This is a genomic window from Priestia sp. ST2 (assembly GCF_055810735.1).
In genome coordinates this window covers 633,016-863,701 of record NZ_JBVVNT010000002.1, presented here as the reverse complement: position 1 = coordinate 863,701, position 230,686 = coordinate 633,016, and the positions used below count along the sequence as shown (strand labels likewise).

Annotated in this window: 235 protein-coding genes and 2 riboswitches (2 of these 237 running past the window's edge); of the genes, 174 read left to right on the top strand and 61 right to left on the bottom strand. The window is 37.8% G+C overall.

What is annotated here, in order from left to right; genetic code table 11:
• Both AC0KUU_RS10835 and AC0KUU_RS10830 read left to right on the top strand, forming a co-directional pair.
• A protein-coding gene (locus AC0KUU_RS10835) for a Ger(x)C family spore germination protein (protein WP_230184721.1) crosses the window boundary here: on the top strand, positions 1–665 show its 3' portion. Its footprint begins 496 nt before the window's first position; 665 of the gene's 1,161 nt are visible here — the last part of the coding sequence; its start codon lies beyond the left edge, outside the window; its stop codon occupies positions 663–665.
• 121 nt (positions 666–786) lie between these two features.
• On the top strand, positions 787–1,821 hold the full coding sequence (locus AC0KUU_RS10830; protein ID WP_322551964.1) for a DUF3231 family protein: 1,035 nt from the start codon (positions 787–789) through the stop codon (positions 1,819–1,821).
• 607 nt (positions 1,822–2,428) lie between these two features.
• On the opposite strand, the gene AC0KUU_RS10825 is transcribed toward AC0KUU_RS10830, so the two are convergent.
• Both AC0KUU_RS10825 and AC0KUU_RS10820 read right to left on the bottom strand, forming a co-directional pair.
• The gene (locus AC0KUU_RS10825; RefSeq protein WP_322551965.1) at positions 2,429–3,568 is read right to left on the bottom strand and encodes a hypothetical protein; all 1,140 of its coding nucleotides are present in this window, start codon (positions 3,566–3,568) and stop codon (positions 2,429–2,431) included.
• An 899-nt stretch (positions 3,569–4,467) separates the two neighbouring features.
• Positions 4,468–5,898: a hypothetical protein gene (locus AC0KUU_RS10820; RefSeq protein ID WP_013082784.1), complete on the bottom strand. Its 1,431-nt coding sequence runs from the start codon at positions 5,896–5,898 to the stop codon at positions 4,468–4,470.
• 376 nt (positions 5,899–6,274) lie between these two features.
• Between AC0KUU_RS10820 and AC0KUU_RS10815 the strand changes: the two genes are divergently transcribed.
• Positions 6,275–6,625 carry a VOC family protein gene (locus AC0KUU_RS10815; RefSeq protein WP_047931929.1) on the top strand — a complete coding sequence of 117 codons (351 nt, stop codon included), beginning with the start codon at positions 6,275–6,277 and terminating at the stop codon, positions 6,623–6,625.
• Positions 6,626–6,920: 295 nt separating this feature from the next.
• Here the strand turns inward: AC0KUU_RS10815 and AC0KUU_RS10810 are convergent, their stop codons facing one another.
• Both AC0KUU_RS10810 and AC0KUU_RS10805 read right to left on the bottom strand, forming a co-directional pair.
• Positions 6,921–8,012 (bottom strand): AI-2E family transporter, encoded by a 1,092-nt coding sequence (locus AC0KUU_RS10810; RefSeq protein WP_016763781.1) that lies wholly within the window; start codon positions 8,010–8,012, stop codon positions 6,921–6,923.
• A gap of 109 nt (positions 8,013–8,121) precedes the next feature.
• Positions 8,122–8,316 carry a twin-arginine translocase TatA/TatE family subunit gene (locus AC0KUU_RS10805; RefSeq protein WP_043981948.1) on the bottom strand — a complete coding sequence of 65 codons (195 nt, stop codon included), beginning with the start codon at positions 8,314–8,316 and terminating at the stop codon, positions 8,122–8,124.
• Positions 8,317–8,451: 135 nt separating this feature from the next.
• Between AC0KUU_RS10805 and AC0KUU_RS10800 the strand changes: the two genes are divergently transcribed.
• The 19 genes from AC0KUU_RS10800 to AC0KUU_RS10710 all read left to right on the top strand — a co-directional run bounded on the left by AC0KUU_RS10800 (position 8,452) and on the right by AC0KUU_RS10710 (position 34,114).
• Entirely contained in the window at positions 8,452–8,676 is a 225-nt protein-coding gene (locus AC0KUU_RS10800) for a hypothetical protein (RefSeq protein ID WP_322551966.1), read from the top strand.
• 149 nt (positions 8,677–8,825) lie between these two features.
• Positions 8,826–10,247: a glucuronate isomerase gene (gene uxaC, locus AC0KUU_RS10795; protein ID WP_322551967.1), complete on the top strand. Its 1,422-nt coding sequence runs from the start codon at positions 8,826–8,828 to the stop codon at positions 10,245–10,247.
• 47 nt (positions 10,248–10,294) lie between these two features.
• Positions 10,295–11,677 carry a glycoside-pentoside-hexuronide (GPH):cation symporter gene (locus AC0KUU_RS10790; RefSeq protein ID WP_043981954.1) on the top strand — a complete coding sequence of 461 codons (1,383 nt, stop codon included), beginning with the start codon at positions 10,295–10,297 and terminating at the stop codon, positions 11,675–11,677.
• A gap of 102 nt (positions 11,678–11,779) precedes the next feature.
• Entirely contained in the window at positions 11,780–12,793 is a 1,014-nt protein-coding gene (locus AC0KUU_RS10785; protein ID WP_043981955.1) for a LacI family DNA-binding transcriptional regulator, read from the top strand.
• Between the two features lie 116 nt (positions 12,794–12,909).
• On the top strand, positions 12,910–14,373 hold the full coding sequence (locus tag AC0KUU_RS10780) for a tagaturonate reductase (protein WP_237074816.1): 1,464 nt from the start codon (positions 12,910–12,912) through the stop codon (positions 14,371–14,373).
• A gap of 12 nt (positions 14,374–14,385) precedes the next feature.
• Entirely contained in the window at positions 14,386–15,876 is a 1,491-nt protein-coding gene (locus AC0KUU_RS10775) for a UxaA family hydrolase (protein ID WP_043981957.1), read from the top strand.
• A gap of 42 nt (positions 15,877–15,918) precedes the next feature.
• Complete coding sequence (locus AC0KUU_RS10770; RefSeq protein WP_322551968.1) at positions 15,919–17,316, top strand: glycoside hydrolase family 28 protein; 1,398 nt, start codon at positions 15,919–15,921, stop codon at positions 17,314–17,316.
• A gap of 609 nt (positions 17,317–17,925) precedes the next feature.
• Entirely contained in the window at positions 17,926–19,875 is a 1,950-nt protein-coding gene (locus tag AC0KUU_RS10765; RefSeq protein WP_043981958.1) for a beta-galactosidase, read from the top strand.
• Positions 19,876–19,970: 95 nt separating this feature from the next.
• Positions 19,971–21,335, top strand: a complete 1,365-nt coding sequence (locus AC0KUU_RS10760) for a glycoside-pentoside-hexuronide (GPH):cation symporter (RefSeq protein WP_043981959.1) — start codon at positions 19,971–19,973, stop codon at positions 21,333–21,335.
• A 117-nt stretch (positions 21,336–21,452) separates the two neighbouring features.
• Positions 21,453–21,698: a DUF2164 domain-containing protein gene (locus AC0KUU_RS10755; protein ID WP_322551969.1), complete on the top strand. Its 246-nt coding sequence runs from the start codon at positions 21,453–21,455 to the stop codon at positions 21,696–21,698.
• Positions 21,699–21,941: 243 nt separating this feature from the next.
• Positions 21,942–23,438, top strand: a complete 1,497-nt coding sequence (locus AC0KUU_RS10750; RefSeq protein ID WP_322551970.1) for a CoA transferase — start codon at positions 21,942–21,944, stop codon at positions 23,436–23,438.
• A 350-nt stretch (positions 23,439–23,788) separates the two neighbouring features.
• The gene (locus tag AC0KUU_RS10745; protein WP_013056608.1) at positions 23,789–23,986 is read left to right on the top strand and encodes an IDEAL domain-containing protein; all 198 of its coding nucleotides are present in this window, start codon (positions 23,789–23,791) and stop codon (positions 23,984–23,986) included.
• Positions 23,987–24,214: 228 nt separating this feature from the next.
• Complete coding sequence (locus AC0KUU_RS10740) at positions 24,215–24,634, top strand: universal stress protein (protein ID WP_251443141.1); 420 nt, start codon at positions 24,215–24,217, stop codon at positions 24,632–24,634.
• A 526-nt stretch (positions 24,635–25,160) separates the two neighbouring features.
• A complete protein-coding gene (locus AC0KUU_RS10735; protein WP_322551971.1) occupies positions 25,161–28,514 on the top strand; it encodes a trifunctional glycoside hydrolase family 18/polysaccharide deacetylase/glycosyltransferase family 2 protein in 3,354 nt (1,117 codons plus the stop codon).
• 371 nt (positions 28,515–28,885) lie between these two features.
• Positions 28,886–30,262 carry a sensor histidine kinase gene (locus AC0KUU_RS10730; RefSeq protein ID WP_043981961.1) on the top strand — a complete coding sequence of 459 codons (1,377 nt, stop codon included), beginning with the start codon at positions 28,886–28,888 and terminating at the stop codon, positions 30,260–30,262.
• Position 30,263: 1 nt separating this feature from the next.
• Positions 30,264–30,944: a response regulator transcription factor gene (locus AC0KUU_RS10725; RefSeq protein ID WP_043981962.1), complete on the top strand. Its 681-nt coding sequence runs from the start codon at positions 30,264–30,266 to the stop codon at positions 30,942–30,944.
• A gap of 113 nt (positions 30,945–31,057) precedes the next feature.
• Positions 31,058–31,390, top strand: a complete 333-nt coding sequence (locus AC0KUU_RS10720) for a metal-sensitive transcriptional regulator (protein ID WP_013056612.1) — start codon at positions 31,058–31,060, stop codon at positions 31,388–31,390.
• Positions 31,391–31,404: 14 nt separating this feature from the next.
• Positions 31,405–31,611, top strand: coding sequence for a copper chaperone CopZ (gene copZ, locus AC0KUU_RS10715; protein ID WP_013082796.1), 207 nt, complete (start codon positions 31,405–31,407; stop codon positions 31,609–31,611).
• Between the two features lie 85 nt (positions 31,612–31,696).
• A complete protein-coding gene (locus tag AC0KUU_RS10710; protein WP_322551972.1) occupies positions 31,697–34,114 on the top strand; it encodes a heavy metal translocating P-type ATPase in 2,418 nt (805 codons plus the stop codon).
• A 138-nt stretch (positions 34,115–34,252) separates the two neighbouring features.
• On the opposite strand, the gene AC0KUU_RS10705 is transcribed toward AC0KUU_RS10710, so the two are convergent.
• Complete coding sequence (locus AC0KUU_RS10705; protein ID WP_097823663.1) at positions 34,253–34,681, bottom strand: hypothetical protein; 429 nt, start codon at positions 34,679–34,681, stop codon at positions 34,253–34,255.
• A gap of 228 nt (positions 34,682–34,909) precedes the next feature.
• Here AC0KUU_RS10705 and AC0KUU_RS10700 point away from each other — a divergent pair, with 228 nt between their 5' ends.
• The 4 genes from AC0KUU_RS10700 (at position 34,910) to AC0KUU_RS10685 (ending at position 37,971) form a co-directional block, all read left to right on the top strand.
• Positions 34,910–35,467 (top strand): YdhK family protein, encoded by a 558-nt coding sequence (locus tag AC0KUU_RS10700; RefSeq protein ID WP_016763789.1) that lies wholly within the window; start codon positions 34,910–34,912, stop codon positions 35,465–35,467.
• Between the two features lie 329 nt (positions 35,468–35,796).
• Positions 35,797–37,104, top strand: coding sequence for an MFS transporter (locus tag AC0KUU_RS10695; protein WP_162214078.1), 1,308 nt, complete (start codon positions 35,797–35,799; stop codon positions 37,102–37,104).
• A 292-nt stretch (positions 37,105–37,396) separates the two neighbouring features.
• The gene (locus AC0KUU_RS10690; protein WP_013082801.1) at positions 37,397–37,576 is read left to right on the top strand and encodes a hypothetical protein; all 180 of its coding nucleotides are present in this window, start codon (positions 37,397–37,399) and stop codon (positions 37,574–37,576) included.
• Positions 37,577–37,650: 74 nt separating this feature from the next.
• On the top strand, positions 37,651–37,971 hold the full coding sequence (locus tag AC0KUU_RS10685; RefSeq protein ID WP_013082802.1) for a 2Fe-2S iron-sulfur cluster-binding protein: 321 nt from the start codon (positions 37,651–37,653) through the stop codon (positions 37,969–37,971).
• Between the two features lie 223 nt (positions 37,972–38,194).
• Here the strand turns inward: AC0KUU_RS10685 and AC0KUU_RS10680 are convergent, their stop codons facing one another.
• Positions 38,195–38,761 carry a peptidoglycan-binding domain-containing protein gene (locus tag AC0KUU_RS10680; RefSeq protein ID WP_043981970.1) on the bottom strand — a complete coding sequence of 189 codons (567 nt, stop codon included), beginning with the start codon at positions 38,759–38,761 and terminating at the stop codon, positions 38,195–38,197.
• Between the two features lie 551 nt (positions 38,762–39,312).
• Here AC0KUU_RS10680 and AC0KUU_RS10675 point away from each other — a divergent pair.
• A complete protein-coding gene (locus tag AC0KUU_RS10675) occupies positions 39,313–40,305 on the top strand; it encodes a YibE/F family protein (RefSeq protein WP_322551973.1) in 993 nt (330 codons plus the stop codon).
• A complete protein-coding gene (locus AC0KUU_RS10670) occupies positions 40,302–41,078 on the top strand; it encodes a YibE/F family protein (protein ID WP_043981974.1) in 777 nt (258 codons plus the stop codon). The genes AC0KUU_RS10675 and AC0KUU_RS10670 overlap by 4 nt, the downstream gene beginning before the upstream one ends.
• A 144-nt stretch (positions 41,079–41,222) precedes the next feature.
• On the opposite strand, the gene AC0KUU_RS10665 is transcribed toward AC0KUU_RS10670, so the two are convergent.
• Positions 41,223–41,924, bottom strand: a complete 702-nt coding sequence (locus AC0KUU_RS10665) for a hypothetical protein (RefSeq protein WP_322551974.1) — start codon at positions 41,922–41,924, stop codon at positions 41,223–41,225.
• Positions 41,925–42,134: 210 nt separating this feature from the next.
• Positions 42,135–42,677, bottom strand: coding sequence for a hypothetical protein (locus AC0KUU_RS10660; protein ID WP_322551975.1), 543 nt, complete (start codon positions 42,675–42,677; stop codon positions 42,135–42,137).
• A gap of 295 nt (positions 42,678–42,972) precedes the next feature.
• Between AC0KUU_RS10660 and AC0KUU_RS10655 the strand changes: the two genes are divergently transcribed.
• The 4 genes from AC0KUU_RS10655 to AC0KUU_RS10640 all read left to right on the top strand — a co-directional run bounded on the left by AC0KUU_RS10655 (position 42,973) and on the right by AC0KUU_RS10640 (position 47,562).
• On the top strand, positions 42,973–43,323 hold the full coding sequence (locus tag AC0KUU_RS10655) for an ArsR/SmtB family transcription factor (protein WP_473452191.1): 351 nt from the start codon (positions 42,973–42,975) through the stop codon (positions 43,321–43,323).
• Positions 43,324–43,338: 15 nt separating this feature from the next.
• Positions 43,339–44,637: an arsenical efflux pump membrane protein ArsB gene (locus AC0KUU_RS10650; protein ID WP_043981978.1), complete on the top strand. Its 1,299-nt coding sequence runs from the start codon at positions 43,339–43,341 to the stop codon at positions 44,635–44,637.
• Between the two features lie 259 nt (positions 44,638–44,896).
• The gene (locus tag AC0KUU_RS10645) at positions 44,897–47,050 is read left to right on the top strand and encodes a DNA topoisomerase III (RefSeq protein ID WP_043981980.1); all 2,154 of its coding nucleotides are present in this window, start codon (positions 44,897–44,899) and stop codon (positions 47,048–47,050) included.
• A gap of 113 nt (positions 47,051–47,163) precedes the next feature.
• Entirely contained in the window at positions 47,164–47,562 is a 399-nt protein-coding gene (locus AC0KUU_RS10640) for a PaaI family thioesterase (protein WP_043981982.1), read from the top strand.
• A gap of 4 nt (positions 47,563–47,566) precedes the next feature.
• On the opposite strand, the gene AC0KUU_RS10635 is transcribed toward AC0KUU_RS10640, so the two are convergent.
• Positions 47,567–48,196 carry an NUDIX hydrolase gene (locus tag AC0KUU_RS10635; RefSeq protein WP_043981984.1) on the bottom strand — a complete coding sequence of 210 codons (630 nt, stop codon included), beginning with the start codon at positions 48,194–48,196 and terminating at the stop codon, positions 47,567–47,569.
• Between the two features lie 135 nt (positions 48,197–48,331).
• Between AC0KUU_RS10635 and AC0KUU_RS10630 the strand changes: the two genes are divergently transcribed.
• Positions 48,332–49,021 carry a DUF421 domain-containing protein gene (locus AC0KUU_RS10630; protein ID WP_230184772.1) on the top strand — a complete coding sequence of 230 codons (690 nt, stop codon included), beginning with the start codon at positions 48,332–48,334 and terminating at the stop codon, positions 49,019–49,021.
• A 257-nt stretch (positions 49,022–49,278) separates the two neighbouring features.
• Here AC0KUU_RS10630 and AC0KUU_RS10625 read toward each other — a convergent pair whose 3' ends face one another.
• Positions 49,279–50,796: a tannase/feruloyl esterase family alpha/beta hydrolase gene (locus AC0KUU_RS10625; protein ID WP_043981986.1), complete on the bottom strand. Its 1,518-nt coding sequence runs from the start codon at positions 50,794–50,796 to the stop codon at positions 49,279–49,281.
• 256 nt (positions 50,797–51,052) lie between these two features.
• Here AC0KUU_RS10625 and AC0KUU_RS10620 point away from each other — a divergent pair, with 256 nt between their 5' ends.
• Together AC0KUU_RS10620 and zwf are read left to right on the top strand one after the other, a co-directional pair.
• Positions 51,053–51,964 (top strand): AEC family transporter, encoded by a 912-nt coding sequence (locus AC0KUU_RS10620; RefSeq protein WP_043981988.1) that lies wholly within the window; start codon positions 51,053–51,055, stop codon positions 51,962–51,964.
• 125 nt (positions 51,965–52,089) lie between these two features.
• Complete coding sequence (gene zwf / locus AC0KUU_RS10615; protein WP_043982626.1) at positions 52,090–53,589, top strand: glucose-6-phosphate dehydrogenase; 1,500 nt, start codon at positions 52,090–52,092, stop codon at positions 53,587–53,589.
• A 150-nt stretch (positions 53,590–53,739) separates the two neighbouring features.
• On the opposite strand, the gene AC0KUU_RS10610 is transcribed toward zwf, so the two are convergent.
• Positions 53,740–54,408 carry a GntR family transcriptional regulator gene (locus AC0KUU_RS10610; protein WP_043981990.1) on the bottom strand — a complete coding sequence of 223 codons (669 nt, stop codon included), beginning with the start codon at positions 54,406–54,408 and terminating at the stop codon, positions 53,740–53,742.
• Positions 54,409–54,616: 208 nt separating this feature from the next.
• Between AC0KUU_RS10610 and AC0KUU_RS10605 the strand changes: the two genes are divergently transcribed.
• Both AC0KUU_RS10605 and AC0KUU_RS10600 read left to right on the top strand, forming a co-directional pair.
• Entirely contained in the window at positions 54,617–55,672 is a 1,056-nt protein-coding gene (locus AC0KUU_RS10605; RefSeq protein WP_043981992.1) for a tartrate dehydrogenase, read from the top strand.
• Between the two features lie 334 nt (positions 55,673–56,006).
• Entirely contained in the window at positions 56,007–57,215 is a 1,209-nt protein-coding gene (locus tag AC0KUU_RS10600; RefSeq protein ID WP_043981993.1) for an MFS transporter, read from the top strand.
• Positions 57,216–57,338: 123 nt separating this feature from the next.
• Here AC0KUU_RS10600 and AC0KUU_RS10595 read toward each other — a convergent pair whose 3' ends face one another.
• Entirely contained in the window at positions 57,339–57,662 is a 324-nt protein-coding gene (locus tag AC0KUU_RS10595) for a winged helix-turn-helix transcriptional regulator (protein WP_014460492.1), read from the bottom strand.
• A gap of 362 nt (positions 57,663–58,024) precedes the next feature.
• Here AC0KUU_RS10595 and AC0KUU_RS10590 point away from each other — a divergent pair, with 362 nt between their 5' ends.
• The 3 genes from AC0KUU_RS10590 to AC0KUU_RS10580 all read left to right on the top strand — a co-directional run bounded on the left by AC0KUU_RS10590 (position 58,025) and on the right by AC0KUU_RS10580 (position 61,126).
• Positions 58,025–58,768 (top strand): GTP cyclohydrolase II, encoded by a 744-nt coding sequence (locus AC0KUU_RS10590; protein WP_043981994.1) that lies wholly within the window; start codon positions 58,025–58,027, stop codon positions 58,766–58,768.
• Entirely contained in the window at positions 58,765–59,856 is a 1,092-nt protein-coding gene (gene ribD, locus AC0KUU_RS10585) for a bifunctional diaminohydroxyphosphoribosylaminopyrimidine deaminase/5-amino-6-(5-phosphoribosylamino)uracil reductase RibD (RefSeq protein ID WP_043981996.1), read from the top strand. The genes AC0KUU_RS10590 and ribD overlap by 4 nt, the downstream gene beginning before the upstream one ends.
• A gap of 394 nt (positions 59,857–60,250) precedes the next feature.
• A complete protein-coding gene (locus tag AC0KUU_RS10580; RefSeq protein ID WP_014460489.1) occupies positions 60,251–61,126 on the top strand; it encodes a helix-turn-helix domain-containing protein in 876 nt (291 codons plus the stop codon).
• A 303-nt stretch (positions 61,127–61,429) separates the two neighbouring features.
• Here the strand turns inward: AC0KUU_RS10580 and AC0KUU_RS10575 are convergent, their stop codons facing one another.
• Both AC0KUU_RS10575 and AC0KUU_RS10570 read right to left on the bottom strand, forming a co-directional pair.
• A complete protein-coding gene (locus AC0KUU_RS10575) occupies positions 61,430–61,576 on the bottom strand; it encodes a hypothetical protein (RefSeq protein WP_013056671.1) in 147 nt (48 codons plus the stop codon).
• Positions 61,577–61,588: 12 nt separating this feature from the next.
• The gene (locus tag AC0KUU_RS10570) at positions 61,589–61,813 is read right to left on the bottom strand and encodes a DUF3892 domain-containing protein (RefSeq protein ID WP_043981998.1); all 225 of its coding nucleotides are present in this window, start codon (positions 61,811–61,813) and stop codon (positions 61,589–61,591) included.
• A 104-nt stretch (positions 61,814–61,917) separates the two neighbouring features.
• Between AC0KUU_RS10570 and AC0KUU_RS10565 the strand changes: the two genes are divergently transcribed.
• The 4 genes from AC0KUU_RS10565 to AC0KUU_RS10550 all read left to right on the top strand — a co-directional run bounded on the left by AC0KUU_RS10565 (position 61,918) and on the right by AC0KUU_RS10550 (position 64,217).
• The gene (locus AC0KUU_RS10565; RefSeq protein ID WP_162214087.1) at positions 61,918–62,598 is read left to right on the top strand and encodes a class I SAM-dependent methyltransferase; all 681 of its coding nucleotides are present in this window, start codon (positions 61,918–61,920) and stop codon (positions 62,596–62,598) included.
• Positions 62,599–62,663: 65 nt separating this feature from the next.
• Complete coding sequence (locus AC0KUU_RS10560; protein ID WP_013056674.1) at positions 62,664–62,792, top strand: YuzL family protein; 129 nt, start codon at positions 62,664–62,666, stop codon at positions 62,790–62,792.
• 375 nt (positions 62,793–63,167) lie between these two features.
• Positions 63,168–63,437 (top strand): CD3324 family protein, encoded by a 270-nt coding sequence (locus AC0KUU_RS10555; RefSeq protein WP_043982002.1) that lies wholly within the window; start codon positions 63,168–63,170, stop codon positions 63,435–63,437.
• Between the two features lie 135 nt (positions 63,438–63,572).
• Entirely contained in the window at positions 63,573–64,217 is a 645-nt protein-coding gene (locus tag AC0KUU_RS10550; protein ID WP_043982004.1) for a FusB/FusC family EF-G-binding protein, read from the top strand.
• A 75-nt stretch (positions 64,218–64,292) separates the two neighbouring features.
• Here the strand turns inward: AC0KUU_RS10550 and AC0KUU_RS10545 are convergent, their stop codons facing one another.
• Positions 64,293–65,135, bottom strand: a complete 843-nt coding sequence (locus AC0KUU_RS10545) for a sulfurtransferase (protein WP_043982006.1) — start codon at positions 65,133–65,135, stop codon at positions 64,293–64,295.
• A 245-nt stretch (positions 65,136–65,380) separates the two neighbouring features.
• On the opposite strand from AC0KUU_RS10545, the gene AC0KUU_RS10540 reads away from it, so the two are divergent.
• Positions 65,381–66,130 (top strand): Cof-type HAD-IIB family hydrolase, encoded by a 750-nt coding sequence (locus tag AC0KUU_RS10540; protein WP_043982008.1) that lies wholly within the window; start codon positions 65,381–65,383, stop codon positions 66,128–66,130.
• A gap of 122 nt (positions 66,131–66,252) precedes the next feature.
• Positions 66,253–66,948 (top strand): peptidoglycan-binding protein, encoded by a 696-nt coding sequence (locus AC0KUU_RS10535; RefSeq protein WP_043982010.1) that lies wholly within the window; start codon positions 66,253–66,255, stop codon positions 66,946–66,948.
• 122 nt (positions 66,949–67,070) lie between these two features.
• On the opposite strand, the gene AC0KUU_RS10530 is transcribed toward AC0KUU_RS10535, so the two are convergent.
• Both AC0KUU_RS10530 and AC0KUU_RS10525 read right to left on the bottom strand, forming a co-directional pair.
• Complete coding sequence (locus tag AC0KUU_RS10530) at positions 67,071–67,235, bottom strand: hypothetical protein (protein ID WP_013056680.1); 165 nt, start codon at positions 67,233–67,235, stop codon at positions 67,071–67,073.
• A 464-nt stretch (positions 67,236–67,699) separates the two neighbouring features.
• On the bottom strand, positions 67,700–68,431 hold the full coding sequence (locus tag AC0KUU_RS10525) for a polysaccharide deacetylase family protein (protein ID WP_043982012.1): 732 nt from the start codon (positions 68,429–68,431) through the stop codon (positions 67,700–67,702).
• A gap of 163 nt (positions 68,432–68,594) precedes the next feature.
• On the opposite strand from AC0KUU_RS10525, the gene AC0KUU_RS10520 reads away from it, so the two are divergent.
• The 5 genes from AC0KUU_RS10520 (at position 68,595) to AC0KUU_RS10500 (ending at position 70,917) form a co-directional block, all read left to right on the top strand.
• Positions 68,595–69,005 carry a hypothetical protein gene (locus tag AC0KUU_RS10520; protein ID WP_028408813.1) on the top strand — a complete coding sequence of 137 codons (411 nt, stop codon included), beginning with the start codon at positions 68,595–68,597 and terminating at the stop codon, positions 69,003–69,005.
• Between the two features lie 84 nt (positions 69,006–69,089).
• Entirely contained in the window at positions 69,090–69,278 is a 189-nt protein-coding gene (locus tag AC0KUU_RS10515) for a hypothetical protein (protein ID WP_014460480.1), read from the top strand.
• A gap of 625 nt (positions 69,279–69,903) precedes the next feature.
• Entirely contained in the window at positions 69,904–70,104 is a 201-nt protein-coding gene (locus AC0KUU_RS10510) for a hypothetical protein (RefSeq protein WP_225049698.1), read from the top strand.
• A gap of 21 nt (positions 70,105–70,125) precedes the next feature.
• Positions 70,126–70,377: a hypothetical protein gene (locus tag AC0KUU_RS10505; RefSeq protein WP_034275938.1), complete on the top strand. Its 252-nt coding sequence runs from the start codon at positions 70,126–70,128 to the stop codon at positions 70,375–70,377.
• Positions 70,378–70,722: 345 nt separating this feature from the next.
• Positions 70,723–70,917, top strand: a complete 195-nt coding sequence (locus tag AC0KUU_RS10500; protein ID WP_043982014.1) for a hypothetical protein — start codon at positions 70,723–70,725, stop codon at positions 70,915–70,917.
• 13 nt (positions 70,918–70,930) lie between these two features.
• Here AC0KUU_RS10500 and AC0KUU_RS10495 read toward each other — a convergent pair whose 3' ends face one another.
• A complete protein-coding gene (locus AC0KUU_RS10495) occupies positions 70,931–71,176 on the bottom strand; it encodes a hypothetical protein (RefSeq protein WP_043982015.1) in 246 nt (81 codons plus the stop codon).
• 103 nt (positions 71,177–71,279) lie between these two features.
• On the opposite strand from AC0KUU_RS10495, the gene AC0KUU_RS10490 reads away from it, so the two are divergent.
• Positions 71,280–71,996 carry a hypothetical protein gene (locus tag AC0KUU_RS10490; protein ID WP_043982017.1) on the top strand — a complete coding sequence of 239 codons (717 nt, stop codon included), beginning with the start codon at positions 71,280–71,282 and terminating at the stop codon, positions 71,994–71,996.
• A gap of 214 nt (positions 71,997–72,210) precedes the next feature.
• Here the strand turns inward: AC0KUU_RS10490 and metA are convergent, their stop codons facing one another.
• Positions 72,211–73,122 carry a homoserine O-acetyltransferase MetA gene (gene metA / locus AC0KUU_RS10485; RefSeq protein ID WP_043982019.1) on the bottom strand — a complete coding sequence of 304 codons (912 nt, stop codon included), beginning with the start codon at positions 73,120–73,122 and terminating at the stop codon, positions 72,211–72,213.
• A 351-nt stretch (positions 73,123–73,473) separates the two neighbouring features.
• Here metA and AC0KUU_RS10480 point away from each other — a divergent pair, with 351 nt between their 5' ends.
• The 6 genes from AC0KUU_RS10480 to AC0KUU_RS10455 all read left to right on the top strand — a co-directional run bounded on the left by AC0KUU_RS10480 (position 73,474) and on the right by AC0KUU_RS10455 (position 80,342).
• Complete coding sequence (locus AC0KUU_RS10480; protein WP_043982021.1) at positions 73,474–75,162, top strand: formate--tetrahydrofolate ligase; 1,689 nt, start codon at positions 73,474–73,476, stop codon at positions 75,160–75,162.
• A gap of 278 nt (positions 75,163–75,440) precedes the next feature.
• A complete protein-coding gene (locus AC0KUU_RS10475) occupies positions 75,441–75,959 on the top strand; it encodes a hypothetical protein (RefSeq protein ID WP_043982023.1) in 519 nt (172 codons plus the stop codon).
• A 61-nt stretch (positions 75,960–76,020) separates the two neighbouring features.
• Positions 76,021–76,497: a glutathione peroxidase gene (locus AC0KUU_RS10470; protein WP_025752029.1), complete on the top strand. Its 477-nt coding sequence runs from the start codon at positions 76,021–76,023 to the stop codon at positions 76,495–76,497.
• A 124-nt stretch (positions 76,498–76,621) separates the two neighbouring features.
• Positions 76,622–77,275, top strand: a complete 654-nt coding sequence (locus AC0KUU_RS10465; protein WP_043982025.1) for an HD domain-containing protein — start codon at positions 76,622–76,624, stop codon at positions 77,273–77,275.
• Positions 77,256–79,154, top strand: a complete 1,899-nt coding sequence (locus AC0KUU_RS10460) for an ABC-F family ATP-binding cassette domain-containing protein (RefSeq protein ID WP_043982027.1) — start codon at positions 77,256–77,258, stop codon at positions 79,152–79,154. The genes AC0KUU_RS10465 and AC0KUU_RS10460 overlap by 20 nt, the downstream gene beginning before the upstream one ends.
• Before the next feature lie 63 nt (positions 79,155–79,217).
• Positions 79,218–80,342: a conserved virulence factor C family protein gene (locus AC0KUU_RS10455; RefSeq protein ID WP_097823632.1), complete on the top strand. Its 1,125-nt coding sequence runs from the start codon at positions 79,218–79,220 to the stop codon at positions 80,340–80,342.
• Positions 80,343–80,373: 31 nt separating this feature from the next.
• On the opposite strand, the gene AC0KUU_RS10450 is transcribed toward AC0KUU_RS10455, so the two are convergent.
• Entirely contained in the window at positions 80,374–81,258 is an 885-nt protein-coding gene (locus tag AC0KUU_RS10450; RefSeq protein ID WP_043982030.1) for a polysaccharide deacetylase family protein, read from the bottom strand.
• Between the two features lie 241 nt (positions 81,259–81,499).
• On the opposite strand from AC0KUU_RS10450, the gene AC0KUU_RS10445 reads away from it, so the two are divergent.
• The 14 genes from AC0KUU_RS10445 (at position 81,500) to rarD (ending at position 92,425) form a co-directional block, all read left to right on the top strand.
• Positions 81,500–81,937: a BrxA/BrxB family bacilliredoxin gene (locus AC0KUU_RS10445; RefSeq protein WP_013056693.1), complete on the top strand. Its 438-nt coding sequence runs from the start codon at positions 81,500–81,502 to the stop codon at positions 81,935–81,937.
• Between the two features lie 134 nt (positions 81,938–82,071).
• Positions 82,072–82,848 carry a class I SAM-dependent methyltransferase gene (locus AC0KUU_RS10440; protein WP_043982628.1) on the top strand — a complete coding sequence of 259 codons (777 nt, stop codon included), beginning with the start codon at positions 82,072–82,074 and terminating at the stop codon, positions 82,846–82,848.
• A 383-nt stretch (positions 82,849–83,231) separates the two neighbouring features.
• On the top strand, positions 83,232–83,834 hold the full coding sequence (locus tag AC0KUU_RS10435; protein ID WP_025752035.1) for a YpjP family protein: 603 nt from the start codon (positions 83,232–83,234) through the stop codon (positions 83,832–83,834).
• 188 nt (positions 83,835–84,022) lie between these two features.
• A complete protein-coding gene (locus tag AC0KUU_RS10430) occupies positions 84,023–84,337 on the top strand; it encodes a thioredoxin family protein (RefSeq protein WP_013056696.1) in 315 nt (104 codons plus the stop codon).
• A 91-nt stretch (positions 84,338–84,428) separates the two neighbouring features.
• A riboswitch (cobalamin riboswitch) is annotated at positions 84,429–84,561 on the top strand.
• A 258-nt stretch (positions 84,562–84,819) separates the two neighbouring features.
• Positions 84,820–85,779 carry an ABC transporter substrate-binding protein gene (locus tag AC0KUU_RS10425; RefSeq protein WP_014460464.1) on the top strand — a complete coding sequence of 320 codons (960 nt, stop codon included), beginning with the start codon at positions 84,820–84,822 and terminating at the stop codon, positions 85,777–85,779.
• An 88-nt stretch (positions 85,780–85,867) separates the two neighbouring features.
• The gene (locus AC0KUU_RS10420) at positions 85,868–86,476 is read left to right on the top strand and encodes an adenosylcobinamide amidohydrolase (protein WP_043982032.1); all 609 of its coding nucleotides are present in this window, start codon (positions 85,868–85,870) and stop codon (positions 86,474–86,476) included.
• Positions 86,477–86,480: 4 nt separating this feature from the next.
• Positions 86,481–87,467 (top strand): adenosylcobinamide-phosphate synthase CbiB, encoded by a 987-nt coding sequence (cbiB, locus tag AC0KUU_RS10415; RefSeq protein ID WP_043982034.1) that lies wholly within the window; start codon positions 86,481–86,483, stop codon positions 87,465–87,467.
• Positions 87,442–88,521, top strand: a complete 1,080-nt coding sequence (cobD, locus tag AC0KUU_RS10410) for a threonine-phosphate decarboxylase CobD (protein WP_043982036.1) — start codon at positions 87,442–87,444, stop codon at positions 88,519–88,521. The genes cbiB and cobD overlap by 26 nt, the downstream gene beginning before the upstream one ends.
• Positions 88,518–89,078 (top strand): bifunctional adenosylcobinamide kinase/adenosylcobinamide-phosphate guanylyltransferase, encoded by a 561-nt coding sequence (locus tag AC0KUU_RS10405; RefSeq protein ID WP_043982037.1) that lies wholly within the window; start codon positions 88,518–88,520, stop codon positions 89,076–89,078. The genes cobD and AC0KUU_RS10405 overlap by 4 nt, the downstream gene beginning before the upstream one ends.
• A complete protein-coding gene (gene cobS, locus AC0KUU_RS10400; protein WP_043982038.1) occupies positions 89,075–89,848 on the top strand; it encodes an adenosylcobinamide-GDP ribazoletransferase in 774 nt (257 codons plus the stop codon). The genes AC0KUU_RS10405 and cobS overlap by 4 nt, the downstream gene beginning before the upstream one ends.
• Positions 89,806–90,420 carry a histidine phosphatase family protein gene (locus tag AC0KUU_RS10395; RefSeq protein ID WP_013082848.1) on the top strand — a complete coding sequence of 205 codons (615 nt, stop codon included), beginning with the start codon at positions 89,806–89,808 and terminating at the stop codon, positions 90,418–90,420. Before cobS ends, AC0KUU_RS10395 begins: the two co-directional genes overlap by 43 nt.
• Positions 90,372–90,797, top strand: coding sequence for a bifunctional adenosylcobinamide kinase/adenosylcobinamide-phosphate guanylyltransferase (locus AC0KUU_RS10390; protein ID WP_043982040.1), 426 nt, complete (start codon positions 90,372–90,374; stop codon positions 90,795–90,797). The genes AC0KUU_RS10395 and AC0KUU_RS10390 overlap by 49 nt, the downstream gene beginning before the upstream one ends.
• The gene (locus AC0KUU_RS10385) at positions 90,794–91,363 is read left to right on the top strand and encodes a cob(I)yrinic acid a,c-diamide adenosyltransferase (protein ID WP_013056705.1); all 570 of its coding nucleotides are present in this window, start codon (positions 90,794–90,796) and stop codon (positions 91,361–91,363) included. Before AC0KUU_RS10390 ends, AC0KUU_RS10385 begins: the two co-directional genes overlap by 4 nt.
• A 135-nt stretch (positions 91,364–91,498) precedes the next feature.
• Positions 91,499–92,425 (top strand): EamA family transporter RarD, encoded by a 927-nt coding sequence (rarD, locus tag AC0KUU_RS10380; RefSeq protein ID WP_043982042.1) that lies wholly within the window; start codon positions 91,499–91,501, stop codon positions 92,423–92,425.
• A gap of 91 nt (positions 92,426–92,516) precedes the next feature.
• Here the strand turns inward: rarD and AC0KUU_RS10375 are convergent, their stop codons facing one another.
• The gene (locus tag AC0KUU_RS10375; protein ID WP_013082852.1) at positions 92,517–92,843 is read right to left on the bottom strand and encodes a MerR family transcriptional regulator; all 327 of its coding nucleotides are present in this window, start codon (positions 92,841–92,843) and stop codon (positions 92,517–92,519) included.
• A gap of 297 nt (positions 92,844–93,140) precedes the next feature.
• On the opposite strand from AC0KUU_RS10375, the gene AC0KUU_RS10370 reads away from it, so the two are divergent.
• Positions 93,141–93,299, top strand: a complete 159-nt coding sequence (locus AC0KUU_RS10370; RefSeq protein WP_013056708.1) for a hypothetical protein — start codon at positions 93,141–93,143, stop codon at positions 93,297–93,299.
• Positions 93,300–93,331: 32 nt separating this feature from the next.
• Here the strand turns inward: AC0KUU_RS10370 and AC0KUU_RS10365 are convergent, their stop codons facing one another.
• A complete protein-coding gene (locus AC0KUU_RS10365) occupies positions 93,332–94,252 on the bottom strand; it encodes a CobW family GTP-binding protein (protein WP_043982043.1) in 921 nt (306 codons plus the stop codon).
• 253 nt (positions 94,253–94,505) lie between these two features.
• On the opposite strand from AC0KUU_RS10365, the gene panE reads away from it, so the two are divergent.
• Both panE and AC0KUU_RS10355 read left to right on the top strand, forming a co-directional pair.
• Entirely contained in the window at positions 94,506–95,435 is a 930-nt protein-coding gene (gene panE / locus AC0KUU_RS10360) for a 2-dehydropantoate 2-reductase (RefSeq protein WP_025752046.1), read from the top strand.
• On the top strand, positions 95,435–96,235 hold the full coding sequence (locus AC0KUU_RS10355) for a GIY-YIG nuclease family protein (protein ID WP_043982045.1): 801 nt from the start codon (positions 95,435–95,437) through the stop codon (positions 96,233–96,235). The genes panE and AC0KUU_RS10355 overlap by 1 nt, the downstream gene beginning before the upstream one ends.
• 50 nt (positions 96,236–96,285) lie before the next feature.
• Here the strand turns inward: AC0KUU_RS10355 and AC0KUU_RS10350 are convergent, their stop codons facing one another.
• Positions 96,286–96,597 (bottom strand): hypothetical protein, encoded by a 312-nt coding sequence (locus AC0KUU_RS10350; RefSeq protein WP_016763842.1) that lies wholly within the window; start codon positions 96,595–96,597, stop codon positions 96,286–96,288.
• 243 nt (positions 96,598–96,840) lie between these two features.
• On the opposite strand from AC0KUU_RS10350, the gene AC0KUU_RS10345 reads away from it, so the two are divergent.
• Genes AC0KUU_RS10345 through proC form a run of 4 tightly spaced genes read left to right on the top strand, consistent with a single transcriptional unit; the run spans position 96,841 to position 99,615 of the window.
• Positions 96,841–97,728 carry a 5'-3' exonuclease gene (locus AC0KUU_RS10345; protein ID WP_322551976.1) on the top strand — a complete coding sequence of 296 codons (888 nt, stop codon included), beginning with the start codon at positions 96,841–96,843 and terminating at the stop codon, positions 97,726–97,728.
• A 46-nt stretch (positions 97,729–97,774) separates the two neighbouring features.
• Positions 97,775–98,122 (top strand): YojF family protein, encoded by a 348-nt coding sequence (locus tag AC0KUU_RS10340; RefSeq protein ID WP_013056714.1) that lies wholly within the window; start codon positions 97,775–97,777, stop codon positions 98,120–98,122.
• Positions 98,123–98,145: 23 nt separating this feature from the next.
• Positions 98,146–98,808, top strand: coding sequence for a bacillithiol biosynthesis deacetylase BshB2 (gene bshB2 / locus AC0KUU_RS10335; RefSeq protein WP_013056715.1), 663 nt, complete (start codon positions 98,146–98,148; stop codon positions 98,806–98,808).
• 3 nt (positions 98,809–98,811) lie between these two features.
• Entirely contained in the window at positions 98,812–99,615 is an 804-nt protein-coding gene (gene proC, locus AC0KUU_RS10330; protein ID WP_043982049.1) for a pyrroline-5-carboxylate reductase, read from the top strand.
• A gap of 159 nt (positions 99,616–99,774) precedes the next feature.
• Here proC and AC0KUU_RS10325 read toward each other — a convergent pair whose 3' ends face one another.
• Positions 99,775–100,173 carry a thiol-disulfide oxidoreductase DCC family protein gene (locus AC0KUU_RS10325; RefSeq protein WP_013082859.1) on the bottom strand — a complete coding sequence of 133 codons (399 nt, stop codon included), beginning with the start codon at positions 100,171–100,173 and terminating at the stop codon, positions 99,775–99,777.
• Between the two features lie 149 nt (positions 100,174–100,322).
• Here AC0KUU_RS10325 and AC0KUU_RS10320 point away from each other — a divergent pair, with 149 nt between their 5' ends.
• Both AC0KUU_RS10320 and AC0KUU_RS10315 read left to right on the top strand, forming a co-directional pair.
• Positions 100,323–100,889, top strand: coding sequence for an RNA polymerase sigma factor (locus AC0KUU_RS10320; protein ID WP_025752052.1), 567 nt, complete (start codon positions 100,323–100,325; stop codon positions 100,887–100,889).
• On the top strand, positions 100,886–101,647 hold the full coding sequence (locus tag AC0KUU_RS10315; RefSeq protein ID WP_043982051.1) for an anti-sigma factor: 762 nt from the start codon (positions 100,886–100,888) through the stop codon (positions 101,645–101,647). The genes AC0KUU_RS10320 and AC0KUU_RS10315 overlap by 4 nt, the downstream gene beginning before the upstream one ends.
• Positions 101,648–101,689: 42 nt before the next feature.
• On the opposite strand, the gene AC0KUU_RS10310 is transcribed toward AC0KUU_RS10315, so the two are convergent.
• Positions 101,690–102,124, bottom strand: a complete 435-nt coding sequence (locus AC0KUU_RS10310) for an Hsp20/alpha crystallin family protein (RefSeq protein ID WP_013082862.1) — start codon at positions 102,122–102,124, stop codon at positions 101,690–101,692.
• A 229-nt stretch (positions 102,125–102,353) separates the two neighbouring features.
• On the opposite strand from AC0KUU_RS10310, the gene AC0KUU_RS10305 reads away from it, so the two are divergent.
• Both AC0KUU_RS10305 and AC0KUU_RS10300 read left to right on the top strand, forming a co-directional pair.
• Entirely contained in the window at positions 102,354–102,734 is a 381-nt protein-coding gene (locus tag AC0KUU_RS10305; protein ID WP_013056721.1) for a replication termination protein, read from the top strand.
• A gap of 374 nt (positions 102,735–103,108) precedes the next feature.
• Complete coding sequence (locus tag AC0KUU_RS10300) at positions 103,109–103,387, top strand: AbrB/MazE/SpoVT family DNA-binding domain-containing protein (protein WP_025752053.1); 279 nt, start codon at positions 103,109–103,111, stop codon at positions 103,385–103,387.
• Positions 103,388–103,473: 86 nt separating this feature from the next.
• Here the strand turns inward: AC0KUU_RS10300 and AC0KUU_RS10295 are convergent, their stop codons facing one another.
• The gene (locus AC0KUU_RS10295) at positions 103,474–104,847 is read right to left on the bottom strand and encodes an MATE family efflux transporter (protein ID WP_016763847.1); all 1,374 of its coding nucleotides are present in this window, start codon (positions 104,845–104,847) and stop codon (positions 103,474–103,476) included.
• Between the two features lie 220 nt (positions 104,848–105,067).
• Here AC0KUU_RS10295 and AC0KUU_RS10290 point away from each other — a divergent pair, with 220 nt between their 5' ends.
• Positions 105,068–105,820, top strand: coding sequence for an SDR family NAD(P)-dependent oxidoreductase (locus AC0KUU_RS10290; RefSeq protein WP_013082864.1), 753 nt, complete (start codon positions 105,068–105,070; stop codon positions 105,818–105,820).
• A gap of 31 nt (positions 105,821–105,851) precedes the next feature.
• On the opposite strand, the gene AC0KUU_RS10285 is transcribed toward AC0KUU_RS10290, so the two are convergent.
• Positions 105,852–107,363, bottom strand: coding sequence for a phytoene desaturase family protein (locus AC0KUU_RS10285; RefSeq protein WP_043982055.1), 1,512 nt, complete (start codon positions 107,361–107,363; stop codon positions 105,852–105,854).
• Between the two features lie 136 nt (positions 107,364–107,499).
• Here AC0KUU_RS10285 and AC0KUU_RS10280 point away from each other — a divergent pair, with 136 nt between their 5' ends.
• Entirely contained in the window at positions 107,500–108,603 is a 1,104-nt protein-coding gene (locus AC0KUU_RS10280) for a glycosyltransferase family 2 protein (RefSeq protein WP_322551977.1), read from the top strand.
• A complete protein-coding gene (locus AC0KUU_RS10275) occupies positions 108,546–109,058 on the top strand; it encodes a glycosyl-4,4'-diaponeurosporenoate acyltransferase CrtO family protein (protein ID WP_322551978.1) in 513 nt (170 codons plus the stop codon). The genes AC0KUU_RS10280 and AC0KUU_RS10275 overlap by 58 nt, the downstream gene beginning before the upstream one ends.
• Positions 109,059–109,060: 2 nt before the next feature.
• On the opposite strand, the gene AC0KUU_RS10270 is transcribed toward AC0KUU_RS10275, so the two are convergent.
• Positions 109,061–109,513, bottom strand: coding sequence for a hypothetical protein (locus AC0KUU_RS10270; protein ID WP_013082868.1), 453 nt, complete (start codon positions 109,511–109,513; stop codon positions 109,061–109,063).
• A 670-nt stretch (positions 109,514–110,183) separates the two neighbouring features.
• Here AC0KUU_RS10270 and ltaS point away from each other — a divergent pair.
• The 3 genes from ltaS (at position 110,184) to AC0KUU_RS10255 (ending at position 114,102) form a co-directional block, all read left to right on the top strand.
• Complete coding sequence (gene ltaS / locus AC0KUU_RS10265) at positions 110,184–112,121, top strand: lipoteichoic acid synthase (RefSeq protein WP_013056729.1); 1,938 nt, start codon at positions 110,184–110,186, stop codon at positions 112,119–112,121.
• Between the two features lie 166 nt (positions 112,122–112,287).
• Positions 112,288–112,932, top strand: coding sequence for a 5-bromo-4-chloroindolyl phosphate hydrolysis family protein (locus AC0KUU_RS10260; RefSeq protein WP_043982059.1), 645 nt, complete (start codon positions 112,288–112,290; stop codon positions 112,930–112,932).
• Positions 112,933–112,956: 24 nt separating this feature from the next.
• The gene (locus tag AC0KUU_RS10255; protein WP_013056731.1) at positions 112,957–114,102 is read left to right on the top strand and encodes a toxic anion resistance protein; all 1,146 of its coding nucleotides are present in this window, start codon (positions 112,957–112,959) and stop codon (positions 114,100–114,102) included.
• 45 nt (positions 114,103–114,147) lie between these two features.
• Here AC0KUU_RS10255 and AC0KUU_RS10250 read toward each other — a convergent pair whose 3' ends face one another.
• Positions 114,148–114,723 carry a hypothetical protein gene (locus AC0KUU_RS10250; RefSeq protein WP_043982060.1) on the bottom strand — a complete coding sequence of 192 codons (576 nt, stop codon included), beginning with the start codon at positions 114,721–114,723 and terminating at the stop codon, positions 114,148–114,150.
• A gap of 21 nt (positions 114,724–114,744) precedes the next feature.
• Positions 114,745–115,254, bottom strand: a complete 510-nt coding sequence (locus AC0KUU_RS10245) for a hypothetical protein (RefSeq protein WP_043982061.1) — start codon at positions 115,252–115,254, stop codon at positions 114,745–114,747.
• Positions 115,255–115,393: 139 nt separating this feature from the next.
• Here AC0KUU_RS10245 and AC0KUU_RS10240 point away from each other — a divergent pair, with 139 nt between their 5' ends.
• Both AC0KUU_RS10240 and AC0KUU_RS10235 read left to right on the top strand, forming a co-directional pair.
• A complete protein-coding gene (locus AC0KUU_RS10240; RefSeq protein ID WP_165575249.1) occupies positions 115,394–115,537 on the top strand; it encodes a hypothetical protein in 144 nt (47 codons plus the stop codon).
• Positions 115,538–116,305, top strand: coding sequence for a polysaccharide deacetylase family protein (locus tag AC0KUU_RS10235; protein ID WP_043982062.1), 768 nt, complete (start codon positions 115,538–115,540; stop codon positions 116,303–116,305).
• Positions 116,306–116,344: 39 nt separating this feature from the next.
• Here the strand turns inward: AC0KUU_RS10235 and AC0KUU_RS10230 are convergent, their stop codons facing one another.
• Positions 116,345–117,823, bottom strand: coding sequence for a potassium/proton antiporter (locus AC0KUU_RS10230; RefSeq protein ID WP_043982063.1), 1,479 nt, complete (start codon positions 117,821–117,823; stop codon positions 116,345–116,347).
• Positions 117,824–117,988: 165 nt separating this feature from the next.
• Positions 117,989–119,365: a M28 family peptidase gene (locus AC0KUU_RS10225; protein WP_162214109.1), complete on the bottom strand. Its 1,377-nt coding sequence runs from the start codon at positions 119,363–119,365 to the stop codon at positions 117,989–117,991.
• 325 nt (positions 119,366–119,690) lie between these two features.
• Here AC0KUU_RS10225 and AC0KUU_RS10220 point away from each other — a divergent pair, with 325 nt between their 5' ends.
• From AC0KUU_RS10220 to AC0KUU_RS10190, 7 genes are all read left to right on the top strand, one after another.
• Positions 119,691–120,974, top strand: a complete 1,284-nt coding sequence (locus AC0KUU_RS10220) for an ATP-binding protein (protein WP_043982065.1) — start codon at positions 119,691–119,693, stop codon at positions 120,972–120,974.
• 104 nt (positions 120,975–121,078) lie between these two features.
• A complete protein-coding gene (locus AC0KUU_RS10215; RefSeq protein ID WP_013082877.1) occupies positions 121,079–121,447 on the top strand; it encodes a hypothetical protein in 369 nt (122 codons plus the stop codon).
• Positions 121,448–121,700: 253 nt separating this feature from the next.
• Positions 121,701–123,095 (top strand): L-cystine transporter, encoded by a 1,395-nt coding sequence (locus AC0KUU_RS10210; protein ID WP_025752064.1) that lies wholly within the window; start codon positions 121,701–121,703, stop codon positions 123,093–123,095.
• 79 nt (positions 123,096–123,174) lie between these two features.
• Positions 123,175–126,156 (top strand): type I pullulanase, encoded by a 2,982-nt coding sequence (pulA, locus tag AC0KUU_RS10205; RefSeq protein ID WP_043982068.1) that lies wholly within the window; start codon positions 123,175–123,177, stop codon positions 126,154–126,156.
• A gap of 128 nt (positions 126,157–126,284) precedes the next feature.
• Positions 126,285–127,778: an aldehyde dehydrogenase family protein gene (locus AC0KUU_RS10200; protein WP_013082880.1), complete on the top strand. Its 1,494-nt coding sequence runs from the start codon at positions 126,285–126,287 to the stop codon at positions 127,776–127,778.
• A gap of 107 nt (positions 127,779–127,885) precedes the next feature.
• A complete protein-coding gene (locus AC0KUU_RS10195) occupies positions 127,886–129,172 on the top strand; it encodes a cytochrome P450 (RefSeq protein ID WP_080781701.1) in 1,287 nt (428 codons plus the stop codon).
• 119 nt (positions 129,173–129,291) lie between these two features.
• On the top strand, positions 129,292–129,951 hold the full coding sequence (locus AC0KUU_RS10190) for a serine/threonine-protein kinase (RefSeq protein ID WP_043982069.1): 660 nt from the start codon (positions 129,292–129,294) through the stop codon (positions 129,949–129,951).
• Between the two features lie 13 nt (positions 129,952–129,964).
• Here AC0KUU_RS10190 and AC0KUU_RS10185 read toward each other — a convergent pair whose 3' ends face one another.
• Positions 129,965–130,243, bottom strand: a complete 279-nt coding sequence (locus AC0KUU_RS10185; protein WP_013082883.1) for a hypothetical protein — start codon at positions 130,241–130,243, stop codon at positions 129,965–129,967.
• Positions 130,244–130,383: 140 nt separating this feature from the next.
• Between AC0KUU_RS10185 and AC0KUU_RS10180 the strand changes: the two genes are divergently transcribed.
• The 3 genes from AC0KUU_RS10180 to AC0KUU_RS10170 all read left to right on the top strand — a co-directional run bounded on the left by AC0KUU_RS10180 (position 130,384) and on the right by AC0KUU_RS10170 (position 132,277).
• A complete protein-coding gene (locus AC0KUU_RS10180) occupies positions 130,384–130,527 on the top strand; it encodes a hypothetical protein (protein WP_014460421.1) in 144 nt (47 codons plus the stop codon).
• 129 nt (positions 130,528–130,656) lie between these two features.
• Entirely contained in the window at positions 130,657–131,451 is a 795-nt protein-coding gene (gene motA, locus AC0KUU_RS10175) for a flagellar motor stator protein MotA (protein WP_013056745.1), read from the top strand.
• Positions 131,444–132,277, top strand: a complete 834-nt coding sequence (locus AC0KUU_RS10170) for a flagellar motor protein MotB (protein ID WP_043982071.1) — start codon at positions 131,444–131,446, stop codon at positions 132,275–132,277. Before motA ends, AC0KUU_RS10170 begins: the two co-directional genes overlap by 8 nt.
• 35 nt (positions 132,278–132,312) lie before the next feature.
• On the opposite strand, the gene AC0KUU_RS10165 is transcribed toward AC0KUU_RS10170, so the two are convergent.
• Positions 132,313–132,645, bottom strand: coding sequence for a hypothetical protein (locus AC0KUU_RS10165; protein WP_043982072.1), 333 nt, complete (start codon positions 132,643–132,645; stop codon positions 132,313–132,315).
• A gap of 199 nt (positions 132,646–132,844) precedes the next feature.
• Here AC0KUU_RS10165 and AC0KUU_RS10160 point away from each other — a divergent pair, with 199 nt between their 5' ends.
• Together AC0KUU_RS10160 and AC0KUU_RS10155 are read left to right on the top strand one after the other, a co-directional pair.
• On the top strand, positions 132,845–133,798 hold the full coding sequence (locus AC0KUU_RS10160; RefSeq protein ID WP_043982074.1) for an NAD(P)/FAD-dependent oxidoreductase: 954 nt from the start codon (positions 132,845–132,847) through the stop codon (positions 133,796–133,798).
• Between the two features lie 19 nt (positions 133,799–133,817).
• A complete protein-coding gene (locus AC0KUU_RS10155) occupies positions 133,818–134,513 on the top strand; it encodes a YqjF family protein (RefSeq protein ID WP_043982075.1) in 696 nt (231 codons plus the stop codon).
• Positions 134,514–134,516: 3 nt separating this feature from the next.
• Here AC0KUU_RS10155 and msrA read toward each other — a convergent pair whose 3' ends face one another.
• Entirely contained in the window at positions 134,517–135,434 is a 918-nt protein-coding gene (gene msrA, locus AC0KUU_RS10150; RefSeq protein ID WP_043982076.1) for a peptide-methionine (S)-S-oxide reductase MsrA, read from the bottom strand.
• A gap of 322 nt (positions 135,435–135,756) precedes the next feature.
• On the opposite strand from msrA, the gene nhaC reads away from it, so the two are divergent.
• Positions 135,757–137,163 carry a Na+/H+ antiporter NhaC gene (gene nhaC, locus AC0KUU_RS10145; protein WP_043982077.1) on the top strand — a complete coding sequence of 469 codons (1,407 nt, stop codon included), beginning with the start codon at positions 135,757–135,759 and terminating at the stop codon, positions 137,161–137,163.
• Positions 137,164–137,342: 179 nt separating this feature from the next.
• Here the strand turns inward: nhaC and AC0KUU_RS10140 are convergent, their stop codons facing one another.
• Entirely contained in the window at positions 137,343–137,996 is a 654-nt protein-coding gene (locus AC0KUU_RS10140) for a GntR family transcriptional regulator (protein WP_034275912.1), read from the bottom strand.
• 362 nt (positions 137,997–138,358) lie between these two features.
• On the opposite strand from AC0KUU_RS10140, the gene AC0KUU_RS10135 reads away from it, so the two are divergent.
• From AC0KUU_RS10135 to AC0KUU_RS10105, 7 genes are all read left to right on the top strand, one after another.
• Entirely contained in the window at positions 138,359–139,771 is a 1,413-nt protein-coding gene (locus tag AC0KUU_RS10135; RefSeq protein WP_025752074.1) for an amino acid permease, read from the top strand.
• Between the two features lie 296 nt (positions 139,772–140,067).
• Complete coding sequence (locus AC0KUU_RS10130; protein ID WP_473452134.1) at positions 140,068–141,069, top strand: acyltransferase family protein; 1,002 nt, start codon at positions 140,068–140,070, stop codon at positions 141,067–141,069.
• 25 nt (positions 141,070–141,094) lie between these two features.
• The gene (locus tag AC0KUU_RS10125; RefSeq protein ID WP_043982079.1) at positions 141,095–141,970 is read left to right on the top strand and encodes a peptidylprolyl isomerase; all 876 of its coding nucleotides are present in this window, start codon (positions 141,095–141,097) and stop codon (positions 141,968–141,970) included.
• Between the two features lie 364 nt (positions 141,971–142,334).
• Complete coding sequence (locus AC0KUU_RS10120) at positions 142,335–143,009, top strand: response regulator transcription factor (protein WP_013056756.1); 675 nt, start codon at positions 142,335–142,337, stop codon at positions 143,007–143,009.
• Entirely contained in the window at positions 142,999–144,426 is a 1,428-nt protein-coding gene (locus AC0KUU_RS10115) for a sensor histidine kinase (protein WP_028408756.1), read from the top strand. Before AC0KUU_RS10120 ends, AC0KUU_RS10115 begins: the two co-directional genes overlap by 11 nt.
• 523 nt (positions 144,427–144,949) lie before the next feature.
• On the top strand, positions 144,950–146,314 hold the full coding sequence (locus AC0KUU_RS10110) for an allantoinase (RefSeq protein ID WP_165575243.1): 1,365 nt from the start codon (positions 144,950–144,952) through the stop codon (positions 146,312–146,314).
• A 528-nt stretch (positions 146,315–146,842) separates the two neighbouring features.
• Positions 146,843–148,333, top strand: coding sequence for a peptide MFS transporter (locus tag AC0KUU_RS10105; RefSeq protein WP_016763874.1), 1,491 nt, complete (start codon positions 146,843–146,845; stop codon positions 148,331–148,333).
• Positions 148,334–148,360: 27 nt separating this feature from the next.
• On the opposite strand, the gene AC0KUU_RS10100 is transcribed toward AC0KUU_RS10105, so the two are convergent.
• On the bottom strand, positions 148,361–148,765 hold the full coding sequence (locus AC0KUU_RS10100; RefSeq protein WP_013056760.1) for a hypothetical protein: 405 nt from the start codon (positions 148,763–148,765) through the stop codon (positions 148,361–148,363).
• Between the two features lie 494 nt (positions 148,766–149,259).
• Between AC0KUU_RS10100 and AC0KUU_RS10095 the strand changes: the two genes are divergently transcribed.
• Positions 149,260–150,969 carry an NAD-dependent malic enzyme gene (locus AC0KUU_RS10095; RefSeq protein ID WP_043982083.1) on the top strand — a complete coding sequence of 570 codons (1,710 nt, stop codon included), beginning with the start codon at positions 149,260–149,262 and terminating at the stop codon, positions 150,967–150,969.
• A 143-nt stretch (positions 150,970–151,112) separates the two neighbouring features.
• Positions 151,113–152,456, top strand: coding sequence for a 2-hydroxycarboxylate transporter family protein (locus AC0KUU_RS10090; protein WP_013082898.1), 1,344 nt, complete (start codon positions 151,113–151,115; stop codon positions 152,454–152,456).
• 47 nt (positions 152,457–152,503) lie between these two features.
• On the opposite strand, the gene AC0KUU_RS10085 is transcribed toward AC0KUU_RS10090, so the two are convergent.
• Positions 152,504–153,325 carry a Cof-type HAD-IIB family hydrolase gene (locus tag AC0KUU_RS10085; protein ID WP_013082899.1) on the bottom strand — a complete coding sequence of 274 codons (822 nt, stop codon included), beginning with the start codon at positions 153,323–153,325 and terminating at the stop codon, positions 152,504–152,506.
• A gap of 226 nt (positions 153,326–153,551) precedes the next feature.
• Positions 153,552–154,577 (bottom strand): LLM class flavin-dependent oxidoreductase, encoded by a 1,026-nt coding sequence (locus AC0KUU_RS10080; protein ID WP_162214116.1) that lies wholly within the window; start codon positions 154,575–154,577, stop codon positions 153,552–153,554.
• 330 nt (positions 154,578–154,907) lie between these two features.
• Here AC0KUU_RS10080 and AC0KUU_RS10075 point away from each other — a divergent pair, with 330 nt between their 5' ends.
• The 12 genes from AC0KUU_RS10075 to AC0KUU_RS10020 all read left to right on the top strand — a co-directional run bounded on the left by AC0KUU_RS10075 (position 154,908) and on the right by AC0KUU_RS10020 (position 163,696).
• A complete protein-coding gene (locus AC0KUU_RS10075; RefSeq protein ID WP_162214117.1) occupies positions 154,908–155,438 on the top strand; it encodes a hypothetical protein in 531 nt (176 codons plus the stop codon).
• A 10-nt stretch (positions 155,439–155,448) separates the two neighbouring features.
• On the top strand, positions 155,449–155,973 hold the full coding sequence (locus AC0KUU_RS10070) for a GNAT family N-acetyltransferase (protein WP_013056766.1): 525 nt from the start codon (positions 155,449–155,451) through the stop codon (positions 155,971–155,973).
• 26 nt (positions 155,974–155,999) lie between these two features.
• Positions 156,000–156,266, top strand: a complete 267-nt coding sequence (locus AC0KUU_RS10065; protein ID WP_043982088.1) for a glutaredoxin family protein — start codon at positions 156,000–156,002, stop codon at positions 156,264–156,266.
• A gap of 69 nt (positions 156,267–156,335) precedes the next feature.
• On the top strand, positions 156,336–157,157 hold the full coding sequence (locus AC0KUU_RS10060; protein WP_043982089.1) for an amino acid ABC transporter substrate-binding protein: 822 nt from the start codon (positions 156,336–156,338) through the stop codon (positions 157,155–157,157).
• 74 nt (positions 157,158–157,231) lie between these two features.
• Positions 157,232–157,930: an amino acid ABC transporter permease gene (locus AC0KUU_RS10055; RefSeq protein ID WP_016763882.1), complete on the top strand. Its 699-nt coding sequence runs from the start codon at positions 157,232–157,234 to the stop codon at positions 157,928–157,930.
• 27 nt (positions 157,931–157,957) lie between these two features.
• Positions 157,958–158,668: an amino acid ABC transporter permease gene (locus tag AC0KUU_RS10050; protein ID WP_025752085.1), complete on the top strand. Its 711-nt coding sequence runs from the start codon at positions 157,958–157,960 to the stop codon at positions 158,666–158,668.
• Positions 158,665–159,438: an amino acid ABC transporter ATP-binding protein gene (locus AC0KUU_RS10045; protein WP_025752086.1), complete on the top strand. Its 774-nt coding sequence runs from the start codon at positions 158,665–158,667 to the stop codon at positions 159,436–159,438. The genes AC0KUU_RS10050 and AC0KUU_RS10045 overlap by 4 nt, the downstream gene beginning before the upstream one ends.
• 156 nt (positions 159,439–159,594) lie before the next feature.
• Positions 159,595–160,326 carry a riboflavin kinase gene (locus tag AC0KUU_RS10040; RefSeq protein WP_237074847.1) on the top strand — a complete coding sequence of 244 codons (732 nt, stop codon included), beginning with the start codon at positions 159,595–159,597 and terminating at the stop codon, positions 160,324–160,326.
• 1 nt (position 160,327) lies between these two features.
• Positions 160,328–161,650 carry an LLM class flavin-dependent oxidoreductase gene (locus AC0KUU_RS10035; protein ID WP_043982094.1) on the top strand — a complete coding sequence of 441 codons (1,323 nt, stop codon included), beginning with the start codon at positions 160,328–160,330 and terminating at the stop codon, positions 161,648–161,650.
• A gap of 135 nt (positions 161,651–161,785) precedes the next feature.
• Positions 161,786–162,322, top strand: a complete 537-nt coding sequence (locus AC0KUU_RS10030) for a hypothetical protein (protein WP_043982096.1) — start codon at positions 161,786–161,788, stop codon at positions 162,320–162,322.
• A gap of 96 nt (positions 162,323–162,418) precedes the next feature.
• A complete protein-coding gene (locus AC0KUU_RS10025) occupies positions 162,419–163,417 on the top strand; it encodes an N-acetylmuramoyl-L-alanine amidase family protein (RefSeq protein ID WP_322551979.1) in 999 nt (332 codons plus the stop codon).
• Between the two features lie 84 nt (positions 163,418–163,501).
• Positions 163,502–163,696 carry a DUF8096 family protein gene (locus AC0KUU_RS10020; protein WP_043982100.1) on the top strand — a complete coding sequence of 65 codons (195 nt, stop codon included), beginning with the start codon at positions 163,502–163,504 and terminating at the stop codon, positions 163,694–163,696.
• 56 nt (positions 163,697–163,752) lie between these two features.
• Here the strand turns inward: AC0KUU_RS10020 and AC0KUU_RS10015 are convergent, their stop codons facing one another.
• Positions 163,753–164,133, bottom strand: a complete 381-nt coding sequence (locus AC0KUU_RS10015) for a plasmid mobilization protein (RefSeq protein WP_013056777.1) — start codon at positions 164,131–164,133, stop codon at positions 163,753–163,755.
• Between the two features lie 472 nt (positions 164,134–164,605).
• Between AC0KUU_RS10015 and AC0KUU_RS10010 the strand changes: the two genes are divergently transcribed.
• Both AC0KUU_RS10010 and AC0KUU_RS10005 read left to right on the top strand, forming a co-directional pair.
• Positions 164,606–166,465 (top strand): N-acetylmuramoyl-L-alanine amidase, encoded by a 1,860-nt coding sequence (locus AC0KUU_RS10010; protein ID WP_162214120.1) that lies wholly within the window; start codon positions 164,606–164,608, stop codon positions 166,463–166,465.
• A 154-nt stretch (positions 166,466–166,619) separates the two neighbouring features.
• On the top strand, positions 166,620–167,522 hold the full coding sequence (locus tag AC0KUU_RS10005) for a GNAT family N-acetyltransferase (RefSeq protein WP_322551980.1): 903 nt from the start codon (positions 166,620–166,622) through the stop codon (positions 167,520–167,522).
• Positions 167,523–167,542: 20 nt separating this feature from the next.
• Here AC0KUU_RS10005 and AC0KUU_RS10000 read toward each other — a convergent pair whose 3' ends face one another.
• Positions 167,543–168,091: a DUF4825 domain-containing protein gene (locus AC0KUU_RS10000; RefSeq protein WP_043982107.1), complete on the bottom strand. Its 549-nt coding sequence runs from the start codon at positions 168,089–168,091 to the stop codon at positions 167,543–167,545.
• Between the two features lie 83 nt (positions 168,092–168,174).
• The gene (locus tag AC0KUU_RS09995; protein WP_116733234.1) at positions 168,175–168,906 is read right to left on the bottom strand and encodes a ZIP family metal transporter; all 732 of its coding nucleotides are present in this window, start codon (positions 168,904–168,906) and stop codon (positions 168,175–168,177) included.
• Positions 168,907–169,191: 285 nt separating this feature from the next.
• On the opposite strand from AC0KUU_RS09995, the gene AC0KUU_RS09990 reads away from it, so the two are divergent.
• Positions 169,192–170,403 (top strand): cytochrome P450, encoded by a 1,212-nt coding sequence (locus tag AC0KUU_RS09990; RefSeq protein WP_043982109.1) that lies wholly within the window; start codon positions 169,192–169,194, stop codon positions 170,401–170,403.
• A gap of 29 nt (positions 170,404–170,432) precedes the next feature.
• Here the strand turns inward: AC0KUU_RS09990 and AC0KUU_RS09985 are convergent, their stop codons facing one another.
• On the bottom strand, positions 170,433–171,011 hold the full coding sequence (locus tag AC0KUU_RS09985) for an LOG family protein (RefSeq protein WP_043982110.1): 579 nt from the start codon (positions 171,009–171,011) through the stop codon (positions 170,433–170,435).
• A 310-nt stretch (positions 171,012–171,321) separates the two neighbouring features.
• On the opposite strand from AC0KUU_RS09985, the gene AC0KUU_RS09980 reads away from it, so the two are divergent.
• The 3 genes from AC0KUU_RS09980 (at position 171,322) to AC0KUU_RS09970 (ending at position 174,653) form a co-directional block, all read left to right on the top strand.
• Positions 171,322–172,653, top strand: a complete 1,332-nt coding sequence (locus tag AC0KUU_RS09980) for an NAD-dependent malic enzyme (RefSeq protein WP_043982112.1) — start codon at positions 171,322–171,324, stop codon at positions 172,651–172,653.
• A gap of 142 nt (positions 172,654–172,795) precedes the next feature.
• Complete coding sequence (locus AC0KUU_RS09975) at positions 172,796–173,278, top strand: PH domain-containing protein (protein ID WP_043982114.1); 483 nt, start codon at positions 172,796–172,798, stop codon at positions 173,276–173,278.
• The gene (locus tag AC0KUU_RS09970; protein WP_241771392.1) at positions 173,271–174,653 is read left to right on the top strand and encodes a PH domain-containing protein; all 1,383 of its coding nucleotides are present in this window, start codon (positions 173,271–173,273) and stop codon (positions 174,651–174,653) included. Before AC0KUU_RS09975 ends, AC0KUU_RS09970 begins: the two co-directional genes overlap by 8 nt.
• A 31-nt stretch (positions 174,654–174,684) precedes the next feature.
• Here the strand turns inward: AC0KUU_RS09970 and AC0KUU_RS09965 are convergent, their stop codons facing one another.
• Positions 174,685–176,043, bottom strand: a complete 1,359-nt coding sequence (locus AC0KUU_RS09965) for a D-serine ammonia-lyase (RefSeq protein WP_043982117.1) — start codon at positions 176,041–176,043, stop codon at positions 174,685–174,687.
• A gap of 163 nt (positions 176,044–176,206) precedes the next feature.
• Here AC0KUU_RS09965 and AC0KUU_RS09960 point away from each other — a divergent pair, with 163 nt between their 5' ends.
• Together AC0KUU_RS09960 and AC0KUU_RS09955 are read left to right on the top strand one after the other, a co-directional pair.
• Positions 176,207–176,416: a cysteine-rich CWC family protein gene (locus AC0KUU_RS09960; protein ID WP_043982119.1), complete on the top strand. Its 210-nt coding sequence runs from the start codon at positions 176,207–176,209 to the stop codon at positions 176,414–176,416.
• Position 176,417: 1 nt separating this feature from the next.
• The gene (locus AC0KUU_RS09955; protein ID WP_043982120.1) at positions 176,418–177,356 is read left to right on the top strand and encodes a carbohydrate kinase family protein; all 939 of its coding nucleotides are present in this window, start codon (positions 176,418–176,420) and stop codon (positions 177,354–177,356) included.
• Between the two features lie 24 nt (positions 177,357–177,380).
• On the opposite strand, the gene cyoE is transcribed toward AC0KUU_RS09955, so the two are convergent.
• Positions 177,381–178,298 carry a heme o synthase gene (gene cyoE, locus AC0KUU_RS09950; protein WP_013056789.1) on the bottom strand — a complete coding sequence of 306 codons (918 nt, stop codon included), beginning with the start codon at positions 178,296–178,298 and terminating at the stop codon, positions 177,381–177,383.
• Between the two features lie 391 nt (positions 178,299–178,689).
• On the opposite strand from cyoE, the gene AC0KUU_RS09945 reads away from it, so the two are divergent.
• The 4 genes from AC0KUU_RS09945 (at position 178,690) to AC0KUU_RS09930 (ending at position 181,202) form a co-directional block, all read left to right on the top strand.
• Positions 178,690–179,304 carry a poly-gamma-glutamate hydrolase family protein gene (locus AC0KUU_RS09945; RefSeq protein ID WP_230183946.1) on the top strand — a complete coding sequence of 205 codons (615 nt, stop codon included), beginning with the start codon at positions 178,690–178,692 and terminating at the stop codon, positions 179,302–179,304.
• Between the two features lie 95 nt (positions 179,305–179,399).
• Entirely contained in the window at positions 179,400–179,576 is a 177-nt protein-coding gene (locus tag AC0KUU_RS09940) for a hypothetical protein (protein WP_013056791.1), read from the top strand.
• Positions 179,577–179,635: 59 nt separating this feature from the next.
• Positions 179,636–180,244, top strand: coding sequence for a methyltransferase (locus tag AC0KUU_RS09935; protein WP_043982122.1), 609 nt, complete (start codon positions 179,636–179,638; stop codon positions 180,242–180,244).
• 523 nt (positions 180,245–180,767) lie between these two features.
• Positions 180,768–181,202, top strand: a complete 435-nt coding sequence (locus AC0KUU_RS09930; protein ID WP_013056794.1) for a MerR family transcriptional regulator — start codon at positions 180,768–180,770, stop codon at positions 181,200–181,202.
• A gap of 60 nt (positions 181,203–181,262) precedes the next feature.
• Here the strand turns inward: AC0KUU_RS09930 and AC0KUU_RS09925 are convergent, their stop codons facing one another.
• From AC0KUU_RS09925 to AC0KUU_RS09915, 3 genes are all read right to left on the bottom strand, one after another.
• Positions 181,263–181,475, bottom strand: coding sequence for a hypothetical protein (locus AC0KUU_RS09925; protein ID WP_043982123.1), 213 nt, complete (start codon positions 181,473–181,475; stop codon positions 181,263–181,265).
• A 129-nt stretch (positions 181,476–181,604) separates the two neighbouring features.
• Complete coding sequence (locus AC0KUU_RS09920) at positions 181,605–181,751, bottom strand: hypothetical protein (RefSeq protein ID WP_013056796.1); 147 nt, start codon at positions 181,749–181,751, stop codon at positions 181,605–181,607.
• A gap of 141 nt (positions 181,752–181,892) precedes the next feature.
• Positions 181,893–182,201, bottom strand: coding sequence for a hypothetical protein (locus tag AC0KUU_RS09915; protein WP_043982124.1), 309 nt, complete (start codon positions 182,199–182,201; stop codon positions 181,893–181,895).
• Positions 182,202–182,421: 220 nt separating this feature from the next.
• On the opposite strand from AC0KUU_RS09915, the gene AC0KUU_RS09910 reads away from it, so the two are divergent.
• Both AC0KUU_RS09910 and AC0KUU_RS09905 read left to right on the top strand, forming a co-directional pair.
• Positions 182,422–182,781, top strand: coding sequence for a hypothetical protein (locus AC0KUU_RS09910; RefSeq protein WP_043982126.1), 360 nt, complete (start codon positions 182,422–182,424; stop codon positions 182,779–182,781).
• A gap of 77 nt (positions 182,782–182,858) precedes the next feature.
• Positions 182,859–183,038: an H-type small acid-soluble spore protein gene (locus AC0KUU_RS09905; protein WP_043982127.1), complete on the top strand. Its 180-nt coding sequence runs from the start codon at positions 182,859–182,861 to the stop codon at positions 183,036–183,038.
• 69 nt (positions 183,039–183,107) lie between these two features.
• On the opposite strand, the gene AC0KUU_RS09900 is transcribed toward AC0KUU_RS09905, so the two are convergent.
• Both AC0KUU_RS09900 and AC0KUU_RS09895 read right to left on the bottom strand, forming a co-directional pair.
• The gene (locus AC0KUU_RS09900) at positions 183,108–184,178 is read right to left on the bottom strand and encodes a DUF3900 domain-containing protein (protein ID WP_043982129.1); all 1,071 of its coding nucleotides are present in this window, start codon (positions 184,176–184,178) and stop codon (positions 183,108–183,110) included.
• Between the two features lie 160 nt (positions 184,179–184,338).
• Positions 184,339–185,241: a LysR family transcriptional regulator gene (locus AC0KUU_RS09895; protein WP_013056801.1), complete on the bottom strand. Its 903-nt coding sequence runs from the start codon at positions 185,239–185,241 to the stop codon at positions 184,339–184,341.
• A 134-nt stretch (positions 185,242–185,375) separates the two neighbouring features.
• Between AC0KUU_RS09895 and gltB the strand changes: the two genes are divergently transcribed.
• Positions 185,376–189,929: a glutamate synthase large subunit gene (gene gltB / locus AC0KUU_RS09890; protein WP_043982131.1), complete on the top strand. Its 4,554-nt coding sequence runs from the start codon at positions 185,376–185,378 to the stop codon at positions 189,927–189,929.
• A 16-nt stretch (positions 189,930–189,945) separates the two neighbouring features.
• On the top strand, positions 189,946–191,427 hold the full coding sequence (gene gltD, locus AC0KUU_RS09885; RefSeq protein WP_043982133.1) for a glutamate synthase small subunit: 1,482 nt from the start codon (positions 189,946–189,948) through the stop codon (positions 191,425–191,427).
• A 33-nt stretch (positions 191,428–191,460) separates the two neighbouring features.
• Here gltD and AC0KUU_RS09880 read toward each other — a convergent pair whose 3' ends face one another.
• Positions 191,461–191,940, bottom strand: a complete 480-nt coding sequence (locus AC0KUU_RS09880; protein WP_016763905.1) for a hypothetical protein — start codon at positions 191,938–191,940, stop codon at positions 191,461–191,463.
• Positions 191,941–191,992: 52 nt separating this feature from the next.
• Complete coding sequence (locus AC0KUU_RS09875; protein WP_043982134.1) at positions 191,993–192,463, bottom strand: staygreen family protein; 471 nt, start codon at positions 192,461–192,463, stop codon at positions 191,993–191,995.
• 201 nt (positions 192,464–192,664) lie between these two features.
• Here AC0KUU_RS09875 and AC0KUU_RS09870 point away from each other — a divergent pair, with 201 nt between their 5' ends.
• The 4 genes from AC0KUU_RS09870 to AC0KUU_RS09855 all read left to right on the top strand — a co-directional run bounded on the left by AC0KUU_RS09870 (position 192,665) and on the right by AC0KUU_RS09855 (position 196,130).
• Entirely contained in the window at positions 192,665–194,065 is a 1,401-nt protein-coding gene (locus AC0KUU_RS09870; protein ID WP_043982136.1) for a tannase/feruloyl esterase family alpha/beta hydrolase, read from the top strand.
• 248 nt (positions 194,066–194,313) lie between these two features.
• Complete coding sequence (gene folD, locus AC0KUU_RS09865; RefSeq protein ID WP_016763907.1) at positions 194,314–195,168, top strand: bifunctional methylenetetrahydrofolate dehydrogenase/methenyltetrahydrofolate cyclohydrolase FolD; 855 nt, start codon at positions 194,314–194,316, stop codon at positions 195,166–195,168.
• A gap of 147 nt (positions 195,169–195,315) precedes the next feature.
• On the top strand, positions 195,316–195,438 hold the full coding sequence (locus AC0KUU_RS09860) for a hypothetical protein (RefSeq protein WP_272911201.1): 123 nt from the start codon (positions 195,316–195,318) through the stop codon (positions 195,436–195,438).
• A gap of 92 nt (positions 195,439–195,530) precedes the next feature.
• On the top strand, positions 195,531–196,130 hold the full coding sequence (locus AC0KUU_RS09855; RefSeq protein ID WP_043982138.1) for a DUF3298 and DUF4163 domain-containing protein: 600 nt from the start codon (positions 195,531–195,533) through the stop codon (positions 196,128–196,130).
• A 2-nt stretch (positions 196,131–196,132) separates the two neighbouring features.
• On the opposite strand, the gene AC0KUU_RS09850 is transcribed toward AC0KUU_RS09855, so the two are convergent.
• The gene (locus AC0KUU_RS09850; RefSeq protein WP_043982140.1) at positions 196,133–196,399 is read right to left on the bottom strand and encodes a hypothetical protein; all 267 of its coding nucleotides are present in this window, start codon (positions 196,397–196,399) and stop codon (positions 196,133–196,135) included.
• A 171-nt stretch (positions 196,400–196,570) separates the two neighbouring features.
• Between AC0KUU_RS09850 and AC0KUU_RS09845 the strand changes: the two genes are divergently transcribed.
• Together AC0KUU_RS09845 and AC0KUU_RS09840 are read left to right on the top strand one after the other, a co-directional pair.
• Positions 196,571–197,995: a phospholipase D-like domain-containing protein gene (locus AC0KUU_RS09845; protein WP_043982635.1), complete on the top strand. Its 1,425-nt coding sequence runs from the start codon at positions 196,571–196,573 to the stop codon at positions 197,993–197,995.
• Positions 197,996–198,185: 190 nt separating this feature from the next.
• On the top strand, positions 198,186–198,698 hold the full coding sequence (locus AC0KUU_RS09840) for a GNAT family N-acetyltransferase (RefSeq protein ID WP_043982636.1): 513 nt from the start codon (positions 198,186–198,188) through the stop codon (positions 198,696–198,698).
• Positions 198,699–198,734: 36 nt separating this feature from the next.
• On the opposite strand, the gene AC0KUU_RS09835 is transcribed toward AC0KUU_RS09840, so the two are convergent.
• Together AC0KUU_RS09835 and AC0KUU_RS09830 are read right to left on the bottom strand one after the other, a co-directional pair.
• The gene (locus tag AC0KUU_RS09835; protein WP_078081757.1) at positions 198,735–199,016 is read right to left on the bottom strand and encodes a hypothetical protein; all 282 of its coding nucleotides are present in this window, start codon (positions 199,014–199,016) and stop codon (positions 198,735–198,737) included.
• Positions 199,017–199,121: 105 nt separating this feature from the next.
• Entirely contained in the window at positions 199,122–199,553 is a 432-nt protein-coding gene (locus AC0KUU_RS09830) for a MarR family winged helix-turn-helix transcriptional regulator (RefSeq protein WP_043982142.1), read from the bottom strand.
• 191 nt (positions 199,554–199,744) lie between these two features.
• Between AC0KUU_RS09830 and AC0KUU_RS09825 the strand changes: the two genes are divergently transcribed.
• The 3 genes from AC0KUU_RS09825 to AC0KUU_RS09815 all read left to right on the top strand — a co-directional run bounded on the left by AC0KUU_RS09825 (position 199,745) and on the right by AC0KUU_RS09815 (position 201,947).
• A complete protein-coding gene (locus AC0KUU_RS09825) occupies positions 199,745–200,149 on the top strand; it encodes a CidA/LrgA family protein (RefSeq protein WP_043982144.1) in 405 nt (134 codons plus the stop codon).
• Positions 200,119–200,811 (top strand): LrgB family protein, encoded by a 693-nt coding sequence (locus AC0KUU_RS09820; RefSeq protein WP_043982145.1) that lies wholly within the window; start codon positions 200,119–200,121, stop codon positions 200,809–200,811. Before AC0KUU_RS09825 ends, AC0KUU_RS09820 begins: the two co-directional genes overlap by 31 nt.
• A 263-nt stretch (positions 200,812–201,074) precedes the next feature.
• Entirely contained in the window at positions 201,075–201,947 is an 873-nt protein-coding gene (locus AC0KUU_RS09815) for an STAS domain-containing protein (protein WP_043982146.1), read from the top strand.
• Between the two features lie 120 nt (positions 201,948–202,067).
• Here the strand turns inward: AC0KUU_RS09815 and AC0KUU_RS09810 are convergent, their stop codons facing one another.
• Both AC0KUU_RS09810 and AC0KUU_RS09805 read right to left on the bottom strand, forming a co-directional pair.
• Positions 202,068–202,544: a hypothetical protein gene (locus tag AC0KUU_RS09810; RefSeq protein WP_013082943.1), complete on the bottom strand. Its 477-nt coding sequence runs from the start codon at positions 202,542–202,544 to the stop codon at positions 202,068–202,070.
• A 68-nt stretch (positions 202,545–202,612) separates the two neighbouring features.
• A complete protein-coding gene (locus tag AC0KUU_RS09805; RefSeq protein ID WP_014460341.1) occupies positions 202,613–203,185 on the bottom strand; it encodes a GNAT family N-acetyltransferase in 573 nt (190 codons plus the stop codon).
• Positions 203,186–203,425: 240 nt separating this feature from the next.
• On the opposite strand from AC0KUU_RS09805, the gene AC0KUU_RS09800 reads away from it, so the two are divergent.
• The 9 genes from AC0KUU_RS09800 (at position 203,426) to AC0KUU_RS09760 (ending at position 212,291) form a co-directional block, all read left to right on the top strand.
• On the top strand, positions 203,426–205,666 hold the full coding sequence (locus AC0KUU_RS09800; RefSeq protein WP_043982147.1) for a glycosyltransferase family 39 protein: 2,241 nt from the start codon (positions 203,426–203,428) through the stop codon (positions 205,664–205,666).
• Positions 205,667–205,679: 13 nt separating this feature from the next.
• Positions 205,680–206,645: a glycosyltransferase family 2 protein gene (locus AC0KUU_RS09795; protein ID WP_028408710.1), complete on the top strand. Its 966-nt coding sequence runs from the start codon at positions 205,680–205,682 to the stop codon at positions 206,643–206,645.
• Positions 206,638–207,042 carry a GtrA family protein gene (locus tag AC0KUU_RS09790; RefSeq protein WP_043982148.1) on the top strand — a complete coding sequence of 135 codons (405 nt, stop codon included), beginning with the start codon at positions 206,638–206,640 and terminating at the stop codon, positions 207,040–207,042. The genes AC0KUU_RS09795 and AC0KUU_RS09790 overlap by 8 nt, the downstream gene beginning before the upstream one ends.
• The gene (gene galU, locus AC0KUU_RS09785) at positions 207,039–207,926 is read left to right on the top strand and encodes a UTP--glucose-1-phosphate uridylyltransferase GalU (protein ID WP_043982149.1); all 888 of its coding nucleotides are present in this window, start codon (positions 207,039–207,041) and stop codon (positions 207,924–207,926) included. The genes AC0KUU_RS09790 and galU overlap by 4 nt, the downstream gene beginning before the upstream one ends.
• A gap of 144 nt (positions 207,927–208,070) precedes the next feature.
• Positions 208,071–208,745, top strand: coding sequence for a response regulator transcription factor (locus AC0KUU_RS09780; RefSeq protein WP_013056822.1), 675 nt, complete (start codon positions 208,071–208,073; stop codon positions 208,743–208,745).
• Between the two features lies 1 nt (position 208,746).
• On the top strand, positions 208,747–210,126 hold the full coding sequence (locus AC0KUU_RS09775; RefSeq protein WP_043982151.1) for a sensor histidine kinase: 1,380 nt from the start codon (positions 208,747–208,749) through the stop codon (positions 210,124–210,126).
• Positions 210,127–210,498: 372 nt separating this feature from the next.
• Positions 210,499–210,663 (top strand): YezD family protein, encoded by a 165-nt coding sequence (locus tag AC0KUU_RS09770; RefSeq protein WP_013056824.1) that lies wholly within the window; start codon positions 210,499–210,501, stop codon positions 210,661–210,663.
• A 347-nt stretch (positions 210,664–211,010) separates the two neighbouring features.
• Entirely contained in the window at positions 211,011–211,163 is a 153-nt protein-coding gene (locus tag AC0KUU_RS09765; RefSeq protein WP_043982152.1) for a Fur-regulated basic protein FbpA, read from the top strand.
• Positions 211,164–211,295: 132 nt separating this feature from the next.
• Positions 211,296–212,291, top strand: a complete 996-nt coding sequence (locus AC0KUU_RS09760; protein WP_043982153.1) for a ketoacyl-ACP synthase III — start codon at positions 211,296–211,298, stop codon at positions 212,289–212,291.
• A 157-nt stretch (positions 212,292–212,448) separates the two neighbouring features.
• Here the strand turns inward: AC0KUU_RS09760 and AC0KUU_RS09755 are convergent, their stop codons facing one another.
• Complete coding sequence (locus AC0KUU_RS09755; RefSeq protein WP_043982155.1) at positions 212,449–213,288, bottom strand: YitT family protein; 840 nt, start codon at positions 213,286–213,288, stop codon at positions 212,449–212,451.
• Positions 213,289–213,536: 248 nt separating this feature from the next.
• On the opposite strand from AC0KUU_RS09755, the gene AC0KUU_RS09750 reads away from it, so the two are divergent.
• From AC0KUU_RS09750 to AC0KUU_RS09710, 9 genes are all read left to right on the top strand, one after another.
• Positions 213,537–213,890: a YolD-like family protein gene (locus tag AC0KUU_RS09750; RefSeq protein WP_043982157.1), complete on the top strand. Its 354-nt coding sequence runs from the start codon at positions 213,537–213,539 to the stop codon at positions 213,888–213,890.
• A 122-nt stretch (positions 213,891–214,012) separates the two neighbouring features.
• Positions 214,013–214,153 (top strand): hypothetical protein, encoded by a 141-nt coding sequence (locus AC0KUU_RS09745; protein ID WP_013056833.1) that lies wholly within the window; start codon positions 214,013–214,015, stop codon positions 214,151–214,153.
• Positions 214,154–214,534: 381 nt separating this feature from the next.
• Complete coding sequence (locus tag AC0KUU_RS09740) at positions 214,535–215,287, top strand: DeoR/GlpR family DNA-binding transcription regulator (protein WP_013056834.1); 753 nt, start codon at positions 214,535–214,537, stop codon at positions 215,285–215,287.
• Positions 215,284–216,198, top strand: a complete 915-nt coding sequence (pfkB, locus tag AC0KUU_RS09735) for a 1-phosphofructokinase (RefSeq protein WP_025752144.1) — start codon at positions 215,284–215,286, stop codon at positions 216,196–216,198. Before AC0KUU_RS09740 ends, pfkB begins: the two co-directional genes overlap by 4 nt.
• A gap of 12 nt (positions 216,199–216,210) precedes the next feature.
• Positions 216,211–218,082: a PTS fructose transporter subunit IIABC gene (locus tag AC0KUU_RS09730; RefSeq protein ID WP_013056836.1), complete on the top strand. Its 1,872-nt coding sequence runs from the start codon at positions 216,211–216,213 to the stop codon at positions 218,080–218,082.
• A gap of 195 nt (positions 218,083–218,277) precedes the next feature.
• Entirely contained in the window at positions 218,278–219,660 is a 1,383-nt protein-coding gene (locus tag AC0KUU_RS09725) for an aspartate kinase (protein ID WP_043982160.1), read from the top strand.
• 116 nt (positions 219,661–219,776) lie between these two features.
• On the top strand, positions 219,777–220,262 hold the full coding sequence (locus tag AC0KUU_RS09720) for a YusW family protein (protein ID WP_322551982.1): 486 nt from the start codon (positions 219,777–219,779) through the stop codon (positions 220,260–220,262).
• A gap of 188 nt (positions 220,263–220,450) precedes the next feature.
• Complete coding sequence (locus AC0KUU_RS09715; protein WP_025752148.1) at positions 220,451–221,041, top strand: superoxide dismutase family protein; 591 nt, start codon at positions 220,451–220,453, stop codon at positions 221,039–221,041.
• 116 nt (positions 221,042–221,157) lie between these two features.
• Positions 221,158–222,645 carry a phytoene desaturase family protein gene (locus AC0KUU_RS09710; protein ID WP_043982162.1) on the top strand — a complete coding sequence of 496 codons (1,488 nt, stop codon included), beginning with the start codon at positions 221,158–221,160 and terminating at the stop codon, positions 222,643–222,645.
• A 74-nt stretch (positions 222,646–222,719) separates the two neighbouring features.
• On the opposite strand, the gene AC0KUU_RS09705 is transcribed toward AC0KUU_RS09710, so the two are convergent.
• Complete coding sequence (locus AC0KUU_RS09705) at positions 222,720–223,952, bottom strand: helix-turn-helix domain-containing protein (protein WP_043982164.1); 1,233 nt, start codon at positions 223,950–223,952, stop codon at positions 222,720–222,722.
• A gap of 308 nt (positions 223,953–224,260) precedes the next feature.
• On the opposite strand from AC0KUU_RS09705, the gene AC0KUU_RS09700 reads away from it, so the two are divergent.
• The 3 genes from AC0KUU_RS09700 to AC0KUU_RS09690 are packed head-to-tail and all read left to right on the top strand — an operon-like array spanning position 224,261 to position 226,769.
• On the top strand, positions 224,261–225,040 hold the full coding sequence (locus tag AC0KUU_RS09700) for an SDR family NAD(P)-dependent oxidoreductase (protein WP_043982166.1): 780 nt from the start codon (positions 224,261–224,263) through the stop codon (positions 225,038–225,040).
• Positions 225,041–225,052: 12 nt separating this feature from the next.
• Entirely contained in the window at positions 225,053–225,355 is a 303-nt protein-coding gene (locus AC0KUU_RS09695) for an ArsR/SmtB family transcription factor (protein WP_025752152.1), read from the top strand.
• 13 nt (positions 225,356–225,368) lie between these two features.
• The gene (locus AC0KUU_RS09690; protein WP_322551983.1) at positions 225,369–226,769 is read left to right on the top strand and encodes an aldehyde dehydrogenase; all 1,401 of its coding nucleotides are present in this window, start codon (positions 225,369–225,371) and stop codon (positions 226,767–226,769) included.
• A 28-nt stretch (positions 226,770–226,797) separates the two neighbouring features.
• On the opposite strand, the gene tenA is transcribed toward AC0KUU_RS09690, so the two are convergent.
• Positions 226,798–227,487 carry a thiaminase II gene (tenA, locus tag AC0KUU_RS09685; RefSeq protein ID WP_013056845.1) on the bottom strand — a complete coding sequence of 230 codons (690 nt, stop codon included), beginning with the start codon at positions 227,485–227,487 and terminating at the stop codon, positions 226,798–226,800.
• A gap of 95 nt (positions 227,488–227,582) precedes the next feature.
• A riboswitch (TPP riboswitch) is annotated at positions 227,583–227,680 on the bottom strand.
• 226 nt (positions 227,681–227,906) lie between these two features.
• Here tenA and AC0KUU_RS09680 point away from each other — a divergent pair.
• From AC0KUU_RS09680 to AC0KUU_RS09670, 3 genes are all read left to right on the top strand, one after another.
• The gene (locus AC0KUU_RS09680; protein WP_043982170.1) at positions 227,907–228,653 is read left to right on the top strand and encodes a TspO/MBR family protein; all 747 of its coding nucleotides are present in this window, start codon (positions 227,907–227,909) and stop codon (positions 228,651–228,653) included.
• 303 nt (positions 228,654–228,956) lie between these two features.
• The gene (locus AC0KUU_RS09675; protein WP_013056847.1) at positions 228,957–229,139 is read left to right on the top strand and encodes a hypothetical protein; all 183 of its coding nucleotides are present in this window, start codon (positions 228,957–228,959) and stop codon (positions 229,137–229,139) included.
• Positions 229,140–229,315: 176 nt separating this feature from the next.
• On the top strand, positions 229,316–230,650 hold the full coding sequence (locus AC0KUU_RS09670) for a sodium-dependent transporter (protein WP_043982172.1): 1,335 nt from the start codon (positions 229,316–229,318) through the stop codon (positions 230,648–230,650).
• Between the two features lie 30 nt (positions 230,651–230,680).
• On the opposite strand, the gene AC0KUU_RS09665 is transcribed toward AC0KUU_RS09670, so the two are convergent.
• On the bottom strand, positions 230,681–230,686 hold the final stretch of the coding sequence (locus AC0KUU_RS09665; protein ID WP_043982174.1) for a cell wall hydrolase. It continues 570 nt past the right edge of the window; only the last 6 of its 576 coding nucleotides appear in the window; its start codon lies off the right edge, out of view; the stop codon is at positions 230,681–230,683.

Sequence of the window (230,686 nt, the reverse complement as noted above, 5' to 3'; positions counted from 1 at the left end):
ATCCTAAAGTGATTTTTAAGCAAAACTCGTTTATTCCACCAATCGATTTAAGAGAGCTCATTATCCATCTTAATGAACCTAGTCACGAAGTAAATATTCCTCTCGTTCAGACTAAAGAACATTTAACAACGGATCAAAAAAAAGAAACAGCTATTCAAGTAAACGGAGCAGTGGCTATTACATCATCTGAATTAAAAGGAGTTTTTTCAGAGAATAAAATCAAAGGACTTAGATGGATAACGGATGAATTTGTACGAGCTGGTTTACGGGTAAGGCTCCCTGATCATTCCGATATTGATCTTGTGGTAGACAAGAAAAAAGTAAAAATTGAACCTGTTATAAACGGTAGTAATTTAACATTTAATATAAAAGTTCGTGCAAAAACAACGATTTTAGTTATGCCGCAGCACGAAAAACTATCGACTATAAAAAAAGAAGCTGAACAGAAAATTAAGAAACAAATTATGGAAACGTACGCGCAAGGCTTAAGTATAAACAGCGATGTTTACAGGCTTTCTCATGTTCTTTATAAAAAAGAACTGCGTAAATGGAAGGCTGTTCAAAGCAACGGGGCAATTCCTTTAACAAAAGACTCAATAAATGTGAAGGTCAACGTACAGGTTAAGCATGGAAACAAACAGCGAATAGGTCCGACTATAGATTAACATACTGAAAACCTGCACACCTCACCTGATAATGTTAACTCATTAAACAAAGGACAAAAGTGGAGGAATAGATAAAATAGAAAAGACCAACCTAAGAACAAATCAAATTAGGAGATTATAGATGGAAACAATCAAACCAATTAAAATAGGTTCAAAAAAAACAAGCGTGCAAGAGAAATTAACAGCCCCCGAAATGGGCAAACTTTGGGCAACCTATATGGGCAACAGCATGTCTTCGTATATTTTAAGTTATTTTCTTGAACACGTTGAAGATCCAGATATAAAAAAGCTGTTACAGCATGCAAAAGGTTTAACGGAAGAATTTCAAAGTAACGTAAAAGACATTTTTACAAAAGAGAATGTGCCAATTCCATACGGATTTACGCCAGAAGATGTGAACCTAGGCGCTCCAAAGCTGTTTGAAGATGAATTTTACGTGCATTATTTAAAATATGCTGCTAAAGCTGGATTAAGCATTTACAGTATCGCACTGCCTCTAATGTATAGAGAAGATGTAAAGACATTTTTAACGTATTGTATGAAAGCAACAATGGAACTGATGGAGCAAATAAAGGCAATCTTAATGGATAAAGGATTTATTATTAAGCCGCCACTTATTCCCGTACCAGAAAAAGTGAACATCGCTAATACTCATTATTTAAGCGGTTTTATAGGAGATGTTCGACCTTTGCATGCATTAGAAATTGCTCATCTGTATGATAACATCGAAAATAATGTGACAAGCAAAGCCTTAATTTTGGCATTTAGTCAAGTTGTTAAAAGTGAAAAAATCCGTACGTTATTTGTAAAAGGTGAAGATCTGACAAATAAAGCGGTAGAACGCTATATTGAAAAGCTTCATCGAGATAATTTACCAGCGCCATCCTTTCTTGATCATTTAATTACTACTTCGACTTTTTCACCGTTTTCGGATAAATTGATGCTGTTCCATAAAATGGATATGTTCTCGATGAAAATGAGGGCTTTTGGAAATTCAGTAGCCGTCAATGGAAGACATGATTTGGCGCTGTTATATGGAAAATCAATGACAAATATCTCGAAGTTTGTAAAAGATGCAGCGGATATTATGATGGAAAATGGATGGATGGAAACACCACCGGAAGCGGTAGATAGAAATCATTTAAACTCCAACTAATTAAATAATTTGCCTTTATAGCTCTAATGAATAAAAAACACACAAAATAGATGTCAGATTTTGTGTGTTTTTTTATTTGAAGAGAGAAAAAGCTGTTAATCCTGCCTTTATATTTGATAGTCATTAAACTAACCCAACTTATGATTACAATTTGTATAGGAGCTTAATGTCTCCATGTATAAAAAATATTATTTATTTGCTGCTCATGATTTTATAGAAATTACTAGACATTTATAAGACATTAAAAAGAAATTAAAGAAATTATAAACATTGCTAAAACTTATATGGGTAAAAGCCTTCTACTGACTGAGGTTAAAGGGAATAAAGCAATCAAAAAAACTGCAGTTTACTACAAGAATTTTCACGAAAAAATATAGGATTTTTTTATAACGGCTATATTTTCTACGCAGTAGTTCGGAAAATAACGTTTATTTATTGTGTTTTTTGTTCATTTAGTTGATTTTTTTCACGAAAATGAAAATCATTATCATTTAAAGGGATTTATCGTAGCTCACAGACGTGTATGTTTGAGTAAGTTAAAGAGAAAGAAAGAATGGAAGGAAAATAGAGTAGAAATGAGTAAAAAAAGGCATAACAAAAAAGAGTATTATAGAGCGTTAATTTTTGCCTGATAATACCCGTTGGCAATTTTGCGGATATACGTAAAGAAGTTTGACTCCATTTCATGCACAAGAGGTCGAAATGCATCCATACTTTCTTCTATGTAAGTTTGTTGTAAGTGACGCTGAACGGACGTTAATGATTTTTCGATTATATCTAAACCAAACTCATGTACAATGGAATGAATATCTTCTTTTTTAATTGAATAATGGCCAAAAGATTTAAAGAAATTCTTAAACTGAGCAAATGTATGCTCTCCACGAATTTTTTCGATTTCTTTTTGTTTTTTACTATCATGAGCACCAGTTAAATTAAAGCTTAAAATAAAACCATCCTTGATTTTTTCAATAATTGATTTTCTTGGCTGCTTTTCTTCTAATAATGTTTTGACACAATCATCTTTTTCTAGCACATCGATACGGAAAATTGTACTCAATTTACTAGCCATTTCTTTAATAGCAGCTTTATAGCCAATGTATTTTGGAAGAATGTGTTTTACCTCAGTGTAAGATAGAAGCGCTTCTGAATCTTTCTTTACGTTTACATCAGATTCGTATACGTACAACGCACGTAAAGCCAGACGCAGCATGTTGATATTTTTAATAGCCAGCAATTGATAAATCACTTCCATCGAAACAGAAGTATAACCACCTTTTGAAGTATATGTATTGTTATCTTCATCAAGCATTTCAGGATTATATGATATGTTTTGAACATCAGCAGCTTCTTTTATATGTAAATCTAAAAAATCCTCTAAATAGTTGTTTAAAGAAACTTGAATATAGTCTCCCCATAAACGATCCCAGCGAATGATGTCATAGTCTTCTAAAAGCTTATTATTATTTTGAACGGTCCGAACGGAACATTGGATTGTATTAGCCAGTTCTTGCTCAGAAATAATTGAAATATGACCCTGGCTGTTACATTTGGCTACGTAAGCTAAAATTTGCTTCATCAGAGAACCCGTCCACTTTATATCTACAAAGTTTTTCGCAAGACCAAATGAATGTTTTTCATAGTAATAGCTATTGCCTCGTTTCGTGTTTCTATTTAAGCCGCTCATGACAATCAGCAGTTTATTTGCTACAAGGGTGTGCCGTTTTAGTACCAGCTTTTGTATACTCATGTAGTGACCTCCTTTCCAAAACTATATACGTCGTCTTTTACAGTATAGACACAGTCATATAGGCTGTAAAATGACATATTTGCACGGGGAAATGGTGCATTTTTTTAAAAGACTAGTGATACCAAGGGACGAGACATCTATTTAAAAGGTGACATATTTGCACGGAGATGTGGAGCAAAAATAGCGTTATATTTCATAAACGTTGATAAAACAGCATTCTTAAGCTAAATGTCGTATTATGACGGATGAAATACACAAAATGCGACAAATTCGAAAAAAATTTTGATGTAAAAATGACATATTTGCACGGAGAATAGGAGCAAAAATGATAAAAGTAAAGGTTCAGGCAAGGAAGTGACACATTTGCACGGAAAATAGGAACAAAAAAAAGAAAAATGCCCTTTTTGGGACACAAAAAATTCACATTTTCAGAGGGGATAAACAAACATTTGCAGAAAAAATAGTGTTTTTTTAAGAAAGTGGCATGTTTGCACGGAAATCTGGAGCAAAAAACACTTTTGCACGGAGATGTGGAGCAAAAATTGAAGGAAACGGAGAGGGAAAGTCGCTGACACAAGAAAATTTATGTAAAAGTGACATATTTGCACGGAAGATTGGAGCCAAACTTATAGTAAATGCAGTATAGAAAGAAAAACGACACTTTTGTGCGGAAATCTGGAGCAAAAAACAATTATAAATACTTTTTTAGACATAAAAAGTTCACAAAATGATAAGGAAGGTGAAGTTTAATAGCTATATTAGCAGGGGAAACAATATGTTTACATGGAGAATTGGAGCAAAAAAACACTTTTGCACGGAAATGTGGAGCAAAAAATGCAGTGATTAATAGTACATAGATAAAAAGAATGCCCTTATAAAGATTATAAGGGCATTCTTTTTTAGCCTATAGAACTTGTTACGTTTTGATAAATAGAAAGGGGAGCATATTCGTAATCACCAGCTAGTAAGTCTTTTACTTCACTTTCTCCCACAGGAATAAAGGTAATCTGAAACACTTGGCCCACTCTTTTATAGGATTGGACAGCTAGTTTTTGTTCGACTAGCTCATCTAAGGCTGTTTCTATTTCGACAAGGTTTTCTTTTTTTCGTCTTTTTCGAAAGCGGACTCTTGTCGAAAAATATAAATAATCTCTTGTGACATTGTATGAAGATTTTGTTTCATAGCAAATGAGACGCTCTTTTTGCATAACGAATAGCAAATGATAAGCGGCGTCTAAACTTAATTTTTCTACTTTGTTTTTATAAATACGCACCGTTTGGCGTTGAATATAGTCTCTATATATCACTTCATTGACGTGAATTTCAGCAATTCGCGTTCCGTTTGGCATCGTAGTAATATCCACAAAGTCAAAAATACCGTAGGCAATTTTCTTATTATGCTGTACTTTTGTCATGCTGTAGTGCTTCATTTTTGTAATTCTTTCTTCTATCATCTGATAGTTGCGCTTACTGTCTGTTTTATAGAGTGCTTTCACAAGATCACCAATTTTTACGTTAATAATTTTTTGTGTAGCGAACAATTCGTCGCGCTGGCTCATGATCTCTAAAAACACTTTATAATCAAACCGATCTAAATCACTAATTTTATTTCCATTTTCTTCAGCGTATTCTTTTTCTATTAACAATTCGTAATCTGTCCCGTCTTCAGAGTTATAAGTACTTAAGAAATATTCTTTTCCTTCTTTCTCTAATAGGGGTTGCTCGACGAGAAGCTTTGCTCTTGAGTTAGAGAAAAAAGGATTCTCTACAGTTGAAAAAGGGCTCTCAATAATACTATGATTTCCGTTTTGGAAGCTTGGGTCCAGTATAGTAAGCCCAATAATAATAGATATATCCGTATGGATTGCTTTTTCTCGCTGGGTCTTGGTTTTTTGATGAATATAAGGATAATCCGTTAAGAAGAAGCTATCTTCTTGACTCCATTCACGTAGGATACCAATTCGTTTATCAATGACTTCTTCCGGAGATGATACGTTTTCAAACTGTTTGCAAAAGAGTTCTTTTCCATTCGTTTTATAATAAGCTGTTAGCGCTTTGTATTCGCCAATCAGCTCTTTATTCTTCTTAGGCTTTTTTTGCTCATAGTCGCGTATAGCAGCATCTAACCATCTGCGTTTCGTACGATTGAGAAAGTCTTTTTTTAAAATCCTCAACGCTTCGTTTACATCTTTATTTTCAAAGTGCTGCTGATAAAGAGGGAGGATGGTGCTTTCTAAATCACCTTTTATACTTTCATTATAAACAGATAAGAGGCGTAATTTAGATACTCTATCAATGACTTCGCGTATGAGTAAAGATGAATAATCCATACACATCTAACCTCCTTAACCTTAAGTTATTCATTTTAATTCTTAGCTGGATAGTGGCTTTAAATCTATTGTAATGCACGAAAGTTCGATGCTACAAACAAAAAAAGGCTACTATCTATAGTCTATTTTTCATTATACACGTGCAAAGCAGAGGAAGGGGGAGATTTTCTTATTTTCTTTTTTAGTAATCTACATTTAGTCATGTAGCATATATATTTGCCGTGTAGCTTATGTATGGAGGATAACCGTGTCTGCAAGACCGCTAATTCTGCTACCGAGTTTAATGGACTGATAGAAAGTATCTCAAAATAAAAGGATATCAGCGATCAAAAGAGAATACGTTGTAAAACTACTAAACCCATACCGGAGGTCATAAATGAACCCTATATTAAATGAAGTAGGCACGGTTTTTATTCCTGTAAAGGACATAAAAAAAGCACGAGATTGGTATTGTGACATACTAGGTTTGATAGCAGATGAAGACATTTTATATGATCATTTATATGTGATACCTATGAATGGAACAGGGATTGTATTAGATAGCAAAACTTATTCAAAAAATACGCTTTTTAAAACGCCAGCTTTTCATTTGAATACAAACGATATCAAAGAAGCTTATGAATATATGAAGCAGAAAAAAGTAGAGCTAACGACAGGAATTCAACACAATCATTGGTTTACATTTAAAGATCCGGATGGAAATCACCTGATGGTGTGTCAGTGCTGAACCCATGGGAAGATAAAAGACATTAGGACATAAAGAAATTACCCCAATCTAAAGACGAACAAATGAGATAAAGGAGCTGAACCGCTTGTGACACCGCTGTTGAGTTCCGTTGAAGACTTCCGTTTTTCACGCAGAAGTCTTCACCTTGCCCTCCAATCAACAGCTAGAAGCAGCTGCACAAACCCTATGTTCAATATGACAACAAAAAATCCGAACTATTAATCAGATTAATAGTTCGGATTTAACTTCAACTAAAATGCTTTTTTATCAGCTTCTATTGGATTGCCTCGGCATTTTACAATTTGACAGATTTGTTTCTGAATTGAATCATTCTTACAATATTTATCACAATTGTTTTTGTTACAGCATAAGCCGGAATCGCTAAGATCATTCCGAGTATTCCTGCAATATTACCAGCAACAAGCAATAAAATAATAATTGTTAAAGGATGAGTGTTTAATTTCTTTCCAATTACCAGCGGAGAAATAATGTTCCCATCTAGCTGTTGAACGATTACGACGACGATAATTACTAATATCGCTTTTGTAGGAGAGTATAATAAACCTACGATTAAAGCAGGTGCTACGCCAATAAAAGGGCCGACGTACGGGATAATATTAGTAAGGGCTCCTATTAGTGCGAGTATCAATGCATAGGGTAACCCGATGATGAGGTAACCAATGAATGTACTAATACCGACAAATAAACAAACGAGCATTTGGCCTTGAATATAAGTAGCTAGCGTATTTGTTGTTTCTTTCATTGTACGTAACGTTTCTTTTCGGTAAGAAGCAGGAACCATACGCAGCGTATTTTTACGAAGTTTATGGCTGTCTTTAAGCATATAAAAAAGAATGAAAGGAACGGTTACAACCGTAAGTGTAATATTTGTTACGACGCTTAAAACAGATGAAATACTGTTTGTGAGATTCGTAGGTAAAGTAGACGCGTAGTTTAAAAGTGACTCTTCAATATGATCGAGGGACACATATTTTTGTTCAACGAGCCAGTTAAACCATCTTGAGTTAGATAAATCATTTATGTACTCTCTCGTTTCTACAATATAAGACGGAATATTTTTAGCCAAATCAGTTAATTGTTTAGATAAAGTAGGTCCCACACCGCCTACAATAGAAGCAATTACGCCGATAAAAACAACGTATAATAATAAGATGGCCAGTGTTTTTGGCACTTTTTTTCTTGTGAGAAATGACACAATTGGTTCGAATAAAAAGAAAAGAAAACCAGCTACGAGAATAGGGAAAAATAAAGTGGAGATAAACACACCGATTGGTAGAAAAACAAACGAAATATGTTTACAAATGTAAATCAGTAAAGCAATCATTAATAGTTCTAATGTCCAAAAATGCAGTTTCGATTTAAACAAAAAGTTACCCTCTTTCTTTACTATTTTTTACTATCATACATCAAAAAAGAAACCCACTGCACGTGAAAAGTGGGCTTTTTAGTCTGTATAACTTTTATTTACATAAAAATTAGGATTTTTCCTCTTTATTTTCGGTGGTATCCTCTGGAGTTTTTTTGTCGTCATCCTGTATAATTCCTTCCGCTGCATTTTTAAATTCTCGCAGGGAATGTCCAAATGCTCGTCCTATGTCCGGCAATTTACTTGGGCCAAATACAATTAAGGCAGTAATCCCGATTACGACCATGCTTGTGGCTCCTGGCATGATATCCTCTCCTTTAAAAGCAATGAATATATGAAAATTAAAAAGAGATAATAAATAAAGTGTATGTTTATACTATTCACTTTTCTCTTTAAAATTCCTTTATTTTAAATGATACGAAAATAAGGTGCAGCGGCTATGTATGATTTAAATGCTAGTAGTGATGCATACGAAGTTAATTATAGCATTAAAGACAGCTTGTTCGCCTTATTAACCCTGTATAACCTTTATGTGAAACAACTTGCTTTAATTCTTATGGAAACATGTCATAAATCCTGTTTTTTTAAAAATGAAGAATCAGCATATGAAAATAAAGAGAGAAAAAAATTGAAAAATATAAAGATAAATTGTTGTAAAATTTAGAAAGAAGTAATAGAATTAAATAAAATGTTAACGTTAACATTTATGGTGTTGAAGATTAAATCTTATTAATATAGTTATCTATAAATAAGATTATTCATCAATTTATGTAAATTTGTTAACGTTAACAAAAAATGAAGGAGTGAATGGGAATGAAAAAGTTTATGGATGACAATTTTTTATTAACAAATGAAACAGCCGCACACTTGTATAATACTTACGCAAAAGATATGCCCATTATTGATTATCACTGCCACTTAAACCCACAGGGAATTTATGAGAATAAACAGTTTGAAACGTTAACTAACGTTTGGCTAGATGGAGATCACTATAAATGGAGACTGATGAGAGCCAACGGAATTGAAGAAGAAAAGATAACAGGATCAGCGAGTGACTATGAAAAATTTCTCGCGTGGGCTAAAACAGTTCCGATGACAATTGGGAATCCGCTATATCATTGGACGCATCTAGAGTTAAAGCGTTTCTTTGATATTGATGAAATATTAAATGAACATACGGCACCGTTTATTTGGGAAAAAGCAAATGAGAAATTACGCAGCGGTGAGTTCGGTGCAAGAGATCTTATTACACGTTCTAACGTAAAAGTTATTTGTACAACGGATGATCCAACAGATTCATTAGAGTATCATATGAAACTAAGAGATGTGCAAGAGTTTGAGACCCAAGTACTTCCAAGCTTTCGTCCGGATAAAGGGCTTGAAATCAATCAAGAAGGGTTTAAGAACTGGATTGCAAAGCTGCAAGGTTGTTCACGTCATTCCATTCACACCTATGATGATTTGTTAAAAGCTCTTGAAAGTCGAGCTCGTTTTTTCCATTCCATGGGAGGACGTTTATCTGATCACGCACTAAACAAAATGGTATATACGAAGACTTCAAAAGAAGAAGTTTCAGAGATTTTCTTAAAAGCCTTAAAAGGTGAAGGTGTAAGTACTGAAGAAGAAAGTAAATACAAGTCATATACGTTAATCTTTTTAGGGAAGCTGTATAATGAGCTAGGTTGGGCAATGCAATTTCACCTTCATGCTCTTAGAAACAATAACACAAAAATGTTTCACCAGTTAGGGCCGGATACAGGGTATGACTCGATGTATGATGGACAAGTGGCAGAGCCTCTCGTACAGCTTCTCGATCAAATGGACGTACAAAATAGTTTGCCAAAGACGATTTTATATTCGTTAAATCCAAAAGATAATTATGTATTAGCAAGTATAATTGGAAGCTTTCAAGGAGACGGCATCCCTGGCAAACTGCAGCTCGGCACGGCTTGGTGGTTTAATGATCAAAGAGAAGGTATGTTAGAACAAATGAAAGCGTTATCAAATATTGGGTTGTTTAGTCGTTTCATTGGTATGTTAACGGATTCCCGAAGTTTTCTTTCATATACAAGGCATGAATATTTCAGAAGACTAGTATGCAGCTTAATCGGTACGTGGGTAGAAGAAGGAGAAATGCCTAATGACCAACAGCTGCTTGAGCAAATTGTAAAAGGAATATGTTATGAAAATGCTAAAGACTACTTTAGCTTTCCTGCCTATACGCTGCAAAAATAAACACGCAAAATAGTTTAAAGAATTGCAAGGGGAGAAGGGGGATTACCATGAGTGTTGTGGCAACTGAAAGAAAGATTGAAATAAAAGTAGAAGAGAAAAATCTTAGTGTAAAAGAAAAAATATCTTATGGTATGGGTGATTTTGGTAACGGTTTCATGTTTGATTTAGGGCAGTTGTATTTGTTGAAGTTCTTTACAGATGTGGCAGGCATCCCTGCCGCAGCTGCGGGAGGGATTTTTCTAGTAAGTAAGTTATTTGCGGCAGTTTGTGACCCAATTGTTGGTTCGTCTATTGATTACCGAAAAAACATAGGTGCTAAAGGGAAATTCCGACCGTATTTACTATTCGGAAGTATGGTGTTGGCCATTTTAACCGTACTCACTTTTATTTCTCCAAACCTTTCACCGGCGGGTAAATTAATTTATGCGTACGCTTCTTATATGATCTGGGGAATTGGCTATTCATTTGTCAATATTCCATACGGATCGCTAGGCGCATCCATGACTCAAAATACTTCTGATCGCACGTCTCTTGCTGCTTTTCGTCAAACAGGATCATTAGGTGCACTGTTTGTAACCAGCATTGCTGTTGTACCGCTCATTCTGTTATTTCCAAATGAAAAAATCGGTTATCCCGTTGTCATGGGGATTATGTCGGTCATTGGAATAATCGCTTTTTATGTATGTTATCGCAACTGCAAAGAACGCATTGTCGTAAAAGAGAGTCCAAAAGAAAAATTATCAGTCAAGTCTATTTTTAAAACGTTTGTAAGTAACAAACCTCTTTTAATTTTAGTATTTATGACGGTATTTACCATTTCAGCTTACAATATTAAATCAGCTATGCTTATTTACTTTGCACAATATAATTTAGGAAATGTTAAATTGATGGCTTACATGAACTTTATTATTATTGGTTCATCCTTTCTAGGAGTCATTATGCTGCCAAAGCTTGTTAGCCGATTTGGAAAAAAGCAGGCGGCAATGATTGGCTTAGGAATCAGTATTGCAGCGGACACAGTAAATTTCTTTATGCCTTCTAACGTCGTAATTTTTACGATTTTAGCAAGTATTGCTTTTATAGGTATCAGCATTCCTAACGGGATTACATGGGCATTTGTATCAGATATCATTGATTATGGTGAATGGAAAACAGGCGAAAGAAAAGAAGGCACAACGTATTCACTGTTCAACTTTTCTCGAAAGCTCGCTCAGTCGCTATCCGGCTTCTTATCAGGTATTGGTTTAGGGTTAGTTGGGTATATCCCAAACGTGGCACAAAAGGCAGGTACATTAGTGGGGATTAAAAGTTTACTGTTACTATATCCTGCTATTGCTTTATCTATTGCTGCAGTGATTATTGGTTTTATGTATAAGCTAACGGATAAAAAACACGCGGAGATTGTCCAAGATATTCATGCTAGGTCTTAGTCAAAACTGTCATAACATTCACCATTTGCTTATTATTCCTACTAAGTTGTGATATCCTTATAATAAAAATCGATACTGATTCATTAAAGGAAGGTAAATGAAATGGGTGTTACAATTAAGGATATTGCAAAACTAGCAAACGTATCACATACAACGGTTTCACGTGCATTAAACAATAGTCCGCTTATTAAAGAAAAAACAAAAAAGAAAATTTTAGATATTGCAAATACGCTTAACTATATTCCTGACTACCATGCGAAAAATTTAGTTCTTCAAAAATCTCATACAATTGGACTGTTTTTTACGAGCATGGCAAACGGTACATCACCAAGTTTTTTAGTGGATAGTATTAGAGGGGTAAGTAAAGTAATTGATGTTCAGTATAATTTATTTGTAAGAGGCATTGACGATTACGATGATTATACGTACATCAATAATAAACGCTTTGATGCGATTATTTTAATGAGTCAAAGCGATCGTGATAACACTTTTATATATAACGTAGTAGAGAAAGGCATCCCGTTGATTGTGCTCAATCGCCAAGTTGATGATTCATCAATTATTAATATTTTGTCTAATGACAAAGAAGGAGCTTACAAAGCTGGCGAGTATTTGATTGAATTAGGTCACAGACATATCGCAATCATAGAAGGAATAGAAGGCTTTAAATCAACTCAACAGCGTAAGGAAGGATTTCTTAACTCGTTAATTGATCATAATGTTTCCATTCGCCAAGAGTATATGATTCAAGGAAATTACGATATGCAAAGCGGATATGAAGGAATGAAAGCACTGTTAAGGTTGAAGCAACCGCCTACTGCTGTTTTTTGTTCAAATGATGATATGGCAATCGGTGCTATGAATGCCGCATTCGAGTCTGGGCTAAACGTACCCAATGATATATCAATTATTGGATTTGATGATATTGAATTAGCCAAATACACCACTCCTTCACTAACAACCGTTAAAAGACCAATCGAGAAAATCAGCATGACCGGAGCAGAAGCAGTTTTATCATTAATGAACAAAGATGACAAAAATATGCTGCAAAATAAAGTTTTAATTAATACCGAATTAATGGTTCGCCAGTCTGTGAAGTCACGCTCATCTATGTAGCCGGTTATTTAGTATAACCGGCCCAAAAATGTTAACGTTAACATTTTTGGAGTTAAAATAATATAAAAATCTATAAAAATAACAATGTTAATGTGTGCAAAGAAGGAGATGCTAACATGAAGTTAAACCGCCAGATGCAAGCTAACACACGTATATACCCAGAAAAAGTTCTGCAGTTTGGAGAAGGCGTATTTCTAAGAGGGTTTGCTGATTGGCAAATTCATCAAATGAACAAACGCACTGCATTTAAAGGCAGTATAGTAGCTGTCAATCCGAGAATCACCGGAAATGCAGGTAAATTGAATAAGCAAGACGGTTTGTTTACGGTTTCTCTTCAAGGAATTCAAGACGGTAAAGCACTCAAAGAACATGAAGTAATTGAATCTATTAGCCGCGGTCTAAATCCATATGAAGATTATGAGGCTTATATGCAATTAGCGGAGAAAGAAGAGCTAAGATTTCTTATTTCTAATACAACAGAAGCAGGCATCGCATTTTTAGAAGAAGACCGCTTGGAACATGCACCGCAAAAGAGTTTTCCAGGTAAAGTCACAGCATTTCTATATAAGCGCTTTAAAGCTTTTCAAGGAGACCCCACAAAGGGGCTTATTATCTTTCCTTGTGAATTAGTAGAGCGAAACGGGGATTTGTTAAAGAAAATGGTATTACGTTATGCCGACAAATGGAATTTAGAAAAGAAGTTTACCGAGTGGATACACGAAGCAAACGCTTTTTGCTGCACGCTTGTTGATCGAATTGTGCCAGGTTATCCAAATGATGAAAATACGCTCAATGAACTGAGTTATGAAGATGAGTTTTTTGTGATTGCAGAGCCATTTTACTTATGGGTTATTGAGGGACCAGAGTGGGTAAAAGAGGAGTTTCCCGCGGAAGAAGCTGGTTTACATGTGAAATTTGTGAACGATATTGCACCGTATGCGCTGCAGAAAGTCAGAATTTTAAACGGTATTCATACTGCAACGATGCCTGTTGCGTATTTAGCGCAACTAAATACGGTCAGAGAAGCAGTCGAAGATGAAGTAATTGGAACGTTTATTCGAAAGTGTCTATATGAAGAAATTATTCCTAGTTTACCAGTTGCGGAAGAAGAGTCCTTGTCATTTGCTAAATCTGCATTAGAACGGTTTCAAAATCCGTTTATTCATCACGAATTAATGAGCATCTCTTTGAACAGCATGACAAAGTTTAAAATGCGAAACATCCCAACTCTTAAAGAGTACGTTGAAAAGCACGGAGCGTTACCTACTTTGCTTACATTTTCTCTCAGTGCCCTCATTTCTTTTTATAAAGGAAAAAGAGAAGGAGAAAAAATTGAACTATCAGATGACCCCGCAGTTCTAGAAATGTATGAATCTCTTTGGAATACGTATGACGGTACTGAAAAAAGCATTTCTTACATTGTAAAAGAAGTGCTGGGATATAAAGAGCATTGGGGAGAGGATTTAAATATGATTCCTAGCTTAACAGAAGCCGTAACAAATGGAGTCTTAGCTATTGAAACTGTCGGAATGAAACAGGCGATGAAAGAAATTCTCTATGTAACCGCAACTAAACAGTAAGAGGTGAAGCATATGAAAGAAGTAATTCGTATTCATCAGGGAGATAATGTAGCAGTAGCTTTACGAGATTTTTTAGCACAAGAGAACCTTATGGTTGATGGAAAAGAAATTTCTCTAAAAGAAGAAGTAAAACGGGGCCATAAAATAGCTCTTACGCCAATTTCAGCGGGCGGCAACATTATAAAATATGGCTTTCCAATCGGGCATGCGACTTATTCTATTTCACCTGGTGAATGGGTGCATACGCATAACGCAAAAACAAATTTAAACGACGTTAATGAATATAAGTTTCATCAAAAATTAGCAGTTCCTAAACAAAAAAAACAATCGCTAACGTTTAAAGGATATCGCCGCAAAAACGGAGATGTTGGAATTAGAAATGAGCTTTGGATTGTTCCAACGGTAGGGTGCGTCAACGGTATAGCCGAACAAATGATTAAACAGTTTCAAAAAGAAATAGGGGATCTCTCGCCTTTTGAGCATGTAACCGTTCTAAAACACAATTACGGATGTTCTCAGCTCGGTGACGATCACCGTAATACAAGAACCATGCTTACGAGAATGGTACAGCATCCAAACGCTGGAGGAGTTTTAGTGTTAGGACTTGGATGTGAGAATAATAGCTTAACAGAATTTAAACAAGCGCTAGGTACAATTGATGAAAGCAGAGTGAAGTTTTTACAATCTCAAGACGTCGAGGATGAAATTGAGGCAGGAGTCGCTTTGCTAAAAGAAATTTATGATGCTGCTAAAGACGATAAAAGAGAAGACGTTGATATTTCAAGGCTGAAAGTAGGTCTTAAATGCGGTGGCTCAGATGGGTTATCAGGTATTACAGCAAATCCGCTGCTCGGCAAATTCTCCGACTGGCTCATTGCTCAAGGAGGCACAACGGTTTTGACGGAAGTGCCTGAAATGTTTGGAGCAGAAACCTTGCTCATGGAAAGAGCCGTTGATGAAGAAACATTTAACAAAATTGTTGATCTTGTTAACGATTTTAAAACGTACTTTCTCAATCACAATCAGCCGGTGTATGAAAATCCTTCTCCCGGTAATAAAGCAGGCGGTATTACAACATTAGAGGATAAATCACTTGGCTGCACTCAAAAAGCAGGCACGGCCCCAGTCGTAGACGTGTTAAAGTACGGAGGCAGTTTACAAATTAACGGTTTAAATTTACTAAGTGCTCCTGGAAATGATTTAGTTGCCTCAACTGCTTTAGCCGCTTCAGGGTGTCATATTGTACTGTTTACAACGGGAAGAGGAACGCCGTTTGGAACGTTTGTGCCCACTATGAAAATTTCCACAAACACCGCTCTTTATAACAAAAAACCGCACTGGATTGATTTTAACGGAGGAGTGCTGGTTGAAGGTGACACAGAAGAAGATACGTTAGAAAGCTTTATTGAGTACATGATTAGAGTTTCTAGCGGAGAGCTTGTAAATAATGAAAAAAATGATTTTAGAGAAATGGCCATTTTTAAAACAGGCGTTACTTTATAAATAAGTCGGTTACTAGATTGTTAAACGAAAGGAGAAAAGCTAGTGAAAAAATATGTGCTTTGTTTGTTTGTGATGACTCTTATGCTTATTTTACCGTTTTCTGCCCAAGGGAAATCTCTTTCAGCAAGTGAAAAAATAACAGCAGTTAAAGAACAAATTCAGCCTCTTTCATTTCCAAACCGTACGTTTAATGTTAAGCAGTACGGAGCAGCAGGAAATGGAAAGTCTGATTCAACGGCTGCTTTTAAAAAAGCAATCGAAGCGGCTAACAAAGCAGGAGGAGGGCGCGTTGTTGTCCCACCAGGAACTTATGTTACCGGTGCGATTTATTTAAAAAGTAATGTAAATCTTCATATAATGAAAAAAGCTACGATTAAGTTTAGTCAAAATCCTGAAAAATACTTACCTGCTGTTTTAACAAAATGGGAAGGCGTGGAGCTATATAATTATTCACCGCTTATCTATGCGTATAACGAAAAAAATATTGCGATTACAGGAGAAGGTACGTTAGATGGACAGGGGGATAACGAACATTGGTGGCCCTGGAAAGGAAAAAAGGAGTTTGGATGGAAAGAAGGCGAGCCGAGTCAGCAGCAAGATCGCGATTTGCTGTTTAAAATGGCAGAAGAGAAAGTTCCTGTTAAAGAGCGCGTATTTGGTAAAGGGCACTATTTGAGACCTAGTTTTATTCAGCCTTATCACAGTAAAAATATCATGATAAAAGGTGTAACCATTTTAAATTCGCCAATGTGGCAAATCAATCCCGTCTTAAGCGAGAACATTTTAATTGATGATGTAAAAATTATAGGTCACGGTCCTAATAATGATGGAGTAGACCCTGAATCGAGTAAAAATGTGCTTATTAAAGATTCTTATTTTGACAATGGAGATGATTGTATTGCGATTAAGTCGGGGCGTAATGCAGATGGGAGAAGAATCAACGTACCAAGTGAAAATATTGTTATTGAAGGAAACGAAATGAAAGATGGCCACGGGGGCGTTGTGATCGGCAGCGAAATATCAGGAAGCGTCCGGAACGTATTTGCTCAGCATAATGTTATGGACAGTCCCCATCTAGACCGGGCGTTGCGGATTAAAACAAATTCAGTTCGCGGCGGAACGATTGAAGATATCGACTTTAGCAACAATACGGTCAAAAGCGTAGGCAGTGAAGTGATTCAAATAGACATGTACTATGAAGAAGGAGACACAGGGAATTTTACGCCCGTCGTTCGGAATATCAACATAGAAAACTTGCAAAGCAACGGAGGCAAATACGGCTTATGGATTCGAGCCTATGAACGTTCTCCTGTCACAAACCTAACGATTCGTCATTCTAATTTCCAGCATGTTGCAACACCATTATTAATGGAAAATGTAAAGGATCCTGTGTTTGAAGAACTTTGTATAAATGGAAGCTGCATGAACACAAACCGGTAAAAGGTGTGTTTATAATCAGCTGCAAGTAAAAGGCGGAACAAAAAATATTTTAGCCCAAGAAGTATCCGCACAATTAATCGAGCTTATTGATTAATTGTGTGGTCTTTTTTTGTTGGGATGGTGAACGTAGGTTTAATGTGTTAATAATGGTAAAAACCTGCTCTGTAATTTTTACTATTTTATAGATAGGTCAAATGATTCTTACTAATTGATAGATAACATGGATGAAAGAAATAACTTTTGACGCTTGTTTTCCGAGCAATTTATTACCTAAATGTGGATATGGAAAGTGTGAGGGAAGATATATATAAGAATTATAAAAACATTTGTCTTTATAAGCGTTTTATTCTTTATTTTAATAAAGAGCAAAAAAAGGATGTTTTTCTCTAAATTTTTACCATTGAATATTTTGAATAAAGTTCATAAAATAAACTTGTAAGCGTTTTAAAAGATTAGGAAGTATGTATCTTGAAAGTTGAATAGAAATTTATTTATGAAGAAAATAAATATGATTTTTTTGCTTTTGATCACCGTTTCCGAGTAGAGCTTAACAAGTAGCAGCAAATCGTTCATTTAATGAAATAAAGAAATAGATAGGAGTAGAGAAAAATGTACATCGGTGTCGATTATTACCCTGAACATTGGCCAGAGAATATGATAGAAGAAGATATCCAAGGCATTAAAGAGCTAGGATCAAACATGGTAAGAATAGGAGAGTTTGCTTGGCATCTAATGGAGCCTAAAGAAGGTGAATATGACTTTTCCTTTTTTGATAGCGTTATCAATAAGCTTAAAAAACAGAATATTGATGTTATGTTTGGTACGCCTACCGCCACTTTTCCGGCTTGGCTTGCGAAGCAGCATCCTTCTATTTTATCGAAAGATGAAAACGGGGCGGTCAGAGCCTTTGGAGGAAGACGTCAATATTGTTTTAATTCGCCTCTTTATCGGAAGTATAGCGCTCAGATTACAGAACAACTCGTAAAGCACTACTGCTCAGAAGAAGCAATCGTAGCATGGCAAGTTGACAATGAATTTGGCCATGAAGGCAGTGACATGTGTTACTGCGAACAATGTCATAAAGAGTTTCAGCAGTTTTTGGAAAGAAAATATAAAGATATCAATGAGCTAAATGAAAAGTATGGCACTATTTTCTGGGGACAAACATATAACGAGTTTACTGAAGTGCCTATGCCCGTAAAAACAATTACGACACACAGCCCTTCGCTAAAGCTTGACTGGGCGCGCTTTCGTTCTTTTTCGTTAAACAGATACGCTCACGAACAAACGGCGATTGTGAAGAAATATAAAGGTGATCACCAGCTGTTGACAACGAACGTATCAGGGGGCTTTTTTGATAAATGGTTTGATCATGAAGAAAATCTAGAAGTAATGGACTTTGTATCTTATGACAATTATCCGGTATGGGGCGGTCAAACAGAGCCCATTACCCCGGCTCATATTGCACTAGGGCATGATTTTAATAGAGGTTTGCTACATAAAAACTTCTGGATTGTAGAGGAATTAATGGGCGCCCAAGGTCATGATATCATCGGTTATCTTCCGCGACCTAACCAAGCAAAAATGTGGTCTTATCAGGCGTTTGCTCATGGATGTACGAATATGCTGTATTTCCGTTGGCGCGGAATGACAAGAGGAGCCGAGCAGTACTGCTATGGAGTTGTAGGTCACGATAATCATTATGGAAGACGCTACAAAGAAGTTCAGTCGTTATTTAGTGAAATCGTTCATTACGAACATGTACTGAAGTCTGATATTAAATCGGATATTGCCGTTTTATATGACTATGAAAATATATGGTCATGGCGCTTTCAGCAGCAAAGTGAAGGATTTGACTTTACGCAAGAGCTGCTTCGAGGATATACACCGTTTTATAAGTTGAATACACCTATTGATGTTATTCCTGCTTCGAGAGATTTTTCAAGCTATAAAGTACTGGTTGTTCCGGCTTTGCAGATCATTGATGAAGAACTAGGTAAAAGATTTACTGAATTTACTGAAAACGGCGGCGTCATCATTTTTACGTTTAGAACCGGCATTAAAGACAAACAAAATAATATTCACTTTAAACAGACGCTGCCCGGATATGTAAAAGAAATAACGGGAATTGAAATTCAGGAAGTCGAAGCACTGTCTTCTACTCAAAAAGCAGCTATTAAAGGGGTAGGACCGTATGAAGGAGAGCAGTCAAGTGCGTCCGTGTGGAGAGACATTGTCACACCTGTAACAGCTGAAGTGCTGTATGAGTATGATGATCCATTTTATAGTCAAGCCGCTGTAACAAAAAATCAGTTTGGTCGCGGAACGGTTTATTATGTAGGCTGTGGAATTGAAGGGCAAACGTTTGAAAAAATTGCGCTTGATATTGTAAAACAGCAGCATATTGAGCATACGGAAAGTGAAGAGGGGATTGAAGTATATCCTCGCAAGCTTGGAGAGAAAAGTTATTACTTCCTTATGAACCATACGCCAGAAGTAAAAGTATTTAAAGATATTGTTCTGCAGCCTTACGAAAGTCGAGTTGTAGAAAACATGTAGTAGCAACAGGAGACTAGAATCTCATAAAGCAATGAAATTCTAGCCACTTATAATATGATATGAAAGCGTTTTATAGGAGAAGGGAGTTAGGGTATATGAGCATGGGGGTACAGTCAAAAGTTTCTCTGAAAACCGTACTATCATACGGAATGGGAAGCTTTGGAAACAATATTATTTATGCATTAACAAGTACATATTTAATGATTTTTTATACGGACAGCGTAGGATTAAATGCCGCAGCTGTAGGAACTTTATTTCTTATTGCTAGGATATGGGATGGGATTGCAGACATTATTATCGGAATGATTGTTGATAATACAGAAACGAGATTTGGTAAGTTTAGGCCTTATCTTTTAATAGGCGGATTTTTTGCAGCTGTTGCTACAGTCGCGTGTTTTATTAGTCCTGATCTTTCTCATACAGGAAAATTAATTTACGCTTATATCACCTATATCGCATGGGGAACAAGCTTTGCTATTATGGATATTCCCTACTGGTCGCTTTCAGCAACGATTACACAAGATGTAAAAGAACGAAATAAAGTAGTGGCGTTTCCTAGAACCATTGCAGCAGTAGGGTCTTTATTTGCTAGTTTATTAACTCTTCCACTAGCTCATTATTTTGGGAACTGGTTTATGCTGAGTCTTATTTATGCGTGTATCTTAATGATTACAATGATTATTACATTTTCAGGAGTAAAAGAAAACTATACCGTAAAAAGACAGGAAAAGCAGACGCCAAAAGCAGTTTGGAACTTATTTATTCAAAATAAACCGTTGCGTTATCTAATTTTCTCGATGCTTTTAGTTGAAACGATTTTAACAATTCGAACTACGTTTTCTATTTACTATTTTAAATACAATTTAAATGCAGAGAATATCGCGTCTCTTTATTTAACCTTATTTTTCACAGCACAAATTGTAGGAGCGATCGCGTCTCCTTTCATTTCAAATAAATTTGGAAAGAAACGCGCAGCAATAGGGGGAATTGCCCTAAATGCTGTAGCTACTCTTACAATGTTTGCAACCGGTTTTCACGTTATGCCGGTGATGATTTTAAGCTTTTTAGCTTCTTTCGGCGGTGGAGTTAGCAACATTGCTCAAACATCTATGCTCGCTGACTGTGTAGAATACGGCGAATGGAAAACAGGGAACCGAGCGGAAGGAATGGTGTTTTCTACGAATATTTTCAAAACAAAGGTTGCTTCAGCAGTGGGTGGAGCAGTAGGCGGGTACATCCTTTCAGCGGTAGGGTATGTGCCAAATCAAATTCAGTCACACAGCACACTCATTTGGATTGCTTTAATCTTTACGATCATTCCAGGCATCCTTTGCTTGTTATCACTTGTCCCACTCGTAAAATATGAGTTGACGGAAAAGAGATATTTAGAAATTTTACAAGATATGAAAAAGCGCTCAAGCCGCATAAAAGAAAAACCGGCTATGAAAGTGTCTAGCTAATTCAAATCAGCACAAGCATTGTACACAAAAACAACAAGAAAAAAAGACTGCATTTTCTCAGCTCCTCTTGCTATGATGTCAGGTAGACAGATATCAGTGTAAAGAGGAGTTTTGTTTATGTTTATTAATTTTTCAAAAGAAGACAAAGATAAAATGCTGAATGAAATTCAAACGTTTTTTTATAACGAACGAGATGAAGAAATCAGTGAATTTGCAGCGGAAAATGTATTAGAGTTTATTAAAGAACATATCGGTCCCCACTTTTATAACCAAGCAATTAAAGGTGCAGAAGATATTATGAACCAAGTCATGCTTTCTGCAGAAGAAAATTTACATGCATTAAAAAAACCGATTGAAAAGTAGTTCAAAAAAGAAAATATGAAGTAGAACAAAAGCGCTTTATGTACAAAAACATAAAGCGCTTTTGTTTGTCTATGAAACAAATTATTTGTTCGCATAAGTGATATATGATACATTCGTTTTAAGATAATATTAACGTTAACGTAAAGGTTATATTTGGAGTGTTTTAATTTAACTCGACGAGGGCATAACTTCAGCAAGCAGGGACATAATGAGGTAATTATATTAGGAAAGAAGGGGCTATATGTGAGCAACATTAGGAAAGATCAGTTAACAAAATCTATTGTGAAAGCAAATGAAAATCGTTTAACAGATAATAGTGATTTTGATATCTATCAAGAGCTGGAAAATGTGCTTCAAGGAGTCGGCTTATCAGCAAAAGACAGCGGAGGAAACATTACGTTTTACGGAGAAGATCCGATTGTTCCTAGTACGCTGCGCCTTGCCTCAGCAGCAGCCATTGCACTAGTTGCTAAATCAGTAGCAGTCTCAAAAATTTGGAGAATACGCGGAGGAAAAGGTCAAGATATTCATATGGATTTACGAAAAGCGATCCGAAGATTATCACCTTTTTACGATAAAAAATGGGAAAAGCTTAATGGGTACGCACCAAGTAAAGCAAATGATCCATATAACCCATTAGGCTTTCGCTTTTATCAAACAAAAGATGACAAATGGGTGATGCCGCTGAATCCATATCCACGCTCTAAGCATGAAACGCTAAAGTTGTTAAATTGTATAGAAGACCCTGATGCAGTGGCAAAAGCAATTCGCGGTTGGAATGCAGAAGAATTAGAGAAAGCTGCAGCGGAGCGAGGAGTTATCATGCCTGTTGTGCGGACAATTGAAGAGTTTATGAATGAGTCCGTGTATGAAGAAATAGCGCAGCTTCCTTTAATTGAAATTGAAAAGATTGGAGAAAGTGAGCCGATTCCTTTTTCAAAGAATCCTAAAACGCCGCTAGATGGTGTTCGAGCATTAGGCCTTGGTCATGTTATTGCAGGAGCAGGATTTGGTAGAGCGCTCGCTTTACACGGTGCGGACGTGTTAAATATTTGGAAGCCAACGGACTGGGAGCATGATACGATTTACGCTACGTCTAATGTCGGTATGCGCTCTTCAACGCTGGATATTGGTGAAAAAGAAGGAAAAGAAAAAATGGTTGAACTTCTACAAGGAGCAGATATCTTTTTTGCAAACCGTCGATACGGATTCCTAGAGAGATACGGTCTAACCGCTGAAGAGTGTGCAGAACTAAAACCAGGAATCGTCCACTGCACCGTTAACCTGCATGGAACGCAAGGAGAGTGGGCAAAAAGAAATGGATTTGACCAAACAGCGGGAAGCGTAACGGGAGTCATGGCGTTAGAAGGATCGCCAGAAAATCCTAAGCTGCCTCCTATTGTAGTTGTCAATGATTATGCGGTTTCTTGGCTGCTTGAAGTCGGTGCTTTAATGGCACTGGAAAGAAGAGCAAAAGAAGGAGGCAGCTACCGCGTGCGTGTATCATTGGATCGCGTATCTTTATGGATTTTATCAATGGGCATCTATGACAAAGCGTACGTTCATCAAACAGCTGGTTCATCAGAAAAGCACGAGTACATTGCACCGGATCTCTTTACAGCCCAAACACCTTTAGGATTGTACCAAGGGCTTACAGAACAAATCGAAATGTCCGAAACTCCAGGGGAATATAAGACGGTTCTGGTTCCTCGAGGTTCTTCATGTCCAGAGTGGTTGTGATATCAAGAGGCTGAGACAAAAGTATTTTAGTTGAAGGGAAATCCGAACGATGAATCGAGATTCTTGATAAAGGATCTAACTCGTTCGGGTTTTTTCATGGTGATGGTGAACGTGGATTTTGTATCTTCTGTTGCTTCTAGCTGTTGATTGGAGGGCAAGGCGAAGATGCCCGCGGAAAGCAAAGCCCTGCACGGAAATCAATTCAATTCGCTCGCCTTTGGATTAAAATGATTTAGTTATGTCCAAACCTCATTATGAGAAGCACATTTAAAATGAAAAATAAGAAAAAATATTTGAATAATTATATGATTTCTTATATAATAGCCAAAAGGATGAGGAGTTGACTTGTAATGGAAAACTATACGTCCCGCAAAATGACACAAGAAGAAGTAAAAGTATCAGACGCGACAGCAGCTCAACTAGTGCTAAACAAATCTCTTCGTGACTTTAAAAAAGCACAGCTTTTACTGCAAATTGATCAGTCTTTAGAAAAAAGAGATAAAGAAACTTTTTTACGTTTAACTGAAGAGTTAAAAGAAGTTTGTTAAATAACCTACTAACATAAACGATCAGCCTTTGCTTCTAGTGAGCAAAGGCTTTTTATATGGAAAAAAACGGATAAATGTTTTGTTTTTTCTGAAAGCGGTAAAAGTATAGTATGGGTGATAAAGCAAAAATCAAGAAGTCTCTTACTTTATTATTTTTTGCTTTATCATCTACAGCATCTAGATGGCATCGCATCACGAAAGAACAAAAAGAGAGAGGGTTTTCTTTATATGTATAACAAAATCTTAGTCGCCTTTGACGGTTCGGCACCTTCTATTCGTGCTATTCAACATGCAAGTAAACTAGCTAAAAGCGTAAATGCTAATAAGCTGACAATTGTACATATTAAGGAAAGAATTCACTTGCAGCAGCCTGTTTTTAGCGTTGACTTAGACGCACTGATAGAAGAAGAAAACCGCGATATTTTATCTGAAGCTCATAATCATTTAACTCAATCAGGTATTCCATATGAGGCATACGGTTTAGAGGGCACCGCTTCAAAGAAAATTATCGAATACGCACATGACAATCAACAAGACGTCATTGTAATAGGAAGTCAAGGAAAGGGCTTTGTTAAAGAGACATTTTTAGGAAGTGTAAGTCACGAAGTTGCTCAATCTGCAGAATGTCCTGTTATCATTGTTAAATAAAAAGCATGTTCTCCCTGGAGAACATGCTTTTTATTATGAGTTAATTTGTGTCACCTTTAAATCGTCTAGTGCTTTAGCTGGTTGGGAATTTTTAATACGGTAAAAACGCAGGAGTTCTCTACGCAATATACTACTTTTATTAGAAGCTTTAAGAAAATGAAAAAAATACATGTCTAAATAACTAATAAGACGAGATAAGAACTAGAAAAAGATATAGCTGTAAAGCCTTACACTTCCATAAGTTATCTCTAAATTCGATAAATTAGCATATATACCGCTTGATTTACTTCTGTTATCCTTTTGTTTGCAGAAAAACTTATAGTGTTAGACGCACAGGGGTATAAAAGTTTTCGCTCTTTTGAGTATATGACTTTTTACAAAAACAACGCGATCTCCACTCTTTTTTCTACTAGCAAACTAAAAAGTGTAGAGAAAGTTATAAAAATACGTAGAGGATACAAAAACAGAGGTAGAAACGTTTTTTCCTTTACATCATAGCTAAAAAGGATAGAAAGCAGGTATGCATGTGCAAACAACACGATTCAACAAAAAGAACAGGCGAGGTGAGAAGACGGCTGGTTCGCACACGGACAAAAGTAAGAAAAAATTCATTTTTGAGACTAGTTCTTTAAAACGATGGCATATTATTATAAGTCTATTTATACTCGTAATTATTTTTACTCTTTTTTCAGCTTTCGTTTCAGGCTTAAGCCTTCACTTTAATCCGATCTTGCCAACATGGGGGACTGAAGAAAAGAATGAATTTTCGACTATTTATCCGTCCGATAATGATAGCGGCCAGCTCGCTTCTTTTTCAGAAGATAAGTCTCATAAAAAGTTTTTAGAAAACCGGATTGTGAACAAAAATGATGTTTATGCGTTCTATGTTAATTGGGATAAAAATAGTGAACGTTCATTAAAAAATAATATTGACCAAATTGACGTTCTTGTACCTCAATGGTTTTCATTAAATTCGAACTTGAAATTAAAAAGCAGTGTTCAAAAAGATATCGGAGATTTTGCTAAAAAGCATCATACAAAGGTTTTACCGCTGCTCACAAACGAGTCAAATGGAAAATGGGATGAGCAAACGGTTCACCGCTTGCTGCAATCTCCTCAGGAACAATCCAAACTCATACATAATTTACATCATCAAATTAAAGAGAATGGATATGATGGAGTAAATATAGATTTTGAAAATATCAAAAGCAGCGACAGAGAGTTACTAACAGATTTTATGAAGAAACTTTATACAGCCTTCCATGAAGATGGCTTAATGGTAACTATGGATGTGCCTCCAGCTAATAAAGCATTCGATTATAGGGGTTTAGAACAGTACAATGACCGTATGATTTTAATGATGTACGACGAGCACTTTCAAAGCCCAGGTCCTATTGCTTCATTTTCTTGGTATCAAAACAATTTATCAAAATCGTTAAAAGATAAGATGATTGTTAGTCTTGGAAACTATGGATATGACTGGGATGAAAAAAGCAAGCAAGGAGGAGAGGTTGTATCATTTGAAGACGTCATGCGAATGGCTCAAAAAGCCCACTTGAATGTTGAGTGGGATGATGAAAGCAAAACGCCGTATGTAAATTATAAAGACGGAACGGGTACGCATGAGCTATGGTTTTTGGACAGCGTGACATTTTATAACCAGTGGAAAGCTGCTTCATCAAGCGGTGCCAAAGGAGTTGCTTTATGGAGACTGGGAACGGAAGACCCGTCTGTGTGGGATGTAGTAAAAGGACATAAAGTAAGTGAGATTCAGACTGTTAAAAATGGAGAAATTGCTTACAATTATGGAGAAGGAAGCATACTTCATGCAAAAACAGAGGCTTCTCCAGGAGAAAGACGTTTTGCATTTGATTCGAAAGGATTTATTTCAGGGGAAGAGTACACAGCAATGCCGCAAGCTCCTGAGATTGAGCGGTTAAGCAAAATATTTAACAAAGAAATTGTTTTGACATTTGATGATGGGCCAGATCCTAAATACACAGAGAAAATTTTAAAAATTTTAAAAGCTCACAATGTAAAAGCTACTTTCTTTATGATTGGTGAAAATGCAGTATTTCATCAAGATATTGTTAAACAAGTATATGAAGATGGTCATGAAATTGGAAATCATACGTTTTCACACCCAAATACAATCAATATTTCTAAAAATCAGCTAAAGTATGAAGTAAATGCAACAGAACGAGTCATTCAAGGTATAACTGGTCATTCATCTATTTTATATCGTCCTCCGTATGGAGATAATCAAAGCACTTATAATGGTTACGATGAAACGGTATATGACCCAGCTTCATTTCAAAAAATGGCGGATACGACGAACATGGGATATATAACGGTTAACTACGATATTGATTCGAGTGACTGGAAAGCCAAAAATAGTAAAGAAATTGTAAACCGTGTGATAAAGCAAGCAGAGAACGGTGATATTATCTTACTTCATGATGGAGGAGGAAACCGAGAAGCAACAGTAGAAGCACTGCCTCAAATCATTGAAAAGCTTCAGGCGCAAGGATATACATTTGTAACAGCAGGTAATTTGACTAACAAAAGCAGGGAAAGTACAATGCCAGCTGTTTTAAAAGCAGAGAATCCGATTATTCAAAACATCAAATTGATTCTAGCGAATATTGCTGCACTGCATACTGTTTTTTTCGTTTTGTTTTATGGAACATTAATTGTATTTACACTGCGTTTGCTTATTGTATTTTATCTCGCTCTTAAACATAAAAGAAAAGCGGATAAACTGCAGTTTGATGCTTCATATCAGCCTTTAGTCAGCGTAGTCATCGCCGCCTACAACGAAGAGAATGTCATAAACAGGACAATTAAATCGGTGTTGAAGAGTTCCTATCAAAATCTTGAGATTATTATGGTTGATGATGGTTCAACAGATGGGACGTCAAAGGCTGTTACTGAAGCTTTTAAAAACAATGACAAGTTTCGTCTTCTTCGAAAGAAAAACGGAGGAAAGGCTGAGGCGGTCAATTTGGGTATCCAAAAAGCACAAGGAGATATTATTGTGTCAATTGATGCCGATACCATTATTTCACCTGAAGCTATATCGCTTATGGTAAGACACTTTAACGACGAAAAAGTAGGAGCAGTATCTGGGAACATCAAAGTGGGAAATGTCCGTAATTTATTAACAACATGGCAGCATATTGAATATGTTTCAGGTTTTAATTTAGAGAAACGTGCTTTTTCCATGCTTAATTGCGTGACGGTTGTTCCAGGCGCAATAGGAGCATGGCGAAAAAAACTTGTTCAAGAATTAGGGTATTTTACGGCCGATACATTAGCTGAAGATACAGACATGTCTCTGCGCATATTGCGCAGCGGTTATAAAATTTCAATTGAAGAGAAAGCAAGTGCATATACAGAAGCACCGGAAAAGCGTAAAGATTTTCTCAAACAGCGCCATCGCTGGAACTTTGGGACTTTACAGTGCTTATGGAAGCACAAAAGAGCTTTTGGAGGGCGCAAGCATAAAGCATTAGGTTTTATGGCTCTTCCTAATATGCTGCTGTTTCAATTCATTTTTCCTTTATTTGCACCATTTTTAGACCTTTTATTTGTTTTGAGGCTATGTACTGGAGATCTGAAACATTCGTCTCTTCTATACGGGTGCTACTTTATTGTTGATTTTCTTGTTTGCTTAGTGGCCTTTAGATTAGAGCGAATAAGCAGTAAACCATTGATTGCTCTAGTGATACAAAGAATTGTGTATCGCTACTTATTACTATGGGTAGCTTGGAAGGCAGTTTTAGCTGCATTAAAAGGAACAAAAGTAGGGTGGAACAAATTAAAACGCTCCGGAAACTTGCAGGTAACACGAGACAGTTCAACTGAGAGAACTGGGTGAAATTGCACTATTTAACGAGGTTAATTAGCTTTTGCTGATTAACCTTTTTTATTAGAAAAACAGTAAAGAGTTCGCTTAATAATGATAGTTCAAAGAACCTTCATTTTTACGCGTATCCATAGGGATCATTCACATCCCTCTTTTGTTCATTAAAATGCTGTTCTGCGTACGTACGTATCCGTTCCTTCTACCTATGGTAAAATGTCAGAGAATAACGCTTATTTGACCAATTCAGTACAGTTGTATCAACAGAGGAAGCTTCTTCTTAGAAAACTTTTCATAGTATAAAGATAATTATTTTGTGGCGTATTTGTATTCTGCACAGTTTCTTCAATTATTACTTTTATAATGAAAGCAAAGGATGTGAATAAATGAATCGAATTTCTATTAAGCTCGGACTCTTATTTTTAATGTTCATTTTACTAATTGAAGCGGCTCTCTTTTTTTACTTATATAGCGGTCTTGCCAACACACGAATTTCGGAGGAATTAGAAAGTTTGCGTTTAAGAGGAAACAGTCACCGGGAAGTATTAGAGAAGCATCATGATTCGGCTACGCTTAACCATGTTGCACTGATGGAATCTGAAGCAGAAACTGATGTTGTCATAACAGATAAAACAGGAAAAATTATCAGTTCGTCTAGGCCTTTAATTCAAGGTGCAAGAAAAGCAGTAGAAAAATGGAAAGGAAAGTCTCTTACATACAAAGGTGAAATTATGCAAGGCGACTGGAAAAGCAAACCTTATATCGCCACAGCATCACCTATTGAAAAAGGCCGTCAGCAGTTCGGAACGGTTTATATGTTCAAAAACACAAATGATATTCACGAAATGATTGCGAGACTACAGCATCATTTTTACGTAGCGGGAGCTGTTTCCATTTTATTTTCGATTGTGACTATTTTTGCTCTGTCTAAATTTATAACCGCTCCTTTAATCAAGATGAAAAAAGCAACAGAGAAGCTGAGTCAAGGGGATTTGTCTGTAAAGCTTGGTGCTCATTCAAGAGATGAACTTGGACAATTAGGAATGTCCATTCAGTCGCTAGCAAATGAACTGCAGCGGTTACGAAAAGAGAGAAATGAATTTTTAAGCAGCATTTCACATGAACTTCAGACTCCTTTGATGTATTTAAAGGGATATGCAGACGTTGCGAGAAGGCCTGCTAATACACCGCAAGAACGTGATAAATATCTTGCTATTGTGGAAGAAGAAGCGGAAAGAATTTCACAGTTAGTCAAAGATTTGTTTCAGCTGGCGCAGCTGGATCAGCATACGTTTTTTATTCAAAAACAAAAAGTAGAACTGGCTACGTATTTGCACACCATATGCGCGCATTTTCATTTAGCTTTAAAAGAAAAAGAGATGGAGCTTGACATAAGCTGCCCTCAAAGTCTTTACATTTCACTAGATCCTGAAAGATTTCAGCAAGTGATTATCAATTTACTTGATAACGCAATGAAATATTCAAAAGAAGGAACTAAAATTGAGGTAATTGTAAAAAAATCAGTTGAATCATTGACAATAACCCTTAAAGATCAAGGAATAGGCATTCCAGAACAAGATCTGCCTTACGTATTTGACAAGCTGTATCGAGTAGAAAAATCTCGCTCGAGAAAAAGCGGAGGCTACGGATTAGGCTTATCAATTGTAAAAGAGATTGTAGAAGCTCATGGAGGAGAAATAACAATCATAAGCGAGATGGGAAAAGGAACGGCTGTAGAGATTGCATTAAGAGAGGATGGATAGGATGGCCACTATTTTATTAGTAGATGATGAAGCAAGGATGCTGGATTTACTAGAGCTTTATCTGCTGCCAAACGGATTTACATGTATAAAATTTGAAAAAGGCACAGAAGCGCTGCGCTATCTTTATGAAGGTAACAAAGCAGATTTGATGTTATTAGATATTATGATGCCAAGCGAAGATGGGTGGGAGATTTGTCAAAAAGTAAGAAAAATGTCTGATCTACCGGTCATTATGCTCACAGCCCGCAGCCAAACGTTAGATGTAGTAAAAGGATTAAATATAGGGGCAGACGACTATATTACTAAACCGTTTAGCGAAGAAGAATTGGTTGCACGCATCGGCGCGGTTCTTAGACGTTCTTTAAAAGAAAAGAATGAAATCACCTATAAAGGCTTAGTATGGAGCAAGGAAGGCCACGTATTACAATATAAAAATCAGTACATTCAAGTGACCCCTAAAGAGTTTGAATTAGTGGGATTACTTCTTCAGCATTTAAATCGTGTGTTCAGCCGGGACGACTTGCTTGTGTTAGTGTGGGGATATGAGGCTGAGATTGGAGATCGGACTATTGACTCCCATGTGCGAAATGTTCGGGATAAGCTTAGAAAAGCGGGTTTTCCTGTAGACGAATACCTGCAAACCGTATGGGGAATAGGCTATAAGTGGGTTGATGTTAGTTGAAAATGATATGAGCATAGCTATCGAAATTGGTGGAAAGATAAAGTAAGCGACCTTTTCCCTTTACATAGGGTAGGGGGGTATAGTATGATGAAGTCATGAAGGGAGGATGTTAGATGGTCGAAGCGAATCACATGAACAGTGAAGAAAAATGTTGCACGATAAATAGTGAAAGAAAAAGTCACCATTCTCCAGAAGTGAAAAAAAATCTAACAAGCCGATTAAATCGAATTGAAGGACAAATTCGAGGAATTAAAGGATTAATCGAAAAAGATACGTATTGTGACGACGTGATTACTCAAATCGCAGCTGCGCAGTCTGCTTTAAATAGTGTAAGTAAAATTTTGCTTGAAGGTCACTTGAAGCATTGCATTGTAGAACGGGTGCAAGATGGTGATGAAGAAGTAGTAGATGAATTATTAACAACCATTAAACGATTAATGAAATAAAGGAGATGTTAGAAATGGAAAACGTAACATTATCAGTACAAGGAATGTCTTGCGGTCATTGCGTCAAAGCTGTTGAAGGCGGTGTAGGCGAACTTAATGGCGTTAAAAGCGTAGAAGTAAGCTTAGAAGATGCAAAAGTAACAGTTGCATTTGATCCAAGTCAAGTAACGGTCGAAGATATTAAAGAGGCTATTGATGACCAAGGTTATGACGTAGCATAAACAGCATCGCGTGCGAATACCTTCGCACGCTTGATTTAGGAAAATTATATACCCCTAATAGGTATATAACAGGAGGCGAAACGTGATGAGTGACAAACAAAAAGAAGCCACCTTGCAAATTACGGGTATGACATGTGCAGCGTGTTCTAACCGAATTGAAAAAGGATTAAAAAAAATAGAAGGTGTAAAAGAAGCAAACGTAAATGTGGCTTTGGAAAGATCTACTATCATATTTGATCCGTCTAAAACAAGTCCACAGGCCTTTGAAGAAAAAATTGAAAAGCTTGGGTACGGAGTTGTAAGTGAAAAAGCCGAATTTGCTATTACGGGCATGACGTGCGCCGCTTGTTCGACTCGTATTGAAAAAGGGTTGAACAAATTAGAAGGCGTGACAAAGGCAAGTGTTAACCTTGCTTTAGAAACGGCTTCTGTTGAATACAGCCCTTCTCAAATAGCTCCGCAAGATATAACGAAGCGAGTTGAAAAGCTTGGATACGGAGCAAAGCTAAAGTCGGAAGAAAAAGAAGAAGAGCAAAGCTATAGAGAAAAAGAACTGAGTAAACAAAAAGGAAAGTTTTGGTTTTCATTTATTTTAAGCGTACCGTTATTATGGGCAATGGTTAGCCATTTTACGTTTACGTCGTTTATTCCTTTACCTCATATGCTGATGAATCCATGGGTTCAGCTTGCTTTAGCTACGCCTGTTCAATTCGTGGTAGGGAAGCAATTTTATGTAGGCGCATTTAAAGCTCTGCGTAACAAAAGTGCCAACATGGATGTTTTAGTAGCACTAGGCACAAGTGCAGCTTATTTCTACAGTCTATACTTTTCTCTTAAATCACTTGGGTCATCTGCTCATACGAATCAGCTTTACTATGAAACGAGCGCTATATTGATTACGCTGATTCTTTTAGGGAAATTATTTGAAGCAAACGCCAAAGGCCGTTCTTCAGAGGCAATTAAAAAGATGATGGGCTTACAGGCTAAAACGGCCGTTGTCATAAGAGACGGAGCGGAAGTTGAAATTCCAGTGGAAGAAGTCCAAAAAGGCGAAGTTATTTTTATTAAGCCTGGTGAAAAAGTGCCTGTAGACGGAGAGATTATTGAAGGGCAATCGGCCTTAGATGAGTCCATGCTGACAGGTGAAAGCGTACCGGTAGATAAAAACATTGGAGATAAAGTCATTGGGGCCACACTTAATAAAAATGGTTTTCTAAAAATAAAAGCTACAAACGTTGGCAGGGAGACGGCGCTTGCACAAATTATTAAAGTAGTAGAAGAAGCGCAGGGTTCTAAAGCGCCTATTCAGCGATTAGCTGATTATATCTCAGGTATATTCGTGCCAATTGTAGTCGGAATTGCACTTCTTACTTTCTTTGTTTGGTATATTTGGATTGCGCCTGGCGAATTTGCACCGGCTTTAGAAAAGCTCATTGCCGTACTAGTGATTGCATGTCCATGCGCGTTAGGCTTAGCTACTCCAACTTCCATTATGGCGGGGTCGGGCCGCGCAGCAGAATTTGGTATTTTGTTTAAAGGCGGGGAGCATTTAGAAGCAACGCATAAAATCGATACGATTCTTTTAGATAAAACGGGAACTGTTACAAATGGAACTCCCGAGTTAACCGATGTACGTATTGCACAAGACTACGAAGAAAATGAGCTATTGCAGTTAGTTGCATCGGCTGAGCGTTTGTCGGAGCATCCTCTCGCTCAAGCACTCGTAGCAGGTATAAAAAATAAAGGTATAGAGATTCAAGATCCGTTATCTTTTGAAGCTATTCCAGGGTATGGAGTGAAAGCAACTGTACAAGAGCGAGAGCTGTTAGTGGGAACAAGAAAGCTTATGAACCAACATAAAGTGAATATTGATACAGCCTTAGAAGAAATGACAAATTTAGAACGAGAAGGAAAAACGGTTATGCTCGTTGCTCTTGACGGAAAATATGCCGGCATGCTTGCTGTTGCAGATACCATTAAAGTGACTTCTAAAGAAGCAGTTTCCAGGTTAAAAGAAATGGGTTTAGAAGTGATGATGATTACAGGTGATAATCGTCAAACAGCTCAGGCTATTGCGATGCAAGCGGGTATTGAGCACGTTATAGCAGAAGTGTTGCCAGAAGGCAAAGCAGAAGAAGTAAAAAAGCTTCAGCAGCAAGGTAAAAAAGTCGCAATGGTAGGAGACGGTATTAATGATGCTCCTGCACTTGCGTTAGCTGATATTGGAATGGCCATCGGAACAGGAACGGATGTAGCGATGGAAGCCGCTGATATTACGCTGATGCGAGGAGACTTGATGAGCATTGCAGATGCGATTGAAATGAGTAGAAAAACGATTTCTAATATTAAACAAAATTTATTCTGGGCAATGGGCTACAACACGCTTGGTATTCCAATTGCAGCAGTTGGGCTGTTAGCCCCTTGGGTCGCTGGAGCTGCGATGGCCTTTAGTTCTGTATCGGTTGTATTAAATGCACTGCGATTGCAGAGAGTGAGGCTATAAGATATGAAAAAGTGGATCGTCTCAGCTATTTTGTACGTGCTCGCAGTCATAGCAGTATATGCTATGTGGGCAATATAAACTAAAAAATATTAGAGTCATCGAGTCATTCTCGGTGAAAGTGATCTAAAAGCAAAGCTGCTAAAGAATATTCTTTAGCAGCTTTGTTAGGTGCAAGGAATTTTTTTGATTCAATTCATACCCTTTAAGATGAAGGTCTTCTGGGTGTTTTTGCTGAGCAATTAGCACATCACGTCCATCATCCATAATCCAAATGAAATAATGACGGCTAGAACCATTTCCATAGGTAATGGTCATTTTGCAATCGATGCTCCCAGCAGATTCTTCATCTAAGAGAAGTTTCATATGCTGCGCTTTTTTAATACTGTTAGTGAATGCATTCATATCTTGTTCATCGATAAATGTTTTGAGCGTTTTCATTTTAATGGACGTTACTTCTATTTTTTGTACGCTAGATGAGAGAGTGGAGTGTGCGGAAGCAAAAGGGGCTCCAATCACCAAGCTAAACGCAAGTAACAGTGAGGACAGAGCAAAGCGTATTTTTAGCATGTTTCTTTCCTCCTTTTATTTTTATGTTTTTTCCTTATGGTAAGTGATTCATACGAGGGCCTTTTTTAGGCACAGGAATTATTCGTGCCCAATTACCTTCATCTTCACAAAATCTGCACAAATTCTGGCTACAATAAAGAAAAGAAGAAGAGTAGGCAAAGGTAAGTTGTTTCTAATGATTAAATGATTTTTATTTTAAAGTTTATTATGTGGAAAAGAGGGACTGTTATGAAAAAACAGCTATTTATTCTTGGGGCATCTGTCATTATTGGACTAAGCGGATGCGGAAACGATTCTAGTCATGAAAAGCCTTCAGCTGACAAAAACGAATCCATGCACGATCACTCAGAGATGAATCACTCTAGTTCAGGAGAGGTTCCAAAAGGATTAAAAAAAGCAGAGAATCCAACATATAAAGTTGGAGATAAAGCCGTTATAAAAGCAGATCATATGAAAGGCATGAACGGGGCTGAAGCAACGATTGCTGGTGCTTACGACACTACGGCCTATACCGTTTCGTATACGCCAAAGACTGGCGGGAAAAAAGTAAAAAATCATAAGTGGGTTATTCAAGAAGAAATAAAAGGTGCGGGTAACGAGCAGTTAAAGCCAGGTAGCGAAGTAACGCTTGAAGCAGATCATATGAAAGGTATGAAAGGGGCAAAAGCAACGATTGATTCAGCCGAAAAAACAACGGTATACATGGTAGACTACGCACCGACTACAGGCGGAGAGAAAGTAAAAAATCACAAGTGGGTAACCGAAAGTGAACTTTCAGCCAAATAGACTGTTAGCGAAAAAAGAGGCTAGTACAAAAGTATTTTAGGTGAAGGAAGATCCGAACGATGAATCGAGATTCTTGATTGAGAATCTCGATTCATCGTTCGGATTTTTTCGTTGTTATGGTGAATGTAGGTGGTTGCTTCTAGCTGTAGTTTGGATTGATTTAGTTATGACTTAATCTCTTTTTGTTTACTTCTTGTTTTATGTTTTATCATGAGGGATTTCTTGCATGATGGATGAAGAAAACGTATGTTTCTTTCAAAAGAAGTTGTGGTATTAAGTAGAATGCTACGGTAATAAAACGAACAAACTACTGATGAAAGGAGCTAGCTATGAGTGAACATACAGTAAAGCGAACAGGACGCACACGATGGTTCATTTCATCTTTGTTAAGCAGTATGATTATTTTAAATTATTTTGATCGTGTAGCGGTGTCAGTGGCCGCTCCTGCAATACAAGATGCATTTCACTTAACGGGAACAGAGCTCGGAATTGTCTTTTCTATTTATACGTATTCTTATACGATCATGCAAATACCTGCCGGAAGCTTGCTTGATCGGTTCGGAGTAGCATGGGTAACAAGAGTGGGTATGGTGATTTGGAGTTTATTAACGATGTCGATGGCATTTTTGCAAGGAAAACTTCTTCTCTATATCGTTCGATTTTTAATAGGAATAATGAGTGCTTCAGCTTTTCCAGCAGCGTCAAAAGCTACATCTCTATGGTTTCCTCCAAACGAAAGAAGCTTACCAAATTCTTTGTTTGATTCAGCAGCCAAATTTTCAAATGTACTTGGCGCGCCTCTTGTAGCATTTCTCATCACTAAATTTGATTGGCGCACAGCATTTTTATCCATTGGAATTATAAACGTGCTGTTTACGCTGCTGTTTTGGTTTTATTACGAAAAACCAGAAAAGCATAGACGCATATCAGATGATGAGCTGAAGTATATTCAAGAAAATAATTTAAATGCGAACGATGAACAAACATCAAAATTTTTACATACCTTAAAAGTATTATTTACGAATCGAAAAGTTTGGGGGCTAATGATTGGGTTTACAGGCTATGGATATACGTTTAATTTACTGTTAACGTGGCTGCCAACTTTTTTAAAAGAGAAATACGGTATGGATATCATGTCATCGGGTCTGCTTACGGCAGTCCCTTGGCTAATTGCTACATTTGCTGGCATTTTAGTTGGCGGTTGGCTTGTTGATTACCTCATAAAAAAAGGATATAACAGTCAAAAAGTATATCGCACGATCATTGTTGTAGGATTATGCTTAGGGTTTGTTTTTTTAGGTTCTATTTTCACCAATAGTGTTGTAGTAGCGATGATTTGTATCTCGATTGGACTGGCAGGTATATCTGCAACGGCACCAATCGGCTGGTCAATTTCTGCTGAAATTGCGCCTGCAGGCTCCATTTCTCTTCTCAGTTCTATTGTTAATTTAGCTAATAATTTGTTTGGTGGAATTATAGCTACAGCTTTAACGGGATATCTTTTGGATAAAACCGGTTCTTTTAATCTAAGCTTTATTGTAGCGGGAATTGTATTGTTGCTAGGCTTAATTTTTTATATTTATGTGTTGGGAGATATTAAACAAATTAAAATTCCAAAAAAACAACGTACGAAGTAAAACCCCATGACTCGCTATGGGGTTTTACTTTTGATTATAAATAACGACCTTGCTCATGCACTTAGTGATGTGAAAAGTCTAGTCTTCTGATCTGACGCTATTAAAAGGAGAAACAAGATGAATTTGTTTATTTGAAACATGTGCTAGGGGCTTGTTTTAAAATAGCATTGTTGGTATAGCATGTTCTTAAAAAGGTTAAGATGGTTTTTATGAAGAAATTCTGTGTCTATTTTTGTGATTTCAGCAGAAGTAGATATGAACCGCACTATAAAAAATAGAAAGGCAGAGGAACATGAATCATAAAGAAAGTGAAAACAATACTGAGTTAAATCAAAGTCATTTGTTAAAGGAGCCTCAACGTATAGAATTATCTAAGTATCAAATTTTAAAAGCACTGATACCTGTTATTATACTTGGGATTGTCGTTTTAGTTGCCGTATTACAAAATGATGGTCTTCTTAATTGGATTTAGGCATGCAATAAAAAGAAACTGCATATAGTGTAATTCAAATCGCTTGTACACAGTAGAGGGAAAGAGGGAGATACATGCCAAGAGTAACCGTTTTAGGATACGGAAGTTTTGAAGTGGCAAAAGGAAAAAAGCTTGTCTTGGCACTCGAAGACAACGGTATAAATATTCTTCATCGATGCGGCGGGAAAGCTAAATGCACGACTTGCAGGGTAGAAGTGCTTGAAGGTGAATATTGTGATTTAACACACGCAGAGAAAAATGCATACTCAGAAAGTTCAATTGAAGATCACTTGCGCTTATCATGTCAAATTCGTGTAAATGAAGATATCACCGTTCGGCCCATATTAACGGTAGAGAACTCAGGACGAGAAGCAGGACCTCGACCCGCAGAGTAGTCCTGGAATCGCAAAAAGCAGCGTGTGGAATGTTCAGCATGCTGCTTTTTTCATTTTTATTAAAAAATAACAAGAACAGCTGCGGGGAGAAAAAGCTGTTCTTGTTAAAGTAAAGTACCTACGGAATGATTCCTTTAAATTTTAGCATTCTGTAAGGGAAATAGTAAATCACTCAAAAGAGTGATTATGAAGGCTTTTTTCGAACCGTTATTTGTAAATAGGTTTAATTGGATGCTTCAATCACATCTCCATTTTTGTAAATATGATACCACCCTACGGTACCTGATCCGCCTTGATCCATCCAGTCTTTGTTTTTTGCTACGAATCTGTAGTAAGTTTTATCGTTGTTATCTTTCCGTAAGCGGTCGTCTGTACTGAAGACAATGTTGTCACCGAGTTCTTTTTTACCGAATGTAATAGCTGTGCTGACAGGAAATTGCTTTCTTTCTACCTTGTTCTCATCTAAAGCTGCCCATGTTAAGGGGCCAACAATACCATCTGGAGACAAGCTGTGATCGGTTTGAAATTCTTTTACTGCATTTTGTGTTTGCGTACCGAAAATTCCATCAACTGATGTGTTATACTTCACATCTTTTAAGCTTTGCTGTAAGTCCTTTACGTAGCTAGAGTGAGAACCTTTACGAAGCGTAGGCCTTGTTTCTGCTTTAGTTTCAATTTTTTGTGAGTAGGTATCTTTAGCAGCTGCTTCAGTAGTTGGAGTGCTGAATGCTACGCATGTTGTTACAAGGGTGAGAGTAGAAAGCATGACAAGTGTTTTTTTCGTTAACATGAAATAACCTCCTTGTTTTTAGCAACTATTTGTCGCTTTTCATGAGTTTTATAACTAATCAGTAGCTATAAAGTCAATTTATTATAGCGCAGACAGTTTTCTATTTGTTTTTATATTCCTATGATTATATAAGATAGTCATAAAAAACTAGTGAAGTAGATAAATCGTTCTATGTTTTCACTATAATTTCACTTTTCTCTGATACAGTACGGAATGAAAAATAGCAGGTGGAGTGTCTTGCATGATCATAGTGTGTTTTGCTGTATAGCACCCATAATAAATAAACGAATGAAGAGACTGCAAAGTGTCTTAGATCTCTTTGCAGTCTCTTCATGTTCAAGAGCTCTGCGTTCAAATAATAACTAGAAAGGAATTATGTGATGTCACCTCTGTATTCCCAGCATATAAGGAATCTTTTTTCGAAGCAAAAGTTTAATAAATTATCGCGTAAACAAATCTTTCTCTATATACTAGGAATTTGCTGTTTGTGTATAGCGCTAATAGTAACAAACCACAATTATTCGCTTTATAAAAAACCGATAGCGGAGGTAGTGAAGACGAATGTTGTAGAACAAAATAAATCTACTGATTTAAATCACAACAAAGATACCGTATATTCTCAAAAAATTGTTGCTAAAATCATGAACGGAAAATACAAAGGGAAGCTTATTCATTTAGAGAATACGTACTCATACTCAGGTGCTTATGATCAAAAGTACACTGTCGGAACAGATCTTTTTGTCTCCTTAGAAAAGAATTCACAGCATGCTTTAAGTGGCACGATTGAAGGAGTGAAGCGGGACACGCAGGTTACCGCTGTCGCGGGTTTATTTATATTAATTTTGCTGGCGATTGGAAAAAAACAAGGTTTTTATTCAATCATTAGCTTATTTATTAATATTGTACTTTTAATCGGGGTTCTCAATGTATATTTAGCACTAGGGAATGTGAGCTTGCTAGCTGTATGTATTGTTGCGGTCGTTCTTTTTACAGTTATTTCTTTATTATTAGTAAGCGGTAATCAAGAAAAAACGCATGTAGCAATTATTTCAACTTTAATAGGTACGTTTGTTTCTCTATTAATTGCGTACATCGTCATGCAGCTAACAGATTCGAACGGTCTTCATTATGAAGGAATGGAGTTTGTGACGATTCCTCCTCAAAAAATATTTATGAGTGAGGTACTGATAGGATCATTAGGAGCTGTGATGGATGTAGCTATTACCATTACTTCTTCTGTTTATGAACTATATGAAAAGAATAAAGAGATAGCGCACAAAGACTTACTGAAATCGGGCAAGGAAATTGGCGGAGACATTATGGGAGCCATGACGAATATTTTATTTTTTTCATATATAAGTGGAACAATTCCAATGGTCCTTCTTTATTTAAAAAACGGTTCTCCTTTAGGATACACGTTTTCAATGAATTTCTCGTTAGAGTTAATCCGTGCTCTTACTGGCAGCATTGGCATTGTGCTAACGATTCCAATTACACTCTATCTTTCGATTCTTTTTATTTTTAGGAAGGGGAACAGAAAGTGAACGTTTTACTGTTGCTTGCTCTTATTTTATTTATTCTGATGAGTATGGTGGGCGGAAAAAAAGGAATTAGATCTTTCCTTGCTTTGTTCTTGAATTTTGGCGTTATTTTTCTAACCATTCTCTTTATGCTGTCTATAAAAAATACGATTATTGTTACGTTGATCGCTTGTACAATCATTAGCTGTATTAATTTATTTTATATTAATAAATTCAATCATAAAACGCTTGCTGCGTTTGTTTCAACGATTATTACCTTAGCCGTTTTAGTACTCTTTATTTTTATCATTGAACATCATGCCATGATTCAAGGGTTTGGAGAAGAACAAGAAGAAGAAATTAACGCTTTTTCACTTTACGTTGGAATTGACTTTGCTAAAATAGCCATTTGTACAATTATTATGGGAGCCATAGGAGCGATCATTGATATTTCGCTATCTATTTCATCTTCTATGAATGAATTATTTGTTCATGACCCGTCCGTAACTAAAAAAAATCTCTTCAATTCAGGACTGAAAATTGGAAGAGATATTTTAGGCACTACAACCAATACACTGTATTTTGCATTTGTAGGGGGATATTTGACTTTAATTATATGGTTTAAGAGATTGTCGTATTCGTTTGGAGATATTATCAATTCAAAAACCTTTTGTGCAGAAGTCATTTCTATCTTAAGCGGAGGCATTGGTGTAGCCATTATTATTCCAATTACTTCGTGGATTAGTGCCTCTATTTTTTTACAAAAAAGAGAAAAAGCGAACCATATGTACAAATAAAAAAAGAAAAAATTTAAGAAAATGCCCATCCAACTGGTAGTCAGTAATATTTGGATGGGCATTCACATTATTGGTGGAATGTTGAAAAGAAACTTAATGTAGGCTGGAAGTTATAGTTGAACGAAGGATTATTCTCTATTTTTCTTACTGATAGATAATAAGAAAAGGCCAGGAAGCAGAATTTACAGGAGAAGCAGCTTTTACAAGGACGGTCTCACCGTTTGCTGGAAGCAGATTTTTAAACACATAAATTCTACGCTCACCTCTTGGAGATCCAGGTCCTCTGGAGGTTTTTTGGTGTATAATATTTCGTTCATTTTTTGGATCGAGTACCCAATGTGCGTACCAAATCTGCCGTAAAAATTGTCTATTTGTACTTTGCGAACGTTCATCAAATATACAGTGATTCACTTGGCCTGTCCAATATAGATATCGCCCATTTCCTATATGCCATTCATCTCCTATCCGATATCTGATTCCTACACATTCACCAGGATAGATAATATCAGGGATATTATAATGATTCTCTCTTTGACAGCTAGGGTCACTATATTGTGTATAAGGCGTAACTTCTACTTTTTCTAACTGATTTTTTCTAAAATACAAATACTGCTGCGTGACTTGGCCTGTCGTTCGGTTTACGGCTCGGTGGCTAAGAAGAATACCATTATAAGTCTGTAACTTTGTGTTATCGATGCTTCTTGTAACCGTTAAGGTACCAGCATTTGAGCTTATGACGCCGCCTACTAATCTTCCATTATGAACACAGTACCCGTTTCTGCAAGAGGCACCGGCATTAGCTCGATATAGAACTCCTACGCATGTCCCACTATTAATTAAAGTCAATTATATTCACCTCGCATTCCAACTTGTTTTATAGAAACAGCTTTCGAAAGTGCTCTTCGGTTGAAACTCTTTCTATAGATCATCCGGCCCGTATCGATAGGAAGGCTGTGTTTGAATAAAGTAGCCATTTCGTACTTGAGCCACCCAGTTTTGAAATATTTCTCTCCATTCAACACGGTTAAAAAACTCATCAAGCGGTTTTGTAGAATCTCATTCAATAATAAAGAAAGGAACTACTGATGGATTCCAAACGCCTATACTATTGACACCTGATTCTTTGATAAGAAGTAAAGGCAGGCCTCGTTGGTAACCCATGCTTGGCTCTATTTGTAAAAACGGAGCACCTTCCCATGATGGTGGCGGAGGTGTACCGCCGGGAATATTCGTCATGGTATAATTGGCAAAGACTTGCTGCATATTCACCGCGATCAACCCATAGCTAGAGAGTATCATTCGGCGAACGCTTGTTATTGTTTTATTAGGATATTGCTCTGTATCAGGCAGTGTACGAGGGAAAAGAAGAGCACGTTCAATTTCATCAATTAAACGATTAAGAAATCTTGTTTGAGTAGTATTAAGCATAGAAGGGTGGCTGAGGAATACAGGGATTTTAAAAGCTCTGTCGGCTGTATTTTTCAAAGGAATTTTAGGGGAAGCAGAGGGCGATACTTTATTGTCTCTAAGAGAGTAAGGCTTGTCTACATAATATTTACCATCTTGAGGGTTATAATAGGAATAATGTTTTTTTATCATAATCATCTTTTCTTATTTTTCTCTATATTTTATGCGGATCGACAAAATAAGTATGTATGTTTGTCCAAGGACATTAGGAGCATTTTTACGAGAAAATATACCTATAGTATTATGTGCTAGATTTTGTTTAGATTAGTAGGGGAAAAATAACTTCTTTAAATCCTTAGACAACTACTAAATCACTTTTAGTTTACTAAAAAATTGTAAAGCATTTAGAAATCAATTATAGTAATGAGCATTAATACATAAGCACATTATTATCTATCAACTGAAAGGGAGTAGGAGGTATTCATTAATGAGCACAAAATCTATAGATAGTATTGAAAAAGCAGCCCAAATCTTAAAATTATTGGGAGATAAAACAAGGCTTTCGATGGTTAAATTAATAGAGAACAATGAATGCTGTGTTTGTGAGTTCGTAGATATCTATCAAGCTAGCCAACCTTCAATTAGTCAGCATTTACGAAAATTAAGAGATGCTGAACTTGTGAAGGAAAGAAGAAAAGGGCAATGGGTTTTTTATTCTCTTAATAAAGAAAGCCAGTACTATGAGTTTGTTCTGGGCATACTTGAATCTGTACCAAGTCAGGACGAACGTTTAAAAGAGCTGGAAAAACAAGGACTGTGTATTAGTTGTTGTGAATAATTGGAGGTTTAAAAAGTGGCATCAGTTGTACTAGCATCATTGATTTTTTTAGTAACATTAATTTTTGTCATTTGGCAGCCGAAAAATTTATCAATCGGCTGGTCGGCTTGCGGGGGAGCTATGATTGCTTTACTGGCAGGCGTTGTTGATTTTCAAGACGTTCTTGAGGTAACCAGCATTGTGTGGAATGCGACTCTTACGTTTATTGCTATTATTATTATTTCTTTAATTTTAGATGAAATTGGTTTCTTTGAATGGGCAGCGCTTCATATGGCTAGAGCTGCAGGAGGGAACGGCGTGCGTATGTTTGTGTACGTGTCTCTTCTTGGAGCCGTTGTAGCAGCGCTATTTGCTAATGACGGAGCAGCGTTGATTTTAACACCCATTGTACTAGCCATGGTTCGGGCATTAAAGTTCGACGATAAAATGGTTTTTCCGTTTATTATCGCAAGTGGATTTATTGCAGATACAACGTCGCTGCCCCTTGTTGTTAGTAACTTAGTAAATATCGTATCAGCCGACTTCTTCGGTATTAGCTTTTCTGAATTTGCATCACGCATGATTGTTCCAGATTTGGTTTCTCTGTTTGCAAGTATTATGGTCTTATATCTGTATTTCCGCAAAAGAATTCCTAAGAAATACAATGTAGCAGATTTACAGAAGCCAGTGGATGCCATCAAAGATGAAAAGATGTTTCGATTATCTGGAATTGTCTTAGTTTTGTTAGTGCTAGGCTATTTAATTGGAGAATTCTTTAGCGTCCCTGTTTCGATTATTGCAGGTATTATTGCTATTCTGTTTTTGATGATGGCTAAAAAAAGCCGAGCGGTTCATACAAAAAAAGTGTTACGGGGAGCTCCATGGGCGATTGTCTTTTTCTCTATCGGCATGTATGTTGTTGTATACGGCTTGCGTAATGCTGGTTTAACAGAAATTCTGGCTGACGTGATCCAAGCAACGGCTAGTCATGGACTGTTTGCAGCAACAATTGGCATGGGATTCACTGCGGCTATTCTTTCATCGATTATGAACAATATGCCAACGGTTATGATTGATGCACTAGCAATCGATGCAACACACGCGGCTGGAACAATCAAGGAAGCGTTGATTTATGCAAACGTTATTGGATCGGATTTAGGTCCGAAAATTACCCCGATTGGTTCTTTAGCGACGCTTTTATGGCTTCATGTTCTTTCAACAAAAGGCGTGAAAATTTCATGGGGAACGTATCTTAAAACGGGTATTATCTTAACGATTCCGACATTGTTTATTACGCTTGTTGGTTTGTATGTTTGGTTATTGATTATTTCATAACACGTCCAGATTTGTTTTAGTCGATATGATAATGGCTGTTGCCAGAAAAATTCAGATATGTATCAAAGCTGTAGAAAATGATCTACAGCTTTTTTATTGAAAAGCTATAACGGACAGCGACGCGTTTTTAAAATGAGATAGGTATCTCTCATCTAAACTACTTTTCTCCTCATTCATACTCCAACAGCTCTTTCTATGATAAAATAATAAAACTGACTAAGTTTCACATGGAAATTTGAAATGTAAGGTGATTAAATACATGAAGTTAATTATTGCAGAAAAGCCGGATCAAGGATCGACTCTAGCTTCACAGTTTAAGCCGAAGCGTCACGACGGCTATTTAGAGATTCCACCGAATGAAGTGTTTACAGACGGAGCGTATGTGACGTGGGCAGTGGGGCATTTATGTCAGCTTGTAAGTCCGGAAGATTATAAGCCGGAGTGGAAAAAGTGGTCAATTGACACGCTGCCGATGATTCCAGACCGCTTTCAATATGAAGTGACGCGCTCAAAAGCTAAGCAGTTTCAAGTGGTAAAAAAACTGCTTAAAAAGCCGACGGTCACAGAAATTATTCATGCGGGAGATGCGGGGCGTGAAGGAGAATTGATTGTTCGTAATATCATTCAGCTTTCAGGTGTGCATAAGCCGATGAAGCGATTGTGGATTTCTTCTTTAACGCCAAAGGCCATTTATGATGGGTTTCAACAGTTAAAAGACGAAAGCGATACGCGTAACCTTTATTATGAAGCATATACAAGAGCATGTGCGGATTGGGTCGTTGGGATGAATGCTTCACGGGTGTATAGCATTTTGTTAAAAAAGCATGGTATGTCAGATGTTTTTTCGGCAGGGCGCGTGCAGACGCCAACTCTTGCTTTGATCGTGAAGCGTGAAAAAGAAATTGATAACTTTAAATCAGAGCCTTTTTGGGAAGTGCTTGCTAAGTTTGATATTGAAGGAAAGAAGTATGAAGGCAAATGGCATCAAGACGGAGAATCGCGTCTTAAAGAAAAAGAAATGGCCTATAAAATTGCTCAGTTTTGCGAAGGAAAAGACGCGGAAGTTCATGAACTCGTAACGGAGCGAAAAGAGTTCCAGCCGCCTTTATTATTTAACCTATCATCACTTCAAGCAACCGCCAATAAAGCGTTTAAGTTTTCTCCTAAAAAGACGCTTGATGTGCTGCAAGGGCTGTATCAGAAAGGAATTGTTTCTTATCCAAGATCAGACTCAAACTATGTAACAGAAGGAGAAGCGGAAACGTTTCCTGAGATTTTAGAAAAACTGAGTGCTTTTTCTGAATACGAACATTTATTTCCGCTTCCTTACTCTTCAGTCCTGGGAAATAAACGCTATGTAAATGCAAAAAAAGTGAGCGATCACTATGCGATTATTCCAACGGAACAAGTGAAGGACCCCAGCAAACTGTCAGGAGACGAACAGAAAATTTACGACCTAGTCGTAAGACGTCTAATTGCGGCACACTATGAAAAAGCGATTTTCGACTATACAACGATTACGACACTCGTGGAAAAGCGAGCAGCTTTTATTTCAAAAGGAAAGCAGCAAATTCAAGAAGGCTGGCGCAAAGTAATTTTTCAAAACGAGAAAGACGACGACGTTATTCTTCCGAATGTCCAAGAAGGGGAAGAAGGAAAAGTTGTTAAAGTAGACGTAAAAGAAGGTAAAACACAGCCTCCAAAACGCTACACGGAAGGTCAGTTGATTACGCTGATGAAGACAGCGGGCAAGCATTTGGATAATGATGAGCTGGAGAAAATTTTAGCAAAGTCAGAAGGGTTAGGGACTGAAGCTACGCGTGCGGGAATCATTACAATGCTTAAAGACCGTAAATATATTGATGTGAAAAAAAACCAAGTGTTTGCGACTGATAAAGGAAAGGTATTGATTGACGCGATTGGCGATAAAATTTTAGCTTCACCAGAAATGACGGCTAAGTGGGAGCAGCGTTTAGCTGAAATTGGAGAAGGAGCAGCATCGGCCGCTGCTTTTATGGAACAAACAAAAAAGCTGTCAGCTAAAATTATCGAAGACGCTGTCGAAGCAGAAAGTAAGTGGAACTTCAGCGGATACGACACTGAATCCATTCAGCGAAAAGGAAAAGGTAAAGGTAAAAGCTTCTCTTCTAAATCGTTTGGTTCGTGTAAGCTTTGCGACGGAAAAGTAGTCGATAAAGGTTCATTTTACGGATGCTCAAACTATGCAAAAACCAAATGCACGTTTACCGTATCGAAAAAGATTTTAGGTAAAACAGTCACCCAAGCTAATTTAAAAAAACTGTTAAGCGAAGGACAGACAGATTTGATTGAAGGCTTTAAAAAAGGCGATAAAACCTTTAATGCCAAGTTAGAATGGAAAGAAAATAAAGTGCAGTTTTTATTTGAAAAATAGAGGGATAAAAAGCGTTTGCTAAAGAGCAGGCGCTTTTTACATGCGAAGAAACAGGATTTCTCCAGCTTTTCTAGAAGTTCTTACATAGCTTATTTATCTAAAGGATGAGATTGATGAAACGAATGAGTAAAGGGATGATTCCGTTTTGGGATTATATTGGCATTGAAGAAACGCTGCTTGAAAAAGGATATGCGGAGTTAAAAATCACGATTCAGCCGCAGCTTCTGCAAGGAAGAGGAACGGTTCATGGAGGCGTTATTGCTACGCTTATCGACGCGGCGGTTGGTTCAGCTGTGCGGTCTTCTCTTTCTGAGGAGGAAAGTGCCAGTACAGTTGAATTAAAAGTAAATTACACAAGGCCGGGTATAGGTGATTATTTAGTTGCTAAATCCACACTGTCTCATCGCGGCAAAACGCTTGCTGTTGGAGAAGTGAAAATTGAAGACAGCAGCGGCAAGCTTGTTGCGCTTGGCAGTGCAACATATATGATTTTTTCAGCAGAAAAAGCTTAGGATTTTAAGCTTTTTCTGCTGAATGCAGCTGCTGGCTAATGAATGAAATAATTGTTTCATAGTAAGCTTTGGGATGAGGAGCAAATTCACTTTTGTGTGCTGTACGGTGAATGGGCTCTTTTTTATTTGTTATCCCTTCAATGATCAGTTCTGTTTGATTTCCAAGCCACAGTTCGCAAAAGTGAGAAAACGGCGCTTTTACAAGCCCTGATACTTCTTCTTGCTGCAACGTAAAAGCAGTGAGCGGATGAGAGCTGTAATATAAAAATATGTGTGCGAATTCTTTGTCAATATAGTGCGGCTGAGATACTTCATATTTAAATACATCTAAAGGAAGCAATTCATCAAATGAAATGTTGACGCCGAGCTCTTCGTGAATTTCTCTTACACCGTCCACAGCGGTTTCTGTATGAAGCAAATGTCCGGCAGCTGTAATATCGAGCGCACCCGGATAATCTTGTTTTTGTTCGCTGCGAATTTGAAAATAAATATAGTCTATATCATTTTCACGGCTGACAAACCAGCAGTGAAACGCTTCGTGCCAATAGCCTTTTTCGTGCACTTCTTTGCGAGACGCTGTTCCTATGCGCTCCTGTTGATCGTTAAATACCATTAACATTTCATCGTTCATGATAAGTTCCCCATTTCTTTCCGACTTCTTTCTACTCTAACCCGTCGTGAAGTTGATGTAAATAATGGAAGGTGAAAAAACGTGTTCATACATAAAAATAAGTACAAGATAAAGGATACATCAATTTTAGTAAAGAAGGTGCATGCGTTGAATCATTGGATGGAAGTAGTACTTCGTTCAGTGCTGATTTTACTTGGCTTGTTTTTTATTACAAAGCTGTTGGGGAAAAAACAGTTATCCAAACTTTCTTTTTTTGAATATATCGTTGGTATTACAATTGGAGATATTGCAGGAACAATTTCAATGGATGTAGATTTACAGGCAAGTCACGGGGGAGTCGCGATTTTAGTGTGGGCATCCTTTCTTATTTTTGTATCAAACGTATCGTTAAAAAGTATAAGCTTTCGAAAAGCGGTGGAAGGGACGACAACGATCCTCATTAAAGAAGGAAAAATTCTTGAGGGAAATGTAAAAAAAGAAAAATATACAGTAGATGAGCTCATGGAGCAGCTTCGGAAAAAAGACATCTTTTACGTGGAAGACGTAGCTTTTGCTATGCTCGAAACCAACGGGGAATTAAGCGTGCTGTTAAAAAAAGAAAAGCAAAACGTTACGAGAGAAGATTTATTAATAAAAGGAGAGGCGACACGATTACCTCAAACGATTATCATGGACGGAAATATAATGAAAGAAGCGGTTCATGAGCTAGGATATAGCGTAGCGTGGGTTAAAGAACAGCTCAAAAAGAAAGATGCTGCAGTCGATAAGGTATTTTTAGGCCAAGCAGACTCAGCAGGTCATCTGTATCTTGATTATTATGAAGACTAAGGCTGAGAGAAAAGTATTTTAGCCCAAGTGAAAAACGAACCATTAATCAACATGTCTGATTAGTGGTTCGTTTTTTTGTGATTGTGAACATAGTATTATCTGTTTCGTTCCTTCTAGCAGTTGATTGGAGGGCAAGCCGAAGACTCCTGCGGAAAGCGAAGCCTTGCACGGAAATCAACTGCGGTGTAATAAGCAGTCCAGCTCATGTATCTCATTGATTTGTCTTTAGGTTGGATTCATTTAGTTATGTCTCAACCTCAGCGAGGATCTACTTCTTGCCCAGATTTTATGTCGATTACTTTAAGGTTATTTTGAGGTGCTTTAATATCTTTGCTTGCAGGCGCTGCTTTTTTATTTTCCACCCAGTCTACTAACAAATCAAAAGATTGATGAGCATATGGAAGCAGAGGCTGAAGCTCTTGATTTGGATCCGTTTGTTTATTCCATACTAAGCTGTCAACGTGATTTCCGTTTTTAACGGTATAGAGACGATGAAGGTTTGCCTTGCCAGCTTTTTTAACGAGTTTTTCATAGCCTTCCGCGTGAATAGACGGGAAGATAAGTGAATCGAGAGAGCCGGCCATACTGATAAGAGGTACATCGATATCGCCCGTATTTTCTACTTTTGCTACATTTTCTTTTACGCTTTTTGGACGGGTTTGATAGCGATAATTTTCAAAGATATAATCCCATGAGCGATCACGTAGACCTGCTGAAGTAAAGTTTAAATAGTTGTGCCAGTTTGTTCTTTCTGGAGCAGTTGGATCAAAGTGATCACGGTAAATGTTTAATGTGACCGCCCAGTACACTTGATCATGATAATTCCACAATTTTTCTGATCCTTTCGGAAGACCTGCTTTGTACATTTGTTTCATGGCTTTTTTCTGTTCTTTTCCCGTTCCGTACAGCGCTTCTTCTGCGTTGTTGACAACAGGTGTTAGTGAGCTAATTAAATTTGGCGCTTTTGCACTCCATAATACGCCTTCCCAATCGACGCCTCCATCAAATAAACGAGGCTCTTTTGTTTGTTTTGGATCATCGTGTTCAAGTGCGTATCTGACGACGTATCCACCGTTTGAAATGCCAATTGCATACGTTGGGACTTTATGATCGTTTCGAATCAAATCGCTTGCAGGATTTTTTTGATTGGACGGGTTGATTAGCTTGTCTGAATAATGAGTAGTCAAGTATTGCTGGGCAGCTTTTGTCAGCTGACGATAGCGCATATTCCATTCTGCTACGCTGTCGTCATCGTTAGCGAGTGCATTTTTTACTTTAGCAAAAGGATCGTTAGGATCACTTTCTCCTTGTGTTCCTTTATCGGTGGCTGCAAACGCATAGCCTTTTTTAAGAACGTAATCGCTGAATAATAAATCGGTGGACGTTTCGTTGCGCGTGGCAGGAATGCCGGCTACTACAAGTTTTCCGTTCCAGTTATCAGGAACACGGATGACGAACTGAGCGTCTTCAAAAATGCCATTTACTTGGGTTCCTTTGACCGCAGCGGGCTGATTGATTCGATACCAGCCCGATCCATCTTCAGGTTTCCCCCAGTTATAAGGAGTAAGCCCAATATTGCCATAGAGCGTAGCCTGCTGATATTGAGCGGGGTTTTTAGTGGTGAGCCAATTTCCGTTCGCTCCGTCAAAATAGGTTTCTGCTGACTGATCAGCATTTGGGATTACATCTGTGTTGGTAGAAGCTTCAGCAAGAGATCCTGAAGCTGAAAAACAAAGAGCAGCAGAAAAAGTAAGCGCTATCATTTTTCGTTTCACATTTCTTCCTCCTCATAAAAATACTCATACCTTTTAAGTAAATTCCATAAAAAAGAAAAATGTCCTGTTTTAAAATTAGTTTGGAGGAAAGTTTTTTCATTTGTTTCTAAGCTGTTTTTGTCTAACAAACAGGTAAACTGCATCCAATTCTCTAGTTTCTTTTTAGGCTGCTTATATTATAATGAAACAAGGATTAAAAAAGACAGGGTAAAACAATCGATTAAATAAGTATAAAAGAGGGCAAGGGAGTAGGTCTATGAGCAGCTTTAACAGTCAGTTTTTGTATTCCGTTACAATCATTCTATTAGGATACATACTAAAACGAACAAACCTCCTTCAGCAAAAAGACGGGGAAGCTTTAGCCAGAATTATTTTTAATATTACAATGCCTTGCTTGATTATTGTCACATTCAGCAGTATTAAAATTGATGGATCGCTTATCTTACTATTAGTTATTGGGATTGTCTATGGCTTGCTGTTAGCTGCTGTAGGGGTTTTTGTTTTTCGAAAAGATGAGCGAAAAGTGAAAGGCATGCTGACGATGATGATTCCAGGATTTAATATTGGAATGTTTGCTTATCCACTAGTAGAAGGTATCTGGGGAAAAGAAGGACTTAAATACTTTGGTATGTTTGATGTCGGAAATGCCTTTGTTATTTTTGTTTTATGCTATGTGATTGGCAGCTACTACTCTGGGGATGATATTGACATTGAATTTAAAAAGATTTTATATAAAGTATTAAAATCAATGCCGCTTCTTACCTATGTAATCATTTGTCTTCTTGCGATTATAGGCATTCATTTACCATCATACGTATTAGACGTTTCAGGCATTATCTCGAAAGCGAATATGCCGCTTTCTCTTTTGCTTTTAGGCGTATACTTAAATTTTTCATTCCAAAAAAGCTATTTGAAAAAAATTATCATGTTTTTAAGCATCCGCTACGTGATTGGACTTGGCGTAGGGATTGCGCTGTTTTTCCTGCTTCCATTTGAAGATATGTTTCGTTATACAATTTTAGTTTGTTTCATTCTACCAGTAGCGGGGTCAGTTTTACCTTACGCAGTAGAATTCAAATACGATCAAAAATTTGTCGGCACCGTGTCAAATATGACGATTCTGCTGAGCTTTTTACTGCTGTGGGGAATGACAAACATTTTAATGTAAATAACTGAGGACGCTCACACTTGTGAGCGTCCTTTTTGATGAAAAAAGGATATTCCCAAATAAACAGAGGTAAGCTAGGAGAAGAGAAAATCCATCATACATACAACCTGACGGGAGGAAAAAAAGTGGAGTCCTTAACTTTTGTTTTATTTGGCGCAACGGGTGATTTAGCAAAAAGAAAAATCTTTCCTGCTCTTTATAATTTATTTACAGACAAAAAGCTCCCTGATACTATTTCTATTATTGGATCGGGGTACGAGCAGATGTCTCATGAGGATTTTAAAGAGCGCGTAAAGCAATCTATAAACGATTTTTCGAGACGGAAAATGGAAAGTAACGAAGAAGATTTTTTGTCCCTGTTTCATTATCAAGCAGTAGACGCAAGCAAAACAGAAGATTACGAACAGCTGCTGAAACTTGTGAATGAGCAAGAAACAACTTATGGAAGTAAAGGAAATCGTTTGTTTTATTTGTCCGTAGCACCCGAATACTTCGATGTAATTGCTCTGCATATAAAAAAAAGCGGCTTGGATCAAACCAGCGGCTGGAAGCGTCTTATGATTGAAAAGCCGTTTGGACATGATCTTGTTTCAGCAAGAGAGCTTAATGAAAAGCTAAGCAGTACGTTTAAAGAAGAAGAAATTTATCGAATTGATCATTATTTAGGGAAACCGATGGTGCAAAATTTAGAAGCGCTTGAATTTACGAACCCCGTGCTGCAATCGCTGTGGAATAACAAACACATTGCAAATGTCCAAATTACGGCAAGTGAAACAGTCGGTGTTGAAAATCGTGCAGGGTATTATGATCATACGGGGGCCATACGCGACATGATTCAAAATCATATGCTGCAGGTTCTCATGATGACAGCTATGCATCTTCCAAAACGAATTTGCTCAGAAAACATTTTAGAAGAAAAGCAAAAAGTAATGGAGTCACTGAGGAAAATTCAAGCGGAAGAAGTAGCTCGGGATGTTGTACGAGGGCAATACGGAAGCGGAGAAATCGATCATAAATCTGTTAGAGGATACAAAGAAGAGCCTGGCGTAGAAGCAGACTCTAAAAATGATACGTTTGTGGCAGCACGTTTATGGATCGATAATCCATTTTGGAAAGGCGTTCCTTTTTATATTCGAACGGGCAAACGAATGAAAGAAAAATCAACTCGTATCGTCGTAGAATTTAAAGATTCTTTAAAAGGTCTGTATGAAACTCCTTATGACAAAGTAGCACCAAACTTATTTATTATTGAAATTAGTCCAAGCGAAAACGTCGCTTTGCAGCTTAACAGCAAAAATCCATTAAAAAATGGTGTTATTGAGCCGGTTCGTATTACGTTTTCAAGAGAAGAAGGAAATGTACCGGAAGCATATGAACGAATTATTTACGACGCATTAATCGGGGACTCCACATTTTTTGCTCATTGGAAAGAAGTAGAGCTATCTTGGCAATGGGTGCAGCCCGTATTAGATGCATTTGAAGCTGATATGCTGCCGCTTTATGAATATCCATCCGGCTCACAAGGTCCTGAAAAAGCACAAAAATTAGTTGCACAAGAAGGCTTTAAGTGGTGGCTCGATGACGATGAACATGGGGAAGCACCTGGAGTGTTTTTGCCTATTTAAAAAAAGAGGCTAGGACAAAATTTTTTTCGTTGAAGAAAGATCCGAACGATGAATTGAGATTCTTGATGGAGGCTCTCAATTCATCGTTCGGATCTTTTTATTTATGTATCTCATTTGTTCGTCTTTGGATTGAATGAGTTTAGTTATGTCTCAATCGCTTTTGGTGTTTAATCGTTTTTGTAAATGAACAAGATCATGATGTAAATGTTTTTGCATATGTTCAACAGCTTTTAAACTGCGTTTTTTCATAAAGGTGAACACTTGCTGATGCTCATCTAAAATCTCAGCAGCACGTCCTTTACCTTTAAAATTAAGCACCCGACAAAAATAAATCAATACATTTACGCTATCGAGCTGTTTTTTTAAATGTTTATTATGACTGTATTGAAGAATCAGCTGATGAAAATGTTCATTTAGCTCAATAAGTCGAGAATCCTCGGCTCCTTGCTTTATTTCCTCAGCGGTTCTATCTAACAGCTGCTCAATGAAAAGAAGCTCTTCATCAGAAGCGCGAGTAATACACAGCTCAATGGCTAAAGACTCTAAAGCCGTACGAATTTGATAAATTTCTTCTACGTCTTCAGGAGACAGGGAATAAACAATAAAGCCTGTTTTTTGGTCTGCAACTAAAAGGCCGTCTTTTTCTAATAAACGCATTGCTTCTCTTATGGGAGAGCGGCTAACCCCAAATGCTTTAGCTAGCTGGGTTTCATTGATTCGCTGGCCCGGTTTATATTCACCGTTCACAATCATTTGCTTAATTTTTTCATAAAATTGAAGATAGTATGGTAACGGCTTATGTAAATCAAAATTGTTCATTGATATACCTCGTTTATTTATAATCATTTATTTCCTAATTATAATACGCTTGTTCATAAGAGTCATAATAATTTTGAATTTTCGAAGAAAATGAATATATTCAGAATTTTCTTGATGAAAGCGTTCTTTTTACGTATAATCAAATAGATAATATCAGTCGACGGTCGACCGATAGGTTTTTTACATAAAAGACGCAGGGGGATTTTTGATGAAAACGTTAAAAATAGCGAACATACCAGGAGATGGAGTAGGAAAAGAAGTTGTGCCGGAGGCGGTTAGGGTCCTTCATACGATTGCAGATCTTCACGGGGGATTAAAATTTGAATTTACAGAATTTCCTTGGAGCTGTGATTATTATTTGAAATACGGACAGATGATGCCGGAAGATGGGCTAAAGCAGCTTCAACACTTTGACGGAATTTTTTTAGGGGCTGTAGGAAATTTAAATCTTGTGCCAGATCACGTGTCTTTATGGGGTCTGCTCATTAAGATTCGTCGAGAATTTCAGCAGGTAATTAATATTCGTCCAGCCAAGAGGTTAAAAGGCATCGCATCTCCACTAACGAACCCAAAAGATTTTGATTTAATTGTTGTTCGTGAAAATAGTGAAGGAGAATACAGTGAAGTAGGAGGCCGGATTTATCAAGGAGAAGATCAAATTTCTATTCAAAATGCGGTTTTTTCTCGAAAAGGAACAGAACGAGCAATGCGCTACGCCTTTGAATTAGCTTCTAAAAGAAAAGCAAAAGTTACAAGCGCAACGAAGTCAAATGGAATTGTTCATTCCATGCCGTTTTGGGACGAAGTGTTTCAAGATGTTGCCAAGAGTTATTCTCATATTGAAACAGACTCACAGCACATCGATGCGCTGGCGGCTTTTTTCGTTACAAATCCAAGTCGTTTTGATGTAATTGTGGCAAGCAATTTATTTGGAGATATTTTAACAGATATCGGAGCTGCTATTATGGGAAGTATTGGCGTTGCTCCCGCTGCAAATATTAATGTGAACGGAAAATATCCTTCGATGTTTGAACCGGTACACGGGTCTGCTCCTGATATTGTCGGAAAAGGAATTGCAAACCCAATCGGACAGATTTGGACGGCTAAAATGATGTTGGATCATTTTGGTGAACAAGAATTAGGCAGTCATTTATTAGAGGTTATCGAGCAAGTGACAGAATCGGGCATCATTACACCAGATGTTGGAGGCAGCGCAACTACTAGTGAAGTAACGGATCAAATTATTTCTCATTTAAAGAAGTGAAGGTTCTAAAAGAGGCTAGGACAAAAGAATATTAGACGAAGTGAAAAACGAACCATTGATCAAAGTGTTGGATTCATGGTTTGTTTTTTTTGCGGTAAACGTAGGTTTCATGTGTGTAGGTCTTTCTAGCAGTTGGTTGGAGGGCAAGGCGAAGATTCCCGCGAAAAGCGAAGCCTTGGACGGAAATCAAAATCGATAAATACATGTTGACACTTACATATATGAACCCTATAATAGTTTGAGTTGAGATAATTCGTATACATATTATTTCTAGACTGTGATTTAGTTTGTTTTAATAAATAGATACGAATAAACAAATAAAAGGAGGAAAATCATGCAGAAATCGAAATTATGGACAAAAGATTTTTTAGCGGTCTCATTGACCAGCTTTTTTGTTTTTGTCATTTTTTATATGTTAACTGTCACATTGCCACTGTTTGCAACAGATGAACTTCATGCAAGTAAACAAAGCCTAGGGCTAATTGTGACAATCTTTTTAGTGTCCGGTATTGTGTTCAGACCGCTAGCCGGTAAGTGGATGACAACATTAGGACAAAAGAAAGTACTATTAATAGGTGTCTTTATCTTTTTAATTGGTTCTATTTTATATATGAATATTCACTCATTATCTGCGCTGCTGTTGCTGCGTGTGCTTCATGGTATTGGTTTTGGAATGAGCACAACTGCTACAGGAGCAATTGTTGCAAATGTAATCCCAGAACAGAGAAAAGGCGAAGGGATGGGGTACTATGCGACGTTTATGAACTTAGCAATGGTAGTAGGTCCGTTTGTAGGCTTAACGTTAACAAATACTTTAAGTCATACAGCGGTTTTTACCGTTGCGGTTGTATCTTCTGTTTTAGCAGTATTATCCAGTCTAGTACTTCGTGTCCCTGAGGTGCAAGCTTCCTCTGCAACAAATGAAATACAGCCAGCTAAAGGTCTTGCGACGTTTTTTGAATACCGTTCGCTGCCTATTTCTGTTGCTGGCCTTGTGGTAGCTTTTTCATATGCAAGTGTTATTTCGTTTGTGTCTATTTATGCAAAAGAAATGGGCTTTACGCAAGCTTCAAGCTTTTTCTTTGTTGTATACGCGGTGTGCTTATTAGCTTCTAGACCTTTTACTGGAAAATGGTTTGATCAATACGGAGAAAACAGCGTGGTATATCCGTCCATTTTATCTTTAGCTATCGGTATCTTTTTACTTAGCCAAGCGACAACAAGCTGGGTGTTTTTATTAGCTGGAGCATTTATTGGATTAGGCTTTGGAACGATTACATCAAGTTTTCAATCCATTGCTGTAAAAAAAGCTTCTCCTCATCGCCGAGGTGTCGCCACAGCTACGTTTTTTGTGTTTTTTGACTCTGGAATGGGTTTAGGGTCCTTTTTATTAGGCATTTTATCCACAGCAGCCGGATATAAAGGAATGTATGTATTCTGTTCTGTTGTTGCTCTTTTAGCTATAGCAGTATACCTTGTATTGCACGGTCGAAAAAGTCAGAAACAGCGCATTATTTCTCAAAATGAATCATTAGGAAAATAACATAAATAAAAAAAGGCGTGCTCAAGGGGAGCATGCCTTTTTTATTTATGGAGCTCTAAAGAAAACGAAAACGGCTGTGAGCATATCGATATAGAAGCCTCCTGATTTCTTTAGAGATTTCTTTTATTCCACTTCTTCTTTTGTAATCCACTCACTGGACCATGTCTGAATTTCCTGAATTACCGGCGCTAGTGCTAATCCTTTGTCAGATAATGAATACTCGATTCGAACAGGAGTTTCCGGAATAACCGTACGAATGACGATTCCTTCATGTTCTAATTCTTTTAAGCGCTCGGATAAGAGCCTTCCGCTTACTGGAAGTGCTTCTTGCATTTGAGAAAACCGCTGTGAGCCGGAAAGCAGCTGAAAAATGATCAAACTCGTCCAACGTTTCGTTAGTATAGTAACAGCCTTTTCAAAACGTGGGCAGAGTGCTAAACCGTCCATGTTATTACCTCCATTCTCTTCCTATATTATAAAACAAAGTCAGCATTTTATCTAGTGTTATGTAATTTAATTACTTAAATATTATAAATTACTTTACGTATTTATGTTTTGATTATATAATTTATATAATTATAGAAGTTAATTACTAAAAGTAACAAAAAGAGCATAAAAGCTTTACAAGATAAATGTATCGTCATATAATACTTTAAGCAAGTAAAGTTACTTACTTTTAGTAAGCTGATACATCAATTAAAAAAGATAAATGTAGTGAAGTGCTAAAAAAAACAGTTGTTCATGTGAGAGATTGAGCACAATGTGAAAATAGTAGGTAAGTGAAAGACACATAAGAGGAGGAAATGACTGTGATTAACCAAAAAGTTGTTTCAATTTTAAAAGATAAAATTAACATAGTAAAAAATGAAGACCATTTTATTTATATAGTAGGACCTATTACGCTTCCTGTGAATCTGGATGGCGAGACACAAGTATTTAATTGGTATTCATGGTTGCGTTCTGATAATGTAAAAGAAGGATCTTTAAGTACGGAAGAGCTTATTGAAAAAATGCAAGGAGCTAATTTAGCTGACATGCAGCAATCTAGTGTTCTTGTGTACGGAGATTTTCAAGAATCGCATGAGGCACTCATTCGTATGCACAGTATCTGCCATACGGGAGATATATTCGGAAGCAAACGCTGCGACTGCGGTTTTCAATTAAAACAATCAATGAAAATGATCGTCGAAAATGGGAGCGGAGCGCTATTTTATTTAGCAAATCATGAAGGACGCGGCATTGGCCTATTCAGCAAAGCAATGGCATACGTTCTTCAAGAAAACGGATTTGATACGGTAGAAGCGAATGAAGGGTTAGGATTTGAAGATGATACTCGCAGCTATAGTGATGCCATCAGCGTGTTAAAAGTGCTGCGCCAAAAACCGGTTACGCTGATTACCAATAATCCAAAAAAGCTAATCGCGCTTGAGAAAAACGGCGCACTTTTATCAGGGCGCGTTCCACTTTGGGGAGATGTATCGCAGTTTAATGAAAAGTATTTGGATACTAAAGTTAAACGTTCAGGACATTTAAAAGAGGAGGTTCTTCTTTGATCAATCACGAATTTTATATGAATATAGCTTTACAAAACGCAAAATCAACAAAAGGACAAACAGAGCCAAATCCGCTTGTAGGATCGGTCATTGTAAACGATAATCGAATCGTTGGAATTGGTACGCATTTAAAAGCTGGCGAACCGCACGCTGAAATTCACGCGCTGCGAATGGCTGGCGAACAAGCAAAAGGAGCGACTGCTTACGTAACGCTAGAGCCTTGTTCACACCACGGGCGTACAGGTCCTTGTGCTGAAGCGCTAGTTGAAGCCGGTGTAAAAAAAGTGGTCATAGCAACTTTAGACCCGAATCCTTTAGTAGCAGGTAATGGAGTCGAAATTTTAGAAAACGCAGGCATTGAAGTTATAACAGGTGTATGTGAAGAAGAGTCACGTCAAATGAATGAGGTCTTCAATAAGTATATTGTAACGAAGAAGCCGTTTGTTTCATTAAAGTCAGCGATTACGTTAGACGGTAAAATAGCAACTGCTTCTTCTCACAGCAAGTGGATTACGTCTGAGGAAGCCCGTTTGGATGTACATCAGCTGCGTCATGAAACAGCGGGTATCTTAGTAGGGGTGAATACGGTCATTAAGGACAACCCCGAGCTGACAACTCGTATTGAAGGCGGCCGCAGTCCAATTCGTATTGTGATGGATTCAAAGCTGCGCATGCCGCTTGAATCTAAGCTAGCAACGGATTCTTTAGCTCCAACGTGGATATTTACAAGTCAGGGCTATTCAAAAGAAAAAAAAGAACAGCTCGAAAAGCAAGGCGTCGAAGTATTTGTTACAAGCGGTGAGGACAAAGTAAATCTTGAAGATATGCTTTCTATACTAGGTGAGAAATTTGTGTCGTCTCTTTTAATTGAAGGAGGGGGCGAAGTGAATGCCGCATTCGTGGAAAATCGTTTAATTGATAAATTGGTGCTGTATATGGCTCCAAAGCTTTCAGGAGGAAAAGAAGCTCCTACTTTCCTAGAAGGAAAAGGCATAGAGAAAATGTGGGACGCAGTGAACGTGGAGCGTCTTTCTGTGACGTCAATCGGCAAAGACTTTAAATTTGTTGGATATCCTGTTTATAAATAAAAATGTGAATGAGAATGGAACAAAAATATGTTAGTTGAAGAAGATCCGAACGATTTATCGTTCGGATTTTTTGCTGTTATAGTGAACATAAGTTTCATATATGCAGGTGCTTTTAGTGGTGTAACAAGTGATCTATATTAGCTTATTCATCCTATTTGTTCGTCTGTAGACTGGATTGATTTCGTTATGTCTCAATATTATTTTTTTACAGGATTTTTTAGAGAAGAGAAATCATACACTATTTTACTCTTATAGATTAATTTGCTATTATAGGGAATGGTCAATTTCGAAACATTGTATAAATTTTTAACGTGTTTACAGTTGACTATCTAAATAAAATCACTATATGTTTATAGAGAGAATATATTATGTGAAAGTAAGGGTGAGAAAAGAGATGAGAGAGTATAGAATTGGGAGTGTTATGAGAGACCTTCGCAAAATGGCAGGGTTGACACAACAAGAATTATCAAGAGACATTTGTACACAAGCGCAAATCAGCAAAATTGAAAACGGTGAAGAATATCCATCAAGCATTACCCTCTATAAAATTTCTAAGCGCCTTGGCGTAGATGTTAACTACTTTTTTGATAGTGTCGAATCACCTCGACTTGATTACGTAGATGCGGTTCAATCGTTAATTCGTCAATATATTCGTCAGAGAGATTATGATGCTATTCATAATATCATTGTAAAAGAAAAAGAAAGTCCGCTGTTTCAAAATCCGCTGAACAAGCAATTTTTAATGTGGCACGAAGGTATTTGCGTGTATTACATTCATCATAACAAAGAAGATGCGCTGTCTAAAATGTACCAAGCGATCGAGCTTACTAAGCAATCGGCAACGTTTTATAAAGAAAGAGAAATTGAAATTTTAAATAGCATTGGAATTATTCTTTATGAAGAGAAAGAGTATGAACAGGCTCTAGATACATATCAAACAGCACTCAAAAGCTTAAATGAGCTGCCCCAAACAAAAGACGAAAATATAAAAATTAGAATTTTAAATGCACTTGCCAAAACGCTTGGAGATATGAGTAACTATGATGAATCATTAATATATAGCAACCGAGGAATCGATTTGTGCATTAGTAATGAATCAATGTATTTATTTGGAGAACTTCATTACCAAGCAGGAGAGAGCTTAATCAAATTAGGTAAAATTGAACAAGGTAAAGAATATATGGAAAAGTCTATGACCATTTTCACCCTGCAACGAAATGAGCGATTCGTCAAGCTAGTAGAAAAAGAACTTGAAGCTCTATTTGTTTAAAATATTCCTATCATTATAATTTTTGAGAAATTTCTATCAAAATGGAGGAAATCCATGATTTTAAGGGGATAAATGCTGATAGAAAGGAATTCATCTACTTTTATCCTGTGATACACTAGAGTCAAATCAAAGAAAGAGGAGGAAATAATTATGAAAAAAGTATTAGTCGGTATGGCATTAGCGTTTACATTAGTAGCAGGTGTTGCTTCAGTTGGAACAAGCGTAGCAACAGGAGATTTTTCAACATTAGGTCTTCCAAGCCAACATTAATAAAAAAAGCCGTGCTAAGAAGCACGGCTTTTTTTATTGTGTTTTACTTGACTGATCTTTGTTGCGTTTGTTTCCCTTTGAATTATCCCCGCTTGAAATTTCTTCACCCATTTCAACAAGATGGTGCTGCGTTTTTGGGTTACTTTGATTAGCGCTTCCTTTATTATTCTTTTTTGTCATCTTCATTCTCCTTTAAAATGATGGCAATGCATCGAGATTATTTGTTTTGTCATGGTCAGGAATACTGCGAATATACGTACCGCCGTCTTTCCCTACAAAGGTACTCACATGCTCAACGTCTCCGGCTTCTACTTTCTTTAACGCTTCTTCATAGGTTAAAACAGCTCCTGAAGCCGTCTGAAATTCTAGCAGGTCACCCTCTGCATTTTTACGTACCGCAACGAAACGTTCTTTCATACAAATAAACACCTTCCTTTACATCTATATGGTTGCTGAAAAAGTCGTTTTTATTCATTGCAAAAAGTGATAAGGTAAAGAAAAGAGTACAAAGGGGATAAAAAATGACAACATTTAATTGGCATGACCAAGCTCAAGACGAGTGGAACCAAAAAGTATCATTTTGGAATAGCCGAAGTGAAGAAATGTGGAAAAACGGAAGTCGGAAAACAGTTATTCCATTTATTCAAAAACATCTTAAATCAGGTGGTATAGTGGCAGACGTCGGCTGCGGTGATGGGTTTGGGACGTCTCTTCTAGCCGCTTCTGGATATAAAGCAATCGGTCTTGATTTATCAGAAGAAATGATTCAAAAAGCATCCCAACTGCATAAAAGTGAAAATTTGTCGTTCGCTCAAGCTGATATTATGAAGCTCCCGCTGTCTTCTGAATCAGTAGAAGGGGTTATGGTAATCAACGCCCTGGAATGGACGGAGCACCCGCGATTAGCTCTGAAGGAATTGCACCGAGTTGTAAAAACAGGAGGATATGCATGTATAGGTATTCTTGGACCAACTGCTCAGCCTCGTACTAATAGTTTTCAAAGACTATATGGTGAAGACGTTATTTGCAATACGATGATGCCGTGGGAGTTTGAACAGCTTGCAAAAGAAAATGGATGGGAAGTAATCGATGGCGAAGGTGTATATAAGCGAAATGTTACAGATAAGCTGATTGGACAGCTTCCAAATGAATTAAAGCAAGCCTTAACGTTTCTATGGCTATTTATGCTCAAGAAACAATAAAAACAGCACACCTCTCCTTATATGTAGCTGTACAAAGGGTACACTACAAACTGGAGGTGAGTGACATGAGTAAAATTAAAAAAGACCGCTCAAAATCAGAGCTAGGTTCACCAAATGTAGAAGGACAAGGGACGACCACTTCTGAACAAGGTGTTCAAAGCAGTTCAGCTAACAAAAAGCAGAAGCGTTCATAACAAAAATAAAACGAACTTGCAGGGAGAACAACGAGCTCCCTGCAAGTTCGTTTTATTTATGGGGTCAGTTTTATAAATAAGAAGGTATTGTGTGCAAGATTATAGATAGCTTATAATAAAATCTGAGCCAATAATTGTAATTTTATACAAGCTTGGTTTACAGCTGATGTAAAGTGGAGGTGTAATAAATGGTAAATAAAAGATGTTTACCGGATACTGCAGCGTCTCATGCAAAGCCTGATATTAGAAAGGCGATACTTTGCATGGGGTGGACGGTTTAGTAATAGACATCGCCTAACCGCGCATATCTCATTTCTAATATATACGGCTTTGCCCCTTATTGTATAAGCAAAACCACATAAGGAGCTGGCAGAAATGACGTATGTAAAAGCAACAAATATTTTACCTGAAGAGCTGATTAGTGAAATTCAAAAATACATTCAAGGAGAAACCATTTATATTCCAAAGCCGCAGAAGGCAAAAAGAAAATGGGGAACTTGCTCTGGTGGAAGAAAGTTGATTGACGAGCGAAACGAACGGATTAAGAATTTGTTTGAAAAAGGAACTTCAATTGAGGAACTAGCCCGTGACTACTTTTTATCAACCGAAACCATCAAAAAAATTGTATATAAAAAGCAACGGTAGAAATCAAGCGCTGGCAACTGAATGCCTGCGCTTTTTTAGGTATAGTTTATTTCTGATTTATTTTTTACATTTCATAAAAGGAATCCGTACGGTAAAGTAAAAAGTAGCTAATTAAATGAAGAAGGAGTGAAGAACGTGGAAGCGTTTATAAGAAATGATCAATATAATTTTATCAAAAGCCAAACGCAAATTCTTATCAATGGGCATGGAACAGTAAACAATTCTGATGTGTTGCAGGCTTTAAAAGCTCTTGCAAAAGAAAAAGTATTAAATGTGTTTGAGGTTCTTAGCGAGGAACAGGAAGAATTACTGCTGTCAGTTGCTGAGGTTAGAAATAAGGAGCAAGCAGAGGTGTTTTTAGAAACGATAAAGCCTTACGTGATTCCATTTAAATCTTTTACAGAAGCTGGCGTGAAAAAGCTGTTTCCAAAAGTGAAAAAGTTAAAAGTCCCTTCTGCTGATAGCATGGATCTAACGAGCATTTCCTATGTTAGCTGGATCGATAAAGGCTCAAACAGAAAGTTTATCGTAGCGCAGGAGCCGTATACCCAGAAGTTAAAAGGTATTCAAGGAACATTTAAACCTATCAATCAGAAAGGAATATGCACGCTTTGCCACAGCTACGAGGAAGTCGGTATGTTCACTGCTGAAATCAAAGGAACTGTTCAAGGGACATTTACACAACGAGGAAATTATATTTGTCACGATAGCGAAGCATGTAATCAAAATCTGCTTACCTTAGAGCGGCTTCATGATTTTATGTTAAGGCTCAGTAAATAACATGCGGCTAATAAGAAGAATACAAAAAGAGAAGGTTCAGCCTCTATACTTTTGGTGAGACTGAGCCTTCTTTGTCTATCTGCTTTTCTCGATTGGATTGTCACGATAGCTAATCCAATCGCTCCAGCTGCCGGCATATAATTTTACATTTGGAAAACCTGCTGATTTTAAAGCTAAAACGTTCGGACAAGCAGATACACCCGATCCGCAGTATACAATGATTTCAGCGTGAGAATCAATAGCTGAAAACATTTCCTTCCACTCTTTATCTGTTTTCCATAAACCTTCTGAAGTTAACACATCTTGCCAGAAAGAATGAATGGCGCCTGGGATATGTCCTGCTACAAAATCAATGGGTTCTTCTAAGCCGAGATATCTCCTTTTTTCACGAGAGTCGATAAGAACAACATTAGGGTTATGAAGATTCTCTTTTACGTATTCAACTCCTGCAAGTCCCCAATCTTGTTGAACGAAAGGTACAAACGTTTGAGGAGAAGCTTCTGGGACGTTCTTCGTTGTTTCATATCCCGATTGCTTCCAGTTATTAAAACCTCCATTTAAAATTTTTACGTCTTCAATTCCTATATATCGCAGTAGCCACCATGCTCTTGAAGCCATCATTCCGTTTTGTTCATCATAAACGACGACTTTTGAATCAGCATTAATTCCTAAGCTGCCGAGCTTTTGAGCTAGTTTTTGAACGTCAGGCAGCGGGTGTCTGCCTCCACGAGAAGCAGCTGCAGAAGACAAATCTTTTTCTAAATCCAAGTAATGAGCATGCGGGAGGTGCTCATTTTGATAAGCATTTGCGCCTGCCTCAGAATTTCCAAGGGTAAATCGGCAGTCAAGCAACACAATGGAGTGTTGGGGGTGCTGTAATGCAGTATGTAAGTCAGCTGGTGAAATAATAGTATTCATAACATTCACATCCTTTTACCAAAATTCTAGTTGAAATAACTAAAAATGAAAAGCGTTATATGTAAATTACGGCAAAGCTATTTTGTTTTCCTTCAATTATTCCCCGTAGAATAATTGACCATTTTAACGCTTATCTGATGCAGAGCGAAATGCTCCTGTGCTACAGTTATAATAAGAGTTACATAGTATAAGTCAAATGCTCAGCGTAATGTCGTACCTACTATTGAAGAGAAGGAGAGAGAAAGATGCAAACAAATGAAAAAAAAGAATTTAAACTGATTGCACTAGATATGGATGGAACGCTGCTGAACAATCAGCAAGAAATTTCTAAAGAAAATCGTGAGGCCATTGCTAAAGCTCAAGAACAAGGTGTTCATGTGGTGCTAAGCACAGGGCGATCTCTTTTAACATGCCGTGAATATGCGCAGTCTCTTCAGCTATCTTCTTACCTTATTACAGTAAACGGAAGTGAAATTTGGGATGAATCTGGAGAGCTTGTAGAACGAAAGTTAATTGATGCTGCTTATATCGAGAAGATGTGGAATTTAACGCAAGAGCATAAGCTTAACTTTTGGGCGGTGACTACGGATAAAGTATGGAGAGACGAATTTCCAGAAGATATTGCCTCACAGGAATGGCTGAAGTTTGGCTACGATATTCCAGATGATGTTTTACGAGAAGAAGTGCTGAAACAAATAGCAGGCATTTCAGATTTTGAAATTAGCAACTCTAGTTTAACGAATCTAGAAATTAATGCACTTGGTATTAACAAAGCAAAAGGGATCATGACCGTATGTGAACGTTTGGGCATTTCAATGGATGAAGTCATTGCCATGGGAGACAGCTTAAATGATATGGCTATGATTGAAGCGGCAGGGTGTGGAATCGCCATGGGAAATGCTCAGGAAGCTGTAAAAGAAGCAGCGGACTGGGTGACAGATACAAATGTCAATAACGGAGTAGCGAAGGCTATCAGCCACTGGGTGCTGAAATAACAGCAGTTCTCCATGTTGCACAACTTAACTGCTTCCCGCATAAACTGATACTGGATGCCTCCCTTAGAGTTCGTCTTATACGTATATATAAGGAGAAGCCATCTAGTTAAGGAGTGGGGAGTATGAGTGATTTATCATTAGACAAGCTGTTACAAAAAGCAGAAAATAAGTTGCAAGATGTACATGAAATAGTGCAGGAAAAAGCGTACGAGCTCATTGGGCAAGCATATAAAGAAAGCATATTTGTTAGTATCACTGAAGGATTTAGATCGATAGAGCATCAGCACAAACTATATTCACAAGGCCGAACAACACCAGGAAGTATTGTGACTAATGCCAAAGGCGGGTATTCTTATCATAACTATGGACTAGCTTTTGACATTGCGCTGCTTGATAACGACGGAAAAGTTGACTGGACCATTGATCGAAGATGGAACAAAGCGGGAGAGATAGGAAAAAGGATTGGGTTGGAATGGGGAGGAGATTGGACAAGCTTAAAAGATTACCCTCATTTTCAATATACATTCGGTTTATCTTTGTCGGAGCTTCGAAGTGGAAAAGGACCTGAAAAACAGATGCCAAAGGCTTCAAGCATGTTAATTAAATACGGAGATCGAGGAAATCACGTACAGTTAATTCAGCGTATGCTTATTCACTTAGGTTATTCTCTTTTTGGAGGCGCAGACGGTATATTCGGGTCTTCCACTTTCAAAGCGGTAAAAGCTTTTCAACAAGCACTTTATCTGCAGGTAGATGGAATAGTTGGACCGAAAACACTCGAAAAACTCTACAATAATTTTAATAAAACTATGTTCTAAATAACCATAAAAACCGATAACGAGAAAAGGAAGAAAGGAGATGGATGGAAATCGTCTCCTTTCTTCCTTTTCTGTAGTTATAGTAGAAAAACTGAAATTTATAAAGAAATAAAAAGGATTTTCTAAGCGTAAGAAACGTTCACGTGATCTAACTGGATAACATTGCTCAACAACACGATATCTTTATATATTTCACTTTTTACAGAGGCGTTTGAACAGTTTTGATAGTCTTTCAACAAGCGGCCAAGTTCTTTAATAAATAACAACGTCTCTTGTTCATTAATCATAGTCAAAACTCCTTGTTTAGAAATGAATCCAGGTCATTATATAGGAATTCTATCATATCTATACGCACCTGTTGACAAAAAAAGTTCGTCAATTTTTTTGTGAGAAGAAGAAATTTAGGGATATGTGGAATGCGTTCGACTCTCTCATTTTATATATATGCAGCTTGTCTAAAAATATGAGAGTAGTTATAGTAATATTTACTCCTAATCATGCAACTTAAAACCTATTTTAGAGGTTATCCGTAAATTCCCTCTATTGTAGAGGGATGGAACAAAAAAAGAATGTCTCTTTTTGTATCTTTAGTATGATAATGTTTTGAAGAAATAAGGCATATTTTTGAGTGTTAAGATGGATTTGAATTAGATCTTTTGACACGCTCTTTTTGTAGGAGAGGCATATTTACTTTCTATCAAGGGAAATCGTAAAGCTCCAAAGAGTTTCTAAATCAGAAACTCTTTGGAGCTTAATTTTTTGGATAAGGGATGTGCAAAAGTTCAGGGACGGTCACAAAATGATATCCTTCTTGCTTAAGTCTAGGAATGATGGTATCCAGTGACTTTGCGGTGTTAGAAAGGTCCATGGTCCAATGGCCGCCGTCGTGCATCAAAACAATTGTTCCGGCATGCATGTTCTTAAATACATTATTGGTGATTTCTGTTTCTGGGATTTGCTTCCAGTCTAATGAATCAGAAGACCAGTTAATCGCATAGACATTTTCATTTGGCAGCTCGTTGATCATTTCTTTCGTTAAATTTCCATATGGAGGACGAAACAGCTGTGTTTCAAAACCGGTAATGTTTTTAATAATAGTCTGAGTTTTGGCAATTTCCCAGTGAAACTTTTCAGTAGATTCCTTTAGTAAATTGGGGTGCCAATAGGTATGAATCCCAACAGCATGACCTTCGGCTACCATTCTTTTCACCAGCTCAGGGTGTTCGTGAGCTTTTGCCCCAATAAGAAAAAAGGTTGCTTTAATACCATGCTTTTTCAATTGATCCAATACATGTGGAGTAAAGCGCGGATCCGGTCCATCATCAAATGTTAGGGCGGTTTGCTTTAGTTGGTTATTACCTTGATAAAGCAAACGGTCACGCACAGCTACATTTTTTACTTGTTCCGCTTTACATAGTGCAGGAAGGGCTCCATTAAATAAGAAACACAGTGTAAAAAGCAGTATGCTAATTCTTCGTATCATGTACATGCACGCTCCTTTCTAGGGCAAAGTATAACGTTATGATACCCGATTAAAAATTTTGTATGAAGCTGAATTTCCCTTTTGTGTCAAAGCGTATGATATGCATGAAACAGCGTACTATAATAAACAGTTACTATTAGGTGAAGAAAGGAAGAAAAAGCAGATGAAAAAAATAATGATTGCCGTAGCATTGATTTTTTCGCTAAGTTTATCTCCCTTAGCTGAATATATTTCCTATCATGATGACTATAACGTAAGTGCAAGGTCGTATCGTTCGGGGAAGCGGTCCTTTAATAGACAGCCAAGCGTTAGACAAAATGAGCCGAGGTCTAATTTTTCAAACCGCAGAAATGGAACTGTAAATCGAGGAGTTACCCGTTCAAAACGAGGAGGATTCGCCCGTGGACTGCTTTATGGCGGCCTGGCAGGGATGTTATTTGGAGGTTTGCTTGGTCATATGGGTGCACTGGGCGGGATTTTTGGGTTGTTAATTAACATTTTAGCTATTGTGCTTATAATTAATTTAATTCTGCGTTTATTCCGCCCTTCTCGTCGCGACAATAATTGGAGGTAGACCGTAATTGCTGTCATAAACTAATAAGAAAGCTCCATATAAATAAGAAAACGCTTTCTATAGTTAATCGAAAGGATGAAACGTATGTCAGCAAACAGACAGCGCAGCAAATACCTGGCGTTTTGCACAGAATGCGGTCTCCCAAACAGGTTAACATTGTTTCTTTTAAGACAGTACGTTGCGACAGACGAATATAGCGGATTTTATTGTGGGAATTGCGGAATTCGAAACGAATTTCCAGATTCGGTCATTGAATATATTAAAGAACTTTAAAAAAAGCTGGGACAAGAAAATCCGAACGTGTTTGATTCTCCATCAAGAATCAAACACGTTCGGATTTTTTCATTGGTAGGGTGAACGTAGGCTGTATGTAGGTGCTTCTAAGGTGAAGAGTTCTGGGGGAAAAGCGGAAGAGGTGAGACCCTGCAGGAGCAAAAGTGGCGAGGAAGCTCATCGGCCGTCCGCGGAAAGCGACGTCTTGCGTCGAAATCAATACCGGTGAAACAAGCGATCCATACTAGACCATTTATCCCGTTTGTTTGTCTGTAGATTGATTTCGTTATGTCTCAATCTCTTTATTTATTTGATAAAACTATATTCTAAATGCAAATTGAAAAGAAAAACATAGCTGTGCACAAAGATAACTAAATACTTTTCTTTATTAAGGATAATCAATAATTTCCTCCCTTCAGGCTTGCTGATTAAGGGCAGTGTAAAATGATTTATAAGAAGAATAGATAAAATGAATAGCTGTAAGACCTAACTAACATTTTTTGATTGCAGAAAATCGATTGAACCATACTTTAGAAGGAAGCATATACTACATTAAAATTTTAGAAAACGGAGGAATTGACTAATGCCTGTTTCCGTCATTTTCAACCAAATAAATGTGGTAAGTATGGTTTCCAATTCAGTAATTGCTTCGGGTCAAAATAGCCAGCCAGATTGGAATTCCCAAGGTAAATTTAACTTAGGAAACGGATTTTCTGTAAATTCAGCTATACTGGGCAGTACGAATATCATCAATGATCAAGATGTTTGTGACATTCCAATTACCCAGCCGGAAAATATTAATCCTCAGCCCGTTTCTCAATTCTAGGGAAAAAGAAGATGAAAGAAGTTGAAAAAGTTGATTATAAAATTTACTAATCTTAATGTTACGTATATTTCTACTAATTCTGGTATTTTCACAGGGGAAAATACTCAATCAGATTGGCAAGTAAATTGGAAAAGTAATACGGGGTTTGGTGAAATAATCGGCTATAACAACTTTGCCTCTCAAATTGTAAATATCATTAACGATAATGATGTCGTTGATTCCTATTTTTCTGAAAATATAGATGTCAACAACGCCCCTGTTACACAAAGTTAAATGAGGAAAAACGGGTTCTGCAAATACCCAATTAAGCACTCTATTAATTATTCTGTCAGAGTGGCGAGAATAGATTAGTAATAGAGTTAAACCATCTTTTATACAGATGGTTTTTTGCTAGCTTATTTTAGGGTGTAATCGCAGCTATTAACATAGACTAAAAGGTAATGACAGGAATACTTTTATCGTAAACGGAGTAAGTATCATAGAAAAGACGTAAAAGCTCAAATGGTTAAAGAGACGTTCAATTTGAGGTGAACAGATAAGAATTTAAACATAAGATAATGTGTTTTCAGTTTTATATTGAATGTGATGAAGCAAACTTCTGTCTGTGAGGTGTTGTCCATGGCTAATATTCACTATCATTCGATTAAAGTAAACAAAATTCAAAATAGTTCAGGCCTATTTTACGGCGTTAATATTCAATATAATTGGAATCATAAAAGTCGAATTTCTGATGGTTTCGGAAAAGTAGTTGGTGATTCTAATAAAATTTTAAATAATACCACCATTGCGAAAATCCCTAAAAAGAATGATTAATAAAAACGTAGAGTCAATCCTCCTTTCTGACCTGTTCAAAAGAATCATTTACATCATCTTCACCAAGAACAAGATGTGTGTTATAGGATAGTTGATTATCATCTCCCAAAATTGTTCCAAAACCTGAATTACTGCTGCTGATTGTAGTTTCCCAATTTTGTTGCACATTCTTCCCTATAAAAACTCCTGCGTTGTTTTTAACCGAATTTACGGTGAGATCATCAAAAACGATCTGAGGAGAACGAAGATGTATTTTCATAATTCCTCCCGATACATATGAGACATTAATAGAAGTCATCTAATACACTATTATATGTTGTAGATGGGCTAAAAGTGTTAAATCAAATAAGGGGTCAAACTCTATGGATGAAAAGGTGCTGAATATACTCCAAAACATTGAAAAAAGGCTTACAGATTTAGAAAAAAACATGAATGAACTTTCAAAAAAAACGGTTCATTCTTTTCATTTAGATATAGAGAACGTTCAAACACTAAACTTGGACGAACTGTCTTATTATTTAGAGCATATTGATGTAAAGGAACTTAGTGGAACTTTGAATATTGGTAATACTTTTCCTTCGCAAACGAATCAATATCAAGCGCCGGGAAACAAAGGTAAAAAAACAACAAATGAATCTGATGTCAATCGAAAATCGGGTAGTCAGAATATTAAAGAAAAGGGTCCTTCTGAAATATCAGTTAAAATTAATGAAAGAAGTGTCCCTTATACACTAACCCATACGGAAGAAATGAGGGAGCCTGATCAAGCTCTAGAATCAACTTTTAGCATAGGTGACATCCACATTGGCACAATTGAAGATGCTTCAGCTGTAAATTTTGGTAATAACTTTCCCACAAACTTCAGAAGTCATAAAAAAGTGAGTCAAGGATTTGGTAATATTTTAGGCAATCAAAATGACATTCATGACATCTTATCCTCTTTGGAAGAAAAAGATATATCGGAAGTATACAATGAAAGCCAAGACGGCAAGCCGCCCCAGTGGCTGGACACAATGGTAGAAGAACAAAAGAAGGAAATGGATGAAACAAAACTAAATGAAGATGAAAAGGGAGAATGAGCAATAGTATGTGAGTGTTGGATCTCAAAAGCAGTGTTGTTGATGCTGAATTTTTGAAAGAAAGCTTTAATTGCGGAATAAAGAAGAATTAGTAATAGAAAACCTGCTTCTCTAAACGAGCAGCAGGTTTTCTATTTTATTTCTCATTTGCTGCAGTTTTAACACAAAAAGAGCATGCGTAACTTTAATTGAACACTGGGACAGATCGGTTCTTTCATTCCCACAGATATGGAGTCTCTTGGTAAACATAATAGTTTAACCAATTCATAAACAGCAGGTTGGCATGAGAACGCCATGTTTTTAAAGGGTTTTTGTCAGGATCATTGTTTGGGAAATAGTGTTCCGGAAGCTTTGGCTCTAGCCCTCTTTCTGTATCTCGAAGAAATTCTTCCTGCAGCGTTTGAACGTCGTACTCTGGGTGACCTGTAACGAAAACAAACTTTTCGTCTTTAGACATAGCCATATAAACACCAGCTTCTTCAGAGTAGGAAAGAAGCTCAAGGCCAGGATGGTTTTTTACTTCATTCATGTCGACGTCGGTGTGACGAGAATGAGGAGAATAAAAGACATCATCAAATCCTCGCAGCAGCTTAATCGGTTCTTCACTCGATACCACATGCGTAAATACACCCGTGCATTTATCAGAAAGAGGTCGCTTGTCAATGCCAAAGTGATGATAAAGTCCGGCTTGAGCTCCCCAACAGATATGAAGGGTAGAAGTCACATTTGTTTTACACCAATCCATAATTTCTTGAAGCTCTTTCCAGTAGTTTACTTCTTCAAATGGTATATGTTCTACAGGTGCCCCTGTAATAATCATTCCGTCATATTTTCGTTCTTTAATTTGTTCAAACGTTTTATAAAACTGATCTAGGTGATTTTTACTCGTTGTTTTTGCTTTATGGCTTGCCGTATAAAGAAGTGTAATATGCACTTGCAGCGGTGAGTTCCCGAGTAAACGTAATAATTGCGTTTCAGCTTTTTCTTTTTCCGGCATTAAGTTTAGGATAACAATATTAAGCGGGCGAATTTCTTGGTTAACCGCGCGCACGTCGTCCATGATGAAAATTCTCTCTTTTTCTAAAATTTCTTTTGCCGGAAGATCACGTGGAATATTAATAGGCAATAAAATTCCTCCTATTCGATTTCGAAGTAATGACGCGTATAAATGTTCTTTCTCACGTGAAGATGAGGTCCAACATTTATGTACAATATACTATTATAGGAATATACAGAATATTAAGCAATTGAATTTTGAAAAAAAAGAGCATTAATATGCGTAATGGCTAAAATGAAATGGTACAATAAGGTTAAACTGGAGCGTTGCTATGCTTTTTTAGCTTGACTGAAACTCAGTAAAATTTATAGCACAGTCGTTCTTGTATTTATTAAACTTCATATCTCCCCCAGAAAATGGATTTTATCCTTTTTTGATGAAGTGTTTAAAAAGAATTTTCAGCAGAAAAGGGGTTTTTATATGACAACTAAGAAGCAAATAAAAAGTGATTTGCAAATTGCACAAGAGGCAACGATTAAACCGATTAAAGAGATTGCCGAGCACCTGGATATTTTAGAAGCCGAGCTAGAGCCGTACGGACATTATAAAGCCAAGCTTTCTTTGTCCGTTATGGAACGTTTACACACAAAACAAGATGGAAAAGTGATTTTAGTTACAGCTATTAATCCAACTCCAGCAGGAGAAGGGAAGTCGACAGTGACGGTTGGCTTAGCTCAGGCATTACATAGATTAGGTAAAAAAGCGATTGTCGCCATGCGTGAACCATCTCTTGGTCCGGTAATGGGAATTAAAGGAGGTGCCGCTGGCGGCGGTTATGCTCAAGTGCTTCCAATGGAGGATATTAACTTACACTTTACTGGAGACCTGCATGCCATTACAACAGCTAACAACGCGCTGGCAGCTATTTTAGATAACCATATACATCAAGGAAATGAATTGCGTATTGATACACGTAAAATCACGTGGAAACGAGTGGTAGATTTAAATGACCGCGCGCTGCGTCAGGTCGTCATTGGATTAGGTGGTCCGATGCAAGGTGTTCCTCGAGAAGATGGATTTGATATTACGGTGGCATCAGAAATTATGGCTATTTTCTGCTTAGCGTCAGATTTACAAGACTTGAAGCGTCGCTTAGCATCTATTGTGGTAGCTTATAACATGGACAATGAGCCTGTAACGGTTGCAGACTTAGGTGCACAAGGAGCGCTTACTCTTCTTTTAAAAGATGCGATTAAACCAAACCTTGTACAGACGTTGGAACATACTCCAGCCCTCATTCACGGAGGTCCTTTTGCTAATATTGCCCACGGCTGCAATAGCGTCATTGCCACAAAAATGGCTGCAAAACTAGGCGACTATGTAGTAACAGAAGCGGGATTCGGGGCAGATTTAGGCGCAGAAAAATTCCTGAATATTAAAGCTCGTATGGCAGATATTAAACCAGAAACGGTGGTAATCGTTGCAACAATTCGCGCTTTGAAAATGCATGGGGGCGTTCCTAAAGAGGGTTTAAATGAAGAAAACATTGAGGCTTTAGAAGCGGGAATTGAAAATCTGGAAAAGCATATTGAAACGATTCAGGCATTCGGCGTTCCTTACGTTGTAGCCGTGAACCGTTTTGTGACGGACTCAAAAGGTGAAGTAGAAGCACTTATGAATTGGTGTGATTCAAAGAATGTTCCAGTTGCTTTAACAGAAGTATGGGAAAAAGGCGGAGAAGGCGGCGTCATGCTTGCTGAAAAAATTCTTGAAGTCATGAACGAGACAGAAAGTCAGTTTTCTCCTCTTTACGATGTGTCGGCTTCGATTCCAGAAAAAGTAGAAGCTATTGCTAAAACCGTATACGGAGCACAAGGCGTAGATTTTGCTCCAAAAGCGTTAAAGCAAATACAGCAATTTGAAGCAAACGGTTGGGATCATCTGCCGATCTGTATGGCCAAAACGCAGTATTCGTTAAGTGATGATCAGACGAAGCTTGGGCGACCAACTGATTTTAAGATTACGGTAAGGGAATTCCGTCCTTCACTCGGAGCTGGGTTTCTCGTGGCGCTAACAGGTTCAATTATGACAATGCCTGGCCTTCCAAAAAAACCTGCTGCGCTCAATATGGATATTGACGAGAATGGACATGCACTAGGGATTTTTTAAGAGAAGAGGCTAGGGTAAGAGTATTTTATTTGAAGGGAAATCCGAACGATGAAGCAAGATTCTTGATGAAGAATCAAACTCGTTCGGATTTTTTCATAGTTATGGTAAAAAGAAGTTTCATGGGTGTAGTGGCTTCTAGATATAGATTGGGTGGACTTAGTTGGGTTTCAATCTCTTTCTTGCAAGATAAAACAAAATAACAGGTATGTTATGAATTAATTTGGCAAGAAAGAAGAAGAGCTGACTGTTCGTATTTTATAAAAAAGGAAGTAGTTGAAATGTTTGATCCAATTGTATTTGATAATTTAAAAGTTGTTGTAGAAGGAGAGATCTATGATCTTGACTTGTCTGGGCAAGTATCTGTTACGAATCGCGAAGATTTTGTAGACTTAGCTCAGTTTACTCGAACGTACCGCATTTCTTTTCAACAGCATTTTTGCTGTACCGCGTCGCTAACTTTATCAACCGACTTAGACAACATTCATGCCGAATTAACGCCTTCCCGTGTAGAAAAACCAGGGTGTACAGTTTATATTGATTTTCAGCTAAAAAAACAAAAACCGTTTGAAGAAGCTGAATTTCAAAATATACAGGAAATGTGTGAGCGGATCTGGGGAACAACAAGAGTTGTGAAGCAGCGTATTACTCATGAAGTCGGAGGCAGCGAATACGAAAACAATATTGAGGTAACCTTTAACCGATTTATTTACGAAGACCAAGTAGGAGATTTAATCGAGATGATTGATTACATGCTGCAAACGACTGATCAGTTAAAGGTTCTTTATGACAAATCATAAGAGCGTTTCAGTTGTACTTCCGAAATAAAGTGAATTACAATAGGGAAAAGGAGGCGTTTTGATGAGCGTGTATGAATACTCGGCAAAAACAATTAAAGACGAAGACGTATCGCTATCTAACTATCAAGGTGACGTGCTGTTGATTGTGAATACAGCTAGCAAGTGCGGCTTCACCCCTCAATATAAAGATTTGCAGGCGCTGTACGAAGAAGAAAAAGAAAACGGCCTAACGGTTCTAGGTTTTCCTTGCAATCAGTTCGGCGGTCAAGAGCCAGGAAGTTCAAATGATATTGAACAATTTTGTGAGTTAAACTATGGCGTTTCGTTTCCGATGTTTGCAAAAGTAGATGTAAAAGGGGAGCATGCACACCCGTTATTTACATACTTAACAGAACAAGCACCGGGTCTACTAGGTTCCAAAGGGATAAAGTGGAATTTCACAAAGTTTTTAGTGAATCGTCAAGGTGAAGTCGTGAAGCGATACGCACCTCAAACTGCACCAAAAGATATTCAAAAAGATATAAAAGAATTGCTGTAAAAGCAGGTGGATCTCCATCTGTTTTTTATTTTTCAGCGAGGATTTTCAACCGGTGATCCGCTGTCAGTGAGACGAGCGCCTCACTTTGTGCTAAAATAATGGTGGATATAATTGAGGTGAGCAAATGAATAAAATAGTGGAAACGGAAAAGTGGGTTCAAGCAAAGCTTGCGCATGACACAACGGGTCATGACTGGCAGCATATCGATCGCGTGCGTCGAAATGCAGTGCTTTTATATAAAAAAGAAGGCGGCAATCGTGAAGTTATCGAACTAGCCGCGCTTTTACACGATGTTGTAGATGATAAGCTAGTGGAAGATGTTGAAAAGGCGTACGAAGAAGTGTGGGAGTGGCTGAAGAGTCAGCAGGTAGAAGAAGAGAACTGCAAGCATATCGTTCACATTTTACAAACGATGTCATTTAAAGGCGGAAACCGTCCGGCTATGGCTACGCTTGAAGGTCAAATTGTTCAAGATGCAGATCGTTTAGATGCGATCGGTGCAATTGGTATCGCACGTACGTTTATGTATGCAGGTGCTAAAGGCACGCCTTTGTATGATGAAAACATTGCTGTACGAAGTGAGATGACGGAAGAAGAATACAGACACGGGAAATCAACGGCTATTGCACATTTTTATGAAAAGTTATTAAAGCTCACTGCGTTAATGAATACTCAAACAGCACGGTCTCTAGCGCAAGAGCGACATACATATATGAAAGAATTTTTAGTTCAATTTAAGAAAGAGTGGAATTATCATTATGAAAATGCTGACTGTTGAAAACTTAACAAAAACGTATGGAGAAAAAGAGCTGTTTCATCAACTAACATTTACCATTACGGAAAATGAGCGAATCGGCTTAATCGGTGTAAACGGAACAGGGAAATCAACGCTTCTTAAAATTATCGCAGGTTTAGAGCTCGGAGACGAAGGAGATATTGTTCATGCTAAAGACTACAGCGTGACATATTTACCACAGCATCCGGATTTTGATGAAGACTTAACGGTTTTGGAGCAAGTTTTCAGCGGAGATACACCTCTTCTTAACTTATTAAAAAACTATGAGCTAGCTCTGTATGCGTTAGAGCAAGACTCTGCAAACGAAAAAAATCAGCAAACATTGTATGATTTGCAACAGAAAATGGATGCGATGAACGCGTGGGAAGCCAATTCTAACGCACAGTCGATTTTAACGAAGCTTGGAATTTCAAATATGAGTGCAAAAATTGGTGAGCTTTCAGGTGGACAGAAAAAGCGCGTCTCCATTGCGCAAAGTCTAATTCAAACACCTGATTTACTGATCTTAGATGAGCCGACTAACCACTTAGATTATGAGACCGTTAAATGGCTCGAAGAATATTTATCCAAGTATCAAGGAGCCGTGCTGCTTGTTACTCATGATCGCTATTTTTTGGATGCTGTTACAAACCGAATTTTTGAATTAGACGGTGGAAATTTATATAGCTATAAAGGAAACTATGCTGCTTTTCTAGAAGGAAAAGCGATTCGAGAAGATCAGGAAAAAGCAACTCAAGCAAAATTAAGCAACTTATACCGCAATGAGTTGGCTTGGATTCGCAGAGGAGCAAAAGCACGTACGACTAAGCAAAAAGCGCGTATTCAGCGATTTGATGAATTAGAAGGGAAAATCGATTCCTCTGAAAAAGAATCACTGGATTTAAGTTTAGCAGGCAGTCGCCTTGGGAAAAAAGTGTTTGAATTAAAAGATGTGTCTAAGACGTATGAAAATAAAATCATTCTTTCAGACTTTACGCACATCGTGAAAAAACAAGATCGAATTGGAATTGTCGGAAAAAATGGAAGCGGAAAGTCTACCCTGTTGAATATGATTGCAGGACGCATTGAGCCGGACAGCGGTGAAATTGACAGAGGACAAACGGTTAAAGTTGCTTACTATACCCAAGAAAGCGATGATATGGACTTGAATCAACGCATGCTTGATTATATTAAAGAATCGGCAGAAGTTGTGCATACGACGGATGGGAAAATGATCTCTGCCTCGCAAATGCTTGAGAGATTTCTATTTCCTTCACATACGCACGGAACACCCATTCAAAAGTTGTCCGGAGGAGAGCGCCGTCGTTTATACTTGTTGAAATTATTAATGACATCGCCGAATGTTTTGCTTCTAGATGAGCCGACTAATGATTTGGATACTCAAACGCTAACGGTGCTTGAAGACTATCTCGAAGAGTTTCCAGGTGTTGTGATCACCGTATCGCATGATCGCTATTTCTTAGATAAAGTAGCAGATTACTTACTAGTTTTTGAAGGAGAAGGAAACATTTCGATTTATTTTGGCGCTTATACAGATCAATTGGAAGAAGCGATGAAGAAGAAGCAGGCAATGGTTCAGCAGGCTAAAGTGAAAGAAGAAAAGCCAAAACAGCCGGAGAAAACGAAAAAGCGTCGCTTAACGTATAAAGAACAAAAAGAATGGGAAGAAATCGAAGATAATATTGCAGCAAAAGAAGAAGAAATTGAACGCTTAACAAGTGAAATTGAACAGGTGGGCAGCGATTATACAAAAGCGCATAACCTATCGTTAGAACAAGAGAAATCAAACGAAGAATTAAGTTCACTGCTTGATCGCTGGGCAGAGCTTTCAGAGCTGATTGAAGAAATTGAAAACGCGTAAACAAGTCGTTAGACTGAGTATAAGGCACATGCTACAATTTTAATGAGAGGAGTACGATACGATATGAACATTAAATCAATTGAGCCAACGCCAAGTCCGAATACAATGAAAATTAATTTAGACGAAGTGCTATCAGGCGGAAAAAGCAATAACTATACGGAAAAAAATGCTGAAGCAGCTCCTGAAGTTGTTCAAGACATCTTGAAAGTAGAAGGGGTAAAAGGAGTCTACCACGTAGCGGACTTCTTAGCAGTAGAGCGAAATGCCAAATATGACTGGAAGCAAATTTTGCCGCAAGTTCGTGCAGCGTTTGGTGAAGATTTGCAAAGCAGCAGTGAACAGCACAAAATGAATGAGCATTTTGGTGAAGTCAATGTGTCAGTTCAAATGTTCAAAAACGTACCGATGCAAGTCAAGCTAACGGACGGAAATGAAGAAAAGCGCTTTGGTCTGCCCGAGCGATTTGCAAAAGCGGTAGCAGAACTTCAACGTTTTTCAGATAATGTGGTATTAGAACGAAAATGGAAAGAACAAGGCGTTCGTTACGGAGAGTTAGCTGCTATCGGAGACGAAGTTGTAGAAGAGTTAGCAGCAGCATATCCGCAAGAAAGATTAACTCGCCTTGTGGCTAATGCACAAGAAGAAAAAGAAGGCGGAAAAGTTGTACAGCCGCGTAAAACCTATAAAGTTACAGAAGAAATGCTAGAAGACAACGATTGGTCAGTGCGCTATGCCCATTTAGAACAAATGGATCCAACAGAAGCTGATTTAGACGTTTTAAATAAAGCGCTTGATGATGAAAAAGCATCTATTCGCCGCTTAGCTACGGTCTACTTAGGAATGATTGAATCAAAAGCGGTACTGCCTTATTTATACAAAGCATTAAAAGATAAATCAGTCACTGTGCGCCGTACTGCTGGAGACTGCATGTCAGATTTAGGTTTTGAAGAGGGTATTCCGGCAATGTGTGAAGCTCTTGGTGATAAAAACAAGCTTGTTCGCTGGCGTGCAGCTATGTATTTATACGAGGTAGGGGACGAGACGGCTCTTTCTGCATTAAAAGCAGCAGAGAATGATAAAGAATTTGAGGTAGATTTACAAATCAAGCTAGCAATTGAACGTATCGAAGGCGGAGAAGAAGCAAAAGGTTCTGTTTGGAAACAAATGACAGAAAGCAGAAAAGCATAAAAAAAAGATCATTCACTTGAATGATCTTTTTTTACGACTGTTTTGCAGCGGGAGTTGGAAACTGCATAGGCTGCATGGTGTTATCAATTTTAATAGGCTGATAGCCCGACTGCTTTAAGTAAGTCAAAATAGCAGGAAGGGATTGTGCTGTAAAGGATTTATCATGAAATAAAATGACTGGTGTTCTTCCATTGGAGTTAACCCCTTGAATATGAGGTTCAAGCCCCTGAATAATTCTAGGTGCAGAACGAAGTGCCCAGTCTTCGCTGTCTACATTCCAGTCCCATAATTTAAAGTGGCTTAGCAACTCTGTACGGTGGGGCTCTTTTAAATAAGGAACGCTGCCGTAAGGAACGCGGATTAACTTACTGTCAACACCGGTTACTTTCTTAACTGTCGCTTGACACTCCTGCATTTCTTTTAACGCGGCGCCGTCTTCACTATACATGACATCAATATCATGAGAGACGCCGTGACAGCCGATGGCATGTCCTTCCTGTGCTACTTTTTTAGCAATTTCAGGATGAGCGTCAATTTGATGCTTTAACATAAAAAAAGTTGCTTTTACGTTATATTGACGCAAAGCATCTAAAATATGAAGAGTATCAGGTGTTGGGCCATCGTCAAACGTAAGGTAAACAGGCTGTGTAAGAGCTTGATTTTGATCGTTCACCGTATTTACTACATACATATTATGATGAAGTGTATTAAGCAGCTTCTCAGGCTGTGCTGAAGATGCAGTTTCTTTCAGCGGTAACGCAGTAGATGCTAATACTTGCTGAGATGCAGCGGATTCACTTCCTTTGACTTCTGTAATAAAAAACAAAGAAGCGACGATCACTAACACTAAAGACAAAAATGCATAAAATCGTTTGTTTGGCTTAAATCGTTTGTTCGGTTTAAATCGCTGGTTCAATTTGAAAATCCTTTCTACTAAATTACTATTTACTACTATAGTACAAAAAATGGAATATTAATAGTAAAAATCGACATTTTTATAGGAAAAAATTAGATGATATGACCCGGTTTTAATCTTTTTTTGTCAAATGGAGAAGAAGAATGGGACAACGATAAGGATTTGAAGAGTGAGTAGCTAGATTTTTCCTGGTTTTTATAGTATGCTTTTAGCGTGAATGATTGTTAGGAGGAATGTTAATATGTCAATGGCATATGAAGAATATATGCGTCAGTTAGTTAAACCAATGCGTCAAGAATTAACTCAAGCTGGTTATGAAGAATTAACAACAGAGGAAGCCGTAGTTGATTTTATGGAAAACGTAGAAGGAACAACTTTTGTTGTCGTTAATTCAGTTTGTGGATGCGCTGCCGGTTTAGCACGTCCTGCAGCAACGCAAGCGTACTTACAGTCTGAGCAAAAACCAGATCAAGTGGTAACTGTTTTTGCCGGCCAAGATAAGGAAGCAACAGCTAAAATGCGTGAATATTTTGGTGACATTGAGCCTTCATCACCGTCTATGGCGCTTTTAAAAGGAAAAGAAGTCGTTCATTTTATTCCTCGACATGAAATTGAAGGTCAGCCTTTAGAAGTTATTTTTGAAAACATTTTAAATGGCTTTAAGCAGCACTGTTCATAAAATGTCCTGCTTTTGTCACATCTAGTATATAGATTTTTAGAGAAAAATCGCATATACTTTATAAGAAAAAGGATGTCTATCGGCATCCTTTTTCTTTATGTAAATAGCCAAACAGTGTAGGGGGAGTTATGAAAGTGATTGTTACGACTGCTGGTCGAACAAATGAACAGATGATTGTAAAAGCCAAACAAGTAGCCGCTGATTTAAGTATACCTTTTGTAGTAAGAGAGAAGAAATCCGTTGCAGATCTTCAGAATCTTCAAGCTGCAGACGTGCTGGTTGTCGGTAAGAATAGAGTAGAATTGCATGTCCAAAATGAAGAGGAACCTATTTTTTTTCATCCAAATTCCGCTATGTTTAGAGTGAAGAGATGGCTGCGAGGAGAACCTGATCCGTTTATTGAAGCTGCTAGTTTGGAAAAAGGAATGAGCGTGCTTGACTGTACACTTGGTCTTGCATCGGATAGTATGATGGCGAGCGCAGCGGTAGGGAAAAGCGGGAAAGTTGTCGGACTAGAAGGCAACCGCTATGTAGCTTATTTAGTCAAACAAGGACTTTTAAATTGGGAAAGTGACGTACAAGAGTTGAACGATGCAATGAAGCGTATAAACGTGGTTCATCAAAATTTCGAATCGTTTTTGGCGTGTTGTGAAGATAATTCTTTTGATGTTGTCTACTTTGATCCTATGTTTCAAGAGCAAATTGATGAATCGAATGGAATTAACGGTATTAAAGCAATAGCACTGTATACTACGCTAACGCCAATGGCTATACAAGAAGCAAAAAGAGTAGCCAAACAAAAGATCGTGCTAAAAGATCATTGGAAAAGCAGTCGTTTTGAAGAACATGGATTTATCGTACAAAAACGAAAAACATCAAAATTTCATTACGGGACAATTGATATACAATAATAAACAAAAAAGTAAAACGAATCCTGATCATTGAAAAGACTTCCAAAACCTTTTAGGAATTAAAAAGTTTTGGAAGTTTTTTTTATGAATTTCATCTAAAGTTCATAAAAGTATGATATATTTTTGAACATAAAAATACTTTTGTGTTTAAGCATCCAGCAAAAAAGGAATATCTTGTATAGGTTTCCGCTCGGTGTGACAACCTCAAACAGAAGAAGGAAGGTGCTAACTAAAAAGTCTTCGAATGCCCGTAGGCAGCATAAATGAATAAGCAAATATAGGTAAAAAATTAATAAGTATGTTACAATACCTAGTGAGTTATAACAATGAATTTTACGATATGAAAAGACCATATGGGAAAAGATGAGAAAGGAAAGATACGAATGCCTAGATGGATAAAAAGAATGCTAGTTGTATTTATTACAGTATTTACATTTGGGCTTGTCACTCCACCAGAATATTTATACGTTGATGATGCAAAAGCGGACAAGCAACATAAAGCAGGGTATGTAAGAGAAACAACTCCTGTCACAGCTGTTATAGAAGATATTCATTTGCCATATGAAGAACCAAAATATGAAGACGTTTCATCATTTGTTACGTATGCAATGGAATCAGCTGAAAAACAGTCAGTGGAAAAATTCGGAACAAAAATTGGACCTGTCATTGAAGATGAATTTCGTCAAGCAGTGTTACCTAAAATTGAAGAAGTGCTGACCGACATTGGCACTGAACGTGAACAGTCAATTCAGAATCTCGAGATAAGCGAGCATCCTGCTGCTGGCTACGGTGAAAAGATTTTCCATGTATATGACCGGGAAACCGGTCAGGACTTAATACGATTTCATGTACGGCGTGAAAATCCTCCAAAAGATGGATACTGGTTTAATTTTCACTATCATGCGGCTGCAGATAATTTTCAGAAGCATTATGATTTAGGGAAAATTTATTGGAACCGAAACATGCCGCCTAAATGGTTTAGCTGATAATAGACACAACATTCTGCGATTTCGAAATGTTAGCTTTTTTAAGCTAGCATTTTTTTACGTCTAAAACCGTTAGGGTCTAAATAAGCTGAAACATTAGCACAACGATAAAAAAATCGTTTATAATGAAGTCAGACTTCTTACCATAGAATAGTGAGAAGGAACGAATAGATGCTGGAGGTAACACAATGAAACAATTTACGGAAGAAAAACAATTTCGCGAACAAATTAAGAACGAAACACTAAGCGTTGGGATTTTTACGACAACGTGGTGTCCTGATTGCAAACGTTTGGATATGTTCATTGATGAAATCGTTGATGAAAATACAGATAAAGCATGGTTTAAAATTGACAAGGATGAGTTTGAAGAACTTTCTGCTGAAAACAATGTAATGGGTATTCCTTCTCTTCTTGTATATAAAAACGGTGAAAAAATTGCACACTTGCACAGTGCAAATGCTAAAACGCCTGAAGCGGTCCGTGAATTTTTAGCAACTCTTTAATCCCTTAAGCTGCGAGAGCATTCTCGCAGCTTTTTTTTGTGAGAATGGCTATTTCCATTTTTCCATGAGTGGGGTATACTAGGACAAGTGAATAATCGTAAAGCAATAAGGTCTCAATTTAAAGATTGAGTGAAAAGGGAAGTCTGGTGAAAAACCAGCGCGGTCCCGCCACTGTAAGCGCTTTGTGCGTAAGTCAGGAGACCTGCCTTATTGTTAGCTGTGAAACCTTCGAGGAAGGGTGAAGCAGGGTAATGAACATACATATCAAGTATAGTGAACGGATTCTTTTCCTGCTTATCTTGACGTTACCTGCTTTGCTTTCAATTGAAAGTAAAGCTTTTTTATTTTGAAGCTGCCGGCGAGCAGTATACATAGTCAAAGCGGAAAAACGGGATAGCGCTGCTTTTTGCATGATCATTTGCTTTTTCTTTAACGTGGAGGTTTCGTATTCACAATGAACAATATATAGGGGGAGTATTTAGATGAAAAAATGGCTTTCGTATTCCATTATTGCACTGTTAGTCATCGTACTTGCTGCATGCGGTGCAGGCAGCCAAAGCAACAGTGATAAAAAAACGAAGCAAGATACGGCACAAACGTCACAAGCTGCATTTCCAGTGAAGGTAAAAGACGCGCGTGATAAAGAAATTACGTTGAAAAAACAGCCTAAGAAAATTGTTTCCTTAATGCCAAGTAATACGGAGATTGTATATGCCCTTGGCCTTGAAAAAGAATTAGTCGGTGTTACAAGCAACGATGATTATCCTAAAAGCGTAAAGAAAAAAGCGCAGGTAGGAGATATGAACGTTAATGCGGAAAAAGTTATTGCTTTAAATCCTGATTTAGTGCTGGCACACGCTTCAAGTATGGGCGTTTCGGATGAAGTATTTAAACAAATTGAAAGTGCGGGTATTCCGGTATTTGTTGTAAAAGATTCAACAACGTTTGATACGGTTTATGATTCTATTACGCAAATCGGTAAATTAACAGGTAAAACAAAAGAAGCTAATCAAACAATTAAAGACATGAAAGAAAAAGTAGCTTCAATTGAGAAAAAAGCAAAAACGATTTCAAAAGAAGATCGTAAAAAAGTATGGATAGAGGTATCAGGAGCTCCTGAGATTTATACAACAGGAAAAGGTACGTTCATGAACGAAATGCTTACTATGATCGGTGCTGATAACGTAGCAGCTAGTGAAAAGGGTTGGGTTAAGTTTTCTGAAGAGCAAGTTGTTAAGTTAAACCCTGACGTTATTATCGCAACGTATGATGCAGACAAAAATGAGATTATGAAGCGTCCCGCTTGGAGCAGCATGACTGCTGTAAAAGAGGGTAACATCGAGAAGGTTGATCAAAACAAAATCAATCGCTTAGGACCTCGTATTGTAGATGGCTTAGAGGACTTAGCAAAAGCAGTATACCCTGAGGTGTACAATAAATAAGAAGAGGGACCATATTCCAGTTCGAATTGAAAAGGGGATTGGTCCCTTTTCACATCTTAAAATTGAAGAAAGGCCTGAGCTTTTAATCATGAAAACCGAGACTTCTTATAAAACATACAGCTCAGGGGTTTTAGGAACAGGCATTACGGAAACGGACACCTTTTACAATCGATTTGTTCACAAAGACTATTATTCAGATACTCCTTCTTTGGAGTATGAGCAATATTTGATGAAAGAAAATGTGCGCCATGAGCAAATCGTAGGGTTGATGACAGCCGTGTGGTTAAAAGAAAGAGCGGTTTACTGTTATGAAGGCTACGGAGTAAGAGTAGCTTCCGTGATAACGGCTGGAATAGGAAACGCAGTAGATATTACAGCTGACGAAGCTGTCCCGTTCTATTCCTCTCCTGGTACAATTAATATGTTTTTTTTCGTGGAAGGTACGCTTACGGATGCAGCGTTTTTACAGCTTTTTATTGCGGCCACAGAAGCTAAAACAAAAACGCTGTCACAGCTGGGTGTCATAGATCCGGCTACAAAGACGATTGCTACGGGAACATCTACGGACAGCATCTCAGTTGCAGCGTCTCAGCAAGGATCATTATATGAATATGCAGGCTCTATGACCGCTTTAGGGCAAGCGGTAGCCAAGCTGGTGAAAATAAGCTTAGAGCAGGGACTTAAGGGAAAGAGGTGAAGAAATGAGTATTACACAAGCGATAATTGCACACATGACGGCCATGACGATTGCTTTACTAATTGACCGAATTATAGGCGATCCCGAAAATTGGCCGCATCCCGTTCGCTGGTTTGGCAAATGGATTTATTGGATAGATTCTAGATTAAATAAAGGTGCAGGAAAACGATTCAAAGGATTGCTTCTTGTGATAAGTATGGCTGTGCTCGCAGGAGTTGTTCCCTTTTTGTTCCTCCATGCTTTGTACGGAGTTCATTTTATAGCAGGTGTTTTAGTAGAGAGCGTAATGATTGCGACTACTATATCCACTCGTTCTTTAAGCGAAGCTGCTTATAAGGTACAAAAGCCGCTTCAGCTAGGAGATATGGAGAAAGCTAGATATGAAGTAAGTATGATTGTGGGACGAGATACAGATCGTTTGTCAGAAGGAGAAATTGCCAGAGCGACGGTAGAGACCGTGGCTGAAAATACAAGTGATGGTATTACAGCTCCGCTTTTTTATGCATTTATAGGAGGAGGAGCCCTAGCCTTTTTTTACCGAGCTATTAACACATGTGATTCGATGGTTGGGTACAAAAATGACCGCTACTTTCTGTTCGGCTACTTTAGTGCAAAAACCGATGACGTATTAAACTATATTCCAAGTCGGTTAACTGCAGTGGTGATGACGGCTGTTAATGTAGCAAAAAGCCAGTATTCTCTTGGGCATGTAACGAGTTTGATTAAGCGTGATGCTAAGAAGCATCCCAGCCCAAATAGCGGATACGGGGAAAGCGCAGTGGCTGCTCTGTTAGGTATTCAACTCGGCGGGCTTAATACATATAAAGGCATAGAATCTAATCGTGCAAAAATGGGTGAACCACTCATTCCTCTGCAAGCCGGTCATATTGAACAAGCTGTTTTCATTATGAAAAGGACGGTCTATGCTACGTGGTTATTATATCTTTTGTTAGGAGGAGTTATTAGTGCTATTACCTACACATGGAGCTAATCCTAATGTCTTTTTAAAAGCAATAGGGGCCGAGAATTTGTCGCATATAAAAGACTTTAGCGTGAATACAAATCCTTTAGGGGCTCCCCTTGTGCTTCACGAAAAGTGGAACGAATTCAAGGGTGCAGCGTTTAGTTATCCTGACCCTCAAGTAACGGAGCTGAAAAATAAACTTGCAGCTCATCATCATGTTTCAGGTGCTCAAGTGCTGCCTACAAATGGCGCCGCTGAAGCGTTTTTCCTTATTGCTTCGTTATTTTCAGGAGAGAAAGCAGGGATTGTACAGCCGACTTTCGTTGAATATGAACAGGCAAGTAAAGCTTATGGATGTGAAGTGACATACGTTCCTTTATCTGAAGAAAATGGCTGGAGCTGGGATATAGAGTTGATTATGAGCATTCTTCCGGACATAAAAGTACTGTGGATTTGTCATCCAAATAATCCAACGGGCGTTATGTATAGTCATGAGGAATGGATGAAAGTAGTAAAAGCTGCTGCTCATCATGGTACATACTTAATGATTGATGAGGCATTTATTGATTTTGTCGAACATCAGCCTTCATTTGATTCTCTTATTCTGGATTATGAGCATATCATTGTTGTGCGTTCCATGACAAAGATGTTTAATATTGCCGGGCTTCGTCTTGGCTATATTTTGGCAAATGAAAAAATCATTAGCAAGATGGCTAAAAAGCAGCCTCCTTGGAGTGTAAATGGCTTGTCGCAGCAAATAGGCATGATATGTGTGGATGAAAAAGATTTTGTAAAAGAAACCGTACATTATATTAAACAAGAACGGGAACGAATCTTGAGTCAACTAAAGGAATGGGGGCTTTTGGTTTCTCCTTCTCAAACAAACTATTATCTTTGCAGCGTTCCGTCTTCTATTAAAACGCGCGAATGGCTTGTCTATTTAGCAAGCCATGGCGTGGTAGCTCGTCATACTGAAAACTTTCCATTTTTAAATGGACGCTATATCCGTTTGGCTGTGAAAACGAAAGAAGAAAATGACTATTTACTTAACGTAATCAAACAAGGACTTGATGAAATATGATCATCTTTATTAGCGGAGGCGTTCGAAGCGGAAAATCAAGTGCAGCGGAGAACATGGTTCAAACTTTTTGTACAAAGCGCGCTGTTTATATTGCCACAAGCAGGCAAACAGATAAGGAAATGCAAAAACGCATCCAGCTTCATCAAAAAGAACGCCAAGCAGCGAACACGCCTTGGGTAACGATCGAGCAGTCTGTAGATTTACAACAAATTCTGCCAAATCTTCAAAGTGATGATGCTATACTTTTGGATTGTGTCACGAACTGGCTTGCCAATGAGCTTTTTTCAACAGAAAAAAGGTGGCAAACAAAAGAAGGGAAACAAGCGGTTTTTCGTCATATGACAGAAACGCTCGATAAGCTGTTTGCGCAGTCTCAGACGGTTGTGCTAGTATCTAATGAACTGTTTGAAGCGGGCGTGTTAGAAGAGCCCACATATAGCTATATGAAGATGTTAGGGAAATTACATCAGTATATTGTAGAAAAAGCAGATGTGGCTATTTGTGTAGAAGCGGGAATCTATCGTTTTAAAAAAGGAAAGGAATGTGTAGATATATGAAAGAATGGATAGCCATACTACGAATTTCTCTCCAGTTTTTTACGATCTTACCACTGGCTAAAACCGTTCAATGGACTGAAAAAAGAACGGCACGCTCACTTTTTGTGCTGCCTTGGATTGGTATGTTACTAGGCTTGATGTTTTATAGCTTTTTACAGCTGCTTCAATCTTCACCTATCACTACGATTGTTGATAGTATTTTAGTTTTGCTTTTACCGCTTATCTTAACGGGTGGCCTTCATTTAGACGGCTGGATGGACGTAAGCGATGCCTATTTTTCTCATCAGTCAAAGGAAAAAAAACTGCAGATTTTAAGTGATCCGCACGTTGGGTCTTTTGCTATTCTTTCTCTTATGGTTCTGCTGCTGCTGCGTTTTAGTGCGATCTATGAATTAGTGTCTCTTTCTTCTTTATCAATTTGGGTATGCTTAATTGTCTTTACCCTTCCAAGAATTGGAGCAGCCTTTTTATTGATGAGAGATAAGCCCGCTAAAGATACGGGTCTGGCTGCTTATTTTCAACAAGGAGTCACCAAACGGTCTATTTACGGATTTATCATTATGAGCCTATTCTTAGTTGCTATTTTCGTTATTTTTATGGACAATAAATTCATTATTCTTTTCTTTGCCGGTTTTTTATGGCTCTGGATACGATTTTATCGTTCGCAGTTTGGTGGCGTAACAGGAGATGTTATAGGGGCAACCATTGAAGGAGGAGAAACATTTTTATGGATAATTCTTTGGTTATCACATGTATTCGTCACGGCATGACGCTTGAAAATCAACAGAAAAAATATATAGGGTGGAGTGATCCGCCTTTAAGTATAGAAGGGAAAAATGAATTGAAAGAGCTTTTTCTAGAACCTCAGCTCGTTATTTCCAGTGACTTAAAAAGAGCGCTAGAAACAAGTGCAGTTGTTTTTCCAAAATCTCAGGTGGTTAAAAGTAAAAATTGGCGTGAACTGCATTTTGGAGATTGGGAAGAGAAGACGTATGAAGATTTAAAAAACATACGGGCGTATAGAAATTGGATTGATCACTGGACAGAACATACGCCTCCGAATGGTGAAAGCTTCTCAAGCTTTTCAAACCGAGTTTGGGCAGCGTGGGAAGAAGCGGTCGATTTGGCGGCCAGTCAGCAATTGCGTCACATTGCTATTGTTTCGCACGGCGGACCACTGCGTTTACTTGCATCTCATTTTAAACAGACAGCGTCGCTTTGGGATGTTTCTTTTTCTTATGGAGAAGGTTTTTCAGTAGCGTGTACATACAAACAGGCAAAGGAGAGAAGAGCATGCATTTCGTATTCGGCGGTGCATTTACCGGCAAAAGAAAATGGGTGAAGCAGCATTATGCCAGTGAGTCGGTAAAATGGCATTGTTTGTATGAAGACCCTGTTTTACCAGCGCTTGAGTTCGAAGAAAGTTACATAGTGCTAGAAGGATTTGAGCACTATGTTAAGGAATTAATACATAGCGAGCTGGAGTCTCCGCACCTTGTTGTTAAAAAGTTAATACAGAAGTGGAGAGACAGCGGTGTATGGGAAAAGTTAATAGTGATTGGAACTGAAGTCGGCAAAGGGATTGTTCCTTTAGATCCAACAGAACGGCAGTGGAGAGATGAATGCGGGTATGCGTATCAGCATTTAGCGGCACATGCCCGGAAAGTAGATCACATTTGGTACGGAATTGCTAATCGATTGAAGGAGGAAATACAATGAACATTTACACAAAAACAGGGGACAAAGGGCAGACAAGCTTAATTGGAGGACGAGTAAATAAAGATGATATTCGAGTGGAAGCATACGGTACGATTGATGAGCTAAATGGCTTTGTAGGTCAAGCGATTTATCAGCTGGATGAAACAACATTAAAAGATGTAAAAGAAGAGCTAATTACGATTCAACATGAGCTTTTTGACTGTGGAAGTGATTTAGCATTTGCAAAAGATGATCATCCGTACAAAGTAACAAACGACATGATATCAGTACTTGAAAAGCGCATTGATGTCTATATGTCAGAGGCGCCGGCCATTGAGCGTTTTATTTTACCTGGAGGCACACCTGCAGCGACAACGCTTCATATTTGCCGGACGATTACACGCCGCGCAGAACGGCTTGTTGTTGGCGTGCAGCGTGAGTATAAAATTAATGCGGCGGTGCTTCAGTATTTAAATCGTTTATCCGATTATTTCTTTGCTGCGGCTCGAATCGCTAACGCGCGAGAAAATGTACAAGATGTAGAGTATATTCGCAGTGCCAAAGTATTTAAACAGCCTAAAAAATAAGGTATAAAAAACGGTCGAGCTAAAAGCGATCGTTTTTTTTATGAGTTATTTCGATAGGTAAAATAAAGCTATAAAAAAGAGGTAAATGCATCTATAATGATAAGAGACAGAGAGATAAAGAAAAGAGGTTGAGAAATGAATCAAGATTCTAAACGAGCAGGTATTGTTTATACAGCCAGCGCTTACGTTATGTGGGGGCTTTTTCCGCTTTACTGGAAGCTTCTTGGCGAGGTGAATGCGAATGAAATACTCGCTCACCGTGTCATATGGTCATTTGTTTTTATGCTTTTACTTTTGCTTGTGACAAAGCAAATGAGTGCTTTAAAAAAGACGCTTGGTTTATTATTTCGTAATACGAAACAAGCGGTCATTTTATTTGTGGCTTCAGTGCTGATCAGCATCAACTGGTTCGTTTACATTTGGGCGGTTAACCATAATCATATTATTGAAACAAGTTTAGGTTACTACATCAACCCGCTCGTTAGTATTTTACTTGGTATAGTCGTTTTAAAAGAGAAGCTTAATTTTTGGCAGGGTGCTTCTGTTGGATTAGCTGCTATAGGTGTTATCGTTATGACAGTTACATACGGGCATATCCCATGGGTATCATTAAGCTTAGCGTTTAGCTTTGGTTTGTACGGACTTGTAAAAAAGACTATTCAATTAGAAGCAAAAGTAGGATTAACGATTGAAACGATGATGGTTGCACCTATTGCAGTTATTTATTTTATTTTTCTTTTAGTGAAAGGATCTTCAAGTTTTTCTCTTCAATCGCTTGATCTGAGTGCTCTTTTAATTGGAGGCGGTGTTGCTACAGCTATGCCACTACTATATTTCGCTAAAGGGGCCCCTCTTATTCCGCTATCGATGGTCGGTTTTTTACAGTACATTGCTCCTACCATGACGCTTTTATTAGGGGTGTTCGTGTATCATGAACCGTTTTCTAGCGTAGAGATGATTGCCTTTTTGTTCATTTGGGGCGGATCGGTTATGTTCATTTTATCTAAAACTAAGTTCATGAATTCTCATCAGCCGAAATTTTTTAAAGGGCGCTCAGCTTAACGGACAAAAAAGCGGATATCTTTAGATATGCGCTTTTTTGTCTGCCGTAAAGAAATAAAAACGGAGACGGGAAAGTCACCGTATGTATACTTTATAGCTTCCGCTTGAAATGAGCGTTCAACTGACCTTGAAGCATTTGGTTTTTTACTTCTTTCATTTTTCTCGCTTCATCTTTTTTGGCCAATTCTGTGCGTATTTCACTCGTTTGAACTCCTTCTTCTATGCGATCGGCAATATCCATTAATCGTTCGACGTCTGAAAACGAATATTTCCGGATACCCGTATTGGTTCGGTCCGGAAAGAGCAGGCTTCTTTTCTCGTAGTAGCGAATTTGCCTTTCTGATAAACCGGTTAATTCTTTTACAATCCCAATAGACATGACTTTTTTATCTCGATATGACGCTTCATTCGTAGACAATCTCCCTCACCCCTGAGTACGTAGTAGTATGTTATTATCATAAAGGAAAAAAATACAAAAAATTATAACATGTAATACATTCTAACATATATATGTTATATTTTTGAATTACTATGTGAGAAAAAGTGACATAAATAATGAAATAGGGAAAAGAGTCCTATAAACTAATGATTAACTCGATCCCAAGTGGTTAACCATACAGGATAAAGCCTTGTGGTTAATCACTTGCTTTCAAAATGATGAATAGAAAACAAATGTGAGAATATACATAAATTCTAAAAGGGAAGGGCGTTTTAAATGGCTGTGCAACAATTGAAAAAAGAAGAGATTATTGAGCTGGCAAAAGAAATTATTGAACTTGATTTGAAAAGAGATGAAAAATTTGAAGAGTTGACAGAGTTAGCCGGAAATCGTGCATATGAAATTTTGCGCAGAGTACAAAATGCCTGTTTATAAGTAATAAAAAAATCCCGCTCTAGGCGGGATTTTTAATTGGACTGCTGTTCAAGATTAAATAATTCTTGTTTCATCTTAATGTGGTTGAGGTTTTCCCCTATAAAGACAAGAGTGGTGGGCAGCTTCATCATTTCTTTCATATATAGAGGCATACCGTATGAATATTGAAACGAATACGTATCATCCGAATGAGTAAAGCGCATATAGCCTTTAATACGATAGATGGTATCTGGCATTTGGCGCAGCCAATTTTCAAATAATTCAAGATCCACTTTTTTTGTAAACTCATATACAAATGTTTTTAAATGAAGATGATCTTCAACATGAGCCTTATGGTGCGGCTGTTTTTGAGACAGCTGAGCTCTTTGAATCAGGTCAAGCTTCACGCGGGAAAATGTTGTTAATAATGTTATTGCACGAGCGTTAATTGATTGAACCTCAAAAAGCAGGGAAGACTTTTCTGCCTCAGACAGCATGTCCGTTTTATTTAATAAAATTACATCTCCATGTTTTACTTGTTCTTGAAGAAGTTTTTGAAGTTGAATGCTTAAGGACCCACGTTCTTTCCACCTTGTTGCATCGAGTGTGGTGATAATACTTTTAATCGTGACTTGATGCGCAAAAAGAGGAGACATACAGGCATCCAACACTTCAATGGGATGTGCAACTCCGGTTGTTTCTATATAGATAGCATCCAATGTGTTCTCCTGTAGAAGTGAATGAAGCTGAGTTTCAAATTGACCTTGAATCGTACAGCACACGCAGCCGTTTAGCAATTCTTTTAACGGCGTGTCTTTTTCTACTTCATTTGAGTCAATCGAAACTTGGCCAAGCTCATTAATCACAACAGCAATGTTGCGATTACGATCTTTTTCTTGCTGAAGCAGCTGTTTAAGCAACGTTGTTTTTCCGCTGCCTAAAAATCCAGATAAAATGTAGATTTCTGTTTTCATTTCAGTCTCTCCTATGTAAATAACATTGTTTAAATCGAAACTTTTCCGATTGCGGATTGGTAAATAGTATATCCAAGAGGGGATAAATGTCTAAGCGTAAATTTTTATGCTTTTTTTGTATTCATTATAACAACTTTAAAAGCACTATGGCTATCTTTTGTAAAAAACTCAAAATACAATGAAATAAGAATATTATAAAATTTCAAACTAGCTGTGCTACAATAAAAGAAAAAGAAAAAGGGGAGCAAAAGTTATGCGAATATTAGTTTTAGGCGCAGGCGGCGTTGGAGGTTACTTTGGAGGCAGGCTTGTGGAAAAAGGAGAGGATGTGACTTTTCTTGTCAGAGATCGCAGAAAAAAAGAGCTGGAACAAAATGGACTTGTTATCAAGAGCATACACGGTGACTTCACTTCACCTGTACAAGCTATTACAAAATCTGAGATGAAAGAGCCTTATGATGTTATTTTGTTCACAACTAAGGCTTATCATCTTAAACAAGCAATTGAGGATGTGCGTCCTTTTGTAGGGAATCAGACAGTTGTCGTACCTTTGCTAAACGGTATGGCTCACGTGGGTCCTTTACAAGAAGCTTTTGGGGAAGAAAAAGTTATTGGAGGACTGTGCTTTATTGAAACAACTTTAAACAAAGATGGAGATGTCGTCCAGACGAGTCCTGCTCACAGACTTGTATTTGGTGAATTTAAGCAGAAGGAAACAGAAAGATTACAACTGATTGAGCAAGCGTTCAGCGGTACAAAAGCTTCGTTTGTAAAAAGTTCATATATTGAACAGGATATGTGGCATAAGTATTTATTTATTACGGTTATGTCAGGCATGACTACTCTTATGCGCGCACCTGTTGGCCCAGTGCTAGCGGCAAAAGGAGGGCGTCAATTCGTACAAGAGCTTTTTAAAGAAGTTGAAAATATTATGATGGCATACGATGCACCATTAGCTGAAGGGATTATTGAACAGCATATGAATACGATGGACAAAATGACGTATGACATGAAGTCATCGATGCAGCGTGATATGGAAAAAAGTTTTCAAATTGAAGGAGACCACCTTCAAGGATATTTGCTGACATTAGCTGAAAAGTCGTCTATACACGTACCGCTTCTTCAAACTGTGTATACGCATCTAAAAGTGTATGAAGAAATGTTAAAAGGTTATCAAAAATAATGACAGCGAAAATTGATTTAGCAGTCATGCAGGTACTGCAGAAGCTGCTAAGTACAGCAGAAATAGGACAATTGCCTTCCGCTCCCGGCATTTATTTTTTCTTTGATAAACCGGGCAGGCTTTTGTATATCGGAGCAACGACGGGCTCTCTATTAGAAAGAGTAAGAGCTCACGTTGCAGGAAAAGGCGTTAGCAACACAAAAAAATTCCACAAAGAGATTTGTGCTGTTGGATATATTGAAGTGCATGGATTAAAAAAAGAATTAGATATGCTGAGAACGATGCTTGTAAATGGTTATTTTCCAAAATACAATAAACAAGATGTAAAAAGAGAAAATGAATACGACATTTACACTGTTCACGGCAGGGTCCTCAGGGATACAGGAGTTGATAAGAAAAAAGTCTCCAAGCGAAAAACGGTGCTAAAGCCAACGTTAAAAGAGATAGAGATTCGTCAAGAAAACAGCGATATTACATATGCACGAGTCGCAAATATGAATGCTGAAGATCGAGTGAAAAAATTGTGGTCTTGTCAAGAAGCAGGAGCGCAGCTACATCTTCCGGAGTCGAAAGTGTTAGCAATAAGTGACCGGCTCTTAAAAGAGCAGTATACATTTCAGCGGGATATGAAAAAGAATATGATGTTTACGATGCGGGATTTAGTTGTTATTCAAGTGTTGTTAAATTTAAATCCGACCCATGATTTGAAAAAACGAGAAATAAAGGAAGCCATCAGTTTAGTGCGTAAATTTGGCATAGAAGAAGCTCTTCGCATCTCTGAAAAACTACTCAAAACGTAATAAAATCCATGATCATTGTGATCATGGATTTTATCATTTATCATTCACACTTAAGCTAATTCGTCAATAACTTTTGGTAGAGCCATAATGGAAATAACGCAAAGTGAACTGACAACTTGATGCATTTCAAAAATGGCAATGATGAATAACATCAGTGATATATATAATTGAAGGCCTTTTAATCCCCACGGCTTGCGATCGAAAAAAAAGTCGCTAAGTACAAATACAAAGAAAATGAGCGAACTGAACAAAATAATCATGGATGTAGACATGGAACGATCATAAGCAATGATAAATAACAAAGCGAGAAGCGACACAACAGATATAACTTTTAATGTTTTAATCATCGTGTTTTTATTCACTTTTTTCACCTTCATTTGTAGGATTGATCTTTCATCCTCATTTTATAGGATAGTCAAAAGTTCTAAAAGCCAAACGAATAAATCATAACAACAATTTAACATCTTTATACTACATTTACATTGGGAGAAAAAAATGGGCGTGTTTTGAGCTTTGTACGCTTCATTGACGCGTGCAAAGAACAAGTGCTATAGTATGTGTGCTCTAAAAGCTAAAGGAGCAAAGTTTTCAAAGGACGTGACTATGTGAACGAAACACTATTAGTAATTGATGGATTTAATTTATTAAGCCGCTGTTATTTTGCTACTTCTTATGGCAGAGATGAAGCAGCGTTGACAAGAAATAGTAAGGGCCAATTTACGAATGCCCTGAGAGTAACGATTCAAAAAATGCATGCATTGATTCACCAATATGAGCCAAGCCATATTTTCGTCGCTTGGGATGTTAAGCGTGAGGATACAAAACGTAAAGATACATACGCCCTATATAAGCAAACAAGAGCAGAGCTGCCTGAGCCGCTGATTCAGCAGTATGAAACGTTAAAACAATTTTTTGACACAGTAGGCATTTATCAAATGTCATTGTCTTCTTATGAAGCAGATGATTTAATTGGAGCACTTGTAAGCAAGTGGAGCAAGGAAAAGCAAAGTCCAGGGTACATCTATAGCAATGACCGAGACTTGCTTCAGCTCCTAGATCAACATATTTCGCAAATTATTGCCAAAAAGCAGGTTGGCGATCTTGTTTATGGCTTCAAGCACTTTCAAGAAGAATACAATATTCATCCTCGTCAATGGGTGGACGTAAAAGCATTGCTTGGTGACAAATCGGACAATATTCCGGGTGTTCCTGGTGTAGGAGAAAAAGCCGCACTGCCTCTTATTCAACAATATGGCTCTATCCATGAAATTTATGCACAAATTGAACAATTAGATCCAGCTTTTAATCGTTACAAAAAAAAGCTGGCCGAAGGAAAAGAACTAGGTATGCTTAGTCGTGAACTTGCTGAGATTATTATAGACATTCAAGAAATCAGTATGTTAAATTGGGAATATTTAACATTTATATATGATTATGAACGATGGAATAAAGAAATTCAAAGTCTAGAACTAAACATTAGGATTCGCTCATGATTTTTAGTACAATACAATTTATGAACATGAGAAAGGAGTAACAAGCGTGCAACCAATTCATAAAGAAACAGTCCAAAAAAAAATACAAACATTTTTAAATAAAGACGTATATGTACACCTTGAAACGACAAACGGTGCATATGCTTCACACGTAAATGAAAAAGTAATGACAGTTGGGGCTTTTATTCGCAATGGTAAAGTCACTATTTCAAACGGAAAGATAACTGGAGAAGGTCCTTATCGTGTAGGTCTTCAAATTGATTTAGGATGGATTTATGCAGAGGGATTAACAGATTGGGAAATTGATGAAGAAGGCCGACTTCTTCTAGCTGGGCATGACTTTGAAGGTCGTTTAGCAGTTGCCCTTCAATTAAGTGAACATCCGTTTTCATAAGAGAAAAGAGAGGAGAATAGAACATGGAAGAAAGATTATTAATTGTATTTCCGCATCCTGACGATGAAGCATATGGAGCAGCAGGAATGATCACGCAAGCTAGACAAAAAGGAACGCCCGTTACATATGCCTGTGTTACGCTAGGTGAAATGGGACGAAATATGGGTAGGCCGCTGTTTGCTAACCGTGAAACTTTACCTCAAATCCGAAAAAAAGAACTTTTAGATTTAGCGAACGTTTTAGATATTCAAGACTTGCGTATGCTAGGACTTCGTGATAAAACGCTGGAATTTCTTGATATTGATGTTTTTGCAGATAAAATTGAAGAAATCATTAACGATGTAAAGCCGACTCACATTTTAACACATTACCCTGGCTTTGCAGTACACCCTGATCATAATGCTACGGGTGCAGCTACGATTCAAGCGGTAAAACGTATGCCAAAAGAAAAGCGTCCGGTTGTTTGGTGTCATGCGTTTTCGAAAGATCGTATTGAACATATTGGAGAACCAGATGTTATTTTTGATGTAACAGCGATGAAAGATAAAAAAATTGAAGCGTTAAAAGCCCATCGTTCTCAAACAGAAGGAATGATGAACGCAATTGACTTCGATCGCTTATCTGACTATCCGCAAATGGAACGTTTATTAACTAGAGAAGAATTCTGGACATATAACTGGGAGTAACAGATGAAAAAACAGCGAATTTTATTTATTGGAGCAGGACGAATGGCTGAAGCTGTAGCTGCTGGTTTGGTTACGAGCAGCGCTGACAGTATTGAGGCAGTGGTGATGTCAAACAACGGAGATATTGAGCGGTTACAGCGTGTTGAAACAACGTACGGCGTACAAACGACGCAAAATTGGCGCCAAGAAGTCGACAATTCGGATGTTATTATTTTAGCGATGCCTCCTGAGGCCCATCCTTTCGTGCTCAAGGAACTTTCAACTCATTTAAATCAACAATTTGTCGTAACGTTAGCGGCAGGGATTGGTCCGAGTTACTTAGAAAGTCATCTTCCGCAGGGTACGCCTGTCGCTTGGATTATGCCAAATACAGCTGCTATGATTGGACAATCGATGTCACTATATACACTTGGAACTTCTGCCACAAAAGAGCATAAAGAAGTGCTTCAAATGATTTTAAAAGGAATTGGTAAAGCGCATGAGTGTTCAGAGAAAGAAGTACATGAGCTAACGGCTGTAACTGGCAGTGCACCGGCGTTTTTATATTATTTTGCAGAATCGTTAATTGATGCAACTACTGCTTACGGTGTGGACGAAAAAACAGCCAAAGATTTAGTTATTCAAATGATGTATGGCTCTGTACAAATGCTGCATGAAACCAAAGATCCTGCGTCTTTAAGAGAGCAAGTAACAACTCCAGGCGGCGCTACTGCCGAAGGGTTAAAAGTGATGAAAGAACAAGACTTTTCCCTAATAATAAAGCAGGCAATTGAAGCAACGAATAAAAAAGCAATGGGTGGAAGCTAAAAAAGCTCGTACAACCATATGTTAGCTGGAAAATCCGAACTATAGTTCAGCATTCTTTCATTGGAATGTTGAATCAGTTCGGATTTTTTAATGAATAGACTTCCTTAACATACATATATTCCTCTTTGGAACTGTTTTTTCTCTATGGCCCAAACTTTTTTAGTCATCAACAAACCGCTTTTTCATATCAGAAGTTGGGAGCATGCAGTGCTGCTGTTTGCCAAACCACTTATATCGGTTGCGAGCGATCCAGTTGTATACTATATCTCGAATAGGTGCAGGAATGATAATGAAAGCATATAAAAATTTAACGGGTCCATCTAAGCGCTTGGCGATTTTTAAAGCAGCCGTTGATTTTACATATCTTTGGTTTCCATGAATATATACAATGCTGTCTAATTGCTCAGGAAGTAAGCCGTGAGAGGCTAGCTGCTGCTTTCCGAAATCTGATTGAAGAGAAGCGAAAGAAAACAAAGCTTGTTCATCATGTTTAATAATATATTGAACACTGCTATTACATAAATTACATATACCATCAAAAAGAATTAAATGTTTCATTGGACGATTTCGCTCCTATTCCATAAAAAAAGTATAATTACTTGTCATTTTTGAAAAATAAAGGTACGTTTAAAAGATGTGAAAGTGATCCAAATTCAAAGGTAATTCGATTATATAATAAGGACTCATAAGAGTTAAAGGAGAAGGGTATGAAAGAGCAAAACGACGTTGTCTTATACAATAGAATAAAAGAACGAGACAAAAAAGCCCTTGAACTGCTGTATGACAAGTATGAGCGAATTCTTTATTCGTTTATATACCGGTTAACAAATAGCTCTGATATTGCTGAAGAAGCTGTTCAAGAAGTGTTTATTAAGCTGTGGAGAGGAAAAGGAGTTTACAGCGATGAAAAAGGGAAGTTTTCATCATGGCTGTTTACGATTACAAGAAACACCGCGATTGATATTGTAAGAAAAAGAAAAAACGATCCTATTTTCTCAGAAGAAATTTTTGATTTTATTGAAGATGATCATCCTCAGATTGACGAGCAGCTTCAGTGGAAAGAAGAACAGCAGAGAGTGCGGCACGCTGTATCAAAATTGTCTGAAGACCAAAAAAAGATTATTCAATCCGTTTATTTTAAGGGATTAACGCAGCAAAAAGTAGCAGAAGAGCAGCAAATCCCATTAGGAACAGTAAAGGGTAGGGTGCGATTAGCGTTGCGGAAATTAAAAACATATTTAGGTACTGATGCAGAAGGGAGAGCTGATTCATGAGTATGTGCAATAAACTAATTGATTACTATAATGATCAGTTGACTTCCCATGAGAGAAAAGAGTTTGAAATGCACTTGAAAAACTGTCAAAGCTGTCAAGAAGAACTAAGAGAGCTGGAGGAAGTTCTTGGAGATCTAACGTATTTGACACCAGAACAATCTCCTCCGCCAGAAATGAAACAGCGAATACTTGCGAATGTATTCGAAGAAGAACAAGGTGAGACAAAGAGAGAACCAATCGCTTTAAAAAATGAAAAACAACATGCTGCGTCTAAGAAATCAAATAAAAAGTCCATCATTATTGGATTAGCTGCGGCACTTCTTTTATCCCTTGCAGGAAACAGCTACTTTCTGTTGAAAGATGGAGACAAAGGCAAACAAGAGCCAAATGTTTCGGTTGCTCCTCAAAACGAACCTCTTACATCTGAAAAAACAATGAGGCTGCAGGCAGAGCCGAACGTTTCTGGCGAAGCAACAGCATCTCTTACGAAAAAAGGTGGAAATCTAAATGTGGTTATTCAAGCGAATAACTTGAAAAACGTAAAGGGGAATGAAGTCTATCAGGTGTGGCTCATAAAAGGTGATAAGCCTCATCCGGCAGGTGCTTTTGTAACAGATAAAAATGGAAACGGGACAGTGGTCTATACGATGAGCCAAAAAGAACAGACTGAAAAGTGGGATGTTATGGCGATTACTTTAGAACCGAATGCGAATAATAAGACGCCAAAAGGAAACATTGTGTTAAGTTCAGCGCTCTAACAAAAACCCTTCTGCTAACAGAAGGGTTTTTGTTACGTGCAGTTAATCATCTTCAAATTGTATGGCAATGGTTTGATCATTTTCTATCTTATTCAGTCGAATTTCCAATAATCCATTTTTGTACTTAGCGCGAACTGGTTCGTCTGTGTAGTGAAAAGGAAGTTTGACCGTGCGAGAAAATACGCCTGTATGGCGTTCGTTGAGCTTTAACTTTTGTTTAGATGCTTCATAAGCATAAGGAACGTTTCCTTCAACTGTTAATATATTTGCGTCCAACTTGATTTGAATGTCGTTAGTTGAATGCAGTCCAGGAACCTCAACGACGATAATGCCTTCTTTATCGGTTTCATATAAGTCGACGTTTGGAAATCGCTTGGGCAAGATGTGATTTAAATCGCTCCAAAAGTGATTTCCAAGCATATCTTCTACCTTATGCTGAATCGAACCCCAATCAATCTCTTCATATTTTTTACTCAAAGGAAACCCTCCTTATATTCACGTAAATTCCTTCTATATATATGAAAAAAAGAAAATTCAATGCCTGCTTACAAAAAATGAGAAAAACACGTAAATAAGTGAAAAAATGTGAGAAAAAAAAGAGATTTTGAGTGAAAAAGAAGGATTATGTAGAATAAAAAAAGTATAATTACGTATAGAGCTTTCTATTATCCTGAATGAAAGCAAGTATGTGAAGGAGGAAGTTGAGATGAGAGAAAAGCGTACATCCAGTGGTTTTCTATTAAAACAACGTGCTTTCTTAAAATTATATATGATTACGATGACAGAACAAGAGCGTCTGTATGGCCTTCGGTTATTAGATGTGTTAAGAGATGAATTTCGACCTTTTGGATTCAAACCTAATCATTCTGAAGTATACAAAGCCCTTCATGACTTGATTGAAGACGGTGTCCTCAAACAGGTGAAGCGTAAAAAAGAAGGAATGAAGCTTCAAGAAGTGGTTTATTATACATTTACAAATGAGGGAGAAGAGAAAGCTAAATTATATAAAAAACAATTAAAAGTAGAGCTGGAGCGGTGTGAAGCTATGATTCAAAAAGCTATTCGTGACAACTTCGGGTCCAAATGAACGTGTCTTTAGGTAGAAAAGACACGTTTTTTCTATAGCTGATTTTGTCGTCTTATGTCGGAATAAAAGTTATAAAATGGGTACAAAGTAGTGTAAAAGATGGATATATAGTTATATTATGGATAAAATACACACTTTTAACATATATGGATGAATTCGATTTTAAAGATTATGCACTATTCATAAATAGTGTACGAATTGATATGATACAAAGTGTATATAAATCTATTTAATGCGTTATTTGCCATATTTTAAGAACTTATAAACCGTTATCAGACCATCATTCAAGCATTTTGGTTTTAGCAACTCTGACGAATTTGACTAGATTTGTATCGAGAAGATATTATTTGTTTACTATGAAAGGAATGGATTTTATGAAGTCTACAGGAATTGTAAGAAAAGTAGATGAATTGGGTCGCGTAGTAATTCCTATTGAATTGCGCCGCATTTTAAATATCAACACAGGTGATCCAGTAGAAATATATGTTGATGAAGATATTATTATTTTACAAAAGTATAGCCCGTATGGTGCTTGCTTAGTAACTGGGGAAATTACGCGTGAAAACTTAACCTTTGGGAATGGAAACGTTGTGTTAAGTAAAAAAGGTGCGGAACAGCTTTTACAAGAGTTAGAGCGTACCTTGAATAAATAAGAAGTTTTAGGCCTTAGTATAAGGAAGAGTATCAATCCATCTTTAAACAAAAAAAGAACGTTCTTTTGAGAACGTTCTTTTTTTGTTTAAGCCGTTCGAGAAGATTTATTCTCCTCTAGCAGCTGTTTTTTTTGTATTTTTATCAAACGATACGCAAGTCCTGTTGCGCCTGCAGCAAGCCCCGCAATTAGTCCAATCCAATAGCCAAACGCCTGTAAATCGGTGTATTTTGCTAAAACAATGCCTAAAGGTAGACCAATTACCCAATAAGATACCAAGGACATTAAAAAGGTAACATTTACATCTTTATATCCTCGCAGAGCGCCTTGAATAGGAGCTTGAAGAGCATCAGAAAGCTGAAAGAAAATTGCATAAATCAAAAAATGAGAAGTTAATGCGAGTACCTCTGCATCTTTTGTATACAAAGAAGCTACTGATTCTCGAAGAGTAAATAAAAGACCTGCGCAAACAAAAGCCATGCCAACAGCGATAGTTACACCGATCCTGCTATAGCTTCGTGCATCTTGATGACGCTTAGCACCCGCTTCAAATCCCACAACAATCGTTAAAGCCATAGAAATACTCAGCGGAATCATATAGAGAAATGAGGCAAAATTAATAGCTGCTTGGTGAGAAGCGATCGTAATGGTATTATACGAGCTCATAAACAGCGTGACGGCTGAAAAAATACTTGTTTCGAAAAAGACCGAAAAACCGATAGGTAAACCAATTTTTAATATTTCTTTCCAAGTAGAAAAAGAGATACGATGAAATCTTTTAAATAAATCGAAGTTAGAAAAAGGTTCTTTTTTATGAATAATTACAATGGATACAATGAGTATGCACCAATACGTAACGGCAGTTGCATAACCAGAGCCTACTCCACCCAAGTGGGGGAAGCCCAGCTTACCGAAGATTAATACATAGTTTAAAGCTACATTAACGGGAAGCCCTAAAATGGTGATAAGCATAGACGTACGAGTTTGCCCTAAAGCATCAATGAAGTTTCGTAAAACAGTATAAATAAAAAGCGGAATAATACCAAAAGATAAAGCAATTAAATACTGTTTGGCAATGCGCATTACGTTTGCTTCTAAATTCATCCCTTTTAAAATAGGATCAACAACAAAAAAGCCGATTAAAATAATAACAACGGCCATTAAAATGGAGACATAAAGCCCTTGAATGACGGAGAACGGAACTTTTTTCTTTTGATTAGCTCCGACAAGCTGTGCAACAATTGGCGTAATAGACATTAAAATTCCGCTTAGCCCTGTAAAAACAGGTACCCATAAGCTTGAACCAATTGCTACCCCTGCCAAGTCATCTGCACTTACCCTTCCTGACATCATCGTATCAAAAAAAGTCATTGAAAACATTCCAAACTGGGTGACCAATATCGGAAATAAAATAAAAACGAACTGCTTAACTTTTTGAGACGTTGAAAACGTTTGTTGCATTAAAAAACCCCCAATTTGAAAACATTTACACCAAAAAGCATTATATCACGCCGTTGCTTGTTTTTGCTAAGAGTTCTGACAATAAATTCAAAGAATGTATCCATAAAACGCGGTGATTTAAAAGGAGTAAAAAGGTAAAACAGTATATGATTTTAATTTTGACATGCAGTGAGCTATGATAGAAAGTATAGTAATTATCATTTAACGTGGAGGGATACGTGTGGATTTACAGTTGCAAAGTAAAAATGTACTTATTACCGGCGGGTCAAAAGGAATTGGGAAGGCTATTGCTGCTTTGTTTATTCAAGAAGGAGCAAACGTTGGAATTGCGGCAAGAGGAGAGGAAGCGCTACAGGATGCACAGTCAGAATTAGAAAACGTGCGTACATATACAGCAGACCTAACAAACGAATCAGACAGAGTTGCATTAATTGAGAAGTTCATTAACGACTTCGGAAGCATTGATATTTTAATTAATAACGCTGGAGGAAGTAATGGAAGCACCGCGATGGAAACAGATTTATCCCTTTTCAAAGAAGCAATGGAGCTTAACTACTTTTCAGCTGTCCACTTGAGCAAGCTAGCAGCGACGCGTATGACAAAAGATGCGGCAATCGTTAATGTTACGTCTATTTTCGGAAGGGAAAGTGGAGGGAAAGTCACGTACAATAACGCAAAATCAGCACTTATCAGCTTTACAAAGTCGTTTGCAGATGAAATGATTTCTAAAGGAATTCGTGTAAATGGAGTAGCGCCGGGAAGCATTTTGCATGAAACGGGTAATTGGAAAAAAAGAATGGATGAAAATCCGGAAAAGATTAAGCAATTTGTTGAAAACGAAATACCAGCAGGGCGCTTTGGAGAGCCGGAAGAAGTGGCAAACGCCGTTGCCTTTTTAGCATCTTCTAAAGCTTCATGGATAGTTGGTGCGACGTTAAACGTAGACGGTGGACAGTCAAAAATGAACTTTTAAAAAAAGTGCAGGAATTTCCTGCACTTTTTCATTATCCAATATCTTTTTGCATAGGAGGAATCTGAAAATCTTCATTAATTGCGTCCGCTGTAAGCTGACCAGATAATGTCACCATTGGCACGCCGCCTCCAGGGTGTGTAGATCCGCCTACAAAATAAAGGTTAGAAAGAAGCTGACTTCTTGCCGGAATTTTAAAACCTCCATTTTTCTTACGGTCAGTTGCTACGCCATAAATGGACCCGCCGTTAGCACCGTAAAGCTCCTGGATATCGTTAGGAGTAAACGTATATTCAAACTCAATGCTTGAACGTAAGTCTTCTAATCCCATTGCCTCAAGCTTTTTCAATACGACATCACGATAGCGGTCTTTTAATGCAGCCCAGTCGTCGCCTTCTTTTAAAGGAGGTACATGAGTAAGAACGAACAGGTTTTCTTTTCCTTCAGGAGCTTGCGTAGGGTCTGATTTAGACGATACGCCAATGTAAATTGTCGGATCCATGGCTACTTGACCTTTGTTAAAGATTGTATCAAACTCTTCTTTCTGATCCTTTGAGAAGAAGAAATTATGATGTTGAAGCTGCTTGTACTGTTTGTTAACCCCTAATAAAAGAACAAGGCCAGAAACAGTAGGTTCAAATTTTGCAAGCTGCTGAGTTTGCTTAGCTGCTTGCGCATGATTTTTTAATAAATAGCGGTAAGTTGGAATTGCTTCTAGATTAGATACCACAATATCTGCTGATAGATTCTCGCCATTTTCTAGTGTAATTCCAGTTGCCTTTGCTCCGCTTGTTGTGATTTCTTTTACCGGCGTATTTAGATGCACAGTGACGCCAAGTTCTTGAAGGAGCTTATCCATCGCTTCAGCAATTTTGTACATTCCGCCTTTTACGTAATAAATACCTAATCCTAGCTGAACGTGAGCAAGCTGTGTTAATACAGCCGGTGCATGATAAGGAGAAGAACCGATGTACATAATTAAAAAATTAAACAATTGACGCAAATGTTTGTTTGAAAAATATTTGCGTGTAGTAGCATCCATAGACCTCATTGGATCCATTTGAAGCAGTTCTTTTACCGTGTGCATCGTTCGTAAATCGTGAAGTCCAGATAAACTTTTTTTATAAAAACTTTTTAAGTTCGATTCATACATTTTATTTGCATAAGATAAATAGTCAAAAAAACCTTCAATGTCTTCTGGAGCAAGTTCTTGAAGCTGCTGAAGCATGCGAGGAAGGTCACTGGTCAAATCAATTTGTGTTCCATCTTGGAAAAAAGTTCTCCACTGAGGCTCAATTCGTTCTATTGTTAAGTAGTCGTGGATATTGCGGCCTGCACTGTCAAACAGCTGCTCTAGCACCCACGGCATTGTTAAAATAGAAGGTCCCGTATCGAAAGAAAATCCTTTGCCGCTGCGAATATTTAACTTACCGCCAATTCGCTCGCTTTTTTCAACGATTGTTACATCATATCCATCAGCTGACAGACGAATAGCAGCTGACAGACCACCTAAACCTGCGCCTACAACAATTACTTTCTTTTTCATCTTTTTCCTCCTTATAAAACAAAAGCGAGTTGTCAACAATGTGTATAAAATGACTTCACGCAAAATAAAAATAGGTCTACAACTTTTTATTTTGTCCAGTTTGCTAATTTTCATACGTGAAGGAAAGGAGAAAAGGATGTCTTTTTTACTGGTTGCTCTTGTCTTGACAGCTACGCTTGTCATCACTATCCCTACATTTAAACGTGTAAAAATAGTAAGAAACAATATGTCATGTTTGTCCATTATTATTCCAGCTAGAAATGAAGAAAGAAACCTTACCTTTTTATTGCAGTCACTCCAGTTACGGAACGCTGACTTTGAAGTGATTGTTGTAGATGACAATTCAACAGATAATACTGAGAGGGTAGCCAAAGCATTTGGCGTAAAAGTAGTGCAACCGGGCGCACTTCCAACTGGGTGGCTAGGAAAGTCATGGGCATGCTGGAATGGAGCACGAGAAGCAAAAGGCTCGGTGCTTTTGTTTTTAGATGCTGATATTACAGTAGAGAAAGACGGAATTGAAAAAGTATTTTTCTATTATCAACAGCAAGGGGGTGTGCTGTCGGTTCATCCTTATCACCTTGTTAAGAGGCCTTATGAAATGCTTTCTGCTTTATTTCACTATGTTACGTTTGCATCGATTGGCGCGTTTCACCCCTTTAAAAATTGGAAAAGTCCTTCTGTCGGTTTCGGGCAGTGCTTGCTTTGCAGCGCAGCCTCCTACTTTCAAAGCGGAGGCCACGAAGGGATAAAAAAAGAAGTGGTTGAAAATATGGCGCTGGTTGAGAAAATGAACAAACAAGGTGAATTTATTACGTGTATGAGTGGACAGGGAGCTCTTTCCATGCGCATGTATCCAAATGGTATGAAAAGCCTTATAAGAGGGTGGAGTAAAAGTTTTGCTTCAGGTGCGGGGAAAACGGAAGCCATTTATTTATTTCTAGTAAGCTTGTGGCTTACTAGCATGATTAATTATATCCTTTTTTTACCTACTCTATGGAATCAACATGCAGGCTTGGCAATTAGCAGCTATATTTGCTATGTAAGCCTCTTATTTAATAGCTTAAGGAAAATAGGTTCGTTTACTTTTTTTTCTTTGTGCTTATTTCCTATTCATGTACTGTTTTTTCTGGGTCTATTCGTATGGTCTTTCGTCCAAACGGCGGTGAGAAAGCAAGTTAAATGGAAAGAACGCAGCATATCTATAGAAGAAGAAAAAAAGAAGAAAGTGATAAAATGACAGGTGCTCAGCTCTTAATTAATATCATGGCATGGTTTGTGATTCACATGTTGATCGCCTACAGATGCACAAAAATTTCTGCCTTTTATTTAAAGAAGGACCTTGCGCTGTTTAAGGTTCAAAGCTGGGAAACAGTTGGGATATATAAAAAATTCGGGGTGCACCGATGGAAAACGTGGCTTCCTGATGCAGGAAAGCTATCTAAACGAGGATTTTATAAAAAGAAATGGGAGAGTAGAACGAAGGAATATGCACAGCTTTTTTTAATTGAAACAAATCGAGCAGAGTTAACTCACTGGATCAGCATACTTCCTTCTATTCTTTTTTTTATATGGAACTCTCCTTCTATAGGTGTTTGGATGGTTATTTATGCGATTGTCGCAAACATACCGTTTATTTTGGTTCAACGATATAATCGAATACGAATTCATCAAGTCGTTTTGAAACTCAAATGAAATTAATTCACGTGCCTTTGGCTCCGAGTAGGGGCCTCGGTTTTTATTTTTTTCTCCTTATTCGAAGACAACAACCTCTTGGATAAAAGAAAAAAAGAAGCAAAGGCGATATAAATACTAAAAAAGACTAAAAATCCCCATAAACCTGCTATGGCATCATCAAATTCCATATTGCCTCGGGTGGTAATTCCTTGCTGAATTTCAATGGCAAAAACTAAGACAAGCATAACGGTAAGGGTATAGATAAAAGAAATAGCTGTAATACTAAATTTCCACTTTGACAATAATTTAAAGATCATATAAACGCTTAAAAACGTGAGCAGTCCAATAATACCAATAATCCAGAAGTGAAGTTCTTTATCTGAAAGAGAAAATCCTAGTAAATAAAAAATATAAATTAATCCGTCGTGCAATACATTAATAATATTTGTAATGAAAACAATACATTCTTTCATTTTTTCTCCTTTATAAAAATGTAAGACGTTTAAACTTCTAGGTATACAAGCATGCATAGCCCATACTCATTCCAATTTTATATAAAAAATGCACTTTCTAGATCAGACGTTAAAGAGATCTGAAATTTCAAATAATATTTATAATTTATATTATAAACAAAAAGGTAAAAAAATAAAAATTTTCGATGCAAACTGACACATTTTTTTCAAATTTAAAGAAAGAAATAACTCAAAATATGTGGTTTACTGTAGAAAGAAAAGAAAATAAGAGGTATTAGTATAACAAATATTCACAAGCGCTTTTATGCATTCTCTTGTAAAGGAGAAGGAAAACTAAGGCAAGTGTTAAATTTATATGTATAGTGGACAAAATAAAAAATAAATATAAAATAGTGAAACTTAAAGAGAAGCTGTCCGTATTAAATAGTGAGAAGAAAAAAAGCATAGGAAACATTTGTGTTTGAAAGCCGATATAGCTGGGAATAAGAAAGTAGTTATTTTCTCACGTTTGGTGAAAATTATACGTAGCGGTGTTGACAATTTTTTTTAAAGAGTTAAAATGTGAAAGAACAGATTAGCTCTCTTACATTTTTTGTAAGGGAGATTTCTTTTTACATTTACTATAAAAATAAAAGTGAGCTTAAATTTCAATAGAGACAGAGGTGGGAATATGAAACAGCTCATGACAAACGGTAAAAATATTTTTTCGAAACAGCTGCCGTTATTTCTAATTGCAGTTTTGTTGTTTTGGATTAAAACGTATACCGTTTATCGTATCGAATTTAACTTAGGGCTAGATAATTTTATGCAAAAGTTTTTACTTTTCATAAACCCAATTGGTTCGGCAATTTTCTTTTTTGCCATTGCACTACTATTTAAAGGGCGGGGAAAAGTACGAGCACTGCTTGGAATGAATTTTTTACTTTCATTCATCCTGTACGCAAATGTAGTATACTATCGCTTCTTTAATGATTTTATTACTGTTCCTGTATTGACTCAGTCAAACAACTTTGGTCAATTAGGCGGCAGTGCCATGGCTTTAATTAGCCCAACTGATATTTTATACTTCACAGATTTCTTTATTCTTTTAGTTTTAGTACTATGGAAAAAAGTTGACTTACCAGCAACAATTAGTCGACGTACTGTGACAGGTGTATTTTTATCAGGGATTTTATTCTTAAGTGCCAACATCGCACTAGCGGAAATGGATCGTCCTCAACTATTAACAAGAACATTTGACCGCAACTATTTAGTAAAATATTTAGGAACGTATAACTATACGATCTATGACATCATCCAGAGCTCGAAATCTTCAGCACAGCGCGCGCTAGCAGATAGCAGTGATGTGGCTGAGGTAGAGAACTATGCAAAAGCAACATATGCTGAGCCGAACAAAGAATATTTCGGTCAAGCAAAAGGCAAAAACGTCATCTATATTTCATTAGAGTCACTTCAGTCATTTATGATTGGTTATAAGTTAAATGGTGAAGAAGTAACGCCGTTCTTAAATTCACTACTAAAAGATCAGAACACAATGTATTTCGATAACTTCTTCCATCAAACAGGGCAAGGTAAAACGTCAGATGCTGAATTCATGATGGAGAACTCATTATTCGGCTTACCTCAAGGTTCTGTATTTACAACAAAAGCAAATAACACCTATCAGTCGCTATCTGGTATTCTAGATCAGCAAGGCTATACAACATCTGTGTTCCACGGAAATGGAAAATCGTTCTGGAACCGTGATGAAATGTATAAATCAATGGGTGTAGAAAAATTCTTTGATTCAGCTTATTACAATATGTCAGACGAAGATACGCTGAACTATGGTTTAAAAGATAAACCATTCTTTAAAGAATCAATGCCGTACCTAAAAGGCTTAAAGCAGCCATTTAGCGCGAAGTTCATTACGTTATCAAACCACTTCCCTTATCCGCTAGATAAGGAAGACCAAACGATTGGACCTCACAATACGGGAGATAAGTCAGTTGACCAATACTTCCAAACGGCTCGTTATTTAGATGAATCAATTAAGCAATTCTTTGAGGATTTACAGGCCTCTGGCTTAGCAGACAATACGATGGTCGTGATGTACGGTGACCACTACGGTATTTCTGAAAACCATAAGCGTGCAATGGGCAAAGTAATGGGTAAAAACATCAATGATTTTGAACAAGCTCAACTGCAGCGCGTACCATTATTTATTACTTCACCAGGCCTTAAAGGCGGCGTAAATCATACGTATGGCGGAGACGTAGATGTTCGTCCAACAGTGATGCATTTATTAGGTCTTGATACAAAAGACTATATTGACTTTGGTACAGACTTATTATCAAAAGAACATCAGCAAGTTGTACCTTTCCGTAACGGTGACTTTGTTACACCTAAGGTAACAAAAGTTGATCAGAAAGTGTATGACAACGCAACGGGCAAGCAGCTTTCAGATAAGGAAGCGAAACAGTATGATAAGTATGATGAACTAGTTAAGAAAAAGCTAGAACTATCAGATAAACTTGTTTACGGAGATTTACTCCGCTTTCATACACCAGAAGGGTTCAAACCAATTGAACGCTCGAAGTATGATTACAACAAGCGCGAAGATCAATAAAAAACAGGCAGCTTTTAATAGCTGCCTGTTTTTTTGTTTTGTGAAACCTTTAAAGGTTTTATCCGTATATAAATTATAACAGTAATCGTTTTAAGAGACGGGAAGACAATGGTATAATATGTATACGTTTAAAAGTTCGGTCACATTTGAGATAGGAGTGAAAGCGATGAAAGTCGTTCGAATCATAAAAAAGATTCTTGCCATTTGGGCAACAGGAGCAGTAGCCGTTCCGGTCAGCTATTTTGGATTTAGTACCACGATGACTCAATCCTTTGGCATTAGTATAGGAGTAATGGTCGTGATGAGCCTGTTTTTTATTATGAGCAGTGCTCGACGTCATTATCAAAATCCGTATAGAGAAGAAATTGCATACGTTCGTCATCAAGTAAAAGAGGCAAGAAAGCAATTAAGAACCATTGGAAGCTATCGTTTTAAAATTCGGTCTGTTCATATGTGGACAGAACTTTCTAAACTACACAAAGTAGGTAAAAGCATCATTGAAATGGTAGAAAAAGAGCCCGCACGATATAAAGATGTTCAGCCTTTTTTTACGAACTACTTACAATCAACGGTTACCGTCATTGAAAGGTATATGTTTTTATTATCAAAACCAACGAAAAGCATAGAAGTAAAAGAAAGTCTTCATGAAGCGGAAGACATGCTGCGCGGGTTATCAGGGAAGTATGAGCATTTATTAACAAATGCTCTTTCACAAGATAAGCTGACGTTAGATGTAGAGCTTAAAGTGCTAAAACAAGCATTTGAAGAAGAGCAGCCGTATATACCGACAGCTACTAATCGCACGAAGTAACGTAAATGCAAAGGATGGGATTTTATGATGAAAGAATATAATCAAAATCAATCGTTAGATGCGCTGCTTGATGATCCTTTTGCGTCGCCTACCCCGCAGGTACAATCGGACTCTCGCGCTGCAAAAAGAAACACATACGATGATTTGACACCGGAATATCAGGAAAAAGCACAGAAAATCGCAAATCAAATTGATTATAAAAATCAGCAGGCTATCTTACAGTATGGGGTAGCAGCTCAGTCAGAACTATCTCAGTTTTCTCAATCTGTACTACAGCATGTGCAAACGAAAGATACGGGACCAGTAGGAGATGTTATAGGAGATTTAATGAGTAAGATTCGCCAAGTGAATCCCGATGATTTTTCTGCAAAGAAAAAAGGAGTCATCGGTCGATTATTTTCAGGAGTCTCTAGGCCTATTCAAAATTTATTAACAAAATATCAAAGCATTAATGTTGAAATTGATAAAATTGCAGATAAGTTAGAGCGCTCAAAACAAATGCTGTATCGAGACATTACGATGCTAGATAGCTTATATGATAAAAATAAACAGTTTTACGAGGCGCTTAACGTCTACATTGCAGCGGCCGAATACAAGTTAGTGGCGCTGCAGAATGAAACGCTGCCCCAGCTTCAGCAAACAGCATCTCAAAAAAATGACTATTTGATGGCTCAGGAGGTCAATGATTTAAATCAATTTATCAATAGGCTAGAAAAACGAGTGCATGATTTAAAACTGAGCCGTCAAATTGCCATTCAAAGTGCACCGCAGATTCGATTAATTCAAGAAGTCAATCAGACCCTTGTGGAAAAAATTCAAAGCTCTATTTTAACAGCTATTCCACTTTGGAAAAATCAAGTAGTAATCGCAACCACTTTATTACGCCAAAAGAAAGCAATGGAAGCCCAAAAGCAAGTATCTAAGACAACAAACGACTTGCTTACTAAAAATTCAGAGCTGCTCAAGCAGAACACGATTGAAGTAGCTCGTGAAAACGAGGCGGGGATTGTCGATATCGAAACATTGAAAAAAACGCAGTCCGATTTGATTACCACGTTAGAAGAAGTGCTAAAGATACAAGAAGAAGGACGTACGAAGCGTACCGAGGCAGAATCAGAGCTGTATCAAATGGAAAAAGATTTAAAAACTAAACTATTAGATATGAAATAAAAAAAAGTCGGTTTACACACTTTGTAAACCGACTTTTTCTCTGTTTTATGCATTTTGAAGCGTTCTCGCCATTTCTAAAAATGGAGTTAAATCTCTTTCAGATTTAGGAGCAAAGATCGTTAATCGGAAAGTAGGGTGTTGATTTTGCTTTCGAACGAGAAAACCGTATGCGTTACTTTTATCATCTGATGCTTTGTACGCAGCTGCTATCTCTAAGTTATGGTGAATGAGGTGCGTATCAAGGGAAGCCACTTCTGAAAAGCCAGCTCTTAAAATTTTTTTTGTTTCTTTATTGAGCTCATCTACACTTTTATTTGGTGGAAACACTTCAATCCGCATCCACAAAGCATCATTTTTTTTGTTGTAAATGACATCTTTTCGTGGCTCTTCTTCTGTAAACTTGTATCCTTCTAGTACGTAAAGCGTATAGTTTTGATTGGTGCTTTTTTTAAGATAACCTACCTCTGTTCTGCTGCTTCCTTTGTAAGGATAGGTGAACTTTTGCTGTGGCAAGCGTTCTTTTGGAATTTCTTCTTGTGTGTTAATAAGCTCTTCACGAAAAGCAGTTGAGCAGCCACTCATCAAACATATAAAGCAAACAAGAAATATCTTTTTTTTCATAGCTGGCTTCCTTATCTATTTTCATTCATGCGTTTTTACTGAGTTAACAATTGAAATTAACTTTTTTTCATCATCAGAATTTTTAGCTGTAATCATCGTGATTTTTAAAGCAGGGTGCCCCTTTGTTTCTCTTAGTACATATAGCTTTGCCGTTTCTTTTTTACTCCCGGATGTAGATGCAAACACAACAGGCTGAATAAATAGGGATGTAGAAGAAATTTTTAACGATTTTCCAAACTGGTCATCAAATAATTCTTTTGAGCGATCTAGATATGATTTGCTTGTACTTTCTTTCCTGGAAAGGACTTCAATTCGCATCCACGTATAGGGAGTCTTGGTTGAAAAAAGAATATCTTTTCCATCCTCTTCTTTTTGAAGCGTATATTCATTGGGCAATGAAAGAGAATATCCTTGTTCGCTTACGGTCAGCTGCTGATGTTTCGTATTGCTTTCACTGACTGCTTTAACAGAAGGCAGTATAACCATGGTTGTGCTTATCATTAACAGAAAAGCTAAATAAAATTTTCGCATGTATATATCTCCTATTCAAAACGCTAGACAGCGTGTAGTTACTATAAAAAAATGTTTTCGCCATATTAGAACCCGTAGGTTTATTTTTGACTTTTTGGTAAAGCTAAAAACACAATCAATTAGTAATGGAGAGAAGACTATGAAAAACCGTAAATCAACTTCTGCAGCTAATCGCCGTCAACAGCGCGTGTGTTTAGGTGATGAACGATTATTTGCAGTTGGTATTAAAGCGTTTATTGACAATACGCATGAAGCACACCTAGACAAAAAAGGAGGTCATTGAGTGAAATGGTACTTGTCAATTATCATTATTGTTTCCATTAATTTCTATGGTATTCAGGCGGATGCTGCAAAGAAGAGCAGATTTTATTATGAAAAAAAAGGAGATATCGTGTGGGAAGTTCCCATGAAAGACGAGAAGTTAATTGCGCTTACATTTGATGATGGACCAGATCCTAAATATACGCCGACCATTTTGAATTTATTGCAAGAGTACGGTGCCAAAGCAACTTTTTTTGTAGTCGGAGATCGAGTAACGTCGTTTCCCAAGCTTGCTCAAAGAGAAGTTCGTGAAGGGCATGAACTTGCTAATCATACATATAGCCATTTGAAAGTAAGGGGTCAGGAAGTAGAGAGAATTGAACAAGAAATTGAAAAAGCGGATGAACGTATACAAGCTATTACAGGAATAAAACCTTACCTGTTTCGTCCACCTACTGGCTATTATGACGATCGTGTAGTAAAAGCTGCTAAAAATCAGCAGTATACCATTATTCTTTGGTCTTGGCATCAAGATACATTTGATTGGAGAAATCCAGGCGTAGGTAAAATTGTAAGTCAAGTGCTTAACCATGCCAGGTCAGGAGATATTGTATTGTTTCATGATACGGGAGGAGATCGAACCCAAACCATTGAAGCATTAAAACAAATTTTACCGAAGTTAAAGGAAGAGGGGTATAAATTTGTAACGGTCTCAGAACTTTTAAAACATCACCCCAATTATAAATCTCTTTATTTGATGCAACAGCAAAAACAGCACTCCGTTCAATAATCGGGTGCTGTTTTTCTTGTAAAGACTTTAACCAATTTTTTAACTAGTTTTTCCTTCTCTTTCGTCCCCATCAGACGTATTTTTTTGGAAAAATGCTTTTACTTTATCCCGTTTTTTCTTCGAAATAAGAATATATAATGTATCACCTGCAAAAATTTGTGTATTTCCTCTAGGGGTAAGTAGTTTATCATCTCGAATAACAGCAGTCACTAAAATGTCTTCAGGGAGGTGAAGTTCTTCAAGCGATTTTCCTGATATATCTGCATGTTCCACGAGCTTCAACTCAATCATTTCATTTTTGGTTTTGCCCATCGAAACAAGCTCGAGACTGTGAGGAACCGTCTCTTTTTCACCTTGAGAAAGGTTTAGAAATTTGGCTAAAGGAGCGATTGTTGCTCCTTGAAGAAGAGCGGAAGTTAAGACAACAAAGAAAACGACGTTAAAAATGAGCGTGCTGTTCTCCAAACCTGCCATCATAGGATAAGTAGCCAATACAATTGGAACAGCTCCTTTTAAACCGGCCCAAGAAATAAACAGTTTTTCTTTGGAAGAATATTTAGCAAACATCATCGAAAGAAATACGCCGAGTGGACGAGCGACAAACATAAGTAAAAGAGATAACAGTATACCCTGCCAAATGATATCTAGCAGTTGATTAGGAAAGACAAGAAGGCCGAGTAAAATAAACATTAAAATTTGCATCATCCATGCAAAACCTTCGTTAAAGCGGACAATTGTGTGACGATAAGTTAGATCTGCATTTCCTACTACCACTGCCATTACATATACAGCAAGTAGACCGCTTGCTTCTACAAATGTGGAAATTCCATAGGTTAAGGCGGCCAATGACAATGTAAGCACAGGGTAAAGACCTGAAGAATCCAAATTAATTCGATTAATAATCCAAACGGATGCTTTTCCGAGTACTAAACCAAGTACCAGCCCGATTCCCATTTGCCAAAAGAAATTAAGGATTAATGAGAGGATAGGAGAGTCCGGATGTTGAATTAATTCAATAATAGAAACGGTTAAGAAGATGGCCATCGGATCATTGGAACCAGATTCTGCTTCTAGCGTGGAGTTTAATTTTTGGCGGATATTCTGTGTCCCTAGTACAGAGAACACGGCTGCAGCATCTGTAGAGCCAACGATTGCCCCAAATAAAAAGCCTTCAAGCCAAGTAACACCTAAAATATATTTGGCAAGTACACCCGTTAAAACTGTCGTAATGAGGACTCCGAAAGTAGCTAATGAAACGGAAGGGCGAACAACGCGTTTAACATCTTTCCATTTGGTCTGCACGCCTCCATCAAAAAGAATAATGATAAGCGCTAATATTCCGAATCCTTGTGTTAAAAGAGCATTGTCAAAGTAGATGTAGTGGCTAACAACCATTCCTACAATAATAAAGAGTACAAGCGAAGGGACTCCAAGGCGAGTAGAGAACTTTGCAGTAAGTACCCCTATGACAAGGAGAATAGATAGCAAAAGAATTGAATGGTCTACCGTAAAATCCAAAAAATACACCTCTTTTGTTCAAAATTTTTATGTAAGCAATAAATGAGGTTCCTCTATAATAATTGTAGCATAATGGATTTAAAACCTTGAGAAATCTGCTTATTAAAAAAAGAGATGCATAAACATCTCTTTTTTTGATCATGTATGAATAACAGGGACAGATTCTTATTTAACATCTTGCTCGTGATAAAGATGAGGAGCTTTAAATGTTGCTTTCTTTTTAACTGAAGAACCTTGTTGATCGGGACGGGAACGATCGTAAATAGCTGTTCCAACAATCTCAGCCACATCTTGAAGTTTTTCTTTGCTTATTTTATCAAGGGTATCTTCAGGCGTATGATACCAAGGTTCAGACGGACTGTGAATAAATAGAGCAGCCGGTATTCCTGCCTCTGCAAAAGGAACGTGATCACTGCGGCCGCCAGCTTGGAATGGCGTAGGTGATCCATTTAATCTTGTACTTGAAGCTTGAGCTAATTCTGTGACAAGATTTGGTGTTCCATCAGCTGTATTCATCACCAAATCTCCCGCATCTCGACTTCCCACCATGTCTAAATTAAACATTCCAACAATACGATTTTTCTCATCTTCAGATAGCTCACTAACATAATGCTCGGATCCTAGTAAACCTACTTCTTCAGCTCCGAATGTAACAAATCGCAGTTCTGTATCAGTAGGAAGAGTTTTAAATACGCGAGCTAATTCAAGCACCATTGCTGTTCCAGAAGCATCGTCATTTGCCCCAGGCGCTCCGGCCACAGAATCATGATGAGCACCTACTACAATAATATCATTTGTTCCTTTTTTCTTAAAAGTAGAAGGTTTAGTAGCGGTTACATTATAAGATGTTCGCTCACTTACGACAGCTCCTTCAATTTTTACTGTACCTGAAGGCTTTTCGCCTTTTTGAATAGAAGTAAGAATCTTTTCACCTTCTTCTTTGGTAACAGCAAGAGACGGAATGTAGTTATCATTAGCGCCGCCAAGCGTTCCGCTTAGCTCACCGTCTGTATTATTAAAAATAATGACGGCTGCAGCCCCTTTTTCAGCAGCATTTAATACTTTTTCACCAAAAGTAATAGTGCCTCGCTGAACTAATACAATTTTACCTGTTACATCTTTGTTTGCTAAATTATCTTTTGTACCCAGCCCTCCATCTACAATTTCAGCAGTGACATTTCCATTGGTGCTATAAGTAAAAGTTGTTGGAGAGTAGCTGGTACCGTTTACGCTTAGTGAAAAACTAGCTGCTGGTGTGTAACCGGTAAAGGTAAAAGGCTCTACTGCGCTCTCATAGCCTAGTTTAGACAAACGCTTTTGAACAAATGTAGCAGCTTCGCGTTCAGCTTCAGTTCCTGCCACACGAGGTTTTTTTGAGAGATACGCAATGTCTTGATAAATTTTCTCAGCATTGATTTTTTTTAATGCTTTTTGTTCAGAACTTTGATGGTGAGAAGCATTTGCAGAAGTAGAAGCTTGTACACTTGTAAAAGATAAAGTCAAACTTGTTGCTACAGCCAAAGAAATCACGGTTTTTTTCATTAAAATCCCCCTAAATTTATCGATGTAGTTGGTACTACTCGAATTTACAATATTAAGAAAATACAAAAAAGAGTATTATTACCTAAATGTTCCAGTATATTCCGTATCTAAATTCCTATTTTGATAGAGAAAATAATTCAAATAAAATGAAAATGCGGAAACAACTAAAGAGGATAAAAGAAACTGTGTCAAAAGTAATAAAAAAAGGTATTAGATAAGAATAAAAAAATAAGGTAAACTAGTTTAAAAGTAAGAAGAATATTCAGAACTTAATTGATGAGACATAGAGAGTATTCACTTAAAAAACAAAGGCTGGTGGGAAATATTGATAAAAAATAGGGAGGGTGTACGAAAAGCAGCGGCGGTAGCGGGTCTTCTGCTTGTAGGGGTGTACATCGTCTTTCAAACAATGGCATTTTTTAAAGGAGCATATGCTCTTAGCAGTTTGATAAAAGATAGTTTACTAGTGGGCGTAACGGCTGGAACGTTTTATTTACTTCATAAGCGTTCGGTTCATACCCAGGTGTCTGATGAACAGTATCAGCTTGCTACATTAATAAATTCAATGCCAGATTTTATTTGTTTCAAAGATGGGGCTGGCAAATGGGTGGCGGTGAATGATTTTGGAAGAGAACTTTATCATTTAAAGGGTATTGATTACAGGGGTAAAACCGATGCAGAACTTGGGGAGCTTGTCCCTTTCTTTCAAGCTGCTTTCTTACACTGTATTTCATCGGATGAAGAAGCTTGGAGGAAAAAGGAAAAGGTACGTACGGAAGAAGCGTTTGAAATACCAAACGGCGAGGTCAAAACATTTGATGTTATTAAAGTACCTGTGTTTTTTGATGATGGCTCAAGAAAAGCTCTTATCACAATTGGACGAGATATCACTCAGCAAAAGCTTGCAGAAGCGCTTCTGATAAAAAAGGAAAAGCTGTCTGTAGTAGGCGAATTAGCTGCTGGAATTGCTCATGAAATTAGAAATCCGCTTACGAGTATTAAAGGGTTTGTTCAGCTCATGAAAGAAACAGACCGATCCGCAATAGGGTATGCTAACATCATGCTTGATGAGCTGGAACGAATTAATGGTATTGTCAGTGAAATGCTCCTTTTGTCAAAACCTGAAAGTGAACATTTTCGCGTGTTTTCTCTTACAGAAGCGGTTAAGTATGTAATGAGTTTAACTTCCCATGAAGCTTTATTGAAAAACATTGACTTCTTATACGATGAACAAACAAATAACGCTAGTGTGTATGGAAATAAAAATCACCTTATTCAAGTATTACTTAATGTTTTTAAAAACGCAATTGAAGCCATGGATAGGCCTGGAAATATTTACATTACAATCAAAACAGCGCAGGATAACCATATTTTTATAGAAGTTAGAGATGAAGGAGTAGGAATTTCTAAAGATCGTCTAGAACATATAGGAGAACCGTTTTTTACTTTAAAAGAAAAAGGAATGGGGCTTGGATTAACAATCAGCTCCAAAATTATTCATGATCATCACGGTACCCTGCAGATTGAGAGTGAACAGAACAAAGGGACGATTGTTAAAATCCGACTGCCTCTGTATGTCGAAGATACGGCGGTTTTTGCAAGCAAATGAAATGTTGTAAACGAAAAGTAATGAAAACGTCATCCATTTCTTATTGCTAAACGCAGCCGTACATGATGTAATAAAAGAAACGAACATGTCAGGAAGGTAGCAAAATGAGACGTGCAGATCAAAAAATTATATTACCGTATACACCGGAAAATTTAAGAATGCTATTGCTTCAAGTATGTGACGGAGAAAATCCGTTTTCCCATCAGGACCTTACGTATTGGTGTGATAAATATACTCTCCATTATTATGAGTATGAAGCGGATGAAACGCAGTGGATGAATGATATGCAGCAGACAGATAATAGACAAGATCTAGCTAAATCCTATGCCATTGCTAAAGATATTGGCTGGCAGTGGTACTTTTATATGGCTAGAGGGACGACGCTATCTGATATTCAATATGTCGAGCTTCACGAACTAGAATTACCCAGACATTTGTTTGTAAAATGGCTAAATGAATTATATGAAATGTAATCCTATATATGAATTGTAGTACATCCGGTGTAATGAAAGAAAGACCATCTCTGGTAACGGGGCAAAAGACCACTGAAGTACATACAAGCGTAAAATAGAAAGCTAAGGAAAATCCTTAGCTTTTTTGTTTTGTCAAAATTATTCAAAAAAACTATCTTCAGGAAAAAACATAAAACCTAGTTGACTTATTGGTATTGTTATATTATAAGTAATAGAGACATGATTTATGGAAAAAATTACAGGGGGAACATCTATGAATAACTTATTAGTCATCCTAAACATCCTCATTATGCTCGCATTGCTTGCGGGGCTGTTTATGATGCAGAAAAAGCATGTATCATTTTCAAAGCGTGTGTTTACAGCGCTTGGACTAGGGATTATTTTTGGCTTTGCTCTTCAGTGGGTGTATGGTCCGACTCATGAAGTAACGATGACGACCGCCGATTGGTTTAGCATTGTAGGAAGCGGATATGTTAAGTTTCTGCAAATGATTGTTATGCCGCTTGTATTTGTATCGATTGTAGCGGCATTCACTCGCTTAAAATTGACGAGCAATATTGGAAAGATTAGTAGTTTAATTATTGGGATTTTGCTTGTCACAACAGCGATAGCAGCTGCAATTGGTATTTTTACAACAACGAGCTTTAATTTAGAATCTGTCCAAATTACAAAAGGGGAAGCGGAACTTCAGCGCGGAGAGGACTTAGAAAATAATTTATCTAGTTTAGAAGCAAAAACAATCCCGCAGCAAGTAGTAGAATTATTACCTGCTAACCCATTTCTTGATTTAACAGGCGCACGTTCAACTTCCACGATTGGAGTTGTCATCTTTGCGGCATTTGTTGGAATTGCGTATTTAGGCGTGAAGCGTAAAAAGGCTGAGGAAGCGGCGTTATTTTCAAAAATTATTGATACGCTTTATGCAATTGTAATGCGTGTAGTGACGCTAATTCTTCGGTTAACTCCTTATGGAGTACTCGCAATTATGACCAAAACAGTAGCAACGAGTGATATTGATGCAATTGTTAAACTTGGAAAATTTGTTGTAGCATCCTATGTCGCATTGGCAGCTATGTTTATTGTTCATTTAGTTATTCTAACAATCATCGGTGTAAATCCGATCACATATGTTAAGAAAGTATTTCCTGTATTGGCTTTTGCTTTTACTTCCCGTACAAGTGCTGGAGCATTACCTTTGAATGTTAATACACAAACAAGACAGTTAGGGGTTCCAGAAGGAATTGCGAATTTCGCAGGTTCATTTGGTCTTACAATTGGTCAAAACGGATGCGCTGGAATATATCCAGCTATGTTAGCCGTTATGATTGCACCAACGGTAGGTATTGATCCCTTAACGCCTTCATTTATTTTCACGTTGATTGCCATTGTAGCAATTAGTTCGTTTGGCGTAGCAGGCGTTGGCGGAGGAGCGACATTTGCGGCTTTACTTGTATTATCTTCTATGAATTTGCCCGTAGCGCTAGCAGGCTTATTAATTTCAGTAGAGCCATTGATTGATATGGGGCGTACGGCGCTTAATGTAAGTGGAAGCATGACAGCCGGAGTCGTCACTAGTAAATTAACAAAAGAGCTAGATACAAACGTATATAACGATCAAACTATCTCACCTGAAACAGCAGAAGTGTAAAAGAGATACGTCATCCATAGTTAACATTGTTAACTATGGATTTTTTTTCTTTATCGACATAAAATAGGAAAAAATACTTATGATAACGCTTTCAAAAAAGGTTATAGTGAAAAATGTGTACGTACTTTATTTTACGGGAGGGTTTTCATTGAAATGTAGTTGGACTAAATATGCAATGGTACTGATGGCTTTACTCTTACTAGTAAGCTCTTTTTTTAGCCCATTTATGCAATCGTTTGCATCTGCAGCAGACTCAACTAAAATCACGATTCACTATCAGCCTGCTCCAAATGATACAAAGGAATGGGGATTATGGGTTTTTCCTGAAGGAGGAGAAGGGAAGCCTTACGTATTTACAGAGGAAGATCAATTTGGAAAAGTAGCGGAAGTTGAATTACCCGGTATTTATGACAAAGTAGGTTTTATTGTTCGAACAGAGTCGTGGGAAAAAGATGGAGGAGACCGCTTCGTTTCGGTGGAGAACGGTGAAGGAGAAGTATGGGTGAAAAGTGGAGATGAACATACATATACGTCTCCTCCTGACGGTGAATACCGAGATTTACCGAAGTTTGATAAAGTAAACGTTACCTTAAATTATCATCGGTACGACGGAGATTACAGCGGGTGGAACATTTGGACATGGCCAGGTGATGAAAAAGAAGGGAAGCAAATCGAATTTACGGAAGACACGAATTTTGGGAAGAGGGCGACCTACGCCATTAACAGTGGAAGTGGTAATTTATTTGACAAAATTGGTTTTATTGTACGCCATTCTACTAGTGACAGCGATTGGGAAAATAAAGACGGAGGAGAGCGCTTTATTACCAAGGTTGGTAAAGATGGGAATGTAGAAGTATGGATTGTTCAAGGACAAAATCGAATTTATTATGATAGAGCTGGAGTAGATATCACTCGGAAAATCACGAAAGCGACTATGGATACATTTAATCAAATCACCTTAGAAACAAACGTGCCGTTTGACTCTTCTAAGAGTTTAGGAGACATTGAAATTGACGGAGCTCAAATTGAGAAAGTGATACCTTATAAAGAGGGAGAAGACGCTGCTACTACTAAAGTTAAAATCATAACAAAACAGCCTTTGGACGTTACAAAAACGTATAAAGTGAAGCAAAAAGGCTACGGCTCAGCTGATGTAGTCAATGGAAATGTCGTTCGCACGAAAGAATTTGACGAAAAGTATGCATATAGCGGAAACGATTTAGGAAACACGTATTCTAAGAAACAAACAAATTTTCGCGTATGGGCTCCAACCGCAAGCGAAGCCAAGCTAGTGACTTATTCATCATGGAACTCCAAAGCTGTAAAAGAAATTTCTATGATCAAAAGTGAAAAAGGAACGTGGAAAGCGGAGTTAAAAGGAAATCATGATGAACTAATTTATACGTACAAAGTGAAAATTGGGAACAGCTGGAGCGAAGCGGTTGATCCATATGTACGAGCAACAACGGTGAATGGAGATCGCGGAGTTGTCGTAGATTTGGCTAAGACAAATCCGAGAAAGTGGAGTGCAAATAAGCCGAAATTTAAAAATCCAGAAGATGCGATTATCTATGAACTGCACGTACGAGATTTATCGTCTCAAAAAGAGAGTGGTATCAAAAATAAAGGAAAATATTTAGGCGTAGCGGAGTGGAATACGAAAGGACCAAATGGAGTAAAAACAGGACTCAGTCATATTAAAGATTTAGGTGTGACGCACGTTCAGTTCCTGCCTATTTACGATTATCGTACGGTGGATGAAACGAAATTAAACGAGCCGCAGTTTAACTGGGGATATGATCCGAAAAATTACAACGTCCCAGAAGGTTCCTATTCAACAAACCCATATAATCCTAAGACGAGAATCATTGAGCTTAAACAAATGATTCAAACGCTTCATGATAAGCAGCTTCGTATGGTAATGGACGTGGTTTATAATCATGTGTATGCAGTGAGTGAGCATAGCTTTGATAAATTAGTTCCAGGCTACTACTTCCGTTATAAGGAAGATGGAACTTTATCCAACGGAACAGGTGTTGGAAACGACACGGCGTCTGAACGGAAGATGGTTCGGAAGTTTATTGTAGATTCTATTGCGTATTGGGCAAAAGAGTACCACATTGATGGGTTTCGATTTGATTTAATGGGGATTCACGATACAAAGACAATGAATGAAGTGAGAAAGAAGTTAGATGAAATTGACCCTTCCATTATCGTCTTAGGAGAGGGCTGGGATCTAGGAACCGAGCTTGATGCTAAGCTAAAAGCTAATCAGAAAAACGCTCAGGATATGAAGCGCATCGCTCATTTTAATGACGGTATGCGAGATGGTCTTAAAGGCAGCGTATTTTTTGATCATGACAACGGATTTGTTAATGGAAAACAGGGGCAAGAAAAGCTCATACAGCAAAGTATAGCAGCTGGAATAGATTATGATCATTCCACTGCCACGTATGAAGACCCGGATCAAGTTGTGACGTATGTAGAAGCTCACGATAACCATACGTTATGGGATAAGCTTCAGCTGACGAACCCTGCTGACACCGAGCAAACGAAAAAGCAAATGCATAAGCTTGCTTCTTCTATTATTTTAACATCTCAAGGAATGAACTTTATACATGCAGGTCAAGAGTTTATGAGAACAAAAGGCGGAGATCATAATAGCTATCAGTCACCCGATTCTGTCAATCAGCTAGATTGGAAGCGCCGAGCAGCTTTCAGCCAAGAAGTAGATTATATGAAGGGACTTATTGCGCTTCGAAAGCAATATTCCTCATTTAGAATGACGAGTGCACAGGCTATTCATCAAAATTTACGCTTTGTTGATGCACCAGCAAACGTAGTAGGTTATACGTTAAATGCTAAAGCCAATAAAGATAAAGCAAACGAAATAATGGTGATTCATAATGCAAATAAACAAGCTCAAACGGTTCATCTGCCTTCTAACAGAACGTGGAGATTACTTGTTGACGGCGAGCAGGCAGGAACAAAAACGCTCCGTACGGTGAAAGGAAATACAGTAAATGTTTCGCCTCTTTCGACATTTGTGCTAGTAAGATAAATTTTAGATAACTAGAATACATGTAGAAAAATTCAGAATATTGTATGCGAAATTGTTGATTTCACTAGATAACATGGTAAAATATTCATTGTTAGCGTTTTCAAAATTCGTGGGGAGGTATGTATTTGATGCAAAATCTTGGAGCGAAAAAAGTTGAAATGAGTCCGAAAGTAGTGGAGTTTTTAAAAGGAGTTAAACAGCTATACATTAACGGCGAATGGGTAGACTCTGTTTCGGGAAAAACGTTTGAAACAGTAAACCCAGCAACGGGTGAAAAGTTGGCAGATGTAGCTGAAGCAAATCCAGAGGATATTGATCGTGCCGTCAGAGCGGCTAGAGAAGCCTTTGATCATGGACCTTGGACAAAGATGTCAGCAGCTGAAAGAAGTCGACTTATTTATAAATTAGCTGATTTAATGGAAACACATCAATTGGAGCTTGCGCAGCTTGAAACGCTTGATAACGGAAAACCAATTCGTGAAACATCAAATGCAGACATTCCATTAGCAATTGAACATTTCCGCTACTTTGCTGGATGGTCAACTAAAATGGTTGGACAAACTATTCCTGTGCAAGGAGCGTATTTTAACTATACAAGATATGAACCAGTAGGAGTTGTTGGCCAAATTATTCCGTGGAACTTCCCGCTTTTAATGGCCGCTTGGAAGCTCGGAGCTGCTTTGGCAACTGGATGTACAATTGTGCTCAAACCAGCAGAGCAAACGCCGCTTTCTGCACTTTACTTGGCCCGACTAGCCGATGAAGCAGGGTTCCCAAAAGGCGTGCTAAACATTGTGCCAGGCTACGGGAAAACAGCAGGTGAACCGCTCGTTCATCATGATCTTGTCGATAAAATTGCTTTTACAGGATCTACTGCTGTCGGAAAAGCAATTATGAAGCAAGCTAGCGACTCCTTAAAGCGTGTGACGTTAGAGCTTGGAGGTAAATCACCAAACATTATCCTCCCGGATGCAGACTTAACAAAAGCAGTTCCTGGTGCGCTTTCAGGTATTATGTTTAATCAAGGACAAGTATGTTGTGCTGGAAGTCGTCTGTATGTCCAAAAAAGCTTATATGATAATGTCGTAGCTGATTTAGTTTCTCAAACGAAATCTATTAAACAAGGAAATGGATTAGCAGATGAGACGACAATGGGTCCGCTTGTATCTGCGCAGCAGCAAAAACGAGTGAAAACCTATATTGATAAAGGAATTGAAGAAGGAGCGGAAGTACTCGCAGGAGGAAACATTCCATTTGATCAAGGCTATTTCGTAGAACCGACTATCTTTGCAGATGTCGATCATTCAATGACGATTGCTCGTGAAGAAATCTTTGGTCCGGTTGTAGCTGCTATGCCGTTTGATGATCTCGATGATTTAATTGCCAAAGCAAATGATACAGCATATGGTCTAGCAGCGGGCGTCTGGACACAGGATTTAAAGAAAGCACACTATATTGCTCATGGTATTAAAGCAGGTACAGTTTGGGTGAACTGTTACAACGTATTTGATGCAGCAAGCCCGTTTGGAGGCTATAAACAGTCGGGAATTGGTCGTGAAATGGGAAGCTATGCGCTTGATAACTACACTGAAGTGAAAAGCGTATGGATCAATATGGAATAATAAGTAAGAATTTTTGTGGAAATCAATAGCATATCTTTGTGTGAAAAAGAGTAGTCTTTAGTGGACTACTCTTTTATTTGTTTAAGTCCCGCATTTTTAGAAAAGGAGTGATAACATTGCCGGTTATACAGGGCCCCTCGTCGTATAAGCTTACCGGTCACCTGCAAAAGTTTAGAGAGAACCCACTGGGTTTTTTGGAAAACTTGACTCAGTATGGAGAAATTGCAACATTTAGAGTTGCGCACAAACGCTTTTATGTAACGAGAGACCCTCAACTTATTAAAGATGTAGTCATTACAAACAGCAAGGCGTTTCAAAAAATTAAACTAACGCATATGTTTAAAACGCTGCTAGGCGAAGAAATGTTATGGACAGATGAAGCATTATATATGAGCCCCATTCAACCCTCACAACTAAAACAACATCTAACTTATAACAAGGAAGCAATCGCAAAAATAATTGAAAAGCATACGGAAACGTGGGAAGAAGGGCAGCTTCGAACGATAGTAAAAGACATAAGACAGATAGTCGTAGCTGTACTCCTTCAACTTGTATTTGGCATTTCGATTGAGGAGAAAGATAAAATTCACTATGTTCAAGCGCTTATGAGAAAAAAAGAAAAGTTAGGCAAAATTTATATTCGTCTACCTTTGCACCAGCTTGACTCAGATGAGCAGCTAGAACAACTCCTTTTTGAACGCGTTCAAATGCGTGTTCAAAACAAAACCGAAGGAAATGATTTACTGCAGTATATATTGAATTCTTACGGAGAAGACAGCGATGAAAGAGAAATATATGAACAGCTAAATTCTATATTCCTTTCGATGTATGAAATGATTACGCACGTATGCAGCTGGTCTATTCATTTACTGTCTCAAAATACTAGGGAGCACCTTCAGCTGCATAAAGAAATTCAAGCCTATGCTAGCGGCGAATCACTTTCAACCAAAAATCTGACCTATATGCGCAAAATAATTGCTGAAAGCATGAGGTTGTATCCGCCTCTTTGGCTATTTGGGCGTCAAGCACGTGAAGATATACAAATAGATGGCTACAGTATCAAAAAAGGGGAGATTATGTTAATCAGCCCTTATATGATGCATCGCCATGAAGATTATTTTTTAGAGCCAAGTGAATTTTTACCTGACCGTTTTGAAAAAGGAGGGTCCATTGATGTCCCAAGCTATATGTATATGCCGCTTGGGATTGAGCATCAAGCGGAAAGGGGCATGGACTATATCACTGAAATAGTAACCATTTTTCTGTCAGAAATGACAAAGCGCTTTTTATTTCAGCTGACTGAGCCCGAATCTATTGCTCCGATGGCGGGCGTAATGCTGAATATGAAAGAAGAACTGAAGGTGAATGTTCACAAAGTTCACGCGCAGTCTTGAATGAACGGGAATACTTTCCCTCTTTATATCAGGCTGTCAATTTATTGACACATCCTGCATTGAGATTTATCATAGGGTAATATTTGATAGAGATTACTGAAGGATTTTTAGAGGGGACTATGGATAAAACAATTAAACAGTTAGTGTCGCTAGTTGAAACATCATTACTAACGCAAGTTACGATTCAAAGTGAAAGTGACTATGATCCAGTTGAAGTTACGAACAAAACAAAAGAGTGGGTACTTATTGGTAAAGGAAACTATGCGGGTGTGTTTACGCACGAAAATTATCCTGAATTTGTCGTGAAAGTATACGGAAGAGAAATTTATGGTGTAAAGAAAGAAGCGCAAGTGTATAGAAAGCTGGGCGTTCACCCAGCTTATTCTCAACTTTTTCATGAAGGAAAGACGTACTTGATTTTAAAAAGACTTACAGGCGTTACCTTGTATGATGCCATCCAGCGGGGAATAAAGATTCCAGAACAAGTCATAAAAGATGTGAACGCAGCTTTGGACTATGCAAGAAGCCAAGGTTTAAACCCGTATGATGTGCATGGTAAAAATGTCATGATGAAAGATGGAAGAGGGTATGTGGTGGATATCTCTGACTTTTATAAAGAAGGTATTGATAAAAAATGGACAGACCTTGTAAAAGCTTATTACACCTTTTATCCGACTATTGATAAGTACCATATCCGCTTGCCGTACCCGCTTTTAAACGTTATCAGAAAAGCATATCGTCTATATCGTAGAATCAAATCAAAAAGGAGTTTCCGCTAAAGGGAACTCCTTTTTAAGATGAAATACAGCGCAATACATGCTGCTGCTCAAAAGTTGGTTTTAATTTGAATAGAATGGTTTGTAGTATTTCAGATTGATAGACAAATTTTAGCGTATGTTTAAGGGAAAGAGGATGTAAGAAAGAACGTATTCTTTTTTCAGCATAACGTATCACCTGTTCTTCATAAAATAAAGTACGTGCGGAGATTTTAGCGTGAATGTCTTTTGTTAGTTCGATTGTAAACTGGATAATCAATAAATCAGTGTCTTTACAGTATTTTTCTAGTAGCATGATATCACCTCCATTTTGTCAACTCATTTACATAATCTTAATATAAAATTTACAAATGTCAATAAGACACGGAAAAATAAATGGTAAGACTGTTCTTTTTATATGTTGAATAAACAAGAACGTGACAGAGGTGAATAAACTTGAACATTAACGTCGGATTTGCCATTTTAGCTGATATTGATAATAAGATGACGGCCGCTATTTATGTGGAAAATCAAATTGTAGCGATTATAGCTGGACCTTCAGATATTCTGTATGAAAAGTTGAAAAAAGTGTTTTTATAATAGAGAAAAGCTGTAATTATAAATATGATTCATAAAAGGCTTAAAAATTCTATGAAATAGTCGAAATAAAAGATGAGGATAAAATACACAAAAAGAAAGAACAGGAAGTTAAGGATAGGAGAATTACATATGGATAAAACATCTTTTATTGGACTGATTTTAGGAATAGCCTCTCTTATTGTAGGTATGTTTTTCAAAGGGGTTAATCCATCTGTGTTAGGAAATCCCGCTGCTATTTTAATTATTATTGTCGGAACCGTCGGAGCAGTAGTGATTGCATTTCCTTCAAATGAAATCAAAAGAGTCCCAAAACTGTTTGGTGTCCTGTTTAAAGAACAAAAAATGCTGCAGCCCGTTGATTTAGTATCCATGTTTTCTGAATGGGGACAAGTTGTTCGAAAAGAAGGGTTACTATCACTTGAAGCCCAAATTATTGATGTAGATGACCCTTTCTTAAAAAATGGTTTGAATTTAGCTATTGATGGTCAAAGTGCGGATTATATACGAGACGTGTTGTCTGAAGAAATTGATGCTATGGAAGAAAGACATCAAACGGGTGCAAGTATTTTCGCTTTAGCAGGTACATATGCTCCAACTCTGGGTGTACTTGGAGCTGTTATAGGGTTAATTGCTGCGCTTGGGAACATGGAAGATACAGATACGCTAGGACATGCGATCAGCGCGGCGTTTGTTGCTACGCTTCTTGGTATTTTTACTGGGTATGTACTATGGCATCCGTTTGCAAATAAACTAAAGCGTAAATCGAAACATGAAGTAAAGGTAAAGTATATGATGATCGAAGGAGTGCTTTCACTTTTAGAAGGAGAAACACCCAAAGTAATTGAGCAAAAGCTGGCTTCTTATTTGCCAACAGCGGAACGTAAAAAGCTTCTTCAAGAAAGTGAAGTGGGCATAAATGAGTAGACGCAGAAAACGAAAGCATGAAGAGGACCATGTTGACGAAAGCTGGCTGCTTCCTTACTCAGATTTGCTTACACTTTTACTTGCTTTATTCATTGTATTGTTTGCAATGAGCTCAGTGGATGCGCAGAAATTTAAGAACCTTTCTCGCGCATTTAATGAAGCGTTCGTTGGAGGAACGGGTGTGATGGAATTTCAATCTCTGGAGGAACCTGAAGAAGCGGTTCAGCCTTCAAATACCCCTGCAGCTAAAAGTACGGAAAAAACAAATGAATTGGAGACAGCTCCTAATCAGTCTCCTGCTTCTTCACAATCGTTAACGAGCGAACAAAAGGAGCAAACCATTCGAGAAGCTGATCAAGAAGAGCTTCAGCAAATTCAATCTAAAATTAATGCGTATATTCAAAAGAAAAACCTAACAAATCAATTACAGACTTCGTTAACCGAGGAAGGTCTCTTAATTTCCATTCGAGACAATGTATTGTTTGATTCGGGAAGAGCACAAGTTCGGAGTGAAGATACAAAAATCGCCAATGATATTTCAGGGCTTTTGGTGATTGATCCTCCTCGTAATATTATTATTAGCGGTCACACCGATAACGTACCTATTCGCAACGCTGGTTTTGAATCCAACTGGGAGTTAAGCGTGATGAGAGCAGTTAACTTTATGAAAGTTATCTTAAAAAACGATAAGCTTAATCCAAGCATGTTCAGTGCAAAAGGATTTGGAGAGTTCAAGCCGGTGACATCTAATAATACAGCAGAGGGACAAGCGAAAAATAGGAGGGTTGAAATATTGATTACTCCTCGTACAATTAAACAGCCGTAAAAGCAGGACTGCTTTTACGGCTGTTTTTCTATGTGTTATAAAGCTAAGAGTCTTCTCTTTTCAAAGTTTCCTCGTACTAACTTGAGATCCATTCCATCTAAAATCAAGTCAATGAGAGCTCCTTTAAAGACATCCGCTGTTTTTTTCTTATCATTGGACTGCAAATATTGCACGCGATACCACTTGTCTTCAACTTGAAAGTACATAAAACGTCCATGCGTAAAGTCAATCCAAAACTTTGTAGGTTGTCCATTGAGATTTTTATAAACATATCCCCAGCTTCGACCTTGGTGAGAGTCCTTCATTTTAGGGCGAGCTGTATTAAATACTTCGTAATATACTTTGTGCTTAATATCATAGAGCATCATATGACAGTCCTCCTATCTATAGACGTGCTAGTAGGTAAAGATATATTTGCATACAACAAGTATACTCAGCTGAAAGGAATCGTAGACTACTTTTTTGAGACAAGCAGAAATGCAGTTAAATGAAAAAGACAGTTTAAATTAGCTCAATCATTCCGCTTTTTTTATACTGTAAGTAAATGCGTTAAATAAGGAGGAAAAAATGAGACGAGTAGGAATAGTAGGTGCTGGAATGGCGGGCCTTACAGCAGCGGCTGAATTACAAAAAGAAGGAATAGAGGTCTTTCTTCTTGATAAGGGTAAAAGTGTAGGGGGACGAATGGCTACCCGAAGAGTAGGAGAGGGAAAAGCAGATCACGGAGCTCAATTTTTTACAGTGAGATCCGATGAATTTCAACAAGACGTAAATAAATGGATAGCTGATAGAAAGGTTAAGAAGTGGTTTGGTGACCATCATCCTCGGTATCAAAGTATGAATGGGATGAATGCGCTAGCTAAATATTTAGCTGAAGATTTACGCGTATACGTGAATCGAAAAGTTCAAGCTATTGATTTTCGAAACGGAAGGTATCAGCTGTATACAGAAGAAAATGAGATTTTTGAAGCGACTGATATCATTTTTACACCTCCGTCTCCTCAGGTTATTGAGGTGCTTAATAACAGTAGGTTACAGGCGGGGCGATCTATCCTTAACACACTGAAATTTAGTCCTTGCTTGGTTGCTATCGTAGAGCTTTACACAGAGATGCTGTATGGTGATCATGGTCAAATCACGAATCCTTCTGGCACAATCCAAAGAATCGTTAATCATGAGCAAAAAGGAATATCAAAGACGCCCGTTCTTAGCATATATATGAATAAAGACTGGTCAGAAAAACATTTTGATGAACATGAACATGAGCTACTGCGGGCGATAAAAAATGAAATAAAAGAATGGATAGGTGCAAATCATATTAAAAGCATTCAGTTAAAGAAATGGCGCTATGCAGAGGCTGAACAAGTTCTTCATCAGCCCTTTGCTAAAATTATGCCGTCGCTACTGGTGGCAGGAGATGCTTTTTTAAGAAGGGAAGACGAAACAAATCACTCACGGTTAGAGAGCGCATATTTGTCAGGGAAATCGGCAGCCGCTGAATTAATGGGAAAGAACATCTAGAAAAAGGAGGGACCAAGAAGTGAAAAATAATTGGATAATGAAACAAACGTGGAAAGATTTACTGTTTATTCATTGGCCTGTAGATCCGGCATTTTTGGCTTCTTTATTGCCTAGTCAGTTAGAGCCTGACACCTATGATGGTCAAGGATGGATTGCACTTGTGCCTTTTACGATGACAGACATTCGATTTAAAGGAACGCCCGCAGTTCCTATCTTTTCACGGCTATATGAGCTGAATGTGCGTACATATGTTACATATAAAGGGGAAAAAGGCGTTTATTTTTTTAGTTTAGACGCAAGCAATCCACTAGGGGTATGGATTGCTCGTCAGTTTTTTCATTTGCCTTATTACCACGCTGCTATGACATTCAACAAAACTCAGAACCATATTTCTTTTCAGTCAGTTCGAACGCACAGAGACTCACAAAAAGAGCGAGTAAAGCTTACATATAGAGGTATTTCTCCGTCCTATCGCAGTAGAGAAGGAGAATTAGCTCATTGGCTTACAGAGCGCTACTGCTTATTTACCACTCATCAAGGAAATGTCTACAGAGGAGATCTTTATCATGACCCTTGGGAACTGCAAAAAGGAGAGTGTGAAATAAGAGATGATTCTATCACTCAGCCTTTTTTGCGTCCGGCGGACCATCATGATTTAACTGTACACTACGCAAAGAAAGTAACCGCTTATTTTTACCCTTTTAAAAAAGTATAGGTATCAAAACAAAATTAAAAAATCTTCATAGCCTTCTTCTTTAAGCTTCTCTTTTGGAATAAAGCGCAGAGCCGCGGAATTCACTTGATAGTATTCGCTGTTTTCTTCTGTTAAAAGTAAACCCAGATAGTTATCTCCTTCTTTGCTTTTTAGCGCTGTTGAATGCTGCGCCGGCACTCTTTTTATGTTTCCGTATAAGATAGGGCGCTTAAAAATGGGCCAGCCTGTATGAGAAGGAAGCTGATCTGACGTTTTGAACAGTGCTTCTCCAGTTAGAAGGTCAACGTAAATTCCTTGTTTTTTGTTATTCCAATATAAATTTGTAAAAGGAGGTTCGGTACCGTTTTCCTGCGTAACAAAATATTGCATAGGCGTTAGGATCTTTTTGAGGTAAGAGCGGTCCTTGGGCCAATGCTGCGTCAGAAAATCAGTGCGCCCCGAGCCTTCTTTGTATAATTTATAGTGAAATGCATTTTTTCGATAATAATCCTGATGCTGCTCTTCGGCTTCGTAAAAAGAAGAAAAAGGTAAAATAGGTGTGACGATAGGATTGTTAAAACGTCCGCTTTGGGCAAGCTTTCTTTTAGAATCGAGAGCCGCTTCTTTTTGCTTTTCGTTATGATAAAAGATGATGGCTCGATACGATGGTCCGCGGTCTGAAAACTGTCCGGCGGAATCCGTAGGGTCAATTTGCTGCCAATACAGGTTAAGCAGATCTTCAAACGTAATTTGAGAAGGATCCCATACAATTTGCACGGCCTCTACGTATTCGTTTTCCTTTTCTACAAGAGCAGAAGCTTTAGAAGTGATTTGTTTATCTCTAGCGTAGCCCGAGCGGATACTGCTGATTCCTGTAAGCTGATCAAAAGGAGCGACCATGCACCAAAAGCATCCTCCTGCAAACGTTGCATATTCTTTCATATTACTTTCCTCTTTTCGTTGAATAAAATAAATGAAAATATATTTATATATTAAAATGTATAAACAAACAGAAAGCGCTTTATAATGAGTCTTGTAAGAAAGCACATTCTTATGGTATTATGACCACTGGATAAAAGAAAATGGCTTATTGTTTACGCGAGTATCCTTATTTTATGTTCTTAAAAAGATGCAGTTTATTGTTTAAGTACTCATAGAAATACATATGTTGGAGCAGTAAGAGGAACAATTAAAAAATAAGGACGTTTTGCTCTTAAACGATACCACATTCCAGAATCTACATACCAGTTTAGGAGGAGCTAGTTTGAACACAACCCGTTTACCATCTATGTGGGAGATAATGATTGTGCTTGCTTTATTTTTAGCAGTTGTTATTTCATTTGCAACTGTTTTGGATTTACCTATTCAGCTCGCTTTATTTATTTCATGGTTTATTGTTATGGCGCTAGGAGTACGACTTGGGTATACGTATAATCAGCTGCAAGGAGCCATTACAAGAGGAATATCAAACGGCTTAGAAGCTATTTTAATTTTATTAGCCGTCGGTACGTTAATTGGAACATGGATTGCCGGAGGAGTTGTTCCTTCTCTTATTTATTTTGGACTAGAGTTTATTAATCCAACATTCTTTTTACTTGCTACACTTATCATTTGCTCTATTACCTCGATTTCAACAGGAACATCTTGGGGAACGGTTGGTACAGCCGGAATCGCGATGATGGGAATCGGACAAGGCTTAGGCATGCCGCTTCCTTTAGTAGCTGGAGCTGTGATTTCAGGAGCTTATTTTGGAGACAAGCTTTCTCCTCTTTCTGACAGTACCATTTTATCTGCGTCAATGGCTCGAGTGAACGTTATTGATCATGTAAAAGCAATGTTAGTGTTGGATATTCCTGCTTACGTCATTACGGCAGTATTATTTACGGTAACAGGATTTATGTATGGAGGAAAAGATTTTGATGCCGGACGGGTAGACGGATTAAAATCTTCGCTGTTGGATACATTCCATATCAGCGGGTGGATGCTGATTCCGGCTTTGGCTGTTATTGTCCTTTTAGCATTAAAGAAACCTTCTCTTCCATCAATTGCCATTGGCTCGTTATTAGGAATTATATGGGCAGTTGTCTTTCAACATATGGATGTGGCGAGCGCATTTAATACGGCTTATGAAGGATTTAAAATTAATACCGACAACACATTTTTAAGTGAGCTGTTAAATCGTGGCGGAATTTTAAGCATGGTCGGTTCCATTATTGTCATTATTTTTGGACTAGGCTTTGGCGGGTTATTAGATGAGCTCGGTGTCTTAGAAGTCCTGCTATCTAAATTCGAAAAAATTCTTGTCAATTCAGGAAACGTTACGGCTTCTACTATTTTCGTTGGATTATTAGGGAATATATTTGGTTGTGCAATGTATGTTTCATTAATTTTAACACCGAAAATTATGGAGAAAAGTTATGACAAGTTAAGAATACAGCGTCTAGTGCTTGCCCGTAACTCAGAAGTAGGGGGAACCTTAACTTCAGGGATGGTTCCGTGGACGGACAACGGTGTATTTTTAGCTACAACGCTTGGGATTTCTACATTCGCTTATCTGCCGTTTATGTGGCTCAGCTTTGTCTCTATTATTTTGGCGATTATTTACGGATATACTGGGAAATTCATTTGGTACGTAAAAGAGGAAAAACAGCGTTCTGCTATAGCAAAATAAAAGAGGCTGCGACAACAGTATGTTAGTTAAAAGAAGATCCGAACGATGAATTAAGATTCTTGATGGAGAATCAACTTCGTTCGGATTTTTTTATTGGTATGATAAACGTAGGTTTCATGTATTTTGTTGCTTCTAGCTGTTGACTGGATTGATTTAGTTATGCCTTAACCTCTTTTTGATCAAATCATTTCTGGATATTCGATTTTCCAGTGGACATTTTGAAGGTAAAGCTGAACATCCGCCTTTTTTTTCTGCTTCAGAAGTTTTAGAATATGGCGGTGATGTTCATTCATCACATGTAAAATGGCGTATAGCTCTTTATTGTCATCGCTAAAGTACGTTTGTCTGATGAATCCGTCTTGTAAAGATATAAGCTGTTCTTTTAAGGTCACATTACCGCATCGGTTCAAATATACTCGATGAAAATACGTTTGGTATTTTTGATAATCCTGATAATTTTCTAATTCAATCGAAACATCAATTTTTTTAATAAGCTCATCCATCTTCGTAAAATCGTCTTCCGTTAAGTGATCAATCGACAGGGAAGCTGCAAGACCATCTAAAGCACCGACGATTTCAAATACTTCTAGTTTTTTTGGTGTATCAATTTCCTTTACGGTAAATCCTCTGCGCGGTCTGTATTCTAATAGGTTGTCTGATGCCAGTTTAATAAGCGCTTCTCTCACAGGCGTTCGGCTGACATTCAGCTGAGAACAAATGCTGGCTTCATTTATTTTGTCGTTAGGCAGCAGTGTACCGTCTTGAATTTGACTTGCTATGTAGTTATATACATGATCTTTTAATGAATGATAAATCATAGGCCCCTTGTTCATTGTTTCCCCCTAAAATAAATATCGCATCAGCCGTTCTTTCTCATCATGTCATGGTGATGAGAGAGTATAAAAATAGCGTGAAAGAACGTACATGTGTAAAAATAATCATATCATATCACTTCGTCTAATCTTAGTTAGAATATAAAAAATAGAATTATTGAAATATTTTTTACTATTGATTGTTGTAAAAAATCTGAAAAATGATATAATCGAAAAAAGATTTAAGAAGTGTATATTGTATACAATATACAAAATTTGTACATATCGAAGAAATAGAGCCTACTTTTTCAGAGAAGAGACTATAGAGAATATGTAAATAAACCAAGTTTTTAGATGGGTTTACTATAAAAAGGAGGTACATAATGGGAGAGAATACAACATCTATGAATCAGTTACAAAGAAAAATGAAAAGCCGTCATTTATTTATGATTTCTCTTGGCGGTGTTATCGGTACGGGGCTGTTTCTTAATTCAGGCTACACAATTAATGCAGCAGGTCCTGGGGGAACACTCCTTGCTTATTTAATCGGTGGATTAATTATGTATTTAGTCATGATATGTCTAGGAGAACTAAGCGTAGCAATGCCTGTGTCAGGATCATTTCAAGTATACGCTACGAAGTTTATCGGGCCGGGAACTGGTTTTGCGGTTGGCTGGCTTTACTGGCTGACTTGGGTGGTGTCTGTCGGTTCGGAGTTTACAGCGTCTGGATTGCTTATGCAAAGATGGTTTCCTGACGTTTCGGTTTGGATATGGAGCGCGCTGTTTGCCCTTTTATTATTTGGTTTAAATGCAACATCTGTACGTTTTTTCGGTGAAACAGAATTTTGGTTTTCAAGTATTAAAGTATTAACCATTATTGTATTTATTATTTTAGGCGCAGCAGCGATGTTTGGATTCATTCCCCTTAGCGGTCATGAAAAAGCGCCGATGCTTTCTCACTTTACAGGAGAGGGCGGTTTATTTCCAAATGGACTTATGCCTGTATTAATTACGATGGTTTCTGTTAGCTTTGCTTTTTCGGGAACAGAATTAATTGGTATTACGGCTGGGGAAACAGAGGATCCGGAAAAGAACATACCTCGCGCAATTAAAAATATCATTTGGCGTACGTTCTTCTTTTTTATTGGCGCCATGTTTGTACTATCTGGATTGATTTCATGGAAACAAGCAGGAGTGTTAGAAAGTCCTTTTGTAACGGTATTCGATCAAATAGGTATTCCTTACGCAGCAGATATCATGAACTTGGTTATTTTAACAGCTTTATTATCAAACGCTAATGCAGGATTATATGCATGTTCGAGAATGCTATGGTCATTATCTGATCAAAAAATGGTCAGCACTTGGTTAGGAAAAGTAACGTCTAAAGGAGTTCCATTTAATTCGTTGCTTATCAGCATGGGAGTGGCATGTCTGTCCTTGCTGTCAAGCGTAGTTGCACCAACAACTGTTTACTTAGTATTAGTTTCTATTTCTGGATTTGCGGTTGTAGCTGTATGGATGGCTATTGCGGCTTCTCACTTTATGTTCAGAAGACGCTATATTAAAGAAGGGAATGATGTATCGAAGCTTGTTTACAAAGCTCCTTTATATCCTATTGTACCTATTTTAGCGTTTGTTTTATGCTTTGCTGCTTGTGTAGGACTGGCTTTTGATGAGAGTCAGCGTATCGCATTATACTGCGGTATCCCCTTTGTCCTTTTTTGTTACTTGTTTTATTATTTGAAAAATAAAAAAGGAAACAGAAAAAACGAAAGTCAGCCTATAGCAAAATAAAAAGCAGAAGACCTAGGTCTTCTGCTTTTTTTGCATACAAAAACACCCTATCCATCCGTACTGGTTAAGTGTCCCGCAACAAGCGAAATTGAATTGGATAGGGTGCGTATCTATATAGTAGAGAAAGAGGCGCCGTTTGTCAAACTTATTTAGCCGCGCCTTATTTAAAAATAGAACTAAGCAAGGTTTTCACTGTTTTTTCATTTTCACTATGTATAGTAAGGAATGTAAAGAAAAGATATTCGCAGCAGCACGTCGTACAAATTCGTAGAAGGCGAAAGAAAGGAGGAGATCAAATGGCTAAGCGGGATGCGTATTTTGATAACGTAAAATTTATCTTAATTGTATTAGTAGTATTTGGCCATTTGTTAACTCCCTTCATTAATGATGAACAGTGGCTACGGACGCTCTACATATTTATTTACACCTTTCATATGCCAGCGTTCATTTTAATAAGCGGCTATTTTGAAAAGGGATATCGAAAAAAAGGATATATGTGGAAGATGGCGAAGAAAGTATTACTTCCTTATATTATTTTTCAACTTATCTATGCGGTATACGACTATAAACTGTATGATGAATCCACATTCAAAGTTTCAGTGTTTCAGCCAGCTTGGTCGCTATGGTTTTTATTGAGTTTATTTTGTTGGAACGCCATGTTGTTCATTTTTACAAAAATCAAATATCCTTTAGCCGTTGCGGCAGTTTTAGGGATTATGATTGGCTTATACGAACCGCTGGAAACAACGTTAAGCCTTTCTAGAACCTTTGTGTTCTTTCCCTTCTTCTTAGCAGGATTTTATATGAAAAAAGAACATTTTAAAAAGTTGACGTCGGTTTCTTGCAAAAAAGTAGCTGGAGGCACTTTGCTGATTATTGCTCTATGGATCCAGTATATAGCACCGGACTTTGAGAAAGAGTGGTTATTTGGTTCAAAATCTTATGCCTCTTTAGGTGTAAATCAATTAGAGGGAATGACCATTCGTATGCTATTTTATAGCATCAGCTTAGCAATGACGATTTCCTTTCTAGCTTTGATCCCTACACAAACAATGTCCTTTACATCTCGAGGTGCTCAAACCTTTTATGTATATGTGCTACATGGGTTTCTGATTAAATATATACGCCTATCTTCTTTTGGAGACTGGATAGAAAGTGTACAAGGATACAGTATTCTTCTAATTGGAGCTTGTGGAGTGGCGTGGTTGTTGTCGAGTAAATACGTATCTACTATTGCAAGACCTTTAATTGAGCTTAAACCGTTACCAACGCGCAAAAGTTTAAGTTTAGGTAAGTAATGAGAAATGGAAAAGGAGTTTAACGATGTCTAAAAACAAAATAATTATGATTATTGCAGCCGTTGTGGTTATTGCTGCAGTAGCTATCGGTGCCGTAGCAATGAATAAATCAAAGGTGGTTGCTACCGTTGGTGATGAAAAAATCACAAAAGATCAGCTGTACGATGCTCTTCTTGCTCAAGGAGGATCAAGTGTCCTTGACTCACTGATTGAACAAAAAGTCATTTCAAAAGAAGCAGCTAAACAAAATATTAAAGTAACCGATAAAGAAATTAATGCTGAATTAGAAAAGCTTAAAAGTCAGTACGGGGGAGAAGATGCATTAAATCAAGCATTAGCATCTAGCGGTGTAAAATTGTCAGAGCTGAAAAAAGATTTAAAGACGAATATTGAGGCAAAAAAAATGGTCGAGTCGACTATTAATATTAAAGATAGTGAAATGAAATCGTACTTTGATCAAAATAAAGATTCACTAGCTACAGAAGCACAGGTGAAAGCTAGCCACATCTTAGTAGCAGACGAAAAGACAGCGAAAGAAGTAAAGGCAAAGCTTGATAAAGGAGAAGATTTTGCGAAGCTAGCAAAAGAATATTCAACAGATACAGCTTCTAAATCAGATGGCGGAAACCTTGGATACTTCAAAAAAGGTGATATGGTCGAAGCTTTTGCCAACAAAGCATTTTCAATGAAGGTAAATGAAGTAAGTGATCCTGTTAAAACAGAATACGGTTATCACATTATTAAAGTAACAGGCAAAAAAGAAGCGCAAAAAGCAACATATGAAAATAGCAAAGCAAAAATCAAGCAAACGCTGCTTGATCAAAAATACCAAACAGAGTATCCAACATGGTTACAAAAGCTAAAGAAAAAGTATGATATTACAAACAAACTTGATTCATAAATAATACCTTAACGAAATGAGGGGATGGATATGAAACAAACAGCGTCTTATAGTAAGTTAGAAAAAATCGTCGAGCAATTGAAGCACAGAGGTGTACGAGCTGAGATATGCCGGCGTGTTGTAAAGGTCACAGAAACTGTTAATGGATCAAATCCTTCATATTCAAATCAAATCGTTAGGCATTCATAAAGAGTACAAAAGACGCAAACTGCTGGACAGCGGTTTGTGCCCGTGCTGAGTATAGCTAAGGGAATTTAAAATGAAAAGAGATCAGTAGAGGCAGCTTGTTTCTGCTGATTCTTTTTGTATAATAAAGTAAACAAAAGGATGCAGCGACATGTATCGAAGGAAGGAGTTACGCGGAATGAATGTACTGCTAGCAGAAGATGATTTGCAGCTAGGTGAATTAGTTAGTTATATGCTAAAGAAAAAAGGAGGCTATAACGTCGAATGGGTGACGGAAGGGAATGATGCATATGATTATGCATCTGAAGCGCATTATGATGTGTTAATTCTTGACTGGATGATGCCCAATGGAGACGGAATCGATGTATGTAAACGTCTAAGAAAAGAAGGATACGCCGGAGCTATTCTTATGTTAACAGCAAAAGATGCGGTTCAAGATCGTATACAAGGTTTAGATGCGGGAGCGGATGATTACGTTATTAAGCCATTTGAAATTGACGAGCTGCTTGCAAGGCTTCGTGCTTTGTCTCGTCGTAATTATGCACCGATTTTAGAAGAAGAAGTAGAGATTGCCAGCATGATATTAAAAAGAGCAAGTCAAACCGTACAGTTTGACGAGGAGTTTATTCAATTAAGTCCTCGTGAATTTCAACTTCTAGATTTTTTAGTGAAAAACAAAGGACAAGTTCTTTCTCGAGATATTATTTTAGACCGGGTATGGGGATATGAATCAGATGTTTCAATTAAAACGATTGATGCGACGGTTAAACTTTTGCGAAAAAAACTAGAGAAATTTAACAAACAGGATCTTATTCAAAGCATTCGCGGAGTAGGCTACAAAATTGAAAGCTAAACTCCTTACAAGAGCTAAACAGAAAGTAAAACAAAAAGTAAAGCAAGATTTATTCAGCCAGACGCAAAATCGTTTAACATTCCGATATAGCGCATTACTAATGCTGTTTTTGCTATTATTCGTGTTTATTGTTTATGCATTGGTATATGTGGTTGTATCCAACAGTCAGCAACAAAACTTAAATAGCATGCTAAAGCAAGAGTCCCGAATTGTCCAAAGCATCTTAATTAAACAAGCGATAAACAGCTCGAATCAACAGTCAAAAGAAGAGTACAAAAACATTGTCGTAGCCGGTGAAGATCAATTTTTTTATTATGTAATCAGCCCTGAAGGGGACCTTATTATGGGAAACGAGGCGAGCGAGCGGCTTCGCTCTAACTTATTAGATTTAATTGATGGCTGGATCCCTATTGAAAATGAAGTGAGGAAAGAACGAATAAAAGCCCCGCGTCCTAGTTTCGAACACATTGAAGGAGTAAAAGGGCAAAACGGGGAAGGCAAAATAGATATTGATTTGATGATGGCGGGTGAACCTATTTTTTATAAAGGTCAATTTTTAGGGATGCTTTATATTGGAAAAGACGTTTCATTTCTTTATCAGCTGTTAAAGTGGCTCCTTATTATTATGCTGAGCCTTACCGTACTGTTTGTAGGAGTAGCCATTTATATCAGCCGCTTAATGTCAAAACGTGCTATGGTCCCAATTGAAACAGCTTTTCAAAAGCAAAAAGAGTTTGTGGCGGATGCATCCCATGAGTTAAGAACGCCGCTTAGCGTTATGCTTTCTTCTATCAATGCTTTAGAAATGCAGGAGGAAGTAACAGAAGATCCTTTTTCTAAAAAATTAATCAATAATATGAAAGCTGAAGTGAAGCGCATGACGAGTCTCGTCAGTGATTTGCTTACGCTTGCACGCTCGGACTCTAATAAAGTAGAAAAAGCAATGATGCCCTTTGATATTACAGACGCGGTGCAAAAGGTAATGGAATCCGTTGAAACCCTAGCAATTTCTAAACATATTGATTTGCAGCTGGATACGCCGGAAAAACTAGTGGTAACTGGAGATCAAGAGCGTCTAACTCAGCTGATTTACATTTTGTTAGATAATGCGATTAAATATACGACTCCTCATGGAAATGTAAACATTCAAGTAGTTCAGCATGGGAGTGAATGTATATTAAAAGTACGTGATACAGGGGTTGGAATTCATCCCGACGAAAAGGATCGAATCTTTGACCGCTTTTATCGTGCTGATAAATCGCGATCTCGTCAAATGGGAGGTCATGGGCTAGGCTTAGCAATCGCTAAATGGATCGTAGAAACACACAAAGGGAAAATTGACGTAGAAAGTGAACAAGAAAAAGGAAGTACATTTACAGTAAGGTTGCCAATGTCACAAAAAGTGAAAAAGAGTTAAAAGAGGCTGTGACAAAATTAGTTGAAGGAAGATCCGAACGAGTTTGATTCTTGATGGGGAATCAAACTCGTTCGGATTTTTTTATGGTTAGGGTGAACGTAGATTTTACGTATGTAGTTGCTTCTAGCTGTTGATTGGTAGGCAAGGCGAAGACTCCTGCGGGAAAAGCGAAATAGGAGGTGAGAGCCGGCAGAAACGAAAGGCTTGCACGGAAATCAACAGCAGTGTCACAAGCGATCTATACTTGTCCCTTTATCCAATTTGTTCGTCCATTCATTTATTTATGTCTCAATCTCTTTTTAGTTAGTGAAAGTAACCAAATAAAAAAGAAAAGTTTAGACAAAATAGCGAGTGTAAAAATCAGATAATTCAGTTATATTTACTAGCGTAATAACCAGTCTATGTGTCAGGTTTCTTTACAAGGATAAAGACTTTTTGAAGGAAACAATGCATGATAGAACAATAGCAGACTGCTCCGTTTAATAAGAAGACGGAGTAGTTAAATAAAGGGGAGTTTGATAACATGTACGATTTAATTATTAGGGATGGTTCGGTCGTATTAGAAGACGAAATAGTAAAAGCGGATATAGGGATTAAAAAAGGAAAGATTGCAGAAATAGCGCAAGGTGTTAGCACACCAGCAAAAAAATACGTAGATGCTAAAGGCAAATATGTTCTGCCTGGAATGATTGATATTCACGTGCATTTTGATGAACCGAGCCGAGACCATTGGGAAGGGTTTGACTACGGTTCAGCATCTATGGCTGCGGGAGGCTGCACTACATATTTTGATATGCCTTTAAACGGCGTTCCTCCTACCGTAACAGAAGCAGCTCTGTGGGAAAAGAAAAAGCTGGCTGATCAAAAGTCAGTAGTAGATTATGGTCTATGGGGAGGGTTGGTTCCTGGTAATAAAGAAGAATTAGCCAAAATGGCTCATTCGGGTGTAATAGGTTTTAAAGCATTTATGTCAGAAGCCGGTTCTGAATTTGATTTCTCAGATGACCTCACATTATACGAAGGAATGAAAGAGATTGCAAAACTAAATAAAGTGCTTGCCCTGCATGCTGAAAGAAATGACTTAATACAAAAGCTTGAACAGGCTAAACAGAAGCAAAAGCAAACTGCTATTAAAGATTATTTAGAAACGCGACCGGTTGTAGCAGAAGTAAACGCAGTAAAGCAAGCGCTTGAGTACGGTGAAGAAACGGGATGTCCGCTTCACTTTGTACACATTAGCAGCTATGAAGCAGTGCAGCTTATTACGGAAGCAAAGAAGAATGGAATGAACGTTACGCTGGAAACATGTCCGCATTATTTACTTTTTACAGAGGAAGACTTTGAAGAAATTGGCGTAACGGCTAAGTGTGCACCTCCTCTTCGCAGCAGGAGTCAAAAAGAAAAATTATGGGCTTGTATTCAATCAGAGGAAGTAGATATGATTTCTTCGGATCATTCTCCTTGTCCGATTGAGCTAAAAACAGCTCATCAGAATGATTTATTTAAAGTTTGGGGTGGAATATCAGGCGGTCAGTACTCTTTGCAAGCAATGATTAGTGAGGGAGCCATCACTAGAGGGATTTCTCTTCCTCACATTTCAAAGCTTGTATCAACGAATCCAGCTAAACGATTCGGTTTATACCCTAAAAAAGGAAGCATCTTGCTGGGATCCGATGCGGATTTGGTTATCGTTGATCTGGATCAAACTGAAAAAGTGACAAAAGAAGGAATGGTTTTCAAACATAAGCACAGTATATATGAAGGAACGGTATTTAATAGCGTTATTTTAACTACCATTAATAGAGGAACGATTGTATACAATAAAGAAGAAGGTGTGTTTCCTCTTCACAAAGGACAAATGGTAAACGGTGAATACGTAAAATTGTAGGTACAGTGAAAAAAGAGATAAAAAATAAACCTTTTATCTCTTTTTTTACATAAAAAAATGAGGATGACTTATATTAAAGGTAATACATAGGGGGAAAATGAGTATCTACTATAACAAAACAGATATTTTTAAAGAGGTTTTTATTATTCTGAAAAAGTATATTTTCGATTGAGGGAAGCATAATGAAAAAATAATAAAGTTTCTTTTTTAATATAGAGAAAAAATTCCCAAAAAGAAAAATATTATCTGGTTGTATGAAAAGTAGATAATCAGATGCTTTGTAATCAAGGGTTTTGTATAAAAAAAATTTCAAAAAGGTATTTCAAGAAAAGAAATCTTGATTTAAAGCTTTTTATAGGTACAATTTTATAATGGAAAACCGTATTTTATGCACTCATTGTAAAATTCTGATATTGACAGAATCATTTTATAAGAATAAAATTTTCTTGTTTCTATTTTTTTATATCATCATAATTTTTTGACAGTTTTGTCTATGGTGGTTTACGGTTGAAAGAGAGGTTAAGGAATATGTCGGTAGAGAGAGAAAAAGTGTATGAAACAGTTCCTCAAAAAGGATTCTTCGGACATCCTAAAGGGTTATTTACCTTGTTCTTTACAGAATTCTGGGAGCGTTTTTCATACTATGGAATGCGTGCGCTACTTGTATTGTACATGTACGATACAATTGCAAACGGTGGATTAGGAATGGAACAAGGAACCGCTTTAGCGATCTTTTCTATTTATGGTTCCCTTGTTTATATGTCTGGAATTATTGGCGGTTGGATTGCAGACCGCATTTTAGGTACGTCTAATACGGTGTTTTACGGTGGTATATTTATTATGCTCGGCCATCTAGTGCTTGCGTTGCCAGCAGGTGTAACCGCGCTGTTTATTTCAATGTTCTTAATTATTATCGGAACAGGTTTATTAAAACCAAACGTTTCAAGCGTTGTGGGCGATATGTATAGCCCTACTGATAACCGTCGAGATGCTGGATTTAGTATCTTCTATATGGGTGTAAATGCTGGAGCATTTATCGCGCCGCTAGTTGTTTCAACAGTAGGTGAAAAGTATAACTACCACTTAGGTTTTGGAATCGCGGCAGTAGGAATGCTTTTAGGTCTAATCGTATTTATGGCTACACGAGGCAAAAACCTAGGTCGTGCAGGCAGACAAGTTCCAAACCCTTTAAAACCAGAAGAACGTAAAAAAGTTTTTGGTACCATTGCACTTGCTGTAGTTGTACTGGCAATCTTTATTGTACTGACTTCTTTAGCGGGCATTTTAACTGTTGAAGGCGTTATTTTATTTGTAAGTATTTTAGCGATTGTTATTCCTATTATTTACTTTGTTGTTATGTATAAGAGCCCCAAGACAACAGCTGATGAGCGTTCACGCGTATTAGCGTACATTCCTCTTTTTATCTCTGGAGTAATGTTCTGGGCGATTCAAGAGCAGGGATCAACAATTTTAGCAACATATGCAAAAGATCATACGCAGCTAACGTATGGTGGTTTTAAAATTCCAGTTGGCTGGTTCCAATCGTTAAATCCGCTATTCATTATTATATTTGCGCCAGTTTTTGCAGCGGTTTGGGTAAAATTAGGAAACAGACAGCCTTCTACACCAAAGAAGTTTTCGTTAGGACTTTTATTTGCAGGGCTTTCTTTCCTTGTCATGGTTATCCCGGCTAGCATTCATGGAAATGAAACGTTAGCGAGCCCGCTATGGCTAGTGCTAAGCTTCTTCTTAGTTGTAGTTGGAGAGCTTTGTTTATCACCAGTAGGGCTATCAACTACAACAAAACTAGCACCTGCAGCGTTTTCTGCTCAGACGATGAGTTTATGGTTCCTAACAAGCGCAGCGGCGCAGGCAATCAATGCTCAGCTTGTTCAATACTATGAAAATATTTCGCAAGTTGTTTATTTTGCTGCATTGGGCGGAGTGTCGGTCATTTTAGGTGTAATTGTGCTAATGATTTCGCCAAAAATTCAGCGTTTAATGAAAGGTGTTCAATAAGAAAAACCGTCCTTAAGGACGGTTTTTTTATGATTTATTTGAAAAAATATTCATGAAGGAGGCGTAGGTCTGATCGTCCTCACCCTCATAGAACGCAAGATTTAAAAGTCTGTTAAGTTCGTTTGTTGATTTTTCAGTTTCTGCAATAATTTGATGCATATGAGCAATTTTAGACATAGATCCGTTGCCATGAGCATTTTTGATTTGATTTAATGTTAAATGAAGCGATAAGACCTCTCGGCGAAGAGCTTGTCTTAATTCAGAGGAAGCAGGGATAAAAAAGCGTTTATAAAAATAACTCGCTTCTTCAAACACCAATTCTCCATTTTCTAGCTCTTTAGCCGCAATTTCTTTAATCTCTTGATCGTCTAATCGACTGGCCGCTTCTTCGATAAGAAATCCAAAAATAATAGCCGTATCTGGTTTTAACATACAATAACCTCCATTATTATAAAAAAGAACTATGTAGTTAATATGTATAGATAGAAAGGAAGAAATATTCATAGTAATTCATTAATCAGCATAGACAAAAAAATAAAAAATATTCTTTATAGGTAAACTAAAATTATTTCAAAATAAATTTTTTATAATTAAACATTTTTTCCATATTAAAGGATTATTTTGACTTTTAAGAAGAGATGAATAGAATAAAGAGGGTTCTTAGTACCTATATAAAAAGAAAATTGATAAAAGATATTAAATTCAGAAATTTCTACCGCTTTATAACTAAAAAATTGCTCTACTAAAATAGTTGACAGCAGAAATAGATAGGCATAAAATATACTATTGTCAAATGAATTAGCAAGCTATTCATAAAAAGTTAACGGACATTTGAATAATATGAGTAATATTCATATAAGGTATTTACTTAAATCTAACCAACTTGTATGCTTGTCATACAAGTCTACAGAAAGGAAGATAGTCGTATGCGCAACGTATTTTTTGCAGATAATGAAACAATTGAAACGACTTTACGTGGGAAAGAAATTTTAGGAGCTCCAATGCTAAACAAAGGAGTAGCTTTTACAAAAGAAGAGCGTAAAACGTTAGGATTAGAAGGTTTACTTCCTCCAATGACTTTAACTTTAGATGAGCAGGCAAAACGTGCATATGAGCAATTTTTAGCTCAGGCAGATAATCTTGGTAAGAATGTGTATTTAAACGATTTACAGAACCGTAATGCTGTATTATTCTATCGTTTATTGCAAGATCACTTAAAAGAAATGCTTCCAGTTGTTTATACACCAACAGTTGGACAAGCAATCCAAGAATACAGCCACGAATATCGCCGTCCGGGTGGCGTATACTTGTCAATCGATAATGTAGAAGGCATTGAAGAAGCTCTTAAAAATATCGATGCAAATAGTAAAGACATTGATTTAATGGTTATTACAGATTCAGAAAGTATTTTAGGAATTGGTGACTGGGGCGTTGGCGGTATTAATATTGCTATCGGTAAATTAGCCGTATACACAGCTGCAGCAGGAATCGATCCAAGCAGAGTACTTCCAGTTGTTCTTGATGTAGGAACAAACAACGAAAAATTATTAAATGATCCTTTATATATCGGAAACCGTCATGAACGTATCCGCGGTGAGCGCTATGATCATTTCGTAGATCAATTCATTTCAAAATCTCTTGAAATATTCCCTAATGCACTGTTACACTGGGAAGATTTCGGTAATGTAAATGCTCGTAACATTATTAACAAGTACGGAAAAGAAATTCTAACGTTTAATGATGATATCCAAGGAACAGGTGCTGTAACGCTTGCCGCTATTTTCTCAGCAGTTCAAGTGTCTAAAATGCCACTTCGTGACCACCGCGTTTTAATCTTTGGACCGGGTACAGCAGGTATCGGTATTGCAGATCAAGTTCGTGACGCAATGGTATTAGACGGTATTACAGAAGAAGAAGCATACAAAAACTTCTGGGCAGTTGATTTCCGAGGCCTTTTAACAGATGACATGGACGACTTATTAGGTTTCCAAACGCCTTATGCACGAAAAGCAGAAGAAGTGAAGGACTGGAACCGTGAAGAAGACAAAATTTCTCTTCTAGAAGTTGTCAGACAAGTGAAGCCGACAATCTTAATTGGTACGTCTGGTGTAGCAGGCGCGTTCTCAGAAGAAATCGTAAAAGAAATGGCGAAGCATGTAGAACGCCCAGCTATTTTACCAATGTCAAATCCAACTCCGCTTGCGGAAGCTACTCCTGAAAACCTATTAAATTGGACAGAAGGAAAAGCGCTTGTAGCGACTGGAAGTCCGTTTGAACCAGTTAACTACGATGGTGTGGAATATGAAATTGGTCAATCTAATAATGCTTTTGTTTTCCCTGGTCTTGGTCTTGGATCAATCGTGGTAAAAGCAGAAGTTATTACAGACAGCATGTTTGCAGCATGTGCACACGCTGTAGCTCAAATGGTAGACAGCAGCAAGCCGGGTGCTTCATTACTACCACGCGTAGAAGAATTACGTGAAGTATCCTATAACGTTGCTTTAGCGGTTGCTAACGCAGCAATTAAAGATGGCGTTGCAAAAGAAGTTCCAACAGATGTTAAAGCGGCAGTAAAAGCAGCAATGTGGGAACCAACATACAAAGAAATTAAAGCTTTAGAAACAGTAAATGCTTAATTTTTAGATAGAAAAAGCACAGCTTCTGAAAAAAGAAGCTGTGCTTTTTTTAGTTACAAAAAGAATTCTTAAGTTACATAACGTATATAGTTTTTTGGAATTTGTGTATGATTCTCTATATTAGAACCACAGGGGGTTATGAGATGAATACAGCACGTAAATTGGAAACGTTTACTCAAGATTCACAGCCTGAAAATAAGGGTTTTTGGAACCGAATCAACAATATTAAAGTAGGAGTTATTCCTCTGCCGCTATACGTTTTACTTGCATTAATTGTATATGGCGCGGCCGTTTACAACGAGCTTCCTCCAGATATGATTGGCGGATTTGCGATTATTATGGTAATGGGAATGCTGCTTGGTGATTTAGGATTAAAAATTCCGATTTTAAAAGATATTGGCGGACCAGCTATTTTATCACTGCTTGTACCTTCCGTATTAGTTTTTTATAATGTTTTAAATCCCGCATCTATGGAAGCGGTAACAACTTTGATGAAAACATCAAACTTTTTATACCTTTATATTTCTTGTTTAGTAGCCGGAAGTATTCTTGGTATGAACCGTAAAGTTTTAATTCAAGGCTTTACACGTATGTTCGTACCGCTTGTATTAGGTACGTTAGCCGCTGTAGCTGCAGGCGTAGCTGTTGGGATGTTATTTGGTTACGGAGCAAAACATACATTTTTCTATATTGTTGTACCAATTATTGGAGGAGGGATTGGTGAAGGTATTTTACCACTTTCACTTGCTTATTCTCAAATTTTAGGTAGTTCAGCAGAATCTTTTGTGTCGCAAATGATTCCAGCTGCTGTTATCGGAAACATCGTTGCTATCGTATGTGCTGGCTTAATGAAGCGTCTAGGAGAGAAAAAGCCAGAATTAACAGGTAATGGAGTTCTTGTGAAGACAAAAGGCGGAGATGGCATCTCAGAAGATACAAATATCAAGAAACCAGTAGATTTTTCGTTAATGGGCGCAGGTCTTTTAATTGCATGTAGTTTCTTTATTTTCGGGGGCTTAGCACATAAGTTTTTAGGAATTCCAGGTCCAGTTTTAATGATCGTAGCGGCAACGCTAGTCAAATGTTTACAAGTAATGCCTGCTAAGATGGAGCAAGGTGCTTACCATATGTACAAATTCATTTCTACGAGCTTAACATGGCCGTTAATGGTGGGGCTAGGGATTTTGTATATTCCTCTTGAAGATGTAGTGAAAATTGTTACACCAGGTTATGTGGTCGTATGTGCAGCAGTTGTTATTGCTATGGTAGCAACGGGTTATTTTGTAGGTAAAATGATGAAAATGCATCCAGTGGATGCTGCAATTGTAACAGGTTGTCACAGTGGTTTAGGAGGTACGGGAGACGTAGCGATTTTATCAGCTTCCAACCGTATGTCACTTATGCCATTTGCTCAAGTAGCAACAAGACTTGGAGGCGCTTCCACTGTTATTTTAGCTACGCTTCTTATGAAACTTTTAGGAGTATAAAATCAAAACAAAAAAGCAGCTCGGTTCGTATGAGCTGCTTTTTTGTCTTATGAAACGCTAACAGGTTTTAAGATAAATTCTTCCACAACTTTTGCCACGCCGTCGTTCATGTTTGTATCTGTTACATGGTTGGCTTTTTCTTTAATATCTTCAGGAGCATTTCCCATTGCTACGCCAAGTCCTGCAAATTCAATCATGGCAAGATCATTATAACTGTCGCCAATGGCAATCACTTCATCGCGTGTAATGCCAAGCTGTTGAATTAATAAGTGGAGACTTGTCCCTTTTGTGACGCCTTCTTCTGTAAATTCAAGGAAGTATGGTTTAGAGCGCATTACGCTTAGCTCTCCTTGAAGCTGCTTTTGAAGTTTCTTTTCAACGTGAACCAGCATTTCCGGTTCTGCAAGCATGAGTACTTTTACAACAGGTTCTGTAACGGCATCAGTAAAAGATGAAACAACACGGATCGGCAGACCTGTAATGTCACTTTCAATATCCGTAAATTTATTTTCTACTTCGGTTATAATTTCATCTCCCACGTATGTATGAATTAAAACGCCTTCTTCGCGGCTAATATCGTCGAGACGTGCAACAGTTCTCGGAGACAATGTACTGCTAAATAGCTCTTCATTTGTTAGGCAATTAATGATTTTTGCCCCATTAAACGATAAAATAAAGCTTCCGTACTTTTCTAATTCGAGCTCTTTCGCAATGTGAACCATTCCGTAAGTTGGTCGTCCAGAAGCAAGTACAACTTTCACTCCCGATTCTTGCGCCTTCATTAATGCTTCTTTTGTGCGCGGAGAAATAGTGTGATCATCGCATAATAGTGTATCATCCAAATCTAAAACAATCATTTTGTAAGGCATATTTTTAAATTCCCTTCTTCTACTAGACTCATATCTTCATATGGTACTATAAAAAAACGTTTGATTCAATTTAATGATTTTTTGAAAAAATGAGAGGTATGCGTATACTTTGTTTGAACTCCTCGGAAGTAGATAAAACAATGAAAAACACGAACCAATAATCGATAATTTTGATTATTGGTTCGTGTTTTGTTTCTGCTAAAATACTTTTATCTCAGCTTCTGGATTAGTAAGCAGCTAGAGTTTGATTAATTTTCTGCACATCTCCTTCATTGAATGCTTCTTTTAAGAGCGTATAAGATTGCTTTTTTTGTTCGAAATTCTGAATAGCGGTAAGTATGATAAATTCATCAATAGAAAATTCCTGTTTCAAAGCTTGAAGCTTTTGACGAATGGTTTCTTTTGTACCGTATATAACGTTTGCTTCTTTTTCTTCAATTCGATAGCTTTCTTTGGACTGCTGACCAAATTCTTCAGCTTTTTCTTTGGACCCTAATGTAGCGGACTTCCCATTTTGTAAGTATACTTTAAATATTTTTGTGCTGGATGCTAATGCTTTTGCTTCTTCTAAGGTATCCGCTACGATGACGGAAAGGGCAACGACAAGCGAGCGTGCGCGAGATGAAACGTGCTGATTATAGACAGAAATCGCTTCTTCCAGCACTTTTTGATCGCCATTAATAAATTGAGCAAATACATAAGGAAGGTTTAATGAACCCGCAAGCTCTGCGCTTGAAGCACTTGCTCCCAGTAAAAATATATCTGCCGATTTTTCGGGCCTTGGATAGGCTTTTAAACCGTAAAGAGGGTGATCTTCCGGCAGCGTATTGTTTAGGTATTGTTTAAGTTCTATCAGTTTGTCTGTTAAGGACTTAGTGGGCTGAGAGTTTTGTTGCAAGGCTTGAGTAGAATGAGGTAGTCCTCCTGGTGCTCTACCGATTCCAAGATCGATGCGATTTGGAGATAATGAGGCTAAAACATTAAAATTTTCTGCTACTTTATAAGGGCTGTAGTGCTGAAGCATAACACCACCTGAGCCGATACGGATATGATGCGTTTTAGCGAGCAGGTGAGAAATTAACACTTCAGGTGATGATCCTACAACATGTGCAGAGTCATGATGCTCCGCTACCCAAAAGCGGTGGTAGCCAAGTTCTTCTGCTAGCTGAGCTAATTGTATAGTATGCTGAAATGCATCTTCAGCACGCTCACCTTCACAACGTGGGCTTTGATCTAAAATACTTAATTTCACTGAAAACACTCCTTAAAGTTGATAAAAAAGGTAAGAATAATTGGGATTAATTTTAGCAAAGGATTTTCCAGATGAAAAGAGTTTTTTTAAAGAAAAATATTTTTTGAAAAATAAGTTGACTTTGCCATTTTGAGGCTATATAGTTGAATCATCAAACAGAAAAGCCGATAAAACAACTTGGGTAAATAAGAATTAAGTGAGTATGTTTCAAAGACACTTCACTTCATTCTCCGGTTTTATCAAAGAAACAACAATTAAAGCTGATTGGTCTACCAAAGGCTCCTGAGGAAACTCCAGGAGCCTTTTTGCTATAAAAAGGAGGGGAAGAAAGTGAGCGATGTATGTATTTTATATAACGGAAGCTCTCATAATTATCAACAAATAGCCTTAGTGAAAGATGAGCTAGAAGCTTGCTTAACCTCAAAAGGAGTGCATGCAGAAACTATTTTGTATCATGATGTACACGCTTTGAAGCAGGAAGCGCAGAAGGAAGTAAAGGGATTTATTTCAAAATTGAACCAAGCTAAAAGTATTATCGTTCTGTTATCTGGAGTAAATGAAATATACGTACAGTCTTTTGACCGGCTAACAAAAATATTGCCAAAAGATTTATTGCATGAAAAAATACTTCTGCCAATTCTTATTGGTGAAAATGTGAATTCTTTACTAAAAGCTAAGTATGATTTAAAACTTTTAGCGTCTTTTTTAGGTAGGCCTTATTGGCTCAGCACTCTTTTTCTGCTGCATGAATACGTCTCTTTTACAGGCATCAACAATGCGAATGCCAAAAGTCGTTTAAAGGAAGCTGTGGATGAGCTGATTTATAAAGCCGATCTATCTCTTCAAACATTTATAAAATGAGGTGAAGAAAATGAGTGAATTATTTCGATTAGCAACCGTAGAAGATGCTGAAGAACTGTTGAATTTAACACTTCGAGCATACGAGCCGATTCGAGAGCTAGGAATTAAGTTTCCAGCCGCAACGGCAACGATTGAACTTGTAAAAGAAAACATTCAAAACAGCCGTTGCTACGTGCTGGAAAGTGATAAAAAAATCGTAGCTACGATTACAGCAAGAACGTATAAAGAAATAACGAACTGGCCTTTCTTATGGTGGTTTGCCGTAGATCCTTTGGTTAAAAAGAAAGGAGTAGGTTCTAAACTCTTAACATGGGTTGAAGAAACAATTATTCGGGATCAATTGGGGGAACCTGCCGTTACATTGGCTACTTCTGATCGACATCCGTGGTTGATTCCTATGTATGAAAGGAAAGGGTATGAACGTTTTTTTGAAGTCGATCAAGGAGAAGAAGGAAAAGGTGTATTCTTAAGAAAAATCTTACATCCTGAAAGATACGAGTTAGAAAAGCACAAGGAGTTACAAAAAGCTAATTAATCATTTAAAAGAAAAGAGGAAAAACCATGTCAGCAAAGATTTTATTATGGAATCGAAAAGGTTGTCATCATTGCGAGGAACTAAAAGCATATTTTCATGAGAAAGGATATCAATATGAAAGTATCGATGTAGAAGGAAAAGATTATTTGCGGGATTTACTTGAAATTAAATACGGTATTCGCCATGTACCGGTCGTTGAAATTGGAGACGAGGGGCAGTTTAAAGGAGTAATTGAAAAAGATTATGAACAAATAGAAAAATTGATTGAAGACTATTCACCAATTGTTAAATAGCTGGAACATCTATTTTATTCATTCATTAAAACAATAAATTATTTTGAGACATAGTGAGGGACAAAACACATGAAAAAACTACAGCTGACAGCTATCTTTTTATCACTTCTTTTATTACTAGCCGCTTGCGGAACACCAAATAAAGAAACAGCGGCTAACGCAAGCAAAGACAAAGTACAAAAAATTATTGTAGGAACAGGTACGCAATTTCCGAACATTTGCTTTCTTGACGATAAAGGAAATCTAACAGGGTATGACGTAGAACTTGTTAAAGAAATAGACAAACGTCTTCCAAACTATAAGTTCGAATTTAAGACAATGGATTTTTCTAATTTACTTTTGAGCTTAGAATCGAACAAAATTGATTTAGTAGCCCATCAGATGGAAGTAAATGAAGAGAGAAAACAAAAGTTCCTTTTTAACAAAGAACCTTATAATATCTTTCCGCTACATGTAGTTGTAAACGAAAAAAATACGTCTATTAAATCAATTAAAGATTTGAGCGGTAAAAAGGTAATTGTAGGAGCAACGAGTAATTCTGCTAACTTAATCGATAAGTATAACAAAGAACATGGAAATAAAATTAATATCGTCTATTCGGGCCAAGGATCTGATGATACAAAAACGCAGCTGAAAACAGGGCGTGCGGATGCCACGATTAGTACGCCGTTTGCAGTTGACTTTGTCAATAAACAAGCGGACGCAGAGCAAAAAGTTGTAGGGCCTGCTATTTCAAATTCAAAAGTATATTTTATGCTTCGCAAAGATGAAACAGGTTTACAAAAAGATGTGGATAAAGCGCTAAAAGAAATAAAAGAAGACGGAACATTGACAAAATTAAGTAAAAAATGGCTGGGAGAAGATTATACAAAAGCAGCTGGAAATAACTAAAGCACTTACTGTGACCCAAGCCTTGAACTTGGGTCCTTTCGCTACCTGTAGAGGGAAACAAAGGAGAGAAAAAGATGGGAAAAGCATTTGATATAGAGCTGATTTTCACCTCTATTCCTCAATTATTATCTTATTTGCATATTACAATTTGGATTTTGATTGCTTCACTTGTGATTGGCAGTACCTTGGGATTGTTTATTGCCCTGCCTCGTATTTATAAAGTACCGGTGTTAAGCCAAATAGCAGCAGTTTATATTTCTTTTATGAGGGGAACCCCTATTTTAATTCAATTATTTTTAGTTTTTTACGGGATACCTGCCCTTTTACAATTGATTCATATTGACGTTTCAAGAATGGCTCCGCTTGTATTTGTTATTATCACGTATTCACTGAGCACGGCGGCGTCTTTTTCTGAAATGATGCGCGGTGCCATTAATAGTGTAGATAAAGGGCAAACCGAAGCAGCTTATAGTATAGGAATGAGCGGAAAACAAACGTTCACTCGAATTGTGCTGCCGCAAGCTCTCGTTGTAGCCTTTCCTAACTTTGGAAATCTTGTGATTGGGTCCTTAAAAGATACATCTTTAGCCTTTACCATTGGTGTGATGGATATGATGGGAAGAGGAGATACCATTATCGCTGCAACGGCTCATGCAGTGGAGGTATATATCGCACTTGCCATTATTTATTATTTGGTGGCGATTATATTAGAGAAATTTTTTGTGAAATCAGAACAGAAGCTGCAAAAACATGATCAGCCTGTTCATGTATAAAACGAGCTTACTAAAAGGGGTGTAAACATGATTATTGATGTACCATTTATATGGACAGCATTTGTAGAAATTTTAAAGGCATTACCTTTAACACTCCTTATTACCACCGGTCCGTTACTAGGCGGGTTGCTTATTGGTATTGCTGTTGCGGCTGTGAGAATCAATTCAGTAAAAATAATAACGCCAATTGCCAACGTATACGTATCATTTTTCCGAGGAACGCCTGCTATTCTTCATATTATGGTTATTTACCTAGGCTTCCCGCTATTTATTAATAAACTATCGAGTTACTATGGATGGGGCTTCAATGCAAACAGCATTCCTATTGTCGTATTTGTATTAATCGCTTTGTCTTTTACAGCGGGAGCTTATATGTCAGAGATTATTCGCTCTGGTTTGTTAGCTGTAGAAAAAGGACAAATTGAGGCCGCGTATGCCATTGGGATGAATCGTTTTCAATCAATGAAACGAATTGTTTTTCCACAGGCGTTTGCTTTGTCTTTACCGAATTTATGTAATATTTTCATCGGCTTTTTGCATACGTCTTCTATCGCATTCATCGTATCGCAAAAAGAGCTAAACGGTGCTGCTAATATCGTAGCTTCCAATAATCTCAAGTTTTTAGAAGCCTATATTGCTGCTGCTCTTATTTATTGGATGCTGACGATGTTAATAGAGGGGATAACAGCGCTGCTTGAACGAAAATTAACGGTTTATAATCGAGGAGGAGTTGTATGATTGCATTAACAAATATAAAAAAAACATTTGGTGATAATACAGTATTGGACGGTATTGATTTAATTGTTAAAAAAGGCGACGTTGTGACCATTTTAGGACCGAGTGGTTCTGGAAAGACTACGTTTTTACGCTGCATTAATTTCTTAGAAAAAGCAGATGAAGGAGAAGTTTCGATTGATCAATTTACGGTTCAGTGCCAAAAGCCAAACCGCAAAGACATTTTAACTCTTCGACAAAAAACAACGATGGTTTTTCAGCAATACAATTTGTTCAAACATAAAACCGTTATTGAAAATATTATGGAGGGGCTAGTTATTGTTCAAAAGCTGCCAAAGGAAGAAGCGAAACAACGCAGTTTAGACGTCCTTGAAAAAGTGGGGCTTGCTGAAAAAGCAAATGCTTATCCAAGTCAGTTATCAGGAGGTCAACAGCAGCGAGTGGGCATTGCTAGAGCGCTTGCTTTAAATCCTGAAGTCATTTTATTTGATGAGCCGACGTCTGCTTTGGACCCTGAACTGGTGGGTGAAGTACTGTCTGTTATTCGTAAAATTGCTGAAGAAGGAATTACAATGATCATTGTTACGCACGAAATGAGTTTTGCCCGTGAAGTTTCTAATCACGTGGTATTTATGGACGGAGGAAAGATTGTCGAACAAGGTCATCCTGAAGACATATTTTTAAATCCAAAAGAAGATCGAACAAAGCAATTTTTCAAGCGTATTAACCCAACGCATTCTCCTTACTCTTATATTTATGAAAAAACAATCTAATATTTTAACCGAAAACCAACTTGACTCATAGGAATAATAAGTATATGATGAAATCATCAAATTAAACAAACCGACTAGATCACTAGAGGTTCTTTGCACAATGTGTGACATTGTGCAAAGAACCTTTTATTTTTTACTAGACTTAAGGGAAGAAGGGTGAACGTAGTGAATAGAGGAGCATTAAAAGCTAAAACAAGTAAAAAACTTATTATAAAAGGGCAGGTTGTACCTGGAAGGCAGCAAGGAAGACACTTAGGGTTTCCAACAGCTAATATAGATACTCAGCATGAGGAATTAAAAAATGGCGTGTATGGTGTCCTCGTTCATCTGCGGGGACTTGAACATATAGGAGTTATGAATGTAGGAGTTAAGCCGACATTTGGATCGGAACTATCTAAAACATTTGAGGTTCATATTCTGGATTTTAACGACGTTATTTATGGAGAGACAGTTCAATGCGACGTGATCTTTCGGGTGAGAGGAGAGAAAAAATTCCCTTCTATTGAATTTTTAAAGCATCAAATTAAAGCTGATACGCTACAAGCAAAGGAAAGATTTCAACATATGGGCTATGTATCTAGTGAAGCTACAGCTTCCAAGCTAGGGCAAGCGAGATATTTAAATCTGCCTGATCTCCAGTTTTTTAATTGGTGCCACAGTCAATTCAGAGTCAATAAAGGGATTTACAATACAATTGATCAATGGTTTTATGACGAAGGAATTGAAAATATTCATCCTAGAAGAGTTCACGTTATCGCTTTTTTGCAATTTGCACAAGAAGGAAATGGAAGAAAGACAGAAAAAGAAGGAGTCCTTCGCTTTGGAGCAGGCGGTTTAACCAATCAATTACGAGAATTTATGAATGGGTATGAAAAAGGAGAATGGTAATATGACACATCAAAGACAATTAAAGCTAGGGGCTATTATTCATGGAGTCGGAGGTAATATGGGGGCGTGGAGACATTCTGAAATTTTGTCAGATGCCAGCGTTAATTTCGGTTTTTACAAGCAGCAGGCTCAAAAAGCGGAAGAAGGAAAATTTGATTTAGTGTTCATTGCCGATGGGTTATATATCAATGAAAAATCGCTTCCGCATTTTTTGAATCGTTTTGAACCTCTTACTATTCTATCAGCACTTGCTTCTGTCACTTCTCATATTGGTTTAGTCGGCACTCTATCGACTTCGTATAGCGAGCCGTTTACGGTGGCTAGACAATTCGCTTCACTTGATCATATTAGCAGCGGCCGAGCGGGATGGAATGTTGTAACATCTCCATTAGAAGGATCTGCGCTTAACTATGGAAAAGAGCACCCCACTCATGACAAACGCTATAGAATAGCTGAAGAGTTTCTAGAAGTAACAAAGGGATTATGGGATTCTTGGGAAGATGATGCATTTATTCGAAATAAAGAAACCGGACAATTTTTTGAGGAGAAAAAGCTGCACCGATTGCATCATAAAGGCGAATTTTTCTCTGTAGAAGGTCCGTTAAACATTGGGCGCTCAGCTCAGGGGCAGCCCGTAGTGTTTCAAGCAGGATCTTCTGAAAGCGGAAAAGATTTAGCAGCAAAAACGGCTGACGCAGTGTTTACGGGACAAGACAATTTAGAAGAAGCAAAAGCTTTTTACCAAGATGTAAAATTGAGAGCTGCAGCGCAAGGACGCAATGAAAACGAACTTTTAATTTTTCCGGGAATTGGTCCTATAATTGGTAGTACAAACGAAGAAGCCGAAAGAAAATATGAAGAACTTTCTCAATTGGTGACAATTGAACATGCGCTAAACTACTTAGGACGCTTTTTCGATCATTTTGATTTTTCACAGTTTCCATTAGATGATGCATTTCCTGACTTGGGGGATATAGGGAATAATAGTTTCCGCAGTACAACCGACAAAATTAAAGAAAACGCCAAAAAATATAAGTGGACACTGCGAGAAGCAGCGCTGCGAATTGCTACACCTAAAACACAATTTATTGGGACGCCAGAGCATATCGCTAATTTGATGGAACAGTGGTTCGAAGAAAAAGGAGCTGACGGCTTTATTATTCATTCAAGCGTTCCGCATGGCTTAGATGACTTTGTTGAACATGTTGTACCGATACTGCAAGAAAGAGGCCTGTATCGTACAGAATACGAAGGGAGTACGTTAAGAAGTAACTTGCAGTTGAATGTTCCTAAAAATCGCTACACACAGGTAAAAGTTAACTGAAGTGGATTCAAAGAGACTCGAAGGAGTCTCTTTTTTAATATTTTTAATATTAAAAATATGGTAAAATTCTTTTTGTAGGTTATTCGTTTCAGTTCATAAGGCCTAAAGGGTTTTGAATACCCGGAAAGGAGTCAAATGGAAAAAAGACATAAAAGTAAGAAGAAGCGTATGATCATTTCGGTATCTTTATCCGTTTTTTTAGTCGGGGGAGGAGCGACAGGATGGATATTGTACCAAAACGGAAAAATTCCTTTTTTATCACAGCAAAGTATAAAGGCAAGTGCCATTAAAGTGGATCAACAAAAAGTTGATAAGCTGGAAAGCAGCGATCAGCAGGCAAAAGACTTTATTGCTGAACATCATGACGTACTAAATGATTTGACGGGGTGGAGTGCCATTGAGCATCCAGACTGGCCTGCCGTACAAGAAGAAGCCACAGCCATTAATAATACAATTGGCACGATTGAAGTAAAAGATTCTGTTTTAAAGAAAGACTTTCAGCATATGGAGAAGCTCGCTGGACAGCTAGAGCAGACGAAAGATCAAGCACTGTTAAAAAAGCTTCATCGTTATTTTCATGACTTAGATGTTGTGATCAATGAAGACGATGGATCAAATACATATTTTGATGTTACCAGCTATGGTAAATCAGTTGTAAAGACTTCTAAATGAGTCATAGTAAAAAGCTTTATACATAAAAGTAGTTTTATATAACAAACGTCTTCGCTTATTCATGCATATGCTACGGATAAGGAGGAGACAGGTTATATGAAAAAAATTTATTTAGATGCAGGTCACGGAGGGGTAGATCTAGGGGCTGTCGCCAGCGGGTTATATGAAAAAGACTTAGTGTTAGCTGTTCAACAGTACATCATCTCTTTTCTTTCTACTCACTATGAAGGATTTTCTCTTTGTACAACGCGTACAACCGATGTGTTTTTGTCATTAAATGAACGGGTCAACAAAGCCAATGCGTGGGGTGCTGATGTATACTTATCTATTCATATAAATTTAGGCGGCGAAACGGGATATGAAGATTTTATTTATAGCAAAAATATAAATAACCAAACCATTGTGTTACGAAACGATATTCACGATCATGTGAAATTTGTTCTCACTAAATACAATCACTTTAACCGAGGCAGGAAATTGGCTAATCATAGTGTGTTAAGACGTTCCTATATGCCGTCTGTACTAACTGAAATCGGGTTTATTGATACAGAACACGATGCAAAGCTCTTAAAAAACCCTCAATTTCTAAAAGATATGGGGGTGGCATATGCACAAGGGATTGCGCAGTTTTTAAACTTGGAGTCTAAATCTACAAATTCTGTGGGAGATTCTGACGAGGAAGGTTTTCTAAAGCCTACTTTTTTATATAAACCTTTATGGATAAAAACAACCGAGGATACGGAGACGTATAAGGATGCAAATATGTCAGAGAGAACAGGTTATTTAAAAAAGAATACCTTCTTTCAAGTTTATGGTGAAACACGTGCAGCCTGGGTGATGGATGGACAACATTTTATTGAAAAAAAAGATACAATCATTGAAGGAGAAACCATCACAACTGCGGAATTAACAAAAGAGAATATGGAAACATTAAAAGTGTTTGTGACAAAAGAGAAATTAGAAACAGCCGTAACCTTTTCCAAAGAAGGAGCCGCGGCAGCCATCATTACCCTTCGCGATAAAAAAATACTGAATGTAAAAGCATTTTTAGATAGAGAAAATTGGTGGTACAAAGCTGAACGGATAAAAAAATAGTGAAAAAACCTGCTTGTTTTTTGAAGCTTTCACCCTAGTAATTTTACTTATTTTTGATAGAATATAAAGAGCTGAATCGTAAAGATGCATAAAGGTGTGATGGAAATGGAAGAGCAACAAGAAGCGATTGATTTAACAAAAATATATGTATATGAGGAGTTTCCGGATAAAGTTGCAGGCAGATGCGATAACTGTGGACATGTGAAATTTAAAAGCTTAGTAAAAGACTTTATTTTTATCCGTACATGCGCAAAGTGCGGCATGAAAAAAAGCATTTAAATCCCTACTTCTTTATAAAAAACGCTCTTTTCTGAAATGAAAAGAGCGTTTTTTCTCTATTTAACGTATAAATGATCGCTAAGCTGCTCTGAAATAGTCTCTACATCTTCTTGTACATGTTTTTGTTTTTTCATCATTTCTAGTAGGATTTCTTCAAGATTCTGTGAATGGTTTTGCTTATCTTTTGGCTTATGTAAGTACTTTGCAATTTGATGCATATTATTGCTTAGCCGGCTTAGTTCAGACTCAATCTTTCGCAGGTTAACCAATAGTTCCACACCTGCTTCTTTGCCGATTAAAGGAGGCTTAACTTTTCCATCCATAATAAATTTTCGAATGAGAGACGTTCGTTTTAAATTATAGTGTTCAATAAGTTCCTCTAATTTTTCTTTTTCTTCTTCATTCAACTTAATTGCTGGAATGCTGTGTCCTCTCATAAGGTATCTCCTTTCAAGAGCAGTTCTTGCTGCGTTCAATCATATGTAAACATTCTCTTGTCTTTAATAATAGCAACCTTTTCCATGGTTAACTATGGTGAAAAGTTACTAAAATGTCGAACGTACAGTCTGTTAAAAAACTGGTAAATTAAGAAATTTGGTTTAGTAATAGTTGAATTATAGAAGGAATGTCATTATCTACAATATTGCTACTTTATTAAAAAGGCAGCAAAAGGGATGAATGGACCGCTGTTGTACTCAACCATTTTTGAGAGCGCAGCTTTAAAGAAGAGGGATGATTTTTATGATTTTTTCCTCATACCACATCTTTCCTCCTAGTAACTCTGTCGAATCTTCTAGACTATTGTCTCAAGGGAATAGAAAGAAAGAAGACGAAATGGTTGAGAACGAGGTAAAGTCATATTATGTCTTTATTGACCTCATTTACATACTTTACGGGGGAGGAATACGTTTGAAACTAAAAAAAAGATTAAAACTAAATAAGATAGGGGTAGCCATGCTTACGGCTGGTGTCATATGTACAGCTTATATGCCCCTTCATACGCTGCAAAAGCCTGTAGTCGCTTTGGCGGCAGAGAATCAGTCAGATTCTTTAGAGCGAGCATTTGCACAAGCATCTAAAGAATTTGGTGTGCCAGCTTCGCTTTTAAAAGCAATTTCCTACAACAAGTCGCGCTGGGAAAGTCATAATGGAAAACCTAGTGCAGCCGGGGGATACGGTCTTATGCATTTAACAGACATCCCTTCTTTAGAAGATGGAAAAGGAAACGGAGCTGTGCCTTCAAAACCAGCATATGATAAACAGCAAACTCTCTCCTTAGCTGCTAAGCTGCTTAACTCAGATAAAGAAAGATTAAAAAAAGATCCTGTGCAAAATATTCGCGGTGGCGCTGCTGTGCTGGCTTTTATCGCAAAAGACAAAAATGGAAACATACCGTCCACTGATCAAAAATGGTACGATGCAGTCGCCGCTTACAGTGCTTCTCAGGATAAGGAAAACGCTCAAGTATTTGCCGATGATGTATATGAAACGTTGGAAAAAGGAGCAGAGCATACAACATCAGACGGACAGCATCTTAAAATTTCCCCTCAAAATATAGATATGTCGATTCCTCGTGCTGAAAATTCCAATACGAATAAAGCGGATTGTCCGGCATCTTTAAAATGTGAATACATCCCTGCATTTTACGGGAAATTCAGCGAAAGTGCTTCAGATTACGGAAACTATGATATTGCAAACCGTCAAAAATCAGATGTTCGCTATATTGTTATTCATGATACAGAAGTAAGTTATGATGGAACGATTGATTTGTTTGCTAACCCTAATAGAGCCGCTGCAAACTATGTAATCCGTTCAAGTGATGGTCACATCGCACAGATGATCCATAACAAAGACGTAGCATGGCATGCAGGAAACTGGTATTTTAATACACACAGTATTGGAATTGAACATGAAGGATTCGCCCTTGAAGGATCTACTTGGTTTACGGAAGAAATGTATCGTTCTTCGGCAAGACTCGTACGCCACCTTGCCAAAGAATATAATATTCCATTAGACCGAGCTCATATTATTGGTCATGATGAGGTGCCGGGTTTGTCTCCTAAGGCTCAATCAGGTATGCATTCAGATCCCGGGCCGTTTTGGGATTGGGGGCACTACATGGATTTAGTAGGAAGCCCAGTCGAGCGCCAGCATACAAACAAACTAGCCGTTACGATTAATCCAGTCTTTCAAAACAATCAGCCAGAAGTATCAGATGCACCAAAGCAGCCGGCCAACTTTGTGTATTTGCATCAAGCTCCCAGCAATGATTCACCGCTGCTGAATGAGCCTGCAGCTTCAGGGCCTGGAACGAAACAAACGTTAGACTGGGGAAGCAAAGCAGTAACTGGACAAACGTATGCAGTAGCTGAGACAAAAGGAGAATGGACAGCGATTTGGTACGGAGGACAAAAAGCCTGGTTTTATAATCCACATAATAAAAATACAAGTGAAGGTACAGGGATATTATTAACGCCAAAACCAGGGAAAGAAAGCATTCAAGTGTACGGAGGAGCTTTCCCGGAGGCCTCAGCCTATCCTTCTGATATACCAGTTAAAGCTATGGTGCCACTTCAGTATAAAATTTCTCCAGAGCAGGTGTACGTGGGGGTAGAGAAAGTAAGGAGTGACTATTACTATGCCCCAACTTTTACAACAAACCCAAACGATCACAAAATGATTGTTGGAAAAGACGAATATTATCAAATTTATTTTAATCACCGCTATGCGTTTGTGAAAGCGTCAGATGTAGAGGTTAAAAGACAATAGAATAGAGTGTTAAAAGAAAAGAAAGAGACAGGGTGTTTAAATGGTATGTCTCTTTCTTTTTTTAAAAACCACAAAAATTCAGAAGGTTATTGATGATGTTTTCTTATAATGATTTTCTAGCTTATTATCTTTTTACAAAAGGAAGGAATGTCCCGTGATTATAATTAAGCCTCTAAGCCAGTGTTCTTTTTCTGATGCATTACAAGCATTCAATAAGGGTTTTGAAGATTATTATCTTCCGATTGAGCTGTCACTAGATCAATTCACTTGTAGGTTTGGTTTTGATCAGCTATCTGTCGACCATTCTTTTATGGCTTTTTATAATAATACACCAGCTGGAATTATGTTAAATGGAATAAAAAAGGTCAAGGGAAAAAAACATGCTTGGAATGGAGGTACAAGCGTAGCCTTATCTTACCGGAAAATAGGAATTGGAGAAGCCTTACTAAAAGCTACACTTGAGAGATACCAGCAGCAAGGAGTAATGGAAGCCAGTCTGGAAGCATTTAAAGTGAATGAAAAAGCCATTCACCTTTATCAGAAATATGGATATGAGATTGTAGATACCCTTTTATTTCTAAAGCATAGAGGTAGTTTTCACGCTTCTTTACTTAAAAAGAAGAATCAGCTTACGTATTCGTTAAAGCGAAGGCTTGCAAAAGATATTCAGAACCTCCCCTTTTATACATACGATGTTCCGTGGAAAAATCAATTTGACTGTATTCGTGATGGAGAATCGTTTATTGCGTTGAATGAAAGAAACGAAGAAGTTGGCTATCTGTTATTTCAAAGGAATTTTTCTTCCATAGGCATCGTGAATTCGGTTACTTTTTATCAAGGAAGCGTTAAGGAACATATCTCAAATTCAGAGGACGTTCTGGGCTTTTTATTAGCAACTATTTTTAATATGTATGGACCAATTGCTTACAATACATATAATGTACCTGAAAAAAGAAATAGCTTACTCGTGAAAATGTTAAAATCATTTGGTTTTCAAGATTTATATACAGATGAAGGAATCAAACTTGAGCAGGTGTTTATGAAAAAACAGCTTTAAAAAGCGGCCATGGGCCGCTTTTACTGCATTTCTGTAATTGGATGTGCATCATAAAATTCCTCGATTTTTTCTTGCTGTCCTTCGAATTTTTCTTTCCATACTTGTTTCACGTCATTATAATTCCGAAGATCTATTCCGTAGAAGTCCTTTAACTCTTTTCGAGTAATGGTGATTGTCTGAGGAACAGTCGTATTAATAGTAAAGTGAACGCTGTCAGCATTTTGTACGGCAGAAAGTAAGATGGTTGCGTTATGTAAAAGTATGCGTTTGGTTTTAACAGACGTCCAGCTTTTTTCAAACGTATGCTGATTATTATTTATTGCAGCGTAATTAATTGTTAAGTAATAAGGTTTTTGCATATCTTGGAAGGCTATACCTTTTAAATAAACGTGTCCTGGAAGCTTATTTGTAATTTCCTCTATTGAAGCCTCATGTTTTGAAGAAGAAGTATGTTGAATAGAAGAAGCAGAGACTCTTTCGGCAGACAGATTATTATGAGGTGCATAAGCACACCCTGATAGGCAAGTGAGTACTGTGCAAAGTGTAAGAGAAGCATATATTTTTTTCATAATGGTAACTCCTTTTATTTATATCTACTTGTAAAGACGAAAGACCTATATATTTTGTTTCATACAAAATATAAGTTTATTCATTAAAAAGACATATAATCCAAAATAATAGAAGTTAATAACCCTAATGAAGCAATAAAACCAATAACAGGACCACCTTCTTCAAAAGCTTCTGGCAACATCGTCGAAGCAACCATTGCCACAATTCCACCACCGGCGAATGAGGCAATAAAACCCATCATGTTTGGGGTAGCATTTTGAAGAAATAGATATCCAATCCAAGAACAAAGAGCCGATATAAAGAAGACAGAAAGCCATAATGAAAAAATTTTCTTTTGCTTATATTGGCTTTTTAGTAGTCCGCTTGTCCCGGAGATTCCTTCGGGTATATTGCTGATAAAAATAGAAACAACAAGCAGCCAGCTAACGTGGTGCTGTTCAATCAAACTTGCGCCAATCATCAGTGACTCAGGTATAGCATCCATAATGGTACCAATAAAAATGGCTAGTCCCGAGCTAGCGGGGACAAGGTGGTCCGAACGTTTTCTTTTGTGAGCGCCTTTTTTAGCTAAGGAGATGTCAAGAAGAGTAAAAAGTGCTGCGCCTGTTAAAAAGCCTAAAGAAGAAGAAATGATTCCTGCTTCTTTTACCGAATCTTGAATGAGCTCGTAAGCAGCAGCTCCTAACAAAACGCCCGTGCCAAAAGCCATAATATAAGCAGTCAACGGTTTTTTTAAAGGTACAAAAATAGCTATAATAGCTCCAATTAATACAGCTGAGCCTGAGACACCACCCCACATAAGGGCATCTATCACATGAGATCCCTACTTTCTTACGTACTTACTTGTAGTGTAACCATCTCTATGATTATTATGAAACAAGATAAATGAACTAAAAAAATGGAAAAAAATCACTGATTTAGACCTTAAATAAAATAAGTCTTCTGTATAATTGACAAAATTTTCTGATTATGTACGTTGAAAGTGAAAAAACCTTGTGATAGTCTGATCAAAAGATACAAAGATGGAAAAAAATTCTTTGATCTGTAGAAGGTTAAAAAACTTAACGAGGTCACTTTTAAACGAAAGAAGGAATAAGAGATGAATTCAAAAGCAGTAAAAAGAGAAAATCGCTATGCTAACTTGATTCCTATGCAAGAAATCAAATCAGTTGAACAGCAGCTTTACCCATTTGATATTTATAACAGTCTGCGTCAAGAGGCACCTATTCGTTACGATGAAAGCCGAAACTGCTGGGATGTATTTGATTATGAAACAGTAAAGTATATTTTAAAAAACCCGTCGCTTTTTTCATCCAAACGAGCAATGGAAGAACGCCAAGAAAGTATTTTAATGATGGACCCTCCAAAACATACAAAGTTACGAAACTTAGTAAACAAAGCTTTTACGCCAAGAGCTATTCAGCACTTAGAGAGTCATATTGAAGAGATTGCAGATTATTTATTAGATGAAGTAAGCAGGAAAAAAAAGTTTGATATAGTAGAAGACTTTGCTGGACCACTGCCGATTATTGTAATAGCAGAGTTGCTAGGAGTACCAATCCAAGACCGAGAACTGTTTAAAAAATACTCCGATGACTTAGTGAGCGGTGCTGAAAATAATTCAGACGAAGCTTTTGCGAAAATGATGCAAAAGCGTAATGAAGGCGTGATTTTTTTACAAGGGTATTTTAAAGAAATTATCGCGGAGCGTCAGCAAAATAAACAAGAAGATCTCATTTCGCTTCTTTTAGAAGCAGAAATCGACGGCGAGCATTTAACAGAAGAGGAAGTGCTGGGGTTTTGTATTTTATTGCTAGTAGCAGGTAATGAGACAACGACAAACTTAATTACGAACGGAGTCCGGTATATGACAGAAGACGTAGACGTGCAGAATGAAGTTCGTCAAGACATATTGCTGGTTCCGAACCTGGTAGAAGAAACGCTTCGCTATTATCCTCCTATTCAAGCGATTGGACGCATAGCTGCTGAAGATGTAGAACTTGGAGAGTGTAAGATTAAAAGAGGACAGCAGGTAATTAGCTGGGCAGCAAGTGCAAATAGAGATTCAGCTAAGTTTGAACGGCCTGACACTTTTGTCGTGCATCGTAAAACAAACCCTCACGTGAGCTTTGGATTCGGCATCCATTTTTGCTTAGGAGCACCGCTAGCAAGAATGGAAGGGAAAATTGCTTTTACTAAGTTACTAGAAAAAGGAGAATTCTCGAAAGTTCAAAATCAGTCTTTAAAGCCAATAGACAGCCCTTTTGTTTTTGGCGTAAAAAAATATGAGATTACTTTTAATAAAGCTTAAAAAGCGAGCGCAAATTATGCGCTTGCTTTTTAGCGTTCAGTGTTCCATTTTTGGTCCTCTGAAGGAGACGTGTACGTGTCCATTGAAGAGATAAGCTGTTCAGGAGTATCAGAAATATTGATGAGACGAATAGCAGAATCTGTAGAAAACCCTTCATCTACGGCATGCTGAACCATTTGCATAAGCGGGTTGTAGTAGCCGTTCACATTTAATAACCCTACTGGTTTTTTATGTATACCAATTTGAGCCCAGCAAAGAGCCTCAAACAACTCTTCAAATGTCCCGAAACCTCCTGGAAGCGCAATGTAACCATCAGCTAACTCGTGCATAGTTGCCTTTCGCTCATGCATGCTCTCTACTTCGATGAGTTCTGTCAGCGCGGTATGAACAATTTCACCGCTAAACAAACCGCGGGGCATAATGCCGATGACTTCGCCTCCATGCTGAAGCATTTCATTTGCGACTTCTCCCATCAGGCCCATTCGTGAGCCTCCGTAAATCAGCCGGTAGTTTTTTTTGGCCATGTAGCGTCCTAGCGAGACGGCTGTCTCTTTATATTCTGTTTTTATTCCAGCGCTTGATCCTGCAAATACACAAATTGATTTCAACTGCTTCACTCCTTTGTTTCTTTTCTATATAAGTCTTTTCTGTTTATGAAGAACAAATTCCTTCTTAATAATTTATGAATTTTCACAATGTCATCGCTTGATTATTCTAAAAACTTTGCTTATAATCAAAGCGAAACGTCTGTTTGAAAGCGTTATCTATTGCTCTTCTTTTAATGGAAAAGACAGTACGTATGGATCTACTTGTAAGATAAGTAGGTAACATGAACTTATAGGGAATTTGACCGTTTTAAACGCTTCATTTAGTAAGTATACGCACTTGCAGGATTAAGACAAGGGGGGATATGGGGATATGATGAACAATTTAATACGCACATTAATGGTACAAACACCGACCGTACCAGGAAACTTAGGAAGAGTAGCAACAGCTATCGGAAATGTTGGAGGAGACATTGGCGAGGTTGAAACCGTTAAAGTAGGACATAACTACACCATGAGAAGCATTACGGTTCAAGTAGAAAGTGAAGACCAGCTTGAGGAATTGCTTGAAGCGGTTCGCAGTTTAGAAGGCATTACTTTACATACAGTATCAGATGAAGTTCTTCATGCCCATGAAGGCGGCAAAATTCAAATGAAAAGCAAAATGAAAATTGAGTCGATCGCTGACTTAAGAAGAGTATATACCCCTGGTGTAGCAAACGTTTGCCGTGTTATTCAAGAACAGCCGGACAAAGCGAAGATTTATACGAGCATTGGAAACACGGTTGCGATTGTAACAGATGGTACCGCTATACTAGGATTAGGAAATATTGGTCCAGTTGCAGGAATGCCTGTTATGGAAGGGAAAGCTGCGTTATTTGATCAACTTGCCAATGTAAACGCTATCCCTATTTTGTTGAATGTAAATGAGCCGGAAGAAATCATTCAAACGGTTAAAAATATTTCACCGGGATTTGGCGGCATTTTACTAGAAGATATAGGGTCGCCTCACTGCTTTGAAATTGAAGAACGTTTAAAAGAAGAGCTCGATATTCCAGTTATGCATGATGATCAGCACGGAACAGCAGTTGTGACGCTAGCAGCAGCTATCTCGGCTTGTCGCAGCACAGGTGTGAATTTGAAAGAAGCAAAAGTAGGACAAATCGGCTTAGGAGCTGCCGGCATCGCTACTTGCAGAATGTTCATGGCTTACGGTGTCAAACAGGTGATAGGAGCTGATAAGTCTCCTGAAGCGAATGAGCGCTTAGTCAGCTACGGTGGAAAAGTAGCGGATTCATTAGAAGAGCTTATGGAGAACTGTGACATTGTTATTGCGACAACAGGTGTACCTGGATTAATACAAAAAGAATGGATCCGAAAAGGGCAAATCATTCTAGCACTTTCTAATCCAAAGCCAGAAATTGAACCTGAAGATGCTCTTGAAGCAGGAGCTATTTACGCTACGGACGGAAGGTCAGTGAATAATGTACTTGGCTTCCCAGGTATTTTCAGAGGAGTGTTAAATGCGGGGGTGCGTGATATTACGCATACGATGCTTGTAGCTGCAGCTGAAGCCATTGCAAATTCAACGCGTCCAGGCGATTTAGTTCCTCATCCTCTTAATCTAGCTGTACATGAAGCAGTATCTGAAGCAGTTGAAAGAGCGGCTGTTGTACACGGAGAGAAAGACGGCGTTTATCGATAACAAACAAGGCTGCCTCGAAATAGGCAGTCTTGTTTGTTTTTTATCAAAAAATAATAAGAAAATAGCAAACTGTGAAACTTTTTTCCTTTTTTAACGTAATATAGTAATAGAAATAGTAAAAAAGGTAGAGAAAGGAGTTTTTATGGAGTTTGAACATTTAAAGGGCAAATTGCCCCTCGAGGCTAAAAAAGCGATGCGCTGGCAATCCATTTTTACGCATAGCCTGTGGCTTTTTGCAACAGCGGGTTATTTTCTACTCGTTCATTTTTTTGATTGGTGGTCAATTATTGGATGGATATCAGCTGGACTATTAGTCGTGAGCTTTATCATATATACAATTATAGCTCCAAATGTATATATGAATGTATATTCATATGAAGTCACAGATACTCAAATTGATGTACAAAGAGGGCTATTCATCTGGTATCATACGAAAATTCCGCTTGTGAAAGTGCAGCACGTTGAAACATTGACAGGGCCGATTTTTCGAAAATTTGACTTGGCATCTGTTAAAATCATTACAGCAGCTGGAAGCGTCGAAATTCCTGCACTTGTACAAAGAGATGCTGAAGTACTGCGAGAGTATATTGCTAGACTAGCAGAGGTAGATGATGAAGATGAGTAAGCGGCTGCATCCGCTATATATTGCAATAGCATTTATTGAACATATAAAAAATAATATCCTGCCTTTTGTGTTTGTATTTATTGTCAATCGGCACCTATTGTTTACATATTGGTGGGCAACGCTGTTAGCGGGAGGCGTAGTCGCTTTATTTGCTTTTTTTACTTGGAAGGAATTTCGTTACGAGGTAACAGAAACGGAAGTGCGTCTGTATAAAGGGATTTTTAAAAAAGAAAAACGATTTATTCAACGCAATCGCATTCAATCGATTCAGTTAGATCAGCCGTTTGTTTTTAGAATTCTTCGCTTAGCCCGGCTTCGTATTGACACGGCCAGCAGCGGTACGGATGCTGAAATTGATTTATCTGGTATTTCACTAAAAGAAGCGCACCATCTTAAAGATACGTTAAAGCTGTCGGGGAGTCAGCCGGAAATAAGGGAAAAAAGTCCTGAACGTACGATGAAAGTGTCGGTGAAACAGCTGGCGTTAGCTGCTGCGTTTTCCGGGAATTTTGGCTATATATTTGCTGCTCTTGGTTTTCTCTATCAGTATATTGATACGTATATCAACCGCTGGGTGAAGACAGCTTACGAAGAAGTGATTCATCAATCGATGCTTGGTTTATTTGTATTAGTGGCTGTAATTGTGGTGCTTGCTTATTTGCTGTCTATTGTTTTATATGTAATACGATTTGGCGGTTTTACAGTAGAGCGCTACGATCATTATCTACATATTAAATACGGATTGTTAAATAAGAAATCCCTTACGATTCCTTTTCATAAAATACAGGCTGTTACGATAGAGGAAGGGTTGGTCCGGCGCTTATTTGGATGGTCTTCCGTTTCGTTAAACGTCGTAACCTCTGATTTAAAAGAAAAGGTCTATTTACACCCGTTTATCCAGCAAAAAGAGATTTCAGCATTAATGAACGTATATGTGCCGCACTATGAATATATAAAGTGTCCAAGAAATACAGCGATTCAATATGCGTGGTATCCATTACTATTACCGGTCTTGTTATTTGCGGCAGCAGGGATTGGCATTAGCTTTTGGAAATCAATGTTTGTGTGGATTATTGCTGTGCTATGCCTTATATACGTACTTATTCACTGGTTAGGTTATCGTCAAGGCGGCTTGATGATGAACGATGTATTTGTCAGTATTCGATCGCAGTTTTTAACACGAAAAACAACGATTATTAGAAGGAAGAAAATAGAAGAAATTGAGGTGTTTGCAGGCACTTTTTTATGGAAAAAAGGATACAGGAAAATAAAAATTGCAACTATGGGTACAAGCGGCAGCTATAAGTCCGGATATTTTCCATTTGAGATTTGGCATCCGGTCTTTCTGCAAGCTACTTCGGCTAAAAAGGCATGAAGAACATCATTGTTCTCCATGCCTTTTGACGTTATCTATTCATTAAATTTTTTCCTTGCTCGTAATAGCTGTTCATCACTTCAATTGGCACCATACTGCCTCCAGTTGACCATACAAGGTGAGTAGCTTTTGACATATCGTTTTCTAGTCCTTGCGCTTGTATATAGGAAGACCCGCTTTCCATCAGGTGGAGAGGTCCTTGTAAACCAGCCGCTGCTGAAGGTTCTATATACATATTTTCACGATTGGCTAGCTCATAAATAAATCGGAAAAGCTGATCATCTTCTACGGTATAAATTCCGCTAATAAGCGATTTTATCGTTTCACCTACAAAGCTAGATGGCCTTCCTACAGCTAGTCCATCGGCAGCTGTTACATTGTCAAGTCCAATATCCGTAACGGAAATGCCGTCATGCAGCTTGGTCATTAATCCAAGCAGCATGCAAGGAGAGTGAGTAGGTTCAGCAAAAAAGCAGTGAACGTGATCACCGTATATTGCTTTTAGTCCAAACGTAATACCGCCAGGACCTCCGCCTACTCCGCAAGGTAAATAGACAAATAAAGGGTGTTCGGCGTCTACTTGAATCCGCTGCTCGGCTAGCTGCTTTTTCAAACGTAAAGCCGCAACGGAATAACCGAGAAATAAATCTCTAGACTGCTCATCGTCAATAAAATGACATGCGGGGTCTGCTTCGGCTTGCTTTCGTCCTTCCTCCACGGCTTTTCCGTAGTCAGACTGATATTCAATAACGGTTACACCTTTAGAACGAAGCAGATCTTTTTTCCACTTTTTAGCGTCCGCTGACATATGGACGGTGACGTTAAAGCCGAGAGCAGCGCTCATAATACCAATGCTTAAACCTAAATTACCGGTAGATCCTACTGCAATAGAATAAGAAGAAAATAACTTTTTACATCGTTCTTCAGCTAGAAGAGCGTAGCTGTCTTCCTCGGTAAGCAGTCCTTCTTTGATAGCAAGACTTTCAGCAAATTTTAATACTTCATAAATGCCGCCTCTTGCTTTAATAGAACCTGATATGGGAAGATCATGATCGCATTTCATCAGTAATTTTCCTTGCAGCATGTTATTCATTTGTTGATTTAAATAGTCTTTCATGTATGCAACTTCTTGAAGAGGTGATTCAATGATTCCTTTTGATGCTTTCAGCTCCGGAAAAGCGATTTGAAGAAAAGAAGAAAAGCGAGAAAGTCGTTCTTTTGCATCTTTTATATCTTTGGTATGTAAAGAAAGAGAAGAAAGTGCTTTTTGAGCAGGTTTTATATAAGGATTTATCCAAAGTATTTCCTGTTTATTGATTAAAGGTGTTAATAAAGGATATTCATGCATCCATGTAGCAAGGGGTTTTTGGTGAAATAAATGAGTTGTCATAAAAGCTCCTTTCGCAATATGTTATTTCCTTTATATGTATAGTACCAAGAATAGAAGAAGTTGAAAACGAAAATATCAAAAAGCAGAACGCACATTTTAGCCACCTCTTGTATACTAATAAAGATAATCTATACAACTGCATAGAAAAAAAGGAGAGGAATTCATGCCATTTTCAGGCGATGATAGCAGATGTCCTATCTGCGGAGAAAAAAATAACTGTGCTTCTGTACAAGGCAGAGAAATAGAAAAGTGTTGGTGCATGCAGAAAGTTTTTACTCCTGATCTGTTTAAACAAATTCCTTTAGAAAGCAGAGGAAAAGCGTGTGTATGTGTCAAATGCGTTGGGAGACAGAAGAAAGAAGGTGAGGATTAACTTGAAAAAAGGAATTATTTCATACGGTGAGGCATTTATTGATTATATTGCTAAAAATGAATTTAACACTAGCTTTGACCCTTTTTTAGGAGGCACAACCGTTAATGTAGCAGTCGGTGTTCAGAAGTTAGGAGCAAAAGCATATTATATCTGCAAGTTGGGCAGTGATGAAACAAGTGATTTTGTAAGAAAGAACCTTTTAATTGAAGGAGTGAATCAAAGCGGCTGTGTAATATCGGAGACTAAAAAAATTTGTGAAGTGTATGTACATAAAAGTAAAGAAGGAGATCGGTACTTCCATTCCTACATAGATTCTACACCTTATGAGCAAGTGTACAAACATGAGCTGCAGGAAGCTTTATTTGAGCAGGCAGCGATTTTTTATTTTGGATCAGGTACGTTGTTTCATCCGATTTCCCAGGAAACTACAAAAGAAGCTGTGAAGCTCGCAAAAAAACATCGTATGCTTGTAGCGTTTGATCCAAATATTCGAATGAAAAGATGGGAAAGTGAAGCAGCATGTAGAAATATCGTGACACCGTTTTTGTCCGAAACAGACATTTTGAAAATCTCTCAAGATGAGCTCCTATTTTTGATGAATTCAGCAGACCTGACAGAAAGCCTAGAAAAACTGAGAGCGTATCATATTCCGTACGTATGGGTCACTCAGGGAGAAAATGGCGCAGCAGCCGTTACTGCAAATCAAACGCTTCATGTGAGTGCAAAAAAAGTGCAGGTGATAGACACGACGGGAGCGGGTGATGCATTTATGGCAGGAATTTTATGGTGTGTTCACGAAAAAGGATTACCTGAAAGTGAGGAGGCACAGAAGCAGTACACAATGTTTGCTAACGCGTTAGGTGGAGCAGTTTCGGCAAGGTACGGAGGAATGATTTCGCTTAAAGCAAAAGATGTATCTAGTATAAAAGCAGGTAGCTGATAGCTACCTGCTTTTGAACGTTTATTATTTAAAAAATGACAGTATAATCATAAGGGCAAAAATAATCGTAAGATGGTTCAATGAGAACACAAACATTAAAGTAGCCCATTTTGTATCTTCTAATTTTTTAAATCCAACAATCCCAAGAAGCATCCACACTAGTGTTAAACCAAACATTGTAAATGCGATAATTTTACTAAACGATAAAAATAAGAAAGATGCCGCTAGCAAAATAACTAGGTATACAAGCGTTTGGACTTTGGAACGACGGATCCCTTTTACTACAGGAAGCATTGGTACACCTGCGGCTTTATATTCCTCAAGTCTTCTAATGGCAATAGCGTAGAAGTGAGGAGGCTGCCATAAAAACATAAATACAAACAATCCAATGGCTACCGGATGAAATAAGTCTGGTGAAATAGCGGCCCAGCCAATGATTGGAGGCATAGCTCCAGAAATACTTCCAACTTCGGTATTATAGATAGTTGTACGTTTTGTGAGCATAGTGTAAGGCACTACATAAAAGAAAAATCCTAAAATACCCATAATGGCGGCCATGTTAGAAACTAAAAATAAAATGCCTACACCGATAACAAATAAAGCCAGTCCTAACCATAGAGCAAATTTAGGGTTGACCGCTCCTGTTACCGTGGGTCTGTCTTTCGTACGTTTCATGATCGCATCAATATCACGGTCATAGAAGTTATTAACTGCCCCAGCTCCTCCTACGACAAAGGATGTCCCAATTAAAGCCAAAATAATGATAGGAATTTGTGTCACAAAGCTTAAGTCATTAACAGCAATTGCGAGACAAAGCCCAGCAACCATTCCTAGTGAGTTCGATTTAATAATCCCAGTTTTTATAATAGCACTGATTACTTCCCGGGAAAAATACTGATTGATAGGAAGTGATTCCTTTGTGATAACTTCGGTATTTTTCACAGCAATTCTCCTTTTTGAGCTTATTCCTACATGAATAAACCTAATCTTTATTAATCAACTAAACTATTTTAACAAAAAAATATCGTAATTACATCAAGGTTGCTCGTAAAATTTGTTAACATTCCTTGAACTTTTTAAAAAAACAAAGAATAATGTCGAATTACCAATTAAAAATAAGTACATCCTTTATTATAAGATAAAAATGGAATGCTTAAAAATGAAAATTTTGACTATCTGGTGAACTTTTAACGAGCAAGAAACTCGAACTTAATCGTACCATATTTATTGGTAATTGCAATCACATAGTATGTGATGAAAGAAAAGATGTGGTACATTAAAGAAAGAACTAATAAGTTTGTTTACTATGTCTTATTCACAAGGAGGATATATGATGCCAGATAAATATGCTAGCTTCTCTGAACTTGCCTCTCATGAAGTATACAATCAAGACTACAAAATTCAATTCGAAATCAGACCTTCTAACATTATTATGCTTGCGATACACGGCGGAGGTATCGAAACTGGAACATCCGAACTTGCTGTTGGGCTAGCAGGAAACGAATACTCGTACTATATATTTGAAGGGTTAAAGAAAGCAGGAAATGCCGATCTTCATATCACATCCACTCATTTTGATGAACCTCATGCGCTAACTATTATATCGAAAGAAGACTATGCCGTATCTTTTCATGGATACAATGATAAAAGTGAAAAACACACTAAAATCGGCGGTGCTGACAAGGCATTAAGATCCAAAGTGTATGAAGCGCTTGTTTCCAAAGGTTTTAGTACAGAAATTTTATCAGATCAAGACCCTTTTTCCGGTACAAGCCCTAGAAATATAACCAATAAAACAGCTAGGCGGATGGGTGTGCAAATTGAGATAAGTAAAGCGCAAAGAGAAGCTTTTTTTGCAACTAACACGAGAAATGAACGTAAAAATTCGAAAACCCAAGAATTTTTTGAGTATATATCAGCTATTAGAAGTGCATTTCCTCTTAGATAAATCAGATACGTTTAGTATTTATTAAACAGGTTAGATTTATTACGGACATGTTTGTGGTATACATATAGTAACTACATATACTGGAGGAGATAATCATGAAAACATTTGACCAAGAAGATACCTTAGAACGTCTTAAAGCCTCTTATCGATATTTAAAAAGCGTAGACGTACGGGGAATCAGCACACTAGATGATCAAAAGCGAGCGGAAGCTGTGCAGTTAATCGAAGAGATTGGTCTTAAAATATCAGAAATGCGTGTGAAAGTAGAGTGAGAAAGAAGGGCATCTGTCCTTCTTTCTCTTTTTCAACAACTATAAACAGGAGATTGGCCATGAACGAGCAATATTATGACGCTTTATTAAATATAAAAACAACGGGAGAACAAAAGGGATTTAATGATTCATTTCATTACCATCGTTATGAACCCACGCCTTATAGTGCATTAGAAACACTTTTCACTCAGTATGAGCTAACAAGCAGCGATAGAATTGTCGACTTCGGATGTGGAAAAGGAAGGCTGAATTTTTATGTGAACTACCTGTGCAATGCCACCGCCGTGGGGATAGAAATGAATGAACACTTTTATGAGCAGGCCATAGATAACCAGAGGCGCTATTTGAAAAAAGCCAAGGGCCGCAAACATCCTATTCATTTTCAGTGTTGTTTAGCCCAGGAATATAAGATTCATCCATTAGACAACTGCTTTTATTTTTTTAATCCTTTTTCAGTTCAAATCTTTATCCAAGTAGTGAACAATATTTTGCTTTCGTGGGAAGAGAATAAACGCGAGATTGATTTGATTTTATATTATAGTTCGGAGGATTATCTTCATCACCTCGAAAAACATCCTTCTTTCATTTTAAAAGAAGAGGTAATGCTGCCAGAGTTGGATCGTAAAAACCCATATGAACGGTTTTTGATTTATAAAGTAGCTTATTAAGACGATCTATTTACTGTTTGATAATGCTGGATCTTGCCGGTTCTATTTAACAAATCAGCAGGAGGTGGAAAAAGACCTGCTGATTGTATTTATAACTTTTTAGAAATTAAAGCATAACACTTTATTATGTAAGCGCTTTCTGTTATAATGAAGTTAGGTTGGATAGCATGCGTGGCTATCGGTGTACTCAGCGCAGGCGGGGCTAGTACAGAAAGAGAAGGCTACATACAAGTTAATAAACATTTAGTGGATAGAAATAAGAACTCTCAAAAACAAATTTATTAATTTGTATGCTAAATCGTAAATTAACAAAAACGGCACTTATGATAAGGTTTTAGAGAAAAGAATCCAGCATATACTGTATAAGCAATTTTTTTACTCTAAAAAAGGGTAAAGAAATTGCTTATTTATTTTTAAATAAGTGCACAGCTGTTCAGATTTGTTTTGAGATATCTAGCGTTAGTGTATAATAGTAACAAGTATGAAAAGTTGACATTGTGAATTGATTAAAGGGGATTTAAAAATGAGTGAACTAAAAATAGATGATGTAGCGAAGCAAAGCGGTTTAACAAAACGTACGATTCGTTATTATGAACAAATTGGACTGATGCCAGCACCTCCAAGAAGTGAAGGTGGATTTCGTCTGTACACTGAAGAACATGTAGAATTTTTAAAGAAAATTACGAATGCCAAAGAAGTCATGGGTTTTTCACTTCAAGAATTACAGGAATTTCTTGCTTTAAGTGATACTCTTGAAATACAAAAGATGGATTATAGGCAAGTGAAAGGAACAAGTCAACAAAAAGAAAAGTTAGAGCAAGTGTTACATACGGTAGAAGAGCAGCTCAAACTGATTGAACAGAAAAAGAAAAATATCTTAAAAGTAGAGTCTGACCTTCTGTCATTGAGAGATCGTGCTAAGACTGCAATTGTAAAATTTGAGCAGGAAGAATCATAAAAAGCAGGCGCATTCACCAGAAGAGTGCGTCTGCTTTTACGGTTTTTATAGGGCATTCATTTATGATTGTGAAGTGTTTTCTTCTAGCTGTACCCCTAAAAGAAGTAAAATAGCCTGTATTCCATCGGCTTTTCCATTGTGAAAGCTTCTTGTTTCAGCATCCAAAGCTTCATTTACAGATTCCATCATATTTGATTCGTACAAGTCTAAAATTAATTGTTTTCCTTCCGGACTCAAATGCAGCTGCCCGCGTTCCTTCATTTTAAACTTCAACTTCTTCAACTCCCTTTCCCATAATACTATCAGTATACAAAAATAATAACATTTACGTAAACGTTAATTTTTGTATATGGACAGAAGAACGTATTGAGTATAGGTACTAAGTGAGGTGAGAGATACTGATTATCCTTTGCTTGTTTTAATGTTTGTCAGCTTATAGCCGCAAGCTGAGCATGTATAGATAACGTTTTGATTGGACTGAGCAGTTAAAACGGTAGCAAGCTCTTTTTGAGAATGACAGTTAGGACAAATAACAACAGGGGATTTCATGTGATTTTCTCCTTTTCTTTTTCATAGTCAAATTTTATTTTATGTAAAGTTTAATCAAATATCCTGTGTGCTATCAAAAATGACAGAAGACATGTAAAAAAGCATTCTCGCTCAAAAGAAACGGGAATGCTTAAGGTTAGTTTAAAATCCGTCCTGGCTTGCTGTAAATGGAATGTTAAGTCTTCTTTCTACATTGCGTAAGCGCTGATTTAATCTGTTTATACGATCAGTATGTCGCTCCACAACGCGATTTAAACGAGTAATTTCTCTGACTTGCTCCTCATTTTGTCTCTCAAGGGCACGAATTCTTCGTTCAAATCCTCCAAGATTTTGAAGCTGCTGTCTTTCATCGTATTCTTCATGCTGTGGTACGTAAGGGGGATAGTATTGTTGAACTGAGTAATCAACTTGCTGAGGACTGTATCCAGGGTTGAAATAATAAGGGTTCATTAGGGCACCGCTCCTTTTAAATAGTAATTTCAAATCAAACACGATATAACGTATGCGAAGATAAGAAAAATGCTATAGGCACATACCTAAAGACATTCTGTATTTAAAAAAGGAAAGTATTTTTAAAAGTCAAAAGGAGATAGCCGGTCCTTTCTTGAATATGCAAAATAGAAAAGCTTCTTTTTTAGACACTTTATTTAAGAAAGAGGGAAAGTGACCGATGGCTCAAGGAAAACAAAAACCAGCACCTAAAATAGAAGAATCAAAAGCTCCGCCTGCAAAGAAACAAAAGTCGAAGAGCCGAAGCACTAAAAAAGCGGAGCCTCCTACATCGCCCTGGGTAAAAGCTGCTTCCATTTTATCTAACATTGATTTCATTCGTTTGTTTCGAGTGCTGTTTCTTGCTTTAGTGGTTGCTTTTATTGTGTATCAATATATTTTACTTACAAAGGGAATCTTCATCAAAACATATGCGGCCCTTTGGCATCATCACAAAATGCTCTTGCTGGCTGCAGCTGCATTCATGACCTATACTTCTTTCGTTTTTTACCTTGGCTACCGCACCGCTAAAAAACGGTAGAACTGCTCTAGGGGGCGAATAGCATCTATTCTTTGAGCAAACCTTATATGTATATCAGCATAGAGGGGGGAAGAAACGTGGACAAGCAGCGAGCAAAACAAATTGCTGATTCACCCGTTATGGCTAACGTTACGTATAACGATACGGCCGTTTATATTCAACATGTAAGCGAAGAAAATGATATGGTAAGAATTTATCCGCTAGGTCAGCCGGAAAATGAACAAAATGTTTCCGTGAGCCAATTAGTAGAGAATTAAGGTGGATAAATAGAGCTGGTTTTTCAGTTAAATAAAAGCTAGAGAGCTACATAGCTCTCTAGCTTTTATTTATTCTTCCCATTTCTTACTGCTGATTTTTTCAATAATCCCGTGCAAATCACCTGGCTTATGAAACTCAATCGGAGACGCGCCTTTTTCAAACAGAATCGATTCTGCTTCAATTACCGCCACGTAGCGTCCGTTCACTTTCGCTAAGTGAATATTTTCCCCGAAATCAGCTAACAGTCCTTTAATCTCTGTTTCGCCAAGCTTCATTTTAAGCTCGGCATCAGGCGTATGCTCGACGATATGAGCAGCAGCTTCCATGACTTGATGCGTATCTAAACGTTCTTGAAGCTCACGCTTTTCACTTGTTGCCCACAGTTCCATGTCGGACTCAAATTGTTCAAGCTCTACGCTTTCTGCTTCAAACGTTTCGCTGACGTGTTCACGCACCATATCCATCACTTGTGTTTTCATAATCTCAGGCATCGGTTCGTTGTAGTCAATAAATTTCAAGAAGTCTTCAAAGTACCGGGCATGAGACGCTTGGTGTATAACGAGTTCACTTTCTTCGACCATGCCTTCTTCAGGCATGTAGGGGTATTGAATAGATTTCATGTTTTTAGTAGTAATCGCCATTTCTACGTGACGAATAAGGGTTGATTCATCTGAAATTGAAGCCACTTTTGGTTCGAAGTCACATTTTAAAATAAACACAAAAGCATGATCAAAATATTTTCTTGGAACAGCAGATACAACTAAAAATGCTCCTCCTCGAACGGCTGCAGTATCAAGGTATGCATTGATAAACTGTTCGCTATTTTCTTCAAATTCTTCTTTGGTTGTGGCAAAACGAGTGCGGTGAAATAAATTATAATTAGGGTTTGAGTCGAGAGCGTGCCCTGGTTCAACTATAAAATACCCGAGCTTTGTAGGCACTTGTTCTGCTTTGGGGTGTCGCTCTACTTTGCGTTTTACAATTTTTTTAAATTCACCGTCTAAAAAATCTTTAATGGAACTTTCGTCATATTCTTCTGTATCAAGCGTTTGAAAATGCTTATATTGTTTAGAAGCCTGTTCTTCTTTTCCTTCTACTTGTATTACGTAAAATGATAAAAAATTAATTTTAAAATCCATAGCAGTCACCTTGTTTCTTTTTAGTCAGTTACTTCAGTATAAGAAAGAGTCCGGTAAGCGTCAATGCCTGTTAGATTTAGGGGAAGAAGAGCTATTTATACAATTGATCAGCTGAGGAATAGTGTATAAAGCAAAGAATAAGAGAGGCAGGGGGCCTCTCTTATTTATACTGCTCCAGCCGTTCAAAAAAGGTTTTGACAAACTTATAAAAAATTTTATCAGAAGGTGCTAAATCACGATTTCGAGGAATAATCATCCCGACTGTACGCTGAAGCTGCGGCGTATGAATAGGGAGTTTAGTCGTAAAACGAGGAGTCGTTTCAGACACTGTGCTTTCAGGAAGAAGCGTGACGCCGATTCCTGCGGATACAAGACCTTTAATCGCATCTAAATCTTCTCCTTCAGATGAAATATTGGGCATGAATCCTGCTTGTTTGCAAGCGTCGAAGGCCATTTTATGTAAAATGAATCCTTTTGGAAATAGCACAAAATCTTCATTTCTTAAATCCCGTAGCCGAATGTTATCCCGTTCAGCGAGCGGATGATGAGAAGGAACAAGGGCTAAAAGATTTTCAGTGAATAGAATATGGCCTTCTATACTCTGGTCCTCTACAGGTACAGGACCTAAAAAAGCAATATTAATATCTCTTTTTTTAACCGATTCAATTAAAAATTTATACGAACCTTGTCTAAGATGAAAAGCAACATTTGGGTGTTCTTCTTTAAAGGCTGATATAATAGTAGGAAGAAGGTGACTAGCAAGGCTTGTGGGAAATCCGATTTTAATCGTTCCTCTTTCGGGATCCAGGTATTCATCAATTTGTTCTTTTGCATAGTCAATAGCTTTCATAGCCGTTTCCGTATGCTCAAGAAAGACTTTTCCTATTGCTGTTAACTTGACATTTCTTCCTTCGCGTTTGAATAAACTAACACCTAGCTCAGACTCCAGGTTCGCGATTTGACGGCTGATCGCTGATTGAGCTACATGCAGATATTCTGCCGCCTCAGATACGTGTTCTCTTTTTGCAACTTCCATAAAATAGCGTAATTGACGCAGTTCCATAGGCATCCTCCATCTATATATATCAAAATTAGATTAGTTTTATCTAAATTATATATTGTTTATATTGATTTGAAAACTTACAATGTAAACAGGTGATCTTAAAAAGATAAAGAAAACGAACGGGGGAGAAGAAGATGACATACAATCAAATGCCAAAAGCTCAAGGTCTCTACCGTCCTGAATTTGAGCACGATGCATGTGGAATCGGACTATACGCTCAATTGAAAGGCGTAGCGTCACATGATATCGTTAAAAAAGGACTAAATATGCTTTGCCAGCTTGACCATCGCGGCGGACAGGGAAGTGATCCGCTAACAGGAGATGGAGCTGGATTAATGGTACAAATTCCACACGCGTTCTTTAAAAAGACATGCGTTGAATTGAACTTGCCAGAAAAAGGTCGTTATGGAGTTGGAATGATCTTTTTCTCAAATAACGAAGACGAGCGTCGAGAAATCGAAGCTTATATTAATAAATTAATTGAAGAAGAGGGACAAACGTTACTAGGTTGGAGAACTGTACCTGTAAATGTCGGAAAAATCGGAAAAGTTGCAAAAGAAAGCTGTCCGTACGTACGACAAGTATTTATTGGGGCAAATGACAGTATTCAAGATGACTTAGCGTTTGAACGCAAGCTATATGTTATTCGTAAGCAAGCGGAAAATTGGGCGCAAGCGCGTCAAAACCGTTTTTATTTTACGAGTCTTTCAAGTAGAACAATTGTGTACAAAGGGTTATTAACGCCTGAGCAAGTTGATGCTTTTTATCTTGACCTACAAGATGAAGATTTTACTTCAGCGTTCGCTTTAGTGCATTCTCGCTTTAGCACAAACACGTTCCCAAGCTGGGAAAGAGCACATCCAAACCGTTATTTAATTCATAACGGTGAAATCAATACGCTTCGCGGTAATCAAAACTGGATGAGAGCACGTGAACAACAGTTTGTTTCGGACGCATTTGGTAAGGATTTACCGAAGGTTCTTCCGATTTTAGATGCTGAAGGAAGCGACTCATCCATGTTAGATAATGCGCTAGAGTTCTTTGTATTGGCCGGCCGTAAGCCAGCGCATGCAGCGATGATGCTTATTCCAGAGCCTTGGTCTGAGAATCCGCACATGTCAAAAGAAAAACGTGCTTTCTATGAGTATCATAGCGCATTAATGGAGCCATGGGATGGTCCGACTGCTATTTCGTTTACGGATGGAAAGCAAATCGGTGCTATTTTAGACCGTAACGGTCTACGTCCAGCTCGCTACTATGTTACAAAAGATGATTACATCATACTTTCATCAGAAGTAGGCGTCATTGATGTTGAAGATGAAAATGTATTATATAAAGATCGTTTAAGCCCAGGTAAAATGCTTCTAATCGATTTAGAGGAGGGCCGAATTATTTCAGACGAAGAAATTAAATCTGAAATGGCACAGGCTGAGCCTTATCAAGAGTGGTTAGATGAACAGCTGGTAACGTTGCCAGAAGTGCAGGAAGAAAAATCTGAATACTTCGATGATTTGGTCATTCGCCAGAAGTCATTTGGCTACACGTATGAAGATATTCATAAATATTTAGTTCCAGTTATTACAGAAGGAAAAGATCCGCTTGGTTCAATGGGTAACGATACTCCATTAGCCGTGTTGTCTGATCTTCCTCAATCGCTGTTCAATTACTTTAAGCAGCTATTTGCTCAAGTAACGAATCCACCGATTGATGCTATTCGTGAACAGTTGGTTACATCGACAATGACATTGCTCGGTGCAGAAGGGAATTTACTGCATCCAACCAAAGAAAACATTCATCGAATTCAGCTTGAGACGCCGGTTTTAACAAACGATCAAACTGATCAGCTGAAGTCTGCCATTCATCCGGATTTCAAAAGTGCCGTTATATCTGCTGTATTTACAAATGATTTAAAAGCAGATCTTGATCGCGTATTTGCTGAAGCTGAAGCGGCAATTAACGCAGGTGCTAGCATCCTTGTTCTGACAGACCGTGAAGCGGGAGCTCAATCCGTAGCTATTCCAGCTTTATTAGCTGTCAGCGGGCTGCACCAGCACCTAGTGCGAAAAGGAAACCGTACAAAGGCGAGCATTGTAGTGGAAACGGGAGAAGCGCGTGAAGTGCACCATTTTGCAGCGCTGATTGGTTACGGCGCAGACGCAATTAATCCATATCTTACTTTTGCAACATATCAAAATGAAATTAACGCAGGTACGTTGAACGTATCGTATGATTATGCTGTTGAGAAATATGTAAAAGCCGTTACTGAAGGTGTCGTAAAAGTAATGTCTAAAATGGGTATTTCAACGGTGCAAAGTTATCGGGGCGCACAAATTTTTGAAGCGGTTGGAATCAGTGCAGAGGTTATCGAGCAATATTTTACAGGTACTGCCTCGCAGCTTGGCGGTATCGGTTTAGATGTTATTGCAAAAGAAGCAAAAACGCGTCATGACAATGCTTATGTTGAAACAATTGAGCAAACGTTAGAATCAGGAAGTGACTTCCAGTGGAGACACACGGGCGAGCATCATGCGTTTAATCCAAAAACAATTCACACGCTGCAGTGGGCTTGCCGTAAGGGAGATTACAGCTTATTTAAAAAATTCTCTGAATCGGCTAATGAAGAACGCATCGGTTTCTTGCGCAATCTGTTCTCGTTTAATGGATCGCGTTCATCTATCTCCATTGATGAAGTGGAATCAGTTGATTCGATTGTAAAACGTTTTAAATCAGGTGCTATGTCGTTTGGATCTTTAAGTCAAGAAGCTCATGAAACATTAGCGATTGCGATGAACCGTTTAGGAGCACGCAGCAACAGTGGAGAAGGCGGCGAGCATCCTAGCCGCTACACTCTGGATGAGAATGGAGATAATCGCCGCAGTGCGATTAAACAAATCGCTTCTGGGCGTTTTGGGGTGAAAAGTCACTACCTTGTGAATGCAGATGAGCTTCAAATTAAAATGGCACAAGGTGCAAAACCTGGAGAAGGCGGTCAGCTTCCAGGAAACAAAGTATATCCATGGGTGGCAGATGTGCGTGGATCAACGCCAGGAGTAGGCTTAATTTCACCTCCTCCACACCACGATATTTATTCGATTGAAGATTTAGCGCAGCTTATTCATGACTTGAAAAATATAAACCGTGATGCACGAATCAGCGTCAAGCTCGTTTCAAAAGCAGGTGTAGGAACGATTGCTGCCGGAGTAGCAAAAGGAGTAGCGGATGTTATTGTCATTAGCGGTTACGACGGAGGTACGGGAGCATCTCCAAAAACAAGTATTAAACATACTGGACTACCGTGGGAACTTGGCTTAGCAGAAGCCCATCAAACACTTATGTTAAACGGTCTTCGTGAAAAAGTAGTGCTTGAAACAGACGGGAAATTAATGACGGGTAAAGATGTAGTCATGGCAGCACTTCTAGGAGCAGAAGAGTTTGGTTTTGCTACGGCGCCTTTAATTGTTTTAGGCTGTATCATGATGCGTGCGTGTCACTTAGATACATGCCCAGTTGGAGTGGCGACGCAAAATCCAGAGCTTCGTAAAAAGTTCCTGGGAGAAGCGGACCACATCGTTAACTATATGAAATTTGTTGCACAAGAAGTGCGCGAAATTATGGCTGAACTTGGATTTAAAACAGTGGATGAAATGGTTGGACGTACAGACGTATTAAGCGTTAGCGAACGTGCAAAAAATCACTGGAAGGCTCAGCACTTAGACTTAACAACTCTTTTATATCAAGCTGAAGGTGTACGTACCTTTAAAACACCTCAAAATCATAAAATTGACGAATCTCTTGATATGCAAAAGATTTTGCCTGCGGTACAGCAAGCAATCGAGCATAAGTATCAAGTCGAGTTAGAACTTCCAATTTCTAATATTAACCGTGTAGCTGGAACAATTGTGGGAAGTGAAGTTACAAAACGTTACGGTGAGAAAGGTCTGCCAGAAGATACGATTACTCTTCGATTCACTGGCTCAGCAGGACAAAGTTTTGGTGCGTTTGTTCCAAAAGGAATGTCTATGTATCTAACTGGAGATGCAAATGATTATATCGGAAAAGGTTTATCAGGAGGTAAAATCATTGTTGCTCCACCTAAGGAAACAACAGCTGTGTCAGGCGAGAATGTTATCGTTGGGAACGTTGCATTTTACGGTGCAACAAGCGGTGAAGCTTATGTTAGCGGGCTAGCAGGGGAACGTTTTGCAGTTCGTAACAGCGGTGTGAACGTAGTGGTTGAAGGAATTGGCGATCATGGCTGTGAATATATGACTGGCGGACGCGTTGTCGTATTAGGCGATGTAGGTAAAAACTTTGGTGCAGGAATGTCAGGCGGTATTGCTTACGTATTTGCCGATGATCAAGAAGCATTCAAAAACCTTTGCAATAAAGACATGATTGGGTTTGAGGGCTTAAAAGGCGAAGAAGCAGAAGAAGTAAAAGAGATGGTTTCAAATCATCTGAAATATACGAACAGTCATAAAGCAGCATTTGTCTTGGAAAATTGGGAACAATCACTTTCAAAATTTGTAAAAGTGATTCCGAATGATTATAAACGCATGATGAATCGCATTGAAGAGCAAAAAGCAGCTGGACTAACGGAAGAAGAAGCAGCTATGAGTGCGTTTGAGGAAAATGCAAAACAAGAAAAGAAAGCATCGGCAAAACAACAAGAAGCGGTAGCTCAGTAAGAAAGGGGAGAGTACGATGGGAAAACCAACAGGATTTATGGAAATCAAACGTGAAAAAGGGAAGGAACGTGACCCGTTAAAACGTTTAGGTGATTGGAAAGAGTATGCTGCTCCTTTATCTGATGAAGCGCTAAGCCGTCAAGGGGCACGATGTATGGATTGTGGCACACCTTTTTGCCACATGGGAATGGATATTAATGCTTTTACTTCTGGATGTCCAATCTATAACTTAATTCCAGAGTGGAATGATTTAGTTTATAAAGGACGCTGGAAAGAAGCTTTAGAGCGTTTAATGAAAACGAACAACTTCCCGGAGTTTACAGGACGAGTTTGTCCTGCTCCGTGTGAAGGTTCCTGTACGCTTGCTATTTCAGATCCAGCCGTTTCGATTAAGAATATCGAACGCGCTATTATTGATAAAGGCTTTGAGAATGGGTGGATTACTCCGCGTATTCCGGAGAAGAGAACAGGCAAAAAAATTGCTGTTATTGGCTCTGGACCAGCAGGCTTAGCAAGCGCAGATCAGCTGAACCAAGCGGGTCATTCAGTAACGGTATATGAAAGAGCAGATCGTGCTGGCGGTTTATTAACATATGGAATCCCGAATATGAAGCTAGATAAAGAAGTAGTGGAAAGACGTGTTCGCTTATTGACGCAAGAAGGTATTGATTTTGTAACGAATACGGAAGTTGGAAAAGACATTACTGCTGAAGAGTTAAAAGAACAATATGATGCTGTAATTTTGTGTACAGGGGCTCAGAAGCAAAGAGATCTAGTATTAGAAGGTCGTGAAGCAAAAGGAGTTCACTTTGCAATGGACTACTTAACAACTTCAACAAAAAGCCTTTTAGACTCTAACTTCAAAGATGGTCAATTTATTGATGCTGAAGGAAAAGACGTTATTGTTATTGGAGGCGGAGACACTGGAGCTGACTGTGTAGCTACTGCTCTTCGTCAAAAATGCCGCAGCGTTGTTCAGTTTGGTAAACATCCTCAACTTCCTGCTGAGCGTACGGCAGATAATATGTGGCCTGAATATCCGCATGTATTTAATCTTGAATATGCTTATGAAGAAGCACAGGCGAAGTTTGGGGACGATCCACGTGAATATTCAATTCAAACGAAAAAAATCGTGGCAGATGAGCAAGGCAATCTAAAGGAACTTCATACGGTTCAAATGGAAAAAGTAAAAGGTGGAAATGGACAGTACATCTTTACCGAAATTCCAGGAACAGAAAAAGTATGGCCAGCTCAGCTTGTCTTTATCGCGATTGGGTTTGAAGGTCCAGAGCATCCGGTTCTATCAGCGTTTGGTGTTGAAACGAAAAATCGTCGCGTAGATGCAGCGTATGGAAATTACAAAACAAATGTTGAAGGTGTTTTTGCTGCTGGTGACGCTCGTCGTGGGCAAAGTTTAATCGTATGGGCTATTCATGAAGGTCGTGAAGTAGCTAAACAAGTTGATAGCCATCTAATGGGAGCAACTGTATTACCATAACAAAAAACCGTCACAATTGTGGCGGTTTTTTGTTTATCTAGGATTTGGCACTTCATTTCCTCTACGTAAATTCTCAAATGAAACGGTTAAAATCGTGTTGGTAATTCGAACTTGTGAAGCGGGGGAAACGCTGTATAAGTTAAAAAGTTCAAATATCCAGGGGTCACGTTTTTTTAACTGTCGCGCGGCTTTTTCAACGCGTTCGTTAATAGATCCGCTGTAATTGTTATAGTTATCATCAACAAATCTTACAATGGAACGAAATAAGTATTCTGTTAGTTTGCTATCCATCCCGCCTCTTTGAGCATCTCTGTAGATGGACTGATACTGTCGTTTTAAAATTTTCATCACTCTGTCTACATCGCGTGTAGATCTAACTTCCTCTTCTTCATGCAGGATATAAGAAAATAAGTCTTCATTGTATCTATAAGGTTCTAAATAATTTTCATTCGTAGTAGGAACCACTGGATGGTAATAGCGCGGCATATAGGGGTAAACCCATTGACTGTACATGAAACATTCACACCTTCCTCGTTCATTTCCCATTAGTTTATGCACGAGCGTGCTAGCTGCTGCATGTTTGTTTTAAATAAAATTTAGGAGTTTGATAATAGGACCACCCTCTAAATTCTTGATAAGTCGATATAAAATAAATGTAAATTGGTGTATTTAGCAAGTCGGGATAATGTTGAAAAAACGCTTGGTCTCCGTAAAACATTGCTTCTAAAGCAAGGGGGAGTTCACGGCGGAAAATCTGATAACGAAGCTGCGCTTGCTCGCGGCTGAACTCGCCTCCGCTAACAAAAACTTCGCCTTGAATAACTGCTTGTCGGTCTGTTACGTGAAGCGCAGCTATTACTTCATCACGCGTATTTTTATCTATCGCCTTGTTGTTATATGAGCATCCGATGCTTAAAAAAAGCTGACCGGTTGTATCAGAATGAGTAAGAGTATATTTTCTTCCGGAAACCGGATAGGAGGAAGTAGCAGGGGGAATAAGAGTCGTAGAAAGTTTTGAAGGATTAAACGAACTCATAGTCATTGACACTCCTTTTTTTGAATAAATTTCAATATTATACGGCGCTATAGGCTCAATTGTGATAAATGTCTACTTTCTTTCTGTAAGAAAGGCGTTTTGATGTACTTTTTGAGAAAAGGATGGTAATATTTAGCTGGAATTATGCGTGTACAGTCCCCAAGAGTGTCTTCAAAAGCAAATGTGAATGGAGGTTATCACTTGAATATCACAACGTTTGACGGTAAGTATGGAAACTGGCTAACGACTAAAAATCCTCTTCAATTTCAAGCAGCGACTGCCTATGGGAACATTGGGCTGGCTCCTATCTATTGGGGAACAAAAGAAGAAAAAAATGGATGGTATTACATGTATCAGCCTGAAGAAATAACGGGCGTTCAAGTAGAAGGTGAAGTTGATGGTGGTAAATTTCTCATTCGAATTCCTGATGATTGGAATGGAAAGTTAGTTATGTCAGGAGTCCCAGCTACCCGAGATGAGAAATCAACGGATTTACTATTCAGTGACTATGTGTTGGCAAAAGGGTTTGCGTTTGCTGCTTCTGATAAAGGAACTCAGGGAGAAGAAGTGAGAGATGATCCATTTGCTAAAGCAAAGAACGCTCTAGTCAAAGAAGAAGACTCCATTAGAAAATGGCATATTCAATACCGAGAAGTAACAAAACTAGCTCAGAGATTTTTGTTTGAAAATTATCGTCACAAACTTCAAAAAGAAGTGACGGAATATTTTGATATAAAAACGTATGCGTTAGGTATTTCTAATGGGGGTTATGTTGTTCGCTATGCTTTAGAAAACGATGGGAAAAATGGGGAGCCTCAGCTTTTTAATGGAGGCGTTGAATGGGAAGGGGTTATGTGGCGAGCTGATCACGATAACTTGATTACTTCCTTAACCCCTGTTGTAAATCATGCCGAAGAAGCACTGTACACCGTAGGTGAATCGCAAAAAGAAGCTTTGCACCGTTTGTATCAAGCAGGGTTGCCAAAAGGATCTGAGTTTTTATGGCCATATCATGATCAGTATTATTGGTTTTTAACGCTTAATATATATAGAGATGAGTTTGACAGTCAAGCACCTCGAAGCATTCCATGGCAAAAATACTTGACTCTTTTTGAAAACGGAGTTAGAGATCGTTCATTAGATTCTATTTTTGAAAAGTATGATTATCAAGAAAGACCGCAAGATGTAAAACAAAGAGTTCGTGAAATTGAAAATACAGGTGATATTTCCGTTCCGTTGATAAGCATTACAGGGTCGTTAGATGCTCTTATTTTTCCGGATATTCATGCTTTTCCTTATGAACAACTGGTAAAAGATTCTGGTAAGCAGCACCTTCATCGTCACTATGTAATTGAAAATGGCAACCACATTGATAGCTTAGTATGGAATCATCAAATTGACCCAGATCGAAAGCTTCAGCCTCTCCTGCCTTATGTGTATCAAGGATTTGAACTGCTATGTGATTGGGTGGAGAATTTTGAAGAACCTCCGAAAAATAAGAAAATAAGTGCGCCTCTCAAGGAAATGCATGTAAAGGATCTAAAAACAGAGGAAGACGTGCTGCCGTTGACTACAAAGAAAAGCATATCAACAGAAAAATAAATCGTTCAAAACCGTGCCAAAGGTGCGGTTTTTAATTTGGAAAAGCAATGTTTGAATAAAAACACCTTTGGTGAATACAAAATATTATAGTACGATAAGAACGGAATATACGTTATTTGTTATTTATTTTCATCTATTTAAAATAAAAATAATAAAAACATTGAACAAAACCGAACTTTTGTGTTAGATTAATAACTATAATTCGTACATTTATTAAATGGCTACAGTTGAAAGGAGCAAAAAACATCATGACAGCGAAAGTAATTAAAGGAAAAGAAGTAGCGCAAGAACTGCGCGCCGCATTAAAAGAAGAGGTAGCTCAATTAAAAACAAAAGGTATCGTTCCTGGTTTAACCGTGATTTTAGTAGGAGAAAATCCTGCTTCTCAATCATATGTAAAAGCAAAAGCAAAGGCTTGTGAAGAAATCGGTGTTGCATCTGAAATTATCAAACGTGACGTATCGATTACTGAAGAAGAGCTTTTAAACGAAATCCATCACTTGAATGGAAATCCATCTGTTCATGGTATTCTTATTCAACTTCCATTACCAAAACATATTGATGAAAAAGCAGTATTAAATGCTGTATCTCCTAAAAAAGATGTAGATGGCTTCCACCCGGTAAGCGTAGGGAATATGGTTATTGGCGATGAGTGCTATTTACCATGTACACCACACGGTATCGTTGAGTTAATTAAACGTTCAGGTGAAGAAATTTCAGGTAAGCATGCGGTAGTAATTGGACGAAGCAATATTGTTGGTAAACCAGTATCCATGCTGTTACTTCAAGAAAGTGCAACGGTAACAATTGCTCACTCTCGCACAAAAGATTTATCTGCTTTAACAAAACAAGCTGATATTCTTGTGTCAGCTGTAGGACAACCTAGACTTATCAAAGCAGATGATATTAAGCCGGGTGCCATTGTAATTGATGTAGGTAACACAATGGAAAATGGTAAACTCGTTGGTGATGTTGATTACGAAGCGGCTTTAGAAGTTGCAGGTTATATCACACCAGTACCAGGCGGAGTTGGTCCGATGACCATCACAATGTTATTGAAAAATACGGTAGACGCTGCTAAAACAATTAACAACGTAAAATAATAAGAAGTAAAAAAGAGGCTGAGACAAAGGTATTTTCGTTGAATGAAGATCCGAACGAGTTTGATTCTTGATTGAGAATCAAACTCGTTCGGATTTTTTCATTGATAAAGTCAACACAGGTTTCATGTATGGAGGTGCTTCTAGCTGGTGATTGGAGGGCAAGGCGAAGACTTCCGCAGAAAGCGAAATCTTGCGCGGAAATCAATAGCGGTGTTACAAGTGACAATAATGGATAATTTATCTATTTTATTCGTCTTTAGGTTGGATTGATTTCGTTATGTCTGAATCTTTTTTTGCTTCAGTAATGGAATGGAGGCTAATAGAATAGAATGTAACAACCTGTATACAAAGAGGAGGAAGCGATGGTTACGTTGCCTGCAACCGTATATTCTCAACAAATGGTGAAGAAAAAGTTAAACGTTTACTATCCAGTTGTGCATTTGACTAATCAAGCTGTTCAGCACAGCATGAACAGTAAAATTTTGCAGCGCACGAATGAATTAATTCGTCAGCAGGGATATGGAGAAAATCCGGATACAGAAGAAACGGGTTATTATGAGTTGAAAACAAACGAGCGAAATGTGCTCAGCTTAACACTTGTCAATTTTGCTTATTCCGGGGGAGCGCATGGATTGACCATTGTCGTTCCATTAACGTTTAATGTGCTGACTGGAAAAACGTATCAACTCAAAGATCTATTTAAAAAAGACAGTAATTACGTGAGCATTCTTTCTAAAATAGTAGGAGGGCAAATAAAAGAGCGTGATATTATGGTTCTTGGAGAATATAAAGGAATTAAACCAGATCAAGATTTTTATATCGCCGATAAGTCACTTGTGCTCTTTTATCAGCTGTATGACCTGGCTCCTTACGCATATGGAATTCCTTACTTTCCAATTTCTATCTACGCTATTCAAGATATTATTGAAGATGAAAGTCCACTTGGACAAATGTTTGGATAAAGTTATAAAAAATTGCGATGCGGCCGTACGTATCTTTTTAATTCGGCCGCTAACTGCTGACGAAGCGAACGAACGCCAATCGCTTCAGCAATATCTTTTGCTACAGGAAATACCCCCACTTTAGTGATATGAACACGAAGATAACCCTCATACAAGCATCCTCGGTCTGCATGCTTGATTTTGGTGCGTACAACAGCTTCTATTTTATCGTTTTCATTTTGCAAAGGGTAAGAATCTGTAATATGAAAACGAAAAGAATATTCCTCCATCACCATCATCCTTTTTCTATGATATGTACTAGCATACTACACAAATAGTGAATCAGAAAAAATAAATGTGTCAAAAAGGCAAAGCGCAAAGCAATCAAGGAAGCAGTTTCTTGTATGTAATGATCATTATTTGTGAACGATAACAGAAAAAGACAAAAAGCTGGAGTTGCGATGATAAAAATAGCATTCAAAGGATTACTTATTATTTTATCTCTATATATTCTGTACGTGGTTATAGCGGCGGTGGTTCTCTTTTATGTACCTTTAAAAACAGGAGAGGAAACGGCCTCAATTAAACCGGCTAGCTTTTTTGGTCACAGGGAGTCTACGGACCGAGTGAGACTTCTTGAAGATGGTTATGAGGCAGGAAGAGTTCGTATTCAAATGATTCAAGAAGCTGAGAAATCGATTGATATTGCATATTACTCAATAGGAAAAGGAGAGTCAACTGATTTAATTATGGCCGCTCTTTTTAAAGCAGCTGATCGAGGCGTCCATACTCGCGTTCTTTTAGACGGGATAGCTAACGGCTTGCGGGGAAACCGAAGAGGCGTGCTCTACGCATTAGCCTCACATCCTAATATTGAAGTGAAGTATTATGAACCGTTTCAATTGTTTAAACCATGGGCGTGGCAAAATCGTATGCATGACAAAATAATGATTGTAGACGGAGAGCTAGGCATAATAGGGGGACGGAATATAGGGGACAAGTATTTGGCTAAAAAGCCTCCTCCAGATTTCGTCTATGATCGTGATGTCTTTATTACAAACAGCAAACATAAACAAGATAGCGTCATCACTCAAATGCAAAATTATATAAATGAATTATGGGCTCATCCTTACACTAAAAAAGCTTTTCATCATCTCACGCAGTACCAGGTCGATCAGGGAAAAAGGATGAAAGCTTTGCTGCTGCAGCAATATGATAAAGCTAAGCAAGTAGGAGAAACGTTTGCGACGCCTAAGATTGATTGGAATGCTTCCACCGTTCCTACAAAGCGTGTTTCTTTTATTCATAATCCAATTGAACGCTTTAATAAAAGGCCTTTTATGTGGAAAACGTTTATTAACCTGGCAGAAGAAGCTAACCGCTCTGTTCTTATTCAAAGTCCTTATGTGGTGCCAACCAATGCGATGAGAAAGTATATAGCAATGAAAAAGAATCCAGCTGTTCAATGGACGCTACTCACAAATTCAGTTACATCTACGCCCAATGTGTTGGCTTTTTCCGGGTATATAAGTATGCGTGATACGATTGTGAAGACGGGTGTAAAGCTTTACGAATACCAAGGACCTTATTCCATCCATGCAAAGTCTGTGATTTATGATCAAAGACTGAGCGCCGTAGGCTCTTTTAATTTAGATTCCCGTTCTACATTTTTGAATAATGAATCAATGGTCATTATCGATAGTCAAGAATTTGCAAAAAAGCTGACGATGGCGATGGAAAACAAAATGGATAAAAGTATCCTTATTGCCAACCATAAGCGATGGATTAAATCTCCTGACATCCAAAAGAAAGAAGAACCTGTTATGAAGCGAACCTTCCTATACGCCTTTGCAAAAGTGACGAGGTTTTTTAAGGAATTTATTTAAACAATCGGCAGTAGAACAAAAAGCACTCAATGGTATATCCATTGAGTGCTTTTTGTTACATATCTTATAAATAAGTGAATAAATAAACTTATCACATAACGTAAATTATCCTCTTTTATTTATTGGAAAAACTAGGTAGTATAAACATAATAAACAAAAAGGAGGAAGGCACGTGGAGACCGCCGTTTTAATGAAACCAGATGCAGCTTATAAAGAGGCTTATATGAGCTTTTATCATGAATGGAAAGCAAGCGGAGAAAAAATGATTCCGTGGGTAATTGCTAAAGATCCTGCTTACTTTGAAAAAATGGTTCAAGAGTTGTTAGATGCAGAAAAAGGGATCGGATTAAAAAAAGGATATGTACCCGATTCCACCTACTGGCTAATGCATCACAAAAAAGTAATAGGCGTAGTTAATATCCGCCATGAGCTAAGTGAAATACTGCGAAACAGCGGAGGACATATAGGTTATGGTATTCGGCCAAGCGAAAGACAAAAAGGATATGCGAAGCTGCTACTGAAGTTATCTCTTCAAGAAATTAAAAAGCTGGGAGTTCAACGGGCATTAGTTGTGTGTGATGATTGGAACACTGCTTCTCATCGAACTATTCTGGCAAACGGTGGTATACAAGACGAGGATTATATAGAAGAGGACGGAGCTGTCGTTCAACGCTTTTGGATTCATACGGATAAAATGGCATAAGAAAGAGGTGAATTCTTCAATTCTCCTCTTTTATGCTTAGTCATATTGTTTTAAAGCTAACTTCAGCCGCATATAGGTATACATGGCGTATGCCTGTCTTCCTTTTAAACTGTACGGATTTGCTTTGGAGCAAAGACAGTTAAGAAATTGCTCATCACATGAGCGGCATGATCCATAATCTTCATAGCATAAATCATGGTATTTACAGCAGCAGTCTACATCATTTACAGGACATCCGGGACCACTGCATCCGGGACCACACCATTTATAGCCAGGGAAGAGGCAGGGCGTTGCTTTCCGTTTGTTCGGAACAGACATAATCATACATCCTTTTCAATAGTCTCTTTACATTAAATGTAAAAAAGAGAAAAGAGACAGGGACAAACACCTTGCAGCAGCAGCCTAATTTTCATGAATTTCTATCTAATCGATAAATGCGTCATTCATCCGCATTAGTAGTTTGCCAAACAGCTCCTTTTCTTCATTTGACCATTTTTTTAACATACTATGATAGCGTTCAAGGCGCATTTGCTTATCAGTTTGCAGCATTTGTTTTCCACGTGGTGTGATGTCAAATAAGCTGACGCGTCCATCCGAAGGATCAGAAGAGCGGGAAATAAACTTTTTATTTTCTAAAGCAGCAGCTTGTCTAGACAAAGTTGAAATGTCGAGTTTAAATGCTTCTGCTAGCTCTTTTACACGAGCTGGTCCAAATTCATCTAATTGCCGCAATAATAAATAAGCTGATCTTTCTAGATTTCCTATTTTATTTTCAGAATTATCAAGATAGACGGCTCGTCTAATAAAGGTAGTAAGTTGATATTCAATCAATTCAATTGAATTTTTTTCTTGCATTATAATCTCTCCTTACAAAATCATTCATTGACAAAGAAATATATACTTGTATAATACAAATGTATATATAGTTGTATAGTACAAGTAAAAGTAGGTAAAGTAAAGGATGTTTATATAGTTAAATGTTAGACAACATGACAAAATAAAGAGAGGAGGACAGCTGTTCTTTATCTATAGGACAGCGACCTATAATGAAAGTGATACGAATCATTTTACAAATCGCGATTCTTTATGCCTTTTCTATGATTGGCGAAGCTGTTCACCACATGCTTCACCTGCCTATTCCAGGCAGTATTATAGGCTTAATTTTAATGCTCATTTGCTTAACGTGCAAAGTTGTTCCCATCAAGGTGATTGAAGACGGAGCAAGTTTCTTGTTATCTTTTTTACCTTTATTATTTATACCAGCTATGGCGGGAGTGATGAATTATCCTTCGCTTCTTTCAAGTAGCGGAGCGATTTTGTTTTTAATTATTGTGCTTAGTACAATCATTACGATGGCTGCCGCGGGGGCTGCCAGTCAACTTTTAGAAAAGAAAGCGAACAAACGAAAGGAGAAACAACAGTGCAAGAACTCTTTATCGCGCTCTTTATAATTATAGCTACAGTTGCTCTGTATCTAGTCATGGCGAAAGTATACGTACGGTTCTCCTACCCAATTCTTATTCCAGTGTTAACTACAACCGTATTCGTTATTCTTCTTTTGCTTGCTTTTCATATTTCTTATGACGAGTATATGATTGGAGGCAAATGGATTAATTCACTTCTGGGGCCAGCGGTTGTTGCATTAGCGTATCCACTGTATAAACAGCGTGAGATGCTAGTGAAATACAGCATTCCTATTATTGGAGGAGTGTTTGTAGGATTATTTGCAGGCATGATTAGCGGACTTGTGTTCGCTGAAGTATTCGGCATTGACCGAAGCCTGATTTTATCTATTGTTCCTAAGTCTATTACCACTCCCGTTGCAATTCAAATTGCCACGGGACTAGGAGGGGTGCCATCCATGACTGTGGTATTTGTTATGATTGCAGGCTTTTCGGGAGTAATTCTTGGACCTTTACTTTTAAAGTGGATTCGTATTAAAAGTTCTTTAGGAAAAGGAATTGCCCTAGGCAGCGCTTCTCATGCGCTAGGAACTTCTAAAGCATTTGAATACGGTGAACTAACGGTATCGATGAGCTCGGTATCAATGACGTTAAGCGCTGTACTGGGCTCGGTTTTTGGGCCGATTGTTGTCTGGCTATTCCAAGTGTAAAGTGAGATAAGTAAATACGGAAAACAATCCTGTTTGAGTTCAAAGAGGATTGTTTTCTATGTCAAATGACGAATTTTATTCGCAGCAAACTTTCAGTTGTGCGGCTCTTACTCTGGTACTATAATAAAAAGAAAGAAAATTCATAAAATAACCGCTTTTTTGTTATTTTTAGGAAGGCTAGTCAATTGTCGATTGAGTAAGTAGGCTTAGTCAAGGTTATATACGCAGTAAAAATAGCAGAAAAGAGGAGCTGAACATATTTTATGAAAGAGGAGCTCGTGTATATAGGAAAAAAGATTCTTGAACATAAATATAGCTTGTCAGAAAAATTAGCCGAACGTTTAGATTCTACGCATACGCTAAGTATAGAGGAATTAAAAGAAAAGAAAATTTTGAAATGGCGAGTGTCAATTATGGAGTACTTTGGAAGAGCGCTATTTGAAGAACAAGAGGATGTACTTAAACTTGTTAAAGAATGGGCACTTGACACGGGAAAATATGCAGTGGAAAAAAATATTCCTTTAGAAAAAGCACTCGGTATCCTCCCAATCTATCGCAGCGTTATTTGGGATGTATTTACAAGAGAACTAGAGGAGCATCAGTTTGCAGCAATTACCATGCTGCATGTCAGTGAGCGAATTGATCCGCTTTTAGATACGGTAACATGTGTTTTTGGTCAAATTTATGATGAGCATAATCGATACATGATGAATTTAGCTTACACGTCACTAGAAGAACTGTCAGTTCCGCTCGTACCTGTCACAAAAGGTATCGCTATTATGCCGATTATTGGAGAAATTGATACCCATCGCTCGCAAGTTATTATGGAAACTTGCTTGAAAAAAGGGACAAGCCTTCAATTATCCTATCTTATTTTGGATATTTCAGGTGTCGTGATTATTGATACAATGGTAGCAGACAATCTGTTCAAAATTCATCGATCTCTCAAATTAGTAGGAGTGGAAGCTATTATAACAGGGATACGACCGGAAATTGCCCAAACGGTAGTGAAACTGGGAATTGATTTTAATCAAATTAAAACAGAAGCAAATTTAGAAGCAGCGCTTTTAAAAATTGGGTTTAGACGTCCTGAAGAACATAGCCGCGCGGATGTGTCATCACGGCGCATAAAATGACCGGTTATGAACATGCAATGGAGATATTCCTTCTTCTAAACGTCGGTATGAAATATGGATTTCAGCAGATAGAAAGTAAGCGCATAGTAAAAAAGCGGATGTTAATCAACATCCGCTTTTTTACTTAATAAATGCCATATGCCATGGTAGCACAAAAGCATAAACGAGGAAGTATACCACTATTGAATAGATAAAAAACCAGCCGTTTAAATGCATATAGCCACTTTTAATCATTCCGTATTCTATGAGTAGTGAACCAGCGCAAAAGAGAAGTGATAAAACCCATTTATTTTTAGCTGTTAAGTAAGTCAAAAATAAAATGGAAAGGGAAGGTGGAATAAATGTATAGCTTAGAATATCTCCAAGTCCTGTAACTTTTGGATCTCCCAAATCAATCATGTTAAAAACACGCGTAATGATAACATCACAAAGCCATCCGACAAACCCAACTACGCAAAACGTGATATAAAAATCTCGCCAAGTTAGCTGTCGTTTAAATAAAACAAGGGCAAGAATAAATAAACATAAACTAACGGTAATCGGAAACCACAAACCATGTGCAGATAAGTCTAAATGCTGAATTGCTTGCTCCAACATTGTTCACCTCAAAAGGAAGAGTTAGTGTTGAAGTTAGCCTATGTTATGGAAAGTATTTTATACATTTTCTACGCGTTGCGTGTATATTCTTCTCGCAAGATTGAATATAACTTTAAGTCTTGGTGAGCTCCCTTAATAAACATGGCTTTTCGAATCGTTCCTTCATAAGACATGCCGATTTTTTTCATCACTTTCTCAGAAGCGGCATTTTCAACAAAGCACCTCGCCTGAATGCGCACTAAATCCATTTCTTCAAATCCAAACGCAATTACTTTTTCAGCTGCTTCCGTAACAAATCCCTTATTCCAATATGCTTCAGAAATCGCATAGCCAATTTCCGCAATGCGATGAGTAGGGTTCCAAGTGACAAAGTCAATGGTGCCAATACATTTTTTTAAGGCTTTGATTTCCATAGCCCAAGGAGAAATGGATTGGTTGCTGTACTGCTTTAAAACGAAGGAAACAAACTCTTTTGTATCTTGAAGCTTTCGGTGCTTTTCCCAATTTACATATCTGCTTACCTTTTCATTTGAGGCATATTCAAACATGTCACGCACATCTTTTTTTGTAACTTTCCTCAAGCGGAGTCTTTCGGTTTCTAGTGTGGGTAAATTTCCGTATATATCTTTTACTTGAATCATAAAGTTGTCTCCTTTCCCAGCAAGAAGTGGATGAAGTGTTGATAATAATGTTTCATAGAAGCTGCAGCATTCGAAGAATACGCTTTCTATTTCATTTGCTTGATTCTTTAATTGTAAAATATTTCATTGGTGAGTGTAAGAGGTCAAATGGGTTTTAAAAAAATAAAAAATTATTTTTCCTGTTCATAATCAGTTCACATATGCTTGTTAGACTAAAGTCAGAAATTACGAAGGAGTGAAATGAAACACATGAACAGTGAAGTGAAAGAAGAACGAACTTCAAATAAAAACAGAATAGACTTATTTTTAGTTCCCATTGTTTTAATTGCAGCGTTTTTGAACTTATTTAAAATTTGGACAGATGAATACGCCAACGCTTATTACACGGCAGCTGTCAAAAGTATGCTTCAAAGTTTTCATAATTTCTTTTATGCATCTTTTGATCCAGGAGGCTATGTAACGATTGATAAGCCGCCGGTTGTATTTTGGATTCAGACAATTAGCGCCAAAATATTTGGATTTTACGGATGGAGCGTCATTCTACCGCAAGCATTGGCAGGCATCGGTTCAGTCCTTTTACTATACGTGCTCGTAAAACGTACGTTTGGCGTATGGGCTGGGAGATTTGCTGCTCTTGCCATGGCTCTGACGCCAATTGTGCCTGCGGTAAGCCGAACAAATAATATCGATAGTATGCTTGTATTTACATTACTAGTAGCAACGTGGATGTTATTTCGTGCTGTGCGTACGGCTAAATTTGGCTGGGTGTTAGCAGCTTTTGCGATGATTGGTGTTGCATTTAATATGAAAATGCTTCAAGCATACATGGTTTTACCAGCATTTTATGTTTTCTATGTAGTGGCAACCAAAATCACTTGGAAAAAGAAAATTGCTTTTTTGACAACAGCGACTGCACTAATGCTCGCGGTTTCTGTCTCATGGGCAGTTGTGGTAGATTCTACTTCTGCTGATAAGCGCCCTTATATGGGAAGCAGTCAAACAAATTCAGTTCTAGAGCTTGCTTTCGGATATAACGGTATTAATCGTTTAACTGGAAATACAAGCGTGACGGGAAGCGGTCATAAACAGCCTGCTCAAACTGAGCAGCAAACAGCAAGCAGTGAAACAAAACAAACTAGTAATTCAAGTGCTGATTCTTCACAAAGCTCAAATCAAAGAAAGAGCAGCTCTTCTCAAAAGATGCAGGCTCCAGGTGGAGGGAATCAAAACGGAATGTTCAACACGGGGAATCCTGGTCCATTCCGACTATTTCAAAAAGGGTTATCAGATCAAATCAGCTGGTTATTACCATTTGTAATCTTTTCAATCGTGGGTCTATTTGCCGGAGTAAAATTTAAAGGGCCTTACACGACAAAACAAAAAGAAAGTTTATTTTGGTTAGCGTGGCTGCTACCAGTAGCTGTTTTCTTTAGTATCGCAGGATTTTTCCATCAGTATTATTTAATTATGCTGGCACCTCCAATCGCTGCATTTGCCGGAGCGGGAGCAGTAGCTTTATGGAGCATGTACAAACAGCATAATGGCTGGAAATCATGGCTGCTGCCAGGTGGTATTTTAACAACAGCAGCACTTCAAGTATATATTATGTCTCCTTATGTCAGCTCAATCGGCGTAGCGCCAATTGCAGGTGTAGGAGCACTGGGCGTCATTTTAGCTCTTGTTTTAGCTGTTCGTAAACAGCGTAAAAATTCGTTGACGAACTACCTAGGAGCCGCAGCAATGGTTGTCTTACTTGCGATGCCGGCGTACTGGGCGATGACACCAATTATTTATGGTGGAAATAGCATGCTTCCATCAGCAGGTCCTGATTCTTCAAGCGGTATGGGAGGACCTCCAAGCACAGCTACAAACAGCAAACAATCTGGTTTTAACGGCATGCAGCCTCCAGGAAGCTCTAGCGGCAATTCATCATCGAACGGCGGTCAAATGCCGGGCGGTTCGTCCAATAATGGTCAAATGCAGCCGCCAAGCAGTTCTTCAAACAGTGGTCAAATGCAAATGCCAGGCGGTTCGTCCAATAATAGTCAAATGCCAAATAGCTTTTCAAGCAAATCATCCTCTTCAAAACGAAAAAGTGGAGGGATGAACGCAGAAGTAAACCAAAAGCTACTAAACTATTTAACAAAAAATAATACAGGCGAAAAATATTTATTTGCCACAACGGACTCAACTTCAGCTGCACCTTACATTATCAAAACGGGCAAGCCAGTAATGGCAATGGGTGGGTTTAGCGGTTCAGATCCAATTTTAACGGTAAGTAAATTAAAAGCCATGATTAAAAAAGGTGAAGTGAAATATTTCTACTTGTCTGGAATGGGCAAGGGAGGTCAATCTGACGTTATCACTTGGATTAAAGACAATAGTAAGGAGATTCCTTCTTCCAAATGGCAGTCTACGTCATCAAGTGCTCAGCAAGGGCCATCTGGAAACGGAACACTATACGAAATAACGCTTAAATAAGGAGGGCATGAACATGAGTTCCATTGTTAAATATTCTATTGTTATTCCTGTCTACAACGAACAAGAAGTGATTCATGAAACCTACCGCCGTCTCACAGAAGTGATGCGTTCAACGAAAGAAGCTTACGAGCTTCTTTTCGTGAACGACGGCAGTAGAGATCGAACAGCAGAAATCATTAAAGAGTACAGTGAGCAAGACCCAGCGGTTGTTTTATTAGATTTTGCCCGTAACTTTGGTCATCAAATTGCTATTACAGCGGGTATGGATTATGCAAGAGGAGAGGCGGTCGTTGTGATTGATGCTGATTTGCAAGATCCGCCCGAATTGATTTTAGAGATGATTGAAAAATGGAAGCAAGGGTTTGACGTTGTATACGCTAAGCGTACAAAGCGAAAAGGAGAAACATACTTTAAAAAACAAACGGCTGCTATGTTTTATCGCTTCTTACGTGCGATGACCGATATTGATATTCCACTTGATACAGGGGATTTCCGTTTGCTAGATCGCAAAGTGTGCAATCAAATGAATAGCATTCAAGAAAAAAATCGCTTTGTTCGCGGATTAGTAAGCTGGGTTGGCTTTAAGCAAACAGCAGTAGAATATGAGCGAGACGAGCGTTTGGCCGGGGAGTCAAAATACCCTTTGAAAAAGATGCTGAAGCTTTCAATGGATGGTATTACATCTTTTTCATATAAGCCATTAAAGCTAGCTAGCTATGCTGGTGTAACTCTATCTGGTATCGGCTTTATTTATCTTTTAGTAGTGCTGTATTTGAAGTTATTTACAGACAGCACCATCACCGGGTGGTCGTCATTAATTGTCATTCAGCTATTCTTTAGCGGCATCATTTTAATTATTCTTGGTATGATTGGAGAATATATTGGCCGCATCTACGATGAAACAAAAAATCGTCCACTCTATATCGTCCGTGAAAAGTATCAGCTTGAAACACGCAAGGAAGTATCACTTCGTGACTAACAAATGGATATCTTTTATTAAATTTGCGTTAGTAGGAGTTGTAAATACACTGATTGATTTTGTAGTATACGCACTTTTAACAACAATCGGTGTTAACTACATACTAGCGCAGTGGATTTCATACAGTGCGGGCATCTTAAACAGTTATGTCATGAATCGCAAATGGACGTTTGAGAGAAAAGAAAAAAGCAGTAAGCGTGAGGTGATTTCATTCGTGATCGTAAATTTGATCACTTTATCCCTAACATCATTTCTGTTGACTGTTCTATATAATAAATGGGGTATATCGCTGCTAATCAGTAAACTTTTAATTACAATCGCAAGTGTCGGTATCAACTTTATTGGTACTAAATTATTTGTATTTACTACTAAAAAAGAAAGAGGGATTCATATATGACGATAAAAAAAGCAGTTATTCCAGTAGGCGGTTTAGGAACTCGATTTTTGCCAGCGACAAAAGCGCAGCCGAAAGAAATGCTGCCAATTGTCGATAAGCCTGCTGTACAATATATTGTAGAAGAAGCTGTGAAATCAGGCATTGAAAGTATTATTTTTATTACAGGGCGAAACAAAAAATCAATTGAAGACCATTTTGATAAATCAATTGAGTTAGAGCAAATGCTTGAAGAAAAACACAAGTTTGACATGTTAAAAGAAGTACAAACGATCTCATCAATGGCCAGCATTCACTATATTCGTCAAAAAGAGCCGTTAGGACTCGGTCATGCTATTCTTTGTGCCGAACAGTTTATTGGAGATGAGCCGTTTGCTGTTCTTCTTGGAGACGATATTATGACTTCTGAAGAACCTACGCTCAAACAGATGATCCAAGCGTATGAAACGACTAATCAATCAGTTATCGGAGTTCAAAAAGTGGATGTTGAAGAGGTATCAAAATACGGAATCATTCAGCCGAAAAATAAATCTGGCAGCCTTCATGAAGTGAATGACTTGATTGAAAAACCATCGATAGAACAAGCTCCGTCAACTATTGCCGTTATGGGCCGCTACATTTTAAATCCTTCTATTTTTTCTTATCTAAAAACGATTGAAAGAGGGGTAGGAAATGAATTACAATTAACAGATGCACTGCGTGTGGTATGTAAAAAAGAGCGATTGTTTGCTCTTGAACTGGAAGGGCAGCGCTTTGATATTGGAGATAAGGTAGGCTATATGAAAGCGATGGTAGAAGTTGCGTTAAAGCGCAGAGATTTACGTCACACGTTTTTATCGTATTTGGAGGGAATTGTAGAAAAAGAACGAGCAAACAACTTCAGCTAATAAGAGTTAATCCGTTTGTTCATATTCAGTTCATATTTGAAGTATAAAATCATTGTATGATCTTATGCGGCTCTCTGTTTACTATAAACAGAGAGCTTACTGTGCGTAAAAGCTGGACAAACTTAGGAATAGGGAGAGACATGTATGATTCAAATATTAGTTGCAGATGATGATCAACATATTCGAGAGCTGATATCATTATATTTAGAAAATCAAGGATTCAAAATTATAAAAGCAGCAGATGGTGAAGAAGCGTGGGCAAAAATGGAAGAGTTTCGAATTGATCTAGCGGTCGTTGATATCATGATGCCATTTAAAGACGGATGGGAACTAACAAAGGAAATTAAGGAGTATTTTGATATACCGGTTTTAATGGTAACAGCTAGAGGCGAATCGCATGATAAGCTAAAAGGATTTGATATCGGAACAGACGACTATGTCGTGAAGCCTTTTGATCCTCAGGAAATGGTTGCTCGTGTAAAGGCTCTTTTACGCAGATACCGAGTAGAAGCTAACAATGTAATCTATATGGGGAATATAAAACTAGACCGTACCAAATTAGAGATGAGTGCAGGAGAAACAAGCGAACAGCTGCCGTTAAAAGAGTTTGAATTACTGTTCACGTTAGTTAGTTCTCCAGGAAAAATTTTTACTCGTGATCAGCTTATTCAATTAATTTGGGGATATGATTATGAAGGCGATGAGCGCACGGTAGACGTTCACATAAAACGTCTGCGAGAGAGGCTTAATCATATGAAAAACGTCGGTATGGAAATCAAAACAATTCGCGGACTAGGCTATAGAGCAGAAGGGTGTTAACGTGAAATCAATTTATGTAAAGCTGGTTCTGTCGTTCATCATTACAATTTTATTGAGCGTTGTGATTACCGTTGTCGTCACGACATTTCTTAGCAAGCAGAAGCTCGAAATGCGATTAGGTCAGGATATGGTGAAGATGGGAGAAGATTTTATCGATTTGTACGGAGCAGAAGACTCGGACAAAGCTGCAAGGTTTTTATCTAATTCATCATTCATTCATTTTTCGTTTATTATTATTGATGATCAGCATGAAGAAAAAGTATTAGGACAGCCAGGACCGCCTATTCCAATTACACCGAAAGAAGTAGATCAAGTATTAGACGGGAAGCGTTATTCTAATTTAAACGAGGAAAAAGATGATCGTCCACAGCCAAACGTAGTGGGTCTTCCTTTTAAAGAAAATGGACGGTCGTATGCTCTATTTATTCAGTCTCATCCACAGCGGCAATTTTCAGTTATTCAAGATGTTCAAAATATCCAGCTTATTACGATTTTATTAGTGGGTATTGTATTATTTGCATATGTTTCAATGATTATTATTAAACCGATTAAGCGTCTCAGTACAGCGATGAAAGTTGTCGGACAAGGCGAATACAATGTGCAAGTCGAGCACGCAGCGAATGATGAAATCGGTCTGTTAACTAAAAATTTTAATCAAATGACTAAAGAATTAAACAAAATAGAAACGATGAGGCAAGAGTTCATTGCTAGCGTTTCGCATGAGATTCAATCACCGCTGACCTCTATTCGCGGTTTTTCAGCGGCACTTAAAGATGATATCGTCAGTGAAGATAAAAAGATACAATATTTAACGATTATTGAAAAAGAAAGTACAAGACTTTCTCAGCTTAGTTCCAATTTGCTAAAGCTTGCTTCTCTAGACTCTGAACATCAAACGCTAATGCTGCAGCAATACCGTTTAGATGAACAAATCAGGCATGTGGTCATGGCTTTAGAACCTCAGTGGACAAAAAAGAACATAGAAATTGACCTTGATTTATCCAATGTTCAAATGGAAGCAGATAAAGATTTGTTAGAGCAAGTTTGGCTGAATTTAGTAACAAATGCTATTAAATATACGCCTGAAAATGGATTTGTGAAAATATCCATTTCTCTAAAAAACGAAGAAATAGACGTGAAAATAAAGGATAATGGAATTGGTATTGCCGAAGAAGATCAAAAATATATTTTTGAAAGCTTTTATAAAGTAGATAAATCGAGAACGTTAAAAGGAAGCGGCCTCGGTCTAGCCATTACAAAAAAAATTGTTCGGTTACATGAGGGCACAATACGTGTTGAAAGCAAAAAAGAACAAGGAAGCATTTTTACGGTAACCTTGCCTATCCAAAAAATTAGGGCTAAAAAAGACTCGTCTGTGTAAGTTCATGCAGATGAGTCTTTTTTATTAGGTCAAAGATATAAAAAAAATTAATAATATCTATTTATTTTTTTAATCCCTACTTGACATATAGGTAAAGTGTAAATAATATAGATAGTATAAATCTTTTGAAAAAATTGGGATGCTAAAGAAGCTGATCGGTCAACCGAAGGCTCATACTTGTTCGCTACTAGTGTGGGCCTTTTCTGTACATTAGTTGTGGTCATTAAAATCTCAATCTTCAACTGAACATATGGGGAGGATTACCATGTATTTATCTTCTGCACATTATACAAGTACTTATAGATGTTGTTCGCTTTGTTTATTCAACTGCAACTAAAATATAAATCTATCTATGAATAGGAGAATGATAAAATGGCTTCAATTACACAAGAAAAATTAGATTATATTGTTAAATTACTAACTGAAATCAACTATGGATCTGTACTAATTACCCTTCACGACGGACAAATTACTCAAGTGGACAGCACGGAAAAAAACCGCTTTTTAGCTAAAAGCAAAGTAGCAAGCCACAAATAAGCCTATTTAAATACGTATTTAGAGAAACTGAAGGGCCAGCCTAGCTAGCGAATGCTTGGCGGCGGGGCAAGCAAGTACCGTACTAAATATAGAAAACGTGCGTATTCGAAGAAAAATTGACTTTCTTTCCGGTTAAAGATTTAGAATTTTTTGAATTAAAATTGAGTTATAGGTTGTATGAGTATGACGATGAGAAGTCTAAAGCTGCTAAAGCAGCAGCTTTGTACTTTTTAAAATTATGAAAATCTGACAGTTTCATTCCTGTGCTGACCGGATTACCGAAGGCTTCTGACCTGTGTTAGGAGTCTTTTTTTTATTCTTAAATTAATATAATAGGAGGAGAAAAGATGGAAAATTTATTACGAGCAGCGGTGCGGCAAAGAAAACAATACCTCATTGAAAAGTTACTGAAAAAAGGGATTTACAAAAAAGAAAACCATCATCTTTTTGAACTTACACTCTCTGACTTAGAAAAAGAGTATCAGGCACGCAGTAGGTAAGGGATAGAAAAATTTATATCCAATAAAAAAGCGTAAAGGGTATGCCTTTGCGCTTTTTATCTAACAATAAATTAGTACCAGATATTAAAAGTAGGTGTTATAATTAAGTATCAACTGATTTGAGGTGGAAAAATGATGCAATCAAAAGCTAGAATCACAGGAATGGGGATATATACACCAAAGCAAAAATTAACGAACGACCATTTAAAAGAAATGGTTGATACAAGTGACGAATGGATTGTACAGCGTACCGGAATGAAAGAACGACGAATTGCTGGTGAAGGCGAATACACGTCTACGCTTGCCATTCGAGCCGTTGAAAATTTGCTTAACCGATATGCTGTAGAAATAGAAGATGTAGATGCAATTATTGTTTCGACAACAACGCCAGATCACTTTTTTCCTAGCGTAGCATGTCAGATTCAAGATTACTTTCATATTGATCAAGCTGCTGCATTTGATCTAAGTGCCGCATGCGCCGGTTTTACATATGGCCTTCATGTGGCGAACGGCTTAGTGACGTCGGGATTGCATAAAAAGATTTTAGTTATTGGTGCTGAAGTCATGTCGAAAATTACAGATTATACGGACCGGGCCACATGCGTGCTGTTTGGTGACGGAGCGGGAGCTATGCTTGTAGAGTACGATGAGCATAATCCGAGTTTCTTAGGATGTCACTACGGAACGGACGGAAGCGGAGGGGTGAATTTATATCGTTCTAACTTATCTAATACTCTTTCAGGAAAAGAAATTAATTCGAGCGGGAATTTAGTTCAAAACGGGCGTGAAGTATACCGCTTTGCTGTCCGAACGATTCCAAAAGGAGTAGAAGCATTATTAAAGAATACTTCCATTTCTCTTTCTGATGTAAATTGGTTTATTCCGCACAGTGCAAACCTTCGAATGATTGAAGCTATTTGTGCTAAAACAGGTGTTACAATGGATAAAACGTTAACGAGTGTGCAATACTGCGGAAATACATCTTCAGCTTCTATTCCGCTTGCTTTAAACGAAGGAATAATGACAGGAAAAGTACAGGGTAATGACCTCCTTATTCTTTATGGGTTTGGAGGAGGATTAACGCACTGCGGCTTGTTAATTAAATGGACGTGTAAAGAAAAAAGCTAAAAAGCTAAAAGGCGTCGCCTTTTAGCTTTTTTCTTTTTCATTACAGAGCTTTTTATTGTCGTTCCAAGAAAGTTTATTCTTTTTATAACAGCAGGTTTGCAGTATTTTCAGCGCAAACATATATAATAGAAAAAACCCGCTTTTTTACAGCGGGTTTTCAACTGGCCTTTGGAATGGTAAAACCTAATCCAAAGACGTCGCGTACATCGTGTACGACCACAAAAGCTTGTTCGTCGACTTTATGAATAATGCGCTTTAATTCTAGCAGTTCTTGTTTGTTCACAACTACGTACAATACGTCTTTTGCTTCTTTTGTATAGCTTCCATGAGCAGAAAAGACAGTGACGCCGCGCTGCATCTTTTTATTGACTTGTTCGGCTACTTCAACTGAACGGTGTGAAATAATAGTGATTGCTTTGCGAGGGTTGAGTCCTTCAATAATATAATCAAGCACCTTCGTTCCGATGTAAAGAGAAATAACCGTATACATTGTCTTTTCTCCACCGATGACAAAATAAGCGCTTGCTACAACTAATAAATCAATTGCCAGCATCGTTTTGCTAATATTCCAGTCTAGATATTGATTAGCTAAGCGGGCAATAACTGCAGAGCCTCCGGAAGTTCCGCCGCCTCTAAACACAAGTCCGAGTCCTACACCAGCTAAAATACCAGCAAAAATAGCCCCCAGTAGCGTATCGTCAAGAGGATTTCCCAGTCCTTCAGTTATATGTAGGAATAGAGAAGTGAAAATAATACATATAATTGTGTAAACAATCACACGTTTATGAAGCAATTTGTATCCGATCAGTACCAGCAAACCGTTTAATATAAAGTTTGTGATACCCGGAGACCAGCCTAATACATAATAGGTAATCATTGTTACACCGGTTACGCCGCCTTCTGCTAATTCATTTGGAATAGCAAAGTAATTAATGGCCAGTGCGAAAATGAGGCTCCCTAGAATAATGAGGATAATTTCTTTTATTTTATTAATCATGAACGTTACCTCCAATCATCAAAAGCTCCGAAAACACAGTCATGACAATGTATTATACCAACTCTAGAGACTGAATTAAAGATGGGATATTATTATTTTTTTAAAAATCATTTTCTGCTATTAACATAAAATCTTTTGACAGTTTTTATGGAGTATGAAAAAATGAATTGTTTGCTTTTATTTTGATTAAAAAGTTTTGCAATGAGAATGTTCGTTCGGTAAAATAGAAGCAAGAGTCAAGGGGGAGAATGAACGTGTATCAAGATGAATTAAAACAGTATGCGAAGTTAGTAATGCCCGAGCATTTAGAGAAAATGAAGAAAATGTACAGTCCCGATGCGCATAAGCAGCCTTTAGGGTTAAAAAAAGAAAAGATTGAGCATATTGAAAATGTCATTATGAACAGTTACTCGGAGCATTATCCAGTAACGCTTCACGTCTATGAAGCAGGACATATTCAAAGGTATGAACGAGTGACGATTGATAAAGTCTCGCTGCAGTCGAATACGCTGATGGTTACAGGCCCTTGCTATACATATTCGATTCGAGCAGATGCAGTAATTGAAGCAGATGTATGGAAAGATGAAAGCTACTCTAGCTAAGAGTAGCTTTTTTGTTCGTTTTGTATCTTTTTTTTAACGCATGCATACAATACATAAAAGCATATTCTGCGAGTAGCAACTTCTAGCTACTAGGAAATTTTAATTAAAGAAGGGATTATTGTATGCAAAATGAAAAAACTCAAGTAAGAGAAATCGAATTAACGCAGTTCATTAAAAAAAGACTCGTTCGTTTTATCTCAAGTTTAGCTATTTCTTCTGCCCTTGCTTCCATATTATATATGCTTCTGTTTTTATTTAAATGATGGGTCACTTTGAGTTGTCCAAAAAGGTGGACAACTTTTTTGGTGTGTAGGCTTTTATGAAATCAGGACAAGCTATGGCTGATTCAGTCAGAAAAATTCAATCGGTCAAGAAATAGTCAAAAACAGTCATAACTAATTAAGTGGAAGAAAACCTTTACATATAATGAGAAAAGTAGACAAATTCTTGAATTACCAGCATATTTCCTTTTGTATGAACTATTATTAAACCAAATGCAAATCTAATTGTTCATTCAAAAAACTTTATTTTGTAATTAAAAAAATGAATGTTTTTGATTTTTTATGATTGATTTTGAATGTAAACCGTGATAAAGTAAGTACATGAAATAAATGAAAACGCTTTTTTGAAAAAGGAGCTAGAACATGTTAACGCCGGAAAGACATCAACTAATCTTAAAACTTTTAAAAGAGAAAGAACTTGTAAAAGTGCAAGAGTTTATCGAAGTTACAGGCGCTTCGGAATCAACCATTAGAAGAGACTTAAGTCAACTAGAAGAAGAGCAAATGCTCAAACGTGTTCATGGTGGCGCTTCGCTTATTCGCAGTAAACGAATCGAACTGAGCGTTATCGAAAAATCTGCTAAAAATGTTCAAGATAAACGAAACATTGCAGAGTATGCGGCTTCCATTATAAATGAAGGTGACTGTATTTTTTTAGATGCAGGAACTACAACGTATGAAATGATTCCTTTTTTAAAGCAAAAAGATGTAGTTGTCGTGACAAATGGTTTAATGCATTTAAACCCGATGCTAGAACAAGGTATCACCCTCTATTTAATTGGAGGATCTGTTAAACATAAAACGGGCGCTTTAATTGGCAATGGAGCTCTTTTAAGTCTTGAGCAATATCGTTTTGACAAGTGCTTTATGGGAGCGAATGGGATTCATCATCAATATGGATATACAACTCCTGATCCAGAAGAAGCATTGATCAAGCAAACGGCAATGAAGCTGTCTAGAGAATCTTATATTTTATCAGATTCCACTAAGTTTTTTGAAACAAGCTTTGCGAAAATAGCCGATTTACATGAAGCAAAAATTATAACAAATGACGTACCTAGCGATGTACTTATACAGTATGCAAACAAAACAGACATAAAGGTTGTGAAATCATGATTTATACATGTACGTTGAACCCATCCGTTGATTACGTAGTACATGTTTCAGCATTCGAAGAAGGCGGGCTTAACCGCACAACGAATGAAGCCAAGTTTCCAGGAGGAAAAGGCATTAACGTCTCTCGCGTTTTAAAACGATTAGGTGTTGATAATAAAGCCCTCGGTTTTGTAGCCGGCTTTACAGGAACCTATATCGAAGACTACTTAAAAGCGGAGAATATCGAAACAGCTTTTACAAGAGTTGAGGGAGATACCCGTATTAACGTAAAGTTAAAAACAGAAAAAGAAACAGAAATTAACGGTCAAGGACCTGCTATTACAGACGAAGCGCTTCAGTCTTTATTGACTCAAGTAAAGCAAATGACTGAAGGCGATATCTTCGTATTAGCAGGGAGTATACCGAAAACGCTTCCAAGTTCTGTGTATGAAACGTTAACTGAACTAGCAGCAGCGAACGGAGTAAAAGTTGTAGTAGATGCAAGTGGAAAAACTTTGCTAGACGTCGTGTCCCACAAGCCGTTTTTTATCAAACCGAATCATCATGAACTTGCAGAATTGTTTGATGTAGAAGTAAACAGTGCAGAAGATGCGCTAGTATACGGTAAGAAGCTCGTGGAACAAGGAGCGCAAAACGTCGTTGTGTCTATGGCAGGTGATGGAGCACTGCTTATTAACGAAAGCGGTGTCTACAGTGCCACAGTCCCTAAAGGAACGGTAAAAAATTCTGTTGGAGCTGGCGATTCACTTGTAGCTGGATTTATTGCTTCTTATGTAAAACAAGGGGATTTATTAGAAGCTTTTCAAACAGGAGTAGCTTCAGGAAGTGCCACAGCATTCTCACTTGAATTATGTACAGCAGAAGATGTAAAGACGCTTCGTGAACAAGTGTCAATCACAAAGGTAGAGTAGGGGGAAACGAGAATGAGAATTACTGAATTATTAAAAAAAGATACAATCATTCTTGATTTAAAAAGCACGTCAAAAGCTGATGTTATTGATGAATTAGTTGGAAAATTAGACGAAGCTGGTCGCTTAAGCGACCGAGCTGGCTATAAAGAAGCAATTTTAAATCGTGAATCTCAAAGTACAACGGGAATTGGAGAAGGCATTGCCATTCCGCATGCGAAAACAAGCTCGGTAAAAACACCGGCCATTGCATTTGGACGCTCAACAGAAGGTATCGATTATGAATCATTAGACGGACAGCCTGCACACTTATTCTTTATGATTGCAGCGAGTGAAGGAGCGAATAATGCTCACTTAGAAACATTATCTCGTTTGTCTACGTTGTTAATGGACGAATCGTTCCGAAAAACGTTGCTAACAGCATCATCAATTGATGAAGTCATTAAAGCAATTGATGATAAGGAAACTGAAAATGAAGCGCCGGAAGAGGAAGTAGATACAGCTTCAGATCAATTAGTGCTTGCTGTAACTGCTTGTCCAACGGGAATTGCCCACACATATATGGCAGCGGACAGCTTAAAAGCAAAAGCGAAAGACATGAATGTCACGCTAAAAGTTGAAACAAACGGTTCCAGCGGGGTTAAAAACGCGTTGACGAAGGAAGAAATTGAAAACGCTACCGCTATTATCGTTGCAGCGGACAAGCAAGTAGAAATGGAACGTTTTGCAGGTAAAAAAGTTATTCAAGTTCCAGTAGCTGAAGGAATTCGCAAGCCTGAAGAATTAATTAACCGCGCGTTAAAAGGAGACGCTCCTGTATACAGCGGCGGCGGTGGCAGCAAAGAAGGCGGAGAAAGTAAAGGATCAGAGCGTACAGGGTTTTACAAGCACCTAATGAGCGGTGTATCAGCAATGCTTCCGTTTGTTGTAGGGGGCGGGATCTTAATTGCTATTTCATTTATGTTTGGCATTCACTCAGCAGAACCGAAAGATCCGACGTACAATGCATTTGCAGCAGCATTAAAAACAATTGGCGGAGATAATGCATTCTTCTTACTAGTACCAGTACTAGCAGGGTTTATTGCAATGAGTATTGCTGATCGTCCTGGTTTAGCTCCCGGTATGGTTGCAGGTCTTTTAGCAGCTTCTGGCGGAGGCGGTTTCTTAGGTGGTTTAATCGCTGGTTTCTTAGCAGGTTATGTAGTAGTGGGGTTAAAGAAATTATTCAGCGGTTTACCACAAGCGCTTGATGGAATTAAGCCAGTTCTTCTTTATCCGCTATTTGGGATCTTTATCTCAGGATTGATTATGCTTTATGTTGTAAATGAGCCAGTTAGTGCGATTAACAAAGGATTAACGCACTGGTTAAGTGGATTTGGTACAGGTAACTTAGTATTATTAGGTATTATCTTAGGCGGTATGATGGCGATTGATATGGGTGGTCCTATTAATAAAGCAGCCTTTACATTTGGTATTGCAATGATTGATGCTGGAAACTATGCACCACACGCAGCGATTATGGCAGGCGGTATGGTTCCACCATTAGGTATGGCCATTGCGACAACTTTGTTCAAAAATAAATTTACTCGCCAAGAGCGTGAAACAGGTAAAACGTGTTATGTAATGGGTCTTTCATTTATCACAGAAGGTGCGATTCCATTCGCAGCAGCTGACCCAGGCCGTGTGATTCCCGCATCGGTTATCGGTGCTGCAGTAGCAGGTGCTTTAACAATGATGTTCCACATCGGTTTACCAGCACCACACGGCGGCGTATTCGTTATCGGAATTGTACAAGGAAATCCTCTTTTATATGCACTAGCAATTTTAATTGGTGCAATTGTAACAGCGGTCCTTGTAGGTGTATTAAAAAAGCCAAAAGCAGAATAACAAATAAAGACTGATTTTACATGATGTAAAATCAGTCTTTTTGTGTTTTTCTGGTAGACATTTGTTCTTTATGAGAGTACAATTACGGTAGTATTCCTTTAATTTTTAGAAAAGTTAGATAGATAAGCTTTTCTACTTGATAAAATATGGTACAATAATCGAATATTAAAAACAAAGTAAGGAAGTGTCTCAAACATGAAGGTTGCGAAGTTTGGCGGGAGTTCAGTTGCAAGCGCAGAGAAATTTAAACAGGTTGCGCATATTGTAACGTCTGATAAAGAGAGAAAGCTGGTGGTTGTATCAGCTCCGGGCAAGCGATACGGAGAAGATACAAAAATGACAGATTTGCTAATCGCACTTTCTGCCAAAATACAGCTTGGAGAAGATTACGTCGATGAGTTTGGGCAAGTAATTGATCGCTATCGTGAAATCGTTGTGGACTTGTCTATGCCAGAAACGATTATTACTGACATTATTACGAATTTACAATCACTTATTGATTTACATAAAAACGATCCATTTCGCTTATTAGACTGCCTAAAAGCAAGTGGAGAAGATAATAACGCAAAGGTAATGGCTGCTTATTTAAACCATTTAGGTTTTGAAGCTCATTATGTAAATCCAAAAGAAGCAGGTATTTTTGTTTCTGATGAACCCGGAAGAGCAAGAGTGCTTCCACTGTCTTATGAAAAATTACCGCAGCTAAGAGAGCGTTCGGGCATTTTGGTGATTCCAGGATTCTTTGGCTACTCTGAAGAAGGAAACATGGTTACGTTCTCGCGCGGTGGGTCAGATATCACAGGCTCAATTGTAGCAGCGGGAGTAAAAGCTGATTTGTATGAGAACTTTACCGACGTAGATGCTATTTATAGCGTAGATCCAAGACTTGTGGAAAAGCCTCATGAAATGAAAGAAGTAACATACAGAGAAATGCGTGAACTATCCTATGCAGGTTTTTCTGTCTTCCATGATGAAGCGCTAGAGCCGGTTTATAAACTAGGCATTCCTGTATGTGTAAAGAATACAAATAATCCTGAAGCAAAGGGTACATTCATTGTAGCTGAGCGTCCTCACGGCGATACGCCGGTAGTTGGAATCGCTGGGGATAAAGGTTTTTGCAACATCCACGTGAGCAAATACTTATTAAACCGTGAAATTGGTTTTGGCAGAAGATTGCTTGAAATTTTAGAGGATGAAGGTATTTCATACGAGCATACCCCTTCAGGAATTGATAATATCTCTGTCATCATGCGCGAGCATCAGCTTACGCCAGATGTGGAAAAGCGTGTATTTACTCGAATTGAAAAAGAACTTGAAGTGGATGAAATCTTTATTGAACGTGATCTTGCTATGGTTATGGTAGTAGGAGAAGGAATGAATAGCACAGTAGGAATTGCTGCAAAAGCTACAGAAGCTTTTGCTCGTGCTGAAGTGAATCTTGAAATGATCAACCAAGGTTCTTCTGAGGTGAGCATGATGTTTGGTGTGAAAGCAGATGCTTTAGACCGTGCTGTTCAAGCTCTTTACAATACGTATTTTAACAGCATGTACAGTATTTCTTATTCGAATGTAAAATAAACAAGACGAAAAACCCCGCTTTCTTTTTAGAGAGCGGGGTTTTCTAGTGAAGGCGTATAAAAATCAGATTTGTGGACATAAAGGGAAGGAAGAGTGAAGTCAAAGGAGGAAATACAGTGAAGAAACGACCCTTTTTCATATTCTTTTCCCTTATAGGTATTAGCGTACTTTCAGCATGCCACAATGATGATGCAGCACCGGCAAAAGAAGCTCAAAATAAACAAGGCGTGACGAATGGCGGAACGCCGATGAGCTATGATAATCAAAGCGAAAACACATCTTTTAACTTTTCAAAATTTGATTTAGAAGTAGACTATAAGGGGCTCAACAATGATTATGAAGCCGACTACGAAAATGAAAATGATGAGATAGAAGCCAAAGTGGATGATAATATTAACGATGAGCACTTGAACGGAGACAAAGCTTTTAATAAATTATCTTCAAAATTTAAAAAGTTAAATTTTGATCAGCGCACGCCCGATGAAGATGTAAAAAAGGAAGTAATCAATGCGTTTGGTCTAAAAAAAGATTTTCAGTCGTTTGAATTAGAAGTTCGTTTTTCAAACGGAACGGAAAAAGAATACAACTTTAAACAGAAGTAAGACGTTAAAACAAAGTATTTTAGTTGAAGGAAAATCCGAACGATGAATTGAGGTTCTTCATTAAGAATCCAACTCGTTCGGATTTTTTCATTGGTAAGGTGAACGTATGTCTCAATCTTATTTTTGATGTCTAAAAAAAGGAAAATAGTGAAAGGATGGTGATAAATAAGAAAAAGGAGGAATCACGGATGCAAAAGTTGATAATGAACGGATGCGTAGTCTTTGTTCTGTTATTGTTAGGAGCATGCAGCATGGTAAAAGAGCAAAATAACGCTCATGAAAACCACCTGAAAACAGAGGAAGCGAAAGAAACAAGCGAAGTATCGGTAGAACCTGTTAAAGTGGATTTAACAAATACATCGGGCAAAAAAGTAGGAGAGGCTACCCTGTCAGAAGCAAAGAACGGCGTGCACATTAAATTAACTGCTCAAGGTCTTTCACCGGGAAGACATGGATTTCATATTCATGAAATAGGAAAATGTGAGGTGCCGGATTTTAAAACAGCGGGTGCCCATTTTAATCCTTTTAAACGTGAACACGGCTTTAAAAATACAAAAGGCCCGCATGCAGGTGATTTGCCCAATCTAGAAGTTGCTCCAAATGGCAAAGTAGATACAGAAATTTTTGCTTCTCTTGTCACGCTGCAAGAAGGAAAGCCGAATTCTCTTTTGGATATGGATGGATCGGCATTAGTGATACATGATAAAGTCGACGATTACACAACGGATCCTTCAGGAAACTCAGGAGATCGGATTGTTTGTGGAGTGATTACAAAATAAGCCAAAAAGCTGTGAGATCATTCACGGCTTTTTTATTTCAGTAACGAGCCGCTTCTAAATTGCGGTAAGCTTCTTTTTTTTGCACAATAAAAGAAAGAACGAAAGAAGGTGAAAACATGCATAAGCAAGTTGTTGTAATAGGCGGAGGAATAGGTGGGTTAACAGCGGGAGCGCTTTTAGCTAAACATGATTATGAAGTGACGGTTTTAGAAGCTTCTCGAGAATGGGGAGGCTGTGCAGGGAAATTTCAGCGCCATTTGTATACGTTTCCTGTTGGGGCGACGCTTGGAATGGGATTTGAGCACGGAGGGATACATGAGCGAATCGGCACGTACCTTAGCCTAGAAGTTGAAAAGGTTTCTCTTGAAAAAATCATGAAAGTCCATCTTCCTCATCGTACACTGATTTATTATCAAGACCGGCATCAGCATATTTCCTATCTTCAAAAACAATTTCCTCATAAAGCAAAAAATATTAGGAGCTTTTATGAAAATGTTTTTAGAATTGCAAAAGAAATTCGCAAGCTCATGCAGCCTCTGCCGGTTCTTCCTCCTCTGACAGTCGGTGAGTGGAGCAGGCTAGTAAGTTCGTTGAATGTTGGTTCTGTGAAGCTGTTGCCTTATTTTCATCAATCGTTTAGTTATTTACTAAAAAAACACAGCTTGCTAGACGAAGCGGACTTTCTTCATTTTGTTGATGGTCAATTAATAGACAGCATGCAGACAACGAGCGAGAACTGTTCAATGCTTATTGGGTGTTTGGCGTTAGATATTTATCACGAAGGAGCTTTTTATGTGAATGGCGGCTTATACAAAGTCGCAGAAGCGCTGCAAAAATCGATTAAAGCCAGCGGAGGAAAAACGACTCTAGGAAGGAAAGTAGTAAAGATAGAGCGTGATAATGACGGGTGGATCGTGCATGATCATAGAGGTAACCGTTACCGTGCATCAGACGTTGTATGCAACGCGCCGGTTCAAAGCTTAAAGTCTTTACTGCATGATGAAGATTACCAACATATTCATAAGCGGGCAAAAGAAAAAAGCGAGCTTCCGCAGTGGGGAACGTTTTCGATGTATTTTGCGATTGATGAAAGAGATCTGCCGCAAAATGTAGAGTTGTTTCAGCAAGTACTTCAATCCGAACAAGGGGAAATGACAGAAGGAAATCATTTATTTATCTCAGTCTCTCATCCTGATGATCGTTTTCGAGCCCCTGAAGGCAAGCGTACAATTACAGTGTCTACTCACATTGATCTTAGCAAGTGGAGCAACAAAGAAGCCTATGACCTTCAAAAACAAGTTCTTGAGAAAAAAATGGTAGCAGGCATTAAAACCATTATCCCTGGCATTGGAAAAGCAGAGCATCAAATTTCGGGAGCTCCTAAAGCATGGGAAAGGTTCACTTCTCGCCCAAACGGGGGAGTGGGAGGCTTTCCGCAAACGTTAGATCATGCCTTGTTCAAGAGCATTTCGCATCGATCTGGCTTACAAGGACTATGGTTATGCGGAGATACAGTGTTTCCGGGAGCGGGAACTATAGGCGTATCGGTAAGCGGCTATCATGTGTTTCAAAGTATAACGTCTCATCGCCATACGTTACCTTAACATTTTTTACATACAAACTACTATTGTTCATACCATTAAAAAACACCGGCCCTATTACCATAGGGCCGGTGTTTTCAGGAGAGGAACAGCTTCCACCACTTCCGTTTTCGCTTCATATCAGCAGCGGCGGTTTGTCTAAAGGTTTGGACAAAATCACTAAACATCTCTTCGCGTTCAGCTACGCTCTGACGATGAAGCTTACGTTCTTTCTCCATTTCTTTTAAATAATAGACTCGTTCCTCATTCATTGAATCAATTAAATCACGAAGCTCTTCTGTCGTATTAGTTGAAGAATTGTTTAATTTTTCAACCATAAATTTTACTTGATTCATCGCAACGGTGGAATTACTGGAGAATCGGTCTAATAAATACTGCATTTCTTTAGAGGATTCATCCGCATTCTCCATGACATCTTTCATGAACAGGCGCATATCCTCGGTTTTCTCTTCAGCAATTGTTGAATAATCTTCAATCAAAGAAGTGACTTCATCAAACGATTTTTCGTTAGAACGGATAATTTTTTTAGACATATTTTCTACATCTCTTGCACTGCGTTCTGAAGACTCAGAGATGTATGCCCCGACCGACTCCACCATTTCTACAGTTTGGGTAGCACTTTTTTCAAGCTCTCTTTTTACTTCTCCGACAATTTCTTCGCGAACTTCATTTCGCATACCTTCTCGCATTTCTTTTAACAAATCAGCTTTAAATGTATCAAGTACCTCAAACACATCTTCATAGCGGCGAACAGCTTCTACTAATTCCCCTTGAAGCAGTTCTTTTTCATTCACAACAAGGTCGTTTGGTTTTGGCTCTTCAATAGAAGCAGAAATAGCCTGCTTTTCTTCTTTAGTAGCTAATCGTGCTTCAGGTATAGGAGGGGTCTTCTCCTGCTTATTTTCTGAAATGCTTTCCTGCTTTTCAGCAGCTTTTTTCTTTTCTTGCTTCATTTGTTTATTGGAATGTTCTTGAAAATCAATGACGTTTTCTTTTTTAGCAGTTTTCAACTGTGCCGGTTCTTCTTCTTTTGAAACCGCTGCCTCTGATTCCATCACTAAATGCTCCTGTGCTTCTTGTTCTTTTATCAGCAGCTGAACGTATTCTTTGACTTCATCTAACGTACATTGTTCATCAAACAGCTGTTTAATATCATTAAATAATTCAATTTGTTCCTCTGTATAGACACGGGCTCCATCTACTCGTTCAATTGTTAAATAGCTGCCCAATAATTTTTCCCATTGTTTTAGCGTTTTCTTTTCTACCTCTAATTGATCACTTACTTTTTTAATTGTATATGACTCCATCATTTTTCATTTCCTCCCTTATCTATTTTCATCCAACTATGTAATGGATTATTTGTTGTATGTTGTATTCACCATATCTTCACTTGTTTTCCTGCTAGGTGACAAAGGTTGTCAAAACTAGACGACATTAGCCTTCTATGTAAAGAAAACGCATATTTTGTAAAAAAATGTACAGAAATGCGTAAATGGAAAAAATGGAAAACACAAAAGAAAAGAAGAGTATAGAAAACAGTTGACGGGAAAAAATGAGTCCTATAAGATAAGTTTAAATGTTTAAGTTCTTGAACATATAAACATAAGGAGTGAACACTATGTCACAGCATTATGCGCTCATCACCGGTGCGTCGGGAGGAATAGGTAAAGAATTAGCTTATCAATTCGCAAAGGATGGGCATCCTGTAATTTTAGTTGCCAGAAGCGCTGATAAACTAGCCGCTATTGGAGAGAATTTAAAATCTACTTATAATATTGAAGTCATAACGGTTGTTAAGGATTTATCAAGAGAAGAAGAGATACAGTCATTATATGAAGAACTTAAAAATAAAAAAATGCACGTTGACTATTTAGTGAACAATGCTGGTTTTGGACTATACGGCAAATTTATTGAAACAGCTTTAGATGAAGAGTTAAACATGATTGATTTAAATATTCGAGCATTAACTCATTTAACAAAATTATTTTTACCGGATATGGTCAAAAGAAATCGCGGGAAAATTTTAAACATTGCATCTGTTGCTGCATTTATGCCAGGTCCACTTATGACGGTATATTACGCAACGAAAGCGTACGTATTATCTTTCACAGAGGCCCTTGAAAATGAATTAAAAGGTACCAATGTAACGGTAAGTGCTCTATGCCCGGGTCCAACTAAAACGGGTTTTAGCGACCGAGCCCAGCTAAGTAACTCCAAGCTTTTTCAAAGCGGTGCAATGGATGTAGAAACAGTAACGAAAGTTGGCTATAAAAAATTTATGAAAGGGCAGACGGTTATCGTACCAGGAGTACAGTTTCGTCTCGCTACGTTCATCCCGCGCTTCGTGCCAAGAAAGTGGCTTACATCCGTTGTCCGCAGAACACAAGAAATTAAATAAAGGAGAATCTATATGAGTCAAAAAGCAGTCGAGTTATTTCGTGCCAGCATTCCTATTTTTCAGGCGCTAAGTGATTCAGCAAGACAAGATATTATTTTGCTGCTCGCGGAAAAAGAGCCTTTAACCGTAAATGAAATTGCAAATGAGTCTACGCTATCACGACCGGCAATTTCTCATCATTTAAAAATTCTACGCGATCAAAAGCTTGTGCAAATTGAGCAAAAAGGAACGCAGAGATATTATTCATTAGCTTTAAATGAGGCAGTCGAGCTATTAAAAAACTTGCTTGCTACAGTTGAAAGCGAATGTTTATAGGGAGATGAAAGAGATGAACCACGAGCGATTTTATATCACAGATGAAAGGGTCATTGAACATATTGTTTCTACACAAAAGCAGTATTTCTATGCGCAAAAGACAAAGAGTATCAGCAGCCGTATTCAAGCGCTGAATAAGCTAAGAGACGCAGTCAAACAAAACGAGCAGAGAATTATGGATGCTTTAAAACAAGATTTAAATAAATCTGAAGTAGAGGCGTACACGTCGGAAATTGGGATTTTACTAGAGGAGATTCGGTTTACGCTTAAGCATTTAGCAAAATGGATGAAGCCTAAAAAAGTAAAAACCGCTTTAACACATGTGGGCTCTAAAGGGAAAATTGTTCCTGAACCGTATGGAGTCGCGTTAATTATTGCTCCGTGGAACTATCCGTTTCAATTAGCATTGTCTCCTTTAGTAGGAGCGATTGCCGCTGGAAACACGGCGATTATAAAACCTTCTGAATTAACGCCTAGCGTATCTCGCGTTATACAAGAATTACTGGCTGAAGCTTTTGACCCAGCATTTGTGACGGTGATTGAAGGCGCTGTAGACACGACGAGCCTCCTTTTAAAACAGCCGCTTGATTATATTTTCTTTACGGGAAGTGTAAATGTAGGGAAAATTATTATGCAAGAAGCAGGGAAGCAGCTTATTCCAGTCACGCTTGAGCTAGGCGGAAAAAGTCCGTGCATTGTACATGAAGACGCAAACCTAGATCTTGCAGCGAAGCGAATTATGTTTGGTAAAGGGATGAATGCAGGCCAAACGTGCGTTGCTCCTGATTATTTGCTCGTGCATCAAAAAGTGAAAGCGCAGCTTGTAGAGAAACTTCGCGAAGCAATTTCTCAATTTTACGGTAGTAATCCACTTGAAAGCGACCGCTACGGCCGTATTGTCAGTGAGCGTCATTTTACTCGGCTAGTTGAGTTTTTAAAAGACGGAAATGCTATAGTTGGAGGCGGGTACAATAAAAACACGCTAACAATAGAACCTACGGTGTTAAGTGAAGTAAGCTGGACATCAGATGTTATGCAAGAAGAAATCTTTGGGCCTATTCTTCCTATGCTTGAATATGAAACACTAGACGAAGTCATTCATAAAGTTCAAGAAAAAGCTAAGCCGTTAGCTCTTTACTTATTTACAGAAAGTGAAGATGTGCAAAACGTGATAACGGAGCGCCTTTCATTTGGAGGAGGCTGTATAAACGATACGCTTATGCATATCGCTACGCCATATTTGCCGTTTGGCGGAGTGGGAGAAAGCGGCACGGGTCAATATCATGGAAAAGACAGCTTTCAGACATTCACTCATTTTAAAAGCATGCTGTCTCAAACAACCAAGTTTGATTTGTCATTCCGCTATCCTTCGGAAAAACAAAGCTTGAAAATGATCAAAAAACTATTGAAATAAAAGAGCCTCCTGATAGGAGGCTTTTTCGTTATTTTGAAAGTGAAAGCTGAGAAAGCGGCCATTTTTCTTGGGTATATGCCATTTCCCAAAATAAATACTCCAGTTCACAGCTTTTGATGAAGTGATCTTTCATACGGTTACGTTCTTCTTCAGTAGCTTGTTCGGCGAGTTCATCAAGCTTGTTACAAAACCATTGTGTTGTGCCATTCATTTCTTCATTATTATAAAACTGAATCCATTCATAAAAAGGATGAGAAGGAGATGGATTTACTTGTTCTGTAATGCGCTGGCCAATTTCAACGTACGTCCATGGACATGGAAGAAGCACTGCAATGATTTCTGCTAAGCTGCCTGTATGCGCAACACTTGTCATATGGTTAATGTAGTGGCTGGCCGTCGGTGAAAGCGTCTCAGTGTGAAGGTCTTCATAACGTACGCCTGCTACTTCACAAAAATTATTGTGAGGGTGTACTTCACTATGTAATACCGTAGAAATGCCGGCATTAAAGGCTTCCATTTCGGTACGCGTGCGGCATTTTGTTAAAGCAGCGCCGTAAATGCGAACAAATGCTGTTAAGTATTCGTAATCTTGAGAAACGTAGTGAATAAGCGCTTCTTTTGGCACGTTTCCTTCAGCAATTCCTTTAATAAAAGGATGGTTAAAAATGGCTTCGTAAATATAGTTTGCTTCTTGTCTTAATTGAGATGAAAATGACATCAAAATCCTCCTTTAATATGAGGAAGTCACAAACAAGCACATAAAGGAAATAAAAAACACTCCGTTTATAAACGGAGTGGCAAAGGACAGTAAAAAACTGAACATTGCCACTTTCCTACGCTGGTATGAGCCAGATCAGGTTCAAAGGGATCAAGAAAACTTGTCTCAGCCGGTGGCACCCCTAGTGGACTTCCTATTAATCTAAGTTTAACTTACCATATATTCTGAAAAATAGAAAGCGTTATGGGAAATTGTGTGCTAACCGCTTTTCTTTCTTAAAGAGGAAATTTCTTAAAGCTATTTTTAATCATTTTTGTTTAAAAATGCATATTTTTAGGGAAGAAGAGGTATTAATGAAGGGAAGAGCCGTTTTCGTCTCCGAAACACTCCCATATAAATAGAAGAAAGGAGAGAACAAAATGGCGAAATTTCGTTTGTATGCTGTATTAAATACAGTAGGCTTGGCTATTACACTGCTTGTGAATTATTTAGCAAATGCCATTCCAATAGGAGGCAAAACAACGGGAGAAGCTTCTGCGCAAGTTCCTACGTTGTTTACACCAGCGGGTTATGCTTTTGCTATCTGGGGCGTTATTTATTTATTATTAACCATTTGGGTTATACGCCAATTTTTTGCAAGAGAAGATCAAAAGGAAATATATGCACGTATCGGCATTTGGTTTTTTCTAAACTGTTTGTTAAATAGTGCGTGGATCTTTATTTTCCAAAACGATTACTATAAGTTATCTCTTTTAGTTATGCTCTTTATTCTAGGCACATTAATGATTGTGTATTCCATTATTCAGCATTCTCGAATGACGACATGGTTTATGCGTCTGCCGATTTCGCTTTATCTTGGATGGATTTCTGTTGCGACTATTGTCAATGTGTTTGTCGTATTTCAAGCAAATGGAATACAGCACTTGCTTGGCTTAAACGAGTTAGCATGGACGATTATTATGCTGCTGGTAGGAGCTGTGCTGGGCATCATGTTTACATTAAAAAACCGAGACGCTGTTTATCCGCTTGTTTTTATTTGGGCTTATATTGCCATTGCAGTGAAGCAAAGTGGAAATCAGCCAATTGTCATTACTGTCATCATTTCAGTTGTTTTATTAGCAATTGCCATTATTGTGGGATTGATTAAACGCTATAGACGTTTTTAAAAAGAAGCTCTAGCTTTTGTAAGCTAGAGCTTTTTATGATGCTCTTTTGATTGTAAAAAAGCAGCTGTAAAAGCAATTAAGCTAATTAAAATACCAAAAGGAACAACAATTGGTACGAATGATAAAATAAATGTCATAAGTGTAACCTCCATGTTGCATCGGTGCATAATGAAAAATTCAACTTTTTTAAATTGAAGTTCCGCTATTATAGTATGCTAGGCTTTATGTTTGGAGCCTATATGTTTAGAAATAAACGAAAAAGGCAACATACGTTACATACAGGTTATATTAGGAGGAGTTAAAATGGAAACATATTTAGTCGCTTACACGGATAAAGATGATATGGAATATAAACAAGTGACGTGCGAGAGTTATGAAGATGCAGAGCGTACGGTCCTTCGTTTAGAGAGAGAAGGGCATATGCATATTGAAGAAATTTCAAATCAAGAAGCCTACCGTGGAGATGAATCCTCGTACAGAGAATAAATTTTGAATAGAAACACCAACCTTAAAATGAAGAAGCAGCTGCTTCTTCATTTTTTCTATTCTATATAGATATCGTTTTATAGAAAAAAGTAAAACGGGAATGATTTTCTTCTGCATTTATGGTACAGTACTAATCAGGTGAGTTTTGAGTTTAGAAGAGGAGAGAGTAACATTATATGAGTAAAGGAAATCAGTGGTCTTCACGCCTCGGTTTTATTTTAGCATCTGCTGGGGCAGCAATTGGTCTAGGAGCGATATGGAAGTTTCCATACGTAACGGGAACCAGTGGCGGTGGAGCGTTTTTTGCGTTGTTTATTTTATTTACGATTTTTATTGGATTGCCGCTTCTGTTGGCAGAATTTATCATTGGAAGACATACGGGGAAAGAAGCGATTAGTGCTTATAAGGCAATTGCTCCAAAATCCGCTTGGGTATGGATTGGCAGGCTGGGAGTACTAAGCTGTGTCGTTTTGCTTTCCTTTTACAGCGTCGTTGGCGGCTGGGTGATTTTATATACGATTATGAGCGTAACCGGTATGCTAAGCGGAAAAGAGTACGGTCCGTTGTTCAATGCCGTCATTAGCCAACCTTATGTAGTATTAGGTGCACAGGCGCTGTTTTTATTAATTACAGTGTTTGTTATTTCAAAAGGCGTACAAAAAGGAATAGAGCGTGCTAATAAATACATGATGCCGCTGTTATTTATTTGTTTTATCATTATCGTGGTGCGTTCTTTAACATTAGACGGAGCAATGGACGGAGTAAAGTTCTTTTTGAAACCGGATTTTTCAGCCATTACAGGGTCATCTGTTCTCTATGCGCTCGGTCAGTCGTTTTTCTCGCTTTGCGTGGGATTATCTTGCATGGTGACATATAGCTCTTATTTAGGGAAAAAAGTAAGCTTGACGCGTTCAGCTGGGACTATTGCTATTTTGAACTTGTTTGTTTCGCTGCTGGCGGGTTTGGCTATTTTCCCAGCCGTTTTTTCATTTGGATTAAAGCCAACTGAAGGACCTGGACTTTTGTTTGTGGTCTTGCCAACAGTATTTGAGAAAATGCCGTTTGGTACCGTCTTTTTAGCACTGTTTTTAATTTTATTTCTATTTGCTACGCTTACGTCTGCTTTCTCACTGCTGGAAATTATCGTAGCTGCTTTAACCAAAGACGATCAGACAAAACGAACTCGCTACGCTTCTTTATCAGGGATTCTTGTGTTTGTGGTAGGTATCCCATCAGCGCTTTCGTTTGGTGTACTAAAACATGTCTCACTTTTTGGCAGAAGTATATTTGATGTAGCTGACTTTTTTGTGAGCAACTTAATGCTGCCTCTGGGAAGTTTAGCCATTGCGATTTTTGTGGCATTTAAAATGAAAAAAGAAGCCGTGTACGAAGAGTTTATTTCAGGAAGTACAAAAGGCGCTAAATTATTCAACGCATGGTTCTTTCTAGTTAAATACGTATTGCCTATTATTATTATAGCTGTTTTATTAAGCTTACTTGTTGCATATTAAAAAAAGCACTCATCTGAGTGCTTTTTTTGTTTATTT

Excerpts from the sequence above, each read along its gene's own strand:
- panE (WP_025752046.1), top strand. The coding sequence starts at position 94,506 with ATGCGAATATTAGTTTTAGGCGCAGGCGGCGTTGGAGGTTACTTTGGA.
- AC0KUU_RS10605 (WP_043981992.1), top strand. The coding sequence starts at position 54,617 with ATGAAAACGTTAAAAATAGCGAACATACCAGGAGATGGAGTAGGAAAA.
- AC0KUU_RS10045 (WP_025752086.1), top strand. The coding sequence starts at position 158,665 with ATGATTGCATTAACAAATATAAAAAAAACATTTGGTGATAATACAGTA.
- AC0KUU_RS09730 (WP_013056836.1), top strand. The coding sequence starts at position 216,211 with ATGAGAATTACTGAATTATTAAAAAAAGATACAATCATTCTTGATTTA.
- AC0KUU_RS10695 (WP_162214078.1), top strand. The coding sequence starts at position 35,797 with ATGAGTGAACATACAGTAAAGCGAACAGGACGCACACGATGGTTCATT.
- AC0KUU_RS09675 (WP_013056847.1), top strand. The coding sequence starts at position 228,957 with ATGGAAACATATTTAGTCGCTTACACGGATAAAGATGATATGGAATAT.
- AC0KUU_RS09710 (WP_043982162.1), top strand. The coding sequence starts at position 221,158 with ATGCATAAGCAAGTTGTTGTAATAGGCGGAGGAATAGGTGGGTTAACA.
- AC0KUU_RS10775 (WP_043981957.1), top strand. The coding sequence starts at position 14,386 with ATGAAAGAAGTAATTCGTATTCATCAGGGAGATAATGTAGCAGTAGCT.
- AC0KUU_RS10035 (WP_043982094.1), top strand. The coding sequence starts at position 160,328 with ATGACACATCAAAGACAATTAAAGCTAGGGGCTATTATTCATGGAGTC.
- AC0KUU_RS09875 (WP_043982134.1), bottom strand. The coding sequence starts at position 192,463 with ATGAGTTCGTTTAATCCTTCAAAACTTTCTACGACTCTTATTCCCCCT.
- AC0KUU_RS09745 (WP_013056833.1), top strand. The coding sequence starts at position 214,013 with ATGCAAAATGAAAAAACTCAAGTAAGAGAAATCGAATTAACGCAGTTC.
- AC0KUU_RS09980 (WP_043982112.1), top strand. The coding sequence starts at position 171,322 with ATGATGAACAATTTAATACGCACATTAATGGTACAAACACCGACCGTA.
- AC0KUU_RS10270 (WP_013082868.1), bottom strand. The coding sequence starts at position 109,513 with ATGAAAGAATGTATTGTTTTCATTACAAATATTATTAATGTATTGCAC.
- AC0KUU_RS10050 (WP_025752085.1), top strand. The coding sequence starts at position 157,958 with ATGATTATTGATGTACCATTTATATGGACAGCATTTGTAGAAATTTTA.
- AC0KUU_RS10420 (WP_043982032.1), top strand. The coding sequence starts at position 85,868 with ATGAAAACCGAGACTTCTTATAAAACATACAGCTCAGGGGTTTTAGGA.
- AC0KUU_RS10785 (WP_043981955.1), top strand. The coding sequence starts at position 11,780 with ATGGGTGTTACAATTAAGGATATTGCAAAACTAGCAAACGTATCACAT.
- AC0KUU_RS10130 (WP_473452134.1), top strand. The coding sequence starts at position 140,068 with ATGGCTAAGCGGGATGCGTATTTTGATAACGTAAAATTTATCTTAATT.
- tenA (WP_013056845.1), bottom strand. The coding sequence starts at position 227,487 with ATGTCATTTTCATCTCAATTAAGACAAGAAGCAAACTATATTTACGAA.
- AC0KUU_RS10680 (WP_043981970.1), bottom strand. The coding sequence starts at position 38,761 with ATGTTAACGAAAAAAACACTTGTCATGCTTTCTACTCTCACCCTTGTA.
- AC0KUU_RS10740 (WP_251443141.1), top strand. The coding sequence starts at position 24,215 with ATGTATAACAAAATCTTAGTCGCCTTTGACGGTTCGGCACCTTCTATT.
- AC0KUU_RS09895 (WP_013056801.1), bottom strand. The coding sequence starts at position 185,241 with ATGGAACTGCGTCAATTACGCTATTTTATGGAAGTTGCAAAAAGAGAA.
- AC0KUU_RS10095 (WP_043982083.1), top strand. The coding sequence starts at position 149,260 with ATGCGCAACGTATTTTTTGCAGATAATGAAACAATTGAAACGACTTTA.
- AC0KUU_RS10140 (WP_034275912.1), bottom strand. The coding sequence starts at position 137,996 with ATGAACAAGGGGCCTATGATTTATCATTCATTAAAAGATCATGTATAT.
- AC0KUU_RS09935 (WP_043982122.1), top strand. The coding sequence starts at position 179,636 with ATGAACGAGCAATATTATGACGCTTTATTAAATATAAAAACAACGGGA.
- AC0KUU_RS10260 (WP_043982059.1), top strand. The coding sequence starts at position 112,288 with ATGAAAGTCGTTCGAATCATAAAAAAGATTCTTGCCATTTGGGCAACA.
- AC0KUU_RS10820 (WP_013082784.1), bottom strand. The coding sequence starts at position 5,898 with ATGGATTATTCATCTTTACTCATACGCGAAGTCATTGATAGAGTATCT.
- AC0KUU_RS10320 (WP_025752052.1), top strand. The coding sequence starts at position 100,323 with ATGAAAGAGCAAAACGACGTTGTCTTATACAATAGAATAAAAGAACGA.
- AC0KUU_RS10395 (WP_013082848.1), top strand. The coding sequence starts at position 89,806 with ATGGATAATTCTTTGGTTATCACATGTATTCGTCACGGCATGACGCTT.
- AC0KUU_RS09770 (WP_013056824.1), top strand. The coding sequence starts at position 210,499 with ATGGCTTCAATTACACAAGAAAAATTAGATTATATTGTTAAATTACTA.
- AC0KUU_RS10490 (WP_043982017.1), top strand. The coding sequence starts at position 71,280 with ATGGATGAAAAGGTGCTGAATATACTCCAAAACATTGAAAAAAGGCTT.
- copZ (WP_013082796.1), top strand. The coding sequence starts at position 31,405 with ATGGAAAACGTAACATTATCAGTACAAGGAATGTCTTGCGGTCATTGC.
- AC0KUU_RS10780 (WP_237074816.1), top strand. The coding sequence starts at position 12,910 with ATGAAGTTAAACCGCCAGATGCAAGCTAACACACGTATATACCCAGAA.
- AC0KUU_RS10025 (WP_322551979.1), top strand. The coding sequence starts at position 162,419 with ATGAAAAAAATTTATTTAGATGCAGGTCACGGAGGGGTAGATCTAGGG.
- AC0KUU_RS09830 (WP_043982142.1), bottom strand. The coding sequence starts at position 199,553 with ATGCAAGAAAAAAATTCAATTGAATTGATTGAATATCAACTTACTACC.
- AC0KUU_RS10305 (WP_013056721.1), top strand. The coding sequence starts at position 102,354 with ATGAGAGAAAAGCGTACATCCAGTGGTTTTCTATTAAAACAACGTGCT.
- pfkB (WP_025752144.1), top strand. The coding sequence starts at position 215,284 with ATGATTTATACATGTACGTTGAACCCATCCGTTGATTACGTAGTACAT.
- AC0KUU_RS10645 (WP_043981980.1), top strand. The coding sequence starts at position 44,897 with ATGAAGTTAATTATTGCAGAAAAGCCGGATCAAGGATCGACTCTAGCT.
- galU (WP_043982149.1), top strand. The coding sequence starts at position 207,039 with ATGACGATAAAAAAAGCAGTTATTCCAGTAGGCGGTTTAGGAACTCGA.
- AC0KUU_RS10710 (WP_322551972.1), top strand. The coding sequence starts at position 31,697 with ATGAGTGACAAACAAAAAGAAGCCACCTTGCAAATTACGGGTATGACA.
- AC0KUU_RS10700 (WP_016763789.1), top strand. The coding sequence starts at position 34,910 with ATGAAAAAACAGCTATTTATTCTTGGGGCATCTGTCATTATTGGACTA.
- AC0KUU_RS10015 (WP_013056777.1), bottom strand. The coding sequence starts at position 164,133 with ATGAGAGGACACAGCATTCCAGCAATTAAGTTGAATGAAGAAGAAAAA.
- rarD (WP_043982042.1), top strand. The coding sequence starts at position 91,499 with ATGAATCAAGATTCTAAACGAGCAGGTATTGTTTATACAGCCAGCGCT.
- AC0KUU_RS10640 (WP_043981982.1), top strand. The coding sequence starts at position 47,164 with ATGAAACGAATGAGTAAAGGGATGATTCCGTTTTGGGATTATATTGGC.
- motA (WP_013056745.1), top strand. The coding sequence starts at position 130,657 with ATGGATAAAACATCTTTTATTGGACTGATTTTAGGAATAGCCTCTCTT.
- AC0KUU_RS09965 (WP_043982117.1), bottom strand. The coding sequence starts at position 176,043 with ATGACAACTCATTTATTTCACCAAAAACCCCTTGCTACATGGATGCAT.
- AC0KUU_RS09915 (WP_043982124.1), bottom strand. The coding sequence starts at position 182,201 with ATGAACCCTTATTATTTCAACCCTGGATACAGTCCTCAGCAAGTTGAT.
- AC0KUU_RS10355 (WP_043982045.1), top strand. The coding sequence starts at position 95,435 with ATGACAGCGAAAATTGATTTAGCAGTCATGCAGGTACTGCAGAAGCTG.
- AC0KUU_RS10240 (WP_165575249.1), top strand. The coding sequence starts at position 115,394 with ATGAAAAACCGTAAATCAACTTCTGCAGCTAATCGCCGTCAACAGCGC.
- AC0KUU_RS10055 (WP_016763882.1), top strand. The coding sequence starts at position 157,232 with ATGGGAAAAGCATTTGATATAGAGCTGATTTTCACCTCTATTCCTCAA.
- AC0KUU_RS10315 (WP_043982051.1), top strand. The coding sequence starts at position 100,886 with ATGAGTATGTGCAATAAACTAATTGATTACTATAATGATCAGTTGACT.
- AC0KUU_RS09705 (WP_043982164.1), bottom strand. The coding sequence starts at position 223,952 with ATGATGGAGTCATATACAATTAAAAAAGTAAGTGATCAATTAGAGGTA.
- AC0KUU_RS10430 (WP_013056696.1), top strand. The coding sequence starts at position 84,023 with ATGAAACAATTTACGGAAGAAAAACAATTTCGCGAACAAATTAAGAAC.
- AC0KUU_RS10190 (WP_043982069.1), top strand. The coding sequence starts at position 129,292 with ATGGATAAAACAATTAAACAGTTAGTGTCGCTAGTTGAAACATCATTA.
- bshB2 (WP_013056715.1), top strand. The coding sequence starts at position 98,146 with ATGGAAGAAAGATTATTAATTGTATTTCCGCATCCTGACGATGAAGCA.
- AC0KUU_RS10470 (WP_025752029.1), top strand. The coding sequence starts at position 76,021 with ATGAGCGTGTATGAATACTCGGCAAAAACAATTAAAGACGAAGACGTA.
- AC0KUU_RS10255 (WP_013056731.1), top strand. The coding sequence starts at position 112,957 with ATGATGAAAGAATATAATCAAAATCAATCGTTAGATGCGCTGCTTGAT.
- AC0KUU_RS09930 (WP_013056794.1), top strand. The coding sequence starts at position 180,768 with ATGAGTGAACTAAAAATAGATGATGTAGCGAAGCAAAGCGGTTTAACA.
- cobS (WP_043982038.1), top strand. The coding sequence starts at position 89,075 with ATGAAAGAATGGATAGCCATACTACGAATTTCTCTCCAGTTTTTTACG.
- AC0KUU_RS10455 (WP_097823632.1), top strand. The coding sequence starts at position 79,218 with ATGAACATTAAATCAATTGAGCCAACGCCAAGTCCGAATACAATGAAA.
- AC0KUU_RS10465 (WP_043982025.1), top strand. The coding sequence starts at position 76,622 with ATGAATAAAATAGTGGAAACGGAAAAGTGGGTTCAAGCAAAGCTTGCG.
- AC0KUU_RS10000 (WP_043982107.1), bottom strand. The coding sequence starts at position 168,091 with ATGAAAAAAATATATGCTTCTCTTACACTTTGCACAGTACTCACTTGC.
- AC0KUU_RS10460 (WP_043982027.1), top strand. The coding sequence starts at position 77,256 with ATGAAAATGCTGACTGTTGAAAACTTAACAAAAACGTATGGAGAAAAA.
- AC0KUU_RS10300 (WP_025752053.1), top strand. The coding sequence starts at position 103,109 with ATGAAGTCTACAGGAATTGTAAGAAAAGTAGATGAATTGGGTCGCGTA.
- AC0KUU_RS10560 (WP_013056674.1), top strand. The coding sequence starts at position 62,664 with ATGAGTAAAATTAAAAAAGACCGCTCAAAATCAGAGCTAGGTTCACCA.
- AC0KUU_RS09795 (WP_028408710.1), top strand. The coding sequence starts at position 205,680 with ATGAGTTCCATTGTTAAATATTCTATTGTTATTCCTGTCTACAACGAA.
- cbiB (WP_043982034.1), top strand. The coding sequence starts at position 86,481 with ATGAGTATTACACAAGCGATAATTGCACACATGACGGCCATGACGATT.
- AC0KUU_RS09910 (WP_043982126.1), top strand. The coding sequence starts at position 182,422 with ATGGCTCAAGGAAAACAAAAACCAGCACCTAAAATAGAAGAATCAAAA.
- AC0KUU_RS10405 (WP_043982037.1), top strand. The coding sequence starts at position 88,518 with ATGATCATCTTTATTAGCGGAGGCGTTCGAAGCGGAAAATCAAGTGCA.
- AC0KUU_RS09840 (WP_043982636.1), top strand. The coding sequence starts at position 198,186 with ATGAAACCAGATGCAGCTTATAAAGAGGCTTATATGAGCTTTTATCAT.
- AC0KUU_RS09680 (WP_043982170.1), top strand. The coding sequence starts at position 227,907 with ATGGCGAAATTTCGTTTGTATGCTGTATTAAATACAGTAGGCTTGGCT.
- AC0KUU_RS10245 (WP_043982061.1), bottom strand. The coding sequence starts at position 115,254 with ATGCGAAAATTTTATTTAGCTTTTCTGTTAATGATAAGCACAACCATG.
- ltaS (WP_013056729.1), top strand. The coding sequence starts at position 110,184 with ATGAAACAGCTCATGACAAACGGTAAAAATATTTTTTCGAAACAGCTG.
- AC0KUU_RS10565 (WP_162214087.1), top strand. The coding sequence starts at position 61,918 with ATGACAACATTTAATTGGCATGACCAAGCTCAAGACGAGTGGAACCAA.
- AC0KUU_RS10685 (WP_013082802.1), top strand. The coding sequence starts at position 37,651 with ATGCCAAGAGTAACCGTTTTAGGATACGGAAGTTTTGAAGTGGCAAAA.
- AC0KUU_RS09945 (WP_230183946.1), top strand. The coding sequence starts at position 178,690 with ATGCCAGATAAATATGCTAGCTTCTCTGAACTTGCCTCTCATGAAGTA.
- AC0KUU_RS10120 (WP_013056756.1), top strand. The coding sequence starts at position 142,335 with ATGAATGTACTGCTAGCAGAAGATGATTTGCAGCTAGGTGAATTAGTT.
- AC0KUU_RS10215 (WP_013082877.1), top strand. The coding sequence starts at position 121,079 with ATGAGACGTGCAGATCAAAAAATTATATTACCGTATACACCGGAAAAT.
- AC0KUU_RS10280 (WP_322551977.1), top strand. The coding sequence starts at position 107,500 with ATGTCTTTTTTACTGGTTGCTCTTGTCTTGACAGCTACGCTTGTCATC.
- AC0KUU_RS09920 (WP_013056796.1), bottom strand. The coding sequence starts at position 181,751 with ATGAAATCCCCTGTTGTTATTTGTCCTAACTGTCATTCTCAAAAAGAG.
- AC0KUU_RS10660 (WP_322551975.1), bottom strand. The coding sequence starts at position 42,677 with ATGATAAAAAAACATTATTCCTATTATAACCCTCAAGATGGTAAATAT.
- AC0KUU_RS10790 (WP_043981954.1), top strand. The coding sequence starts at position 10,295 with ATGAGTGTTGTGGCAACTGAAAGAAAGATTGAAATAAAAGTAGAAGAG.
- AC0KUU_RS10435 (WP_025752035.1), top strand. The coding sequence starts at position 83,232 with ATGCCTAGATGGATAAAAAGAATGCTAGTTGTATTTATTACAGTATTT.
- AC0KUU_RS09940 (WP_013056791.1), top strand. The coding sequence starts at position 179,400 with ATGAAAACATTTGACCAAGAAGATACCTTAGAACGTCTTAAAGCCTCT.
- AC0KUU_RS09835 (WP_078081757.1), bottom strand. The coding sequence starts at position 199,016 with ATGTCTGTTCCGAACAAACGGAAAGCAACGCCCTGCCTCTTCCCTGGC.
- AC0KUU_RS09810 (WP_013082943.1), bottom strand. The coding sequence starts at position 202,544 with ATGTTGGAGCAAGCAATTCAGCATTTAGACTTATCTGCACATGGTTTG.
- AC0KUU_RS10800 (WP_322551966.1), top strand. The coding sequence starts at position 8,452 with ATGTATGATTTAAATGCTAGTAGTGATGCATACGAAGTTAATTATAGC.
- AC0KUU_RS10070 (WP_013056766.1), top strand. The coding sequence starts at position 155,449 with ATGAGTGAATTATTTCGATTAGCAACCGTAGAAGATGCTGAAGAACTG.
- AC0KUU_RS10445 (WP_013056693.1), top strand. The coding sequence starts at position 81,500 with ATGTCAATGGCATATGAAGAATATATGCGTCAGTTAGTTAAACCAATG.
- AC0KUU_RS10620 (WP_043981988.1), top strand. The coding sequence starts at position 51,053 with ATGAGCAGCTTTAACAGTCAGTTTTTGTATTCCGTTACAATCATTCTA.
- AC0KUU_RS10540 (WP_043982008.1), top strand. The coding sequence starts at position 65,381 with ATGCAAACAAATGAAAAAAAAGAATTTAAACTGATTGCACTAGATATG.
- AC0KUU_RS09690 (WP_322551983.1), top strand. The coding sequence starts at position 225,369 with ATGAACCACGAGCGATTTTATATCACAGATGAAAGGGTCATTGAACAT.
- AC0KUU_RS10275 (WP_322551978.1), top strand. The coding sequence starts at position 108,546 with ATGGAAAGAACGCAGCATATCTATAGAAGAAGAAAAAAAGAAGAAAGT.
- AC0KUU_RS10030 (WP_043982096.1), top strand. The coding sequence starts at position 161,786 with ATGGAAAAAAGACATAAAAGTAAGAAGAAGCGTATGATCATTTCGGTA.
- AC0KUU_RS09845 (WP_043982635.1), top strand. The coding sequence starts at position 196,571 with ATGATAAAAATAGCATTCAAAGGATTACTTATTATTTTATCTCTATAT.
- AC0KUU_RS10705 (WP_097823663.1), bottom strand. The coding sequence starts at position 34,681 with ATGCTAAAAATACGCTTTGCTCTGTCCTCACTGTTACTTGCGTTTAGC.
- AC0KUU_RS10210 (WP_025752064.1), top strand. The coding sequence starts at position 121,701 with ATGAATAACTTATTAGTCATCCTAAACATCCTCATTATGCTCGCATTG.
- AC0KUU_RS10530 (WP_013056680.1), bottom strand. The coding sequence starts at position 67,235 with ATGATTAATGAACAAGAGACGTTGTTATTTATTAAAGAACTTGGCCGC.
- AC0KUU_RS10745 (WP_013056608.1), top strand. The coding sequence starts at position 23,789 with ATGGAAAACTATACGTCCCGCAAAATGACACAAGAAGAAGTAAAAGTA.
- AC0KUU_RS10250 (WP_043982060.1), bottom strand. The coding sequence starts at position 114,723 with ATGAAAAAAAAGATATTTCTTGTTTGCTTTATATGTTTGATGAGTGGC.
- AC0KUU_RS10065 (WP_043982088.1), top strand. The coding sequence starts at position 156,000 with ATGTCAGCAAAGATTTTATTATGGAATCGAAAAGGTTGTCATCATTGC.
- AC0KUU_RS10390 (WP_043982040.1), top strand. The coding sequence starts at position 90,372 with ATGCATTTCGTATTCGGCGGTGCATTTACCGGCAAAAGAAAATGGGTG.
- AC0KUU_RS10085 (WP_013082899.1), bottom strand. The coding sequence starts at position 153,325 with ATGCCTTACAAAATGATTGTTTTAGATTTGGATGATACACTATTATGC.
- AC0KUU_RS10370 (WP_013056708.1), top strand. The coding sequence starts at position 93,141 with ATGGCTGTGCAACAATTGAAAAAAGAAGAGATTATTGAGCTGGCAAAA.
- AC0KUU_RS09760 (WP_043982153.1), top strand. The coding sequence starts at position 211,296 with ATGATGCAATCAAAAGCTAGAATCACAGGAATGGGGATATATACACCA.
- AC0KUU_RS10495 (WP_043982015.1), bottom strand. The coding sequence starts at position 71,176 with ATGAAAATACATCTTCGTTCTCCTCAGATCGTTTTTGATGATCTCACC.
- AC0KUU_RS09800 (WP_043982147.1), top strand. The coding sequence starts at position 203,426 with ATGAAACACATGAACAGTGAAGTGAAAGAAGAACGAACTTCAAATAAA.
- AC0KUU_RS10425 (WP_014460464.1), top strand. The coding sequence starts at position 84,820 with ATGAAAAAATGGCTTTCGTATTCCATTATTGCACTGTTAGTCATCGTA.
- AC0KUU_RS10365 (WP_043982043.1), bottom strand. The coding sequence starts at position 94,252 with ATGAAAACAGAAATCTACATTTTATCTGGATTTTTAGGCAGCGGAAAA.
- AC0KUU_RS10225 (WP_162214109.1), bottom strand. The coding sequence starts at position 119,365 with ATGAAAAAAACCGTGATTTCTTTGGCTGTAGCAACAAGTTTGACTTTA.
- AC0KUU_RS10125 (WP_043982079.1), top strand. The coding sequence starts at position 141,095 with ATGTCTAAAAACAAAATAATTATGATTATTGCAGCCGTTGTGGTTATT.
- AC0KUU_RS09825 (WP_043982144.1), top strand. The coding sequence starts at position 199,745 with ATGAAAGTGATACGAATCATTTTACAAATCGCGATTCTTTATGCCTTT.
- AC0KUU_RS10555 (WP_043982002.1), top strand. The coding sequence starts at position 63,168 with ATGACGTATGTAAAAGCAACAAATATTTTACCTGAAGAGCTGATTAGT.
- AC0KUU_RS10525 (WP_043982012.1), bottom strand. The coding sequence starts at position 68,431 with ATGATACGAAGAATTAGCATACTGCTTTTTACACTGTGTTTCTTATTT.
- AC0KUU_RS09990 (WP_043982109.1), top strand. The coding sequence starts at position 169,192 with ATGAATTCAAAAGCAGTAAAAAGAGAAAATCGCTATGCTAACTTGATT.
- AC0KUU_RS09725 (WP_043982160.1), top strand. The coding sequence starts at position 218,278 with ATGAAGGTTGCGAAGTTTGGCGGGAGTTCAGTTGCAAGCGCAGAGAAA.
- AC0KUU_RS10595 (WP_014460492.1), bottom strand. The coding sequence starts at position 57,662 with ATGGACGGTTTAGCACTCTGCCCACGTTTTGAAAAGGCTGTTACTATA.
- AC0KUU_RS10830 (WP_322551964.1), top strand. The coding sequence starts at position 787 with ATGGAAACAATCAAACCAATTAAAATAGGTTCAAAAAAAACAAGCGTG.
- AC0KUU_RS09740 (WP_013056834.1), top strand. The coding sequence starts at position 214,535 with ATGTTAACGCCGGAAAGACATCAACTAATCTTAAAACTTTTAAAAGAG.
- AC0KUU_RS10815 (WP_047931929.1), top strand. The coding sequence starts at position 6,275 with ATGAACCCTATATTAAATGAAGTAGGCACGGTTTTTATTCCTGTAAAG.
- AC0KUU_RS10385 (WP_013056705.1), top strand. The coding sequence starts at position 90,794 with ATGAACATTTACACAAAAACAGGGGACAAAGGGCAGACAAGCTTAATT.
- AC0KUU_RS10580 (WP_014460489.1), top strand. The coding sequence starts at position 60,251 with ATGAGAGAGTATAGAATTGGGAGTGTTATGAGAGACCTTCGCAAAATG.
- AC0KUU_RS09715 (WP_025752148.1), top strand. The coding sequence starts at position 220,451 with ATGCAAAAGTTGATAATGAACGGATGCGTAGTCTTTGTTCTGTTATTG.
- AC0KUU_RS10720 (WP_013056612.1), top strand. The coding sequence starts at position 31,058 with ATGGTCGAAGCGAATCACATGAACAGTGAAGAAAAATGTTGCACGATA.
- folD (WP_016763907.1), top strand. The coding sequence starts at position 194,314 with ATGACAGCGAAAGTAATTAAAGGAAAAGAAGTAGCGCAAGAACTGCGC.
- AC0KUU_RS09815 (WP_043982146.1), top strand. The coding sequence starts at position 201,075 with ATGAAAGAGGAGCTCGTGTATATAGGAAAAAAGATTCTTGAACATAAA.
- AC0KUU_RS10825 (WP_322551965.1), bottom strand. The coding sequence starts at position 3,568 with ATGAGTATACAAAAGCTGGTACTAAAACGGCACACCCTTGTAGCAAAT.
- AC0KUU_RS10100 (WP_013056760.1), bottom strand. The coding sequence starts at position 148,765 with ATGTTAAAACCAGATACGGCTATTATTTTTGGATTTCTTATCGAAGAA.
- uxaC (WP_322551967.1), top strand. The coding sequence starts at position 8,826 with ATGAAAAAGTTTATGGATGACAATTTTTTATTAACAAATGAAACAGCC.
- AC0KUU_RS10515 (WP_014460480.1), top strand. The coding sequence starts at position 69,090 with ATGTCAGCAAACAGACAGCGCAGCAAATACCTGGCGTTTTGCACAGAA.
- AC0KUU_RS10690 (WP_013082801.1), top strand. The coding sequence starts at position 37,397 with ATGAATCATAAAGAAAGTGAAAACAATACTGAGTTAAATCAAAGTCAT.
- AC0KUU_RS09750 (WP_043982157.1), top strand. The coding sequence starts at position 213,537 with ATGAACGTGTATCAAGATGAATTAAAACAGTATGCGAAGTTAGTAATG.
- AC0KUU_RS09780 (WP_013056822.1), top strand. The coding sequence starts at position 208,071 with ATGATTCAAATATTAGTTGCAGATGATGATCAACATATTCGAGAGCTG.
- AC0KUU_RS09960 (WP_043982119.1), top strand. The coding sequence starts at position 176,207 with ATGCCATTTTCAGGCGATGATAGCAGATGTCCTATCTGCGGAGAAAAA.
- pulA (WP_043982068.1), top strand. The coding sequence starts at position 123,175 with ATGATAACGCTTTCAAAAAAGGTTATAGTGAAAAATGTGTACGTACTT.
- AC0KUU_RS10755 (WP_322551969.1), top strand. The coding sequence starts at position 21,453 with ATGTTTATTAATTTTTCAAAAGAAGACAAAGATAAAATGCTGAATGAA.
- AC0KUU_RS10655 (WP_473452191.1), top strand. The coding sequence starts at position 42,973 with ATGAGCACAAAATCTATAGATAGTATTGAAAAAGCAGCCCAAATCTTA.
- msrA (WP_043982076.1), bottom strand. The coding sequence starts at position 135,434 with ATGAAAGAATATGCAACGTTTGCAGGAGGATGCTTTTGGTGCATGGTC.
- AC0KUU_RS10020 (WP_043982100.1), top strand. The coding sequence starts at position 163,502 with ATGCATAAAGGTGTGATGGAAATGGAAGAGCAACAAGAAGCGATTGAT.
- AC0KUU_RS10535 (WP_043982010.1), top strand. The coding sequence starts at position 66,253 with ATGAGTGATTTATCATTAGACAAGCTGTTACAAAAAGCAGAAAATAAG.
- AC0KUU_RS10760 (WP_043981959.1), top strand. The coding sequence starts at position 19,971 with ATGAGCATGGGGGTACAGTCAAAAGTTTCTCTGAAAACCGTACTATCA.
- AC0KUU_RS10165 (WP_043982072.1), bottom strand. The coding sequence starts at position 132,645 with ATGATGCTCTATGATATTAAGCACAAAGTATATTACGAAGTATTTAAT.
- AC0KUU_RS10575 (WP_013056671.1), bottom strand. The coding sequence starts at position 61,576 with ATGACAAAAAAGAATAATAAAGGAAGCGCTAATCAAAGTAACCCAAAA.
- AC0KUU_RS10480 (WP_043982021.1), top strand. The coding sequence starts at position 73,474 with ATGACAACTAAGAAGCAAATAAAAAGTGATTTGCAAATTGCACAAGAG.
- AC0KUU_RS09765 (WP_043982152.1), top strand. The coding sequence starts at position 211,011 with ATGGAAAATTTATTACGAGCAGCGGTGCGGCAAAGAAAACAATACCTC.
- gltD (WP_043982133.1), top strand. The coding sequence starts at position 189,946 with ATGGGAAAACCAACAGGATTTATGGAAATCAAACGTGAAAAAGGGAAG.
- AC0KUU_RS10090 (WP_013082898.1), top strand. The coding sequence starts at position 151,113 with ATGAATACAGCACGTAAATTGGAAACGTTTACTCAAGATTCACAGCCT.
- proC (WP_043982049.1), top strand. The coding sequence starts at position 98,812 with ATGAAAAAACAGCGAATTTTATTTATTGGAGCAGGACGAATGGCTGAA.
- AC0KUU_RS10185 (WP_013082883.1), bottom strand. The coding sequence starts at position 130,243 with ATGCTACTAGAAAAATACTGTAAAGACACTGATTTATTGATTATCCAG.
- AC0KUU_RS09855 (WP_043982138.1), top strand. The coding sequence starts at position 195,531 with ATGGTTACGTTGCCTGCAACCGTATATTCTCAACAAATGGTGAAGAAA.
- AC0KUU_RS09755 (WP_043982155.1), bottom strand. The coding sequence starts at position 213,288 with ATGATTAATAAAATAAAAGAAATTATCCTCATTATTCTAGGGAGCCTC.
- AC0KUU_RS10285 (WP_043982055.1), bottom strand. The coding sequence starts at position 107,363 with ATGAAAAAGAAAGTAATTGTTGTAGGCGCAGGTTTAGGTGGTCTGTCA.
- AC0KUU_RS10510 (WP_225049698.1), top strand. The coding sequence starts at position 69,904 with ATGGTTTCCAATTCAGTAATTGCTTCGGGTCAAAATAGCCAGCCAGAT.
- AC0KUU_RS09970 (WP_241771392.1), top strand. The coding sequence starts at position 173,271 with ATGAGTAAGCGGCTGCATCCGCTATATATTGCAATAGCATTTATTGAA.
- AC0KUU_RS10805 (WP_043981948.1), bottom strand. The coding sequence starts at position 8,316 with ATGCCAGGAGCCACAAGCATGGTCGTAATCGGGATTACTGCCTTAATT.
- AC0KUU_RS10325 (WP_013082859.1), bottom strand. The coding sequence starts at position 100,173 with ATGAAACATTTAATTCTTTTTGATGGTATATGTAATTTATGTAATAGC.
- AC0KUU_RS10725 (WP_043981962.1), top strand. The coding sequence starts at position 30,264 with ATGGCCACTATTTTATTAGTAGATGATGAAGCAAGGATGCTGGATTTA.
- AC0KUU_RS10160 (WP_043982074.1), top strand. The coding sequence starts at position 132,845 with ATGAGACGAGTAGGAATAGTAGGTGCTGGAATGGCGGGCCTTACAGCA.
- AC0KUU_RS10765 (WP_043981958.1), top strand. The coding sequence starts at position 17,926 with ATGTACATCGGTGTCGATTATTACCCTGAACATTGGCCAGAGAATATG.
- AC0KUU_RS09695 (WP_025752152.1), top strand. The coding sequence starts at position 225,053 with ATGAGTCAAAAAGCAGTCGAGTTATTTCGTGCCAGCATTCCTATTTTT.
- AC0KUU_RS10295 (WP_016763847.1), bottom strand. The coding sequence starts at position 104,847 with ATGCAACAAACGTTTTCAACGTCTCAAAAAGTTAAGCAGTTCGTTTTT.
- gltB (WP_043982131.1), top strand. The coding sequence starts at position 185,376 with ATGACATACAATCAAATGCCAAAAGCTCAAGGTCTCTACCGTCCTGAA.
- AC0KUU_RS10060 (WP_043982089.1), top strand. The coding sequence starts at position 156,336 with ATGAAAAAACTACAGCTGACAGCTATCTTTTTATCACTTCTTTTATTA.
- AC0KUU_RS10475 (WP_043982023.1), top strand. The coding sequence starts at position 75,441 with ATGTTTGATCCAATTGTATTTGATAATTTAAAAGTTGTTGTAGAAGGA.
- AC0KUU_RS10730 (WP_043981961.1), top strand. The coding sequence starts at position 28,886 with ATGAATCGAATTTCTATTAAGCTCGGACTCTTATTTTTAATGTTCATT.
- AC0KUU_RS09900 (WP_043982129.1), bottom strand. The coding sequence starts at position 184,178 with ATGGATTTTAAAATTAATTTTTTATCATTTTACGTAATACAAGTAGAA.
- AC0KUU_RS10570 (WP_043981998.1), bottom strand. The coding sequence starts at position 61,813 with ATGAAAGAACGTTTCGTTGCGGTACGTAAAAATGCAGAGGGTGACCTG.
- AC0KUU_RS09700 (WP_043982166.1), top strand. The coding sequence starts at position 224,261 with ATGTCACAGCATTATGCGCTCATCACCGGTGCGTCGGGAGGAATAGGT.
- AC0KUU_RS09670 (WP_043982172.1), top strand. The coding sequence starts at position 229,316 with ATGAGTAAAGGAAATCAGTGGTCTTCACGCCTCGGTTTTATTTTAGCA.
- AC0KUU_RS10520 (WP_028408813.1), top strand. The coding sequence starts at position 68,595 with ATGAAAAAAATAATGATTGCCGTAGCATTGATTTTTTCGCTAAGTTTA.
- AC0KUU_RS10135 (WP_025752074.1), top strand. The coding sequence starts at position 138,359 with ATGGGAGAGAATACAACATCTATGAATCAGTTACAAAGAAAAATGAAA.
- AC0KUU_RS10200 (WP_013082880.1), top strand. The coding sequence starts at position 126,285 with ATGCAAAATCTTGGAGCGAAAAAAGTTGAAATGAGTCCGAAAGTAGTG.
- AC0KUU_RS09850 (WP_043982140.1), bottom strand. The coding sequence starts at position 196,399 with ATGGAGGAATATTCTTTTCGTTTTCATATTACAGATTCTTACCCTTTG.
- AC0KUU_RS09805 (WP_014460341.1), bottom strand. The coding sequence starts at position 203,185 with ATGATTCAAGTAAAAGATATATACGGAAATTTACCCACACTAGAAACC.
- AC0KUU_RS10110 (WP_165575243.1), top strand. The coding sequence starts at position 144,950 with ATGTACGATTTAATTATTAGGGATGGTTCGGTCGTATTAGAAGACGAA.
- AC0KUU_RS10545 (WP_043982006.1), bottom strand. The coding sequence starts at position 65,135 with ATGAATACTATTATTTCACCAGCTGACTTACATACTGCATTACAGCAC.
- AC0KUU_RS09880 (WP_016763905.1), bottom strand. The coding sequence starts at position 191,940 with ATGTACAGTCAATGGGTTTACCCCTATATGCCGCGCTATTACCATCCA.
- AC0KUU_RS10600 (WP_043981993.1), top strand. The coding sequence starts at position 56,007 with ATGCAGAAATCGAAATTATGGACAAAAGATTTTTTAGCGGTCTCATTG.
- AC0KUU_RS09975 (WP_043982114.1), top strand. The coding sequence starts at position 172,796 with ATGGAGTTTGAACATTTAAAGGGCAAATTGCCCCTCGAGGCTAAAAAA.
- AC0KUU_RS10610 (WP_043981990.1), bottom strand. The coding sequence starts at position 54,408 with ATGAACAATTTTGATTTACATAAGCCGTTACCATACTATCTTCAATTT.
- AC0KUU_RS10500 (WP_043982014.1), top strand. The coding sequence starts at position 70,723 with ATGGCTAATATTCACTATCATTCGATTAAAGTAAACAAAATTCAAAAT.
- AC0KUU_RS10105 (WP_016763874.1), top strand. The coding sequence starts at position 146,843 with ATGTCGGTAGAGAGAGAAAAAGTGTATGAAACAGTTCCTCAAAAAGGA.
- AC0KUU_RS10170 (WP_043982071.1), top strand. The coding sequence starts at position 131,444 with ATGAGTAGACGCAGAAAACGAAAGCATGAAGAGGACCATGTTGACGAA.